This is a genomic window from Streptomyces sp. NPDC107559, from assembly GCF_055657365.1.
Genome location: NZ_JBVKBD010000001.1, coordinates 338,887 through 569,572, shown reverse-complemented (window position 1 = coordinate 569,572; position 230,686 = coordinate 338,887). Strand labels below are relative to the sequence as shown.

General features: G+C 71.6%; 183 protein-coding genes, 3 tRNA genes and 1 pseudogene (1 of these 187 cut by a window edge). 71 read left to right on the top strand and 116 right to left on the bottom strand.

What is annotated here, in order from left to right:
- The 3 genes from nadD to ACZ7OY_RS02320 all read right to left on the bottom strand — a co-directional run.
- On the bottom strand, positions 1-218 hold the beginning of the coding sequence (nadD, locus tag ACZ7OY_RS02330) for a nicotinate-nucleotide adenylyltransferase (protein ID WP_471909633.1). 514 nt of this gene lie to the left of the window's left edge; 218 of the gene's 732 nt are visible here — the first part of the coding sequence; its start codon is at positions 216-218; its stop codon lies beyond the left edge, outside the window.
- A gap of 80 nt (positions 219-298) precedes the next feature.
- A complete protein-coding gene (locus tag ACZ7OY_RS02325) occupies positions 299-463 on the bottom strand; it encodes a hypothetical protein (RefSeq protein ID WP_202919654.1) in 165 nt (54 codons plus the stop codon).
- A gap of 145 nt (positions 464-608) precedes the next feature.
- The gene (locus ACZ7OY_RS02320) at positions 609-770 is read right to left on the bottom strand and encodes a hypothetical protein (RefSeq protein ID WP_351604286.1); all 162 of its coding nucleotides are present in this window, start codon (positions 768-770) and stop codon (positions 609-611) included.
- A 149-nt stretch (positions 771-919) separates the two neighbouring features.
- Here ACZ7OY_RS02320 and ACZ7OY_RS02315 point away from each other — a divergent pair, with 149 nt between their 5' ends.
- Positions 920-2,047 (top strand): M48 family metallopeptidase, encoded by a 1,128-nt coding sequence (locus tag ACZ7OY_RS02315; RefSeq protein WP_471909632.1) that lies wholly within the window; start codon positions 920-922, stop codon positions 2,045-2,047.
- Positions 2,048-2,064: 17 nt separating this feature from the next.
- Here ACZ7OY_RS02315 and ACZ7OY_RS02310 read toward each other — a convergent pair whose 3' ends face one another.
- From ACZ7OY_RS02310 to proB, 5 genes are all read right to left on the bottom strand, one after another.
- Entirely contained in the window at positions 2,065-3,135 is a 1,071-nt protein-coding gene (locus ACZ7OY_RS02310; RefSeq protein WP_471909631.1) for an SCO2583 family membrane protein, read from the bottom strand.
- An 87-nt stretch (positions 3,136-3,222) separates the two neighbouring features.
- Positions 3,223-3,807, bottom strand: a complete 585-nt coding sequence (locus tag ACZ7OY_RS02305) for an SCO2584 family spore wall biosynthesis protein (protein WP_471909630.1) — start codon at positions 3,805-3,807, stop codon at positions 3,223-3,225.
- 205 nt (positions 3,808-4,012) lie between these two features.
- On the bottom strand, positions 4,013-5,299 hold the full coding sequence (locus ACZ7OY_RS02300) for a glutamate-5-semialdehyde dehydrogenase (protein WP_471909629.1): 1,287 nt from the start codon (positions 5,297-5,299) through the stop codon (positions 4,013-4,015).
- 309 nt (positions 5,300-5,608) lie between these two features.
- Positions 5,609-6,094, bottom strand: coding sequence for a hypothetical protein (locus ACZ7OY_RS02295; protein ID WP_471910358.1), 486 nt, complete (start codon positions 6,092-6,094; stop codon positions 5,609-5,611).
- 137 nt (positions 6,095-6,231) lie between these two features.
- On the bottom strand, positions 6,232-7,338 hold the full coding sequence (gene proB / locus ACZ7OY_RS02290) for a glutamate 5-kinase (protein ID WP_471910357.1): 1,107 nt from the start codon (positions 7,336-7,338) through the stop codon (positions 6,232-6,234).
- Between the two features lie 234 nt (positions 7,339-7,572).
- Here proB and ACZ7OY_RS02285 point away from each other — a divergent pair, with 234 nt between their 5' ends.
- Positions 7,573-8,964 (top strand): polysaccharide pyruvyl transferase family protein, encoded by a 1,392-nt coding sequence (locus tag ACZ7OY_RS02285; protein WP_471909628.1) that lies wholly within the window; start codon positions 7,573-7,575, stop codon positions 8,962-8,964.
- A 66-nt stretch (positions 8,965-9,030) separates the two neighbouring features.
- On the opposite strand, the gene ACZ7OY_RS02280 is transcribed toward ACZ7OY_RS02285, so the two are convergent.
- The 7 genes from ACZ7OY_RS02280 to rplU all read right to left on the bottom strand — a co-directional run bounded on the left by ACZ7OY_RS02280 (position 9,031) and on the right by rplU (position 19,057).
- Positions 9,031-10,251 (bottom strand): glycosyltransferase family 2 protein, encoded by a 1,221-nt coding sequence (locus ACZ7OY_RS02280; protein WP_471909627.1) that lies wholly within the window; start codon positions 10,249-10,251, stop codon positions 9,031-9,033.
- 226 nt (positions 10,252-10,477) lie between these two features.
- Positions 10,478-12,586 carry a hypothetical protein gene (locus ACZ7OY_RS02275; protein WP_471909626.1) on the bottom strand — a complete coding sequence of 703 codons (2,109 nt, stop codon included), beginning with the start codon at positions 12,584-12,586 and terminating at the stop codon, positions 10,478-10,480.
- 172 nt (positions 12,587-12,758) lie between these two features.
- The gene (locus tag ACZ7OY_RS02270; protein ID WP_471909625.1) at positions 12,759-14,258 is read right to left on the bottom strand and encodes a D-ribitol-5-phosphate cytidylyltransferase; all 1,500 of its coding nucleotides are present in this window, start codon (positions 14,256-14,258) and stop codon (positions 12,759-12,761) included.
- A 781-nt stretch (positions 14,259-15,039) separates the two neighbouring features.
- A complete protein-coding gene (locus ACZ7OY_RS02265) occupies positions 15,040-16,593 on the bottom strand; it encodes an alkaline phosphatase D family protein (protein WP_471909624.1) in 1,554 nt (517 codons plus the stop codon).
- A 292-nt stretch (positions 16,594-16,885) separates the two neighbouring features.
- The gene (gene obgE, locus ACZ7OY_RS02260; protein WP_385532719.1) at positions 16,886-18,322 is read right to left on the bottom strand and encodes a GTPase ObgE; all 1,437 of its coding nucleotides are present in this window, start codon (positions 18,320-18,322) and stop codon (positions 16,886-16,888) included.
- A gap of 145 nt (positions 18,323-18,467) precedes the next feature.
- Positions 18,468-18,722, bottom strand: a complete 255-nt coding sequence (rpmA, locus tag ACZ7OY_RS02255) for a 50S ribosomal protein L27 (protein ID WP_040253648.1) — start codon at positions 18,720-18,722, stop codon at positions 18,468-18,470.
- A 14-nt stretch (positions 18,723-18,736) separates the two neighbouring features.
- The gene (rplU, locus tag ACZ7OY_RS02250; protein WP_007381993.1) at positions 18,737-19,057 is read right to left on the bottom strand and encodes a 50S ribosomal protein L21; all 321 of its coding nucleotides are present in this window, start codon (positions 19,055-19,057) and stop codon (positions 18,737-18,739) included.
- Between the two features lie 280 nt (positions 19,058-19,337).
- On the opposite strand from rplU, the gene ACZ7OY_RS02245 reads away from it, so the two are divergent.
- The 4 genes from ACZ7OY_RS02245 (at position 19,338) to ACZ7OY_RS02230 (ending at position 24,934) form a co-directional block, all read left to right on the top strand.
- On the top strand, positions 19,338-19,940 hold the full coding sequence (locus ACZ7OY_RS02245; RefSeq protein ID WP_351604311.1) for an acyltransferase: 603 nt from the start codon (positions 19,338-19,340) through the stop codon (positions 19,938-19,940).
- Between the two features lie 298 nt (positions 19,941-20,238).
- Positions 20,239-21,354: a non-hydrolyzing UDP-N-acetylglucosamine 2-epimerase gene (gene wecB, locus ACZ7OY_RS02240; RefSeq protein ID WP_471909623.1), complete on the top strand. Its 1,116-nt coding sequence runs from the start codon at positions 20,239-20,241 to the stop codon at positions 21,352-21,354.
- Between the two features lie 194 nt (positions 21,355-21,548).
- The gene (locus ACZ7OY_RS02235; protein WP_471910356.1) at positions 21,549-22,793 is read left to right on the top strand and encodes a glycosyltransferase; all 1,245 of its coding nucleotides are present in this window, start codon (positions 21,549-21,551) and stop codon (positions 22,791-22,793) included.
- Positions 22,790-24,934 carry a glycosyltransferase family protein gene (locus tag ACZ7OY_RS02230; RefSeq protein ID WP_471909622.1) on the top strand — a complete coding sequence of 715 codons (2,145 nt, stop codon included), beginning with the start codon at positions 22,790-22,792 and terminating at the stop codon, positions 24,932-24,934. Before ACZ7OY_RS02235 ends, ACZ7OY_RS02230 begins: the two co-directional genes overlap by 4 nt.
- Before the next feature lie 160 nt (positions 24,935-25,094).
- On the opposite strand, the gene galE is transcribed toward ACZ7OY_RS02230, so the two are convergent.
- From galE to ACZ7OY_RS02185, 9 genes are all read right to left on the bottom strand, one after another.
- Positions 25,095-26,063: a UDP-glucose 4-epimerase GalE gene (gene galE / locus ACZ7OY_RS02225; RefSeq protein WP_471909621.1), complete on the bottom strand. Its 969-nt coding sequence runs from the start codon at positions 26,061-26,063 to the stop codon at positions 25,095-25,097.
- Positions 26,064-26,134: 71 nt separating this feature from the next.
- Positions 26,135-27,418 carry a nucleotide sugar dehydrogenase gene (locus ACZ7OY_RS02220; protein ID WP_471909620.1) on the bottom strand — a complete coding sequence of 428 codons (1,284 nt, stop codon included), beginning with the start codon at positions 27,416-27,418 and terminating at the stop codon, positions 26,135-26,137.
- Between the two features lie 9 nt (positions 27,419-27,427).
- The gene (locus ACZ7OY_RS02215; protein WP_471909619.1) at positions 27,428-29,107 is read right to left on the bottom strand and encodes a glycosyltransferase family 2 protein; all 1,680 of its coding nucleotides are present in this window, start codon (positions 29,105-29,107) and stop codon (positions 27,428-27,430) included.
- Positions 29,108-29,229: 122 nt separating this feature from the next.
- Positions 29,230-30,207: a Gfo/Idh/MocA family protein gene (locus tag ACZ7OY_RS02210; protein ID WP_471910355.1), complete on the bottom strand. Its 978-nt coding sequence runs from the start codon at positions 30,205-30,207 to the stop codon at positions 29,230-29,232.
- Positions 30,208-30,251: 44 nt separating this feature from the next.
- A complete protein-coding gene (locus tag ACZ7OY_RS02205; RefSeq protein ID WP_471909618.1) occupies positions 30,252-31,370 on the bottom strand; it encodes a DegT/DnrJ/EryC1/StrS family aminotransferase in 1,119 nt (372 codons plus the stop codon).
- Between the two features lie 395 nt (positions 31,371-31,765).
- On the bottom strand, positions 31,766-35,923 hold the full coding sequence (locus ACZ7OY_RS02200; protein WP_471909617.1) for an Rne/Rng family ribonuclease: 4,158 nt from the start codon (positions 35,921-35,923) through the stop codon (positions 31,766-31,768).
- A gap of 274 nt (positions 35,924-36,197) precedes the next feature.
- A complete protein-coding gene (locus tag ACZ7OY_RS02195; protein ID WP_471909616.1) occupies positions 36,198-36,974 on the bottom strand; it encodes a TIGR03936 family radical SAM-associated protein in 777 nt (258 codons plus the stop codon).
- 48 nt (positions 36,975-37,022) lie between these two features.
- On the bottom strand, positions 37,023-38,228 hold the full coding sequence (locus ACZ7OY_RS02190; RefSeq protein WP_471909615.1) for a hypothetical protein: 1,206 nt from the start codon (positions 38,226-38,228) through the stop codon (positions 37,023-37,025).
- A gap of 103 nt (positions 38,229-38,331) precedes the next feature.
- On the bottom strand, positions 38,332-39,474 hold the full coding sequence (locus tag ACZ7OY_RS02185; protein ID WP_471909614.1) for a glycosyltransferase: 1,143 nt from the start codon (positions 39,472-39,474) through the stop codon (positions 38,332-38,334).
- Between the two features lie 310 nt (positions 39,475-39,784).
- Here ACZ7OY_RS02185 and ACZ7OY_RS02180 point away from each other — a divergent pair, with 310 nt between their 5' ends.
- Positions 39,785-40,807 carry a hypothetical protein gene (locus ACZ7OY_RS02180; protein ID WP_471909613.1) on the top strand — a complete coding sequence of 341 codons (1,023 nt, stop codon included), beginning with the start codon at positions 39,785-39,787 and terminating at the stop codon, positions 40,805-40,807.
- 115 nt (positions 40,808-40,922) lie between these two features.
- Here the strand turns inward: ACZ7OY_RS02180 and ACZ7OY_RS02175 are convergent, their stop codons facing one another.
- From ACZ7OY_RS02175 to ACZ7OY_RS02125, 11 genes are all read right to left on the bottom strand, one after another.
- Positions 40,923-42,896, bottom strand: a complete 1,974-nt coding sequence (locus ACZ7OY_RS02175) for a TIGR03960 family B12-binding radical SAM protein (protein WP_471909612.1) — start codon at positions 42,894-42,896, stop codon at positions 40,923-40,925.
- A gap of 68 nt (positions 42,897-42,964) precedes the next feature.
- Positions 42,965-44,578 (bottom strand): CYTH and CHAD domain-containing protein, encoded by a 1,614-nt coding sequence (locus tag ACZ7OY_RS02170; RefSeq protein WP_471909611.1) that lies wholly within the window; start codon positions 44,576-44,578, stop codon positions 42,965-42,967.
- Positions 44,579-44,796: 218 nt separating this feature from the next.
- Positions 44,797-45,993, bottom strand: a complete 1,197-nt coding sequence (rodA, locus tag ACZ7OY_RS02165) for a rod shape-determining protein RodA (protein WP_471909610.1) — start codon at positions 45,991-45,993, stop codon at positions 44,797-44,799.
- Positions 45,990-48,239, bottom strand: a complete 2,250-nt coding sequence (gene mrdA, locus ACZ7OY_RS02160; protein ID WP_471909609.1) for a penicillin-binding protein 2 — start codon at positions 48,237-48,239, stop codon at positions 45,990-45,992. The genes rodA and mrdA overlap by 4 nt, the downstream gene beginning before the upstream one ends.
- 80 nt (positions 48,240-48,319) lie before the next feature.
- Positions 48,320-48,991, bottom strand: coding sequence for a rod shape-determining protein MreD (gene mreD, locus ACZ7OY_RS02155; RefSeq protein ID WP_471909608.1), 672 nt, complete (start codon positions 48,989-48,991; stop codon positions 48,320-48,322).
- Positions 48,992-49,004: 13 nt separating this feature from the next.
- Complete coding sequence (mreC, locus tag ACZ7OY_RS02150; protein ID WP_471909607.1) at positions 49,005-49,949, bottom strand: rod shape-determining protein MreC; 945 nt, start codon at positions 49,947-49,949, stop codon at positions 49,005-49,007.
- A 180-nt stretch (positions 49,950-50,129) separates the two neighbouring features.
- Positions 50,130-51,149, bottom strand: a complete 1,020-nt coding sequence (locus ACZ7OY_RS02145; RefSeq protein WP_351601314.1) for a rod shape-determining protein — start codon at positions 51,147-51,149, stop codon at positions 50,130-50,132.
- Positions 51,150-51,453: 304 nt separating this feature from the next.
- Complete coding sequence (ndk, locus tag ACZ7OY_RS02140; protein WP_351601311.1) at positions 51,454-51,867, bottom strand: nucleoside-diphosphate kinase; 414 nt, start codon at positions 51,865-51,867, stop codon at positions 51,454-51,456.
- A gap of 66 nt (positions 51,868-51,933) precedes the next feature.
- On the bottom strand, positions 51,934-52,290 hold the full coding sequence (locus tag ACZ7OY_RS02135) for a DUF4233 domain-containing protein (RefSeq protein WP_351601309.1): 357 nt from the start codon (positions 52,288-52,290) through the stop codon (positions 51,934-51,936).
- An 8-nt stretch (positions 52,291-52,298) separates the two neighbouring features.
- Positions 52,299-53,819, bottom strand: coding sequence for a bifunctional tetrahydrofolate synthase/dihydrofolate synthase (gene folC / locus ACZ7OY_RS02130; protein ID WP_471909606.1), 1,521 nt, complete (start codon positions 53,817-53,819; stop codon positions 52,299-52,301).
- Between the two features lie 88 nt (positions 53,820-53,907).
- Complete coding sequence (locus ACZ7OY_RS02125; protein WP_471909605.1) at positions 53,908-56,532, bottom strand: valine--tRNA ligase; 2,625 nt, start codon at positions 56,530-56,532, stop codon at positions 53,908-53,910.
- A 135-nt stretch (positions 56,533-56,667) separates the two neighbouring features.
- On the opposite strand from ACZ7OY_RS02125, the gene ACZ7OY_RS02120 reads away from it, so the two are divergent.
- Complete coding sequence (locus tag ACZ7OY_RS02120; RefSeq protein ID WP_471909604.1) at positions 56,668-57,651, top strand: hypothetical protein; 984 nt, start codon at positions 56,668-56,670, stop codon at positions 57,649-57,651.
- Between the two features lie 92 nt (positions 57,652-57,743).
- Here the strand turns inward: ACZ7OY_RS02120 and clpX are convergent, their stop codons facing one another.
- The 5 genes from clpX to ACZ7OY_RS02095 all read right to left on the bottom strand — a co-directional run bounded on the left by clpX (position 57,744) and on the right by ACZ7OY_RS02095 (position 62,904).
- Complete coding sequence (clpX, locus tag ACZ7OY_RS02115; protein ID WP_274238923.1) at positions 57,744-59,030, bottom strand: ATP-dependent Clp protease ATP-binding subunit ClpX; 1,287 nt, start codon at positions 59,028-59,030, stop codon at positions 57,744-57,746.
- A gap of 194 nt (positions 59,031-59,224) precedes the next feature.
- Entirely contained in the window at positions 59,225-59,905 is a 681-nt protein-coding gene (locus ACZ7OY_RS02110) for an ATP-dependent Clp protease proteolytic subunit (protein ID WP_392611459.1), read from the bottom strand.
- A gap of 161 nt (positions 59,906-60,066) precedes the next feature.
- Positions 60,067-60,675 (bottom strand): ATP-dependent Clp protease proteolytic subunit, encoded by a 609-nt coding sequence (locus tag ACZ7OY_RS02105; RefSeq protein ID WP_385538268.1) that lies wholly within the window; start codon positions 60,673-60,675, stop codon positions 60,067-60,069.
- Between the two features lie 577 nt (positions 60,676-61,252).
- Positions 61,253-62,644 carry a trigger factor gene (gene tig / locus ACZ7OY_RS02100; RefSeq protein WP_471909603.1) on the bottom strand — a complete coding sequence of 464 codons (1,392 nt, stop codon included), beginning with the start codon at positions 62,642-62,644 and terminating at the stop codon, positions 61,253-61,255.
- A gap of 183 nt (positions 62,645-62,827) precedes the next feature.
- A tRNA-Pro gene (locus ACZ7OY_RS02095) sits at positions 62,828-62,904 on the bottom strand.
- Positions 62,905-63,043: 139 nt separating this feature from the next.
- Here ACZ7OY_RS02095 and ACZ7OY_RS02090 point away from each other — a divergent pair.
- Positions 63,044-63,114, top strand: a tRNA-Gly gene (locus ACZ7OY_RS02090).
- A gap of 222 nt (positions 63,115-63,336) precedes the next feature.
- Here the strand turns inward: ACZ7OY_RS02090 and ACZ7OY_RS02085 are convergent.
- Positions 63,337-63,531, bottom strand: coding sequence for a hypothetical protein (locus tag ACZ7OY_RS02085; protein WP_069772786.1), 195 nt, complete (start codon positions 63,529-63,531; stop codon positions 63,337-63,339).
- Positions 63,532-64,016: 485 nt separating this feature from the next.
- Between ACZ7OY_RS02085 and ACZ7OY_RS02080 the strand changes: the two genes are divergently transcribed.
- Positions 64,017-65,165 carry an acyltransferase family protein gene (locus ACZ7OY_RS02080; RefSeq protein ID WP_471909602.1) on the top strand — a complete coding sequence of 383 codons (1,149 nt, stop codon included), beginning with the start codon at positions 64,017-64,019 and terminating at the stop codon, positions 65,163-65,165.
- Between the two features lie 181 nt (positions 65,166-65,346).
- Here the strand turns inward: ACZ7OY_RS02080 and ACZ7OY_RS02075 are convergent, their stop codons facing one another.
- Positions 65,347-65,787: an HD domain-containing protein gene (locus tag ACZ7OY_RS02075; RefSeq protein ID WP_471909601.1), complete on the bottom strand. Its 441-nt coding sequence runs from the start codon at positions 65,785-65,787 to the stop codon at positions 65,347-65,349.
- 8 nt (positions 65,788-65,795) lie between these two features.
- Entirely contained in the window at positions 65,796-66,974 is a 1,179-nt protein-coding gene (locus ACZ7OY_RS02070) for a PP2C family protein-serine/threonine phosphatase (protein WP_471909600.1), read from the bottom strand.
- Between the two features lie 162 nt (positions 66,975-67,136).
- Here ACZ7OY_RS02070 and ACZ7OY_RS02065 point away from each other — a divergent pair, with 162 nt between their 5' ends.
- The gene (locus ACZ7OY_RS02065; RefSeq protein WP_471909599.1) at positions 67,137-68,390 is read left to right on the top strand and encodes a GNAT family N-acetyltransferase; all 1,254 of its coding nucleotides are present in this window, start codon (positions 67,137-67,139) and stop codon (positions 68,388-68,390) included.
- A 207-nt stretch (positions 68,391-68,597) separates the two neighbouring features.
- Here ACZ7OY_RS02065 and ACZ7OY_RS02060 read toward each other — a convergent pair whose 3' ends face one another.
- Positions 68,598-69,416 (bottom strand): Fpg/Nei family DNA glycosylase, encoded by an 819-nt coding sequence (locus ACZ7OY_RS02060; RefSeq protein WP_471909598.1) that lies wholly within the window; start codon positions 69,414-69,416, stop codon positions 68,598-68,600.
- Positions 69,417-69,516: 100 nt separating this feature from the next.
- Positions 69,517-70,002: a ribose-5-phosphate isomerase gene (locus ACZ7OY_RS02055; RefSeq protein WP_152894684.1), complete on the bottom strand. Its 486-nt coding sequence runs from the start codon at positions 70,000-70,002 to the stop codon at positions 69,517-69,519.
- A 203-nt stretch (positions 70,003-70,205) separates the two neighbouring features.
- On the opposite strand from ACZ7OY_RS02055, the gene ACZ7OY_RS02050 reads away from it, so the two are divergent.
- On the top strand, positions 70,206-71,690 hold the full coding sequence (locus ACZ7OY_RS02050) for an amino acid permease (protein ID WP_471909597.1): 1,485 nt from the start codon (positions 70,206-70,208) through the stop codon (positions 71,688-71,690).
- A gap of 184 nt (positions 71,691-71,874) precedes the next feature.
- On the opposite strand, the pseudogene ACZ7OY_RS02045 reads toward ACZ7OY_RS02050, so the two are convergent.
- A pseudogene (locus tag ACZ7OY_RS02045) lies at positions 71,875-74,412 on the bottom strand (serine/threonine-protein kinase); the annotation flags it as partial.
- 307 nt (positions 74,413-74,719) lie between these two features.
- Here ACZ7OY_RS02045 and ACZ7OY_RS02040 point away from each other — a divergent pair.
- A complete protein-coding gene (locus ACZ7OY_RS02040) occupies positions 74,720-75,442 on the top strand; it encodes an LPXTG cell wall anchor domain-containing protein (protein ID WP_471910354.1) in 723 nt (240 codons plus the stop codon).
- A 132-nt stretch (positions 75,443-75,574) separates the two neighbouring features.
- Here the strand turns inward: ACZ7OY_RS02040 and ACZ7OY_RS02035 are convergent, their stop codons facing one another.
- On the bottom strand, positions 75,575-76,159 hold the full coding sequence (locus ACZ7OY_RS02035; protein ID WP_471909596.1) for a biotin transporter BioY: 585 nt from the start codon (positions 76,157-76,159) through the stop codon (positions 75,575-75,577).
- 465 nt (positions 76,160-76,624) lie between these two features.
- On the opposite strand from ACZ7OY_RS02035, the gene ACZ7OY_RS02030 reads away from it, so the two are divergent.
- The 8 genes from ACZ7OY_RS02030 (at position 76,625) to ACZ7OY_RS01995 (ending at position 84,885) form a co-directional block, all read left to right on the top strand.
- Positions 76,625-77,911 (top strand): ROK family protein, encoded by a 1,287-nt coding sequence (locus tag ACZ7OY_RS02030; RefSeq protein WP_471909595.1) that lies wholly within the window; start codon positions 76,625-76,627, stop codon positions 77,909-77,911.
- A gap of 227 nt (positions 77,912-78,138) precedes the next feature.
- Complete coding sequence (locus ACZ7OY_RS02025) at positions 78,139-79,194, top strand: ABC transporter substrate-binding protein (RefSeq protein ID WP_471909594.1); 1,056 nt, start codon at positions 78,139-78,141, stop codon at positions 79,192-79,194.
- A 5-nt stretch (positions 79,195-79,199) separates the two neighbouring features.
- Positions 79,200-80,042 (top strand): ABC transporter permease, encoded by an 843-nt coding sequence (locus tag ACZ7OY_RS02020; RefSeq protein ID WP_471909593.1) that lies wholly within the window; start codon positions 79,200-79,202, stop codon positions 80,040-80,042.
- Positions 80,018-80,743, top strand: coding sequence for an ABC transporter ATP-binding protein (locus tag ACZ7OY_RS02015; RefSeq protein ID WP_471909592.1), 726 nt, complete (start codon positions 80,018-80,020; stop codon positions 80,741-80,743). The genes ACZ7OY_RS02020 and ACZ7OY_RS02015 overlap by 25 nt, the downstream gene beginning before the upstream one ends.
- Positions 80,740-82,080, top strand: a complete 1,341-nt coding sequence (locus ACZ7OY_RS02010; protein ID WP_471909591.1) for an LLM class flavin-dependent oxidoreductase — start codon at positions 80,740-80,742, stop codon at positions 82,078-82,080. The genes ACZ7OY_RS02015 and ACZ7OY_RS02010 overlap by 4 nt, the downstream gene beginning before the upstream one ends.
- 14 nt (positions 82,081-82,094) lie before the next feature.
- Positions 82,095-82,991, top strand: a complete 897-nt coding sequence (locus ACZ7OY_RS02005) for a TauD/TfdA dioxygenase family protein (RefSeq protein WP_471909590.1) — start codon at positions 82,095-82,097, stop codon at positions 82,989-82,991.
- A gap of 121 nt (positions 82,992-83,112) precedes the next feature.
- Positions 83,113-84,519, top strand: coding sequence for an amino acid permease (locus tag ACZ7OY_RS02000; protein ID WP_471909589.1), 1,407 nt, complete (start codon positions 83,113-83,115; stop codon positions 84,517-84,519).
- Positions 84,520-84,654: 135 nt separating this feature from the next.
- Positions 84,655-84,885 carry a hypothetical protein gene (locus ACZ7OY_RS01995; RefSeq protein WP_471909588.1) on the top strand — a complete coding sequence of 77 codons (231 nt, stop codon included), beginning with the start codon at positions 84,655-84,657 and terminating at the stop codon, positions 84,883-84,885.
- Between the two features lie 24 nt (positions 84,886-84,909).
- Here ACZ7OY_RS01995 and ACZ7OY_RS01990 read toward each other — a convergent pair whose 3' ends face one another.
- Positions 84,910-85,572, bottom strand: coding sequence for a mycothiol-dependent nitroreductase Rv2466c family protein (locus ACZ7OY_RS01990; RefSeq protein ID WP_351601247.1), 663 nt, complete (start codon positions 85,570-85,572; stop codon positions 84,910-84,912).
- A gap of 151 nt (positions 85,573-85,723) precedes the next feature.
- Here ACZ7OY_RS01990 and pepN (ACZ7OY_RS01985) point away from each other — a divergent pair, with 151 nt between their 5' ends.
- Positions 85,724-88,300 (top strand): aminopeptidase N, encoded by a 2,577-nt coding sequence (pepN, locus tag ACZ7OY_RS01985; RefSeq protein ID WP_471909587.1) that lies wholly within the window; start codon positions 85,724-85,726, stop codon positions 88,298-88,300.
- Positions 88,301-88,524: 224 nt separating this feature from the next.
- A complete protein-coding gene (locus tag ACZ7OY_RS01980; protein WP_471909586.1) occupies positions 88,525-89,574 on the top strand; it encodes a hypothetical protein in 1,050 nt (349 codons plus the stop codon).
- A gap of 84 nt (positions 89,575-89,658) precedes the next feature.
- On the opposite strand, the gene ACZ7OY_RS01975 is transcribed toward ACZ7OY_RS01980, so the two are convergent.
- The 3 genes from ACZ7OY_RS01975 to ACZ7OY_RS01965 all read right to left on the bottom strand — a co-directional run bounded on the left by ACZ7OY_RS01975 (position 89,659) and on the right by ACZ7OY_RS01965 (position 93,590).
- Positions 89,659-90,840, bottom strand: coding sequence for a glycosyltransferase (locus ACZ7OY_RS01975; protein ID WP_471910353.1), 1,182 nt, complete (start codon positions 90,838-90,840; stop codon positions 89,659-89,661).
- 230 nt (positions 90,841-91,070) lie between these two features.
- Positions 91,071-92,855 (bottom strand): TIGR03767 family metallophosphoesterase, encoded by a 1,785-nt coding sequence (locus ACZ7OY_RS01970; protein WP_471909585.1) that lies wholly within the window; start codon positions 92,853-92,855, stop codon positions 91,071-91,073.
- A gap of 291 nt (positions 92,856-93,146) precedes the next feature.
- Positions 93,147-93,590: an NUDIX hydrolase gene (locus tag ACZ7OY_RS01965; protein ID WP_471910352.1), complete on the bottom strand. Its 444-nt coding sequence runs from the start codon at positions 93,588-93,590 to the stop codon at positions 93,147-93,149.
- Between the two features lie 304 nt (positions 93,591-93,894).
- On the opposite strand from ACZ7OY_RS01965, the gene ACZ7OY_RS01960 reads away from it, so the two are divergent.
- Complete coding sequence (locus tag ACZ7OY_RS01960) at positions 93,895-97,203, top strand: S8 family serine peptidase (protein WP_471909584.1); 3,309 nt, start codon at positions 93,895-93,897, stop codon at positions 97,201-97,203.
- Between the two features lie 63 nt (positions 97,204-97,266).
- On the opposite strand, the gene ACZ7OY_RS01955 is transcribed toward ACZ7OY_RS01960, so the two are convergent.
- The gene (locus ACZ7OY_RS01955) at positions 97,267-98,019 is read right to left on the bottom strand and encodes a hypothetical protein (protein ID WP_471909583.1); all 753 of its coding nucleotides are present in this window, start codon (positions 98,017-98,019) and stop codon (positions 97,267-97,269) included.
- A 1-nt stretch (position 98,020) separates the two neighbouring features.
- Positions 98,021-98,557, bottom strand: a complete 537-nt coding sequence (locus ACZ7OY_RS01950; RefSeq protein ID WP_471909582.1) for an RNA polymerase sigma factor — start codon at positions 98,555-98,557, stop codon at positions 98,021-98,023.
- 342 nt (positions 98,558-98,899) lie between these two features.
- Here ACZ7OY_RS01950 and ACZ7OY_RS01945 point away from each other — a divergent pair, with 342 nt between their 5' ends.
- A complete protein-coding gene (locus ACZ7OY_RS01945; protein ID WP_471909581.1) occupies positions 98,900-99,916 on the top strand; it encodes an aspartate-semialdehyde dehydrogenase in 1,017 nt (338 codons plus the stop codon).
- On the opposite strand, the gene ACZ7OY_RS01940 is transcribed toward ACZ7OY_RS01945, so the two are convergent.
- Positions 99,913-100,470, bottom strand: a complete 558-nt coding sequence (locus tag ACZ7OY_RS01940; protein WP_471909580.1) for a DUF1203 domain-containing protein — start codon at positions 100,468-100,470, stop codon at positions 99,913-99,915. The two genes, ACZ7OY_RS01945 and ACZ7OY_RS01940, sit on opposite strands and share 4 nt — an antisense overlap.
- 112 nt (positions 100,471-100,582) lie before the next feature.
- Between ACZ7OY_RS01940 and pepN (ACZ7OY_RS01935) the strand changes: the two genes are divergently transcribed.
- A complete protein-coding gene (gene pepN, locus ACZ7OY_RS01935; protein WP_471909579.1) occupies positions 100,583-103,156 on the top strand; it encodes an aminopeptidase N in 2,574 nt (857 codons plus the stop codon).
- A 194-nt stretch (positions 103,157-103,350) separates the two neighbouring features.
- On the opposite strand, the gene ACZ7OY_RS01930 is transcribed toward pepN (ACZ7OY_RS01935), so the two are convergent.
- The 5 genes from ACZ7OY_RS01930 to ACZ7OY_RS01910 all read right to left on the bottom strand — a co-directional run bounded on the left by ACZ7OY_RS01930 (position 103,351) and on the right by ACZ7OY_RS01910 (position 108,569).
- The gene (locus ACZ7OY_RS01930; protein WP_471909578.1) at positions 103,351-104,832 is read right to left on the bottom strand and encodes an FAD-dependent monooxygenase; all 1,482 of its coding nucleotides are present in this window, start codon (positions 104,830-104,832) and stop codon (positions 103,351-103,353) included.
- A 134-nt stretch (positions 104,833-104,966) separates the two neighbouring features.
- Entirely contained in the window at positions 104,967-105,251 is a 285-nt protein-coding gene (locus ACZ7OY_RS01925) for a hypothetical protein (protein ID WP_471909577.1), read from the bottom strand.
- A gap of 114 nt (positions 105,252-105,365) precedes the next feature.
- Positions 105,366-107,501, bottom strand: a complete 2,136-nt coding sequence (gene malQ, locus ACZ7OY_RS01920) for a 4-alpha-glucanotransferase (protein ID WP_471909576.1) — start codon at positions 107,499-107,501, stop codon at positions 105,366-105,368.
- On the bottom strand, positions 107,502-107,690 hold the full coding sequence (locus ACZ7OY_RS01915) for a hypothetical protein (RefSeq protein WP_351617156.1): 189 nt from the start codon (positions 107,688-107,690) through the stop codon (positions 107,502-107,504).
- 342 nt (positions 107,691-108,032) lie between these two features.
- The gene (locus tag ACZ7OY_RS01910; protein WP_162470012.1) at positions 108,033-108,569 is read right to left on the bottom strand and encodes an HNH endonuclease; all 537 of its coding nucleotides are present in this window, start codon (positions 108,567-108,569) and stop codon (positions 108,033-108,035) included.
- A 325-nt stretch (positions 108,570-108,894) separates the two neighbouring features.
- Here ACZ7OY_RS01910 and ACZ7OY_RS01905 point away from each other — a divergent pair, with 325 nt between their 5' ends.
- The 16 genes from ACZ7OY_RS01905 to ACZ7OY_RS01830 all read left to right on the top strand — a co-directional run bounded on the left by ACZ7OY_RS01905 (position 108,895) and on the right by ACZ7OY_RS01830 (position 129,461).
- Complete coding sequence (locus ACZ7OY_RS01905) at positions 108,895-109,998, top strand: mechanosensitive ion channel family protein (RefSeq protein WP_471909575.1); 1,104 nt, start codon at positions 108,895-108,897, stop codon at positions 109,996-109,998.
- A gap of 74 nt (positions 109,999-110,072) precedes the next feature.
- A complete protein-coding gene (locus ACZ7OY_RS01900) occupies positions 110,073-110,441 on the top strand; it encodes a Uma2 family endonuclease (RefSeq protein ID WP_471910351.1) in 369 nt (122 codons plus the stop codon).
- A 143-nt stretch (positions 110,442-110,584) separates the two neighbouring features.
- Positions 110,585-111,412 carry a hypothetical protein gene (locus tag ACZ7OY_RS01895; protein ID WP_471909574.1) on the top strand — a complete coding sequence of 276 codons (828 nt, stop codon included), beginning with the start codon at positions 110,585-110,587 and terminating at the stop codon, positions 111,410-111,412.
- A gap of 271 nt (positions 111,413-111,683) precedes the next feature.
- Positions 111,684-112,895 carry an ROK family transcriptional regulator gene (locus ACZ7OY_RS01890; protein WP_471909573.1) on the top strand — a complete coding sequence of 404 codons (1,212 nt, stop codon included), beginning with the start codon at positions 111,684-111,686 and terminating at the stop codon, positions 112,893-112,895.
- Positions 112,896-113,010: 115 nt separating this feature from the next.
- Positions 113,011-114,342 (top strand): ABC transporter substrate-binding protein, encoded by a 1,332-nt coding sequence (locus ACZ7OY_RS01885; RefSeq protein ID WP_471910350.1) that lies wholly within the window; start codon positions 113,011-113,013, stop codon positions 114,340-114,342.
- A gap of 7 nt (positions 114,343-114,349) precedes the next feature.
- Positions 114,350-115,291, top strand: coding sequence for a carbohydrate ABC transporter permease (locus ACZ7OY_RS01880; protein WP_471909572.1), 942 nt, complete (start codon positions 114,350-114,352; stop codon positions 115,289-115,291).
- Between the two features lie 2 nt (positions 115,292-115,293).
- The gene (locus ACZ7OY_RS01875) at positions 115,294-116,187 is read left to right on the top strand and encodes a carbohydrate ABC transporter permease (protein WP_471909571.1); all 894 of its coding nucleotides are present in this window, start codon (positions 115,294-115,296) and stop codon (positions 116,185-116,187) included.
- A gap of 7 nt (positions 116,188-116,194) precedes the next feature.
- Positions 116,195-117,460 (top strand): 6-phospho-beta-glucosidase, encoded by a 1,266-nt coding sequence (locus tag ACZ7OY_RS01870; RefSeq protein WP_471909570.1) that lies wholly within the window; start codon positions 116,195-116,197, stop codon positions 117,458-117,460.
- Positions 117,451-118,422 carry an N-acetylglucosamine kinase gene (locus ACZ7OY_RS01865; protein WP_471909569.1) on the top strand — a complete coding sequence of 324 codons (972 nt, stop codon included), beginning with the start codon at positions 117,451-117,453 and terminating at the stop codon, positions 118,420-118,422. Before ACZ7OY_RS01870 ends, ACZ7OY_RS01865 begins: the two co-directional genes overlap by 10 nt.
- 257 nt (positions 118,423-118,679) lie before the next feature.
- Complete coding sequence (locus ACZ7OY_RS01860) at positions 118,680-120,077, top strand: hypothetical protein (RefSeq protein ID WP_471909568.1); 1,398 nt, start codon at positions 118,680-118,682, stop codon at positions 120,075-120,077.
- Between the two features lie 14 nt (positions 120,078-120,091).
- Positions 120,092-121,120 carry a glutamate ABC transporter substrate-binding protein gene (locus ACZ7OY_RS01855; RefSeq protein ID WP_471909567.1) on the top strand — a complete coding sequence of 343 codons (1,029 nt, stop codon included), beginning with the start codon at positions 120,092-120,094 and terminating at the stop codon, positions 121,118-121,120.
- Positions 121,121-121,198: 78 nt separating this feature from the next.
- Positions 121,199-122,524 (top strand): hypothetical protein, encoded by a 1,326-nt coding sequence (locus ACZ7OY_RS01850; RefSeq protein ID WP_471909566.1) that lies wholly within the window; start codon positions 121,199-121,201, stop codon positions 122,522-122,524.
- Between the two features lie 2 nt (positions 122,525-122,526).
- Positions 122,527-125,058 (top strand): serine/threonine-protein kinase, encoded by a 2,532-nt coding sequence (locus ACZ7OY_RS01845; protein ID WP_471909565.1) that lies wholly within the window; start codon positions 122,527-122,529, stop codon positions 125,056-125,058.
- Between the two features lie 3 nt (positions 125,059-125,061).
- Positions 125,062-126,432, top strand: coding sequence for a PP2C family serine/threonine-protein phosphatase (locus ACZ7OY_RS01840; protein WP_471909564.1), 1,371 nt, complete (start codon positions 125,062-125,064; stop codon positions 126,430-126,432).
- A 111-nt stretch (positions 126,433-126,543) separates the two neighbouring features.
- Complete coding sequence (locus tag ACZ7OY_RS01835) at positions 126,544-127,893, top strand: vWA domain-containing protein (RefSeq protein ID WP_471909563.1); 1,350 nt, start codon at positions 126,544-126,546, stop codon at positions 127,891-127,893.
- Between the two features lie 95 nt (positions 127,894-127,988).
- On the top strand, positions 127,989-129,461 hold the full coding sequence (locus ACZ7OY_RS01830; RefSeq protein WP_471909562.1) for an FHA domain-containing protein: 1,473 nt from the start codon (positions 127,989-127,991) through the stop codon (positions 129,459-129,461).
- Between the two features lie 94 nt (positions 129,462-129,555).
- On the opposite strand, the gene ACZ7OY_RS01825 is transcribed toward ACZ7OY_RS01830, so the two are convergent.
- Positions 129,556-130,542 carry a methyltransferase domain-containing protein gene (locus ACZ7OY_RS01825; RefSeq protein ID WP_471909561.1) on the bottom strand — a complete coding sequence of 329 codons (987 nt, stop codon included), beginning with the start codon at positions 130,540-130,542 and terminating at the stop codon, positions 129,556-129,558.
- A gap of 109 nt (positions 130,543-130,651) precedes the next feature.
- On the opposite strand from ACZ7OY_RS01825, the gene ACZ7OY_RS01820 reads away from it, so the two are divergent.
- Positions 130,652-131,056 (top strand): globin, encoded by a 405-nt coding sequence (locus ACZ7OY_RS01820; RefSeq protein WP_471909560.1) that lies wholly within the window; start codon positions 130,652-130,654, stop codon positions 131,054-131,056.
- Between the two features lie 154 nt (positions 131,057-131,210).
- On the opposite strand, the gene ACZ7OY_RS01815 is transcribed toward ACZ7OY_RS01820, so the two are convergent.
- The 4 genes from ACZ7OY_RS01815 to ACZ7OY_RS01800 form a co-directional block, all read right to left on the bottom strand.
- Entirely contained in the window at positions 131,211-131,894 is a 684-nt protein-coding gene (locus ACZ7OY_RS01815; RefSeq protein ID WP_471909559.1) for a DUF8010 domain-containing protein, read from the bottom strand.
- Complete coding sequence (locus ACZ7OY_RS01810) at positions 131,891-132,316, bottom strand: acyl-CoA thioesterase (RefSeq protein ID WP_351603912.1); 426 nt, start codon at positions 132,314-132,316, stop codon at positions 131,891-131,893. Before ACZ7OY_RS01810 ends, ACZ7OY_RS01815 begins: the two co-directional genes overlap by 4 nt.
- A 6-nt stretch (positions 132,317-132,322) precedes the next feature.
- The gene (gene ettA, locus ACZ7OY_RS01805; protein WP_351603910.1) at positions 132,323-133,987 is read right to left on the bottom strand and encodes an energy-dependent translational throttle protein EttA; all 1,665 of its coding nucleotides are present in this window, start codon (positions 133,985-133,987) and stop codon (positions 132,323-132,325) included.
- Positions 133,988-134,323: 336 nt separating this feature from the next.
- Positions 134,324-134,791: a hypothetical protein gene (locus ACZ7OY_RS01800; RefSeq protein ID WP_471909558.1), complete on the bottom strand. Its 468-nt coding sequence runs from the start codon at positions 134,789-134,791 to the stop codon at positions 134,324-134,326.
- A gap of 871 nt (positions 134,792-135,662) precedes the next feature.
- Between ACZ7OY_RS01800 and ACZ7OY_RS01795 the strand changes: the two genes are divergently transcribed.
- Positions 135,663-136,094 carry a hypothetical protein gene (locus ACZ7OY_RS01795; RefSeq protein ID WP_471909557.1) on the top strand — a complete coding sequence of 144 codons (432 nt, stop codon included), beginning with the start codon at positions 135,663-135,665 and terminating at the stop codon, positions 136,092-136,094.
- On the opposite strand, the gene ACZ7OY_RS01790 is transcribed toward ACZ7OY_RS01795, so the two are convergent.
- From ACZ7OY_RS01790 to ACZ7OY_RS01775, 4 genes are all read right to left on the bottom strand, one after another.
- Positions 136,063-137,475, bottom strand: coding sequence for a Cys-Gln thioester bond-forming surface protein (locus ACZ7OY_RS01790; RefSeq protein ID WP_471909556.1), 1,413 nt, complete (start codon positions 137,473-137,475; stop codon positions 136,063-136,065). The genes ACZ7OY_RS01795 and ACZ7OY_RS01790 overlap by 32 nt on opposite strands.
- Before the next feature lie 271 nt (positions 137,476-137,746).
- Positions 137,747-138,220, bottom strand: coding sequence for a single-stranded DNA-binding protein (locus tag ACZ7OY_RS01785; RefSeq protein WP_471909555.1), 474 nt, complete (start codon positions 138,218-138,220; stop codon positions 137,747-137,749).
- Between the two features lie 325 nt (positions 138,221-138,545).
- The gene (locus tag ACZ7OY_RS01780; protein ID WP_471909554.1) at positions 138,546-140,543 is read right to left on the bottom strand and encodes a YfjP family GTPase; all 1,998 of its coding nucleotides are present in this window, start codon (positions 140,541-140,543) and stop codon (positions 138,546-138,548) included.
- 372 nt (positions 140,544-140,915) lie between these two features.
- Positions 140,916-142,523: a dynamin family protein gene (locus ACZ7OY_RS01775; protein ID WP_471909553.1), complete on the bottom strand. Its 1,608-nt coding sequence runs from the start codon at positions 142,521-142,523 to the stop codon at positions 140,916-140,918.
- A 322-nt stretch (positions 142,524-142,845) separates the two neighbouring features.
- Here ACZ7OY_RS01775 and ACZ7OY_RS01770 point away from each other — a divergent pair.
- Positions 142,846-142,921 (top strand) — tRNA-Arg (locus ACZ7OY_RS01770).
- A 378-nt stretch (positions 142,922-143,299) separates the two neighbouring features.
- Here the strand turns inward: ACZ7OY_RS01770 and ACZ7OY_RS01765 are convergent.
- The 3 genes from ACZ7OY_RS01765 to ACZ7OY_RS01755 form a co-directional block, all read right to left on the bottom strand.
- Positions 143,300-145,342: a TerD family protein gene (locus ACZ7OY_RS01765; RefSeq protein ID WP_471909552.1), complete on the bottom strand. Its 2,043-nt coding sequence runs from the start codon at positions 145,340-145,342 to the stop codon at positions 143,300-143,302.
- A gap of 255 nt (positions 145,343-145,597) precedes the next feature.
- Positions 145,598-146,068, bottom strand: coding sequence for an HDIG domain-containing metalloprotein (locus ACZ7OY_RS01760; RefSeq protein WP_471909551.1), 471 nt, complete (start codon positions 146,066-146,068; stop codon positions 145,598-145,600).
- 610 nt (positions 146,069-146,678) lie between these two features.
- A complete protein-coding gene (locus ACZ7OY_RS01755) occupies positions 146,679-147,044 on the bottom strand; it encodes a hypothetical protein (protein ID WP_471909550.1) in 366 nt (121 codons plus the stop codon).
- Between the two features lie 275 nt (positions 147,045-147,319).
- Here ACZ7OY_RS01755 and ACZ7OY_RS01750 point away from each other — a divergent pair, with 275 nt between their 5' ends.
- On the top strand, positions 147,320-148,909 hold the full coding sequence (locus tag ACZ7OY_RS01750; RefSeq protein ID WP_471909549.1) for an ISL3 family transposase: 1,590 nt from the start codon (positions 147,320-147,322) through the stop codon (positions 148,907-148,909).
- 1,221 nt (positions 148,910-150,130) lie between these two features.
- Here the strand turns inward: ACZ7OY_RS01750 and ACZ7OY_RS01745 are convergent.
- Positions 150,131-151,090, bottom strand: coding sequence for a DUF4240 domain-containing protein (locus tag ACZ7OY_RS01745; protein ID WP_471909548.1), 960 nt, complete (start codon positions 151,088-151,090; stop codon positions 150,131-150,133).
- A 253-nt stretch (positions 151,091-151,343) separates the two neighbouring features.
- On the opposite strand from ACZ7OY_RS01745, the gene ACZ7OY_RS01740 reads away from it, so the two are divergent.
- Positions 151,344-151,730: a hypothetical protein gene (locus ACZ7OY_RS01740; RefSeq protein WP_471909547.1), complete on the top strand. Its 387-nt coding sequence runs from the start codon at positions 151,344-151,346 to the stop codon at positions 151,728-151,730.
- Positions 151,731-151,879: 149 nt separating this feature from the next.
- Here the strand turns inward: ACZ7OY_RS01740 and ACZ7OY_RS01735 are convergent, their stop codons facing one another.
- From ACZ7OY_RS01735 to ACZ7OY_RS01710, 6 genes are all read right to left on the bottom strand, one after another.
- Positions 151,880-152,230, bottom strand: coding sequence for a hypothetical protein (locus tag ACZ7OY_RS01735; protein ID WP_471909546.1), 351 nt, complete (start codon positions 152,228-152,230; stop codon positions 151,880-151,882).
- Positions 152,231-152,560: 330 nt separating this feature from the next.
- A complete protein-coding gene (locus tag ACZ7OY_RS01730) occupies positions 152,561-152,968 on the bottom strand; it encodes a DUF6416 domain-containing protein (protein ID WP_471909545.1) in 408 nt (135 codons plus the stop codon).
- Positions 152,969-153,239: 271 nt separating this feature from the next.
- Positions 153,240-153,536 (bottom strand): hypothetical protein, encoded by a 297-nt coding sequence (locus ACZ7OY_RS01725; RefSeq protein ID WP_471909544.1) that lies wholly within the window; start codon positions 153,534-153,536, stop codon positions 153,240-153,242.
- Positions 153,533-154,153: a DUF3592 domain-containing protein gene (locus ACZ7OY_RS01720; protein WP_471909543.1), complete on the bottom strand. Its 621-nt coding sequence runs from the start codon at positions 154,151-154,153 to the stop codon at positions 153,533-153,535. The genes ACZ7OY_RS01725 and ACZ7OY_RS01720 overlap by 4 nt, the downstream gene beginning before the upstream one ends.
- Positions 154,154-154,173: 20 nt before the next feature.
- A complete protein-coding gene (locus ACZ7OY_RS01715; protein WP_471909542.1) occupies positions 154,174-155,634 on the bottom strand; it encodes a hypothetical protein in 1,461 nt (486 codons plus the stop codon).
- Positions 155,627-155,956 carry an SAV_915 family protein gene (locus tag ACZ7OY_RS01710; RefSeq protein WP_471909541.1) on the bottom strand — a complete coding sequence of 110 codons (330 nt, stop codon included), beginning with the start codon at positions 155,954-155,956 and terminating at the stop codon, positions 155,627-155,629. The genes ACZ7OY_RS01715 and ACZ7OY_RS01710 overlap by 8 nt, the downstream gene beginning before the upstream one ends.
- Positions 155,957-156,302: 346 nt before the next feature.
- Between ACZ7OY_RS01710 and ACZ7OY_RS01705 the strand changes: the two genes are divergently transcribed.
- Positions 156,303-156,614 carry a chaplin gene (locus ACZ7OY_RS01705; RefSeq protein ID WP_471909540.1) on the top strand — a complete coding sequence of 104 codons (312 nt, stop codon included), beginning with the start codon at positions 156,303-156,305 and terminating at the stop codon, positions 156,612-156,614.
- A 60-nt stretch (positions 156,615-156,674) separates the two neighbouring features.
- On the opposite strand, the gene ACZ7OY_RS01700 is transcribed toward ACZ7OY_RS01705, so the two are convergent.
- The 6 genes from ACZ7OY_RS01700 to ACZ7OY_RS01675 form a co-directional block, all read right to left on the bottom strand.
- The gene (locus ACZ7OY_RS01700) at positions 156,675-157,541 is read right to left on the bottom strand and encodes a tyrosinase family protein (RefSeq protein WP_471909539.1); all 867 of its coding nucleotides are present in this window, start codon (positions 157,539-157,541) and stop codon (positions 156,675-156,677) included.
- Positions 157,525-158,070, bottom strand: a complete 546-nt coding sequence (locus tag ACZ7OY_RS01695) for a tyrosinase cofactor (protein WP_471909538.1) — start codon at positions 158,068-158,070, stop codon at positions 157,525-157,527. The genes ACZ7OY_RS01700 and ACZ7OY_RS01695 overlap by 17 nt, the downstream gene beginning before the upstream one ends.
- 140 nt (positions 158,071-158,210) lie before the next feature.
- Positions 158,211-158,762 carry a vitamin K epoxide reductase family protein gene (locus tag ACZ7OY_RS01690; protein WP_471910349.1) on the bottom strand — a complete coding sequence of 184 codons (552 nt, stop codon included), beginning with the start codon at positions 158,760-158,762 and terminating at the stop codon, positions 158,211-158,213.
- Between the two features lie 38 nt (positions 158,763-158,800).
- The gene (locus ACZ7OY_RS01685) at positions 158,801-159,304 is read right to left on the bottom strand and encodes a DUF5949 family protein (RefSeq protein WP_471909537.1); all 504 of its coding nucleotides are present in this window, start codon (positions 159,302-159,304) and stop codon (positions 158,801-158,803) included.
- Between the two features lie 306 nt (positions 159,305-159,610).
- Entirely contained in the window at positions 159,611-159,901 is a 291-nt protein-coding gene (locus tag ACZ7OY_RS01680) for a hypothetical protein (RefSeq protein ID WP_471909536.1), read from the bottom strand.
- Between the two features lie 367 nt (positions 159,902-160,268).
- Positions 160,269-160,508, bottom strand: coding sequence for a chaplin (locus ACZ7OY_RS01675; protein ID WP_471909535.1), 240 nt, complete (start codon positions 160,506-160,508; stop codon positions 160,269-160,271).
- Between the two features lie 595 nt (positions 160,509-161,103).
- Between ACZ7OY_RS01675 and ACZ7OY_RS01670 the strand changes: the two genes are divergently transcribed.
- The 8 genes from ACZ7OY_RS01670 to ACZ7OY_RS01635 all read left to right on the top strand — a co-directional run bounded on the left by ACZ7OY_RS01670 (position 161,104) and on the right by ACZ7OY_RS01635 (position 170,833).
- Entirely contained in the window at positions 161,104-162,312 is a 1,209-nt protein-coding gene (locus ACZ7OY_RS01670; protein ID WP_471909534.1) for a glycosyltransferase, read from the top strand.
- On the top strand, positions 162,309-163,742 hold the full coding sequence (locus ACZ7OY_RS01665) for an exopolysaccharide biosynthesis polyprenyl glycosylphosphotransferase (protein WP_471909533.1): 1,434 nt from the start codon (positions 162,309-162,311) through the stop codon (positions 163,740-163,742). The genes ACZ7OY_RS01670 and ACZ7OY_RS01665 overlap by 4 nt, the downstream gene beginning before the upstream one ends.
- 5 nt (positions 163,743-163,747) lie before the next feature.
- The gene (locus ACZ7OY_RS01660; RefSeq protein ID WP_471909532.1) at positions 163,748-165,136 is read left to right on the top strand and encodes an O-antigen ligase family protein; all 1,389 of its coding nucleotides are present in this window, start codon (positions 163,748-163,750) and stop codon (positions 165,134-165,136) included.
- Positions 165,133-166,998 (top strand): murein biosynthesis integral membrane protein MurJ, encoded by a 1,866-nt coding sequence (gene murJ / locus ACZ7OY_RS01655; RefSeq protein WP_471909531.1) that lies wholly within the window; start codon positions 165,133-165,135, stop codon positions 166,996-166,998. Before ACZ7OY_RS01660 ends, murJ begins: the two co-directional genes overlap by 4 nt.
- A gap of 133 nt (positions 166,999-167,131) precedes the next feature.
- Positions 167,132-167,821: a polysaccharide deacetylase family protein gene (locus ACZ7OY_RS01650; RefSeq protein WP_471910348.1), complete on the top strand. Its 690-nt coding sequence runs from the start codon at positions 167,132-167,134 to the stop codon at positions 167,819-167,821.
- On the top strand, positions 167,821-169,053 hold the full coding sequence (locus ACZ7OY_RS01645; RefSeq protein WP_471909530.1) for a glycosyltransferase: 1,233 nt from the start codon (positions 167,821-167,823) through the stop codon (positions 169,051-169,053). The genes ACZ7OY_RS01650 and ACZ7OY_RS01645 overlap by 1 nt, the downstream gene beginning before the upstream one ends.
- A complete protein-coding gene (locus tag ACZ7OY_RS01640) occupies positions 169,050-169,712 on the top strand; it encodes a YveK family protein (RefSeq protein ID WP_471909529.1) in 663 nt (220 codons plus the stop codon). The genes ACZ7OY_RS01645 and ACZ7OY_RS01640 overlap by 4 nt, the downstream gene beginning before the upstream one ends.
- Before the next feature lie 14 nt (positions 169,713-169,726).
- Positions 169,727-170,833 carry a GNAT family N-acetyltransferase gene (locus ACZ7OY_RS01635; protein WP_471910347.1) on the top strand — a complete coding sequence of 369 codons (1,107 nt, stop codon included), beginning with the start codon at positions 169,727-169,729 and terminating at the stop codon, positions 170,831-170,833.
- Positions 170,834-170,864: 31 nt separating this feature from the next.
- Here ACZ7OY_RS01635 and ACZ7OY_RS01630 read toward each other — a convergent pair whose 3' ends face one another.
- Complete coding sequence (locus tag ACZ7OY_RS01630; protein ID WP_471909528.1) at positions 170,865-172,214, bottom strand: glycoside hydrolase family 26 protein; 1,350 nt, start codon at positions 172,212-172,214, stop codon at positions 170,865-170,867.
- A gap of 167 nt (positions 172,215-172,381) precedes the next feature.
- Between ACZ7OY_RS01630 and ACZ7OY_RS01625 the strand changes: the two genes are divergently transcribed.
- Positions 172,382-173,677: a carboxylate--amine ligase gene (locus ACZ7OY_RS01625; protein WP_471909527.1), complete on the top strand. Its 1,296-nt coding sequence runs from the start codon at positions 172,382-172,384 to the stop codon at positions 173,675-173,677.
- Positions 173,678-173,761: 84 nt separating this feature from the next.
- Here ACZ7OY_RS01625 and ACZ7OY_RS01620 read toward each other — a convergent pair whose 3' ends face one another.
- From ACZ7OY_RS01620 to ACZ7OY_RS01610, 3 genes are all read right to left on the bottom strand, one after another.
- Positions 173,762-174,715 carry a chaplin gene (locus ACZ7OY_RS01620; RefSeq protein ID WP_471909526.1) on the bottom strand — a complete coding sequence of 318 codons (954 nt, stop codon included), beginning with the start codon at positions 174,713-174,715 and terminating at the stop codon, positions 173,762-173,764.
- 110 nt (positions 174,716-174,825) lie between these two features.
- A complete protein-coding gene (locus tag ACZ7OY_RS01615; protein WP_471909525.1) occupies positions 174,826-175,053 on the bottom strand; it encodes a chaplin in 228 nt (75 codons plus the stop codon).
- A gap of 347 nt (positions 175,054-175,400) precedes the next feature.
- The gene (locus tag ACZ7OY_RS01610) at positions 175,401-175,811 is read right to left on the bottom strand and encodes a rodlin (protein WP_351603853.1); all 411 of its coding nucleotides are present in this window, start codon (positions 175,809-175,811) and stop codon (positions 175,401-175,403) included.
- Positions 175,812-176,024: 213 nt separating this feature from the next.
- On the opposite strand from ACZ7OY_RS01610, the gene ACZ7OY_RS01605 reads away from it, so the two are divergent.
- Together ACZ7OY_RS01605 and ACZ7OY_RS01600 are read left to right on the top strand one after the other, a co-directional pair.
- Positions 176,025-176,432, top strand: coding sequence for a rodlin (locus tag ACZ7OY_RS01605; RefSeq protein ID WP_351603851.1), 408 nt, complete (start codon positions 176,025-176,027; stop codon positions 176,430-176,432).
- A 368-nt stretch (positions 176,433-176,800) separates the two neighbouring features.
- Positions 176,801-177,208 carry a rodlin gene (locus ACZ7OY_RS01600; RefSeq protein WP_471910346.1) on the top strand — a complete coding sequence of 136 codons (408 nt, stop codon included), beginning with the start codon at positions 176,801-176,803 and terminating at the stop codon, positions 177,206-177,208.
- 109 nt (positions 177,209-177,317) lie between these two features.
- On the opposite strand, the gene ACZ7OY_RS01595 is transcribed toward ACZ7OY_RS01600, so the two are convergent.
- The 4 genes from ACZ7OY_RS01595 to ACZ7OY_RS01580 form a co-directional block, all read right to left on the bottom strand.
- Positions 177,318-178,862, bottom strand: a complete 1,545-nt coding sequence (locus ACZ7OY_RS01595; RefSeq protein ID WP_471909524.1) for a vWA domain-containing protein — start codon at positions 178,860-178,862, stop codon at positions 177,318-177,320.
- A gap of 165 nt (positions 178,863-179,027) precedes the next feature.
- Entirely contained in the window at positions 179,028-179,900 is an 873-nt protein-coding gene (locus ACZ7OY_RS01590) for an ABC transporter permease (protein ID WP_471909523.1), read from the bottom strand.
- On the bottom strand, positions 179,897-182,542 hold the full coding sequence (locus ACZ7OY_RS01585) for an alpha/beta fold hydrolase (RefSeq protein WP_471909522.1): 2,646 nt from the start codon (positions 182,540-182,542) through the stop codon (positions 179,897-179,899). The genes ACZ7OY_RS01590 and ACZ7OY_RS01585 overlap by 4 nt, the downstream gene beginning before the upstream one ends.
- 236 nt (positions 182,543-182,778) lie before the next feature.
- Positions 182,779-184,188, bottom strand: coding sequence for an APC family permease (locus ACZ7OY_RS01580; RefSeq protein WP_471909521.1), 1,410 nt, complete (start codon positions 184,186-184,188; stop codon positions 182,779-182,781).
- Positions 184,189-184,572: 384 nt separating this feature from the next.
- Between ACZ7OY_RS01580 and ACZ7OY_RS01575 the strand changes: the two genes are divergently transcribed.
- Positions 184,573-185,418: an SCO4651 family lipoprotein gene (locus ACZ7OY_RS01575; protein WP_471909520.1), complete on the top strand. Its 846-nt coding sequence runs from the start codon at positions 184,573-184,575 to the stop codon at positions 185,416-185,418.
- Between the two features lie 81 nt (positions 185,419-185,499).
- Here the strand turns inward: ACZ7OY_RS01575 and mmsA are convergent, their stop codons facing one another.
- From mmsA to iolC, 5 genes are all read right to left on the bottom strand, one after another.
- Positions 185,500-187,002: a CoA-acylating methylmalonate-semialdehyde dehydrogenase gene (mmsA, locus tag ACZ7OY_RS01570; protein ID WP_471909519.1), complete on the bottom strand. Its 1,503-nt coding sequence runs from the start codon at positions 187,000-187,002 to the stop codon at positions 185,500-185,502.
- A 14-nt stretch (positions 187,003-187,016) separates the two neighbouring features.
- On the bottom strand, positions 187,017-188,909 hold the full coding sequence (gene iolD / locus ACZ7OY_RS01565) for a 3D-(3,5/4)-trihydroxycyclohexane-1,2-dione acylhydrolase (decyclizing) (protein WP_471910345.1): 1,893 nt from the start codon (positions 188,907-188,909) through the stop codon (positions 187,017-187,019).
- An 89-nt stretch (positions 188,910-188,998) separates the two neighbouring features.
- Positions 188,999-189,907 carry a 5-deoxy-glucuronate isomerase gene (gene iolB / locus ACZ7OY_RS01560; RefSeq protein WP_471909518.1) on the bottom strand — a complete coding sequence of 303 codons (909 nt, stop codon included), beginning with the start codon at positions 189,905-189,907 and terminating at the stop codon, positions 188,999-189,001.
- A gap of 7 nt (positions 189,908-189,914) precedes the next feature.
- Positions 189,915-190,799, bottom strand: a complete 885-nt coding sequence (locus ACZ7OY_RS01555; RefSeq protein ID WP_471910344.1) for a Cgl0159 family (beta/alpha)8-fold protein — start codon at positions 190,797-190,799, stop codon at positions 189,915-189,917.
- 59 nt (positions 190,800-190,858) lie between these two features.
- Positions 190,859-191,827, bottom strand: a complete 969-nt coding sequence (gene iolC, locus ACZ7OY_RS01550; RefSeq protein ID WP_471909517.1) for a 5-dehydro-2-deoxygluconokinase — start codon at positions 191,825-191,827, stop codon at positions 190,859-190,861.
- 122 nt (positions 191,828-191,949) lie between these two features.
- Here iolC and ACZ7OY_RS01545 point away from each other — a divergent pair, with 122 nt between their 5' ends.
- Both ACZ7OY_RS01545 and ACZ7OY_RS01540 read left to right on the top strand, forming a co-directional pair.
- On the top strand, positions 191,950-192,867 hold the full coding sequence (locus tag ACZ7OY_RS01545; RefSeq protein WP_471909516.1) for a sugar phosphate isomerase/epimerase family protein: 918 nt from the start codon (positions 191,950-191,952) through the stop codon (positions 192,865-192,867).
- 272 nt (positions 192,868-193,139) lie between these two features.
- On the top strand, positions 193,140-193,340 hold the full coding sequence (locus tag ACZ7OY_RS01540; RefSeq protein WP_384731564.1) for a helix-turn-helix transcriptional regulator: 201 nt from the start codon (positions 193,140-193,142) through the stop codon (positions 193,338-193,340).
- Between the two features lie 35 nt (positions 193,341-193,375).
- Here the strand turns inward: ACZ7OY_RS01540 and ACZ7OY_RS01535 are convergent, their stop codons facing one another.
- Together ACZ7OY_RS01535 and ACZ7OY_RS01530 are read right to left on the bottom strand one after the other, a co-directional pair.
- On the bottom strand, positions 193,376-194,425 hold the full coding sequence (locus ACZ7OY_RS01535; RefSeq protein WP_471909515.1) for a zinc-dependent alcohol dehydrogenase family protein: 1,050 nt from the start codon (positions 194,423-194,425) through the stop codon (positions 193,376-193,378).
- Between the two features lie 88 nt (positions 194,426-194,513).
- Positions 194,514-196,721 (bottom strand): MMPL family transporter, encoded by a 2,208-nt coding sequence (locus ACZ7OY_RS01530; RefSeq protein WP_471909514.1) that lies wholly within the window; start codon positions 196,719-196,721, stop codon positions 194,514-194,516.
- Positions 196,722-196,888: 167 nt separating this feature from the next.
- On the opposite strand from ACZ7OY_RS01530, the gene ACZ7OY_RS01525 reads away from it, so the two are divergent.
- The 3 genes from ACZ7OY_RS01525 to ACZ7OY_RS01515 all read left to right on the top strand — a co-directional run bounded on the left by ACZ7OY_RS01525 (position 196,889) and on the right by ACZ7OY_RS01515 (position 200,449).
- Positions 196,889-197,611: a TetR family transcriptional regulator gene (locus tag ACZ7OY_RS01525; protein WP_471909513.1), complete on the top strand. Its 723-nt coding sequence runs from the start codon at positions 196,889-196,891 to the stop codon at positions 197,609-197,611.
- Positions 197,612-197,801: 190 nt separating this feature from the next.
- Positions 197,802-198,041, top strand: coding sequence for a heavy-metal-associated domain-containing protein (locus ACZ7OY_RS01520; RefSeq protein ID WP_351614034.1), 240 nt, complete (start codon positions 197,802-197,804; stop codon positions 198,039-198,041).
- Positions 198,042-198,133: 92 nt separating this feature from the next.
- Positions 198,134-200,449 carry a heavy metal translocating P-type ATPase gene (locus ACZ7OY_RS01515; protein ID WP_471909512.1) on the top strand — a complete coding sequence of 772 codons (2,316 nt, stop codon included), beginning with the start codon at positions 198,134-198,136 and terminating at the stop codon, positions 200,447-200,449.
- 587 nt (positions 200,450-201,036) lie between these two features.
- Here ACZ7OY_RS01515 and ACZ7OY_RS01510 read toward each other — a convergent pair.
- The 5 genes from ACZ7OY_RS01510 to ACZ7OY_RS01490 form a co-directional block, all read right to left on the bottom strand.
- A complete protein-coding gene (locus tag ACZ7OY_RS01510; protein WP_471909511.1) occupies positions 201,037-202,326 on the bottom strand; it encodes a citrate synthase in 1,290 nt (429 codons plus the stop codon).
- A 232-nt stretch (positions 202,327-202,558) separates the two neighbouring features.
- A complete protein-coding gene (recD2, locus tag ACZ7OY_RS01505; RefSeq protein ID WP_471909510.1) occupies positions 202,559-204,817 on the bottom strand; it encodes an SF1B family DNA helicase RecD2 in 2,259 nt (752 codons plus the stop codon).
- Between the two features lie 262 nt (positions 204,818-205,079).
- Complete coding sequence (locus tag ACZ7OY_RS01500; protein ID WP_471909509.1) at positions 205,080-205,949, bottom strand: sugar phosphate isomerase/epimerase family protein; 870 nt, start codon at positions 205,947-205,949, stop codon at positions 205,080-205,082.
- Positions 205,946-207,097 carry a dihydrodipicolinate synthase family protein gene (locus ACZ7OY_RS01495; RefSeq protein ID WP_471909508.1) on the bottom strand — a complete coding sequence of 384 codons (1,152 nt, stop codon included), beginning with the start codon at positions 207,095-207,097 and terminating at the stop codon, positions 205,946-205,948. Before ACZ7OY_RS01495 ends, ACZ7OY_RS01500 begins: the two co-directional genes overlap by 4 nt.
- Positions 207,094-208,245 carry a Gfo/Idh/MocA family protein gene (locus ACZ7OY_RS01490; protein WP_471909507.1) on the bottom strand — a complete coding sequence of 384 codons (1,152 nt, stop codon included), beginning with the start codon at positions 208,243-208,245 and terminating at the stop codon, positions 207,094-207,096. The genes ACZ7OY_RS01495 and ACZ7OY_RS01490 overlap by 4 nt, the downstream gene beginning before the upstream one ends.
- A gap of 326 nt (positions 208,246-208,571) precedes the next feature.
- Here ACZ7OY_RS01490 and ACZ7OY_RS01485 point away from each other — a divergent pair, with 326 nt between their 5' ends.
- From ACZ7OY_RS01485 to ACZ7OY_RS01470, 4 genes are all read left to right on the top strand, one after another.
- Positions 208,572-209,618, top strand: a complete 1,047-nt coding sequence (locus ACZ7OY_RS01485) for a LacI family DNA-binding transcriptional regulator (RefSeq protein ID WP_351613894.1) — start codon at positions 208,572-208,574, stop codon at positions 209,616-209,618.
- A 395-nt stretch (positions 209,619-210,013) separates the two neighbouring features.
- The gene (locus ACZ7OY_RS01480) at positions 210,014-210,946 is read left to right on the top strand and encodes a bifunctional helix-turn-helix transcriptional regulator/GNAT family N-acetyltransferase (protein WP_471909506.1); all 933 of its coding nucleotides are present in this window, start codon (positions 210,014-210,016) and stop codon (positions 210,944-210,946) included.
- A 69-nt stretch (positions 210,947-211,015) separates the two neighbouring features.
- A complete protein-coding gene (locus ACZ7OY_RS01475; RefSeq protein WP_471909505.1) occupies positions 211,016-211,813 on the top strand; it encodes a sugar phosphate isomerase/epimerase family protein in 798 nt (265 codons plus the stop codon).
- A gap of 92 nt (positions 211,814-211,905) precedes the next feature.
- On the top strand, positions 211,906-213,138 hold the full coding sequence (locus ACZ7OY_RS01470) for an MFS transporter (RefSeq protein ID WP_471909504.1): 1,233 nt from the start codon (positions 211,906-211,908) through the stop codon (positions 213,136-213,138).
- On the opposite strand, the gene ACZ7OY_RS01465 is transcribed toward ACZ7OY_RS01470, so the two are convergent.
- Genes ACZ7OY_RS01465 through ACZ7OY_RS01445 form a run of 5 tightly spaced genes read right to left on the bottom strand, consistent with a single transcriptional unit; the run spans position 213,122 to position 216,640 of the window.
- Entirely contained in the window at positions 213,122-213,712 is a 591-nt protein-coding gene (locus ACZ7OY_RS01465) for an RBBP9/YdeN family alpha/beta hydrolase (RefSeq protein WP_471909503.1), read from the bottom strand. The two genes, ACZ7OY_RS01470 and ACZ7OY_RS01465, sit on opposite strands and share 17 nt — an antisense overlap.
- 19 nt (positions 213,713-213,731) lie before the next feature.
- Positions 213,732-213,857 (bottom strand): hypothetical protein, encoded by a 126-nt coding sequence (locus ACZ7OY_RS01460; protein ID WP_471909502.1) that lies wholly within the window; start codon positions 213,855-213,857, stop codon positions 213,732-213,734.
- The gene (locus ACZ7OY_RS01455; protein ID WP_471909501.1) at positions 213,854-214,486 is read right to left on the bottom strand and encodes a GNAT family N-acetyltransferase; all 633 of its coding nucleotides are present in this window, start codon (positions 214,484-214,486) and stop codon (positions 213,854-213,856) included. Before ACZ7OY_RS01455 ends, ACZ7OY_RS01460 begins: the two co-directional genes overlap by 4 nt.
- Positions 214,483-215,724, bottom strand: coding sequence for a 3-phosphoshikimate 1-carboxyvinyltransferase (gene aroA / locus ACZ7OY_RS01450; RefSeq protein ID WP_471909500.1), 1,242 nt, complete (start codon positions 215,722-215,724; stop codon positions 214,483-214,485). The genes ACZ7OY_RS01455 and aroA overlap by 4 nt, the downstream gene beginning before the upstream one ends.
- 4 nt (positions 215,725-215,728) lie before the next feature.
- Positions 215,729-216,640 carry an EamA family transporter gene (locus ACZ7OY_RS01445; RefSeq protein ID WP_471909499.1) on the bottom strand — a complete coding sequence of 304 codons (912 nt, stop codon included), beginning with the start codon at positions 216,638-216,640 and terminating at the stop codon, positions 215,729-215,731.
- Positions 216,641-216,738: 98 nt separating this feature from the next.
- Between ACZ7OY_RS01445 and ACZ7OY_RS01440 the strand changes: the two genes are divergently transcribed.
- Positions 216,739-217,656 carry a LysR family transcriptional regulator gene (locus ACZ7OY_RS01440; protein ID WP_471909498.1) on the top strand — a complete coding sequence of 306 codons (918 nt, stop codon included), beginning with the start codon at positions 216,739-216,741 and terminating at the stop codon, positions 217,654-217,656.
- Between the two features lie 313 nt (positions 217,657-217,969).
- Positions 217,970-219,805: a glycoside hydrolase family 3 protein gene (locus ACZ7OY_RS01435; protein ID WP_471909497.1), complete on the top strand. Its 1,836-nt coding sequence runs from the start codon at positions 217,970-217,972 to the stop codon at positions 219,803-219,805.
- Positions 219,806-219,929: 124 nt separating this feature from the next.
- Here the strand turns inward: ACZ7OY_RS01435 and ACZ7OY_RS01430 are convergent, their stop codons facing one another.
- From ACZ7OY_RS01430 to ACZ7OY_RS01400, 7 genes are all read right to left on the bottom strand, one after another.
- Positions 219,930-221,363: a S28 family serine protease gene (locus tag ACZ7OY_RS01430; protein WP_471909496.1), complete on the bottom strand. Its 1,434-nt coding sequence runs from the start codon at positions 221,361-221,363 to the stop codon at positions 219,930-219,932.
- Positions 221,364-221,464: 101 nt separating this feature from the next.
- Positions 221,465-221,854 carry a hypothetical protein gene (locus ACZ7OY_RS01425; protein WP_471909495.1) on the bottom strand — a complete coding sequence of 130 codons (390 nt, stop codon included), beginning with the start codon at positions 221,852-221,854 and terminating at the stop codon, positions 221,465-221,467.
- Positions 221,855-222,022: 168 nt separating this feature from the next.
- Complete coding sequence (locus tag ACZ7OY_RS01420; RefSeq protein WP_471909494.1) at positions 222,023-225,748, bottom strand: ABC transporter ATP-binding protein; 3,726 nt, start codon at positions 225,746-225,748, stop codon at positions 222,023-222,025.
- 126 nt (positions 225,749-225,874) lie between these two features.
- On the bottom strand, positions 225,875-226,723 hold the full coding sequence (locus ACZ7OY_RS01415) for a serine hydrolase (RefSeq protein ID WP_471909493.1): 849 nt from the start codon (positions 226,721-226,723) through the stop codon (positions 225,875-225,877).
- Positions 226,724-226,949: 226 nt separating this feature from the next.
- Positions 226,950-228,788 (bottom strand): FG-GAP-like repeat-containing protein, encoded by a 1,839-nt coding sequence (locus ACZ7OY_RS01410; RefSeq protein ID WP_471909492.1) that lies wholly within the window; start codon positions 228,786-228,788, stop codon positions 226,950-226,952.
- A gap of 113 nt (positions 228,789-228,901) precedes the next feature.
- Positions 228,902-229,438 (bottom strand): hypothetical protein, encoded by a 537-nt coding sequence (locus ACZ7OY_RS01405; RefSeq protein WP_471909491.1) that lies wholly within the window; start codon positions 229,436-229,438, stop codon positions 228,902-228,904.
- Positions 229,439-230,048: 610 nt separating this feature from the next.
- The coding region (locus tag ACZ7OY_RS01400) for an FG-GAP repeat domain-containing protein (RefSeq protein ID WP_471909490.1) at positions 230,049-230,686 on the bottom strand (638 nt) is incomplete at its 5' end.

The window sequence follows — 230,686 nt, the reverse complement described above, 5'->3', positions numbered from 1 at the left end:
TCACTGGCGGCCACGAGGTGTCCGTGGTGGATCGGGTCGAAGGTGCCGCCCATGACGCCCAGGCGGCGCTTGCCCGGGGTCGACGGCCCGTTGCCCGGTCCGCCGGGCGACGGCTGCGCCGGGCCGTGGTGCGACGGTCCGCCGAAGGTGCCGCGGCCCGTGTCGGCCGGGTCGGCCGTGCCGTTCACCGGACCGGTAGGCATGTCCTGCTCTCCCATGCGTGCAGACCCTACCGGCCCGGTCCGAGGGCCTTGGCCACGACTTCCCCGGGGCGGCCCAGGGAGGGCCTTCGCCGGATTCAGCGGTCGCGGTTGAAGCGGGTGGTGATCCACAGCAGGAGCAGCAGGATGATGAACGCGCCACCACCCGTGACCAGGGGGTTGAGGCTGTCGTGGTTGCCACCGTGCTCCTCGCCCTCGGCGGCGAGAGTGACCAGCTGGGCTGCGGCGCTGTGGAAGCTCATCTTCAGCAGAACCTATCCGATGGGGGTCCCCCCGCTCGGCCGGGCCGAGAAAGGGAGAGGGCGGGATAAAGACGTCGGCCCATCGTATGCGGGCGCCTCGGCGGCGATCACGCCGACTCCGCCGTTGGGGAACCTTCGAAGACCGTCAGTCGTCTTTCCGCTTGTAGCCCCGCAACAGGAACCACCCGGTCAGTACACAGCCCAGGACCATCACGATCAGGACGATCCGGAGCAGATTGCCCGTCCCTTGCTGCTCGGCCGCGCTCGCGGCCTCGGTGAGCCAGGCGGCTGCGGGGGTGTGCTCCATGGCGTTGGACTCCTTCGCTGTACTGCCCGTACACGGTAACTCCGCCTAGGCTGGGCTCAGCCTCGGGGGGCAGGCAGGAACGACCGGACACGGCGGCGGCGCACCGCGCGCGCCGTCCGCACGGCACTCAGACGCACATGGGGGAAGACATGTCCGACGACGGCCGCCCGCACAACGGGCACGAGCATGCGCCGAGCCGGCAGCGCAGGCGCTTCCAGGGGATCTCCTCCCGGGCGTACGAGCACCCGGCCGACCGTTCCGCCCTGGTGGCGCTGCGCAAGCTCAGCGGTTTCGACACGGTCTTCAAGGCGCTGAGCGGGCTGCTGCCCGAGCGCAGCCTGAGACTGCTGTTCCTGTCCGACTCGGTGCGGGTGTCGGACCAGCAGTTCACCCACCTCAACGACATGCTGCGGGACGCCTGTTACATCCTGGACCTGGAGAAGGTCCCGCCGATGTACGTCACTCAGGATCCGCAGCCGAACGCGATGTGCATCGGCCTGGACGAGCCGATCATCGTCGTCACCACGGGCCTGGTCGAGCTGCTCGACGAGGAGGAGATGCGGGCGGTCGTCGGTCACGAGGTGGGGCACGCGCTGTCCGGCCACGCCGTGTACCGCACGATCCTGCTGTTCCTGACCAGCCTGGCGCTGAAGGTCGCCTGGATCCCGCTGGGCAACCTCGCGATCATGGCGATAGTGACCGCGCTGCGGGAGTGGTTCCGCAAGTCGGAGCTGTCGGCCGACCGGGCGGGTCTGCTGGTGGGCCAGGACCTCCAGGCCTCGATGCGCGGTCTGATGAAGATAGCGGGCGGCAACCACCTGCACGAGATGAACGTGGACGCGTTCCTTCAGCAGGCCGAGGAGTACGACGCGGCCGGCGACCTGCGCGACTCCGTGCTGAAGATCCTGAATGTGCTGCCCCGCACCCACCCCTTCGCCGCGGTGCGCGCGGGCGAGCTGAAGAAGTGGGCGGTGTCCCGCGACTACCAGCGGATCATGGACGGTCACTACCCGCGGCGCTCCGACGACAAGGACACCTCGGTCACGGACTCGTTCCGGGAGTCCGCCGCCAGCTATGCCGGCCATGTCAAAAGCTCCAAGGATCCGCTGATGAAGCTGGTCACGGACATCGCCGGCGGGGCGGGGGATCTCGGCGGCCGGGTGCGGCGAGGCTTCGGCGGGTTCGCCGGCCCGCCGCCGCCGAAGGACCGTCCGTCGTCGGAGGGGCCGGACCCGCAGGAGGGCCCGGCGGACACCCCGCCGCACGACAGGGACTGAGCCCCGGTCCGGCCGGCTCACACCTTCGGCTGGGCGCTCGGGGCCAGGGCCCCGCACAGTGCCGTCGCGTCGCCCGTGGCGTACGGGTCGGTGCCTGCCGGGCCGCCGCTCCTGGCGGTCTGGCCGGCGAGCAGGGGGTGCAGTCGGTTCGCGGAGTCGTCGGAGCAGGACAGCGGGCCGGCCTGGGCGACGGAGCCGACGAGCTGGGCCTGGCGCAGGCGCAGGTCGTCCTGGTCGAACCGGAAGCGCAGCTCGCGCCGGACGGTGAACAAGGAGGCCTCGGCCGTCGACCCGGAGCCGGCCGGCCGCAGCGCGTACACGAAGGTGTGGTCGGCGGTGACCTCCAGGGTCGAGGCGTCGCTCTCGGCGAAGGCCAGCGTGCCCTGCACCCGGATCCTGGAGTCGGCGAGCTCCACCTGGGCGGGGTCGAAGCGGACCAGCCATCCGGTGGGCGCGTGCCGGCCGTCGGCGCTCGGGTGGCCGAAGCTCTGGTCGAACTGGTCGAGTTGGTCCGGGTCGAGCAGCACGCGCACGGGACGGACCTGCTGTCCGGTGAGCACCTCGGGGTAGAGGGCGGAGCGGACGATGTAGTCCTTGGCCGTGGTCAGGGCGGTCATGACCTGGCTCTCGGAGAAGTGCGCGGTGGCCCGGGAGGCGGGCAGGGGTACGCCCTCGGCGCCCAGGCGGAACTGCGCCGCGGGGCTGTGCGCGTACAGGTACTCGGCATCGGCCGTGCCGGGCACCTTGCCCGACGGGGAGAGCGGGATCATGGTCATCCGCAGCGGCTCGGCCGGCTGGAGGGCCCCGGGCGACTGGTAGGGGTTGCGTACGCCCATGTAGATCGCGGTACCGAAGGCGACGGCGATCAGCAGGACCAGGATCAGCGCCTGCCGGGACAGCCCCCGGTGCAGGGGCGGACGCCGACGCACGGCGGGCATGTGGTCGGTCATGCGCTCCTGCGCGGAGTACTCCTGGATGCGAGCAGCGCGGACGAACGACTCGTCGAAGACGACGGATCGGTACTCTTCCTCGCCACTTCCGGGAGCGCCCTCGGGTGTCCCCTCAGGTGGGTCTCCAGGTCCGCCCATACATTCAGGGTAGGTCGCGGGGAGCCCCGGTAAACGCCCTGCTGTACGACAAGTTCTGACAGGTTCTCACCAGGATCGCCGAGTGTGTCACGGAGTGCGCGGGAGCGCGGGGACCGCCGGCCGGGAGTGGTCGGCGGAAGCGGAGGGATCCGCCGCGCTGCCCTGTTCGAGGCCTGTCGAAGCGGGCGACGGCATCTGGTCCCGGTCGCCGGCCGAGGCGCCGCGGTAGACCGCGGTGAAAGCCAGCGCGACCATGCCGATCCCCATCACGAGGGCGAGCATCCAGGCGACGGGGCGATGCCAGCGGACCTGCCTGCCGTACCCCCACAGAGGGCTGTAGCGGCGTTCGTGGGCATCGGGGTCGTCGGGGTCGTCCAGATCGTCGAGGTCCGGATCGTGGCCGGGATCGCCGGGTCCCTCGGGGCCGTACCCGTCGTCGTGGCGTTCGCCTCTGGCGTGGGCGCGGCGGGCCTCGGCCTCGGAGGCCTCCGCTCTCGCCTGGGCGGCTGCCAGGAGGCGTTCCACGGCCGTCGGCTCGTGCACCTCCGCCGCCCGTACGAAGGCCTCGTCGAAGACCACGGAGGCGAACTCTTCGTCCGACACCCCGCGGTCGTGGTCGTCGTCGGGCTCCCAGCCGTCAGGGAACGGCGTGCCCCCCACGTCCTCCGGCACGGATCCAGAGTAGACCTGGGGGGTCATTTTGGGCAGACGGTATGGAAATTCATCCGCCGGCCGAGACGGCTCCGTCATGGCGGCGGGACCGGACGGACGTGCACACCCGTCACATGCGCCCCACCGGTGGCTCCCGTCCCATCGGGAACAACCGATCCGCCGCATCGCAGCCGCCGCAGCCGCCGTAACCGCACGGCGCCCGGTCTCAGCGCCGGATGTGGCCGTCCCCGGTGACGATGTACTTGGTGCTGGTGAGCTCCGGCAGGCCCATCGGCCCGCGGGCGTGCAGCTTCTGCGTGGAGATGCCGATCTCCGCGCCGAAGCCGAACTGGCCGCCGTCCGTGAAGCGCGTCGAGGCGTTCACGGCGACGGTGGTGGAGTCGACCAGCTGGGTGAAGCGGCGGGCGGCCTGCTGCGAGGTGGTGACGATGGCCTCGGTGTGCCCGGAGGTCCACAGCCGGATGTGCTCGACGGCCCGGTCGAGGGAGTCGACGACGGCGGCGGCGATGTCGTACGAGAGGTACTCGGTCTCCCAGTCCTCCGGTGTGGCCTCCACGACGGTCGCCTTGGAGTCCTTGGCGTACGCCAGGACCCGTTCGTCGGCGTGGACGGTGACGCCGGCCTCGGCGAGGGCGTCCAGCGCGCGGGGCAGGAACTCGGCGGCGATGTCCTGGTGAACCAGGAGGGTCTCGGCGGCGTTGCATACGCTGACGCGCTGCGCCTTGGAGTTGATCAGGATGTCGACCGCCATGTCCAGGTCGGCGTGGGCGTCGACGTAGACGTGGCAGTTGCCGGTGCCGGTCTCGATCACCGGGACGGTGGACTCGGCGACGACGGTGCGGATCAGGGAGGCTCCGCCGCGCGGGATGAGGACGTCGACCAGGCCACGGGCGCGCATCAGCTCGCGGACGCTCTCGCGGCTCTCGCCGGGCACGAGCTGTACGGCGTCGGCGGGCAGCCCGGCGCCGCCCACGGCGTCCCGCAGGACGCGCACGAGGGCGGTGTTCGACTCGTAGGCGGAGGCCGAGCCGCGCAGCAGCACGGCGTTGCCGGACTTCAGGCAGAGGGCGGCGGCGTCGACGGTGACGTTCGGGCGGGCCTCGTAGATGATCCCGACGACGCCGAGCGGTACGCGGACCTGGCGCAGGTCGATGCCGTTGGGGAGGGTGGAGCCGCGGACGACCTCACCGACGGGGTCGGGCAGGGCCACGACGTCGCGCACGTCGGAGGCGATGGCCCGCACCCGCTCCGGGGTGAGCGTGAGCCGGTCGATGATCGCCTCGCTGGTGCCGGCCTCGCGGGCCTTGGCGATGTCCTTGGCGTTGGCCTCGACGATTTCCGCCGTACGGACTTCCAGCGCGTCCGCCACGGCGAGCAGCGCGTCGTCCTTCACGGCCCGCGGCAACGGCGCGAGGTCGGCGGCGGCGGCCTTGGCCCGGTAGGCGGCCTGGGTGACCGGTGACATGGAGTCGTACGGCGAAAGCGTGGTCATGGAGGAAGCGTAGTGCGCGGCGAGGGGCGGTCCGGAGCTCATCCCAAACCCCGAGACAACACCCGAAGGGCCCGAAAGGCCCGAAAGACCCCTGCGCGGGGAACGGCACGGAACGGGGAATGCCACGCGAGCGGGCACGCGCCACAGGGGCCCGCCGGAGCAAGGACCCGGCAAGCCCCGGCGGACCGACAGGACCCGGTGAGGGCCAAGCGGTCCGACAGGACCCGGTGAGGGCCAAGCGGTCCGACAGGACCCGGTGAGGGCCAAGCGCTCCGACAGGACCCGGTGGGACGGCGTGACCGGCAGGACCTAGTAGGGGTGCACGCCGACCGGGGTCGCCGGTGGGGGGCCGTAGCCCTCGGCGACGCGCTGGTGGTACGTCTCCCGGTCGATGACCTCCAGGCCGACGATCTCCCAGGGCGGCAGGCCCGCGGTCTGGCGGTGCTCGCCCCACAGGCGCAGGGCGACGGCGGCGGCGTCGTGCAGGTCGCGGGCCTCTTCCCAGTAGCGGATCTCCGCGTGGTCCTGTGCGTACCGGCTGGTCAGCAGGAAGGGGTGGTCGTGCGCCAGCTGTTCCAGGGCCCGCCGGACCTCCGTGATCGGGGACGCGGCGCCGGAGAGGCTGAGGGTGATGTGCCACAGCCGGGGCAGGTCCGCGGGCCTCTCGCCCTCGTACCGGTCGCCGGCCGCGACGCTGGTCAGGGCGCGCTCCTCACCGGGGGCGCGGGAGGAGGCACCGCGGGTGGCACGAGCGCCTTCGGCGCCGCCGCGGGACGCTCCCGCCCCAGGGCGCACTCGTCTCACTACGGCCTCCTTCGCCTCAGCGCACTGCTCCTGCGGATTGTTCCCTGAGTCAAAGTTGAGCAGGCCGGGAGGCTTCGCGTGGCGGTTTCACGGAACGTCCCCCACCGGGAGCGCCCGTTCGACCCGGTTTACGGGTGCAGGATCACCAGGTCGTCCCTGTGTACGATCTCGCGTTCGTACGCGGGGCCCAGTTCGCGCGCCAGCTCGTGGGTGGAGCGGCCGATCAGCCGGGGGATCTCCTTGGCGTCGAAGTTGACCAGTCCGCGGGCCACCGCGCGCCCTGCGCCGTCGCGCAGCTCGACGGGGTCCCCGGCGCTGAACTCGCCCTCCACGGCGGCGATCCCGGCCGGCAGCAGCGACTTGCGCCGCTCGACGACGGCGCGCACGGCCCCCTCGTCGAGGGTCAGGGAGCCCTGCGGGGTGGAGGCGTGCTGGAGCCACAGCAGCCGGTCGGCGGAGCGCTTGCCCGCCGGGTGGAAGTAGGTGCCGGTGTCCCCGCCGGCGAGGGCCTCGGCGGCGTGGACGGTGCTGGTGAGGACCACGGGGATGCCGGCGGCGGCGGCGATCCGGGCCGCCTCGACCTTGGTGACCATGCCGCCGGTGCCGACGCCGGCCTTGCCCGCGCTGCCGATCTCGACGCCCGCCAGGTCGGCGGGGCCGCGCACCTCCGCTATCCGCGAGGTGCCGGGCCTGCCGGGGTCGCCGTCGTACACGCCGTCGATGTCGGACAGCAGCACGAGCAGGTCGGCGTGGACGAGGTGGGCGACGAGGGCGGCGAGGCGGTCGTTGTCGCCGAAGCGGATCTCGTCGGTGGCGACGGTGTCGTTCTCGTTGACGACCGGGAGGGCGCCCATGGCGAGGAGCTTGTCGAGGGTGCGGGAGGCGTTGCGGTGGTGTGCGCGGCGGCTCATGTCGTCTGCGGTCAGCAGGACTTGGCCGACGCGAACGCTGTAACGGGCGAGGGAGGCGGTGTAGCGGGCCATGAGCAGGCCCTGGCCGACGCTCGCGGCGGCCTGCTGGCGGGCCAGGTCCCTGGGGCGGCGGCGCAGGCCCAGCGGGGCGAGGCCGGCGGCGATGGCGCCGGAGGAGACGAGGACGATCTCCCGCTCTCCCCCGCTGCGGCTCTTGGCGAGGACGTCCACGAGCGCGTCGACCCGGTCGGCGTCCAGTCCGCCGGCGGCGGTGGTCAGCGACGAGGAACCCACTTTGACGACGATCCTGCGGGCCTCGCCCACGGCCTGCCTTGCCCCTGCCACCTTGCTCGACGTCCCCTCGCGTAGGTCTGGCGTCCCGCCCGGCAATCTACGCGAAGCGGGCCGGGTGGCGTGCATCGGTCCACCTCCCGGACAGGACGTCCAGTGACCTTCCGCTTACGGATTGCACATGGCAAAGAAGTTGTACAGGTTACGACTGGAAATCAAAGCCTATTTAAATTTAATGTGATCGCCGTGCCACCTACAGTTCACCCCGTGAAGCGCATCCTCCTGAGATCAGGCAAGAGCCCCTTCGACGTCCTCGGCGTCGAGGAGGCCCTCCACCGTGACGTGATCGCCACCAACTCCGGCAACCTGATCTTCAGTGACGCCACCCACAAGATCCTCGAGGTCCCCGGCTCCGAGGTGATCTCGAACGGGATGAAGAGCGACGTCGGGGCGGCCTCACGGATCAACGAGGAGTGCGACGTGTTCGTCGTGCCGCTCGCCAACGCCTTCCGGCCGTCGTTCGAGCTCCCGCTGCAGCGGCTGACCCGGCTGATCAACAAGCTGAAGATCCCGGTCGTCGTCGTCGGCGTCGGCGCACAGACCGGTGTGACGTACGACCCGGCGCGCCTGAAGGCCATGGAGCCCAGCGTCCGCGCCTTCTGTTCGGCGGTCCTGGACCACAGCGCGTCCATCGGCGTGCGCGGCGAGTTCACCGAGAAGTACCTCAACGACATGGGCTTCCGGGACGTCGAGGTGATCGGCTGCCCGTCGATGTTCATGCACGGCGACCGGCTCCCCGTCGAGAAGCGGACGGCGGCGCTGACCGCGGACTCCCGGGTGGCGGTGAACGGCTCGCACACCGCGGTGCGCGGCGGCGGCCTGTCGAAGATCATCGACCGGGCCCACGAGCAGTACCCGAACCTGATGTACATCGGCCAGAACCTCACCGACGCCAAGCAGCTGCACTGGCGGGACGTGAACTCCGCGGCCGGCCGGATCACCGAGATGCCGACCCACCCCGACCACCCGATGTACCGGGAGGGCAAGGCCCGGGTCTACGTCGACCCGGTCACCTGGATCGACGACCTGCGGGGCTTCGACTACTCGTTCGGATCGCGAATCCACGGCAACATCGCGGCACTGCTGGCGGGAACGCCCGCGACCGTGCTGGCCTTCGACTCGCGCACGCTGGAGCTGTGCCGCTACTTCGAGATCCCGCACCGGCTGCTGAGCGAGGCGCCCGCGGACCTCGACCCGGCCCGGCTGTACGAGGAGGCGGACTTCGGCCCGCTGACCGGCAATCACAAGCAGCGCTTCGACCGCTTCACCGCGTTCCTGGACAAGAACGGCCTGGAGAACACCTTCACGCACGGTGACGGCGGCGCGGCCTTCGAGAAGAAGCTGCGGTCGCTGTCGTTCCCGGCGGGCGTGAGCCCGTGGAACGACGCCGACCTGGCCTCCCTGACCAGCCGGTTCGGGTGGTTGCAGCAGCGGATCACCGAACTGGACAGCCACAACACGCAGTTGACGCGGGACCTGGCCAAGGCGCGGTCCGGCGCGAAGGCCGCCGCCAAGGCGGCGCTTCCCTCGCCCTCGATCTACCGGCGTGCGCGCCGGGCGGTCGGACGTCCGCTGCGGCAGGCGCTGAAGTCGAAGTAGCTCCGCGGAGCCGGGAGGGGACGGTGGCGCGCCGCGCGCGTCGCCGACCGCTCCCGGCCGCCCGTCTCACCCCGCCGTGGCGCTTCGCGGAGCCGTCCGCAGCCGGGAGAGCCGGCGCCGCACCTTGCGTACGGCCCGCCGCAGGAACGACTCCGCCGGGCTCTTGCGCCAGCCGGGGTACTCCTTGGCCTCGCGGGGTTCGGCGAGGTAGACGCGGTCGGGCACACCGGCCGCCTTGGAGCGGAAGTGCGGGTAGGCGAGGTAGAGCCGGGTGTTGCCCTTCTTCAGGACGGGGGCGGGCTCCTGCTTGTCCTTGATGAACCGGATGACGTCCATGAGGAGGTCCGGGCGCTGCCGGGCCACCAGGTGCAGCCGCAGCCGCTCGTGGACCCGCAGCCGCTGGGCGACGCCCTCGTTCCAGTGGGCGTCCATCAGGGGCCGGGCCAGTTCCATCTTGGTGCGCCGGGTCTCCTCGTCGTTCCTGAGGAAGACCGGCCCGAACTGCGGCAGCAGGGTGACCAGGAAGGGGCGGACCATCAGCACGTCCCGCTCCGCGCCGGGCGGCAGCATCCGCGCGAGCAGCTCCATCAGCGCCCGCGCCGAGTCGAAGCGCAGCTTGTAGCTCCCGCTCTTGGTCACATGCTTGCCGTCGTCGCGGCCCACCAGGTAGTAGCAGGTGTGGTCGGCGACCACGGAGACACCGTCGGCGCGCAGATACGCCTCCATCGTGAACAGCGCGTCCTCGCCGGTCCACAGGGACTCGTCGAAGCGCATGCCGTGCTGTTCCAGCAGGGCGCGGCGGAACAGCTTCTGCGCGCTGAGCGTGAACTTGATGTTGGAGGAGTAGACGTCGGTCCGCTTGAGCGTCTTGCCGAACATCGACTTGGGCGCGTTGCGGTTGACACCCTCGATCTTGCCGAGGACGACGTCCGTGCCGTTCTCGTCGGCCATGGCGACCATGCGCTCCAGGGCCTCGGGGCCGAGCCGGTCGTCGGCGTCGAGGAAGAAGACGTAGCGTCCGGTGGCCTTGCCGAGGCCGACGTTGCGCGGGCCGCTGGGGCCGCCGGAGTTCTCCTGACGGATCACCGTGACGGGCATGGGAGCGCGGGCGGCGAAGTCCTCCAGGCAGTCACCGGTGCCGTCGGTGGAGCCGTCGTCGACCGCGATGACCTCCATACGGGACGGGCCGATGCTCTGCGCCTCGACCGAGGCCAGGCACTCGACCAGGTACGGCATGGCCTCGTACGCCCCGATGATCACACTCACATCAGGCTGCGCCACGGACACGTTTCCCCCTCATCACGAGAACTTTCCCTCGATTCAGCCGACCGGCTACCTGATAGACGGGCGGTTTCGGCAAGCGGTTGTCTCGCCACTTCGCATCCGTGATCCACATCACAGAACTACCGTCGAGAAATCAGGTTATACCTGGACGGTAAGAGCATCGGTAAAAAACGGCGCGGCCCCCGGAGAGTCTCCGGGGGCCGCGCCGTTGCCGGTGCGGGGGGGGCCGTCAGCCGGCCGCCGCCACGCCGTCCGTCTCGCCGGCCGTCGCGACCCGCTGTCCGGGTACGGTCCTCGCCGGCACCGCCTGGTCGAGCGCCGCGTGCGAGTGCTGGCCGGCGTTGCGGGCCTCGGCCTTCAGCGCGAGGTCGGCCACCGCGGTGTTGAACTGCTCGATGGACGTCGGCTCGTCCGGTCCGAGCAGATAGCGCTTGAGCTCCCTGCGCTCCCCGGCCAGCGGGTCGGCGGCCGGGTCGCGCACGGCGTCCAGCAGCTCGCCGAGCCGGTCCGCGTCGTTGGCGAGGATCACCGCGGCGCGCACCGCGGTGTTCTGCCGCTTGAACTCCTCCACGCCCAGCCCGGCGGAGTCCGTCACCGCGTACGGCTTGCCGCTGGCGATGAAGTCGGAGACCACGCTGGAGATGTCGGAGACCATCGCGTCGGAGACGTTGAAGCAGTCGTACAGGCGCGGCTCGGTGCCCGTGACGACCCGGTGCTCGGCGGGGCCGAAGGAACGCCAGTAGGCGTCGTTCCACTCGGCGCGCAGCCGGGCGACCTCCTCGTGCTTCCTGAGGTCGACCAGGCCGTCGCGGGCGACCTCCGCCTCGTCGCCCCGCTCGCTGCCGGGTCCGGTCAGCTCGGCGAGCCGGGCGGCGGTGCGGGCCAGCTCGGCCTTCGCCTCGGCCCGGGCGGCCGCGTCGCCCGCGAACCGCGGGTCGGCGGCACGGTCGGCGGCCGCCTTCTCGACCAGTGCGGTGATGCGCCGGTGCGCGGCGCCGGCCTTGGCGCTGCGGGTGCCGGTGAAGGGGTGCGGCTTGTACAGGACCCGGACCGGGGGGTCGGCCGCGACGAGCTTCTTCACGATGTTCTCGCCGGCCAGCAGGATCGAGGTGTTGCCGGGGTTGTCGTCCCAGCCCTCCCAGGTCGGGGCGTACAGGACGGTCGGGACGCGGCCGGCGGCCGGGGCGCCCTCGGCGGTGCGGATCGGGGCCAGCTGCGGGCGCCCGACCTCGACGATGTCGTCGTCGCGGACACCGACGTCGGCGATGGCGTAGCGGTCGCGGCCCGCGCGGCCCGCGGTCCACACCTCGTCGTAGACCTTGCTGAACGGGTTCACGCTGGCGAGCTTGTCGCTGTCGCCGTGTCCGATGAAGACGTGCTTCATGGTGGGGACGCGCAGCATGTGGATGTTCTTGCCGACGTTCGCCGCGTAGAGGGTGACGCGCACGGTCGACAGGTCCAGGTTCATCAGGTGCACCCCTCCGGGCACGCAGATGACGGGGACCGTCGTGGGCAGCAGCTTCTCCATGACGACGTTCTCGCGCAGGAGGATCAGCGGCCGGGTGTCCAGCTGCTCCATCGCCTCCAGCCACATGTTGACCTGGTAGGCGGAGTCCTTGGAGCCGGAGAAGTACAGCACCGTCTCCGGGCGGTACTCGCGCAGCCAGGCGCTCACCGCGCCCAGCACCTTGTCGGCCTTCGGCGGGATCCGCTTGGCGCGCAGGCGGGGCAGGAGCGCGAGGACGTAGAGGGCGCCCAGGACCAGCGTGACACCGATGCCGACGGCGCCGGGCAGGGTCCGGCCGGTGGCCGCGGAGACCAGCAGGCCGGCGACGGCCGCGAGGTCGAGGTGGAGCATCTTCTCGGCGGCGCGGTTGATCAGGCGGCGCGGCGGCGCGTCCGGGATGCGGATGCGGGAGACCAGGTCGACGTTGCGGGTGTCGACCGGCATCCGGCGGCGGTTCTCGATCAGGGTGGCCAGCACGCCGTGCGGGGCCTGGAGCCCGTAGAAGGCGATGAAGCAGGCGATGGCGCCGTAGAAGACCAGGTCTTCCCCGAGGTCCAGGCGGGCGAGCAGCAGGACCAGGAGCAGCTCGCGGACCAGGAAGCGGGTCGACAGACCGGCCCGTACCTTGCTCAGGCGGTTGACGAGGTAGCTGTCCTTGCGGTGCAGATAGTGGTCCGCCAGGTAGGTCACCGCGGCCGTGGCCGCGAAGGCGGGGACGCTCGGGACGAGCGCGGCCAGCATGAGGCAGGGGAAGCCCAGCATCATGAGGGCCGCCGCGGCCAGCTCGGCCACGCTGCCCACGCGGGCGACGCGAATAGCTGTGGATATCACGGAGAAACCTGCTCTGGGAGGGTGCTGGTTGTCTGGGCGAAATCAAAGTCCGGAATGCGCCGGAAAATCACCTTGTGAAGACTGTGTAATCCTTAAGGACTCAGGCCTCTGCGAATGCCGGGTGAACTGGCAACCACAGAGGCCTGAATGGCTGAAGGCTAATTGCCGCTAATTATGCCACGCCGTCCTGGCGGTCCAGGACACTGGCCAGCGCCTGCTCGAAGCCGGAGGCCTTGCCGGCCGGCGCCGTCGGGTCCTGCTGGCGGACATCGATCACATGTCCGGTCAGCTCGGACAGCAGCACGTCGAGCGAGGTGCGGGCCACCGCCTCGGAGGAGAGCAGGCTGCCCGCGGGCTCCTGGCCGAAGGCCTTGGTGCGCATCGGGGTGGCGGTGCGCTCCGGGTTGACGCAGTTGACGCGGATGCTGTCGCCGGCCCACTCGTCGGCCAGGGCCTGGGTGAGGTTCACCATGGCGGCCTTGGTGGAGGAGTACAGGCTGTACTCGGCGCGGCCGCGGGTGTAACTGCTGGAGGTGTACAGCAGCAACTGGCCCTTGGTCTCGGCGAGGTACTTGTACGCGGAACGGGCGATCTGCACCGGCGCCAGGTAGTTGACCTTCAGCGCCTCCTCGATGGTGGCGTTGTCGGTCTCGGCCAGCTTGCCGATGCGCAGCACGCCCGCGGTGTTGACGACGTAGTCGATGCGCCCGGTCTCGGCGTACGCCTTGGACAGCGCGTCGTCGACCTCCTCCGGGTTCTCCACGTGGGTGCCGGTGGTGGAGCGGCCCAGCGCGTACACGTGCGCGCCGTAGGCCTCGGCGAGTTCGGCGATGTCCTTGCCGATGCCGTAGGAGCCGCCGAAGATGACGACCGTGCGGCCGGTGAGGAGCTCGCGGTAGGCGGCCTCGTCCTTCTGCTCCGGGGCGGCGGTGGAGCCGAGCTGGAACAGCTTGTCGGCGATGAAGACGTCGACGGGCTGCGTCACCTTCATGTTGTACTCGTCACCCGCGACCACGTGGATCGGCACGTCGGGCAGGTACTTGAGCACGACGGAGCAGTCGTCGGTGGCCTGGAAGTTGGGGTCGCCGGCCGCGATCTCGTAGGCCCGGCGGATGGTGGACAGCTTGAAGGCCTGCGGCGTCTGGCCGCGGCGCAGCCGGGAGCGGTCCGGGATCTCGGTGATGAACTCGCCGTCCTCGCCGTGCGTGCGCGTGACGATGATGGTGTCCGCGGACGGGATGGCGACGTCGACGGCCTGGTAGCGCTCCAGCGCCGCCACGCAGTCGTCGATGACACGCTGCGACAGCAGCGGACGCACGGCATCGTGGAAGAGGACGTTGGCGTCCTCGCCCTCGGCCAGGCCCTCGCCGAGGGCGGCGATGGCGCGCTCGGTGGTCTCGTTCCGCGTCGCGCCGCCCTCGATGATCCTGGAGACCTTCTTGAGACCGGCCTTGGCGACGATCTTCTCCACGTCCGGCACATAGCCGGGCGCCATCAGCACGATGACGTCGTCGATGGAGTCGGCTTCCTCGAAAGTGGTCAGGGTGTGCTCGATGACTGCCTTGCCGGCGATCTTCAGCAGCTGCTTGGGGATCGACAGACCCACCCGCTGACCGGTGCCACCGGCCAGGATCACTGCGGTGGTACGGGGCTTGGCTATGTGCTGGAACACAGGTGACCTACCTTGGGGCGACAGGGAACCTGGAAAGGGTCCCACTTCTGGTTACCGCTGTGCAAGGTGAGAGACCTCCACCGCATATGTGCGCGCAACCTGTCATTCATCTTGCACCGATGGTGATAGCCGGGTCACGGCAAGACCTTCCACGCTTCCTCACGGACATTTGCTGTGAGTAACTCCACAGGGAGCCGAAGCCACCCGAGAGCGACGGGCGAGCAGGGCCAGGCGCCGCCGCCGCTACGAGGGGCAGTGGTGTCCGTGTACCCGCGCGGGCGCCTTCGACGACGTCCGGTGCACGGCCGCCGTCCGGGCCGTGGAAGCGCACTTCACCGGGACAGGCAGACCCGGATCACCGTTCACACGGACCCCTGCGGCCCCGATACGCCCCGCCCTTACCGCGCCCCTGCCGCGCCGGTCTCCGCGGCGGCTCCGGCGGCCCGCCGGAAAGTCGCGGTCTTCACGTCCCGCGATGCCGGACTGCACATTTTCTGCATATGCATGACGGCGCCGTTACCGACACATCCCGAATACGGTTCGCGGGCAGCCCATTGCCGCGGAATTCCTTATGGGGATTGCGCAGCATCCCGGCCCCCGACGGCCGCGGCGGCGTTCACTCCGATGTCATCCCTCGTACAGTCCGTCTCCATGGTCAACGGACGGTAGGGGAAGTTTCTGAGCTCATGCTGAGAGGAGCCTGGGACATTGATGAGTCCCAGGCTCCTCGCGCATCTGCCGCGGCCTTCGAAGAGGGCCGGGGCATTTCGTGCCGGGCGTGTCAGACGAGCCGTACGCCCGGCCTGCCGTCCTCGACCCGCAGGCGGGCCAGGGTCCGCGCCGACGACCTGGTCCGCAGGACCGTGCCTACCACCCTGACCTGCGCGTCGATGCGGTCGCGGTGGATGTCGAAGAGGTGGTAGCCGCGGTGTGCGTCGACCAGCTTCCAGTGCGGGTTGTCGGGTTTGCGCGGATCCATGAAGGCGTGGAAGGCGGCCTGGTCCTGGTCGCCGCCGCTGGAGATCGAGGTGCCGACGAACTCGGCGCCGACGACGGCCGAGCGCGGATCGGCGAAGTCCCTCTTCAGATCGCTGATCATCGTGACGTGCCGGTCACCGCTGAGCACGACGGGATTGCGTACGGTCGCGAACTGGGCGAGCAGTGCGTTGCGCTCGGCCTGGTAGCCGTCCCAGGCGTCGTAGTACCACTGCTTGCCCGCGCCGATCAGCAGATCCGTCTCGGCCATCATGATCTGCGAGGCGACGAGGTTCCAGCTCGCCGTGGAACCGTGCAGCCCGTCGAGGAGCCACTTCTTCTGGGCGGCGCCGAGCATGGTGCGCGACGGGCTGCGGGCGCCCGCCTGGGTGGTCGCCTGGTTGCTGCGGAACTGCCGGGTGTCCAGCACGTTGAGCCGGGCCAGGCTCCCGAAGTCCAGCCGCCGGTGCATCCGGATGTGCGGGCCGTTCGGGACCGCGCTCGCCCGTACCGGCATGTGCTCGTAGTACGCCTGGTAGGCCGCGGTCAGCCGGGCGACGAACGCGGCGTGCGACTGCTTGTCGGGGTCCTGCGGGACCTGGCCGGCGTAGTCGTTGTCGACCTCGTGGTCGTCGAAGGTGACCACCCAGGGGGCGGCCGCGTGCATCGCCCGCAGGTCGGGGTCCCTGCGGTACTGGGCGTGGCGGTTGCGGTACTGCACCAGGCTGTGCGGCTCCCCCGCGCCCTCGTGCCGTCGTACACCCGTGGCCGACGGCGGGGACTCGTAGATGTAGTCGCCGACGAAGACGACGACGTCCGGATCCTGCACCCGCATGTCGGCGTACGGCGTGAAGTAGCCCTGCTGCCAGTTCTGGCAGGAGGCGAGCGCCACCCGCAGCGGGCCGCGGCCGGTCCGGTCGGGCGCGGTGCGGGTGCGGCCGCGGGGCGAGATCTGGCCGTCGGCGCGGAAGCGGTACCAGTACGTACGGTCCGGGCGTAACCCCCGTACATCCACGTGAACGCTGTGTCCGTACGCGGGCTTCGCCTGCGCGGTGCCCCGGCGCACGCCCGTGACGAAACGCGAGTCCTCCGAGATCTCCCACTGCACCGGCACGGTACGGGCCGGCATACCGCCGCCGTGCAGCGGGTCGGGGGCGAGCCTGGTCCACAGCACGATGCCGTCGGGCAACGGGTCCCCGGAGGCGACTCCGAGACTGAACACTCCTGCGGGAAGCCTGGGTTGGGCGGCACTGGCGGTGGCGGGCAGCCACAGCTGGGTGGTGGCGGCGCCGAGCACGGCGGCACCGGTGGTCAACAGGCGGCGTCGGTCGGGCGATTCAGGTCCGGTCACTGGGGTCATGGGACGAACTCCCCTGCCTCGCTGGCCTCTTGGTAGTTCGGAAGCTCCCACGGGCGGCCGGTCGGCCCGCTGAACGGCGGACCTCGCGTGCATGACAAACGGACGGACAAGAAGGGACCCGTTGCCAGGTGGCGAAGGCGGGACGAACGCGCCCTTGCCGCAACGGGTCCCGGGGACTGCGGGTGGACAGTGCGGACGGTGGTGTCACCTCATGCCGGTGCCGTCCCGGAAGGGATCCGGAACGGCACCGTAAGAACTTTGCGAGAGCCCCGTAAGGGCTCCGGGAGAGGCTCTAGAAGGGCTCGAAGTCGTCGAACTCGCGGGAGGCCTCGTCCCGCTCCGCGTCCCGGTCCCGGCGGCGCTGGGCCGCGGGCCTCGGCGCCTCGAAGCGGTGGTCCTCACCGCGCCGGCCGAGCATCTCCGCACCCGCGGTGACCGACGGCTCCCAGTCGAAGACGACCGCGTTGTCCTCGGGGCCGATCGCGACGCCGTCGCCGGAGCGGGCGCCCGCCTTCATCAGCTCCGTCTCCACGCCGAGGCGGTTGAGCCGGTCGGCAAGGTAGCCCACGGCCTCGTCGTTGTTGAAGTCGGTCTGGCGCACCCAGCGCTCGGGCTTCTCGCCGCGCACGCGGAACAGGCCGTCCTCCTCCAGGGTGACGGTGAAGCCGGCGTCGTCGACGGCCTTCGGCCGGATGACGATCCGCGTGGCCTCCTCCTTCGGCCGGGCGGCCCGCGCCTTCGCCACCAGGTCGGCGAGCGCGAACGACAGCTCCTTCAGCCCCATGTGCGCCACCGCGGACGCCTCGAAGACGCGGTAGCCGCGCGCTTCGAGATCCGGGCGCACCATCTCGGCGAGGTCCTTGCCGTCCGGTACGTCGATCTTGTTCAGGACGACGATGCGCGGACGGTTGTCCAGGCCGCCGTACTGGCGCAGCTCCTCCTCGATGATGTCGAGGTCGGTGACCGGGTCGCGCTCGGACTCCAGCGTGGCCGTGTCCAGCACGTGCACGAGCACGCTGCACCGCTCCACGTGGCGCAGGAACTCCAGGCCGAGCCCCTTGCCCTGGCTGGCGCCGGGGATGAGACCCGGGACGTCGGCGATCGTGTAGACGGTCGAGCCGGCGGTCACGACGCCCAGGTTCGGGACGAGGGTGGTGAACGGGTAGTCGGCGATCTTCGGCTTGGCGGCGCTCAGCACGGAGATCAGCGAGGACTTGCCCGCGCTCGGGTAGCCGACCAGCGCCACGTCGGCGACGGTCTTCAGCTCCAGCACGATCTCGCCGAGATCGCCGGGCTCGCCGAGCAGCGCGAATCCGGGCGCCTTGCGGCGGGCGGAGGCGAGCGCCGCGTTGCCGAGGCCGCCGCGGCCGCCCTGGGCCGCGACGTAGGACGTCCCGTGTCCGACCAGGTCCGCGAGCACGTTGCCCGCCGCGTCCAGGACGACCGTGCCGTCCGGCACCGGCAGGACCAGGTCCTGGCCGTCCTTGCCGGAACGGTTGCCGCCCTCGCCGGGCTTGCCGTTGGTGGCCTTGCGGTGCGGGGAGTGGTGGTACTCGAGGAGGGTGGTCACGGACTGGTCGACGGTGAGGATGACATCCCCGCCGCGGCCGCCGTTGCCGCCGTCCGGGCCGCCGAGCGGCTTGAACTTCTCCCGGTGTACGGAGGCACAGCCGTGGCCTCCGTTACCCGCGGCGACGTGCAGTTCGACGCGGTCCACGAAGGTGGTCATGGTGGGGTGCCTCCAGCACTTCGGTCTTACGTACGGTTTTCTTGCTGCCGGCCTGTGCGCTGCCGGTCTCTCTCCTGCGTAACACGCGAAAGGCGGACCCGCCTTCCCGAACGGGAAGTGAGGTCCGCCTCGCGAAAGCTTCCGATCAGGCGACCGGAACGATGTTCACGACCTTGCGGCCGCGGAACGTACCGAACTCCACCGCACCGGGCTGAAGCGCGAACAGCGTGTCGTCGCCGCCACGGCCGACGCCGGAGCCCGGGTGGAAGTGGGTGCCGCGCTGGCGGACCAGGATCTCACCAGCGTTGACGACCTGACCGCCGAAGCGCTTCACGCCGAGCCGCTGGGCATTGGAGTCGCGACCGTTCCGGGTGGACGATGCGCCCTTCTTGTGTGCCATGTCTCCTCAGTCCCTTACTTCGCAGCCGCGGGGATCTCAGTGACCTTGATCGCCGTGTACTGCTGGCGGTGGCCCTGACGACGGCGGTAGCCGGTCTTGTTCTTGTAGCGAAGGATGTCGATCTTCACACCCTTGTGGTGGTCCACGACCTCGGCCTGGACCTTGATGCCGGCCAGCACCCACGGGTCGCTGGTCACAGCGTCGCCGTCGACAACGAGCAGGGTCGAGAGCTCGACCGTGTCGCCAACCTTGGCAGTGGAAATCTTGTCAACCTCAACGATGTCGCCGACAGCAACCTTGTGCTGGCGGCCACCGCTGCGCACGATGGCGTACACGCGGATCTCACTCTCTCGCTCGGGAACGGCACCCCCGCAGTCCAGCCGTCCGGGACGAACACGGGCGGCCTCTCCCGGCCACCGAAGCGCCCGGGAGGAAGAGGTTTACGGGGATGTGGCATGCCAGTCGACACGCCGACGGTCAAGGTTACGGGGCCCGGCTTGAGGGGTCAAACCGGACCCCGTCGCCCCGCCGACGGGGGCACCGAGCAGTACGGATACGGGGAGCAGCGCGCCCCGTATGCTCCCCGAGCGAAGCCGAACACCGAGAGGCAGAGAAGTGAACTACAGGGTCCAGCCCAGTGCCCAGGTCGACGAAACCGCCGAGATCGGTGCCGGGAGCAGCGTCTGGGACCTCGCCCAGATCCGTGAGGACGCACGCCTCGGCGAGGGCTGCGTCATCGGCCGCGGCGCGTACGTCGGCTCGGGCGTGCGCATGGGTGACAACTGCAAGCTCCAGAACTACGCGCTCGTCTACGAGCCCGCCGAGCTCGGCGACGGTGTCTTCATCGGTCCTGCCGTGGTCCTCACCAACGACCACAACCCGCGCTCGGTGGACCCCGAGGGCAAGCAGAAGCGCGGCGCCGACTGGGAGGCCGTCGGCGTGAAGATCCTCGACGGCGCATCGATCGGCGCGCGCTCGGTGTGTGTCGCGCCGATCACCATCGGGCGCTGGGCGATGGTCGCCGCCGGCGCCGTCGTCACCAAGGACGTGCCGGACTTCGCCCTGGTCATGGGTGTGCCCGCACGCCGGGCCGGCTGGGTCGGCCGGGCCGGTGAGCGGCTGGTCGAGCGCGCGGACGAGCCGGGCGTGTGGGAATGCCCACGGACCGGCGCCCTGCACGACGAGAAGGACGGCGTGCTGAGCGAGCGCGCCGTTTAATACGGCACAGCACAACCTTCGAGGGCTCTCGGGCATCTACTTCAACAAGGGTGTCGCCTGCGCTTCAGCGGACGTGTGCCGATGGTTCACACAATCGTTATGCGTCCGCCGTACGGCCCGCGCCCGCAGCCTGATCACGCCCTGCCACCTGCATTCCGATCGTCGTACGAACGCGTCCCGGGCCCCGCACGCCCTTCGGCGGCGGGGTCGGCCGGCGCGGCAGTTGCCTACCATTGCGTGCGGAAACCTCCGCCGAAAAGCGTCCGGATCAGCGATCCGGCCGAGAAGAAGAGTGCCCGTGAAAGTCATCAGCATCGTCGGAGCCCGTCCTCAACTGGTGAAGCTCGCCCCCATCGCGGCTGCCTTCGCCGGGACCGAGCACGAGCACGTCATCGTGCACACCGGGCAGCATTACGACGCGGACCTCTCCGACGTCTTCTTCTCGGGCCTGGGCATCCCCGACCCCGACGTCCATCTCGGCGTCGGCTCGGGCAGCCACGGCGTGCAGACCGGAGCCGTCCTCTCCGCCCTCGACCCGGTCCTGGAGCGGGAGCAGCCCGACTGGGTGCTCGTCTACGGCGACACCAACTCCACGATCGCCGGCGCGCTGTCCGCGGTGAAGATGCACCTGCCGGTCGCCCACCTGGAGGCCGGTCTGCGCTCGTTCAACCGGCGGATGCCCGAGGAGCACAACCGCGTCCTCACCGACCACAGCGCCGACCTGCTGCTGGCCCCGACCGAGGAGGCCATGCGCCACCTCGCCGCCGAGGGCCTCGCCGACCGGGCGCGCCTGGCCGGCGACGTGATGGTCGACATCTGCCTGCGCATCCGCGACCAGGTGCGGGCCGGCGAGTTCCCGGCGCCCGTGCTGCCGGAGGGCATCGACCCGGCCGAACCGTTCCTGCTGGCGACCCTGCACCGCCCGGACAACACGGACGACCCGGAGCGGCTGTCCGCGATCCTGGAGTCCCTCGCCAAGCTGCCGGTACCGGTCGCGCTGGCCGCCCACCCGCGGCTGGTCGCCAAGGCCGAGGCGCACGGCATCACCCTGGCCCAGGGCAATCTGCACGTCGGCCGCCCGCTGCCGTACGCGAGCCTGGTCGCCGCCGTCCTCGCCTCCGTCGGCGTGGTCACCGACTCGGGCGGCCTCCAGAAGGAGGCCTTCCTGCTGGAGCGCATCTGCACCACCATCCGTCCGGAGACGGAGTGGGTGGAGACCGTGAACACCGGCTGGAACGTCCTCGTGCCGGACCCGCACACCCTGTCGCCCGCCGACTTCGCCGCCACCGTCACCCGCCCGGTGCCGACCGACGACCCGGGCACGCCGTACGGCGACGGCAGGGCCGCCGAGAACGTGGTGCGTCTCATGGAGCAGTTCACCCAGGAGCTGAAGGGAGGCAGCCGGCACGCGTGACGCGGTCCGCTCGGCCCTCGGCCGCCCGGCGACCCGGGCGGCTTCGTGCGGCCGGATCCGCGCACGTCAGCGTGCTAGCGTCAATCGCTATGCCATCGTCTCCCCCGCCCGGTCCGCCTGCGGACGGCAAGCGGCCCCACGTCGTCTATCTCGCCATCGGTTTCCCGCCGGCCGCCAAGAGCTCGACCTACCGCATGCGCGAGACGGCCAACCAGTTCGTGAACGCCGGCTGGGACGTCACGGTCGTCAACATCGCCCGCGAGTCCTGGGAACTCGACTCCGGCATCGACCTCTCCCTGCTCGAGCAGGTCGACCCGCGGGTCGAGATCGTCGAGCTCCAGCTGGCCCGTGAGGACCTGGAGACCGACATCCGCGCCTTCTCCGAGGCGCGCGCCCTCAACCCCAACGGCTGGCTCGCCGACCTGCGCGAGCGCCAGACCAAGACCTTCCCCGAGCCCAACTTCGGCGAGTGGCGGCACGACCTCGAGCAGGCCGTCCTGAAGATCCACCGGGACAAGCCCGCCGACCTGCTGCTCGCCAGCTGTGTGCCCTACGTGAACCTCGCCGCGGCCTGGAAGCTGTGGGAGGAGGCGCAGGTGCCGTACGCGGTGGACTTCCGCGACGGCTGGTCCATCGACGTCATCGACGGCGTCGAGCCCTTCGCCCGGGACTCCGAGGAGGCCCGCTGGGAGCAGAAGATCCTCGACCACGCCGTCTCCCTGTGGGTGGTCAACGACCCGATCGCCGAGCACTACCGCAAGCGGTACCCGGCGTTCGCCGACCGCGTCCACGTCGTGCGCAACGGCTACGACGCCGACAGCTCGCCCGGCCGCGTGCACAACCCCGACCCCGGGTCCGGACTCGTCTTCGGGTACCTGGGCACGGTCAACTTCTCCATCCCGCACCTGGAGACCGTGCTGAACGCCTGGCGCGCGGCCCGTGCCAAGGAGCCGCTGCTGGCGAACGCGCGCTTCGAGCTGCGCGGCCACATAGGCAACGGCGCCAACCGCGGTGCGAACCGCCACGCCGAGGTCATCAAGGAGGCCGCGGCCGACGGCGTGTTCTTCGGGGGCCCCGCCGCCAAGGCCGAGGTCTCCTCGATCTACGCCGGCTGGGACGCCATGGTGCTGATCCTGATCGGCGGGCGGTACGTGACCTCCGGCAAGGTCTACGAGTACATGGCGACCGGCCTGCCCATCGTCTCGGCCCACGCCGTCGAGCACGACGCGTCGAACGTGCTGCGGGGCCACCCGCTGTGGACGGGGGCCGTCGGCATCGACGCGGCGGGTCTGACGGAGTCGTTCATCAGGGCCGCGCACATGGCGGTCGAGACGACCGACGAGGAGCACGCCGAAGCGATGACGCACGCCAACCAGTTCACCCGGGAGGCGCTGATGTCCGTCGCCGTCAAGAACCTGGTCGAGGAGCTGGCCAAGTGACCGAAGTCTTGATCATCGCCTCGACCGCGCCGCAGTTCGGTGTCCTCGCCGAGTCCGTGCGCAAGTTCAACGCGCTCGGCGCGCGCGTCCGGCTCGCGGGCACCTTCGCGATGGACGCCGAGGGCGTGCCCGAGCAGCTCGCCCCGATCGAGCTCGCCGAGCTGCACCAGCTGCCGCGCAACCTCAAGCACCGCAGCCAGGCGCTGCGCCGCCGGGCCACCAAGTCCCCGGCCGGTGCGCGCACCTGGATGCAGGCCCAGCGCGACTCCTGGCTGCGCTCGCACGCCCGCAAGGCGGACGTGCTCGTCGCCCTCGACCCCCGCTCCGTGTACACGGTGTGGCGGCTCGCGGAGTACAACCGCGGCGCCGCGGCCCAGTTCGGGCTCGCGCCCGCGCTCCGGGCCGTCAAGGCCCTGCAGGAGCAGGGCGGCGCCGGTGACGCGCGCGGCTCGGTCCTGCCGCCGCTGTCCACCGTGACCCGCGAGGTCAAGCGCAGCGTGGACCAGCTGCCCGGGCAGATCCTCCGGGCGGCGACCCCGCGCCCGGTGATGTACTCCGGCGTCGGTGCCCGGTTGTGGCGCGGTGCGATCACCGCGCCCGGTGTGCCGGTGAAGATCCGCGCCTCGACCTCGCGGTACGTCGCCGAGGGCATGCGCTGGGCCGGCCGTACCAGCGGCGCCGCGCTCACCCTCGCGGAGGCCGCCGCGAGGATCGCCGATCCCCAGCTCAAGGCCGACCTCTTCGACGAGGCCGCGATGCAGGAGATCAGCAAGGGCATCAGCCCGCGCGGCATCGAGAAGTCGGTGGGGGCCCGGCTGGCCCTCGCCGACCGGGAGTTCGCGCAGGGCCGTACCAAGGCGGCCGCGAAGGCGCTCGACCGGGCGCTGCACCTGGGCTTCCACCGGGTGCTGCACATCGATCAGCTGTCCTCTCCGCTGGCCAAGGACGCGGCCGGCTTCGTGGCGCCGGTCTACCGCTCCAAGGCGATGCAGGCGGCCTGCCGGCCGCGCGGCCGCAAGGTCCCGGCCGCCCCGGCGCCCACCGACCGTCCGCTGCGGCTGCTCATCACCACGAGCGCCAACGACAACTTCCTGCACCTGATCAAGGAGCGGTTCGGCAACCACCCGGGCGTCGAGCTGCGCTTCCTGGACCTGGCCACCAGCAAGCACCTCAAGGGCATCTCGTGGGCGGCCACGCGGATGCTCCAGGACCGGCTGGAGGACGGCGAGAGCGACTACCAGGAGGAGGTGGAGCGCCTGATGCGTCCCCACCTCGACTGGGCGGACACGGTGTTCCTGGAGTGGGCGGCCGGTCCGGCCGGCATGCTCACCTCGATCGACCCGGGCGACACCCGGATCGTCATGCGGCTGCACAGCTACGAGGCGTTCACGCGCTGGCCGCACATGACGGACTTCTCGCGGGTCGACGACCTGATGTTCATCGCCCCGCACGTGAAGGACCTGACGGTCTCGCTGGTGCCGATGCTGCGTGGCGAGCACGCCCCGCGCTTCCATGTCATCGACAACGCCATGGACCTGTCGGGCTTCGACCGTCCGAAGCCGGCCGAGGCCCGCTTCAACCTGGGCCTGATCGGCATCGGTCAGGTCGCCAAGGACCCCAAGTGGGCCGTGGACGTCCTGGAGCGAGTGCGCAAGCACGACGAGCGGTACCGGCTGCTGCTGGTCGGCGGCGACATGGACCCGAAGACCAGCCAGGCCACCCGTGAGTACCTGCGCGAGTTCGAGAAGACCCTCGCCCCGCTGGAGGAGTCCGGCGCGGTGGTCCGCCTCGGCCCGACGGACGACGTGCCCTCCAAGCTCGTCGAGATCGGTACGATCCTGAGCTCCTCGGTCCGCGAGGGCTGCCACGTCGGCCTGATGGAGGGCGCGGCCAGCGGTGCCGTCCCGGTCGCGCGCGACTGGCCGTTCTACGCGGGCAAGCCCAACAGCGCCCGCACCCTCTACCCGGAGGGCTGGGTCGTGGCCTCACCGCAGGAGGCGGCCGAGCGGATCCTGAAGGCGACGGCCACCGAGGAGGCGTGGCGTGCCGAGGGCGCGCTCGCGACCGAGCACGCGCTGACCGTGTGGGACTGGCCCGTGGTGCAGAAGCACTTCGAGGAGCTGTTCCTCGGCAAGGCGTAGCACACGACGAGAACGGCCCCCGGGGACAGGCTTCCCCGGGGGCCGTTCTCGTCGTGCGGTCGTGCGGTCGTGCGGAGCACGCGGTGTGCCGCCTGCGCGAAACGCCCGGCCGGAATCTCCCGGCCGGGCGTTTCGCGCAGGTCGTGGTCCGTGCGCGGCATCACGGATGCCGCAGCCGCCACCCCGCCCAGGCCGACTCGACCATCTCGCGCACGCCGCGCTCGGCGCTCCAGTCCAGCTCCGCCCGGATGCGGTCCGCGGCGGCCACCACGCGCGCCGGGTCGCCGGCCCGCCGCTCGGTCACCTTGGGGCTCACGTCCGTGCGGCCCGTGACCTCCTGGATGAGCCCGATCATCTCCGCCACCGAGACGCCCTCGCCCCGGCCGATGTTGAGCACCAGCCGGGCCCCGGGCTCGGCGGCCAGCCGGCGCGCGGCGGCGACATGCGCGGACGCGATGTCCTCGACGTGGATGAAGTCGCGCACACAGGTGCCGTCGGGCGTCGGGTAGTCGTCCCCGAAGATCCACGGCGACCCGTCGTCCTCGAGGCGTTCGAAGACCATCGGGACGAGGTTGAAGACGCCGTCGTCGCCCAGCTCGGGCGTGGCCGCGCCGGCCACGTTGAAGTAGCGCAGCGACGCGGTCGCCAGGCCGTGCCGGGCGCCGACCGCGGAGACCAGCCACTCGCCCGCGAGCTTGGTCTCGCCGTACGGGTTGATCGGCGCGCAGGACGTCCGCTCGGTGACGAGGTCGACGTCGGGCATGCCGTACACGGCCGCGGAGGAGGAGAACACGAACCGGGTGACGCCGGCCTCGACGGCCGCGTCGAGCAGGACGCGCAGGCCCTCGACGTTCTCCCGGTAGTAGTACAGCGGCCGCTCGACGGACTCGGCGACCTGCTTCTTGCCGGCGATGTGCACGATGCCGGTGACGGCGTGCTCGCGCAGCACCCGGGCCACGGTGTCACGGTCGAGGACCGTGCCGACCTCCAGCGGGACGCCGTCCGGGAGCCGGTCGGCGCGGCCGGTGCTGAGGTCGTCGAGGACGACGACGCGCTCGCCGCCGTCCTTCATCGCCTTCACCACATGCGAGCCGATGAAGCCCGCGCCGCCCGTGATGAGCCAGGTCATGGGAAACCTTTCTGCACGTCGGCCCCGCCCCGGGAGGCGGGGCGGGGCCGACGCTGCGTGTTCGAGTGTCCTCAGCCGCCGATGACGACCCGTCGGACGCCCTTCCAGGCCTCCGGGTCGGTCGTACGGCGTCCGTCGACCAGGACCGTGACGTCCGGCAGGTCGGCCGGGGTCAGGGTGCGGTACTCGGCGTGGTCGGCCTGGAGGATCGCGGCGGTGACCGTCTCACCGGCGTGCGGGGTCAGACCGTGCGCGGCCAGCTCCTCGTCCGTGTACATCGGGTCCGAGACGAAGGGGACCGCGCCGCGCGCCTTGAGCGCCTCGACCGTCGGGAAGACGCCCGAGAACGCCGTCTCCTTCACGCCGCCGCGGTAGGCGGCGCCCAGCACGAGCACGTTCACCCCGGTCAGGTCGCCGTAGGCGGCGGCCAGCAGGTCGACGGCGTACTGCGGCATCGCGGCGTTCGCCTCACGGGCGGAGCGCACGACGGTGGCGGCCGGGTCGTTCCACAGGTACATCCGCGGGTAGATCGGGATGCAGTGGCCGCCGACGGCGATGCCCGGCTGGTGGATGTGGCTGTACGGCTGCGAGTTGCAGGCCTCGATGACCTTCTTGACGTCGATGCCGTTGCTGTCCGCGAAGCGCGCGAACTGGTTGGCCAGACCGATGTTGACGTCACGGTAGGTGGTCTCGGCGAGCTTGGCGAGCTCGGAGGCCTCGGCCGTGCCCAGGTCCCAGACGCCGTTGGCCTGCGGCAGGTCGGCGCGCTCGTCGAAGTCGAGGACCTGCTCGTAGAACTCCACGCCACGGGCCGACGACGCCTCGTCGATGCCGCCGACCAGCTTGGGGTAGCGGCGCAGGTCGGCGAAGACGCGGCCGGTGAGGACCCGCTCGGGCGAGAAGACCAGGTGGAAGTCCTCGCCCGGGGTCAGGCCCGAGCCCTCGGCCAGCATCGGCGCCCAGCGGGTGCGGGTGGTGCCGACCGGGAGGGTCGTCTCGTACGAGACCAGCGTGCCGGGCTTGAGGCCCTGGGCGATCGCCTTGGTCGCCGCGTCCATCCAGCCGAAGTCCGGGGTGCCCTCGGCGTCCACGAACAGCGGGACGACCACGACGACGGCCTCGGACTGGGCGACCGCGGACGCGGTGTCCGTCGTCGCGCTCAGCAGTCCGGCGTCGACGGCCTGCTTGAGCTTGACGTCGAGGTCGTGCTCACCGGGGAACGGCTCGGTGCCGGCGTTGACGAGCTCGACGACCTTCTCGTTGACGTCCGCCCCGATGACCCGGTGGCCCTTGGACGCGAACTGCACGGCCAGCGGGAGCCCGATCTTGCCGAGGGCTACTACACAGATGTTCATGGACGGTCGCTACTTCCTTTTCGAACCGCTCGTGGGGGAACCGCTCGGCTTCGAGCCTGCGGATCGGGTCTTCAGCCGCCGGGCGAGAGCCGACCTGACCCGGGAGGCCAGCGACCGCTTCGGCGGGTACAGGGGAGCCGTGGCGATCACCACGCGCCCCTTGGGGTTCACCGTCGCCGTCACCCGGTACGGGTCCTCGTAGGCGCCCCAGCGGCGCGCCAGCGGCATGGGCAGGTCCTTGCCGCGCACCGGGACCTCGTACGTCGAACCGGCCAGGCCGACGTACGCGCGGACGCCGAGCTTGACCGCGCGCCGCTCCAGCGGGATGCGCGCCCGCAGCACGGTCGCGGCCCCGTCCTCGGCGGGCACGGTCGTGAACTCGCCCACCACGGCGGGCAGCTCGTGGTCCGCGGGCAGTCTCCTGCCGCCGGGCTTGTCCGCCGACTTGGGCATCGCGCCCTGCACGAGCCGCAGCACCGCGCCGTCGACGTCGCCGAACACCGGCAGCCGCAGGGAGACCGTGTAGGCGATGTCGTCGCCCTCCTGCTCCCAGGCGGAGGCGAGCAGCCGCGTGCCCTGGGCGAGAGGGCCGGCGACCGACTCTCCGACGACCTCGTAGACCCGGTCGGGCAGGCCGATACGGGGGTCCCGGAAGCCAGGGTAGCGGGCGTACGCGCGCTCGCCCTCGACGACGAACGGCGGTGCGCCGTGCTCCAGCTCGGAGGTGATCGCCTCGCACAGCTCGTCGATCGCGCCGGCCCGGGCCAGCGCGATGCGCACCCGGCGCTTGACGTCCATGGCGTCGCGGATGCCGTCGGTGAAGTACGCGTCGGCGAGCCGGGCGATGCCCGCACAGATGTCGCGCCGGAGTTCGCGCTCCAGAGCCGGGAAGTCGTCCTGGACGAGCTTGGCCAGCTCCCAGGTGAAGTGCCGGCGCAGCACCGCGTCGCGCTCCGGGCCCGCCTCGACGAGACCGGCGGTGAAGTCCATGATCTCGGCCGTGCACCGCAGCCGGGCCAGATGGTCGGCGCGGTAGGTGATGTTGCTGGCGTCGCCCCGCTTCACCGCGTAGTAGCAGGTGTAGTCGGCCACCACCGAGATCTTCTTGGCGCGCACACACGCCTCGATGGTGAACGGCTGGTCGCTGCCCACCGGGAGGTTCTCGGGGAAGCGCAGCTTGTGCTGCTCCACCAGGTCGCGCCGGAACAGCTTGGTGTTGGCCAGGGTCCACGGCAGGGCGGAGTCGGTCAGACCGACGTCCGGGTTGCTCTCCTTGTAGAGCGCCTGGTGGACGTAGCGGCCGTTGGTGCCGACCATCTTGCCGACGACGACGTCCGAGCCGTGCTCGTCGGCACACGCCACCAGGCGCTCCAGCGCCTCCTCGCCGAGGTGGTCGTCGGAGCCGATGAAGTAGACGAAGCGGCCCGTGGCGATGTCCAGCGCCCGGTTGCTCGGGGCGGCCGGGCCACCGGAGTTCGCCTGGTGGATCACCTTGACGGTGTTCGGGTAGCGCTCGGCGAAACGGTCGAGCTCGGCGCCGCTGTCGTCGGTGGAGCCGTCGTCGACGGCCACGATCTCCAGCCGTTCCAGGCCGATGCTCTGCCCGATCAGAGAGTTCAGGCACTCCGTCAGGTAGGGCATCGTGTTGTAGACCGCGACGACCACACTGACGTCAGGTGCGGTACTCATGTTTTCCGGCTCCTGGTCTCCATCAGCCGTCGAGCGGCTGCGCGCTGGAAGGAAGGACTCGCGAAACGGTGGAGCTCTCGGGCGCGGTGCCCCGCCGGCGGGGATCCGCCGGCGTGTGGTGCTCAGCTGCCATGGACGGCCAGGTCCTCCGACAGGAGCGAGATGCTGCGGTTGTCCAGCGCCGACTCGAGCACCGCCGCCGCGATCTCCACCGTCCGCGTGCCCTGGCGCAGCGTACAGATGTCGGCGGGCTTGCCGAGCACCGCGTCACGGAAGAGCTCGTGCTCGACCAGGAGCGGCTCGCGCTTCGGGATCGCATAGCGGATCATGTCGCCCTCGGAGACGCCGCGGAAGGCCTGGAGGGCCTCCCACTCCGTCGCCATGGCGGCGTTGGAGTGGAACGTCAGGTCGGCGGTGAGGGTGTCGGCGATGAAGCAGCCGCGCTCTCCGGTGACCGAGGTGAAGCGCTCCTTGAGCGGGCTCAGCCAGTTGACCAGGTGGTTGACCATCGTGCCGTCGTCCAGGCGGCCCACCGCGGAGACCATGTCCTCGTGCGCGCGACCGCTCTTGGAGACGGTGTGCGCGGCGATGGACACGTACTCGCGGCCGGTCACCCAGCCGGTGAGGTCGATGTCGTGGGTGGCGAGGTCCTTGACCACGCCGACGTCCGCGATGCGGTGCGGGAAGGGGCCCTGGCGGCGGGTGACGACCTGGTAGACGTCGCCGAGCTCGCCGGCCTCCAGCCGGGCGCGCAGCGAACGCAGCGCCGGGTTGCACCGCTCGATGTGACCGACGCCGGCCACCAGACCGCGCGACTCGAACGCCTCGACGAGACGGCGCGCGCCGTCCACGGTGTCGGCGACGGGCTTCTCGATCAGCGCGCAGACGCCGGCCTCGGCGAGCTCCAGGCCGACCGTCTCGTGCAGGCCGGTGGGGCAGGCCACGACGGCGTAGTCGACGCCCAGGGCGATGAGCTGCTCGACGGTGTCGAGGACCGGGGCGCCCTGGGCGGCACCGAACTTGTCGCCCATCGGGTCGACGACGCCGACGAAGTCGACGCCCTCCAGACCGGCCAGGACGCGGGCGTGGTGACGGCCCATGGAACCGAGGCCGACCAGTCCGGCCCGCAGGGTACGCGCGGTGGTCACAGCTGCTCCCCCAGCGCGTTGACGGCGGAGACGATGCGCTCCAGGTGGTCCGCGGACAGACCCGGGTGGACGGGCAGCGAGACGACCTCGGCGGCCGCGCGCTCCGTCTCGGGCAGGTCCCAGGTGCGGCCGGCCTTCTGGTCCGGCTCCCAGTACGGCTTCAGCCGGTGGATCGGCGTCGGGTAGTACACGGCGTTGCCGATGCCGGCCTCGGTCAGGCTCGCCATGGCGGCGTCACGGTCGCCCCGGACCCGCACGGTGTACTGGTGGAAGATGTGGCGGGCGCCCTCGGCGACGGTCGGCGTCACCACGTTCGGCGCGCTGATGTGCTCCGTGAGGTACGCGGCGTTGGCGATGCGCTGCTCGGTCCAGCCGTGCAGCTGGGTGAGCTGCACCCGGCCGATGGCGGCGGAGACGTCCGTCATGCGCACGTTGGCGCCGACGATCTCGTTGGCGTAGCGCTGCTCCATGCCCTGGTTGCGCAGCAGGCGCAGGGTCCGGGCGACCTCCGCGTCGGCGGTGCTGATCATGCCGCCTTCGAGGCTGTGCATGTTCTTGGTCGGGTAGAAGCTGAACGTGCCCGCGTTGCCGAAGGCGCCGACCGGCGTCCCGTGCAGCGCGGCCGCGTGCGCCTGGCAGGCGTCCTCGACCACGGCGAGGCCGTGCCGCCCGGCGATTTCCATGATCTTGTCCATGGCGGCCGGGTGGCCGTAGAGGTGCACCGGCATGATCGCGGCGGTGCGCGGCGTGATGGCCGCCTCGACCGCGGCCGGGTCCAGGCAGTAGCTGTCGGCCTCGATGTCGGCGAAGACCACGTCGGCGCCGACGAGGCGCACCGCGTTGGCGGAGGCCGCGAAGGAGAACGACGGCACGATGACCTCGTCGCCGGGGCCGAGGCCGAGGGCCATCAGCGTCAGGTGCAGCGCGGAGGTGCCGGAGTTGACCGCCACGCAGTGCCGGTCGCTCACCACCTCGGAGGAGAACTCCGCCTCGAAGGCGGCGACCTCGGGGCCCTGCACGACACGGCCGCTGCGCAGCACGCGTACGGCGGCCTCGATCTCCGCCTCGCCGATCACGGGCCTGGCGGCGGGTATCAACTCATGGGCGTCGTTCATCGACTCCCCCTCCTTCATCAGTGACCTCTCGGGCGCACCACGTCGGGCACGGGTCGGGAAGGGACGGTGTCGAGCGTTGCACGTCCGCATCCCTGGAAAGTCCGTCCACCTCTGTCCTTGCTGCGGCGAACGTCTTCCACGAGGCCCTGCCCCGAGGTACCTCGCGTGGTCTACGGCTCACATGTCACCAGCTGCCGAGTCCACCGTCACGTTACCAGCAGAGGTGCAAATCTTTTCCTCAGAGTTACTACAGGGAAACCCCTGGTTGAGGTGCAATCCATCACAGGATTCACGCAGTGTTACCGAAATGCCCCCCGAACGCAATGTACGACAAAGAAAGCGCGGGACACCGAAGTCCGTCTCGGTGTCCCGCGCTTCAGCGATGCGCTACGGCGTCAGTCCTCCGTCGTCGCCGAGACGGACGGCGAGGACTGCTCGGCCGCCACCGCCGTCTTCTTGGCGGCGGTCTTCTTCGCCGTCGTCTTCGCGGCCGTGGCCTTCTTCGCCGTGGCCTTCTTGGCGGCCGTCTTCTTGGCCGCCGTCTTCTTGGTCGCGGCCTTCTTCGCGGTGACCTTCTTCGCCGTCTTGCGGGCGGCCGCCTTCTTGGCCGGAGCCTCCTGCGCGGTCTCCTCCAGCTCCTCGGCCTCCGCGCCCGCCTCCACGGCGGCCTCCATGGCGGCCTCCGCGGCGGCTTCCGCCGGAGCCTCGGCGGCTGCCGGGACCTCGGCGACGAGCGTCTCGTCCGCCGGGGCCGACGCGACGACCGTCACGGCCGCCTCCTCGGACGCCGTCGCGGCGGTGGCCTTGCGCACCGCACGACGCCGCGGACGGGCCGGAGCGGCGCTCTCGGCGGCCGCCTCGGGCTCGGCCTGCGCGGCCGGCTCCGCCACGACGGCCTCCTGCGGCGCGGCCTCGGCGACCGTCACCACGGCGGCCTCCGCCCCGGCGGGCGAACCGGCCGGCGCGGACACCTTGCGGGTGGCGCGACGGCGCGTACGCCCCTGGGGCGCGGCCTCCTCGACGGCCGGGGCCTCGACAGCCGGGGCCTCGGCGGTGCGGGACTCGACGACCGGGTCCTCGACCGCGACCGGCTCGGCCTGCGCGACGGCGGCCGTCTCCGGCAGCAGCGGCGACTCGGCCACGGCCGCGAACTCGGCCTCGGTCTCCTCGGCCTTCGGCTCCGCGGCCCTCGGCTCCTCGCCGCGCCCGTTCCGGCCCCGCGGCGCACCGGCCGGGGCCGAGGCCCGCCGGCTCGTCCGGCGCCGGGAGCGGCCACGGCCGGCCGCGGCCTCCGCCTCGGCGATGCTGCTGTACAGCTCCTCGTCGGGCGCGAAGTCGGGCGCGGGCAGCGCGATCGGCTCGGCGACCTCGGCGACGACCTCGGCGACCGCCTCGGCCTCGGCCTCCTGCTCGACGCTGTCGAAGGCGACCGCCTCGTGCTCGTGCTCGTGACCCTGGCCGTCACCGCCACGCCCGCGCTTCCTGCGCTTGCCGCCGCCCCCGGCGGAGGTCGGCTGCTCCATGTGCACGATGACACCGCGCCCGTTGCAGTGGACGCAGGTCTCGGAGAAGGACTCCAGCAGGCCCTGGCCGACCCGCTTGCGGGTCATCTGCACGAGCCCCAGCGAGGTCACCTCGGCCACCTGGTGCTTCGTACGGTCGCGGCCCAGGCACTCCAGCAGGCGCCGCAGGACGAGGTCGCGGTTGGACTCCAGGACCATGTCGATGAAGTCGATGACGATGATGCCGCCGAGGTCGCGCAGCCGCAGCTGGCGCACGATCTCCTCGGCCGCCTCCAGGTTGTTCCTGGTGACGGTCTCCTCGAGGTTGCCGCCCTGACCGGTGAACTTGCCGGTGTTGACGTCGACGACGACCATCGCCTCGGTCCGGTCGATCACCAGCGAACCGCCGCTGGGCAGCCAGACCTTGCGGTCCAGCGCCTTGGCGAGCTGCTCGTCGATCCGGTAGGTGGCGAAGACGTCGACCTCGGAGGTCCACCGCGACAGCCGTCCGGCCAGGTCGGGCGCGACGTGCGAGACATAGCCGTGGATGGTGCCCCAGGCGTCGTCGCCGCTGACGACGACCTTGGAGAAGTCCTCGTTGAAGATGTCGCGCACGACGCGGACGGTCATGTCCGGCTCGCCGTACAGCAGGGTCGGGGCGTTGCCGCTCTTCGCCTTCTTCTGGATCTCCTCCCACTGCGCCTGGAGCCGCTCGACGTCACGGCGCAGCTCGTCCTCGCTCGCGCCCTCGGCGGCGGTGCGCACGATGACGCCCGCGTCCTCGGGGACGATCTTCTTGAGGATGGTCTTCAGCCGGGCCCGCTCGGTGTCGGGCAGCTTGCGGCTGATGCCGGTCATCGAGCCCTCGGGCACGTACACGAGGTAGCGGCCCGGCAGGGAGACCTGGCTGGTGAGGCGGGCGCCCTTGTGACCGATCGGGTCCTTCGTCACCTGGACGAGGACCGACTGGCCGGACTTCAGGGCGGCCTCGATGCGGCGCGGCCCGTTGGCCATGCCGAGCGCCTCGAAGTTGACCTCACCGGCGTACAGGACCGCGTTGCGGCCCTTGCCGATGTCGATGAAGGCGGCCTCCATCGACGGCAGCACGTTCTGGACCTTGCCCAGGTAGACGTTGCCGACGTACGAGGTGGCCTGCTCCTTGTTGACGTAGTGCTCGACGAGCACGTTGTCCTCGAGGACGCCGATCTGGGTGCGCTCACCGCTCTGGCGGACGACCATCACGCGCTCGACGGCCTCGCGGCGGGCCAGGAACTCGGCCTCGGTGATGATCGGCACGCGCCGGCGGCCCTGCTCGCGGCCTTCCCGGCGGCGCTGCTTCTTGGCCTCCAGACGGGTGGAGCCCTTGATGGACTGCACCTCGTCGGACGGCTCGGCGGGCTTGCGGGGCTCGCGGACCTTGACGACCGTGCGCTCCGGGTCGCTCTCGCCGGACTCGGCCTCGGCCGAGGCGTCACCGGCGCGACGACGACGGCGACGGCGGCGACGGCTGGTGGAGCTGGAGCCGCCGACCTCCTCGTCGTGGGCGTCCTCGGCGTCCTCCTCGGCGTCCTCCTCGGCCTGCTCGGCGGTGTCCTCGGCGTCCTGCTCGGCCTGTTCGGCGGCGAGCTCGTCGGTGTCGGCGTCCCCGGACTCGCCACGGCGACGGCGGCGTCCGCCGCGCCGACGGCGACGGCGCGAGCCGGTCTCCTCCGTCTCGTCGCCCTCGTAGCCGTCCTCGGCCTCGGCCTCGTCGGTCTCCTCGGTCTCGTCGGCCTCGCCGCTGTCGTCCCGGGCGGTGACGCCGGTGACCGGGGCGGCCTCGGGCTCCTCGGGGGCGGCGCCCCGGCGGCGGCGACGGCGCCGCGGACCGCTCTGCTCCTCGGCGAACGCGGCGGCCTCGGCCGGCTCCGCGGTCTGCGCCGTGGCGGCGGTCTCCTCGGCCTCCTCGGCCTGCGCGATCTCCTCCGCAGCCTCGGCGGCGGCCTGGGCGGCGGCCCGCTCGGGCGTCTGGAACCGCGGCTCGGTGAAGACGGGCGCCTGGAACACCGCGACCGCGGGCCGGGCCGGCCGGCGCGGGGCGTCGGACTCGGCGGCCTTCGGCCTGGCGGGCTCGGAGAACCCGATCGCCGCCTGGCGCACGACACGGCGGCGCGAACGGCGCGGACCGGCGTCCTCCTCGGCGGACTCCTGCGCGACGGGGGCCTCGGCGGCGGGCGCCTGCGGGGCGGCGGCCTCGGCCTCGGCCGGTGCCTCGACAGCCGTCTCGGCGCTCTCGGCGGGCGCGGACACCCGGCGCGTGGCGCGCCTGCGGGCCCGACGCGGAGCGGCCTCGTCGGCGGCGGACGCCTCCGGCTCGGCGCTCTCCCCGGCCTCGTCGGCCGGGGCGGTCTCGGCGGCGGCAGCGGCCTCGGCCGGCTCGACGGCGGCGGGCGCGGACACCCGGCGGGTGGCACGACGGCGGGTACGGCCGACGGGCTCGGGCTGCACCTCGGCCTCGGCCTCGGCTTCGGCCTCGGGCTCGACGGCGGCGGCCACCGGCGCGGCCGCCTGCACGATCTCCTCGGCCTGCGCGGAACCGGCGGGCGCGGTCACGCTGCGCGTGGCCCGGCGGCGGGCACGGCGCGGCGCGGGCTCCTCGGCCGGCGCGGCGACCTCCGCGGCACCGGCCGCAACGGTCTCGGCGGCCGGCTCGACCGCGGCGGGTACGACGGTCTCGGCGGGTACGACGGTCTCGGCGGCGGCCGGAGCTCCGGCGGGCGCGGACGCACGGCGCGTCGCACGCCGGCGGGTGCGGGCAGCGGGCGCGGCCTCGGCGTTCTCGTCGTCCTTGGCCTCCTCGGCCAGGGGTTCCGCGACCTCGTCCACGGTCTCTTCCACGGCCTCGGTGGCCGCTACGACCGGCGTGGCGGCCTCGGCCGCCTCGGCCGCCGCGGTCGGCGGACCGGCCGGGCGGGAAGCCGCACGGCGCCGGCGGCGCGGCGGCAGGGTGTCGCTGGGGGTGTCGGATGCGGAATCCTGCACGGACTCCGTCGATTCGGTCGGCTCGAGCATGCGGGCGTTTCTCCCGTCAAGGCTCCCGGGCGCCGCGCCTGGTCCGGCGTCGACCATGTCGAACGCCGTTGACGTCCGCGGCTCGCGCAGTGCGCAAAGGCCGCCGTCCGGGGCGCGGGCGCCGCACGGGAACTCTCTGTGTCCTGTCTCGCCGGTTCCGTACGCCGAATGCGTACGGCCTGGCGAAAGTCTTGTGGTCGGTGCGCTGCCCGACCCAGGTGGCTCCCGAGTACGAGGGCGGCGCTACGACGTCCGTCCCTTCGCGGGACCTTCCCTACAGCGGCGCCTTCGCGGCGGCAGCGGCGCCGGCCGTGGGGGGCTCGGTCGCTGCTGCCTCGCGGTCGGGCGCGAGCGGGTCGGTCACCGTGCCGGTCTCTTCATCGAGCAGCCCCTGCGCCAGCCTGGTCACCGCTGCGGGGACCGGCGGCGCCAGGTCGGCCACGGCGCGGAGACCGGACAGGACGTCGTCGGGTCGTACGGCAGGCGTCACGTGCCGAACAACCAGGCGCAGTATCGCACAGGGCCGGTGGATAGGCCTATCGGCCTGTGCATCGTGCGTTTCCACGCTCTCCAGGCTCGCGACGGCCGGGCGGGCGTCGAAGGTGCGCATGCCGTTCTTGGCCATGCGCTGGACCTCGACGGTCCCGGCCGCGTTGAACGCCTCGACCGCACGCTGTGCGTCCGCCGGTTCCACACCGTCGAGCCGCAGCTCCCACACGGAAGCCGTCAGCCGGTCGGCGAGCCCCGACGTACGCGCCTCGACCGCGTCGACGATGTCGAGCCCGTCGGGCAGCGACTCGTCGAGGAGGGCGCGCAGCGTCTGCGGATCGCGGGTCGCGACGAGCGCGATCTCCAGGTACTCCGCCTCACTGCCGGTGCCGGTGGGTGCGGCATTGGCATACGACACCTTCGGATGCGGCGTGAAACCGGCCGAGTACGCCATCGGCACCTCGGCACGGCGCAGCGCACGCTCGAAGGCGCGCTGGAAGTCACGGTGGCTGGTGAACCGGAGGCGGCCGCGCTTGGTGTAGCGCAGTCGGATGCGCTGCACCGCGGGTGCGGGCGGCGGGCCTTCGGGCTGTCGCTTGCCCAGTGTCGTTCAGTCCTTCGTGAGAGCGGTCGTACTGCTACCAAGAGTACGTGCCTCGCGGCCCGAGGGTTCCCGCCGGTCCACCGCTTCCGGCCGGCGGGGTTCGCCGAACAGCGCCCGCCGGAGGTCGGCGCGGGTCTGGCGCACCGAGTCACGGGCGGCGGCGAGCGCCTGGCGCACCGGTTCACGGACGGCGGCGTACGTCTGCCGGACGGCGCGGCCGACCTCGCGCGCGGCCGCGGCGGCGGGCCGCAGCACGGCGTCCCGGACGAAGTGCCCGACCGGGGTCAGTACCGCCCGGTACGCCCAGCGGACCGGCTCCACGAAGATCCACCGGAAGAGGGTGCCGAGCAGCCGGCCGGCGGCGAGGGAGATGTGTCCGGCGATCCGCCAGGCGTGCCCGAGGGCGTCCCCGGTCTCGCGGGCGACGACGGCGAGGAACCGGCCGACGGGCCGGAGCACCAGGCGCCACAGCGCGAGGGCGGGCAGCACGAGCAGGACCCGGGCGGTCCAGTACAGGCAGAACACCGTCCCGGCGACGACCGCGCCCGCCAGCCGGGCGATCACCCGCCCCACCGGGGCGAGGATCCACGTGTACGTCCACACCGCGGGCACGACGACCAGGTACCGCACGAGCCACACCACGCCCGTGCACACCCCGGCCGCGAGAGCGGTCAGCACGAGCCCGGTCCCCCGCAGCACCCACATCGCCGCGCGTCCGACCGGCGTCAGCACCCTCGCGTACACCCAGGCCGCCCCCGCGCCGACCCCCCGCAGCAGTCGGAGGAGCACCCCTCCCGCCGGTGTCAGCAGGTACCGGTGGCACCAGCGGGCCGGCGCGACGACGAACGTCCTGCCGAGCCAGGCGAGCGAGACCGCAAGGAGGTTCCCGAGCCGGGCGAGCCCGGCGGCGAGCAGGTTCCCGGCCCAGGCGAGCCCGGCGGCGACGGGAAGGACGACGTATCGCCACAGCCCCACCACGGGCCACACGAACAGCGCCCGGCCCGCCCACGCCAGCGCCCGGCCGAGCGGGCGCAGGACGGTGCGCTGGAGGAACCGCCCGCCCACGACGAGCGCGTCCCACGCCATCCGCACCGGCAGCACCAGCACGAGCACGACGATCCGCACCGGTATGCGGATCGCGACGACGAGGCAGCCCTCGGGGTCCTGTTGCCGCGGCGGCACCCCGCGCGCGGACGGTTTCTCCAGCTCCATGCGTGTACAGACGCACGAGAGGCCGGTACGGATGCCCTCGCGCGCCCCTGCGTCCCGGGCGAGCCCGGACGGGCCCGGACGAACCGGGGTGTCCTGCCGCGTATCACCTGCGCCGGGCGGCCTTCCCGGCGCGCGCGGCCTTCGGTCTGCGCGCGGAGGCGGGCGCGGGTACGGCGACGACGTGCGCGGCGGAGAAACCGCGGTTGATCTCCGTCTGGTCGCGGATGGCCCGGGGCAGGTCCGGCATCGCGAGCAGCCGGTCGCAGGCCCGTACGGCGGCGGCGTACTCGCCCACCCAGTAGGCCGTGATGGAGAACTCGAAGAGCAGGCCCCAGCGGTACACCCAGGACCTGGTGAAGAGCAGGTCGTCCGGCTCCGGTCGGCCGATGACCTCGCTGAGCAGCGCGTGGGCGGTGCGGTAACGGCCCTTCAGACGCAGCCGTGACGCCAACTCGTAGCAGGCCTCGAGACGTTGGGGGCGGGACTCCCAGGCGCGGGAGAAGGTGTCCATCGCACCCGGCCAGTCGCCGGTGCGCTCCGCCCGGAGCTGGCCGGCCTCCAGGAGCGAGCAGTAGACCTCCTCGGCCCAGCCCCCCATGGCGGCCCGCCGCTCGTACAGGGCGATCGCCTCTTCGCTGTGCCCGCGGTCCCGTTCGGTGTTGGCCAGATAGAAGACGGTGCGCGGGTTGTCGGGGTCGCGCGCGAGCTCGGCCCGCAGCAGGCGGGCGTCGCGGTCGAACTTGTCGCTGCGGCAGCCGCCGTCGGCGTGGTCCTCGATCACCAGCGCGTCGAGGTTCTCCTGCGCGTCGGGCTCGTCGGTGCAGGGGTACTCGTGGGTGACCCCCTCGTAGCGCCAGGCCCAGTCGCCCCGCATGAGGTGCTTGAACCGGTGCTGGGTGCCGGGGGTGTCGTAGCGCAGCATGTACGAGCCCGCCGTCAGCCGGGGCAGCGGGGCGTCCTGGCGCATCACGTGGTCGGCGTCGAGGGTGAGGATGTAGTCGGCCCGGCCGCGGGCGCGTTGGATGTTCGCGGTCCGGTTGTGCCCGAAGTCGACCCAGGGTTCCTCGCGGAGTTCGCCGGGGATGCCGTCCAGCACCTTGCGGATCAGTTCCTGGGTGCCGTCCGTGGAGCCGGTGTCGGAGATCACCCAGGTGTCGATCAGATGCCGTACGGAGCCGAGGCACCGCTCGATCACCCGGGCCTCGTTCTTGACGATCATGCAAAGGCAGAGGGTCTGCTGCTTCACGGCTTCACCTGTCCGTCTTTGTGCGGGTCCGTCCGCCCCCGCCTCCCTGTGGACGTCAACGTGACACAGCTCCCGCACACCGCCGTCGCCCCACGCGCGGGCGGCCCGCAACGCTCCCCGAACGGCCGCGTTCCAGGCCGGACGGGTGGTCGCCGGTAAACAGTGCCCCATCCGAATGCATTGAATTAGTCCGATTCAACGTAAATAGGCGAGTCCCACTCGGCGGTGCGCCTCCGACCGTCAGTACACCGTCAAGCTCGCACCCGAGTTCGGTGGATCACCCGAACCGGTTGACACAAGGAGCGCACTGATGAGTCCTGAGCACAGGACCACCTCGCGGCTCGGGCCCGTGGCCCGGACGCGATTCAGAAAGGCGGGCATGCTCGCCTCCCTCACCCTCGTCATGGCTGCCAGCGTGGCCGGCCCGTCGATCGCGGCGGCTCGCAGCGTCACCGATCCGTCGAGGACGTCGGTCGGTCTCGGCGGCGACAAGTGCAAGTCCGGCATGAGGTCGCTGCCGGACGAGGCCATGGCCGAGGACGAGGCCATGGGCGGCACCAGCGGCTGCAAGGGACCGACGGGTCCCACCGGTCCGAGGGGTCCGAAGGGGCACAAGGGCGAGAAGGGCGACCGGGGGCCGAGGGGTCCCAAGGGCGAGAAGGGCGACCGGGGGCCGAGGGGTCCCAAGGGCGACAAGGGCAACCCCGGCCACCCCGGCAAGACCGGTCCCACAGGACCCACGGGACCCACAGGGCCCACGGGTACCACCGGCGCCCGCGGTGATCATGGCGCGACCGGCGCCACGGGGGCCACAGGCGCGACAGGCGCCACCGGAGCCACGGGCGCGACAGGCGCGACGGGGGCCACAGGCGCAACCGGTGCCACGGGTGCGCCGGGTCCGTGCGCCGACATCGACGCGCAGCAGGACTCGAACAACTTCGAGTTGCGGGTCGTGCTGTCCGGCACCAGGACCTTCGCGGGCATCCACGACCTCAGCGGCTCCGATCCCCACCCGTTCCTGTGGACCGATCTCAGCACCCACGCCAATTACCCGCAGGGCGGCGTGGACAGCGAGAAAAACCCCGTCGGCTTCGTCTGCGGGACCTCCATCAACGGACGCGGCGCCAACAACGGAACTCCCATCAAGTTCGACGTCATCACGACCGTGGGCCAGGTCTGGGAGACCACCTGCGTGGCGAACCCGAACACCAACCCCGACGCCACCCTGAACTGCAACAACTCCATGGGTGTCCCCAACCCCTGGCTCAGGATCTACCGTCAGCCGCTCGCCGGCGCCACCAACGGCGGCAGCACCATCCCCCCCACCGAGTAACCGCCACCGCACACAGCCGGCGGCCCCTCTCCCAGCGGCCTGACCGGTAACCCGAAGGGGTGCCCGAAGAATCAGCCGACTCTTCGGGGACCCCTCGCGTCATTCGGTGCCGGACTCAGTGCGCGTGCTCGTGCCCGCTCCCGGCCGGCTGCTTCACCGTCAGCGGCAGCAGCTTCTTGCCCGTGGGGCCGATCTGGATGGTCGTGTCCATCGCGGGACACACCCCGCAGTCGAAGCACGGGGTCCAGCGGCAGTCCTCGACCTCCGTCTCGTCGAGGGCGTCCTGCCAGTCCTCCCAGAGCCAGTCCTTGTCGAGGCCCGAGTCCAGGTGGTCCCAGGGCAGGACCTCCTCGTAGGTCTTCTCGCGCGTGGTGTACCAGTCGACGTCGACACCGAACGCGGGCAGCGTCTTGTCCGCGCAGCGCATCCAGCGGTCGTAGGAGAAGTGCTCGCGCCAGCCGTCGAAGCGGCCGCCGTCCTCGTAGACCGCGCGGATCACGGCGCCGATCCGACGGTCGCCGCGGGAGAGCAGGCCCTCGACGATGCCGGGCTTGCCGTCGTGGTAGCGGAAGCCGATCGAGCGGCCGTACTTCTTGTCGCCGCGGATCTTGTCGCGCAGCTTGGTGAGGCGGGCGTCCGTCTCCTCGGCGGAGAGCTGCGGGGCCCACTGGAAGGGCGTGTGGGGCTTGGGGACGAAGCCGCCGATCGAGACCGTGCAGCGGATGTCGTTCTGGCCGGAGACCTTGCGGCCCTCGGCGATCACCTTCATCGCCATGTCGGCGATCTGCAGGACGTCGTCGTCGGTCTCCGTCGGCAGACCGCACATGAAGTACAGCTTCACCTGGCGCCAGCCGTTGCCGTACGCGGTGGAGACCGTGCGGATCAGGTCCTCCTCCGAGACCATCTTGTTGATGACCTTGCGCATGCGCTCGCTGCCGCCCTCCGGCGCGAACGTCAGGCCGGACCGGCGGCCGTTGCGGGTCAGCTCGTTCGCCAGGTCGACGTTGAAGGCGTCCACCCGGGTGGAGGGCAGGGAGAGGCCGATCTTGTCTTCCTCGTAGCGGTCCGCCAGGCCCTTGGCGATGTCACCGATCTCCGAGTGGTCCGCGGAGGACAGCGAGAGCAGGCCGACCTCCTCGAAGCCGGTCGCCTTCAGACCCTTCTCGACCATCTCGCCGATGCCCGTGATGGAGCGCTCGCGGACCGGGCGGGTGATCATGCCCGCCTGGCAGAAGCGGCAGCCTCGGGTGCAGCCGCGGAAGATCTCCACCGACATGCGCTCGTGCACGGTCTCGGCGAGCGGGACCAGCGGCTGCTTGGGGTAGGGCCACTCGTCCAGGTCCATCACCGTGTGCTTCGACACGCGCCACGGGACGCCGGACCGGTTGGGGACCACGCGGGCGATCCGGCCGTCGGGGAGGTACTCGACGTCGTAGAACGCCGGGATGTACACCGAGCCGGTCTTCGCCAGGCGGAGGAGGACCTCCTCGCGGCCGCCGGGGCGGCCCTCCGCCTTCCACTCGCGGATGATCTTCGTCATGTCGAGGACGGCCTGCTCGCCGTCGCCGATGATCGCCGCGTCGATGAAGTCCGCGATCGGTTCCGGGTTGAAGGCCGCGTGGCCGCCGGCCAGCACGATCGGGTCGTCGAGCGTACGGTCCTTGGACTCCAGCGGGATGCCCGCGAGGTCCAGGGCGGTGAGCATGTTCGTGTAGCCGAGCTCCGTGGAGAAGGACAGGCCGAACACGTCGAACGCCTTCACCGGACGGTGGCTGTCCACCGTGAACTGCGGGACGCCGTGCTCCCGCATCAGCGCCTCCAGGTCCGGCCACACGCTGTAGGTGCGCTCGGCGAGGACGCCGTCCTGTTCGTTGAGCACCTCGTAGAGGATCATGACGCCCTGGTTGGGCAGTCCGACCTCGTAGGCGTCCGGGTACATGAGCGCCCAGTGGACGTCGCACGACTCCCACGGCTTGACCGTGGAGTTGAGCTCTCCGCCGACGTACTGGATCGGCTTCTGCACGTGCGGGAGCAGAGCTTCGAGCTGCGGGAACACAGACTCGGCAGCCGCGGCGGTTTCGGTAGGCATCTCGCGAACCTTCGTGAGCTGGCTGGGGCTACCCCCGGCCGGAGGCTGGGGGAGGGTGGCCATCAAGCCTAACGCGGACCGGGAGGTCCCCCGTACGCACGGACGGCCGTACCCTCCTTGATCTCCTTCCAGGTCTGCGGCAACTCCCGCTCCACGTCCGCCGCACGCTGCTCCTCGCGTCCGTAGAGCACGCCGTAGGTGAAAGAGCTCTCACCCGCCGCGTGCGCCACGGCGGACAGCTCGCGCAGGGTCCGGCGGGCCATGACGCTGTCCTGGTGGTCGCCGAGCCCGGTCTGGAGCGTCTTCATCGACTTGACCAGCACCGATGCCGGGTCGCCGAGGGCGGGCACGGCCGTCTCCGCCGCGTACCGGGTCCGCTTGGCCTTCTTGCGGGCCTCGTGCAGGGCGAGGTCCCGGTCCTGGCCGGGCGCCAGCCCGAGCGCCGCCTCGACCAGGGCGTCGACCCTGCCGAAGTCCTTGCGTACGGTCTTGGCGAGCGTCGGGCCGGGCTCGGCGGCGGCCGCCTTGCGCAGCGGCGGGGCGGCGACCAGCGCGTCCAGGGTGTCGAGCAGCGCCAGATACCGCTTGGAGTCCAGGACGCCGATGAGCCGGCGGCGCGATCCGCCGCGCCGGGCGCGTGCCCAGGTGCGCAGCCGGGTGCGGACCGGGCCGGACAGCAGGGTGCGGGGCAGGCCGTCGAGGGCGGCCGTCAGGTGTTCGGTGAGCACCTCGCGGTCGCGGTCCACGCCGAGCTCGCCGGCGAGCCACTTCAGCTCCTCGCCGATCGGGTCGGTGACCGTGCGGTCGAGGATCCTGCCGTAGGAGCGGAGGGCGCTGCGCAGCCGCCGGGTGGCGACGCGCATCTGGTGCACGGAGTCGGGGGCGTCCTGGCGGACGGCCGGGTCGAGTGCGACGAGCGCGTCGCGCTGGGCGGTGACGTACGCGAGGACGTGGTCGCCGGCCGTCACGGGCGCGCCGGGCGGGTTCCCGCGCCCGGACCGCGGCGGCCCGGCCGGGCCGCCCTTGGCGCCCTTGGCCGCCTTGCCGGCCTTACCTGCCTTGCCCGCCTTGCCGTGCTTGTCCCGCGGGGCCGTCTCCGCCAGGGCCCGGGCCAGCTTCGACGTCGACTTCGACGGCCGTACGCCCGCCTTGCGCAGCCGCTTCTCCACGGTGTCGAGGAAGGCCGGGTCGCCGCCGTCCGCGAGCTCCACCTCGATCTCGGTCCACTGGGCGCTGGCGTCGCCCCCGAGGAGCCGGTCGGCGCGTACGGCGTCCACGCCGGCCTCGGCGAGCAGCCGGCCGTCCGCGTCGACGAGGTCGCGCACGTCGCGTTCGGAGCGCAGGCGCACCACGGGCAGCAGTTCGGTGTCGCGGACGCGGGAGCGGACGAGGGAGGCGAGGGCGGGCGGGAGGGTGTCGGCGAGCGGAGCGTGGATCTCGTCCCGGACGCCGGGGGCCACGGGGAACTTCAGGTGCCAGCCGGCGTCGGAGCCGCCGGTGCGGCGGCGCAGGGTGATCGAGGCGGCGGCCAGCCGCAGGTCCGCCGTGTCGTAGTAGGTCGCGTCCAGGTGCGCGACGCCCTTGTCCAGTACGGCCGCGACGCCGGCGACGCCGGTCAGGTCGGGCAGGCCACTGTCGTCGGACTCGTACTTTCGCTCGATCTCACGCTTCGTGTCCGCCATGAACCGAATCTAGTGCCAGTCGGGGCCTGACGGCAGAGGGCATCGGAGGTGAATCGGAGGAAGATTCCGTTCGGCGACGAGGTGAAGGCGGTGCGGTGACGGCAGTGAGGTGAAGGCCGCGAGGCGGAGGCAGCAAGGTGATGCGGAACGGGGCGGGGGCGGAGGCGGTCGCGCCGCTCGCTCCGCCCCCGCCCCGCCGTCAACGGTGGTGTGGCCCGTCAGGCCGACATGGGCCGCTGCACCCTGATCGACTGGAGCAGCCCTATGGCCACCCAGACCGCGAACATCGACGAGCCTCCGTACGACACGAACGGCAGCGGCAGACCGGTGACCGGCATGATGCCGAGAGTCATGCCGATGTTCTCGAAGGCCTGGAAGGCGAACCAGGCCACGATCCCGGCCGCGACGACGGTGCCGTACAGCTCGGTCGTCTCGCGGGCGATCCGGCAGGCGCGCCACAGGATCACGCCGAGCAGCGCGATGATCAGGCCCGCGCCGACGAAGCCCAGCTCCTCGCCGGCGACCGTGAAGACGAAGTCCGTCTGCTGTTCGGGCACGAACTGGCCGGTGGTCTGCGAGCCGTGGAAGAGACCGGCGCCGGTCAGGCCGCCGGAACCGATCGCGATACGGGCCTGGTTGGTGTTGTAGCCGACGCCCGCGGGATCGAGCTCGGGGTTGGCGAAGGCCGCGAAGCGGTTGATCTGGTAGTCGTCCAGGATGTGCAGCTGCCAGACGGCGACCGCGCCGAGCGTGCCCGCGCCGATCAGGCCGAACACCCAGCGGTTGGAGGCGCCGGAGGCGAGCAGCACGCCCAGCACGATGATGACCATGACCATGACCGAGCCGAGGTCGGGCATGAGGAGCACGATCAGCATCGGGACCGAGGCCAGTCCCAGAGCCTGGAGGACGGTGCGGTGGTCGGGGTACTGCCGGTCGCCCGCGTCGACCCGGGTGGCCAGCAGCATCGCCATGCCCAGGATGATCGTGATCTTCACGAACTCCGAGGGCTGGAGCGAGAAGCCGCCGCCGAGCACGATCCACGAGTGCGCGCCGTTGACCGTCGAGCCCAGCGGGGTGAGCACCAGGAGGATCCCGAAGACCGAGGCGCCGTACAGGAGCGGCACGGCCGTGCGCAGGGTGCGGTGGCCGAGCCAGACCGTGCCGATCATCAGGGCGAACCCGATGCCGGTGTTCATCAGGTGCCGGAGCAGGAAGTAGTACGGGTCGCCCTGGTTGATCTCGTTGCGGTTGCGGGTCGCGGAGTAGACGAGCAGCGAGCCGAGGAACGACAGGGCCAGGCCCGCCAGCAGGATCGGCCAGTCGAGCCTGCGCGCCAGCGATTCACGGGCGAAGACCCGGGTCCAGCCGGCCCGTCGGGGTCCGTAGCCGGAGACGGAGAAGCTGTTTCCGGTCATGCGGGCATCCTCCGGCTTCCCCTGCGGCGCGAGCGCCTGCGGGTGTCACGGTTGCCCGTGGTGGGCGAGGACGTGGTCGCCGCGGGCTGCGAGTCGTCCGGGGAGGGCGACTGCGTCGGCTCGGCGTGCAGGTCCTTGGCCGGGTCGCGGGAGATCCTGGGGCTGGAGATCGTGCCGTCCGTACGGACCTGGGGCAGGCCCTTCTGCGGGGTGTACAGCAGCGCCTTCTTCTTGTCGATCGCGCCGTCGGCCTGGACCCCGTAGAGGGCGCTGTAGATGTTGCGGACGGCCTCACCGGAGGCACCGGAACCGGTACCGGCCTGGGAGATCGTCATGATGATCGTGTAGTCCTTGCTGTACGTCGCCAGCCAGGACGTGGTCTGCTTGCCGTAGACCTCGGCGGTACCGGTCTTGCCGTGCAGGGCGATCTTGTCCTGCGGCCAGCCGCCGAACTTCCAGGCGGCGGTACCGCGGGTGATGACGCCCGCGAAGGCCTCGTTCATGCCCTTGATGGTCGCCTTGCCGACCGGCAGCTTCCCGTGCGACTTCGGCTTGATCTCCTGGACGGTCTTGCCGTCGGCGCTGATGATCGCCTTGCCGATGCTCGGCGTGTACATCGTGCCGCCGTTGGACACCGCCGAGTAGATGACGGCCTCCTGGATCGGGGTGACGAGGGTGTCGCCCTGACCGATGGAGTAGTTGATCTCGTCACCCTCGCGCATCTTGTTGCCTTCGAGGCAGTTCTCGTACTCGATCTTCTCGACGTACGAGCCGTCCTTCTTGCCGGACTTGCACCAGGCGTCCTTGTTGGCCTTCCAGTAGTTCAGCTTCCACTGGCGGTCCGGGACGCGTCCGGTGACCTCGTTGGGCAGGTCGACGCCGGTCTCCTTGCCGAGGCCGAACTGGTGGGCGGTCTTGAAGAACCAGTCCTTGGGCTGGCCCTTCTTGGGGTTGATGCCGCCGTCCCTCTTCCACTCCCGGTCCGCGAGGCCGTAGAAGACGGTGTCGCAGGAGACCTCCAGGGCGCGGCCGAGCGAGATCGGGCCGAAGCTCTCGCCCTCGAAGTTCTTGAAGACCTGGCCGCCGACGGAGTAGGAGCTGGTGCAGGGGTAACCGCCGTCCCACTCGTACCCGGCCTGCACGGCGGCGGCGGTGGAGACCACCTTGAACGTCGAACCGGGCGCGGACTGACCCTGGATGGCGCGGTTGAGCAGCGGGTAGTCGGAGTTCTTGCCGGTGAGCTTCTTGTAGTCCTTGGCGGAGATCCCGCCGACCCAGACGTTCGGGTCGTAGGTCGGGGCGGACGCCATGGCGACGATGCGGCCGGTCTTGGCCTCCATCACCACGACCGCGCCGGAGTCGGCCTTGTAGTTCTCGCCGGTGATCTTGTCGAACTGCTGGCGGGCGGTCTTCATCGCCTGGTTCAGCTCGTACTCGGCGACCCGCTGGACGCGGGAGTCGATGCTGGTGACGAGGTTGGAGCCGGACTCGGCGGGGTCGGCCTTCGCCTGGCCGATGACCCGGCCGAGGTTGTCGACCTCGTAGCGGGTGACGCCGGCCTTGCCGCGCAGCTCCTTGTCGTACTGGCGTTCAAGACCGCTGCGGCCGACCTGGTCGGAGCGCAGGTAGGGCGAGTCGGTGTCCTGGGCCTGGGTGAGCTCGTCGTCGGTGACGGGCGAGAGGTAGCCGAGGACCTGGGCGGCGTTGGACTTGCCGGGTGCCGCGTAGCGGCGCACCGCCTCGGGCTCGGCGGTGACGCCGGGGAAGTCCTCGGCCCGCTCGCGGATCTGCAGTGCCTGCTTGGGGGTGGCCTCGTCGGTGATGGGGATCGGCTGGTAGGGCGAGCCGTTCCAGCACGGCTGGGGCGTCTTGGCGTCGCACAGCCGGACCTTCTGCATGACCTCCGTGGGGTCCAGGCCGAGGACGCCCGCGAGCTTGGTCAGGACGGCCTTGCCGTCGTCCTTCTGCTTCAGCAGGTCGGTACGGGAGGCGGAGACCACGAGCCGGGTCTCGTTGTCGGCGAGGGCCACGCCGCGCGCGTCCAGGATCGAGCCGCGCACGGCGGGCTGGACGACCTGCTGGACGTGGTTGCCGGAGGCCTCCTTGGCGTACGCCTCGCCCTCCCGGATCTGGAGGTACCACAGACGGCCACCGAGGGTGCCGAGCAGGGAGAGGACGAGAATCTGGATCACGACGAGCCGGATCTGGACGCGCGGTGTCCGTCCGGTCTCGGGAATGTTGGTCACGGTGGTCGGCTCCCCCTCTCAGAGTGTGTCTGAGTCATATACGACGGACCTGTGCGGCTCTGCGGCCAACTGCCGTCCGGTCACAGTCGCTTGACCCCCTTGATGCGGCCGGCACGCGCGGTGCGGGCCCTGGCCGCCTTCACGCGCAGCCCGTTGCGCTGGCCACCGATGCGCAGGCCGGTGCCCGAGGACAGCCAGCCGGAGGAGATGTCGCCGCCCTTCCCGGGCGAGTTCGCCTCGGCCAGCGGATCGTTCTCCGCCCGCCGGGCCAGCCACATGATGCCGGGGACGACGAACGGGGCGAGCAGCAGGTCGTAGAGGGCGGCGCTGAACAGCAGGCTGCCCAGGCCCACATGACGGGCGGCGGTGTCGCCGACCAGGGCGCCGACCAGGGCGTACAGCAGCGTGGAGCCGATCGCGGCGGCGACCACCACGGCCATCGGGCCAATGGCCGACTTCAGCCGGCCGTTCTCCGGTCTGACGAGCCCGGCGAGGTAGCCGATGACGCACAGCACCAGGGCGTAGCGCCCGGCGGCGTGGTCGGCCGGCGGGGCGAGGTCGGCGAGCAGACCCGCGCCGAAGCCGATGAGGGCGCCGCCCACATGGCCGTACACGATGGCCAGGCCCAGCACGGTGAGCAGCAGCAGGTCGGGCACGGCGCCGGGCAGGTGCAGCCGGGCGAGAACGCTCACCTGGAGCACCAGGGCGACGACGACCAGCGCCGTGGAGAGCAGGATCCGGTTGACGCGCATGGGGATTCAGCTCCTACTGCTGCTCGGTCTGGCCGTCGGCGGGCGCGTTCGCGGACGGGGTGATGGTGATGGTCACCGTCGGCGTGGGAACGGGCTTCGGCTTCTTCGGAAGCACTGTGTCGCGCGGGTCCTTGGCCGGGGCCTGGACGACGACGCCGACGATGTCGAGCTTGGTGAAGCTGACGTACGGCGTGACGTAGAGGGTGCGGGTGAGATCGCCGCCGGAGGGGTCGACGCGGGAGACCACGCCGACCGGGACGCCCGGCACGAAGGGCTTGTCGGCCTGCGAGCCGAAGGTGACCAGGCGGTCGCCCTTCTTCACCTCGGCCTTGCCGTTGAGGAGTTCCACGCGCAGCGGGCGGTCGCCCTGCCCGGAGGCGAAGCCGAGCTCGTCGGAGGACTCCAAACGGGTGCCGACGGTGAAGTCGGGGTCGTTGGCGAGCAGGACGGTCGCGGTGTCCGGACCGACGGTGGTGACCCGGCCGACCAGGCCGTCGCCGTTCAGTACGGTCATGTCGCGCCGGATGCCGTCGTTGGCGCCGACGTCGATGGTGACGGTCCAGGAGAAGCCCTGGGCCGCTCCTATCGCGATGACCTCGGCACCCTTGATGCCGTACTGGCCGGTGCCCGCCATCTTCAGCATGTTGTCGAGCTGCCTGAGCCGGCTGGTGTTGCGGTCGTCGCTGCCGAGCTTCGCCTTGAGCGCCGCGTTCTCCTTCTCCAGGAGGGCGAGCCGGTCGTGGCGCTCGCCGGAGTCGCGGACGGCGGAGACCGCGTTGCCGACCGGGTCGACCGCCGACGACACCCCGTTCTCGATCGGGCCGAAGACCGTGGCCGCGGCGTGTCGGGCGCCTTCGACCGGGGAGTCCTCCCCGCCACGGATGTCCACCGTGATCAATGCGAACGCGATGGCGATCAGCAGCACCAGGAGCAGCCGGCTCTCTCGTGTGTCCCTCACGTGCGGCGGCCGTGCCTTCCTCATAGGAATACGGGCAGAAGTGGGAAAAGAAAAACCAGGGAACCCCGAGGAACCCCCCAAGGTTCCCGGAGAGGCTCGTCCGGGGGAGCTTATGTCTCTGTGTCGACGACCCGCCGCACGAGAGGAGAACGTCTCGTACGGCGGAGTCGAAGAGTCACGTCATCTGCGCGGCGCGGCGTCCAGGACCTGCTGGAGGGCCTCGAACTCCTCGACGCACTTGCCGGAACCGAGCGCCACGCTGTCCAGCGGGTCCTCGGCGATGTGGATCGGCATACCGGTCTCACGGCGCAGCCGCTCGTCCAGACCGCGCAGCAGGGCGCCGCCGCCGGTCAGCACGATGCCCCGGTCCATGATGTCGCCGGAGAGCTCCGGCGGGCACTTGTCGAGAGTGGTCTTGACCGCGTCGACGATCGCGTTGACCGGCTCCTCGATCGCCTTGCGGACCTCGGCCGCCGAGATGACGACGGTCTTCGGCAGCCCGGACACCAGGTCCCGGCCGCGGATTTCGGTGTGCTCGTCAGCGTCGAGTTCGTACGCCGAACCGATCGTGATCTTGATCTGTTCGGCCGTGCGCTCACCCAGCAGAAGGGAGTACTCCTTCTTGATGTACTGGATGATCGCGTTGTCCAGCTCGTCACCCGCGACGCGGATGGACTGGGCGGTGACGATGCCGCCGAGCGAGATGACCGCGACCTCCGTGGTACCGCCGCCGATGTCCACCACCATGTTGCCCGTGGCCTCGTGGACCGGCAGGCCGGAACCGATGGCCGCCGCCATGGGCTCCTCGATGATGTGCACCTGACGGGCGCCGGCCTGGGTCGACGCCTCGATGACGGCGCGGCGCTCGACACCCGTGATACCCGAGGGCACACAGACGACGACCCGCGGACGAGCCAGATACCGCCGCTTGTGGATCTTCAGGATGAAGTAGCGGAGCATCCGCTCGGTGATCTCGAAGTCGGCGATCACGCCGTCCTTCAGTGGACGGACGGCAACGATGTTGCCAGGTGTGCGCCCGATCATCTTCTTCGCTTCGGCGCCGACCGCGAGGATGCCACCGGTGTTGGTGTTGATCGCGACGACGGACGGCTCGTTGAGTACGATCCCGCGACCCCTGACGTACACCAGCGTGTTGGCGGTCCCGAGGTCGACAGCCATGTCACGGCCGATGAACGACATTGAGTTCCCCATCAGGATTCGACTGGCCTACCTGCAGGCTTTTGAGGGCTTTTCAGGTCGGCGAGGTGGGTGCTGTGACGTGAAGGGTTACATCGTAGACGCGCCTGCACGAACACTGCGCGAGGGTCTTCGCCATTGTCAGCAGACGTTGCTCCGTCTCGCCCCCGGAGACGGCCCAACGGAGGCACGCGTTCCCCCGATCGGCACGCATATGCCGAAGGACGGCCGAAAATGCACGGCCGTCCCAGGTCAGGCGGGCTGGGAGACCTGACGGCCCCTCAAAAAATAGTCCGAAAATTTATTCTCAGGCACGACCCGGGAAGAAAATCTTCACCTCACGTTCAGCGGACTCCTCGGAGTCCGAGGCGTGGATCAGGTTCTCCCGGACGATGACACCGAAGTCACCCCGGATGGAGCCGGGGGCCGCGGCGATCGGGTCGGTCGGACCGGCCAGCGCCCGCACACCCTCGATGACCCGCTCACCCTCGACGATCAGGGCCACGACCGGACCGGACGCCATGAACGCGACCAGCGGCTCGTAGAAGGGCTTGCCCTTGTGCTCCCCGTAGTGCGACTCCAGGGTCTCCTGGTCCAGGGTGCGCAGCTCCAGCGCGGTGATCTGCCAGCCGGCCTTGCGCTCGATGCGGCTGATGATCTCGCCGGTCAGGCCACGACGGACGGCGTCGGGCTTGAGCAGGACGAGGGTGCGCTGGGTCACGGGAGGACTCCTTCTTGCTGCCGGGTGTGCGGTGGGATGAGGTTACAGGGCGTGTTCGGACGACCGTCACGCAGCGTCAGCCGCGGACGGCTCCGCCTGCGCCGCGAATCTCGCCTTCGCCTCGTCGATCTTCCGCCCGTAGTGCACCGAGGCCCACCACAGCGCGGCGAACAGCACCCCGAGGAAGAACATCGTCGGTACGACGAAACCGGAGGCGACCAGCGCGATCTGGAGCGCCCAGCCCAGGGCGACCCCGCCCGGCCGGGTCACCATGCCGCACAGCACCACGCACAGGAACATCGCGATGCCGCTGACCGTCCACACGGTCGACATCGACAGGTCGGGGTCCTTCATCGCGACCAGACCGGCGAAGCCGATGACGAAGGCCTCACCGATCAGGGTCGAGGAACAGAGCGTACGCACGGAAGAAGTCAGTCCCTTCCCAGGAGCAGCAGCCGGGCCTCGCCGACCGTGATGACGGAACCGGTGACGAGCACACCGCCGCCGGAGAACTCGCCCTCCTCCTCGGCCAGCGTGATCGCGGCCTCCAGGGCGTCGGGCAACTGCGGTTCGACCTGGACACGCTCGTCGCCGAACACCTCCACGGCGATCGCGGCGAGTTCGTCGGCGTCCATCGAGCGATGGCTGGAGTTCTGCGTGACGACGATCTCCGCGAAGATCGGCTCGAAGGCCTCGAGCAGCCCGCGCACATCCTTGTCGCCGCTGGCCCCGACCACGCCGATCAGCCGGCTGAAGTCGAACGCCTCGCCGATCGCCTCGGCCGTGACCTGCGCGCCCGCCGGGTTGTGCGCCGCGTCCAGGACGACCGTGGGCGACTGCCGTACGACTTCGAGGCGTCCGGGCGAGGTGACGGCCGCGAAGGCCTTGCGGACCGTGTCCGGGTCCAGCGTCTCCGCGCGCTGCGAACCGACGCCGAAGAACGCCTCGACGGCGGCGAGCGCGACGGCCGCGTTGTGCGCCTGGTGGGCGCCGTGCAGGGGCAGATACACGTCGGGGTACTCGCCGCCCAGCCCGCGCAGGGTGAGCAACTGCCCGCCGACGGCGACCTGGCGGGCCACCACGCCGAACTCCAGGCCCTCGCGGGCCACCGTTGCGTCGACCTCCACGGCCTTCTTCAGCAGCACCTGCGCCGCGTCGACCGGCTGCTGGGCCATGATGACCGTGGCCCCCTGCTTGACGATGCCGGCCTTCTCGGCGGCGATCTCGCCGGGCGTCGCGCCGAGCCGGTCGGTGTGGTCCAGGGAGATGGGGGTGACCACGGCGACGTCGCCGTCGATGACGTTGGTGGCGTCCCAGCTGCCACCCATGCCCACCTCGACCACGGCGACGTCCACCGGCGCGTCCGCGAAGGCCGCGTACGCCATGCCGGTCAGCACCTCGAAGAAGGACAGCCGGTACTCCTGCTGGGCGTCGACCATCTCGACGTACGGCTTGATGTCCTGGTACGTCTCCACGAACCGCTCGGCGGGGATCGGACCGCCGTCCATGCTGATGCGCTCGGTGATCGACTGCACGTGCGGGGAGGTGTAGCGGCCGGTGCGCAGCTCGAAGGCGCCGAGCAGGGCCTCGATCATGCGGGCGGTGGAGGTCTTGCCGTTCGTCCCCGTGATGTGGATCGACGGGTACGCCCGCTGCGGGTCCCCGAGGACGTCCATCAGCGCGGAGATCCGGGTGACGGACGGCTCCAGCTTGGTCTCGCCCCAGCGGGTCGCGAGCTCCGTCTCGACCTCGCGCAGGGCCCGGTCCACCTCGGGGTCCTCGGGCCGGGCGGGCACGTCGGGCTGCGGCGACCCGCCCTGGGTGCGCAGGGTACGGCTGCCGGCCTCGATCACCGCGAGGTCCGGGTCGCGGTCCGTCTCCGCCTCGACGATCTCCTCGAAGGAGTCGCGGGCGTCGGGCTGGTCGCTGCTGTCTGGAGGGAGCTCGCTCACGCCGCCAGTCTACGGAGCATGACCGACAGACGCGGACGAAGGCCCCCGGAACGAGTGGTTCCGGGGGCCTTCGTGGACGTACGGGCCGTCAGGCCGCCGGGAGGCGGTCCAGCTGGGCCTGGATTCGGGCGATGTCCTCGTCCGCCTTGGCCAGGCGGGTGCGGATCTTGTCGACCACGTTGTCCGGGGCCTTGGCGAGGAACGCCTCGTTGCCGAGCTTGGCGTTCGCCTGGGCCTTCTCCTTCTCCGCGGCGGCCAGGTCCTTCGCGAGCCGCTTGCGCTCGGCGGCCACGTCGATCGTGCCGGACAGGTCGAGGGCCACCTCGGCGCCGGCGACCGGCAGCGTCGCCGTGGCGGTGAAGGCGTCGCCCTCCGGCTGGAGCCGCAGCAGCTGGCGGATCGCCGCCTCGTGCGGGGCGAACGGGGTGCCGTCGAGGGTCAGCCGGGCCGGGACCCGCTGGCCGGGCTGGAGTCCCTGGTCGGCACGGAAGCGTCGGACCTCGGTGATGACCGACTGAAGGCTCTCGATCTCCCGCTCCGCGCCGGCGTCACGGAAGCCGCTGTCCGTGGGCCACTCGGCGATGACGACCGACTCGCCACCGGTGAGGGTGGTCCAGAGGGTCTCGGTGACGAACGGGACCACCGGGTGCAGCAGCCGCAGCGTGACGTCGAGGACCTCGCCGAGGACGCGCTTGCTGACCTCGGCCGGCTCGCCGCCCGCCTGGAACGTCGTCTTGGACAGCTCGACGTACCAGTCGAAGACCTCGTCCCAGGCGAAGTGGAACAGGGCGTCCGACAGCTTGGCGAACTGGAAGTCCTCGTAGAGCGCGTCGACTTCGGCGACGACCGCGTTCAGGCGGGACAGGATCCAGCGGTCGGTCGCCGACATCTTCTCCGGCGCCGGCAGCGGGCCGTCGACCGTGGCGCCGTTCATCAGCGCGAAGCGCGTGGCGTTCCAGATCTTGTTGGCGAAGTTGCGCGAGCCCTGGACCCAGTCCTCGCCGATCGGGACGTCGACGCCGGGGTTGGCACCGCGCGCGAGGGTGAACCGGAGCGCGTCGGAGCCGTACTTGTCCATCCAGTCCAGCGGGTTGACCGCGTTGCCGAAGGACTTCGACATCTTCTTGCCGAACTGGTCGCGGACCATGCCGTGCAGGGCGATGGTGTGGAACGGCGGGGTGCCGTCCATCGCGTACAGGCCGAACATCATCATCCGGGCGACCCAGAAGAAGAGGATGTCGTAGCCGGTGACCAGGACGGAGTTCGGGTAGAACTTCGCGAGGCTCTCGGTCTGCTCGGGCCAGCCCAGCGTGGAGAACGGCCACAGGCCGGAGGAGAACCAGGTGTCGAGGACGTCGGTGTCCTGGTGCCAGCCCTCGCCGGTGGGCGCCTCGTCGTCGGGGCCGACACAGACGACCTCGCCGTTCGGGCCGTACCAGACCGGGATGCGGTGGCCCCACCACAGCTGGCGCGAGATGCACCAGTCGTGCAGGTTGTCGACCCAGTCGAAGTACCGCTTCTCCATCTCCTGCGGGTGGATCTTGACCTTGCCGTCGCGGACCGCGTCACCGGCGGCCTTCGCGAGCGGGCCGACCTTGACCCACCACTGCATCGACAGGCGCGGCTCGATGGTGGTCTTGCAGCGCGAGCAGTGGCCGACGGAGTGGGCGTACGGGCGCTTCTCGGCGACGATCCGGCCCTCGGCGCGCAGCGCGGCGACGATCGCCGAGCGGGCCTCGAAGCGGTCCAGGCCCTGGAACGGGCCGTGCACGGTGATGACCGCGTGCTCGTCCATGACCGTGATGGCCGGCAGGTCGTGCCGCTGGCCGATCTCGAAGTCGTTCGGGTCGTGGGCCGGGGTGACCTTGACGGCACCCGTGCCGAACTCGGGGTCGACGTGCTCGTCGGCGACGACCGGGATGGAACGGTCCGTCAGCGGCAGCTTGATGAGCTTGCCGACCAGGTGCTTGTAGCGCTCGTCCTCGGGGTGGACGGCGACGGCGGTGTCGCCGAGCATCGTCTCGGCACGGGTGGTGGCGACGACGATCGTCTCCTCGCCCTCCCCGTACTTCATCGAGACGAGCTCGCCGTCGTCGTCCTGGTACTCGACCTCGATGTCGGAGATCGCGGTCAGGCAGCGCGGGCACCAGTTGATGATGCGCTCGGCGCGGTAGATCAGCTCGTCGTCGTAGAGCCGCTTGAAGATGGTCTGGACGGCCTGGGAGAGGCCCTCGTCCATGGTGAAGCGCTCGCGCGACCAGGCGACACCGTCGCCGAGGCGGCGCATCTGGCCGGAGATCTGCCCGCCGGACTCGGCCTTCCACTGCCAGACGCGCTCGACGAACGCCTCCCGGCCGAGGTCGTGCCGGGACTTGCCCTCCTTGCCGAGCTCACGCTCGACGACGTTCTGCGTGGCGATGCCGGCGTGGTCCATGCCGGGCTGCCACAGCGTCTCGTGGCCCTGCATGCGCTTGCGGCGGGTGAGGGCGTCGATGAGGGTGTGCTCGAAGGCGTGCCCGAGGTGCAGGCTGCCCGTGACGTTCGGCGGCGGGATGACGACGGTGTACGCGGGCTTGTCGCTCTTCGCGTCCGCCTCGAAGTAACCCCGCTCCACCCAGCGCTCGTACAGCGGCCCCTCTACATCGGCCGGCGCGTACTGGGTCGGCAGTTCGGTAAGGGGCGCTGAGGGCTGCTGCTGAGCGTTGTCGGTCACGGGGTCAGTTTAGGGGTGTCACACGGTGGTCCCGAAACGTGTTTCCTCTGTAACGGTGACGCCCCCGACGCCATGAGCCGGCTGTGCCTGAGCCAGGATGTCAGGAACACATAAGCTCTGGAGGGGAACCCAGTAATGAGTCACAACCAGCCGGGCCCGTACGGCGGGCAGCCGCAGCAGCCCGGACCGTACGGCCAGCCGGGTCCCTACGGCCAGCCCGGCCCGTACGGCCAGCAGCCGCCGCAGACCCCTCAGCCCGGCTACGGCTACCCCCAGCAGCCGCAGGCTCCGCAGCCCGGCTACGGCTACCCGCAGCAGCAGCCGCCGCAGGGCGTGCCGCAGCAGCCGAACGCCTACGGCCAGCAGCCGCCGTACGGGCAGCCTCCCTACGGCCAGCAGCCCTACGGCGTTCCGCAGCCGCCCGCGCCCGGCGGGGGCGGCCGGAAGACGGCGGTCATCCTCGGCGCGGTGGCGGTCGTGGCCGCGATCGCGGTGGGCGCGTACATGGTGCTCGGCGGGAGCGGCGGGGGCGGCGGCTCGGACATCGCCGACGACGGGGCGCACAAGCTGACGACGCCGGCGACGGTCCTCACGGACTACAAGAAGTCCGCCGAAGCCGACAGCGGCGGCTTCGACAAGAACGACGTCAAGGACGCCGAGAAGCACGGCGTGAAGAACGCCAAGGACGTGCACGCCGGTTACCAGTCCGGGAACGAGACCAACTACCTGGCCATGAAGATGGTCAACTTCATGGGCGTGTACGGCGAGATCGACGACCCGGAGGCGGTCGTCGACGCGATGTTCGCCGACATGAAGAAGAACGCGGGCGCCGACGAGGGCGAGGTCGTCGGCAGCCCGAAGGCCTACACGCCGGCCGGTCTCGACGGCGCGGTCCTCAAGTGCCAGGAGACCAAGGTCAAGGGCGACGACTCGTCGTCGGGCGCGGCGGCCGGGCCGAGCGAGATCAGCATGCCGGTGTGCATCTGGGGCGACCACAGCACGCTGGGCGTCGTCATCCACGTCGACATGGCGGACGCGATGTCCGGCAAGACCGCGGACCTGGCGGGCGCGGCCGACCTGACGGCGAAGTTCCGCACGGAAGTCCGCGTCAAGGCCTGACCCCGTACGGCGCGGCCCGCCACGGGCCGCGCCGACGGCGAAGGGGCCCCGGTCTGCCGACCGAGGCCCCTTTCCCGTACGCGGTACGGCGGTTACGCCGTCTTCTGCTCCCCCGGGCCGCGGCCGCGGGCGTCGCGCGGGATCAGCGTCGGGTTCACGTTCGAGTGAACGACGTCCGCCGTGATGACGACACGGGCCACGTCCTTGCGGGACGGGACCTCGTACATCACCGACATGAGGACCTCCTCCATGATGGCGCGCAGACCGCGTGCGCCGGTCTGGCGGAGGATGGCCTGGTCGGCGATGGCCTCCAGCGCCTCACGCTCGAAGTCCAGCTCCACGCCGTCCAGTTCGAACAGACGCTGGTACTGCTTCACGAGCGCGTTGCGCGGCTCGACCAGGATCTGGAGGAGCGCCTCGCGGTCGAGGTTGTGCACCGAGGTGATGACCGGCAGACGGCCGATGAACTCGGGGATCATGCCGAACTTGACCAGGTCCTCGGGCATGACGTCCTCGAACTGGTCCTTGGCCTCCAGCTCGCGCTTGGAGCGGATCGTCGCGCCGAAGCCGATGCCCTTGGCGCCGGCCCGGGACTCGATGAGCTTCTCCAGGCCCGCGAAGGCGCCGCCCACGATGAACAGGACGTTCGTCGTGTCGATCTGGATGAACTCCTGGTGCGGGTGCTTACGGCCGCCCTGCGGCGGGACCGAGGCCGTGGTGCCCTCCAGGATCTTCAGCAGCGCCTGCTGCACACCCTCGCCGCTCACGTCACGCGTGATCGACGGGTTCTCGCTCTTGCGAGCGACCTTGTCGATCTCGTCGATGTAGATGATCCCGGTCTCGGCCTTCTTGACGTCGTAGTCGGCCGCCTGGATCAGCTTGAGCAGGATGTTCTCGACGTCCTCGCCGACATAGCCGGCCTCCGTCAGCGCCGTCGCGTCGGCGATGGCGAACGGGACGTTGAGCATACGGGCGAGGGTCTGCGCGAGGAGCGTCTTGCCGGAGCCCGTGGGACCCAGCAGAAGGATGTTGGACTTCGCCAACTCGATGGCGTCCTCGCGGCTTTGACCGCCGCCGTTCTCACCGGCCTGGACCCGCTTGTAGTGGTTGTACACCGCGACGGAGAGCGCCTTCTTGGCCGCTTCCTGGCCGACCACGTAGCCCTCGAGGAACTCGTAGATCTCGCGGGGCTTGGGGAGTTCCTCCCAGCGCACCTCGCTCGTCTCCGCGAGCTCTTCCTCGATGATCTCGTTGCAGAGATCGATGCACTCGTCGCAGATGTACACACCGGGGCCTGCGATGAGCTTCTTGACCTGCTTCTGGCTCTTGCCGCAGAACGAGCACTTGAGCAGATCGCCGCCGTCACCGATGCGTGCCACGGTGTGCTTCCCCTTCGCCTGGGAGACGCCTGGACTCTTACGAGTCCAGCGGCTCCTGGTGCTGCCTTATGTCCGACGGTACCTTGCCGAGCCCCCCGTTCGGGCCCCCCTTGGCACGGTTCACTTTGTCGTGCACCTTGCCGCGCACGGCGTGCGATCCTGCCAAGGGGCGGCAGACGATACATGCAACCGCGTCAGCGGACGCTGCTGTTGTTCATCTTCCGGGTGGAGATGATCTGGTCGACCAGGCCGTACGCGAGCGCGTCCTCGGCCGTGAGGATCTTGTCGCGCTCGATGTCCTCGCGGATCTTCTCGATCGGCGTGGTGGAGTGCTTGGCCAGCATCTCCTCCAGCTGCGAGCGCATCCGCAGGATTTCGTTCGCGGCGATCTCCAGGTCCGAGACCTGGCCGCGGCCGGTCTCGCTGTAGGGCTGGTGGATCAGCACGCGCGCGTTCGGCAGGGCCATGCGCTTGCCCGGCGTACCGGCCGCGAGGAGGATCGCCGCGGCGGACGCCGCCTGGCCCATGCAGACGGTCTGGATGTCCGGCTTCACGAACTGCATGGTGTCGTAAATCGCAGTCAGCGCGGTGAAGGAGCCGCCGGGGCTGTTGATGTAGACCGAGATGTCACGGTCGGGGTCCATCGACTCCAGGCACAGCAGCTGCGCCATGACGTCGTTGGCGGAGGCGTCGTCGATCTGCACGCCGAGGAAGATCACGCGCTCCTCGAAGAGCTTCGCGTACGGGTCGTACTCGCGGATGCCCTGGGAGGTGCGCTCCACGAAGCGCGGAATGACGTAGCGGGACTCGGCCGAGGGCCCGGTGTACTGGGCGCGCGCACCGTCGTAGAGGCTGCTGCCGGGGAAGTCGTTCACGGTGTCTCCTGAGAGGGGCTGGGGCGGTGGCTGACGGCTGGGACGGCACGTACGGCCCCCGAGGGGCCAAGGCCTGTCAACGGACCCGCACGGGGCCTCCAGGGAGCCACGGCGGGCCACCCATGGAAGCCGGGCATGGTTCGGGCCCGAATGGGCCCGAACTATGCCGCTCCGGTACCGCCGCCGCCCGGCATGCCGGCGGCCGTCGGGATGACGTCGTCGATGAGGCCGTACTCCTTGGCCTCGAAGGCGTCGAACCAGCGGTCGCGGTCCGAGTCGCGGGTGACCTGCTCGACCGTCTGACCGGTGTGCTGGGAGGTCAGCTCGGCCATGCGCTTCTTGGTGTGCAGCAGCCGCTCGGCGTGGATCTTGATGTCGGAGGCCGATCCGGCCAGACCCGCGGAGGGCTGGTGGATCAGGATCTCGGCGTTCGGCAGCGCGAAGCGCTTGCCGGGCGTGCCCGCGCTGAGCAGGAACTGGCCCATCGAGGCCGCGAGACCCATGGCGATGGTCACCACGTCGTTCTTGATGAACTGCATCGTGTCGTAGATCGCCATGCCGGCCGTGATCGAACCGCCGGGGCTGTTGATGTACAGATAAATGTCCTTCTCCGGATCGGCGGCCAGGAGAAGGAGCTGTGCGGTGATCTTGTTCGCGATGTCGTCGTCGACCGGCTGGCCGAGGAAGATGATCCGCTCGTTGAGCAGCCGGTTGTAGACCTGGTCGCCGAGGCCACCACCGATGGAAGGCTCGCCGGCGGCGGAGGGCATCAGATTCGTCACGTATCCACCTGCTCGTCTTACGACGGCGCCGGGCCGTCTCACGTGTACTGCCGGGGCTCAGGGCCGTCCGGCCGTTTCCGGGGACTCCCCTGCCCTCGTACTCATGGACCCTAACGCGCGGGTCCCTTCGGGGAATCCCGCAAAGGGAACTGTTCGCTGTGAGCGCAGGTCGCCCGGCCGGCCGGGGCGGAATGCGGGCTACGGGGGTCTTCCGCGGCGCCGGCGGCCGCGGGGCGTACGGTCTCACGGCTCGCGGAACGTCCGCCCGGCCACACGCTCTCACGGTTCCCGGGCGGGCGCAGCCCGGGAACCGTGAGACCGCACGGCCGCACGGCCGGAGCCGCCCCGGGCCCGTGCGCGCGGTTCGCGGACGGCCGGCCGGTCTCACGGTTCCCGGGCGGGCGGCCGGGTGTACGGGCGAGCGGGCGAGCGGCGGCTGGGGCGACTCGGCAGCCGGGCAGCCGGTTGCCCGGGCGCACGGGCGGCCGGAGACACGGCGAAGGGCCCCGGGGCGCAGTGCGTCCCGGGGCCCTTCGTCCTGCGTGTGTCAGAAGCGGCGCGAGGCTCAGGCCTCGGGCTTCTCCTCGACCTCGGCCTCGGCGGTGGCCTCGGCGACGACCTCGGCGGCGGCCTCCTCGGCCTCCTCCTCGTCGTCCAGGTCGACGATCTCGCCGTTGGTGTCCTTGACCGTGGCGGCCTCGACGACCAGGGCCAGGGCCTTGCCGCGGGCGACCTCGCCGACCAGGAGCGGAACCTGGCCGCCCTCGACGACCGCCTGGGCGAACTGGTCGGGGGACATGCCGGAGGACGCGGCGCGACGCATGAGGTGCTCGGTGAGCTCCTCCTGGTTGACGTTCAGGCTCTCGCGCTTGACGAGCTCGTCCAGCACGAACTGGGTCTTGATGCCCTTGACCGCGGCCTCGTTGGTCTCGGCGTCGAACTCCTCCTCGGTCTTGCCCTGGATCTCCAGGTACTTCGCGAGGTCGAGGCCCATCTGGCCGAGCTGGTGGTGCTCGAGGTTGTGCTTACGGGTGTTGATCTCGTCCTCGAGCAGCTTCTCGGGGACCGGGACCTCGACCAGCTCGAGCAGCTTCTCCAGGACGCGCTCCTGGGCCTGCGTGGCCTGGTCGTACTGCTTCATGTTCTCGAGGCGCTTGCGGCTGTCGGCCTTGAGCTCGTCGAGGGTGTCGAACTCGGAGGCGAGCTGCGCGAACTCGTCGTCCAGCTCGGGCAGTTCGCGGGCGGCGACCTGGGTGACCTTGACGGTGACCTCGGCCTCCTTGCCGGCCGCCGAGCCGCCCTTGAGCTCGGAGGTGAAGGTGGCCTCGCCACCGGCCTCCAGGCCCTTCACGGCCTCGTCGATGCCGTCCAGCAGCTCGCCGGAACCGATGGTGTACGAGACACCCTCGGCGACGCCGTCCTCGAGGACCTCGCCGTCGACCTTGGCCTCCAGGTCGATGGTGACGACGTCGCCGTCCACGGCGGCGCGCTCGACGGGGCTCGTCGACGCGAAGCGCTCACGGAGCTGCTCCACCGACTTCTCGATGTCCTCGTCCGACACCTCGACGGCGTCGACCTCGACCTCGATGCCGGAGTAGTCCGGGATCTCCAGGGCGGGGCGGATGTCGACCTCGGCGGTGAAGTTCAGCGTCTCGCCGTCCTTCAGCTCCGTGATGTCGACCTCGGGCTGGCCCAGCACGGCGAGCTCGGCCTCGTTGACCGCCTCCGTGTAGAACTTCGGGAGCGCGTCGTTGACGGCCTCCTCCAGCACGGCGCCACGGCCGAACCGCTGGTCGATGACCCGGGCCGGGATCTTGCCCTTGCGGAAGCCCTTCACCGTGACCTGCTGGTTGATCTTCTTGTACGCCGCGTCGAGGCTGTCCTTGAGCTCCTCGAAGGGCACCTCGACAGTGAGCCGAACCCGAGTCGGGTTCAGGGTCTCCACGGCGCTCTTCACGGTTCGGTCTCCTTGTGGCTGACTTCTGGTTTTCTGCCGGGACCCGACGGGTCCGGCGGATTTCGTCGCCCGGAGACTTCAGAACAAGAGACACACGGGCGCGCAGCTTGCATAGTAACCGCAGCGGCTACCCGCCCCCAAAGGCGATCACGCGAGGGTGATCCGTCCGGACTGCCGTCCGGATGGTCGGGGTGGCGGGATTTGAACCCACGGCCTTCCGCTCCCAAAGCGGACGCGCTACCAAGCTGCGCCACACCCCGTCTGGTGCGAGACGTAGGGTACATGCCCGCAGGCAGCGGGGCTGCCGTATTTCCGGCGGACGTAGGGAGTGTGCGGTGAGCGCGTGCGAACCGCTACGATGCCTGTGTGCCGCGGTCACCTGACCTGCGACACATCCGTGCGGGCGTAGCTCAATGGTAGAGCCCTAGTCTTCCAAACTAGCTACGCGGGTTCGATTCCCGTCGCCCGCTCTGTATGTATTCAGGGCCCGGTCCGAAGAGTGATCTTCCGACCGGGCCCTGATGCGTTTGCCGGTGCCGGGATCAAGATCACTTCGACGCGCCCGGATTCACTCCTTCGCGCCCCGAGGTGCCGCCAGGCGCGCCGTCTCCCGCTCCGGCGCACACGCCATCGCTCCCGCGCGCCCCGGGCCGAGCGGTCCCGGGCCGAGCGGTCCCGCCGGAACGGTCGACTCAGAAGTTGATCGAGTTGATCGTGTCCGCGAGCGAGTTCAGGAAACGGTTTATCGACGGGGCCATGCCGGTCGAGGCGAGGAAGAAGCCGAACAGGATCGCGACGATCGCGGGCCCCGCCTTGATCGAGCCGCCCCGGATCAACACCACCAGGATGATCGCCAACAGCAGCACCACGGACAGTGAAATGGCCACAACTGATCACACCCTCGGTCGGTCCGCTCTCCCGGCCTGGGGATGCCGGCCCCGCGCAACCCCGCCAGAACCATCGTGCCACCAACACGGCCCGCGTATGCGGCCCGTGACGCATCATCGGCCGGAACCGGTCCCGGGCGTTCGCGCGAAAGGGCGCCGGACGGGGTGGGCACAGCAATTCGAGGCCCCACTCGCACAGGAAATTGCAGAGATCGTTTCGGTATCGGCACAGCCCGCGCACAGCCAATTCGATTCACCGGCCGAGGGTCGCGGCAAGCACCCTCACCAGCGCCGATATGCACCCTTTCGGATGGATGAATTGCGACATCAAGGGAGGAACCTCCGCGCCGGAGCGTCGACCGTGTGGGCGCCATCACGTCGACACCGAAGTCGACTTGGGGAAATTGCGGGGTACCCGGACCCCATAAACCTTATTGACGTGGGGTGTTTTACGGAAACCCACATACGACGCTAGGGTGCCTCAAATGTTCCACGCCGCCTCGCCCTCGCCGCATGTTCAGCAGGATCAGAACAACCAGGACAAGCCGGACATGCAGAACAAGCAGCACGAGTCCGGCGATCAGCCGCAGAACCGGCCCAAGCGGCGCGACTCGTTCTTCGACAACGCCAAGTACCTGGCGATCGTGCTGGTGGCCGTGGCCCACTCCTGGGAGCCGCTGAAGGGCGACAGCCGGATCCTCCAGGGCGTGTACATGGTCGTGTACGCGTTCCACATGCCCGCGTTCGTCATCATCTCCGGCTTCTTCTCCCGGAGTTTCGACGCGCGCCCGGACCGGCTGAAGCGGCTCGTGACCGGTGTCCTGGTGCCGTACGTCCTCTTCGAGACGGCCTACCCGTTGTTCAGGCGGGTCGTGGACCACGCCCCGGACCAGGAGATCAGCCTCCTCGACCCCTGGTACCTGACCTGGTTCCTGTGCGCCCTGTTCATCTGGCGGCTCACCACACCGATCTGGAAGCTGGTGCGCCATCCGCTGCCGCTCGCGCTCGGCGTGGCCGCGCTCGCGTCCGTCACCCCGGCCATCGGCGACGACCTGGACCTGCAACGCGTCCTTCAGTTCCTGCCGTTCTTCGTGCTGGGGCTGTGCCTGAAGCCGGAGCACTTCCGGCTGGTGCGCCGCCGCTCGGTGCGCATCGCCGCCGTCCCGGTGTTCGCGTTCGCGCTGGCCTTCGGCTGGTGGGCGGTGCCGCGGATGAACGCCGCGTGGCTCTACCACCGCGACGCCGCACAGGAGCTGGCCGCGCCCTGGTGGGCCGGGCCGGTGATGCAACTGGCGCTGTTCGGCTGCTCGCTGGTGCTGACCGCCTGCTTCTTCGCCTGGGTACCGGGCCGCAGGCTGTGGTTCACGGCGCTCGGCGCGGGCACGCTCTACGGCTATCTGCTGCACGGCTTCCTGATCAAGGCCGGTGAGTATCGCGGCTGGTTCGAGCACACCTGGCTGCACCGGCCGCTCGGCGAGATCCTCGTCAGCGCCCTCGCGGCCGCGGCCGTCACCCTGCTGTGCACCCCGCCCGTGCAGCGGGTGTTCCGGTTCGCGATGGAGCCGACGATGGCGTGGGCCTTCAAGCGGGACGCGGCGGAAGTGGCGCGTGAACGCGTGAAGGTCGGAGCGTAGGCGCTCCGCTGGGTGCCTTTGGCTTCGCTGAGCGCCGTCGGGCGTTCGCTGAGCGCCGTCGGGCGTTCGCTGAGCGCCGTCGGGCGTTCGCCGGGCGTCCGTCGGATCTTGGCCGCGGGTTCGTCGTGGCTGGTCGCGCAGTTCCCCGCGCCCCTGAAGAGCGCCCCTTCGGGGCGCGTCTTCAGGGTGTGAGGCCGAGGAGCCGGCGCATGTGGGCGTACTTCTCGGTCAGCCGGTCCCGGGTGGCCGGGTCGAGGACCGCCAGGCGCGCCGGGTCCGCGTTGTGCGCCAGGTCCGCCTCCTTCACCAGCAACGCCCCGGGGGTGGCGAGGACGCGCCGCGCGTACGCCGCCGGGTCCTCCCCGGTCCGCTTGGTGACGGCGAGCACGATGTCCTTGGTGCGCGCGCTCAGCGCGGCCTCGTCCAGCCATCGCGCGGACAGCGCGCCGTCCTCGACGGAGTCGTGCAGCCAGGCCGCCGCGATCTGTTCGTCGTCCCCGCCGCGCACGCGCACGCCTTCGGCGACGGCCCGCAGGTGTTCGGCGTACGGCCGTCCCGCCTTGTCGGTCTGTCCCTGGTGCGCCGCCCGGGCCAGCGCCTCCACCTCGGCGAGGGTCAGCATGGCCGCCGTCACCGGACGGCCGCCGCGGTCGGGCCCTCGCGGCAGACCAGCAGCAGCGCCCGGTCGTCGTTGACGTCCTTCGCCACCGCCTCGATGAGGTGCCAGGCGGCGCCCTGGAAGCCGCCGACCACATAGCGGTCGGCCTCGCCGGTCAGCCGGTCGATGCCCTCGACGATGTCGCGGTCGGAGGTCTCGACCAGGCCGTCGGTGAACAGCATCAGCACGTCGCCGGGGCGCAGGGAGCCCTTGACCGGGTCGAACCGAGCGCCGTCGTAGACACCGAGGAGCGGGCCCTCGGCGGCCTTCTCCTCCCAGCGGCCGCTGCCCGCGCTGAGCTGGAGGCCCGGCGGGTGTCCGGCGGAGTAGAGCTCGTAGTCGCCGGAGTCCAGGTCCAGGACCAGGTGGATGGAGGTCGCGAAGCCCTCGTCCCAGTCCTGGCGCAGCAGATAGCCGTTGGCGGCCGGCAGGAAGGCGTGCGGCGGCAGGGAGCCGAGCAGACCCCCGAACGCGCCCGACAGCAGCAGGGCGCGGGAGCCCGCGTCCATGCCCTTGCCCGACACGTCGGTCAGCACGACCTCCATGGTGCGGCCGCCGTTGGTGCGGGCCGCGACCACGAAGTCGCCGGAGAAGGACTGGCCGCCCGCGGGGCGCAGCGCCATCTCGCGGTGCCAGCCGCGGGGCAGCTTCGGCAGCTTGCTCTGCACCCGGATGCGTTCGCGCAGGTCGAACAGCATGGTGCCGCCGCGCCGCCAGGGCACGCCGACCCTGCTGCGGAACTGGGCGATCAGCAGTCCGATGAAGCCGCAGGCGGCGACGACCAGGACCACGCCCGGGGTGACCCGGGAGGGCCCCTGGGTGTAGGGGCCCAGTTTCACGGACTCCACGATCAGCGCGGTGGCCGCGGCCGCGTACAGGCCCAGCAGGCTCGCCGGGCGCAGCAGCAGGCCGCCGGCGACGATCGGCAGGACCAGCGCGGCCGGTGAGCACCAGACCGAGTTGGCGAGGGTGGTGGCCGCGATCAGCGGGATGGTGAGCAGCAGTCCGGCCAGCGCGATCCAGTCCGAGCCGTCGCCGCGGAAGTAGTCCACGGCGGATCTGCGCACGCCGACGCGGGCCCGGTGCCATTGCATCTTCAACCGGGCCGTGAACGTCTCGGCCGCTGCGCGCCGCTCTCGTCCTGCTGCCATTAGTTCGGGACCCTATCCATCGGACCTGCCGCTTGGCACGGGAGGTCCCGCTTGTCCCCCGTCCGAGCCTCGACCTCACAGTGAACTTCACGGGAGGCCGTCGCGCGTCGGGCACGGGGAAATTCGTTCGCCGGACCCTCGGGGCCCTGGTACGCATGGCCCATGGCACTTCACCTGCCCGAGAGGGCGACCGAGCTGCGGGTGCTGCGGCGGGACGACTGGGATCAGTGGTACGGCAACCTGATGCGCGCCTTCGGTGGCGACGAGGAGTCGCCCGAGGTGGTGGCGCTGTGGCGCGACGAGCTCGTCGACGTCGACCGCGCGCTGGGCGTGTGGGACGGGGACCGGTGTGTGGGGTCGGCTGGGGCGTACGCGTTCCGGCTGACCGTGCCGGGCGGCGCCTCGGTGCCGGCGGCGGGCGTCACGCTGGTCGGCGTGGCCGCCACGCACCGCCGGCGCGGGGTGCTGACGTCGATGATGCGACGCCAGCTGGACGATGTGCGGGCCTGGGGCGAGCCGCTGGCGGTACTCACCGCGTCGGAGCCGGCGATCTACGGCCGGTTCGGGTACGCCCCGGCGACCTTCGGGATCGGCGCGGAGATCGACACCGGCCGGGTGACGCTGTCCGTGCCGGACGGCACGGATGCCGTACGTCTGCGCTACGAGCGTCCGGCAGACGTCCTGGACGTGTGTGAGGCGGTGTACGCGCGGACGGTGCCGGCCCGTGCGGGCATGCTGGCCCGGCAGCCCGGCTGGGAGCGGGTGGGGGTGCTGGACCCGGAGCGGGACCGGGACGGCGCCTCGGCGTTGCAGTGCGTGGTCGCCGAGCGGGACGGGGAGCCGACCGGGTACGCCCGGTTCCGGGTCGCGATGCGGTGGACGGACGCCGGGCACAACGGCCAGGTGGTCCTGCAGGATCTCGCGGCGCTCGATCCGGCCACGCAGGCGGCCCTGTGGCGCTTCCTGTTCGACATCGACCTGACGACCTCGCTGAAGGTGCGCGGACGGCCCGTCGACGAGGCGTGGCAGTTCCAGGTGTCCGACATCCGGCGGTGTCAACTGCGGCTGCGGGACGCGTTGTACGTACGGCTGGTGGAGGTCGGGGCGGCACTGGCGGCGCGGACGTACCAGGCGCCGGTGGACGTGGTGTTCGAGGTCGAGGACGCCTTCTGCCCGTGGAACGCGGGGCGTTGGCGGCTGACCGGGGACGCGAAGGGCGCGTCCTGTGTCCGCACCACGGACGCCGCCGATCTCGCCCTGTCGGTGCGGGAGTTGGCGGCGGCGTATCTCGGCGGGGTGTCGCTGGCCGCGCTCGCGGCGGCCGGGCGGGTGCGCGAGCTGCGGCAAGGGGCCCTGGCCGAGGCCTCGTCGGCGTTCGGCGGGCTCGTGGCCCCCTGGCTGCCGCACGGGTTCTGAGCCGGTCCGGCGGGCCCGCGCGGCCTGGTCGCGCGGCCCCGCCGGGTCAGGCCATGTGGGTCCGCCGGGCCAGGTGACGCGGGTTCGCCGGGTCAGGTGACGCGGGTTCGCCGGGCCAGGTGACGCGGGTCCGGCGGATCGGATGGCGCGGGTCCGCCGGGCCAGGTGACGCGGGTCCGGCGGATCGGATGGCGCGGGTTCGCCGGGTCAGGTCCGCTGGCAGGTCGGGCACCAGAAGAGGTTGCGGGCGGCGAGGTCGGCGGTGCGGATCCCGTCGCCGCACAGGTGGCAGGGCAGCCGGGCGCGGCGGTAGACGTAGACCTCGCCGCCGTGGTCGTCGACGCGGGGCGGACGGCCCATCGCCTCCGGGGTGTGCTGCGGGCGGACGGTGTCGATGCGGTTGTTGCGGACGCCCTCGCGCATGAGCCCGACCAGGTCGCCCCAGATCGCGTCCCACTCGGCGGGGGTGATGTCCCGGCCCGCCCGGTAGGGGTCGATGTGGTGCCGGAAGAGGACCTCGGCGCGGTAGACGTTGCCCACCCCGGCGATGACCTTCTGGTCCATGAGGAGCGCGGCGATCGTCGTACGGCTACGGCGCACGCGGGCGTACGCGGCGGCCGGGTCGGCGTCGGTGCGCAGCGGGTCGGGGCCGAGGCGGTCGTGTATCGCCTGCTTCTCGGCGCGGGTGATCAGCGCGCAGGTGGTGGGGCCGCGCAGGTCGACGTACGCGGTGTCGTTGGCGACGCGCAGCCGGACGGTGTCCGTGGGCGGCGGCGCGGGGGCGTCGCCGAAGTCGACCTTGCCGAAGAGGCCGAGGTGGATGTGGACCCAGTCGGCGTCCTCGCTGTCGCGGAAGCCGAGGAAGAGGTGCTTGCCGTGGGCGTCGGCGGCGCGCAGGACGGCGCCGTCGAGAAGGGCTGCCGCCTCGCCGAACCTGCCCTGAGGGCTGGTGACCCGCGTGGCACGGGCCGCGAAGGCGGCGGCGTAGTCCTGCGCGAGCCGGTGAATCGTGTGCCCCTCTGGCACGTCCTGTCGTCCTTTCCCACCCGTACACCGGTACCGGTCTCCCGACCGGTGGAGCCCTGTGGACCCCGGGGCCGTCGCCCCCGGGGCCGGGCGTCTGCCGCTACTGCTGCGGGTGGTGCGCCGGGATCGGCGGGAGGTCGCCCGTGGTCTCGTAGCCGGAGAGCATGTCGATACGGCGGATGTGGCGCTCGTCACCGGAGAACGGCGTGCCGAGGAAGGTCTCGACGAACTTCGTCGCCTCCTCCTGGCTGTGCATCCGCGCGCCCACGGCGACGACGTTCGCGTTGTTGTGCTGGCGGCCGAGGGACGCGGTCTCCTCGCTCCAGGCGAGGGCCGCACGCACGCCCTTCACCTTGTTCGCGGCGATCTGCTCGCCGTTGCCGGAGCCGCCGATGACGATGCCCAGCGCCTCGGGGTCCGCGGCCGTGCGCTCCGCGGCACGCAGGCAGAAGGGCGGGTAGTCGTCCTGGGCGTCGTAGATGTGGGGGCCGCAGTCGACGGGCTCGTGTCCCGCCTCCTTGAGCCATTCGACGAGGTGGTTCTTGAGTTCGAAGCCCGCATGGTCGGAGCCGAGATACACGCGCATGGATCGAGTGTGACACGGGCGTTGCGGGGCAGCAGCGTTGGGTGCGCGACGGACGGGTGTGACCGGGGCTACAGAACCTTAGGTTCTTCCGACGTACGATCCGGAATCAAAGGTTCCAGGATTCGTAACCCTCCGTTTCGCTGGACCGTCCCGTACACCGCTCGTGCGGGAGCCCCTCGAGTGGCGCAAAGGAAATCCCTCCCATGACTTCGCAGTCGACCCTGCCGAAGGCCGGAAGCGGCCACGGAGAACCCGGCGACCCCGGTTCCTCTCTCCACGCCGGTCTCAAGAACCGACACCTCTCGATGATCGCCATCGGCGGCGTCATCGGCGCCGGCCTCTTCGTAGGCTCGAGTTCCGGCATCGCCACCGCGGGCCCGGGCATCCTCCTGTCGTACGCGCTCGTCGGCACGCTCGTCGTGCTGGTGATGCGGATGCTCGGCGAGATGTCCGCGGCCAACCCGACCTCCGGGTCCTTCTCCGCGCACGCCGACCGGGCGCTCGGCCGCTGGGCCGGGTTCTCCATCGGCTGGCTCTACTGGTTCTTCTGGGTCGTCGTGCTGGCCGTGGAGGCCACCGCCGGCGCCAAGATCCTGGAGTCGTGGATACCCGGCGTCCCCCAGTGGGGCTGGGCGCTGATCGTGATGGCGGTGCTGACCGCCACCAACCTGGTCTCCGTCAGCTCCTACGGCGAGTTCGAGTTCTGGTTCGCCGGGATCAAGGTCGTCGCCATCGGCGCGTTCATCGTCGTCGGCGCGCTCGCCATATTCGGCGTGCTGCCCGGCGTCCACAGCGACAAGGCCGGCCTCGGGAACCTGACCGAGCACGGCGGATTCCTGCCCCACGGTCCGGGCGCCATCCTCACGGGTGTGCTGCTCGTCGTCTTCTCCTTCATGGGCAGCGAGATCGCCACCCTGGCCGCGGGCGAGTCGGAGAACCCGCAGCGCGCCGTCACGAAGTCCACCAACAGCATCATCTGGCGGATCGGCGTCTTCTACCTCGGCTCGATCCTCGTGGTCGTCTCGCTGCTGCCGTGGAACGACCCGTCGATCAAGGAGAAGGGCTCGTACGTCGCCGCCCTCGACTCCCTCGGTATCGCGCACGCCGGTCAGATCATGAACTTCATCGTGCTGACCTCGGTGCTGTCCTGCCTCAACTCCGGTCTGTACACGGCCTCCCGCATGGCCTTCTCGCTGGGCCAGCGCGGCGACGCGCCCAGGGCCTTCGCGCGGACCACGTCCCGCGGTGTGCCGCGGGCCGCGATCATCGCCTCCGTCGTCTTCGGCTTCGTCGCGGTGTTCTTCAACTACAAGTTCCCGGACTCGGTCTTCCTCTTCCTCGTCAACTCCTCCGGTGCGGTCGCCCTGTTCGTCTGGCTGGTGATCTGCTTCTCGCAGCTGCGCATGCGGAAGATCATCAAGGCCGAGGCGCCGGAGAAGCTCGTCGTGAAGATGTGGCTGTACCCGTACCTGACCTGGGCCACGGCCGCGCTGATCGTCTTCGTGCTCGGCTACATGCTGACCGACACCGAGGGAGAGAGCAGCGGGCGTACGACCGTGCTGCTGTCCCTGGGGGTCGCGGCGGTCGTGATCGTGATCGCCCTGGTGAAGGAGAAGGTCCGCGGCGGCCGGACCGCCGCGGTCGAGGCCGCGGACGCGGCCGCGGCCGACGAGGTGCCGGTGGGCTGAGGCCCGCGGCCCGGACGCCGGGTGTGAACGGAAGGGGAGGGAACCCGCGGGTTCCCTCCCCTTCCGCGTTCCGCGGCCCACGGGTCCGTCGGTCCGCCAGTCCGCCGGTCCGCCGGTCCGCCGGTCCGCCGGTCCGCCGGTTCGCCGGTTCGCCGGTTCGCCGGTTCGCCGGTTCGCCGGTTCGCAGCAGCGTGAAGCCGTCCTTGACCTGGTTGTAGGTCCGCACGGCCCGGCTCTCGATCCGCGGCTGGTACCAGGTGTTGATCTGGTACGACTTACCGGCCGCGTCGAAGCCCAGCAGTCTGGCGTACCACTGGACGCCCTTCAGGGTGAACGTGTACTCCCAGACGACCGCCGGGTTGCCGCGGAACGTCGTCTCGTCCAGACGGATCTTGCGATAGCCCTGGCCCTGGTGGGCGTTCTGCTCCGAGGTCCGCCAGGTGTCCATCAGATCGCCCCGGGCCAGCGAGGACTTGGCCACCAGCTCCTGGGTGCCGTCGGGCGAGGTGTAGTGCACCTCCGCGCCCGTCTTCACGTCCCGCCGCCAGCCCTTGGGCGTCACCCACGCGAAGCCGCCGGCCTCCTGGTGCGCGCCCGGCGGCAGGCTGGGCGGCCGGAAGGTGCCCTCGACCGTGGGCGAGGGGGTGCCGCCGGTCGGAGCCGTGGCGGACGCGGAGGCCTTCGGCGAGGAGCCGCCCGCACGGGTTCCCCCGGGCGGGGAGGACGACATCGCCAGCACCACCGCGACGACCGCGCCCGTGGCGGCCACGGCACCGGCGGCGGCCAGGACGGCCGTACGGCGCCGGGCCCTCGCCGGGGAGGACGGCATGGCGGCGCGCGGTCCGGTCTCCGGAGTGCGGCCGGCGGCACCGGCGGGACCCGTGACGCCTGCGCCGGCCGTACGGTCTGGATCGCCGGTGCTGCGGGCGTTGCCGCTGTTGCCCGCGTTGCTGGAGGAGGTCTCGGAGCGCACCTCCGAACGCGCCTCCGAACGCGCCTCCGACCAGGCTTCCGAACGCGCCTCGAAGACGGTTTCGGCGGCGGGAGCGGGCTGCCTCGGATCACGGATGCCCGGCACCCGGGTGCCGTCCACGAAGACCGGGGTGGACGACGCCCCCGGCAGCCGGGGCAGGACCCTGGTGGGCGACTCGACGCCGGGGCCGGTGTCCCGACCCCCGGAGGCCGGATCCTGTCCAGGCGGGACCGAGTCCTGGGCGACCGGGGGCAGGTCCCTTGCGGTCGCGGCCGGATCCTGGGCGACCGGGGGCAGGTCCGCAGTCGGGGCCGGATCCTGGGCGACCGGGGGCAGGTCCCTTGCGGTCGGGGCCGGATCCTGGGGGTCTGGGGATGGACCCCGGGCGGCCAGGGCCGAGTCCTGAGCGCCAAGGGCCGACCCCTCAGAGCCAAGGGCCGGGTCCTCCCCAGCAGCCGGAACCGCGTCCCGAGGACCCGAGGCCGGACCCCGGGCGGCCAGGGCCGAGTCCCGGGGGCCGAGCGCCGGATCCGTGTCAGCCACAGCTGCGTCCTGGACTTCCGGAGCCGGTTCCTGGGCTGCCGTAGCCGGTTCCTGGGCCGCCGGATTCAGGCCCCCGGCGGCCGGAGTCAGGCCCTGAGGCGCCGTCGAGGGCGCCTCGGGCTCGGGCGAGGGGACGGGTGGCGTCCCGGGGGCGGAGAGGGCCCGTGCCGGGACCGCGGACGCGGGTACGGGCGCGGGTTCTGCGGCGGCCCCAGGGGCGGAACCGCTCACCACCGCCGCCGACTCGCCCCCCATCACCGCCGCCGACCCGGTCTCCCCCGGCCCGGTCTCCCCCGGCGCCTGCGGTTCCGGCCCGCGCGCCGCCGGTGGGGCGGGCTCGTTCGAGCGCTGCGGCTCGGTGGGGGACGTGGCGTCGGTTGTGACGTCGGGCTGCGCCGCCGCGAAGGCGACGGACTGCCCCGGCACGCCGCCGACCGCCAGCGTCGGGGTCGGCTCCGGGAACGCGATCGGCCGCAGGGCCGATTCCACGTCCTCCAGGGACGGCCGTACCGCCGGCTCCTTCTCCAGCAGCGCGGCCAGCAGAGCACGCAACGGACCGGCCGAGGCGGGGAGTTCGGGCTCCTCGTAGAGGACCGCGTGCAGTGTCGCCAGGGTCGTGCCGCGGGAGAAGGGGGAACGGCCGCCCAGCGCCGCGCAGAGGGTCGCGCCCAGGGACCACACGTCGGACGGCGGGCCCTGGTGACGGCCGGAGATCCGCTCGGGGGCCATGTAGTCGGGGGAACCGACCAGCATGCCGACCATGGTGAGCGCCTTGGCGTCCTGGATCGCGGCGATGCCGAAGTCCGTCAGGACGACGCGCCGACCGCCGCTCTCCACCAGGACGTTGCCGGGTTTGATGTCACGGTGCAGGACACCCCCGGCGTGCACCTGCCGCAGCGCCGCCACCAGGCCGAGGCCGATACGGGCCGTCTCCCCCGGGCTCAGCGGTCCGTCCTCCGCGATGGCCCGCTCCAGGGAGCGGCCGGCCACCAGTTCCATCACGATCCACAGGCGTTCGCCCTCGTCCACCACGTCGTACACCCGCACGACGTGGGGATGGTCGATCCGGGCCGTCGCCCGTGCCTCGCGCAGGGTGCGTTCGCGACGGGTGCGGGTGTCCTCCGCGTCGAGTCCGTCGATGCGCATTTCCTTGACGGCGACCAGTCGGTCGAGAATTTCGTCGACGGCTCGCCACACCCGCCCCATTCCGCCCTGCCCGATACTCTCGACCAGCCGATAACGTCCCGTCACCAGCAGCCCCGGAACTCCGCCGCTCCGCGGGTTTCCCGCACCCCCCTCGCCTCCCGCATCGCCCGGGTTTCCCGGATTCCCCAAGTCTCCCGATTTTCCCTGCACTTCCGCCGCACCCCCCTCTTCGGCAGTCCGCCCGGTCTCCCCTGACACGCAATAGTCACACTTGCTGCCGTACCAGCATAGTGCGGAGAAATCTTGTGGTACCTCTTCAAGTACTGCGGATTCAGGCGCAGTCCAGGGGGACGCAAGGGGGACGAACATGAGTTCTCGTCGAATGAAGGCCATTGCGGGATCGCTGGTCACGGCATCTTTTTCGGCCGTGATGATCCTTCCGTTCACGGCCGCCGCCGATGACCAGGGACCGGGTAGCGACAAGGGGGGAAAGGCCGTTGACGAGGCACCGGCGGGCGTGAAACTGACCACGCTGCTGCCGGAGAAGATCTCGGTCGACAACGACTCGAAGAAGACGGCGATCAAAGCCACGGTGAAAAACGAGGGAACCAAGAACAGCGGCGACATCAGGCTTTTGGTGGTCGGTTTCGACGGCCTCGAAGTCACGGATGTCCAGGGCTGCTCGGCGATCGCGAAAAAGGATCTGCCGTCCGGTTCGAACAGCGGTTTCAGTTGCGCCGTCGGCGATCTCGCGGCGGGCAAGTCGAAGTCGTACGACGTCTCCGCGACGTACGACCTGAGCAAGACCGGGAAGATCTGCCTGCCGGTTCAGACCGCCGACGGGAAGAAGACCTTCTGGCAGCAGGGGCCGGTCCCGTTCGGCACGTCCAACCCGTCGCCGAACGCCCCTGCCACCCCGCTGCTGCTCGGCACCGACAACCAGCCGGTGGCGCCGGGCGGCGACGAGCTGCCCAAGACCGGCGTCGGACGTGACGTCCTGCCGCTGGGCGCGGCCGGTGCGGCGCTGGTCCTGGCGGGCGCGGCGGGGCTGTGGTGGTCGCAGCGGCCACCGCGGGCCCGGCAGGCCTGAGCCCGGCGGGCCTCGAGCCCGCCCCGGGAACGACGAAGAGGTTCGCCGGAGTGCTGTCGCAGTGCGACCCGGCGAACCTCTTCCGCTCCCGCTTGCGCGGGTGCCGGGGTCTGTCGGACAGACCCCGTGGCGTCAGCGCTTGGCGATCTTCCAGGCGGCGGGCAGCGCGCCCATCGCCAGCGCGGCCTTCAGCGCGTCGCCGATCAGGAACGGGGTGAGACCGGCCGCGATCGCGGCGGTGGCGGACATTCCGGTGGCCAGGGCCAGGTAGGGAACGCCGACGGCGTAGATGATCGCCTCGCCGAGCAGCATCGTGCCCGCCATGCGCAGCACGGAGCGGTCGGCGCCGCGGCGGGCCAGCGCGCCCACGGCGGCGGACGCGAGCAGCATGCCCAGGATGTAGCCGAAGGACGGTGCGGCGCCGCCCGAGGTGCCCTCGGCGAACCACGGCACACCGGCGACGCCCGCCACCGCGTACAGGGCGAGGGCGAGGAAGCCGCGGCCCGCGCCGAGGGAGGTGCCCACCAGCAGGGCGGCGAAGGTCTGGCCGGTCACCGGCACCGGGGAGCCCGGGACCGGGACCGAGAGCTGGGCCGCGAGGCCGGTGAGCGCGGCGCCGCCGAGCACGAGGGCGATGTCCCGGACGCGGGACGCGGGGAGCAGGTCGGCGAGGACCTGTCCGGGCCGGGCGGTGGCAGTGGCGGCAGCGGTGCTCATGGGGACTCCGCGGAGGCTGGGCGGCGAGGGACACCGTGACGCTATCCCAGCGGTCGTGGCGTGATCACCGTCAGTGGTCGACAAAGGGAGGATCAAGGCCTTGGTGGGCTTCGGACAAAGACCGTCGGCTACGCACGCTCCGGCGTGATGCCGGTCACTGAGGTCGGGTGGCATGGGCAACGGAAAGCGGTACGGCGGGTTTCTGTAGGGATTCACCAACGCCGTCGACGCGTGCCGTGGGGGCCGTCTCGCCCGTCGGTCGCCGTCTGGGCAGGGGTCCGCCGTTTTGCTAGCTTCGACCGCATGGTTGCTCAGGCCCGGTACTTCTCGTCGCGTCGCTATGTCGACCTGCGACGCCAGGGCACGGCCACCTGTCGCCTCGGCGGGTGAGGCGGGCGGAGCGATCCGGCGCGCCTCACGTCAGCAGACGGCGCAGTGTCGGACCGGCTCCCGAGGAGATGCCTCATGCCCACGCCCACTCCCCTACCCGCCCCCCTCTCCCTGCCGCGTACCGCGGCCGCCCGCACCCCGGCGGCCCGCGCGTCGGCCTCCCGCACCCCGGCCGCCCGCACGTCGGCGCCGTCGCTGGTGCCCCGCGTCGCGGACAGCGACCGGCGTCGTACGAGTGCCAGTGTCGTGCTGCGGTCGGTGCTGGAGCACGGGCCGGTCGCGCGCAGCACCATCGCCCGGCTGACCGGACTGTCCCCGGCGTCGGTGACCGACCATGTGGCCCGGCTCGCCGGGATCGGGCTCGTCCGCGAGGCCGCCGCGCCCGGACGCGCCAAGGGCGCGGGACGCCCGCACGTGCCCCTCGACCTGGACGACTCCCGGTTCGTGGTGGGCGGGGTGCATGTGGCGGTGCCGTTCACCACGGTCGCGCTGCTCGATCTGCGCGGGCGGGTGCTGGAGCGCCGTGAGCTGAAGCACCGCGGCACCGAGCCGTACGAGGTGCTGGCGCGGGCGGCCGAGGGGCTGGCGGCGCTGCTGGCCGGGGCGGCCGACAGCCGGCCGCTGGGTGTCGGGGTGGCCGTCGGCGGCTGGGTGGACCGGGACTCCGGCACCGTCGTCGAGCATCCGCTGCTCGGCTGGCGCGAGGTGCCGGTGCGGGAGGTCCTCGCGGCGCGCACCGGGCTGCCGGTCCATGTGGACGGCCACGCGCGGGCGTTGGTCAACGCGGAGCGCCTGTTCGGGCAGGCGCGCGGCAGCCGCAGCGTGCTGCATCTGTTCGCGGGGAACGTGGTCGACGCGGCGTTCGCCACGCACGACGAGGTGCACCACGGTCCCCGTTCCCAGGCGGGATCCGTCGCGCATCTGCCGCTGGCCGGCGGCACCGAGCCGTGCTACTGCGGCCGGACCGGCTGCCTCCAGGCCGAGTTGAGCGAGCGGACGCTGTGCCGGCGGGCCCGGCAGGCGGGGGTCGTCGGCGGGGGCAACCCGATGCGGGTGCTGGCCGCGGCGGACGCCGGGAACCCGGTGGCGGTCCGGCTGCTGCGGGAACGGGCGCGGATGACGGGGCGGGCCGCGGGGCTGCTGCTTGACGTCCTCAACCCGGAGCGGGTCGTCGTCACCGAGCTGGGCGTGCTGTTCCGGCAGGACTGTCTCGACGCGCTGCGGGACGAGGTGGGGGCGGAGCGGGCGGGGTGCGTCGCGCCCACCGGTTTCCGGGACCTCGTCCTGGCCGTGGCGGGCGGTGCGGTGGCCCTGGACGTCCTCTACCGGGATCCGCTCACCGCGTCGTCCGAATCGAATTAATTCAGAAACTCCGAATGTTGACAGGCTTCCCGACCGGACAGGACGATGTTCGCATGAGCTGTCGCACTTTCTGTTGCTGACGCCCCGGTGCGCCGGGAGCGCACCCTTCCCGCTGTCTTCGCAGCCTTTTCCCGGCTGACTTTCTCACGCGGATTCCCCGTCACGGCACCGCCGTGCCGGGAATTCCGTACGCACCTTTTCGACGCTTTCCCCTGAGGGGTACTCCCATGCCTTCGTCCTATGACCGTCGGGTGTTTCTCGCCTCGCTGCTCGGTGCGGCCGCCGGTGTCGCCGGGCTCAGCGGCTGCGCCGAGACCAGCGCGGCCGCCACCGACAAGGGCGCCGCCACGGCCCCGCTCGCCGACCGGGTGCCGGCCGGCACCAGCCTGAAGATCGCCTCGTACCAGAACGTGCAGCAGTTGCAGTTCGATCTCGCGAAACTGCCCGAACTGCCTTTCACGGTGTCGAGCTGGGTGAACATCGGGGCCGGTCCCGATGTCATCAACGCCTTCCGGGCGAAATCCCTGGACGTGGCGAACAACGCGGGCATCCCGCCGATCCAGGCGTATTACCAGGGTTATGACGCGAAGATCGTCGCGATCGACGTCACCCGCAAGCCGAACTATCTCTTCGCCACCAAACCCGGCAGTGACATTCACACGGTCGCCGACTTCAGGGGGAAGAAGCTGGCGTTCTCGCAGGGGCAGGCGCAGGGTGTCGTGCTGCTGCGGGCGCTGAAGAAGGCGGGCCTGAAGTACGACGACGTGACGCTGGTCCCGCTGACCAGCAACCAGTTCCTGACCGCGCTGCAGTCCGGCCAGGTCGACGTCGCCCCGCTCGCCAACAGCCAGGCGCCGGCCTACCTCCAGCAGTACGGGTCCAAGGGCGCCCGTTCGATCACCACCGACGTCGTCGACCTGCTCAACCTGCTGTGGGCGCCCGCGTCGGTGCTCGCCGACCGGGCGAAGGCGGCCGCGGTCGCCGCGTACATCCCGCAGTGGGCGAAGGGCCAGGTGTGGCAGTACGAGAACCCCGGCCGCTGGAACGAGGAGTTCTACGTCAAGACGCAGAACCTGACCCTCGCCCAGGCGCGGGCGATCACCGCGCTCGCCAACAAGCCGCTGTTCCCGCCGAGCTGGGACGAGGCGATCGCCTGGGAGCAGGAGACCGCCGATCTGCTCGCGGAGGGCGGCTTCGTGAAGAAGTTCGACGTCTCCTCCCTCTTCGACCACCGCTTCGAGGGCATCGCCGCGAAGTCCGTACCCGCCGAGTACCGGAGCTGACCGCCATGACCGTCACCACCCTGGACACGGCCGCCCCCGCCGCCGTGGCCACGGAGCAGCCGCGGCGGCGACGCCGGGGCCTGGCTCCCGGAAAACGCCTGCCCGCCGCCCGGCTGGCCGGGCCGCTCCTGCTGCTCGCCCTGTGGGCCGGGGCCTCCGCCGCGGGCCGGCTGGACACGGCCGCGGTCCCGGCGCCCTGGACCGTGCTGGACACCGGGGTCCGGCTGTGGACCGAGGGGACCCTGCCCACCGATGTCCTCACCTCCCTCGAACGCGCGGCGTACGGCTTCGCGTTCGGTCTGACAGCCGGCATGGTGCTCGCGCTCGCGTCCGGGCTCAGCCGGACCGGGGAGGCGCTGATCGACGGGACCGTGCAGCTCAACCGGGCGATCCCGGTCCTCGGTCTGATCCCGCTGTTCATCCTGTGGCTGGGCATCGGCGAGACCTTCAAGATCGCGATCATCGCGATCGTCGTCTACATCCCGATCTACCTGAACACCCATGCCGCGCTGTCCGGCATCGACCACCGTTTCGTCGAACTCGCCGAGGTGCAGGGCCTGTCCAGGCTGCGGTTCGTCCGGGAGATCGTGATCCCCGGTGCGCTGCCCGGGTTCTTCGTGGGACTGCGGCTCGGTGTGACCGGCTCCTGGCTGGGCCTGGTGGTCCTGGAGCAGATCAACGCCACCAGCGGCCTCGGCTACCTGATGTTCCAGGCCCAGAACTACGGCCAGTCGGACGTCATCCTCGTCGGTCTGCTGATCTACGGAGTCTTCGGCCTGGTCTCCGACAGCGCGGTCCGTCTCGTCGAACGGAGGGTGCTGTCGTGGCGCCGCACACTGAGCAACTGACCCGTCCCGCCGTACGGCTGCGGGGCCTGACCCGGTCCTTCGACGGGCGTACCGTCCTCGACGGCATCGACCTGGACATCCCCGCCGGGCAGTTCGTCGCCCTCCTCGGGCACAGCGGATCCGGCAAGTCGACCCTGCTGCGGGCCGTCGCGGGCCTGGACCACGAGGTCACCGGGAGCGGGGAACTCGCGGCGCCCGAGCGGGTGTCCGTGGTCTTCCAGGACTCGCGGCTGCTGCCCTGGCGCCGGGTGCTGGACAACGTACTGCTGGGGACGGACGGTACGGACAAGGGGCGGGCGGCGCTCGCCGAGGTGGGGCTGGCCGGCCGTGAGCGGGCCTGGCCGAGCGAGCTGTCCGGCGGCGAGGCGCAGCGGGCCGCACTCGCCCGCTCCCTGGTCAGGGAGCCCGAACTGCTGCTCGCCGACGAGCCGTTCGGCGCGCTGGACGCGCTGACCCGGATCAGGATGCACCACCTGTTGCGCGAACTGTGGGAGCGCCACCGGCCGTCCGTGCTGCTCGTCACCCACGACGTGGACGAGGCGATCGTGCTCGCCGACCGCGTGCTCGTCCTCGACCGGGGCCGCATCGGCCTCGACCTGACCATCGACCGCCCGCACCCGCGCTCCTACCGGGACCCGCTGCTCGGCGAGTACCGGGAGCGGCTGCTCGCCGCCCTGGGCGTGACGGAGGACCTCGCATGACCCGGCAACTGCACCTGAACGCGTTCCTGATGAACACCGGCCACCACGAGGCGTCCTGGCGGCTGCCCGAGAGCGACCCGCACGCCCATGTCCGGCTGGAGCACTACGTCCGGCTGGCGCGGACCGCCGAGCGCGGCACCTTCGACTCGCTGTTCCTGGCCGACGGACCCCAGTTGTGGAACAGCGTGGGCCAGCGGCCCTCGGGCGCCCTGGAGCCGCTCACCCTGCTGACCGCGCTGGCGACGGCGACCCGGCACATCGGTCTGATCGCCACCGCCTCCACCTCCTACAACTCCCCCTACAACCTGGCCCGCAAGTTCGCGTCCCTGGATCTCATCAGCGACGGCCGGGCGGGCTGGAACATCGTCACCACCGCCGGCGCCGAGGCGGCCCGCAACTTCGGCCTGGACGCGGAGCCCGCCCATGCCGAGCGGTACGCGCGCGCCGCCGAGTTCCTCGACGTGGCCCTCAAGCTGTGGGACAGCTGGGAGGACGACGCGGTCGTCGCCGACAAGGCGGCCGGAATCTGGGGCGACGCCGCCAAGATCCATCCGCCCCGGCACCGGGGGAGGTACTTCAGCGTCGAGGGCGCCCTCAACGTGCCCCGCACCCCGCAGGGTTACCCGCTGCTCGTGCAGGCGGGCTCCTCCGAGGACGGCAAGCGGTTCGCGGCCCGGTACGCGGAGGCGGTGTTCACCGCCCAGCAGACCCTCCAGGACGCGCAGGCCTTCTACGCCGACCTCAAGTCCCGCACCGCGGCGGCCGGACGCGATCCCGACGGGCTCAAGGTGCTGCCCGGCATCGTCCCGGTCGTCGGCTCCACGGAGGCCGAGGCGCGTGCCGCGGAGCGGGTGCTGGAGGAACACATCGTGCACCGGCACGGGGTGGCCCACCTGGAGGGCCTGCTGCGCCTGCCGCCGGGCACCCTCGAACTCGACGCCCCACTGCCCTCCGAGCTGCCGCCGGAGAGCGCGATCGAGGGCGCGAAGAGCCGCTACACGCTCGTGGTGGAGCTGGCCCGGCGCGAACGTCTCACCGTCCGGCAGCTGATCGGACGGCTGGGCGGCGGCCGTGGCCACCTCACCTTCGCCGGTACGCCCGAGCAGGTCGCCGACAAGCTCGAGACGTGGTTCACCCAGGGCGCCGCCGACGGCTTCAACATCATGCCCGCGGTCCTGCCCTCCGGTCTCGACGCCTTCGTCGACCACGTCGTCCCGGTCCTGCGCGCCCGCGGCCTGCTCCGCACGGAGTACGGACCGCGACAGACCCTGCGGGAGCGCTACGGCCTCCCGCGCCCCGTCAACCAGTACACCGCCGGCGCACCCGCGCTCGTCTGAAGGGAACACCCGTCATGACCGACGTACGTATCCAGAAGATCACCGCGAACATCGGCGCCCGGGTCCTCGGCGTCGACATCACCCGGCCGCTGGACGAGGAGACCGTCGCCGCGCTGCGCGAGGCGCTCGACGTGCACAGGGCGCTGGCCTTCGACGCCGAGGGGCTGGACGACGAGGGCCAGCAGGCCTTCGCGCGCAGCTTCGGGGACCTGACGACCGCCCATCCGACCGTCGACGCGGTCGAGGGCGCCCCGAACGTGCTGCCCGTCGACAGCGAGCGCGGCCGGGCCGCCAACCACTGGCACACGGACGTCACCTTCGTCCTCAACCCGCCGCAGGCCAGCACGCTGCGCAGCATCACCGTCCCGCCGTACGGCGGCGAGACGCTGATCGCCAGTTCGGCGGCCGCCTACCGTGACCTGCCCGAACCGCTGCGCCGGTTCGCGGACACGCTGTGGGCGGAGCACACCAACGACTACGACTACGCCGTGCCGCAGGAGGAGATCGACGAGGAGCAGGCCGCGCAACGCGCCCGGTTCACGTCGATCAAGTACCGCACGGTGCACCCCGTGGTCCGGGTGCACCCGCTGACCGGGGAGCGCGGGCTGTTCGTCGGCGGTTTCGCGCAGCGGATCGTGGGTCTGTCGCCGGGCGAGTCCCGCAAGATCCTCGACCTGCTCCAGGCGTACGTCACCCGGCCGGAGAACGTCCTGCGCTGGCGCTGGTCGGAGAACCAGCTGGTGCTGTTCGACAACCGGATCACCCAGCACTACGCCGTCGACAACTACGACCGCGCGCCCCGGCGGCTGCACCGGGTGACGGTCGCCGGTGACGTGCCGGTGGGCATCGAGGGCAAGGAGAGCTACGCGATCGAGGGTGACGCCTCTCACTACACCTCGGTTCCGGCGTGACCGGAGGATCACGGCACGTGAAGTGAGTGTCCGAATATCGGGCACTCCTTCCCGGCAGTCGGATGGGCTGTCCAGACTGTGGGCGTTCGCAGCCCTCTCACGCACTGGACGAGCCGCGCCCATGCCCCACAACACCACGGTCGAGACGCCGCCGCAGCAGGACAGGCGCGACGACGCCTCCTCCGCCTCCGGATCCCTCGCACACGGACTGAAGCAGCGCCATCTGTCGATGATCGCCCTCGGTGGCGTGATCGGCGCCGGACTGTTCGTCGGCTCCGGCGCCGGCATCGCCGCCGCCGGGCCGTCGATCGTCGTCGCCTACGCCGTCTCCGGCCTCCTCGTGATGCTGGTGATGCGGATGCTCGGCGAGATGTCCGCCGCGCACCCGTCCTCGGGCTCCTTCTCCGCGCACGCCGAGCGGGCGATCGGCCCCTGGGCGGGCTTCACCGCCGGCTGGTCCTTCTGGGTGCTGCTGTGCACGGCGGTCGGCCTGGAGGGCATCGGCGCCGCGAAGATCGTCACGGGCTGGCTGCCCGGCACCCCCGAGTGGGCCTGGGTGGCGCTGTTCATGGTCGCCTTCTGCGGGGCGAACCTGGCCGCGGTGAAGAACTTCGGCGAGTTCGAGTTCTGGTTCGCGGCCCTGAAGGTGGGCGCCATCAGCCTGTTCCTGGTGCTGGGCGGGCTGGCCGTGGCGGGCGTGCTGCCGGGCACCGACTCCCCGGGCGTCTCCAACCTCACCGACTTCCTCCCCAACGGCGGCGAGGGCCTGGTCATCGGCCTGCTCGCCTCGGTCTTCGCCTACGGCGGCCTGGAGACGGTCACCATCGCCGCCGCCGAGTCGGAGAACCCGGTCAAGGGCGTGGCGAGCGCGGTCCGTACGGCGATGTGGCGCATCGCGGTGTTCTACATCGGGTCGATGGCGCTGATCGTCACCCTGGTCCCCTGGGACTCGAAGGAGGTCGTCGACAAGGGCCCGTACGTCGCCGCCCTCGACCACCTCGGCATCCCGGGCGCCGGCCAGCTGATGAACGTGGTCGTGCTGGTGGCGCTGCTGAGCGCGATGAACGCCAACATCTACGGCTCCTCGCGCATCGCGTACTCGCTGGTGGAGCGCGGCCAGGGCCCGAAGGCGCTGGGCCGGGTGTCCGCCGGGGTGCCGCGCGTGGCCGTACTGGCCTCCTGCGTCTTCGGCTTCGGCTGCGTGGTCCTCAGCTACTGGCGGCCCGACGACGTCTTCCCCTGGCTGCTGAACATGATCGGCGGAGTCATCCTGGTCGTCTGGTTCTTCATCGCCGTCTCGCAGCTGCGGCTGCGCCGCCGGCTGGAGCAGGAGTCGCCGGAGAAACTCGCCGTGCGGATGTGGGCGTTCCCGGTCCTGACCTGGGTGGCGCTGGCCGGGATGGCGGGAATCTTCGTCCTGATGGCCCGTGAGCCCGACACCCGTGTGCAGCTGTACGCGACGGGCGCGATGACGGTGTTCCTGGCGGCCGTCGGCTACGCCAGGCAGCGGGCCCGCGCCCGCGGCTGAACGCTCGCCGCAACGCCGAAGGGTCCTCGCGTCCACCGCGCGAGGGCCCTTCGGCGTTGTGCCGTACGCGCATCCGCACCGTGGCGCGCACCGCCGTGCCGGTGGTACGAGAGAGGCGACAGGACGGAGGCACGGGTGACCACCAAGTACCTGGACTGCCGCAACTGCGGGGACATGCAGGACTTCAGACCGCTGACGGACGAGGAGAAGGACGCCGTGCGCACCCTCGTCGAGGACCCGTACGTGCACGACTTCTGGCGCTGCACCGCCGCAGGCTGTCTGCGTGTGCAGCGCTGGTACGCCAAGCGGGACGGGGCGAGCCTGCCGGAGAGATTCCGGCTGCCCGCCCCGCCCGGGACACCGTGACCGCCCCCGGGCGGCCACGACCCCTCAGAGGTTGCTGAAGTCGGGGCCCTTGGTCCGGGTGCGCTTGATCTCGTAGAAACCCGGGACCGAGGCGACCGCGAGGGTGCCGTCCCAGAGGCGGGCGGCCTCCTCGCCCTTGGGCGCGGGGGTGACGACCGGGCCGAAGAAGGCGATCTGCTCGCCGTCGGAGCCGGGCACGGCGATGACCGGGGTACCGACGTCCTGGCCGACCTTCTCGATGCCCTCCTTGTGGGAGGCGCGCAGCTCGGCGTCGAACTCGAAGTCCTTCTGCTCGGCGTAGTCGATCAGGTCGGCGGGCAGGCCGACGTCGGCCAGGGCGGCGGCGATGGCCTCCAGGGTGGGACCCTCGCCGTTGTTGTGGAAGCGGGTGCCGAGCGCGGTGTAGAGCGGGCCGAGGACGTCGGCGCCGTGCTTCTGCCAGGCCGCGGTGACCACGCGCACCGGCTTCCACGCCTTGGTCTCGAGCATGTCCCGGTACTCCTCCGGCAGCTCCTCCAACCGGTCCTCGTTCAGCACGGCCAGGCTCATGATGTGCCAGCGGACCTCGATGTCGCGGACCTTCTCCACCTCCAGCATCCACCGGGACGTCATCCACGCCCAGGGGCACAGCGGATCGAACCAGAAGTCGACGGGGGTCTTGGCGGACACGGAAGCGGTGTCGGACATGGCTCTCCTAGGGATACGGGGTTCGGGGATTGGCAACACCGGCCTGTGCCGCCGCATTCCCTCGTGCCCGGCGTCAGGGGTGCATGGCAGGATCGGTCCTGTTCCGTCGTGTCCCATGACGTGTCCGACACATCCAGAGGGAGTGCCGCCCGTGCCCGGTGAGAATCTGACCCGTGACGAGGCCCGGGAGCGGGCCGCCCTGCTGTCCGTCGACGGGTACGAGGTGTCCCTCGACCTGCGCTCCGCCGTCGGCGACGGGGACGAGGAGCCGCGCACCTTCCGTTCGGTGACCACGATCCGCTTCCGGTGCGCCGAACCCGGCGCGTCGAGCTTCGCCGACCTGGTCGCGCCGAGTGTGACGGCCGTCTCGCTCAACGGCCGCGACCTCGACGCGGGGGCCGTCTTCGACGGGTCGCGGATCCTGCTGGAGGACCTCGCCGCCGACAACGAACTGGTCGTCGACGCGCAGTGCGCGTACTCCCGCACCGGCGAGGGCATGCACCGCTTCGTCGACCCCGAGGACGGCGAGGTCTACCTGTACACCCAGTACGAGCCGGCCGACGCCCGCCGGGTCTTCGCCAACTTCGAGCAGCCCGACCTCAAGGCACCGTTCCGGTTCGAGGTACGGGCGCCGCAGGGCTGGACGGTGTGGAGCAACGGGGCGGGCGAACTCACCGACGGGGTGTGGCGGTTCGCCGAGACCAAGCCGATCTCCACGTACATCACCTGTGTGACGGCGGGCCCGTACCACTACGTGACCGACTCCTACTCCCGTACGTTCGCCGACGGCACGACGCTGCGGATCCCGCTCGGCGCCCTGTGCCGCAAGGGCCTGGCGCCCTACTTCGACGCCGACGACGTCTTCCTGGTCACCAAGCAGGGGCTGGACTTCTTCCACGACCACTTCGACTACCCGTACCCGTTCGGCAAGTACGACCAGGCGTTCGTGCCGGAGTACAACCTCGGCGCGATGGAGAACCCGGGCCTGGTGACCTTCCGCGAGGAGTACATCTTCCGCGGGAAGGTGACCCAGGCGTCGTACGAGGCGCGCGCGAACGTCATCCTGCACGAGATGGCGCACATGTGGTTCGGCGACCTGGTCACCATGGTGTGGTGGGACGACCTGTGGCTGAAGGAGTCCTTCGCCGACTTCATGGGCACCTTCGCCAACGTCGGCGCGACCCGCTTCACCGACGCCTGGATCACCTTCGCCAACCGCCGCAAGGCCTGGGCCTACCGCGCCGACCAGCTGCCCTCCACCCACCCGATCACCGCCGACATCCGCGACCTGCAGGACGCCAAGCTCAACTTCGACGGCATCACCTACGCCAAGGGCGCGAGCGTCCTGAAGCAGCTGGTGGCGTACGTCGGCCAGGACGCGTTCCTGGAGGGCGCCCGGCGCTACTTCAAGCGCAACGCCTACGGCAACACCCGGCTGGGCGACCTGCTGTCGGTGCTGGAGGAGACCAGCGGGCGGGACATGGCCGCATGGGCCCGCTCCTGGCTCCAGACGGCCGGCGTCAACTCGCTGACCCCGCAGGTGCTGCTGGACGAGCAGGGCCTGGTCGCGGAGCTGGCCGTGCTCCAGGACGCCGCCGAGTCCCACCCCGAGCTGCGCCCGCACCGGGTGGCGATCGGCCTGTACCGGCGCACGGCGGACGGCGCCCTGGAGCGGTACGCGCGCGCGGAGGCGGATGTCGACGGACCGCGTACGGTCGTGACGGAGCTGGCCGGAGCGCAGGCGCCGGAGCTGGTCCTGGTCAACGACGACGACCTGACGTACTGCAAGATCCGCTTCGACGACACCTCGCTCCAGACGCTGCGCGCCCACCTCGGCGACCTCACCGACCCGCTGGCCCGCGCCCTGTGCTGGTCGGCGCTGTGGAACCTGACCCGGGACGCGCTGCTGCCGGCCCGGGACTTCGTCGACCTGGTGCTGCGCTTCGCGGGCCGCGAGTCGGACATCGGCGTGCTCCAGATGCTGCACGCCTGGGCCGACTCCGCGCTGGTCAACTATGTGGCACCGCAGTGGCGCGGGACGGGCGAGCGGCTGCTCACGGACGGCGCGCTGGCCGAGCTGCGGTCGGCCGAGCCGGGCAGCGAACACCAGCTGGCGTGGGCGCGGTTCTTCGCGACCGTGGCATCCGCTCCGGCCGACCTCCAGCTGCTGAAGGACCTGCTGGAGGGGACGGAGGAGATCGAGGGGCTGGTGGTCGACCAGGAGCTGCGCTGGGCGTTCCTGGGGCCGCTGGCGGCGCACGGGGTCGCGGACGAGAAGGCGCTCGCCGCCGAACTGGCCCGCGACGACACGGCGTCCGGCAAGCGCCACCAGGTCCGCTGTCTGGCCGCCCGCCCCTCGGCGGCGGTCAAGGCGCAGGCCTGGGCTCAGGTGGTCGAGTCGGACGCGCTGTCCAACGCGCTCGTCGAGGCCACGATCGCGGGCTTCGCCCAGCCCTCCCGGCGGGATCTGCTCGCGCCGTACACGCAGAAGTACTTCGCGGTCATCGACCGGGTGTGGTCCGAGCGGTCCATCCAGATCGGTATGGACGTGGTGCGCGGCCTGTTCCCCGCGCTCCAGGACTCCCAGGAGACGCTGGACGCCGCCGACGCCTGGCTGTCGGCCCACGAGAAGGCGGCTCCGGCGCTGCGCAGGCTGGTGCTGGAGGCGCGGGACGACCTGGCGCGCGCGTTGCGCGGACAGGCCTGCGACGCGGCGGCGGACGCCTGAGCCCCGGGACCGAACACTCCACAGCTGTTCCGGAATTCAGGAAATAGCCGTTACGGAATTCAGGCAATAGGAACCGTAACCCCTGGTCCGCCCCGAACGGACCAGGGGTTTTCCGCGCCTTTTCGGCACCCGAACACCCGTCCTTTAGTGCCACCTTGTCCATATTTGACGACAGCTGTGTAACAGGGGTTACGGGGCGGACCCGGCACGGGAACCTCCGGGTCATGAACCACAACACCCCGCTCCCCCCGCTGTCCCCCCGCCCCGTGCGCCGCCCCTTCGAGGTGCACCGCCGTGTCATGACGGCCCACCAGCTCCGCGCCCACGGCGTCCCGCCCGCCGAGGCGAACGAGCGGTGCCGGGCCGGCGGCCCCTGGCAACAGCTCCTGCCGGGCGTGTTCCTGCTCCGTCCCGGCCCACCGACCAGTGAGGAACGACTGCACGCGGTGCTCATGTACGCGGCCCGCGAGTCGGCACACCCCGCGGTGCCGACGCAGCCGAGCGCTGACGAACCCCACCGTCCGTACTACGCCGACGCGATGATCACGGGTCTGGCGGCGCTGACCCTGCACGGCTTCGCCGGCGCTCCCCCGCTGCCGTCCCTGGAGCATCTCGACGTCCTGGTCCCGCGCCTGCGGCGGCTGCGCTCCGCGGGCTGCGCGCGGATCGTGCGCACCGCGGACCTGCCCGTCCCGGACCAGGTCACGGGTCTGCCGGTGGCCCCGGTCCCGCGCGCCCTGGCCGACGCGGTGGCGAGGATCGCGGACGCGGACGCCGTACGCCGTCTGCTGACCGAGGCGGTCCACGGCGGCCGCTGCGAACCCTCGGTCGTCGTGCGGGAGCTGAACCAGGCGGGACTGCTCGGCCGCGCGCATGTGGTGGACGCCGTGGACGCGCTGCTGGCCGAGCGCCGGGCGGTCGCCGAGGACCGCCTGTACCGGATGGTCAGCGCGCACGGCCTGCCCGACCCCGTCTGGAACGTCGACCTGCGGCTGCCGGGCGGCCCGCACCTGGGCGGCCTGGACGCCTACTGGCCCGAGCAGGCGGTGGCGGTGGAGCTGGACACCCGCGCCCCCCGCCGGGACGAGGACGCGCTGTGGTCCGAGTACGCCCGCAAGCGCGAGCACCTGGAGCGGCTGGGCATCACGGTCGTCCACGTCACCCCGAAGCGGCTCAGGGACGCGATGGAGGAACAGGCGGCGGTGGTCCGAACGGCGCTGATGGCGTCGCGGGACCGTGAACCCGCCGCGTATGTCGTGGTGCTGCCCCGGTAGTGACGGACCGGGGCTGCACCAGGAGGGGCCGCCGGGCCGAGCCGGCGGCCCCTCCTCGTGCGTTCCGCGCTCCCGGGGCCCGTCCTACAGCGTCTCCGGGAGCGACGGGCGGGTGGCGCCCGCGTGCACGCGGTCGATCAGCTCGGCGTACGACGCGATCATGCGGGTCCGGCTGAAGCGCTCGCGGGCGGCCGCCAGGGCCGGTGCGAGGGCGCCGCGCCCCGCGACCGCCTCGTCCCAGGCGCGGGCCACGGTCTGCGGGTCCGGCGCGGTGACGAACCCGAGCCCGTTCACGATCGCCGCGCTGTCCCCCACGTCGGTGGTCACCGGGACCGCGCCGCACATCATGCCCTCGATCAGGCACAGCGGGGCCGCCTCGCCCCAGGACGAGGTCAGCGCGACCACGTCGGACCCGGCGTACACGACCTCCATGTCGCGCCGCACCCCCAGCAGGTGCACCCGCCCGGCCGGCGGACACTCGCCGCCGAAGGCGTCCGCGATGTCCGCCCCGAGCTCCGCGTTGGCGCCGGTCATGCCCGCCCCGCACAGCAGCACGTGCCCGTCCGGCCGGTCGCGCAGCCAGGCACGGGCGGCCCGCAGGAACAGCGGGACGTTCTTCATCGCCGCGTACCGGGCCGCCAGGACGACCACCGGCGCCGTGTCCGGGATGCCGAGCTCGGCGCGCAGCGCGACCCGGCGGGCCGGGTCGGGCCGGAAGCGCACCAGGTCCACCCCGTTCGGGATCACGTGCAGCAGTTCCGCGGGGACCCCGGCGGCCTGGTACGCGGCCCGCGTGGACTCGGCGCAGCAGACACAGGCCGCCACGGTGCCGTCGGCGATGGCGGTCCGCAGTTCGTCCAGCGCCGGGCCCTGGTTCTCGGGGTCCGAACGGTGCAGCGCGACCACCACCGGGCGGCGCGGCAGGCCCGCCTGGTTGAGCAGGGACAGGGGCTGCTCCTTGAGCGACAGGATCACGTCGACATCCGCCATCGCCCGCGCTGTTTCGGCCAGTTCCGGGCCGCTGAAAACGGCCGAATCACCTCTCACGCCGAGCGTACGACCGAGTGAGCCGACCCCCACTCCGGCCGCGGTCAGCGCCCGGTAGCAGGCGTCGTTCTCCATCCGCTGCCGGGTGGCCTCGCGGTGCACCTCCGCGTACACGCTCAGGACCCGTTGATACTGTCCGCCTTCTCGCAGCCCCAGCACCACATCGCTGTGCACGATCCGGGCGCCGCCGGAGAAGAAACCTTCGTAGACCGACAGCACCCGCAGTCCGCGTCCGGTACGCACACGACCACCCGCCTTGCACAAATATCTGGCCATCCCCGTGAAGTGCGGGTTAGCCGATATGAGGCGATACCGACATTGCTTGAGCGTGAACTCCGTACTTCGTGTCCGTGGCAGCTCATCGACACGTCCACTCCCGCCGCGGGGCTCCGCCCGACGGCGCGGCCGGGCCGGCGCGAGGCTCACCCGCCGCGTCGGCGCGGCCGCGCTCAGCTCTTCCTGAGCACCAGTTCGGTGTTGCGGTCCCGTGCCTCGCCGGCCCGCTGCGTACGGGCGCCCGGGGTGTTGAAGGCCAGCTCGCGGTAGAGGGCCGCGAGGCCGGTCTGGGAGAGGTCGGTGAAGTCCGTGCGGTGCGGGGCGGCGGACTCGATCAGGGTGGTGAAGACGGAGAGGGTCCCGTCCTTGTTGTCGGTGAGCTCGATCACCCGGGCGAGCTGGGGGTGGTCGACATGGGAGGCGGTGGAGATCTCCCAGAAGGAGTGCCCGGCGGCGGACGTGTGCGAGGTGATCACGTTCCGGTGGATATGGCCGTTCACCCAGGCCAGCACGTTGCGGTGGCGGCCGAGCAGCGAGACGACCTCGGCGCCGGAGTGCCGGGCCTCGTGCGGCCGGGCCGGATCCGGGCGGGTGTTCGACATGGAGCCGCTGGTGTGATGACTGAAGACGATCACGTACGAGTCCGCGTGCTCCCGCAGGGTCCGCTCCAGCCACTTCAGCTGGGCGGTGCCGACGGAGCCTTCGTAGTGGCCGCCCGGGTCGGTGGTGTCGAGGCTGACGCCGAGCACGTCGTCGGCGATCCGGAAGCTGTAGTACTGGGTGCCGGCCGACAGGTTCGCCGCGGAGTAGCCGTGCCCGAGCGGGCCGGGACCGGTGTACGCGGGGTCCAGATGCGCCTTGAGGTAGTCGGCCGGGGTGTAGGGGGCACGGCGCTCGTCCGGGGTGACCTGGCGCATGTCGCGGGCATGCGCCTTGAGCAGGTCGCGGAAGGCCGCGCCCATGGGGTCCGTGGCCCCGGAGATGAGCCGCTCCAGCTTCACCCCCTCGGCCGGGTCCAGGGTCATGAGCTTCCTGCCGCCGACCGCGTACTCGGCGAGGTAGGAGTCGCCGTGCGCGTAGCAGCCGAGCGGCAGGGCGTCGTGGTTGCCGACGGTCGAGTACCAGGGCAGGTTCAGGCCGGGGCTGTGCAGCTCCCGGGTCGCGGCGGCGAGGAAGCCCGCCAGGTACGGGAAGCCGCGCTGCTTGTCGGCGTCGCGCAGGGCCTGGTCGGGCTGCCAGTACAGCTTGAGGCCGCTGTTCTGGACGCCCTCGTAGTGCCGCGGGTCACCGGAGTTCGGGGTGATGCGGCCGCCGCTCATGACGGTCAGGAACCACTCCAGCTCGGTACGGGCGTTGTTGTCGGTGTTGTCGCCGGTGGTCATCGCGAAGTGCAGCGGAGAACCGGTGACGGGGCCGGCGCGCAGCGCGTTGACGCGCTCGACGAGGGAGACGGCGCCGTGCACGGTCAGCGCCTCGTGCGGCCGCCAGCGGTCGATGTCGGCCGAGCGCAGGAACTCCAGCCGCAGCGGGTGCTGACTGTCGATCAGATGCAGGTCGGTGAGCTGCACGAAGGCGGCGAGCGCGGTACGGCGGTCCGCGCGGCCCGCCCTGGCGGCGGCCAGGTCGTCGCGGACGACGCGCCGCCAGCCGGGGCCGTCGCCGAGCCGGCGGTAGCCGGAGGCGGTGCGCGGGGCGGCGACGGTCGCCAGGGTGGTGCCCCGGGTGTACGGGGCGAGGGCGGCGGCCGCCGCGGGGCGGGACGAGGCGAGGGGGGCGTCGGTGGCGGGAACGTCGGCGGCGGGCGCGGCCTGGGGGACGGTCGCGGGCGCGGCCTGGCCGTCGGCGGGCCGCAGGGCGTAGCCGATGCCCGCCGCGAGGGACACGGCCGCGGTGGCGGCGAGGACGGAGCGCCGGTCGACTCCCGGCAGGGACGTGGTCACAGAGCGTATGCGCGACATGGCGCGATCTCCCCAGGGTGCGAACGCGTCGGCGGTGGTCGCGGGCGCCCGCCGATGGCGAACCGCCCACTCGTACCGGATGCTTGGCACCGGGGGTGACCTGGGCGTGAACGAGGCCGCAACGTGCGACACCCATCGCCGTACGTGGATCACGGACCACCCGGGAGGTCCGCGACCGCTCGTCGAACGGCCCGTACGCGGTCACTGCGCGTTCATTTTCCGGGGTAGCACGGCAGCTCCCCGGCAGGCACGGCCGCCCGCGAAGGGCACCCGCGCTCCGGCAGGGCGGACCTACTCGGGGGCCGTTCCCAGGTGTCCCGGGGCCGGACGCCCGCGCCACAGCGTCAGCGCCACGTCGATCAGCGGCACCCGGGGCAGGCCGGGCACGGCCGTCAGGTCCTGCCAGGCGGCCAGGTCCGTGGATCCGCCGACCTCGTTGCGCAGTTCGCCGCCGACCACCCGGCCCTCGTAGACGAGCCGCACGCCGTGGTGGTCGGTGGCGCGGCGCAGTCCCGTGCGCGGGACGGCGTGCCGGACGGAGTGCACCCCGAGCAGGCCGGTGACCTCGATGCGATAGCCGGTCTCCTCCGCCAGCTCCCGCCGGACGGTGTCGTACGGGTCCTCGCCGTGCTCCATGCCGCCGCCGGGCAGCACCCACTCGGGGGTACCGTCGGGCGCGGACGACCGGGCGAGCAGGACCTGCCCCTCGCGGACGCAGACGGCATAGGCCGCCACCCTCAACTTCTGGCGCACCCGGCGAGGTTAACCCGAAGTGTGATCACCCGTTCACTCAAGTGGACATTCCGTGCGCGGGGTTCCGGAGAATCGCCCACAGGAATGTCACAGGATGACCGCTGGTGTCCGTAAAATCCATCGGGGGTTTTCCCCATACATTCATCTTGTTTCGGTCAACCCTCCCCAAACACTTGCCCCTTGGGTAAAGCTGAGCGACCGTCCGGGGTCGTAGTCCGGACGATCGCGACCAGGGCCGATCGGGCCGGTCGCACCGCGCTCGTTCCTTTACCTGCAAGGGATGCCGATGACCCTCACCCCTCAGCGTGAACCCATAACCGGCGCCAGACGCGTGGTCCGTATCGCCGTGGCCGCCGGTCTGGTGGCCGCGCTGTCCGCGGCGGGACCGATACCCATGGCCTTCTCCGCCGGCCAGGCCCCCGCCACGGCGGACCCGGGTGTCAAGTCCGCGGACGAGAAGCTCGGTTCCGACGACGCCGACCGGCTCGCCGCGGCCAAGGCGGACGGCGACAAGACCGTCACGATGATGGTCGCCACCGCGCCCGGCCAGACCGAGCAGGTCGCGGACAAGCTGGACGCGGTCAAGGGCGGCTCCGTCGGCCGGACCTACGACAAGCTCGGCTACGTCCGCGCCACCGTCCCGACGGGCCAGGCGGACGCCGCCATCGCCGCCGCCGCGAAGCTGTCCTCCGTGCAGGCCATCGACCTGCGCCAGGAGATCAAGCTCGACGACCCGACGCCCACCGCGGACACCGCCCGGGGCGCGAAGTCCGGCTCCTCGACGGTCACTTACCCGGCGCCCGGCAAGAAGACGCCCGCCGAGAACCCGTACAACCCGTCCTTCGAGACCGGCGCCGTCGACTTCGTGCAGGACCACCCGAAGGCGGACGGCCGCGGGGTCACCATCGGCATCCTCGACTCGGGCGTGGACCTGGGCCACCCGGCACTGCAGAAGACCACCACCGGCGAGCGCAAGATCGTCGACTGGGTGACCGCGACCGACCCGATCGTCGACAGCGACAACACCTGGCGCCCGATGGTCACTTCGGTGTCCGGGCCGTCCTTCGCCTTCGGCGGCCGCACCTGGACGGCGCCGGCGGGCTCGTACCAGATCAGCACGTTCAAGGAGTCGTACACCGTCGGCGGCGACGCGGCCGGCGACGCCAACCGCGACGGTGACACCACCGACTCGTGGGGCGTGCTGTACGACGCGGCGGCCGGCACGGTCCGGGTCGACCTGAACAACAACTTCGACTTCACCGACGACACGCCGATGAAGCCGTACAAGGACGGTTACCAGGTCGGCTACTTCGGTACCGACAACCCGGCGACCGACGTCGTCGAGCGCCAGCCGTTCGTCGTGCAGATCCGCAAGGACGTGCCGATGGACCCCTACGGCGGCGACTGGGTCGGCAAGAAGGTCGACTTCGTCAACATCGGCGTCATCGAGTCCGAGCACGGCACGCACGTCGCCGGCATCACCTCCGCCAACGGCCTGTTCGGCGGGAAGATGAACGGCGCGGCCCCGGGCGCGAAGATCGTCTCGTCCCGTGCCTGCACCTGGACCGGCGGCTGCACCAACGTGGCGCTCACCGAGGGCATGATCGACCTGGTCGTCAACCGCGGTGTCGACATCGTCAACATGTCGATCGGCGGCCTGCCGGCGCTGAACGACGGCAACAACGCGCGCTCCGAGCTCTACACGCGCCTCATCGACACCTACGGCGTCCAGCTGGTGATCTCCGCGGGCAACTCCGGCCCCGGTGCGAACACCATCGGCGACCCCGGTCTGGCCGACAAGGTCATCTCGGTCGGCGCGGGCATCTCCAAGGAGACCTGGGCCGCCAACTACGGCTCGGCCGTGACCAAGAAGTACGCGCTGCTGCCGTTCTCCTCGCGCGGCCCGCGTGAGGACGGCGGCTTCACGCCGACCCTGGTCGCCCCCGGCGCCGCCATCAACACCACCCAGACCTGGCTGCCGGGCGCCCCGGTCGCCGAGTCGGGCTACACCCTGCCGGCCGGCTACTCGATGCTCCAGGGCACCTCGATGGCCTCCCCGCAGGCCGCGGGCGCCTCGGCGCTGCTGCTGTCGGCCGCGAAGCAGAAGGGCATCGCCCTCACCCCGGCCACCCTGCGCACGGCGCTGACCTCGACCGCCCACCACATCAAGGACGTGCAGGCGTACGAGGAGGGTGCGGGCAGCATCGACATCGTGGACGCCTGGGACGCCATCAAGGACGGCGCCACCGCCCACGACTACACCGTCAAGGCCCCGGTCGACACCGCGATCGACTACGCGCTGAAGACGCCGGGCTTCGGCACCGGCCTCTACGACCGCGAGGGCGGCCTCAAGGCCGGCGACAAGAAGACGTACGACATCACCATCACCCGTACGTCCGGTTCCGCCAAGGCGATCCGGCACGACCTGCACCTCGCCAACAACGCGGCCGGAACCTTCCGGATCGTCGGCGACGACGAGGTGAAGCTGCCGCTGAACCAGCCGGTGACCGTCAAGGTCCAGGCCGCGCCGAGGTCCGCGGGCATCAAGAGCGCGATCCTCGAGGTCGACGACCCGCGCACCGAGGGCACCGACAAGCAGATCCTGACCACGGTCGTGGTCTCGGCGCCGGTGAAGTACACCTACGCCGCGTCCGACACCGTGCAGCGCAACAGCTCGAAGTCGTACTTCGTGACCGTGCCCGCGGGCGCCAAGTCGCTGGAGGTCGCGATCGGCGGGCTGAAGGACAAGAGCCAGACCCGGTTCATCGCGATCCACCCGTACGGCGTCCCGGTCGACAACACCAGCACCCCGTTCTGCTACAACAACTACCTCGACGGCAACGGCTGCAAGCCCGACGTGCGCGCGTACGCCGACCCGCAGCCGGGCGTGTGGGAGATCGAGGTCGAGTCGCGCCGCACCTCGCCGCTGCTCGACAACCCGTACAAGCTCGACGTCGCCGTGCTCGGTGCGGCCTTCGACCCGGAGACCGTGACCGTGCCCGAGGCCAAGGTGGGCGTCCCGTCCGCCGCCTCCTGGAAGGTCACGAACAACTTCGCGGCCCTCGACGGCACGCTGGTGGGCGGCCCGCTCGGCTCGGCCAAGTCGGCCCGTCCCGCCATCAAGGAGGGTGAGACCCAGACCACCACGGTGGAGGTGCCCGAGGGCGCCAAGTCGCTGGACGTCGCCATCGGCAACGTCTCCGACGCGTCCGCCGACCTCGACCTGACGGTCTACGACTCCACCGGCAAGCAGGTCGCCCAGTCCGCGGACGGCGACTCGGAGGAGGCGGTCTCCCTCGCCTCGCCGGCCGCCGGTACGTACACCATCGCGGTCGCGGGCTACTCCGTCCCGGCCGGCTCGACCGACTACGACTACCAGGACGTCTTCTTCTCCGCCGCCCTGGGCTCCGTCTCCGTCGACGCCTCCGCGCCGGTGAAGCTCGGCACGGGCGCCTCGGCGTCGGTCTCCGGTTCGGTCACCGCGCTGGCCCCGGCGCCCGAGGGACGCGAGTTCTTCGGCCAGGCCCAGCTGGTGAACGCGCGCGGCACGGTCGCGGGCATCGCGAGCGTGAAGATCGAGAAGGTCACGCCGTAACGTCGGGTACGGCATCGGGGGCGGGCGTCCACAGGGCGCCCGCCCCTTCTCGTCCGCCCGCGCTCACTCGCAGGTGAGGGTGCGCGAGCCGGGCAGGGCCCGGCCGACGGCCGCCCGTTCCCGGGCGACGGCGTCGGCTCCGGTGATCCAGGCGTCGGCGAGGGCGGAGTGCTGCGGCACGACGACGAGGACGTGCTGGCCGGCCCGGGCATCCGCCCCGGCCTCCCGCTCCAGCAGGAACCCGACCTCGGCCGGGGACTTCTCCGGCTTGTAGGAACGGGTCACGTGCAGCGTGACCCGGCGCTGCGCGGTGCCCGCCACCGGCTCCACCGCCGTGACGTCGCCCTCGACGACGAGCCGGGCGCACGCCAGGTACTGCGGGCTCTCCAGAAGCGTTCCGGCGGCCGCCTCGGGCCCGACACCCTTGGCGTCCCCCTTCGCGGCGCTGTCCGAGGCGGCGGAACCCCCGCTCACCGCGTTCCCGGCCCGGACGACCAGCCAGCCCGTCCCGACCACCAGCGCACCGGCGGCGGCGACGGCCACGGCGCGCAGCGCCAGGGCGAACGGACGGCGCCGGGGCGCGCGTGGCCGCACGGGGGCGGGTGCGGGCCCGTCGGCGGGTGCGGGCGTGGTCAGGGCGTCCGCGACCAGGCCCAGGTGCCGCCGCAGCAGGGCCACGTCGGCCGTCGCGGCGCGGTGGGCCGCCAGGAACTCGGGGTCCGTGCGGGCCCGCCCGGACAGCGGTTCACCGGTGATCGCCGCCAGCAGTGCCTCGTCGGCGACGTCCGGCTCGCGGCCGTCGTGTCCGGCGGTCATGTCACACCACCTCGTCCTCGTGCAGCCGGACGCGCAGGGCCCGTACCGCCGTGTGCAGCCTGCTCTTGACCGTGCCCTCGGGGATGCCGAGCTCGTCGGCGATCGACCGGACCGGCAGATCGGCGTAGAAACGCAGGACGAGGACCTGCCGCTGGGCGTCCGGCAGTTCGTCCAGGCCCCGGGCGACCGCGAGGGAGAGCAGGCTGGTGTCCTCGCCGGAGTCGTGCGCGGGCTGGCGCAGGGAGGCCAGGCGCTCCCCGACGCGCTCCTGCCGCCGCCGGGCCCGGTGCCAGTCCATGGCCAGGTTGGAGGCGACGACCGCCGCCCACGCCGACACGTCACGCGGCGCCTCGCGGCCGCTCGCGGCCCGTTCCAGCAGCCGCAGGCGGACCTGCTGCACCCCGTCCGGCAGGTCCGCCTGCGGCACCCCGCCCAGGGCGAGCACCGCCCGCACCCGGCGTTCCTGGGCCGCGTCCAGCGGGTCGTCGCCCGCCGTGGCGTCGGCCCCCCGGCCGCGCCAGGCCTTTCTGCGCAGCACAAGCCACCCCCTCCGCACGTTTCCCCTACGACGCCGGCGGGGGCCGAAACGTTCGGCCGGAAGTCCCGGGGCGTCCAGAGGCGTACGTCACATCATCGTGTGGGGGAGGTGCCGGCGGGCAGGGTCCGGAGCAGCACAGCTTGCGGCGCAGAGCCCTCGCCGAGGGAATATCTCCAGCTCAGCGGGGGTTCGGTGGGCAGGAACGCACCTGGCGTCCGCGGGATCGCGTCCCATTCCTCGGGCACACCCGGCAAAGAATTGGACACATGGGCCAGGGGCGGCAGCATGATGGAAAAGCCCCCGTCAGTCACACACGAGCAAACGTACGCAGAGGGAGTCGCCGTGAGGGTCGGAATCGTCGGAGCCACCGGTCAGGTCGGCACGGTCATGCGCAGGATCCTCAAGGAGCGCGACTTCCCGGTCACCGAGCTGCGGCTGTTCGCCTCGGCCCGCTCGGCGGGGACGGTCCTGGACGGTGTGACGGTGGAGGACGCGTCGAGCGCCGACTACTCCGGCCTGGACATCGTGCTCTTCTCCGCGGGCGGCGCGACCTCGAAGGCGCTGGCCGAGAAGGTCGCCGCCCAGGGCGCCGTCGTGATCGACAACTCGTCCGCCTGGCGCAAGGACCCCGAGGTCCCCCTCGTCGTCTCCGAGGTGAACCCGCACGCGATCGCGGACCGCCCCAAGGGCATCATCGCCAACCCGAACTGCACGACGATGGCCGCGATGCCGGTCCTGAAGCCGCTGCACGAGGAGGCCGGTCTGGAGGCCCTGGTCGTCGCCACCTACCAGGCCGTCTCCGGCTCGGGCGTCGCGGGCGTCGCGGAGCTGCACGGGCAGGCACTGAAGGTGGTCGCCGACGCCGACCGGCTCACCCACGACGGCGCGGCGGTCGACTACCCGGAGCCGCAGGTCTACCAGCGCCCCATCGCCTTCAACGTGGTCCCGCTCGCCGGGTCCGTCGTCGACGACGGTCTCAACGAGACCGACGAGGAGCAGAAGCTCCGCAACGAGTCCCGCAAGATCCTGGAGATCCCGGAGCTGAAGGTCTCCGGCACCTGTGTGCGCGTCCCGGTCTTCTCCGGCCACTCGCTCCAGATCAACGCCCGCTTCTCCCGCCCGATCGACGCGGCGCGCGCGACGGAGCTGCTGGCCGGCGCCCCGGGTGTGGTCCTCTCCGACATCCCCACCCCGCTCCAGGCGGCCGGCCGGGACGCCTCGTACGTCGGCCGTATCCGCGCCGACGAGACCGTCGAGCACGGTCTCGCCCTGTTCATCTCCAACGACAACCTGCGCAAGGGCGCGGCCCTGAACGCGGTGCAGCTCGCGGAACTGGTGGCGGCGGAGCTGAAGGCCTAGGGCCTGCCGACCTCGTAGAGGAAGCAGCCGTACTCGACGGCCCGGACGTGGACGAACGCCACGGACGGGTCGTCGAGCGCGTTGTGGAACGCCTCTCGGAAGGCCGTGTCGCCGGGAGTACCCACCAGCTCGCCGCCCAGGATGTGGCCCCCGGCGGAGTAGCGGCGCACGGTCCGGTGGGCGTTGCCGAACGGGATGCCGTCCCCGGCGTCGTCCCGGCCGGGTCCCGCGCACTCCCGCGCGTGGATGAACACGGGGCCCTGCTCGTCGTACGCCCCGAGGTCGGCGCCCGTCCGCGCCGCCCAGCGGCGCAGTGGCGCGTACGAGACCAGGGCGATCCGCTCGCCCGGCTCGCTGTGCCGCAGACAGCAGCGCAGCGGGGAGCCGCCCTCGTCGTCGGTGAACGGGGCGCAGGGCCGCCCGGCGTCGTCGGCGGTGCGCAGTTGCGCCAGGTCCGACGGGGCGATGGGCCGGACCGCGTAGGCCGCGGTCGACACCGCGGGTGCGGTCGGGCGGGGGGTCGGGGCGGGGTGCGTGGCCGGGTGTGTCGTCATACCGTCAGGCTCGCGCTCCTGCGCGCCGTTCACCGGCGGGTTTTGGACATCGCGTTCCGTGCAGGTCGCATGGAAGGATGGCGCAACCGACACATAACGAGGAGATGAACGCGTGCCTGGCACAAACCTGACTCGCGAAGAGGCGCAGCAGCGGGCGTCGCTGCTCACCGTTGACTCGTACGAGATCGAACTCGACCTCTCCGGCGCTCAGGAGGGCGGCACCTACCGGTCCGTGACCACGGTGCGCTTCGACGTCGCCGAAGGGGGCACGGAGTCCTTCGTCGACCTGGTGGCCCCGGCCGTCCACGAGGTCACCCTGAACGGCGACGCGCTCGTCCCGGCCGAGGTGTTCGCCGACTCCCGGATCGCGCTGCCGGGTCTGCTCGCGGGCCGCAACGTGCTGCGGGTCGTCGCCGACTGCGCGTACACCAACACCGGTGAGGGCCTGCACCGGTTCGTCGACCCGGTCGACGAGCAGGCCTATCTGTACACCCAGTTCGAGGTGCCGGACGCCCGTCGTGTCTTCGCCTCGTTCGAACAACCCGACCTGAAGGCGACCTTCCAGTTCACCGTGAAGGCGCCGACCGGCTGGACGGTCGTCTCCAACTCGCCGACGCCCGAGCCGAAGGACGACGTCTGGGAGTTCGCGCCGACGCCGCGTATCTCCACGTACATCACGGCGCTGATCGTGGGCCCGTACCACTCGGTGCACAGCGTGTACGAGAAGGACGGGCAGTCGGTGCCGCTCGGCATCTACTGCCGGCCCTCCCTCGCCGAGTTCCTGGACTCGGACGCGATCTTCGAGGTGACCCGGCAGGGCTTCGACTGGTTCCAGGAGAAGTTCGACTACGCGTACCCCTTCGAGAAGTACGACCAGCTGTTCGTACCGGAGTTCAACGCGGGCGCGATGGAGAACGCGGGCGCGGTCACCATCCGCGACCAGTACGTCTTCCGGTCGAAGGTGACCGACGCGGCCTACGAGCTGCGGGCGGAGACGATCCTGCACGAGCTGGCCCACATGTGGTTCGGCGACCTGGTCACCATGGAGTGGTGGAACGACCTGTGGCTGAACGAGTCGTTCGCCACCTACACGTCCATCGCCTGCCAGGCGTACGCGCCCGGCTCGCGCTGGCCGCACTCGTGGACCACGTTCGCCAACTCCATGAAGACCTGGGCGTACCGGCAGGACCAGCTGCCGTCCACGCACCCGATCATGGCCGAGATCAACGACCTCGACGACGTGCTCGTCAACTTCGACGGCATCACGTACGCCAAGGGCGCGAGCGTCCTGAAGCAGCTCGTCGCCTACGTCGGCATGGACGAGTTCTTCGCCGGCGTCCAGGCCTATTTCAAGCGGCACGCGTTCGGCAACACGCGCCTGTCCGACCTGCTCGGCGCGCTGGAGGAGACCTCCGGGCGCGATCTGAAGACCTGGTCGAAGCAGTGGCTGGAGACGGCCGGCATCAACATCCTGCGGCCCGAGATCGAGACGGACGCCGACGGGGTGATCACCTCCTTCGCCGTCCGCCAGGAGGCCCCGGCGCTGCCGGCCGGTGCCAAGGGCGAGCCCACGCTGCGCCCGCACCGCATCGCGATCGGCCTGTACGACCTCGACGGCGGCAGCGGCAGGCTGGTGCGCACCGAGCGCCTGGAGCTGGACGTCGACGGCGAGCTGACGGCCGTGCCGCAGCTGGCCGGACGGGCCCGCCCGGACGTGGTCCTGCTCAACGACGACGACCTGTCGTACGCGAAGGTCCGTCTGGACGAGGCGTCCCTGGCGTTCGTCACGGAGCACCTGGGCGACTTCGAGTCGTCGCTGCCGCGTGCCCTGTGCTGGGCGTCGGCCTGGGACATGACCCGCGACGCCGAGCTCGCCACCCGCGACTACCTGTCCCTGGTGCTGTCCGGCATCGGCAAGGAGTCCGACATCGGTGTCGTGCAGTCGCTCCAGCGTCAGGTGAAGTCGGCGATCGACCTGTACGCCGACCCGACGGCCCGGGAGGCCCTGCTGACCCGCTGGACGGAGGCGACGCTGGCGCACCTGCAGTCGGCCGCGCCGGGCGGCGACCACCAGCTGGCCTGGGCGCGGGCGTTCGCGGCCACGGCCCGTACGCCGGAGCAGCTGGACCTGCTGGAGGCGCTGCTGGACGGGTCGCAGACGGTCGAGGGCCTGGCCGTGGACACGGAGCTGCGCTGGGCGTTCGTGGAGCGGCTCGCGTCGGTCGGCCGGTTCGACGAGGCGGAGATCGCGGCCGAGTACGAGCGGGACCGTACGGCCGCCGGCGAGCGTCACGCGGCGACCGCCCGGGCCGCCCGGCCGACCGAGGAGGCCAAGGCGGAGGCGTGGGCGTCGGTCGTCGAGTCCGACAAGCTCCCGAACGCCGTCCAGGAGGCGGTCATCGGCGGCTTCGTCCAGACCGACCAGCGTGAGCTGCTCGCCCCGTACACGGAGAAGTTCTTCGAGAGCGTCAAGGGCGTCTGGGACTCGCGTTCGCACGAGATGGCCCAGCAGATCGTGGTCGGTCTGTACCCCGCGCTCCAGGTCGGCCAGGACACCCTGGACCGGACGGACGCGTGGCTGGCCGCCGTCGAGCCCGGCGCGGCCCTGCGCCGGCTGATCTCGGAGTCGCGCTCGGGCGTCGAGCGCGCACTGAAGGCCCAGGCGGCGGACGCGGCTGCGTCCTAGCCCCGTCGTCCTGGCCCTGCCCCGACGGCCCCGGCCGGCCCGCGCTCCGTGTGCGGCCGGCCGGGGCCGTCGCACGTCGGGCGCGGCCGGTCCGGGCGCCTGACGTGGTGGGTCCGGGGCAGCCCCGGCCGATTCGGGCCGGTGGGCGTGCGTACCCGCGGTCCGGACGCACGGCAGGCGCGCTCGGACCGCCGCTACCGGGTCTCCGCCGGGCCGACATGGGCGATGAGCGCGGCCTCGATCGCCGCCGGGCCGGCGGTGTCGGCCGCCCAGGCGACGTATCCGTCGGGCCGCACCAGCAGCGCCGTACGACGGCCGCTCGCCCAGCGGGCCACGGCCAGCCGGTCCCCGCGGGCGCCCGGCTCCTCGTACGCCTCCGGGGTGACCAGCACGAACCGGCCGCCGCGCAGGGCCTCGTACAGGCGGCCGCCGCCGGCGAGGGCGAGGTCGGGGGCGCGGACTCCGGTGAGGGGGTGGGAGCCTCTGGGCGCCGGGTAGCGGTAGCCGATGCCGGTGATCTGGCCGATCACCTTCCGGCGGGCCGGGCCGGCCATGTCGAGGACGGCGGTGAGGCCCGCGCGCAGGACCAGCGTCCGCAGCCGCTTGGCCATCGCGAGGCGCACGATGCCGCCGCTGCTGCGCAGGACCGCCTTGCCGACGGGGTGCCGTTCGGTCTGGTAGGTGTCCAGGAGCGCGGCGTCCGCGTGACCGTGGACCACCTGGGCGAGCTTCCAGCTCAGGTTGGCGGCGTCCTGGAGGCCGGTGTTCATGCCCTGACCGCCGGCCGGGGTGTGCACATGGGCGGCGTCGCCGGCGAGGAAGACCCGGCCGACCCGGTAGGCGGGCACCTGGCGTTCGTCGCTGTGGAAGCGGGACATCCAGCGGGCGTCGTGCATGCCGTAGTCGCGGCCGAGGGCGAGCCGGGTGACCTCCCTGACCTCGTCCAGGCCGACGGGCTCGTGGTCGGGCACGTCGCGGGCGCGGTTCCAGGCGACGACCCGGTGATAGCCGTCGCCGAAGGGCACGACGAGGGCGAAGGCGTCACCGACGGTGTTCACGGTGAGCGGGTTCTCGGGCTCCTCGGCCAGCCGCACATCGGCCAGCACGACGGAACGGATCACCGACTCACCGGGGAAGGGCAGCCCGATCGCGTCCCGTACGGTGCTGCGCATCCCGTCGGCCCCGACCACGTAGGCCGCCGGCAGCTCCCCGGACGCGCCGCCGGGGCCGCGCGTGCGGACCGTCACGCCGGCCGCGTCCTGGGCCAGGGAGACGAACTCCGTCTCGTACCGGAAGTCCACCCCGGCGGCGGCCGCGCGGCGTTCCAGGACCTTCTCCACCTCGTACTGCGGGATGACGAGGAGGTGGTTGTAGCGGGAGGGCAGGGTGCCGAGGTCGATGGTGAGGCTGCCGAAGAGGCGCAGCCGGTCCAGGGGCCGGCCGGCCGCCTCGATGTCGTCGGCGAGGCCGCGGGCGTCGAACTGCTCCAGGGTGCGGGCGTGCAGCACGAAGGCGCGGGAGAGGTTGCTGATCCTGTGCGGGCGCTTCTCCAGGAGCGTGACCCGCACCCCGGCGGCGGCGAGGTCCCCGGCGAGCAGAAGGCCGGTGGGGCCCGAGCCGACGACGACCACGGGGAGGGTGGTGGCGGTGCCGGTGGTGCCGGTGGTGCCGTTCATCCGGGCCTCCTGCGTCTCCTCGGCTGCCCGTGAGATTCTGCCGGAGACGTGCCGAGGGCGCCGTCCTCACCACCCGTACGGGGGGTGGGGACGGCGCCCTCGGTCGAAGCGTCAGGATCCGACGGTGGCCTGGGTCAGGCCTTCGCGCCCGCCCCCGCCTTGACGGCGGTCTTCGGCCGGCGGCTCTTGGGCCGGCGGTCCGTCGACTTGTCCAGGACCATCACCAGGCCCGTGATCACCGCGAAGATCACCAGCGGGAGCACGACATAGAGGCCCAGCGTCTCGATGACGCTCAGGCCCGAACCGGGGTCGTCGCCGTCGTCGCGGGTGAGCGCGAGCGCGGGGGACGACATGAGCAGCATCATCAGCGTCGTACCGGCAGCCAGGGCGCCGGCGCGCAGGGCGTTCTTCTTGTCCACGGTTCAAAACTAGCGAACGCCCGGGTCGACCGCGCGCCCGGGGTGCCGTAGCAGGCCCGAGGACCCCTCGCGACCTCCCCCCGGGGGCGCCCGGTGGGCGCCCGGTGGGCGCTCTCACCCCTCCCCGGGGACGCCTCCCGCCTCCTCGTCCCGGCCCTCCCGGACCGCGTCCATCAGCGCGCGCACCCGCGGCGACGCGGCCAACTCCTCCAGCGTCACCGGACGGCCCTCGGGGTCGGCGATCGGCAGCCGCCAGTTCGGGTACTGGTCCCAGGTGCCGGGGAGGTTCTGCGGACGCCGGTCCCCGACGCCGTCGGGGAGCCAGACCCCGATCAGCCGGGCGGGGGTGCGCAGCAGGAAGCGGTGGACGGCCCGGACCTCGGCCTCCTCCGCGGCGGTGTCGCCGCCCTCGGCGCCGGGCAGCAGTCCGAGCCGGGTGAGCAGGGCCAGCCACTCCCCCGTGTCGGCGGCCGCCTCGGCCCGCTCCTGTGCCAGGGGGCGGGTCGACAGGCCCAGGCGGTCGCGGAGTTCGACGTGGTCGCCGGAGAGGCGGGAGGCGGTGGGCGGCAGGTCGTGGGTGGTGGCGGTGGCGAGGCAGTCGGAGCGCCAGCGTCCGGGCGGCAGCGGACGGCCGTCGCCGTCCCAGTCCCGTTCGAACCACAGCACCGACGTGCCGAGCACCCCGCGTTCGCGCAGTGCCTCGCGCACCCCGGGCTCCACGGTGCCGAGATCCTCGCCGATCACCACCGCCCCGGCCCGGGAGGCCTCCAGGACCAGCACGGCGAGCATGGCCTCGGCGTCGTAGCGGACGTAGGTGCCCTCGGTGGGCGGCAGGCCCTGCGGGATCCACCAGAGCCGGAACAGGCCCATGACGTGGTCGATGCGCAGGGCGCCCGCGTAGCGGAACAGGGCGCGCAGCAGCTGACGGTAGGGGGCGTAGCCGGACTCGGCGAGTTGGTCCGGGCGCCAGGGCGGCAGGCCCCAGTCCTGGCCCCGGGCGTTGAAGGCGTCCGGCGGGGCGCCCACCGACATGCCCGCGGCGAAGTACTCCTGCTGCGCCCAGGCGTCGGCGCCCCCGGGGTGCACCCCGACCGCCAGGTCGTGCACCAGCCCGACCGGCATACCGGCCTCGCGCGCGGTGCGCTGGGCGGCGGTCAGCTGGGCGTCGGTCAGCCAGGCGAGCCGGCTGTGGAAGTCGACGCGGTCCATCAGCTCGACCCGGGCGCGGGCGGTGTCCGCCGAGCGCGGGTCGCGCAGCCCGCCGGGCCAGCGGCTCCAGTCCGGGCCGTGCACCTCGGCGAACGCGTACCAGGTGGCGTGGTCCTGGAGCGCCTCGCCCTGTTCGACGAGGAAGTCGCGGTAGGCGGCGTACCGGCCGGGCCCGAGCGGTACCTCGAAGACCAGCTCCAGCGCCTCCCGCTTGAGCTCCCACACCGCGTCCCGGTCGATCCACGCCCCCTTCTCCAGCACCGTCTCGCGCAGTCGCGCGGCCCGTTCCAGCAGCGAGCGCACCCGTTCGCGGTCCTCCACCCAGGCGAACTCGGGGATGTCCTCGACCCGCAGATGGACCGGGTCGGGGAAGCGGCGTGAGGAGGGCCGGTAGGGGGACGGGTCGGCGGGCGGACCGGGCACGGCCGCGTGCAGCGGATTGACCTGGACGAATCCGGCGCCGAGCGCGCGTCCGGCCCAGGCGGTGAGTTCGCCGAGGTCGCCGAGGTCGCCCATGCCCCAGGAGCGCCGCGACAGCAGGGAGTAGAGCTGGACGAGCAGTCCGTACGAGCGCCCTTCGGGGGTGGGCAGGCGGGGTGGGGCGACGACGAGGTGCGCCTGTGCCGTGCGGCCGTCGGGGGCGGTGGCGGTCAGCCGGTGGACGCCGGGCGGAAGGCCGCCGACGGCGGTACGGGTCTCGCCCTGCCCGATGGTCCGGATCTCGCCCTGTTCGGTGTCGACGCGCAGCCGGGTGCCCTCGGGCAGCGCGTCGAGCGCGCGGGGGGCGGTACCGGTCCGGCAGACCACGGTGGGCGGCAGCAGCCTCGCGCGCAGGGCGCCTTCCCGGGCGGCGAGGGCGGCGCGGGCGGCCTGCGGGGTGCCGGCGTCCACACCGAGGGCGGCCAGGGCGCTGACGACCGCGGTGGCCGAGGCCTCGACGGTGCGGTCCGGGGAGGGGCTGTAGGAGGTGGCGACGCCGTGCAGCGCGGCGAGCCGTGACAGGTCCTCGGAGAGGGGCGCGGCCGTCCCGGGTGCGGTCATCTACGGCCTCGTGACGTCGGTGTCCGCGGCGGCGAGCGGGGGCTCGCTGGTCAGGGGCTCCGCGTCGGGCAGCGGAGGTTCGCTGGTCAGCGGGGGCTCGGCGCAGATCCGCTCGGCGCCGAAGGCCCGGCAGGCCTCGCGTTTGGAGGGGGCGGGGAGCAGGGGGCGGGCGGATGCGGGTGCGGCCACGGGGGCCTCCTTGTCGGGTGCGGACGACGCCGGACGGGATACCGCAGCCCTACCCACCGATGGCTGTTGCAGACGTCCGAGGCGGGTAGAACGCACATGTCGTCACATTCCACACCCGTACTCCACGCTCCGGCCCTCCTACGCCGCTCGGCACCCCCGCGCGCGGGCGCGCGTGAGGGGCGCGCGAGCGCCTCGGGGCGATCGGGTGAACGGACGCACCCGAACGGCGCACGCACGCCGCAGGCGCTGCACGCGTGCGCTCCCGGAACGTCCGGCCCTGGGAGCGCGGAGGGCTCCCAGGGCCGGATCAAGGGGGCAGGGCGAACGCAAAGGCCCGGATCATCAGGCGGAGATGCCGTCGATCCGGGCCATGGCGTCGTCCGCGCCGAACGGCTGCAAGTAGGGCAGCCAGCGCGGGTCCCTATGCCCGGTGCCGATGATGCGCCAGGCCAGGCCGGTGGGCGGAGCGGGTTTGTGGCGCAGCCGCCAGCCGATCTCGACCAGGTGACGGTCGGCCTTCACGTGGTTGCAGCGGCGGCAGGACGCCACCACGTTGTCCCAGACGTGTTTGCCCCCGCGGCTGCGCGGGATGACGTGGTCGACGCTGGTTGCGACGCCACCGCAGTACATGCACCGGCCGCCGTCGCGGGCGAAGAGCGCACGACGGGTGAGCGGAACGGGCCCTCGATAGGGGACCCGGACGAATCTCTTGAGCCGGACCACGCTGGGTGCGGGGATCGTGACGGTTGCGCTGTGCATGAAGGCGCCGGATTCCTCTAGGCAGACGGCCTTGTTCTCGAGGACGAGGATGAGCGCACGATGGAGCGGTACGACGCCGAGTGGTTCGTACGACGCGTTGAGGACCAGGACATGCGGCACGGATGCCTCCTTGTGCGTCGGCGGCGCGTGGCTCGCGCCGGGACGATCTGGAGTCAGTCTCCCCTCATGCCTGGTGAACGCGCCACCATGTCCCGGTAACGGGCTGGGAGTGTTTTCGACCACACGCCCGCGCGCGCCCGGAACAAGCCCTGCTCACGCCCGGGTGAGCGAGGTCTCTCCTTCGGGTATCGCGCCGAAGCACCCGCCGTGCCCCGTTAGTGTGGTGATTCTGTCCGTCCGGTGACCCTTCCGTGACCTTGAAGTGCGTGTCGACCCCTCGACCGCCGCACCGGACACGGCAGCACAGCACCTGGAGGTACCTGCAGTGTCCTTGCCCGCCGTCCTGCCGGCCGCCGGCTCCGCACCCTCGCCGACTCCCACACAGTCACCGACTGTGACGGTGCCGTCCCTCCAGGACGCCCAGGAGAGCGCGACGAACGCGGCCAGCTGGGTCGAGCAGAACTGGTCGACGTGGCTCGCGATCGGTCTGAGAGTCCTGCTGATCCTGGTGATCGCGATGGTGCTCAGAGTGGCGGTGCAGCGGGCGATCACCAAGCTCATCGACCGGATGTCCCGGACCGCGGAGTCGGTCGACGGCACTGCGCTGGGCGGGCTGCTGGTCAACTCCGAGCGGCGCCGTCAGCGCTCGCAGGCGATCGGCTCGGTGCTGCGCTCGGTGGCGAGCTTCCTCATCCTCGGCACGGCCGCCCTGATGGTGCTGGCCACCTTCGAGATCAACCTCGCCCCGCTGCTGGCCTCCGCCGGTGTCGCGGGCGTGGCGATCGGTTTCGGCGCCCGCAACCTGGTCACGGACTTCCTGTCCGGCGTGTTCATGATCCTGGAGGACCAGTACGGCGTCGGCGACCAGATCGACGCGGGCGTGGCCACCGGCGAGGTCATCGAGGTCGGCCTGCGGGTCACCAAGCTGCGCGGCGCCAACGGCGAGATCTGGTACGTCCGCAACGGCGAGGTCAAGCGCATCGGCAACCTCTCCCAGGGCTGGGCGACGGCCGGCGTCGACGTGACCGTGCGCACCTCGGAGGACCTCGACCGGGTGAAGGCCACCCTCGACGCGGTCGCCGAGAGGATGAGCAAGGAAGAGCCCTGGAACGAGCTCCTGTGGAGCCCGATCGAGGTGCTCGGCCTGGACAGCGTGCTGCTGGACTCGATGGTGGTCCGGGTCTCGGCGAAGACGATGCCGGGCAAGGCCCTCACCGTGGAGCGCGAGCTGCGCTGGCGCATCAAGCGCGCCTTCGACGAGGCCGACATCCGCATCGTGGGCGGCGCGACGGCCCTCGTGGAGGCGGAGCCGGTCGACCCGGCCGCGTCGGTCGCGGCCCCGTCGGCCTTCGCCAACGCGGACTCCCCGCAGTCGATGGCGACGACCCCGATCACTGCGCAGCGGGCGGTGGCGCCTCCGACGAAGTAAGCGGTACGGCAGGAGGGCGGCACCAGGAAGACTCCGGGTGCCGCCCTCCTGCCGTACACGGGGACGGCAGCACCCTGGCGCTGGTCGTCCCCGACTTCTACGTCCGCCGCCGCAGGCCGTCCGAACTCGACGAGGCGTACTCCAAGGCCCACAAAGGCCGGTACCCCATCGGCATGCTCGCCCTGGTCGGCGAGGTCACCTCCACCAACCACGAGACGGACACCGGCCCCAAGTTCCGCACCTACGCCGCCGCCAGCGTCCCCGTCTGCGTCCTGATCGACCGCCACACCGGGACGGCCCACTGCCACACGGACCCCGTCCTCCCCGGCGACGACCCCACCGAGGCCTACTACGCCACCGACGTCAAGGTCGACCTCGGCGACCCCCTGCCCCTCCCGGCCCCCTACCCCACCCTGGAGACGGCCCCGTTCCTCGCCGACTGAGCGGGAGCGGAGCGCGATCCATAGGGTCTTCACAGGGGGGCCGCATCGTCTCCGCATTTGAAGATCACCTAGTGTGCCCCTCGTTGCGGGCCTTGTTCTGGAGCGCGAAGCCGCCCGGGGCCCGCTGTCGAATGTGGGGACAGATGAACAAGCTCGCCATAGGCGCCGCCCTGACCGGCGCCCTGGCCCTGACCTGCCTGGCCGCGCCGCTCGCGTCCGCGGCCACGCCGAACCTGGTCTTCTCCGACGTGACCGTCAACAAGGGGAAGGCGATCGTCGTCGGCACCACCGCCACGGTGAACGTGCCGGTGACGTACAACCTGACCCGGCCGGCCGACCTGGTCATCGACAACAAGAAGACCTTCGCCGCGGTGATCCTCTACCGCGGCACCCTGAAGTCCGTCGCCAACGAGCTGGACCCGGAAGTCATGCCCACGTGCACGACGACCGCCACCACGGCCACGACCATCACCGAGCACTGCACCGAGACGATCCCCGTCGACCCGCAGGACTACCTGTACGAGGACGCGGACGCCGGCACCTGGAAGGCGGGCGGCCTGTACGCCCACATGGACGGCACCGTCTCGGACGACTTCCTCAGCTCCGAGACCAACATGGCGCTGTGGGGCAACCTGACGACCGCCAAGGTGCAGCGCGCGGCCAAGCTCACCGTCAACGCGACGCCGGAGCCGGTGAAGAAGGGCCAGACCCTCACCGTCAAGGGCGCGCTGACCCGGGCCAACTGGGGAACCGGCAAGTACTCGGGCTACGTGGGCCAGACGGCGACCCTCCAGTTCCGGGCCAAGGGCAGCAGCACCTACAAGACCGTGAAGACGGTGAAGTCCGGTACGTCCGGCGCGCTGTCGACCACGGTCAAGGCCAACGCCGACGGCTACTACCGGTACACGTTCGCCGGTACGTCGACCACCGCCGCGGCGACCGCCGCGGGCGACTACGTCGACGTGAAGTAGCAGCCGACATGAAGTAACGCCCGTACGGCACCCCCGTACGGCGTCGCACCACCGCAATGCCGCACCACCCCACCGCCCCCGCAGGCAACGGCTCCGTCGCCTGCGGGGGCGGTTTCTCTTGTGCCTCGGGGGCGGTTTCTCTTGACGCCCGCTTCTCCCCGGGCTTAGGTTCCTGCCACCGAATAGGAAACCTTCCTAACAGTGATCACGGGATGGACTTCCCGACCAGGTCGCTGAGAGGCTGGACGGCCGAGAGGCAGGTGTCGACCCCATGGCAGGAACCACCGGTACGCCGGGCACCCCGCGCGTCCTGCGCGCCATGAACGACCGTGCCGCGCTCGACCTCCTGCTGGAGCACGGGCCGCTGTCCCGCACCCGCATCGGCAAGCTCACCGGTCTGTCCAAGCCCACCGCCTCCCAGTTGCTGGCCCGGCTGGAGGCGGCGGGGCTCGTCCTGGCCACCGGAATCAGCGAGGGCCGGCCCGGCCCCAGCGCGCAGTTGTACGAGGTCGATCCGACCGCCGCGTACGCGGCCGGACTCGACGTCACCCCCGAACGCATCCAGGCCGCCGTCGCCGACATCACCGGCCGTACGGTCGGCGCGTACGAACTGCCCACCCCCGGCAGGAAGTCGGCGACATCGGTCGTGCAGCAGGTCACCGACGCGCTCGACGGCGCGGTGAAGGCGGCCGGGCTCGCCCGCGACGACGTCCACCGCGTCGTCATCGGCACCCCCGGCGCCTTCGACCCCAACACCGGCCGTCTGCGCTACGCCTCCCACCTGCCGGGCTGGCACACCCCGGCCCTCCTCGACGAACTCGCCGCCGCCCTGCCGATGCCGGTCGAGTACGAGAACGACGTCAACCTCGTCGCCGTGGCCGAGCAGCGGCTGGGCGCGGCCCGCGGCCACGCGGACTTCGTCCTGCTGTGGAACGAGGGCGGCCTCGGCGCCGCGCTCGTGCTCGGCGGCCGGCTGCACCGCGGCTGGACCGGCGGCGCGGGCGAGGTCGGCTTCCTGCCGGTGCCCGGCGCGCCCCTGGTCCGCCAGGTGACCAAGACGGGCAGCGGCGGCTACCAGGAGCTGGCCGGTTCGCAGGCGCTGCCCCGGCTGGCCCGGGAACTGGGCGTCACCCGGATCCCGTCCGGCCCGTACACCGAGGTCGCCGCCGCCCTCGTGGCCCGCGCGGCCGCGGCGGACGACGGCCCCGAGCGGCAACTCCTCGAGACGTACGCGACCCGGCTCGCCACCGGTCTGGCCTCGCTCGTCTCCGTCCTCGACCCCGAACTCGTCGTCCTCAGCGGTGCCTCGCTCACCTCCGGCGGCGAACCCCTGCGCTCGCTGGTCCAGGCCGAACTGGCCGAACTGGCCGCCGCCCGGCCCCGGCTGCTGGTCGGCGGCGTCACCGAACACCCCGTGCTGCGCGGCGCGTTGGAGAGTGCGCTGGCGGCCACCCGCGACGAGGTCTTCGACACCTCGCGCTGATCCCGACAGCCACCTCCGCCTCCCGCTCCACCTCCACCGCCTCCTGCTTCACCTCCACCGCCTCCACTTCCTCTCACCCCGCCCGTCCCAGGGAGATTCCGTCATGCCCGAAGTCATGCCCGTAGCGGTACGCAAGGCAGCGTTCGTCCTGACCGCGTCGGCGATCCTCCTCACCACCGCCTGCACCGGCCAGAGCGGTTCCGGCGCGAGCGACGACGCGTCGAAGGAGACGACCATCAACTTCTGGCACGCCTGGAGCGCGCCCTCCGAGGTCAAGGCCGTGCAGGCGCTGGTCGACGGTTTCGAGAAGAAACACCCCAACATCCACGTCGACGTCGTCGGCAACGTGACCGACGACAAGATCAACCAGGCGCTGCGGGCGGGCGGTGCCAAGGCGCCCGACGTCATCTCGTCCTTCACCACGAACAACGTGGGCAAGTTCTGTTCCTCGGGCGCCCTGACCGACCTCAACCCGTTCTTCGAGAAGTCCGGCATCGACCCCTCGACGACCTTCCCGAAGGCGATGAACGAGTACACCCAGTTCGACGGCGACCGCTGCGCGGCACCGCTGCTCGGCGACGCCTACGGCCTCTACTACAACAAGACCGCGTTCGCGAAGGCCGGCATCAAGAACCCGCCCCGGACCTGGTCGGAGTTCGAGGCCGACGCCAAGAAGCTGACGATCGCCAAGGGCGACTCGTACACACAGCTCGGGTTCATGCCGAACTACCACGGCTGGGAGTCGACGACCGAGCACTACTTCGGGCAGTTCTCCCCGACGTACTTCGACGCCGACGGCAAGTCCAACCTCGCCAAGGACCCCGCCTTCAAGGCCGGTTTCACCCTCCAGAAGAAGCTCGTCGACGAACTCGGCGGCTTCCAGAAGCTGGAGAAGTTCCGCTCCACGCTGGGCGACGAGTGGGGCCCCAAGCACCCGTTCCACACCGGCCAGGTCGCGATGCAGCTGGACGGCGAGTGGCGGCTGGGCATGGCCACGGAGGCCAAGCCGGACTTCGAGATCGGCGTCGCCCCGCTGCCCGTGCCCGACGACCAGGCGTCCCAGTACGGCAAGGGCTACATCACCGGCACCATCGCGGGCATCGCCGCCAACAGCAGCAAGCAGAACGCGGCCTGGGAGCTGGTGAAGTACATGACCACCGACACGGACGCGGTCGTGGACTTCTCCAACGCCATCCACAACGTGCCCTCCACGCTGACCGCCCTGAAGTCGCCGAAGCTGAAGTACGACCCGCGCTTCAAGACGTTCCTGGACATCGCCGCGAACCCGGCCTCGACCACGACGCCCGCCTCGATCAACGGCGGTGTGTACCTCGTGACGATCCAGCAGTTCGGCTACGACTACGAGAGCGGCAAGGCGAAGGATCTGACGTCGGGCCTGGCCGCGACGGCGAAGCAGATCGACACGGACATCGCGCAGGCGAAGTAGCGCGCAGATGAGCACTGTCACCCTGACGTCGAAGCGCCGCCGCGCGGCGCTTCGCAACCTCGCCTTCCTGTCGCCCTGGCTGATCGGCTTCGCGGTCTTCTTCGCGTACCCGCTGATCTCGACGGTCTACTTCTCGTTCATGCACTACGACGGCTTCAAGCCGCCGACCTGGAGCGGGACGAAGAACTGGACGTACGTCTTCGAGCACTACCCCCTCTTCTGGCCCGCCCTGCGCAACACCCTGTGGCTGGTCCTGGTGATGGTGAGCCTGCGCGTGGTCTTCGGACTGGGCGTCGGTCTGCTCATCACGAAGATCAAGACCGGTACGGGGGTGTTCCGGACCCTGTTCTACCTGCCCTACCTGGCCCCGCCGGTCGCGGCCACCATGTCCTTCGCGTTCCTGCTCAACCCCGGCACGGGACCGGTCAACTCGCTTCTGGAGAAGATCGGTGTCCCCGCGCCCGGCTGGTTCAACGACCCCGCGTGGTCCAAGCCGGCCCTGACCCTGCTCGCCCTGTGGGGCATCGGCGACCTGATGGTCATCTTCATGGCGGCGCTGCTGGACGTGCCGACGGAGCAGTACGAGGCGGCCGAGCTGGACGGGGCCTCGGCGTGGCAGCGGTTCCGCTACGTCACGCTCCCGAACATCTCCCCCATCGTGATGTTCGCCGTGGTCACCGGGGTCATCCAGACCATGCAGTACTACACGCAGCCGCTGATCGCGGGGAAGGTCGCCTCGGGCGTCATCCAGGGCGCGGGCACCCAGTTCGAGCCCGGCTACCCGGACAAGTCGACGCTCACCCTGCCCCAGCTCGTCTACAACCTCGGTTTCCAGCGCTTCGACTACGGCTCCGCATGCGTGGTGGCGCTGGTCCTCTTCGCCCTGTCGATGGTGTTCACCGCGTTCCTGATGCGGCGCCGCGGCGGTCTCGTCCAGGCAGGTGACTGACCATGGCCCAAGTACTCGACAAGCCGGTCGGGCTGACGGCCCCCGTCACGCCGGCCGGGCGCACCGCCCGGCGGCGGGCGATGCTGGAGTGGGTCGCCGTGCACGCCCTCGGGGTCGCGGCCGCCCTGTTCTTCGTCCTGCCGTTCGTGTTCGTGTTCCTGACCTCGCTGATGAGCGACACCCAGGCGCTGAGCCGGGACCTGGTCCCGCACACCTGGGAGTGGGCCAACTACCGGAAGGTCTTCGAGACTCCCGGCTTCCTGACCTGGTGGCGCAACACCCTGCTCTACGCCGGCGCCGGCACCGTCCTGACGGTCGTCTCGTCGCTCCCGGTCGCGTACGCCCTCGCCAAGTTCCGCTTCCGCGGCCGGAATCTGGCGCTGATGCTGGTGATCTCGATGATGATGCTGCCCCCGCAGGTCGTCATCATCCCGATGTACCTCTTCTGGGCGAAACAGCTCGGGCTGTCGGGCACGCTGTGGCCGCTGATCATCCCGATGGCGTTCGGCGACGCGTTCTCCATCTTCCTGCTGCGCCAGTTCCTGACGACGATCCCGAACGAGTACGTGGACGCGGCAAGGGTGGACGGCTGCGGCGAGCTGCGCACCCTGCTGAAGGTCGTCGTCCCGATGGCGAAGCCGGGCATCGCCGCGGTGGCGCTCTTTCAGTTCTTCTACGCCTGGAACGACTACTTCGGACCGCAGATCTACGCGTCCGAGAACCCCGGCGCCTGGACCCTGTCCTACGGCCTGGAGTCCTTCAAGGGCGCCCACCACACCGACTGGAACCTCACCATGGCCGCCACCGTGCTGGTCATGGCCCCCGTGATCCTCGTGTTCTTCTTCGCCCAGAAGGCGTTCGTCGAGGGCGTCACCCTCACCGGAGTGAAGGGCTGAACTACTCGTGAAACTCACCGTGGTCGGCGGCGGCTCGACCTACACCCCCGAACTCGTCGACGGCTTCGCCCGTCTGCGCGACACCCTGCCCGTCGAGGAACTGGTACTGGTCGACCCGGCGGCGGACCGGCTGGAACCGGTCGGCGCCCTGGCCCGGCGCATCTTCGCCAAGCAGGGCCATCCGGGCCGGATCACCACCACCGCCGACCTGGACGCGGGCGTCGACGGCGCCGACGCCGTCCTCCTCCAGCTGCGCGTCGGCGGACAGGCGGCCCGCGAACAGGACGAGACCTGGCCGCTGGAGTGCGGCTGCGTCGGCCAGGAGACCACGGGCGCGGGCGGCCTGGCCAAGGCGCTGCGCACGGTGCCGGTGGTCCTGGACATCGCCGAACGGGTCCGCAGGACCAACCCCGGCGCCTGGATCATCGACTTCACCAACCCGGTCGGCATCGTCACCCGGGCCCTGCTCCAGGCCGGGCACAAGGCGATCGGTCTGTGCAACGTGGCGATCGGCCTCCAGCGGAAGTTCGCCGCGCTGCTCGGCGTCGCCCCCGCCGATCTGCACCTCGACCACGTCGGCCTCAACCACCTCACCTGGGAGACCGCGGTCCGGCTCGGTGGCCCGGACGGCGCGGACGTGCTGCCCGCGCTGCTCGCCGAGCACGGCGAGGCGATCGCCGCCGACCTGCGGCTGCCCCGCCCGCTCCTGGACCGGCTGGGCGTCGTCCCGTCGTACTACCTGCGCTACTTCTACGCGCACGACGAGGTGGTACGGGAGTTGCGGACGAAACCGTCGCGGGCGGCCGAAGTGGCCGCGATGGAGCGGGAACTGCTGGCGATGTACGCCGATCCGGCCCTGGACGAGAAGCCCGAGCTGCTCGCCCGGCGGGGCGGCGCCTACTACTCCGAGGCGGCGGTGGACCTCGCGGCGGCACTGCTGGGCGGGGCGGGCAGCCCGTACCAGGTGGTCAACACCCTCAACAACGGCACGCTGCCGTTCCTCCCGGCGGACGCGGTGATCGAGGTGCAGGCCGCGGTCGGCCCGAAGGGCGCGGCCCCGCTGCCGGTCGCGCCGCTGGACCCGCTGTACGCGGGGCTGACGGCGAACGTGACGGCGTACGAGGACCTCGCCCTGGCGGCCGCCCTGCACGGCGGCCGGGACCGGGTCTTCCGGGCCCTGCTGGCCCACCCCCTCGTCGGCCAGTACGCGTACGCCGAGACCCTCACCGACCGGCTGATCGCACACAACCGGGAGCACCTCGCGTGGGCCTGACCGCGAGCGTCCTCGCCATCGACGCCGGCAACAGCAAGACCGACGTGGCGGTCGTGGCGGCCGACGGGACCGTCCTCGGCACCGCCCGCGGCGGCGGGTTCCGGCCGCCCGTCGTGGGCGTGAGGGCGGCGGTGGACGTCCTGGCGGAGGCGGTCGGCCGGGCGTACGCGGCGGCGGGCGTCGGCGAGGTGCGGCAGGTGTCGGCCTGTCTGGCCAACGCCGACCTGCCGGTGGAGGAGGAGCAGCTGGCCGCCGCGCTGCACGCGCGCGCGTGGGGCGCGTCGGTGGACGTCCGCAACGACACCTTCGCGATCCTGCGGGCGGGAGTGGCCGAGCCGCGGGGCGTCGCCGTGGTGTGCGGCGCCGGCATCAACTGCGTCGGCATGCACCCCGACGGCCGCACCGCCCGCTTCCCGGCGCTCGGCCGTGTCTCCGGCGACTGGGGCGGCGGCTGGCATCTGGCCGAGGAGGCCCTGTGGCACGCGGCACGTGCCGAGGACGGGCGCGGCGTCCCCACCGAGCTGGCCCGGGCCCTGCCCGCGCACTTCGGCCTCGACTCCATGTACGCGCTGATCGAGGCGCTGCACCTGGAGCGGATCGCCCAGCACCGCCGCCACGAGCTGACCCCGGTGCTGTTCGCCACGGCCGCCGGGGGCGATGCGGTGGCCCGCTCGGTCGTGGACCGTCTGGCCGAGGAGATCGTGTCCATGGCCACCGTCGCGCTGACCCGTCTGGGCCTGCTGGAGGAGGAGACTCCGGTCCTGCTGGGCGGCGGTGTCCTCGCCGCGGGCCACGCCCTGCTCGACGACGCCGTACGGGAACTGCTCGCCGCCCGGGCGCCGAAGGCGGTGGCGCGGGTGGTGACGGCGCCGCCGGTGCTGGGGGCGGCACTGCTGGGCCTGGACCGGGTGGACGCGCCGGCCGGGGCGCGGGAGAGGCTGCGGGCCCACTACGCGCCGTGAGGCGGGCGGTGCCGCCGCCGGCCCGCGGGCCCGGGAACCGAACGGATTCCCGCGGCGTATTCATGGGCAGAGGGTGCGGGGGTCCGGACGGGTCGCGACGCGGGACCCGGGTCTTGCGCTGCGATCCGATCAAGATCCGGCGAAGACCCGGTGCGGATGTCGGTCCCGGCAGTGATACTGGCGTCGACGGATGACCACGGGGGAGGTCAGCAGTGACTCAGGCACCGAAGGGCAGTGCGGCACCACCGAGTTCGGGCATGCCCACGACGCCGGTGGTACCTCACCGGGCCGCGCTCCGGCCCGGGGCCGCCGACCGGTCCGCGGCCGCCGCGCCGCCGCCGCGCGCCACCGCGTTCGTGGAGGGCGTCGACCGGCTGCGCACCGCCGCCACCACCGAACCGGGCCGGCTGCGCCTCCTCGGTGCCCTTCTCGCCGTCCTCGTCGTCGCGTTCGGCGCCGTCACCGCCTGGCAGATGACCGACCGCACGGCCGCGGCCGACGACGTCCTGCACAAGAGCCAGCCGCTCACCGCCGCGGCCGCCGACATCTACCGCTCGCTCGCCGACGCCAACACCGCGGCCTCCAGCGGCTTTTTGGCCGGCGGCCAGGAGACGGCCGCCTCCCGCAAGCGGTACGAGCAGGACATCGACACCGCCGCCGCGGGGCTGGTCAAGGCGGCCGGGAGCTCCGACCCCGGCTCCCCCGCCGCGGCGACCATCACCAAGTTGAACATCCTGCTGCCGGAGTACAAGGGCCTGGTGGAGCGCGCCCGTACGTACAACCGGCAGGGCTTCCCGGTCGGCGGCGCCTATCTGCGGTACGCGAACGAGAAGATGCAGGGCGAGATGCTCCCGGCGGCGCAGGACCTCTACACCAAGGAGAACCGCCGCCTCGGCGACGACTACGCGCGTGCCACGCCCTACCCCTGGGTGGCGATCGCCCTGGGCGTCCTCGTCCTGGCCGCGCTCGGCTGGGTCCAGCACCGCAACTACCGCCGTACCAACCGGGTGCTGAACCACGGTCTGGTGGCGGCCACGGCCACCGCGGCCGTCGTCCTGCTCTGGCTCGTCGTCGGCCACGGCGTGGCCCGCGCGCAGCTGAACGAGTCCTACGACCACGGCGTCCGCTCGCTGAACGTGCTGCACGACGCCCGGATCGCCTCCCTCAAGGCCCGAGGCAACGAGAACCTCACCCTGGTGGCCCGCGGCGCCGAGACGGTCAAGGTGGGCGACACCACCGTCGACGTCTACGACCACGACTTCACCGAGGACATGACCGCCCTCGGCAAGGGTCTGGCGCTGGCCCGGACGCTCGCCGACGACCACCAGGGCGCCGAGCCGGTCACCGCGGCCGTCGCCAACATGACGGAGTGGAAGAAGCGCCACGCCGCCGCCCGCGAGCAGGACGAGAACGGCAACTACCAGCAGGCGCTGGACCGGGTGATCGGCGACAAGGGCGCGACCGGCGAGTGCTTCGACAGTGTCGACGCCAACCTCGCCCGCGCCCTCGACCACGAGCAGAGCGAGTTCCGGCAGGCGGCGGGCGACGGCCTGGGCGCGATGAGCGGACTGCCGCTGGGCGCCGCCGTACTGGCCGTGCTGGGTGCGGCGGGCGCGGTGCTCGGTATCGGACGCAGGCTGTCGGAGTACCGGTGAGAGGGGGCGTGACGATGCATGTGCGACGAGTGCGGGCCGGCCTGAAGGGCTGGGGCGGGGTGGGCGCGATGGCGGTCGTCTGCGCCCTGGCCCTGGCGTTCGCCCTGCTGCTGCCGCTGGTCCGGCAGCACCACGACGACGGTGTCGGCCTGGGCGGGCCCGGCCTCGCCACCGGCGACCAGATGCGGGCCGAGAACTGCACGGCCCCGGAGAAGCAGACGCTGCCGCCTTCGGGTGCGGACGGCGCCACCATCGAGGCGATCAAGAACCGCACCGGCGAGAAGCGCAAGCTGATCGTCGGCGTCGACCAGAACAGCTACCGCTGGGGCTATCGGGACCCGAACAACCAGGGCTCCGCGCTGGAGGGCTTCGACATCGACCTGGTGCACCGGATCGCCCAGGACATCCTCGGCGACCCGGACGCGGTCCAGTTCAAGGCCATCCCCACCAACGAGCGCATACCGGCGATCAAGGACGGCCGGGTCGACATGATCGTGCGCACGATGACCATCAACTGCGACCGGCTGAAGGACGTGGCGTTCTCCGCGCCCTACTTCAAGACCGGCCAGCAGGTCCTGGCCCCCAAGTCGTCGACGATCACGGGCTACAACAGCACGCTGGCCGGGAGGAAGATCTGCACGGCGGCGTCCTCCACCGCGTACACCAAGCTCGACGAGGACAAGAAGGCGGGCCGTCTCGCCTCCTCCGTCGACATCTCCACCACCGTCCCCAACCAGCTCGACTGCCTGGTCCGCCTCCAGCTCGGCGAGGTCGACGCGGTGGTCACCGACGGCGCGCTCGCCGCCAGCCAGGCCGCCCAGGACCCCACGGTCGAGTTGAAGGGCGCCCCCTTCACCACGGAGTACTACGGCGTGGCGATGCGGCAGGACGCCGACGACCTGGTGCGCCGGGTCAACCAGATCCTGGTCGGCTACAGCGGCAACGGCTGGCAGGCGTCGTACGACACCTGGCTGTCGGCCACACTGGGCAAGGACGCGACGGCGTCGAGGCCGCCCGCACCGCAGTACCTGCGCACGAGCTGACCGCACGCCGACGGACACCACGAGGACCACGAAGGCAGCAGCAGACCCGAAACCCTATTCAGCAGCGAGAGGTGATCGATGGGCGTCACGGACCCCGCCGGGCCGGTGATGGACCGGGACGAGGTGGACCGTGCGCTGGCGCGGCTCGGCGCCGAGCACGAGGCGATCGAGACCTCGCTGCTCGCCCTCCAGGACCACGCGGGCCGCAGGCTCCTCGAAGGCGCCGCGCTCACCGGGACCACCCGGGAGCGCTGGACGTCCGCGGAGGCGTCGATCACGCTGCTGTGGGCGTACTTCGACGCCTACACGGACGCGCTGCGCTCGGCCCGGGAGATCCGCTCCCGCCGCCGCTGGTCCAGCCGCGAGGACCTGGTGGAGCTGACCGAACTGCTGCGCGGCGAGTCCGTCACGATCGCCGGCAGCGCGACGGCCACGGCGAACGCGCCGACGCTGTCCGGCCCGGGCCGGCTCAGCGAGAGCTTCTCGCTCGTCACGCTCGTGGAGCGGATGAACGAGCTGTACGCGTCCTCGCTGGACATGGTCGTCGCCGCCGACGCGGTCTGGTCGGCGCTGCCCGCCCGGATCGATTTACTGGCCGCGGAGCTCCAGCGCACCCGCAAGCTCGCGCACTCCGTGGGCGTGCGCCCCGGCGAGCACCCGGCGGGCGACGACCTGGAGCGGATCACCCACACCCTGACCGCCCTGCGCGAGCAGGTGGTGTCCGACCCGCTCGCCTACTGGCTGCCGACGCACGGCAGTTCGGCCCCGGGCGGCGGCCGGCCCGACACGACCGTGTACGACCGGGAGGCGCGCGCGCTGGAGGACGTGCGCCGGGAGATCGACGCCGTGCTGACGGTCCGCCAGGACGCCGAGCAGCGGCTGGTCAGACTGCGCGACGTGCTCTCCCGCGCGGACCGCACGCTGGCCGAGGCGCGCACCGCGCGCGGCGAGGTCCTCGCGAAGATCGCCGCCACCGAGGTGCCGGTGGTCGGCGGACCGCCGACCGTGCTCCAGGAACAGCTGGCGACGGCTGCCGAGTACCGCAGGCGCGGCCAGTGGAACCGGCTGTCGCCGCTGCTGGAGTCCCTGGAGCAGCGGGCCGAGGACGAGCTGCTGCGCGCCCGTGAGTCGCTGACGGCGGTCACCGCGCCCCTGGCGGTCCGCGCGGAGCTGCGCGGCCGCCTCGACGCCTACCGGGCTAAGGTCGCCCGGCACGGCCTCGCGGAGGACCCGTTCCTGATCGAGCGGTACGACGCGGCCCGCCGCATGCTGTGGAGCGCGCCCTGCGACCTGCGCGTCGCCGAGCAGGCCGTCCTGCGCTACCAGCACGCGGTCGTCGAGCTGCTCGGTGTCCCGCGCGCGGCGCAGCAGCGTGGACCGCAGGACCACAGGGGGGAGCAGTAGCCATGAGTCAGGCAGGTCAGGCGTGTCAGCGGCCGGGCTGCGACGGGTCGTACGAGGACATGGGCGGCGGCGAGCTGTACTGCGGCACCTGCGGTCTCGCCCCGGTCGTCCCGGCGGCGGCCGCGTCCGGCGCGATCGGCGGCAAGGGCTCGGCGGGCAGCGGCAGTTCGCGCACCGGTGCGGGCGCGGGCGGCAGTACGCGCACGTCGTCGCAGTCGTCGAGGTCGCGGCGCTCGGTCTCCGGGCGGCTCTCGCGCTCGGTGTCGGGCCGGACCTCGGGCCGCTCGGTGTCGGTGCGCAGCTCCGGTTCCGGCACCGGGAGTTCGGCGCGCAGCCGGCTCGGCGCCGGGCTGGTCGCGGTGCCGCAGGTGCCACGGCCCGACCCGCGGGCGATGGTCCTGGAGAACCCGGAGGTGCCCGAGCGCAAGCGGTTCTGCTCGCGCTCCGACTGCGGGGCGCCGGTGGGGCGTTCGCGCGGCGACCGGCCCGGGCGCACGGAGGGGTTCTGCACCAAGTGCGGGCACCCCTACTCGTTCGTGCCGAAGCTGCACACCGGTGACATCGTGCACGGCCAGTACGAGGTCATGGGCTGCCTGGCGCACGGCGGTCTCGGCTGGGTCTATCTGGCCGTGGACCGCGCGGTGTCGGACCGCTGGGTCGTACTGAAGGGCCTGCTGGACACCGGCGACGAGGACGCCCTGGCCGCGGCGGTCGCCGAGCGGCGCTTCCTCGCCGAGATCGAGCACGCCAACATCGTGCGGATCTACAACTTCGTGGAGCACCTGGATCAGCGCACGGGATCGCTGGACGGGTACATCGTGATGGAGTACGTCGGCGGCAAGTCGCTGAAGGAGATCGCCAACGAACGGCGCACCGCCGACGGCAAGCGTGACCCGCTGCCGGTGGAGCAGGCGTGCGCGTACGGCATCGAGGCGCTGGAGGCCCTCGGCCATCTGCACAGCCGCAACCTGCTGTACTGCGACTTCAAGGTCGACAACGCGATCCAGACCGAGGACCAGCTCAAGCTGATCGACATGGGCGCGGTGCGCCGGGTGGACGACGAGGAGTCGGCCATCTACGGCACCGTGGGCTACCAGGCGCCGGAGGTGGCGGACGTCGGCCCGTCGGTGGCCAGCGACCTGTACACGGTGGGCCGCACGCTCGCCGTCCTCACCTTCGACTTCCAGGGCTACACGAGCGTGTTCGTGGACTCCCTGCCCGACCCCGACAACATCGAGGTCTTCCGCCGGTACGAGTCGTTCTACCGGCTGCTGGTGCGCGCCACCGACCCCGACCCGGCACGCCGGTTCGCGTCCGCGCAGGAGATGGCGGAGCAGCTGACGGGTGTGCTGCGGGAGGTCGTCTCCCTCCAGACGGGACAGGCCAGACCGGCCCTCTCGACCCTGTTCGGGCCCGAACTGAAGGTGACGGACACGGAGTTGTTCCCGCGACTGGACGGGGACGTGTCGCGGCTGGGGGTGCGGACGGCAGCGGTGCGGCCGGCACCGATGCGGCGCTCCGTCCCCGCGGCCCGGACGGGGAGCGACCCCGTTCCCGGGGCCGGCCCCGGTCCGGTTCCCGTGACCGGACTCGTCCGGCAGATCGCCACCCCGGCCGCCGCGCTCGCCCTGCCGGTCCCGCACGTCGACCAGACCGACCCCAACGCCGGTTTCCTGGCGGGCCTGATGACCTCGGCCCCGGCCGAGCTGATCAGCGCGCTGTCGGCCGTGCCCGCCCCGTCCGTCGAGACCCGGCTGCGGCAGATCCGGGCCCGGCTGGAGCACGGCGACCCGGCGGCCGCGCTGAGTTCCCTGGGCGCGCTGGAGGAGGAGCGCCCGGACGACTGGCGGGTGGTCTGGTACCGGGGCGTGGCCGCGCTGGTGACCGGCGACCACGAGGGCGCGGCGCTCTCCTTCGACGCGGTCTACGACGCCTTCCCCGGCGAGAACGCCCCCAAGCTGGCGCTCGGCCTGTGCGCCGAGGTGCTCGGGCAGCTGGACAACGCGGCCGAGTACTACCGCCTGGTGTGGGCGACCGACCCGAGCTATGTGAGCGCCGCGTTCGGCCTGGCCCGCGTCCAGCTCGCGACCGGGGACCGCCGTGCGGCCGTACGGACGCTGGAGTCGGTGCCGGAGTCGTCCATCCACTACACGGCCGGCCGGGTGGCGGCGGTGCGCGCGCGGCTGCGGCAGCGGACGGCGACCTCCGCCGACGTGTCGTTCCCGGAGGATCTCAGCGCCGCCGCGGCGCAGGTCGAGGCGCTGGACGCGTACGGTCTGGATCCGACGCGGCGCGAGCAGTTGTCCACGGAAGTGCTCGGCTGCGCGCTGGACTGGATACTCTCCGGAGGCCGGGCTTCCGCCCCCACCGCCTCCGGGGAGCGGGCGCTGCTCGGCAGCGGCCTGGACGAACGGGGCCTCAGGTTCGGCCTGGAGCGCTCGTACCGCACGCTGGCCCGGCTGGCGACCGGCGGCGAGGAGAGGATCGACCTGGTGGAACGTGCCAACCGTTACCGCCCCCGGACGTGGGTGTAGGTGATGTCCCAGATGTCCCAGCAGGCCGCCCTGGCGCGATGCCCGAGCTGCGAGGAGCCGCTCGAGGCGGGCGACCGCTTCTGCGGTGCGTGCGGATACGACCTGTCCGCCGTGCCGCCGCAGCCGGACGACCATCCGACGCTCACCATGAACAGCCCGGCGCCGCACCCGGCCGCCACGCCGGCGCCACCGGCTCCCGAGGCTGCCCGGGCCCCGTCGGCTCCCGCGGCCCCGCAGGCCCCCGGGGCCCTGCCAGCTCCCGCGGTGCCGCAAGCCCCGTCGGCTCCCGCGGCCCCGCAGGCCCCCGTGGTCCCGTCGCCCGCCCCGGCGCCCTCGGCCCATCCGGCGGCCGTCCCCGCCACCGGCGTGCGCTTCGACCGGCCGCCGGAGCCCGAGGAGTACGCCCTCCAGGCGCCCGACCCGCGCGTGGCCGCCGAGCTCGCCGCGCCGGCCGAGGAACCCAAGGTGTGCGTCGCCTGCCGGACCGGCCGGGTCGACGACGACGGCTACTGCGAGGTCTGCGGGCACGCCCAGCCGCGCGAACGCGACCACATGGAGCAGGAGTCGGGCCCGATCGCCGCCGTCAGCGACCGGGGCCTGCGCCACCACCGCAACGAGGACGCGTTCGCCGTCTGCACGAGCGCGCTGCCCGACGGCTCCCCCGCGCTGGTCGCGATCGTCTGCGACGGCGTCTCCTCGGCGACCCGTCCCGACGACGCCTCGCTCGCCGCCTCCCGCGCGGCGGGCGAGTCCCTGGCGGCCGCCCTGCCGCGCGGCACGCACCCGCAGCAGGCGATGCACGACGCGATCGTCGCCGCCTCGCACGCGGTCGACGCGCTGGCCGGGGAACCGGAGACGGCCCGCGAGCACGCCTCGCACCAGAACGCGCCCGCCTGCACCCTGGTCGGCGCCGTGGTCACCACCGGACTGCTGGTCGTCGGCTGGGTCGGCGACAGCCGCGTCTACTGGGTACCGGCCGACCGCGGCTCACCGCCGGCCCGGCTGACCGAGGACGACTCGTGGGCCGCGCAGATGGTCGCCGCCGGCCTGATGAACGAGGCGGAGGCCTACGCCGACGAGCGCGCCCACGCCATCACCGGCTGGCTCGGTGCCGACGCCTACGAACTGGAGCCGCACACCGCCGCCTTCAAGCCGGACCGGCCCGGTGTGCTGGTGGTGTGCACGGACGGCCTGTGGAACTACGCCGAGGCGGCCGAGGAGATGGCCGAGGTGCTCCCCCTCGACGCCGCCGCACGGCCGCTGCACGGCGCCCGGGTCCTGGTCGGCCACGCGCTGGACGGCGGGGGCCACGACAACGTAACAGTGGCCGTGCTGCCGTTCCCCGCCCCGCCACCCGGGGCAGGATCGGCCTGAGGCCGCGAACCGGGACGAAGACACGTGCGTACCGACGGACCGGAGGGGACCGGTCCGTACCGAGACATCACCCCCGCGGACGTGGGGGCTCCTAGGGGGATTTGAGCAGGTATGGCCAACTTCTCGAAGTCCAACGTGCCGCAGTTCTCGGTGGACGTCTACCAGAACGAGTACCTCCCGGAGGGCGGTCGCGAGGTCAACGCGATCGTCACGGTCACCGCGACGGGCGGCGGAACGGTCGGCAGCGCGGCCTCGGCCCCTCAGGTGTACACACCCGGGCGGGGTCCGTCCGCGGGCGTGGCGATCATGGTCGACTGTTCGGGCTCGATGGACTACCCGGCCACGAAGATGCGCAACGCCCGCGACGCCACGGCCGCCGCCATCGACACCCTGCGCGACGGCGTGCACTTCGCGGTGATCGGCGGCACCCATGTGGCCAAGGAGGTCTATCCGGGCGGCGGCCGCCTCTCGGTGGCCTCCGCCACCACCCGCGACCAGGCCAAGCAGGCGCTGCGCAAGCTGAGCGCCGGCGGCGGCACGGCCATCGGCACCTGGCTGCGGCTCGCCGAGAGCCTGCTGTCCTCGGCCGACGTCGCCATACGGCACGGCATCCTGCTCACCGACGGCCGCAACGAGCACGAGTCGGCACAGGACCTCAAGGCGTCCCTGGACCACTGCGCGGGCCGTTTCACCTGTGACGCCCGCGGTGTCGGCACCGACTGGGAAGTGAAAGAAGTCACAGGGATCGCCTCCGCGCTGCTCGGCACCGCCGACATCGTCGCCGACCCGGCCGGACTCGCCGCCGACTTCACGCGGATGATGGAGACGGCCATGGGCAAGGAGGTCGCCGACGTCGCGCTGCGGCTGTGGACCCCGGTCGGCACCTCCGTCAAGTACGTCAAGCAAGTCGCGCCCACGGTCGAGGATCTGACCGATCGCAGAACCGAGGCCGGACCGCGTGCCGGGGACTACCCCACCGGCTCCTGGGGCGACGAGTCCCGCGACTACCACGTGTGCGTCGAGGTCCCGCCCGCGGGCCTGGGCCGGGAGATGCTGGCAGCCCGGGTCTCCCTGGTGGTCCCGCAACCCGGGGGCGCGAGCGCCCCGAACCCGGGCGCACAGGGCCTCGTACGGGCCGTGTGGACCGACGACATGACGGCGTCGACCTCGATCAATCCGCAGGTGGCGCACTACACCGGCCAGGCCGAACTGGCCCGGGCGATCCAGCAGGGTCTCGACCTTCGCAAAGCGGGCGATTTCGACGGCGCAACGGCCAAGCTGGGCCGTGCCGTTCAGCTCGCCAGCGCCTCCGGGAACGCCGATACTGCGAAACTGCTTGCGAAGGTGGTGGACGTGGTCGACGCGACGACAGGTACTGTGCGATTGAAGGCAAAGGTCGCGGAGGCCGACGAGATGACTCTCGAAACTCGGTCCACAAAGACTGTTCGTGTAAAGAAGTGACCTAGCGGAACACCGCAAGCAGCGAGCCTGGCCCCTCTCGGGGTCGGAGTAAATCCGGTCAGAGCGGCCGGAAAAGGAGAGGGGGAAGCGCCGACATGCCGACCTGCCCGAACGGACATCAGTCGGGTTCCGACGACTGGTGCGAGGTCTGTGGTCACCGCATGGCCGGTGCCGTGCCTCCGCCCCCTCCGCCGCCGCCCCCGCCGGGCGACTACGGCTTCCCGCCGCCGCCTCCCGGCCCCGGCGGTCAGCAGGGCCACGGCGGCCGGCATCTGTCCGCCGTGCCCAACGCCGAGCCCGAGCTCTGCCCCCAGTGCCGTACGCCCCGCGAGAACGGTGCGCCGTTCTGCGAGGAGTGCCGGTGGAACTTCCTCACCAACACGGCGACCTCCTACACCCCGGCCGCCCCGCGCCCGCCCGCGCCCGGCCCGGCCGTCCGCTTCCAGCAGCCGCCCGGTGGCCCGGGGGGTCCCGGTGGCCCGGGGGGTCCCGGTGGCCCGGGGGGTCCCGGTGGCCCGGGGGGTCTCGGTGGCCCCGGCGGCCCGGGTCCCTCCTTCGGCGGCGGTGACGCCTTCGACTACCAGAGCTCCCGGCCTTCGCAGGTGAACCGGCCGGCCGAGCCGATCCCGCCGTTCGGCGGCGACCCGTCGGCTCCGCCGTTCGGCGCGGACCCCTCGCAGCGGCCCGGACCGCCGCCCGGCCAGGGCGGTCCCGGTCAGCAGGGCCCCGGTCAGCAGGGTCCCGGCCGTCCGGGCCCGTCCGGGTTCCCCGGCTCCTCCGCGGCTCCCGGGTTCGGCGCGGACCCCTCACGGCCCGTTCCGCCGCCCACCGCCGGCGGCCCCGGCGGCTTCGGCGGTCCTGGTGCGCCCGGTCCCGGTGTGCCGAACGGCGCCGCGCAGATGTACCAGCAGTCCGGCCCGCAGGCCCCGCCGATGTTCCCGCAGGAGACGGGCCGTCCGCCGCAGGGCGGTCCCCAGCAGGGCGGGCCGTCCTTCGGCGACGACGACTGGGTGATCTCCCCGCCCTCCGGCAACGCTCCGGGCGGCGCCGGTGGTCCCGGTGGTCCGGGCGCCCCCGGTGCGCCCGGCGGCGGTGGTTACGGCTACCCGCAGCCCGGTGCGACGCAGGGCCCCCCGCCCGGCTCCGCCTTCCCGCAGCAGCCGGCGACCTGGACGGCGACCATCGGTCCGGACCGTACGTACTTCATGGCGATGATGCAGCGCTCCGGGCCCGAGGCCGCGGGCCTGAACCTGCCCGCGTACTCGCCCGAGCAGCGGCGCACGCTCACCGGCAACCAGATCACCATCGGCCGTCGTCGCCACTCCACCGGCGAGACCCCCGACGTGGACCTCTCGGTGCCGCCGGAGGACCCGGGCGTCTCGCACCAGCACGCCGTGCTGGTGCAGCAGCCCGACGGCGGCTGGGCGGTCGTCGACCAGAACTCGACGAACGGCACGACGGTCAACGGCTCCGAGGAACCGATTCAGCCCTTCGTGCCGGTACCGCTCCAGGACGGCGACCAGGTGCACGTGGGCGCCTGGACGACGATCACCATCCGGCGGGGCTGAGCGAGCCGGACCGGCCGACCGGCGGGAACGGCCGCCGGTTCGCCGGTCAGTCGGTCGGCTGGTCAGCCGGTTCGCCGGTCAGCCGGTCAGCCGGTCAGCCCGGAAGGGGCCATACGTACGGCCCCTCCGGGTCGTCCAGCCACGCCCACGCCGAGCCGCCGGCGACCGTGACGCCGTAGCGCTCGCGCTGCGGTGCGTGCTCGCGGTCCCACAGCGCGTACGCCTCCTGCGGATCGAGGCTGCCGCGGGTGAGCGTGAGCAGGAACCGGAGCAGTTCGTGGTCCCGGGCGGCCCGTGGCACCCCGCTCGTCGAGGCCGCCGCATCCGGCTGTGGGCGACCCTCGCCGCGCAGCGGCACGAAGTAGGCGGGCGTGTGCAGGAAGTGTCCCTCGGCGCGCTCGGCGTCCCGTACGGTCAGGGTGATCAGGCCGGTGGCCAGCGGCGCCAGGATCCGGGCACCGGGATCGCACTGGGCGAGCCAGGCGTGCGGGATCGACGTCAGCGTGCAGGTGGCGATGATCCGGTCGAACGGGGCCCGCTCGGGAACCCCGCGCGCGCCGTCGCCGGTGACGACGGCTGGGTGGTACCCGGCCGCCGCGAGGTGCTGCCGGGCCGCCTCGGTGATCTCCGGATACAGGTCGACGGTGGTGACCCGGTCCTCGCCGAGGCGGTACGACAGCAGCGCCGCGTTGTACCCGGTGCCCGCGCCGATCTCCAGGACCCGGCTGTCGTCCGTCACCCGCAGCTCGGCCAGCATCTGCGCCATGAGGGACGGCTGGCTGCTGGAGGAGACCAGCTCGCCGTCGCGCAGCCGGGTGGCGAGCGGGGCGTCGGCGTACGCGCCGCGCACCCAGCGCTCCCGGGCCCGCAGGTCGGGGTCCTCGCCCCAGCAGCGCTCGTAACCGCCCAGGGCGCCGACGTAGTAGTACGGCACGAAGAGGTGCCGCGGGACCGCCGCGAACGCCTCCCGCCAGGCCGGATCCGGGTCGAAGGCGCCGCTGATCCCGATCTCGCGCACCAGCGCGGCCCGCGCCGAGGCGGCGAGGTCCTCCAGGTCCTTGTCGAGCGCGCGCGTGCCCATAGCTCCACTGTCCTGCGCGACGGCGCCCGAGGCGAACCAGCTCCCGGTGGCCCCTTGGCCAGGTCCTAAGCCTTGAGTCCTCCGCCACCCCGTCTGAGACCATGGGGACGTGAAAGAGATTCGGCGCGGCACGCTTCAGGAGCAGACCTTCTACGAGCAGGTCGGCGGGGAGGAGACCTTCCGTCGGCTCGTCCACCGTTTCTACCAGGGAGTCGCCGGGGACCCGGTGCTGCGGCCCATGTACCCGGAGGAGGACCTGGGCCCGGCCGAGGAGCGCATGACGCTGTTCCTCATGCAGTACTGGGGCGGCCCCACGACCTACAGCGAGAACCGCGGCCACCCCCGGCTGCGCATGCGCCACGCCCCGTTCACCGTCGACCGGGCCGCGCACGACGCCTGGCTGAGGCACATGCGGGACGCCGTCGACGACCTCGGCCTGTCCGAGGAGCACGAGACGACGCTGTGGAACTACCTGACGTACGCGGCGGCCTCGATGGTGAACACGCCGGAGTGAGGCCCGCGGGCTGCCGGGCCGGACCCTGCCGGGGTCCGGCCCGGGAGCGCGGTCCGGCCCAGGAGCGCGGTCCGGCCCAGGAGCGCGGTCCGGCCCAGGAGCGCGGTCCGGCCCAGGAGCGCGGTCCCGCGCGGGCACGCGGTCCCGCGCGGGGTCAGCGGACGCTGACGCCCAGCGTCCCGAGTCCCGCCGTCCGTACGGCGATCGACCCGTACGGCGTGCGCAGCCGCAGCCACGCACCCGACGAGAACATCCCCAACTCCGCCTCGGCGGACGTCTTCACCGCGCGCAGGAAGCCCAGTGACTGGGCCGCGTGCACGACCCGCACCGGCAGCCGGGTCTCGCCCACCGTCCGGGACCAGATCTCCCGCCCGATCCGGTCGAGTTCGGTCCGGGTACGCAGGCCGTCCGGCAGCTCACCGGTCCGGGAACGGAACTCGGTGACGGCCGCGGCGACCAGGCTGCGCAGGCCGTCCGGCGCCGGCAGCCCCGGCTCGGCCTTCCAGCCGCCCCGCGGCGGCAGCACCCCCGCCCACGGCGGCCCGGTCACGGCGGCCGGGACGGTGGCCGTGGCCGCCTTCTCGTCCACCGACTCCAGGAGCTCACCGGCGGACACGGTCACGTCGAGCGTGGCCTCGAGCCCGTTCTCGTACGGCTTGGCCAGCCGCACCGCGCGGATGGCCAGCACCTCGAAGGACGGCGGCCGGCCGAACACCGCGAGTGCGGTGCCGGCCGCCTGAAGACGCACCGCCGCTCCACGGTCGTAGTGGAGCAGTCGGGAGAGGAAGGCCGCGAGGTCCGCCGCCTCCCCCTCGTCGGCGAGGTGGAGCACCGTCATGCGGCGACGGCCTCGCCCTCGTCGGCGCTCTCGTGGTCGTCCATGTACTCCTGCAGGAACTCCCGCTCCTCCGCGGTGATCCGCCGGGGCCGCTGCTGTGCGAAGTCGAACGGCACTATCACCGTCGAGGCCCGGACATAGACCTGGTCCGGGTCCTTGACCTCGTAGTTGATCGTGAAGGACGCCGCCCTGACCTGGGTGACCCACAGCTCGATGTCCACCGGCGCGTGCCGGTGGACGAGCTGGCGCTTGTAGTCGATCTCGTGGCGCGCCACCACCGACCCCTGCTGGAAGTCCTTGTCCGGACGGAAGAGGAAGTCGATACGGGCTTCCTCCAGGTACCGGAGGAACACCACATTGTTGATGTGCCCGTACGCGTCCATGTCCGCCCAGCGCAGCGGGCAGCGGTAGATGTGCCGCAAGATCGATCAGCCCCGGGTCAGCTTCTTGTAGGTGGCACGGTGCGGACGGGCGGCGTCCGCACCGAGGCGCTCGATCTTGTTCTTCTCGTACGACTCGAAGTTGCCCTCGAACCAGAACCACTTGGATTCACCCTCGTAGGCGAGGATGTGGGTGGCGACCCGGTCCAGGAACCAGCGGTCGTGGGAGACGACCACGGCGCAGCCGGGGAACTCCAGCAGCGCGTTCTCCAGGCTGGAGAGCGTCTCGACGTCGAGGTCGTTGGTCGGCTCGTCGAGGAGCAGCAGGTTGCCGCCCTGCTTGAGGGTGAGCGCGAGGTTGAGGCGGTTGCGCTCACCGCCGGACAGGACGCCGGCCGGCTTCTGCTGGTCCGGGCCCTTGAAGCCGAAGGCGGAGACGTAGGCCCGCGAGGGCATCTCGACCTGGCCGACGTTGATGTAGTCGAGCTCGTCCGAGACAACGGCCCACAGGGTCTTCTTGGGGTCGATGTTCTCGCGGCTCTGGTCGACGTAGGAGATCTTGACGGTCTCGCCGATCTTGATCGAGCCGGAGTCCGGCTCCTCCAGGCCCTGGATCATCTTGAAGAGCGTGGTCTTGCCGGCGCCGTTCGGGCCGATGACACCGACGATGCCGTTGCGCGGCAGGGTGAAGCTCAGGTCGTCGATGAGGACCTTCTCGCCGAAGGCCTTGTTGAGGTTGTTGACCTCGACGACCACACTGCCCAGACGCGGGCCCGGCGGGATCTGGATCTCCTCGAAGTCCAGCTTCCGCATCTTGTCGGCCTCGGCCGCCATCTCCTCGTAGCGGGCCAGACGGGCCTTGGACTTGGCCTGGCGCCCCTTGGCGTTGGAGCGCACCCACTCGAGCTCTTCCTTGAGGCGCTTCTGCCGCTTGGCGTCCTTCGCCCCCTCGACCTTGAGACGGGTCGCCTTGGTCTCCAGGTACGTGGAGTAGTTGCCCTCGTACGGGAAGGCGCGGCCTCGGTCGAGTTCGAGGATCCACTCGGCGACGTTGTCCAGGAAGTACCGGTCGTGGGTGATGGCCACGACGGTGCCCGCGTACTTGGCGAGGTGCTGCTCCAGCCAGTTCACGGACTCGGCGTCCAGGTGGTTGGTGGGCTCGTCGAGAAGCAGCAGGTCGGGCGCCTCGAGCAGCAGCTTGCACAGCGCGACGCGGCGCTTCTCACCACCGGAGAGGTTGTTGACCGGCCAGTCGCCGGGCGGGCAGCCCAGGGCGTCCATGGCCTGCTCCAGCTGGGCGTCGAGGTCCCAGGCGTTGGCGTGGTCCAGGTCCTCCTGGAGCTTGCCCATCTCCTCCAGCAGCGCGTCCGAGTAGTCGGTCGCCATCTGCTCGGCGATCTCGTTGAACCGGTCGAGCTTGCCCTTGATCTCGGCGACGCCCTCCTGGACGTTGGCCAGGACCGTCTTCTCCTCGTTCAGCTTGGGCTCCTGCATCAGGATGCCGACGCTGTAGCCGGGCGAGAGGAACGCGTCACCGTTCGACGGCTGCTCGAGGCCCGCCATGATCTTCAGGACGGTCGACTTACCGGCTCCGTTCGGGCCGACCACGCCGATCTTCGCTCCGGGCAGGAAGCTCAGCGTCACGTCGTCAAGGATGACCTTGTCGCCGTGTGCCTTGCGCGTCTTGCGCATGGTGTAGATGTACTCAGCCAAGAGAAACCGTCCGGCGTTGAAATCTGGCAATGGGCAGAGGGCAGATACACCCCATCTTGCCTGACGGCTACCCCTGGGGGGAAACGCGTTCCGCCGAGGGGCTGTGACCTGGGGTTCTGCTGCCGGTCTCCGTAGCTCGCTCGTCACTGCCGGTCGCCATCGGTCGGCCTCGGCGCCCCTCGGACGGCCCAGCCCTGGCGCACTCGAGCGACGGCGGCACCTTCGACACGCCCCGCCTGAACCTCAGCCGACGAAAGTCAGCCACGACGGCGGGCGCGTCGACCGACGACGAGCGTCACCCCCGGGTGAGCGGGGGCTCGCCGATCGAGTCGAGGGTCACATGGCTTGTGTTCCCGCCACGACGGCCACGGCCCAGTGGATGTCGGACCCGTCAACCTGCATGGAGAGGATCTGCGGCTTTCCGCGATCGGTGTAGACGCGGCCGACAGTCACCGGGGTGCCGCATTCGACCTTGCTGGGATCCTCATCGTGAGAGCCGTAGTGGATACTCACGGTCCCCTTGCCGGTGCACAGAGCGTGAATGCTGTAGACGCCTTCGGTCGGCGTGAAGGCCGGCAGGTCTTCGCTATGACTTCCCTGGGTGACGGGAACCAGGAAGCTGGGCTTCTGCGGGAGAGCGAGAGAGTCCTGGGGGTTCTTCGGGGAAGCGGGACCCGAGGGCGCCTTGGTTGCTGCGGATGCGGCTGCGGGGGTGGCGGGCTGAGTACTGCCTTCGGCCTGAGCAGAGCATGCCGACAGGAGCAGAAGAAGCAGAAGGACCGGCACGGGCGCGACTGGACGCATACGGTTTCTCCTTGGCTACAGACGTTCACGCCTCAGCCGGTTGGACCGATCGAGGCGCGCGAGCGTGAAATACCTGCTAGCTCGTCAGGTGCCTGCTACTTGATGACCCAGCCCTCTCGGTAAGGTGCCCGGACCGTAGCGTAAGTCTCGGCAGTGGCCGTGCAGTTGCTGTAGCCACGTACCGTCTTCGCCGCTGACAGCGCCTGCGGCGGAATCATCGGTAACGCTGCCCGGCTCGACAGCCGCGCCATCGGCGACCGCGGCCGGCGCAACAACACCGCTTTCCGGCTCCGTGCCATCGGCGAAGGCCGGTGCCGCAGTTGCCAGCATGAGCAGACCGGCAAGACCGGCAATGGCGCTGGACCTTCTCTTCATGGCTCCCCCAAGTTTGTGCGTCACCCCCGGGCGGCGAGTGACGTTGATCCGAAGTTCCGCATACACAGGACGAGAAGGCGCGCAAATTGAGCAAGATCAGAGGCAATCTGAGGCCAGTTGGTGGGCTGAACTGGGCGAACGGCTGATGCGTGGCTCTGGAGGCTCGGCTGATTTCACCGAGGGTCCCCGCTGTTCCGCGCTCGATCTATCGGATGGGTGGGCCGTCGGGTTGGGCATCGCGGACCAGTCACGGCGTCGACGGCATCGAGGGACACACTCGCATTCTGCCCAAGCGCGGTACAGACACGGGGAGCGCGACCGAAAGGACCAGCGGCCTCCATACTCTAGATCCTGGTCATCTTCGCGCTCCGCTCTGATGACCTGGTGCTTCTTCGACCACCACGGCGACCCGGCCGGCACTCTCCGTCCGCGTACTCGGGCGGAGATGAGTATGCGCACTCTGTGCCGTGACGCGGCGGGCCGGGAGGCTCGGGGCATGAACCGACACCTGACGGACCCCGTTTCCCGACTCCTGCCAGTACTCGCGTCGGCCGGGGCGGCCCTGGCGCTGTGGGCCGCCTGGCTGGGCTGGGACCAGCATCGCGACGTGCGGCCCGACGGCACGTCGACCGGCCCCTACGAGCCGTGGCAGGTGATCGGGTTGGTGCTGACCCTGCTGGCCCCGGTGTGCTGGGCGGCGTACCGGGGGCATCGCACGAGTGCCGTGGTCGGCACCACGACCGGCCTGGGCGTCGCCGCGTTCTACGACTGGTCGGGCGACGGCGACGGTCTCTTCGTGATCGGCGTGGGGCTGGTCGTGCTGGGGAGCCTTGCCGTGACCGCCGTCGTCTCCTCGGTGGTCTGCGCCGTGGCCGCCCGGGATCGAGGTGCCTCTGTCAGCCCTGGGTCGGGTTCTGCTTCCTGCTGACGAGGATCAGCGCCGCGCCGCCGATGACGACCAGGCCGATGGCCACACCGACGATCAGCGGGGTCGCGCCGGAGCCGCCGGTCTCGGCGAGGTTCGGGCCGGTGGAGGTGCCGCCGACCGTGGCCGGGCTGGGCTCGCTGAGCGTCTGCACGGCGTTCCCGCCGACGCCGCCCTGGGTCTTGCAGTCGAGCACGCCGGTGAACCGCTTCTGGAAGCCGGCCTGGCCGTCGATCGTGAAGCCGTAGGCCTGATCCTCCTGGAGGGGGATCGTCACCGTCCGCGACACCCCCGCCGGAATGCTGTGCTCGGTGCCCATCAGCTCGAAGGTGAAGACCTCGTCGCCCCTGTTGGCCACGGTGACGTCCACTCCGCCCTTGGCGCAGTTCTTCACCGCCGACAGGGCGGGTATCGGGCCCAGCGCCGCCCAGGCCGCGCTCGCCGTCGCCGAGACCGTCGACTCGCTGGAGCCGGCCAGGATCTGCGTCTGGCTCCTGGACTCGGAGGTGAAGGCCCGGCCGACCGGGACGGTGGTCGAGGCCTGCACGGTCAGGTCGGCCGACCCGTCCGCGGCGCCCTCGGGCACGTCGAAGAACAGCTGGCTGCCGTCCTGCGCGGACGTGACGGCCTTGCCGTCCTTGCCGACGATCCGCACCCCGTCGACGGCCGGGTCCGCGGACGGGGTCACCGTCACGCTGTCCGCGTCGGTGTGCACCGTCACCGGGCCGAGCAGGCCCCCGGGGTGACCGGAGACCGCGGGCGGGTCGAGGCTCAGCGACGCCTCGGGCTCGGCGGCGGTACGGGCGGCCTTCTGGAGGTAGTCGGCGAGCTTCTCGGCCTGCGGGTCGATGGCGTCCACGTCGGCGGCGTCCGAGTAGCGCCAGATGGCCACCTGGGTACCGGCCGCCGCGTCCTGCTCGGTGAGGCCGGAGCCGGTGCCCGCCGCCTCGGCGAGCGCGGCCAGGTCGTTGACCTGCGGGTAGGAGTTCTGGAGGATCCAGCTGATCTTGCCGGCGTTCTTGTTGGCGGCCAGCGACGTACCGCTCCAGGGCGTCTCGTGGTAGCTGGCGTCCCGCTGGGTGGGGTTGTGGAGGTCGACGCAGTACGTCTGAAGGGTGCCGCCGCCCTCGACGGACATCTCGAACAGCCCCGCCGACACCTGCTGGTCCCCGCTGTCGCCGTGGACCACCGCGCCGCCGTACGTCTTCAGACCGCCCATGGTGGCGATCGCCCCGCCCTGGCTCTGCACCGTCTCGGCGGCGACCGCCGGAGCGGCGACGGCCACCGCACCTGCGGTGACCAGACCGGACACGAGCACCGCGGCGGCAGACCGGACCACCCCTCGCCGACGACGTGGAGACGGCGCGGAGAGCGAAGAAAGCACAGAATTCCCCTTCGAGCAGGACCCGTTGACGTGGGGGTACGGTCCCACCAGCAGAATCAGCAGCCTTGACAGCTATGCCCGGCATCCTAAGGAAGAGCCACTCCGCCTTTCGCTCGTCATATCGTCAGACAACCGATCCGACTCGGAATCGTTATCGCCGGGATCACCCCGGAGCAGGGCTTATCGACAAATCAACCGGGCTGTTCGGGGCAAGTCCCGGTGGAATTCACCGATAAGCCGCAGTTCGGCCGAGTCGGGGCATCGGCTGACATCACGTCACCGCGGCCGGCTCCGCGGGCCGGTGCACCGCCTCCGGGCCGCCGCCCTCGGCCGGGTTCTCCCAGGCGGGCTCGGGCCTGTCCGGCGGACCGGCCGTGCCCGCCTCCGGCCGGCCCGTACGCCGGAACGCGCAGGTGCCCCGGGCCAGATCATGGCCGATGGCCACCGCGTCGATGTCCGCCGACGTCCGGCTCTGCCCGTCGCGCACCTCGGTCCGCACCTTCAACCTGCCCTGCACGATCACGGGTTCGCCCACCGACAGGGACGCCGCCGCGTTCGTGGCGAGCTGGCGATTGGCCCACACCGTGAAGAAGTTGGTGTGCCCGTCGGTCCAGGCGCTCTTCTCGCGGTCCCAGTAACGCGAGGTCACCGCGAGCCGGAACCGCGCGGACGGCCCCGAGGCCAGCTCCCGGTACACCGGCTGCGTGGCCACGTTGCCCACCGTGCACACGATCGTCTCGTTCATCGCGAACCCCTCCCTCACCCGGGCACCCGGCCCGGTCCGGCACGCGTACGGGCCCGTCCCGTACGGCTGCGTCCGCCGCGTCGGTCACGCTCACGCGCGTACCGCCGCCGCCACGGCGACCGCGTCCGTCGCGACCGCCGTGGCACCAGACTGCCTCCGCCGGGACGAGCCCGCCGAGCCCTGTGGGTCACCCCCCGCCTGTGGAGAACTCCCTCACCCGCAGGGGTGATCCGATCCGCGCCCCTGCGGGCCCGGAACCGACCTCACCGCACCCCTGCGGGCCCGGCGCCGACGTCACCGCACTCCTGCGGGCCCGGCACCGACCTCACCGCACCCCGACGCCCGCGCCCACGACCCGGCCGTACTGCTCCCGGACCTCCCGGTAGCGCAGCAGTTCCGCGGCCACCGGATCCAGGACCCGGGCCCGCCCGCAGCCCGCGGCGGCCTCCCGCAACCGCCGCTCCGCCTCCAGTCCGTACCGTTTCGCCGGTCCGCGCGCCGCCATCCGGCAGCTCCACTCGATCAGCGGACCGCCCACGATGCCGGCCAGCATCAACAGCACGGGCACCCCCAGATTCGGCGCCATGACCCCGGCGATCTGCCCCACCAGCCACAGCCCGCCCACGATCTGAAGCAGCGTCATGGCCGCCTGGGCCAGCACGGCCAACGGCCACCAGCCCGGCCGCGGCGGCCGCCCGGGAGGCAGTCCGGCCCGTGCCGCCAGCTCGTCCAGCGCCTCGGACAGCCCCTGGGACCCCCGCACGGCGGCCTCGCGCACCGCCTGCGCCCACGGCGTCGGCAGCCCGGCCGACGCCCGCTCGGACACCCCCCGCACCGCCTGTTCCACCCGCTGCCTGGCCGTGGCCTCCTCGTCGGCCTGGGCCCGCTGCCCGAGGCGGCCCGTGGGGACCTGCGCCCCCCGGCCCTGGAACCAGCGCCACAGCCGCAGCCAGGGCGTCCCGCAGGCACGGTTGGCGTTGCGCAGCCAGGCGCGTTCGGCCGCCTCGCCCGCCGCCGCGGCACCCACCGCGTCCGCCAGCCGGGCGGTGAACTCGTCCCGCGCCTCCTCGCTGAGCCCGCTGCGCCGCCCGGTCGCGTACACCGGCCGCAGCCCGACCGCGGCGGCGTCGACGTCGGCCGAGATCCGGCGGGCCGCCGCCCCGCGCTCGGCCACGAACTGGCCCAGCGCCTCCCGCAGTTCACCGACCCCGTCGCCGGTCAGCGCGGAGAGGGCGAGCACGGTCGCGCCCGGTTCGTCGTACTCGCCGAGCGCGATCCCGTCCTCGTCCAGCAGCCGCCGCAGATCGTCGAGGACCAGGTCGGCCGCCTCCTCGGGCAGCCGGTCGATCTGGTTGAGGACGACGAACATGACCTCCGCGTGCCCCGCCATGGGCCGCAGATAGCGCTCGTGCAGGACGGCGTCGGCGTACTTCTCGGGATCGACGACCCAGATGACCGCGTCGACGAGCGCCAGCACCCGGTCCACCTGCTCCCGGTGCTGCACGGCCGCCGAGTCGTGGTCGGGCAGGTCGACCAGGACCAGCCCGCCCAGCAGCGCCTCGGCCTCCGCGCTCTGCAACGGGCGCCGCCGCAGCCGTCCCGGGATGCCGAGCCGGTCGATGAGGCCGGACGCGCCGTCGCTCCAGCTGCACACGATGGGGGCGGCGGTGGTCGGCCGCCGCACGCCCGTCTCCGAGATGGTCACCCCGGCGAGCACATTGAACAGCTGCGACTTTCCGCTGCCGGTGGCACCCGCGATGGCTACGACCGTGTGCTGCCCGGAGAGCCTGCGCCGCGCCGCCGACTCGTCCAGCACCCGGCCCGCCTCGGCGAGCGTCCTGTTGTCGAGCCGGGCCCGGGAGAGCCCCACCAGCTCCCGCAGCGCGTCGAGACGCGAGCGCAGCGGGCCGTCGTAGGCGAGCGGTGCGGGGATCTGCGCCGACTGCGCCCGGCTCTCGACGGCGGCAGCGGCTGCGGGGGCCGTCGCGGCGGCGGCCTCCTCGGTCACCCGGCGCGCGATCAGCCCGTCGTCCCAGGCGCCGGAGGAGTCACCACGGTCCGCGCGTTCGGCGAGCTCGGTGTGCTCGGCGCGCCCCTCGCCGTCCACACGGTCGCCCCGGCCCGCAGGACCCGCATGCCCCGTACGGTCCTGGCGGTCCTGGCGGTCCTGACCGTCCAGGCGGTCCTCGGGACGCTCGGGGCCTCCAGGGTCCGAGGGTTCCTGGTGGTCTCCGTGGTCCGCAGCGCCCCCATGACCGGCAGGCACCACATGATCCACGTGATCCGCATGATCGACGTGAATCACGTCGCTCAGGTGATCCATACGATTGAAGCGGCCCGCGCGACCCGTGCGACCTGCACTGTCCGCGTGATCCATGTGATCGATGTGATCCATGTGATCTGCGTGATCCGCCTCGCCCCCGCGCCCTACGCGCCCATCGCGCCCCACGCGCTCCCTGAGCCTCATACGCTCCTCGCGCTCCTCGCGCCTCACGCGCTCCTCGAACCGCTCGTCGCCGACGGCATCGGACATCTGACGCACTCCCTCCGGCTGCCCTTTCCGGACGCCCGTCGCGATGCCCCGACCGGCCTCCTCCCGTTCCCGTGCGGGCGGCCCCGGCGGCCGCACGGGGTCCGTCCCCCCGCCATGATCGGCATGTTCCGTGTGGTCCTGGTCGGCGACGGCGGTCACTGGTCACCTCTCCTTCTGCAGTACGGACAGTGCGGCAATGAGTTCGGCCTGGGGTTCCACGTGGATGTCGAGCCCGTCGAGGGGTGCGAGGCGCCGCTCGCGTTCGGCCTGGAGCACCCGGTCCACGTACGTGGTGAGCAGCCGCCCGCCCCGGTCGCGCAGCCGCAGGGCGCCGTGCGCGCCGATCCGCTCCGCGAGCCGCTCGCCCGCGTTGCGCGCCCTGCGGCCGCCCAGCAGGACGGTGGCGACCAGCGCGGAGACCGCCTCCGGCTCGACGGCGGCACCGCGGTCGAGCCCGCGCAGCTCGTCCTCGGCGCACTCCTCGAGCTCGCGCCGCCAGCGTCGTACGGCCACCCCGATCCGGTGCTCGGCGCCCTCCGGCGTCGGGTCGTGCCCCGTCAGCCCGGGGGCGCCCGCCGCGGGCTCGCGCCGCCAGGCCTCGTCGATGCGTTCGTCGGCGGCGGTGACGGCGCACAGCAGGAGTGAGCCGAGACTCTCGACGAGGGCGTCGAAGAGTTCACCCGCCGTGCAGTCGAGCGGGAAGGCCCGCCATCGCTTCAGGGCGCCGCCGGCGAGTACGGCGCCGCTCTGAAGCCGTCCCCGTACGCGCGTGTGCTCGCTGTCGTACGCCCCGTCGACGGCGGCGGTGAGCCGCAGAGCCGCCGCGTGCTGGGCCGCGGCGGCGCCGGCGAGCTCGGGCATCCGTGACTTGAGGGAGTCCAGGACGCCGTGCGCCGTGCGGGCCACGACGTCCTGCCGGGCGACGGGATCCTGGGCGTGCTGGACCAGCCAGGTCCGCAGGGAGGCCACCGCGGTGGCCGGGAGCAGGCCTCCGCCCCAGGCCGACTCGGGCAGCTCGGGCACGGTGAAGCGCGGTACATGGCCCAGCCCGGCCTTGGTGAGCAGGGCACCGTACTGCCGCGACACCTCCGACACCACCTGGTGCGGGACCCGGTCGAGCACGGTCACCAGGGTGGCGCGGTACTCCTTTGCGGTACGCAACAGATGCCACGGCACGGCGTCGGCGTAGCGGGCGGCCGTCGTGACCATGACCCAGATGTCGGCCGCGCAGATGAGCTCGGCGGCCAGGACCCGGCTCTCCGCCACCAGGGAGTCGATGTCGGGTGCGTCGAGGAGCGCGAGGCCGCGCGGCAGGGTCTCGGCGGTCTCGATGCGCAGGATGCGCTTGCCGTCCTCCCCGGGCATGAGCAGTTCCTCGCCGGGGTCCTGGTGGGGCACCCACACGCGCGTGAGGTCGGGCAGGACACGCATGCCGCTGAACCAGTGATGGTCCTCCGGGTGGCACACCAGTACGGGAGTCCGTGTCGTCGGCCGCAGCACCCCCGCCTCACTGACCCGGCGCCCCACGAGCGAGTTGACGAGCGTCGACTTCCCGGCGCCGGTGGAACCCCCGACGACGGCCAGCAAGGGTGCATGGGGCTCCCTCAACCGGGGCACCAAGTAGTCGTCGAGCTGGGCGAGCAGTTCGTCGCGATTGGCACGCGCGCGCGGGGCCCCTGTCAGGGGCAGCGGAAAGCGTGCGGCGGCGACACGGTCGCGCAGGGCGGAAAGTGCGTCGAGCAGCTGAGGCCGTACGTCCAAGGTCACCACATGCGAAGAATGCCCAATTTCGGGGGATTTCTGAAGCATATAGACATGCCTGCGCGCCGACTGAACACAAGGGACGGAAGGTACGACTGGGACAAGGGCACAGCCCAGCCATAACGAGTGCACAACACCCGTAGCGCGAGACCCCAAAAGCGATGCACGATTCGTACCTGCCTGCGATTATCAGGACCGCTTCACCGAACCTCCACATCGAGCCACGGAGGCGAAGCAACAGGGAGAAGGATCCGGGAGCCCTATCCTTGTCCCCGGCATCGTCGCGGATCAGCCCGCACCCGGGCACCACGCAACGAGGCCACCACACCAGGCCCCCGTAGCTCAGTGGATAGAGCAGGCGCCTTCTAAGCGCTTGGCCGCAGGTTCGAGTCCTGCCGGGGGCGCCAGTCTCCGCCCTCCCCTTGGGGAGGGCTTTTTGCTGGTCAGAGCCAGTCTCATGCGACACGACGAAGCCCCGGGCACTCCCCCGACGATCAAGGGGAAGTTCCGGGGCCGTCCGGCTGTCACCGGGTTTTCGCGGGTGGCCCTGTCGAATACGTGTCGAAGTTCTCGGCTGGCGGCCTCAGTCCGTGCTGCTCCGCTCGGGGAGATCTCCCGCGGCTTCCAGGCGCCGCTTCAGGTCAGGCAGCTGCCTCTCGACGCACCGGGCGTAGGCCGCCGGGAACACCAGAACGTTGTTCCCGGCCAGTACGTCGCCCTTGCGCGCAGCGCACCATGCCCGGCGGATGACCGAACGCCCGAGTCGGCAAGGTGATCGCGGAACCTCAGCCTGTTGTCGCCCCTTCCTTCGAAGGTGCGCGGCGAGGTGTCGCACCGTCCAGATGGACCGCCACGCTGGTGTAGAACCGGTGCACCGCGTCGTCGACGCTCCGGATGAAGCCCGATTCCGCGTTTCCGCGGCTGCTCCCCATGCCCTTGAGGAGGGACAGCCGGAAGCCGACGATCTGGGCGGCAGCCTCCTTGGGCAGCATGTCGGCCGGCTCGGGGCGGAGGCGTTCGAGCGTTCCCCGCGGCCCGGCCGTTTCCCCCTCGACGAGAGTTTCGACGTGAAGATCCGCGGGCGCTTCGGCCAGGCGCCGGACGAGTCGCTTCGCCCACGACAAGGGGTAGCCCTGCTCGGGAGCCGGGATCTCGATGGAGGTGCGGAGCTTGCCCGTACGCAGGTCCGCGCTGATCGCCAGGACGCCGGGCGTTCCCTCGATGCGCAGCTCCGATTGAAGTCGCCCGTCGAGACAGAACTGATCCGCGAGACGGGCGCGGAGTGCTTTCGGATCCGTTCCTCGCCTGGCGCGCTGGACCGGCAGTACTTTCTGCCCCAGTTCACCACCCAGCCGCAAGCAGACCTGCCGGACGAGACGCTCCCAGCTCTCGACGACCTCCAGCGCGCGCGGGTCTCCCTGGCACAGGGTTTCGTCGTCGATTCCGTTGCGTACCGGCACCCAGGCCGGTCCCATGTTCTGGAAACCGTGACAGCCGGAGTTCTCGTGCTGCAAGTAATGCAGCAGCTCCTGGAGGAGCCAGGCGTGCGCCGCGTTGCCGACACCCTCGTGCCTGATCAGCATCTGTGCTTGATGGGCGACCTCGGCCCATGACAGGTGCCAGAGGGCTACCTTGTGTTTGCGCCTTCCGTCGATCTTGACCTCGACGAGCGGGCTGCCCTCCAACGCGACGTCGTTCGACAGGGTGATCACGGCCTCGTAGCCGCGGCGCGCGGCGATGTCCATGTACGCCTGTACCTGGTCGCTCTTGAGGGCGCTGCCGTTGGTCTTCGTTTCGACGAGTGCAGTCCACAGCTTGCCGGCGCGTTCGACCCGGATCACTCCATCGGGACGTCGCGGGGTGTCACCGTGCGGAAGGGTGACCTCGGTGAAAGTCTCCATGCGACCGGCCGGTGCCCCGAACGCGGCGGTGAGTCTCCTGCCGAATTCGGGCACCTGAGCCATAACAGCCAGCAGCACCGAGGTTGCACGCGTTTCACGCTCACGGTCACTCTTGAGCGCCGACGCGGGGAAGAGTCTTGCGTCCTTCCACGACTCGTTCTCCGCCAGCGTCTTCTTGGCCGCCTTGGGCAGGGTGACTTTCTTCTTGGCCGTACGAGGTCGCGCGGCAGGCTTCCTCGGCTGGTCCTCGCCTTCAGGGCGACGAGGGGAGGGAACCATCCCCAGCGCCTCTTGTTGCTTCGGTTCGTCGGCCGACGGCATTGCCGCCGTGTCCATCTGAGCGTCGTCAGCGGCCCCGTCCGGCGTCTCCTCGGCCGTCGCATCGTCGTCGACATCGACCCCGAAGTCCGCTGCCAGGCCGGCAAGGCCTGCGTCGTAGCCCTGACCGACCGCACGGAACTTCCACTCTTCCGCACGCCTGTACAGCTCACCGAAGATGATCGCGCTCACCGAATCGGCGTCGTCGATGGCGAATCGGAGGAGTTCTTCACCTCCGCCGTCCGCCAACGCCAGCTTCACGCCTTCCAGTTCTCCGAAGCGAGCACCCTCGTAACGGCTGGCGGCCAGGACGATGCGGTCGACCTCGGAGGGCACTGCGGTCAGATCGAAGCTGATCCGGTCCTCGTTGCCGTCAGCCGTCGGCGTTTTACCCAGGAGCTGCACGCTTCCGTCTGCGGCTACCGGGTTGTTGTAGAAGTAGAAGTCGGCATCGCTGCGGACCTTGCCGTTCGCGTTCAGCAACAGGACGGACACGTCGGCGTCCCCTTCGCCGGTCACGCTCCCCCAGCCCAGACTGACGATCACCGAATCGACGTTCTCGCTCAAAGCCGCAAGAGATACGTTCGACCCCTTGACCATTTCACGCATAAAACCCCCACAATGGCGCAACTCCGGTGTGACCGCCCCGCCGCCCCGGTTGCCTCATGTTTGGTGTTATGGGGTGATCGGTGCGCAGGTGACTGTAGTACCTGCAAGGCGCATGTGCAGGAGTCGTGCGGAACCTGCGCAGGATTCGCGGAAAGATCCGTAGGGTACCCATCCTGATCGGGCCCGGCAATGGCGAAGGCCCCTGGCTAGCGCAGGGGCCTGAAGGGGCGCGACCAGTCGCGCTCACGGCACCACTCAGGGGGAGTCGGGAGCGGCCCGCCGGTGAATGTGTGGTGAGGGGACGCGGGTTCGAGTCCTGCCGGGGGCGCCAGTCTTCGCCCTCCCTTTCAGGGCATCCAGGACCGGTGAGTCTTCCCGCTCGTAGACGGCCAGCTCTGCCGAGAGTCCCCGCTGCTCTGCTTCGTACACCGCTCCTGAGTGGTGAGCGACCAGTCGTACGAGGCGTGCTGGCGCACCCAGCGTTTCCAGATGACGTGCGCCATCGATGGGGTGGAAGCCGGTGTCACGCAGCTCGGGGGCGTAGCCGATGTCGTGCAGCCACGCGGCGGCGACGAGAAGATCCCGGTCAGCCTCAGACACAGCCGCAGCGACCTCCTGCGCCCGAGCGGCCACGGCCTGGGTGTGCAGCCAGCGGTTCCCGAGCGGAGGAAGCAGGGACTCGGCGAGGTCTGCCGCCCCTTGGGGTGTGTCCAGTGCAGAAGGCATGGACGGAACGGTAGCCGAGGCAGGTACGGAGCCGACAGGCCACGATCGAGCGGTTCGTGATCGCGGCGCGGTAGAACTTTCCCTACATCATCAAGGCACCCACCGCGCACGGCGCGGTGCGCGCGGCCCGTCGCCCGGGCCTGCGCTCCTGTCTGACGCCCCGCTCCAGCCCGGGCGCCGTCCGCACGCCTGACAGCTTGGGTTGATGGGCAGCCAAAGCAGGCCTTCAAGCACGGCAACCGTCACATGGCACGCGTAGCCACGAGCGCTGCCGACCACGGCCAGGACGGGCGGCCAAAAGACAGCCAGCGGCGAGGGAGCGGTGGCCTCTTGCACACGGCCGGCCGACTGCGGGGCCTGAGGAGGGCGCGGCGCCGTACCCCCGCCGTCACGGATGACGGGAGCGTGAGGCGACCGCACTACCGGGAATGGGCGGGTGGGGAGCGGCTGCTGCCGCGATGCGGCGGAGGCCGGTATGGTCGCTCCGCGTCGGTACAGGTATCACCGTGGCTGATGAGCGTGTCGTCTAGACATCAGGACCTGCGCCACACGGCGTGCGAGTCGACGGCAGACAGGATGGGAGCTGGACACGTGACAGCTCACGGCCACATCACCGGGGGATCCCCTGTCCCGCCTCGGTGAGTACCAAGGTCAAGCATCCCAACCACTCGCCAGCCTGCGGGTACTCCCAGTTCTCGGCGTCTGCCAGAAGGGCTGGAAGATCCTGCTTCGGGATGGGAGGCCCGGGTTGAAACCCTGCTCCCCCATCGGGTGCAGTCCAGGGAATCACCCGGCACACCTCGATCCACCCTCTGTCGACAAGCGGCATGAGGATCGGAATGAGATCCGCGGCAGGCCCGGACCTCAGCGGCTCATCCAGGTCACCCCAGACACCCGGAAGGATGTCGATCTCGGTCGCATTGATCATGAAGGCGCGTTCTTCGGAGGACAGCTCGTCTGTTGCGGGATAGCTCACCCAGAGAGTTTCGCAGGCTAGAACACTCCCGGGCCACGGTGTGTGGGTCGACGGCAGACAGGTTGGGAGCTGGGGTGAGTGGTGGGTTAGAGGCTCCACCGACCGCGCGGTACCGTGCGCCCAGGAGGGGGCTGCATGACCACAAAGGCTGCTACTGGATCAACCGGCCGACAGCTAAAGCGGTGGCGGTGTCGGCGACGCGTGAAATCGTGGTTCTGGATCACTTTCCGTGCCAGAGCCACAGAGCGTCACCGGAACCGCAATCATGAACGATCGTGGCTGACGACCTCCTCCAAAACCTCTGGCTCCACCGAACCGCCGATGTCGCGGTCAACGCCCTGACCGTTCGCGCAGACCGCATCACCGTCCACGCCGCCACGACCGGCGGTCAGGCAGGCTGTCCGTCGTGCGGAACTGTCTCGACCCGGGTGCACAGCAGCTACGTGCGGCGGTTGGACGACAGTGCGTCGGGCGGGCGTCGAGTGGTGGTCGAGTTACGGGTCCGTCGGTTCCGCTGCCGTGAACAAGCGTGTCCCCGGGCCACGTTCGTTGAGCAGGCAGCCGGGTTGACCTTCCGTCACGGACGGCGGAGTCAGGGCCTGCAGGCCGCGCTCCAGCAGCTCGCCCTGGCCTTGGCTGGCCGGGCCGGCTCCCGCCTGGCGAAGACCTTCTCGGTCCCGGTGAGCCGTTCCACGCTCCTGCGACTGATACGTGTCTTGCCCGACCCGGTCCCCGCGGCGCCGCGCGTGCTGGGCATCGACGAGTTCGCCCTGCGCAAGGGACACGTCTACGCCACTGTCCTGGTCGACATCGAGACCCGCCGCCCCATCGACCTGCTTCCCGACCGCACGGTCGAGAGCGTCCGGTCCTGGCTGGCCGACCACCCGGGAGTGGAGGTCGTCTGCCGCGACCGCTCAGCCTCCTACGCCGAAGCCGCAAGGCTCGGCGCCCCGGACGCGATCCACGTCGCCGACCGCTTCCACCTGTGGCAGAACCTCGCCGATGCAGTGGAGAAGACCGTGCTCCAGCACCGGGCCCTGCTGCCTGAACCAACTCCTGCATCCAGTCCTGACACGGCTGTTGTCCTGCCGCCCGTCACGGCCGAGCCCCGTCGGACCGGACGTTTGTCCGACCGGGTCCGTGAACAGCACGCCGCCGTCCACACCCTCATGGAGGACGGGTTCAGCCTGCGCGTCATCGCCCGCCGACTGGGCCTGGCCCGCGGCACCGTCCGCCGACTGGCCGGCGTGAAGGATCCCGACGAACTGCTGGTCGGCCGCTGGACGGGACGCTCCAGCATCCTCGACCCCTACAAGCCCTACCTCGACCAGCGGTTCAGCGAAGGCCATACCATCGCCCGGCGCCTGTTCGAGGAGATCCGGCAGCGCGGATTCCCCGGTCAGGAGCAGATCGTGCGCGTCTACGTCCGCCGGCTGCGGGAGGCCTTCCCGCGTCAGGACCCGCCCCGCCGAAAGCCCTCGGTCAGGGACGTGACCAGCTGGATCACCCGCCATCCCGACCGTCTCCCCATCGACGCGGGCCGGCAGCTCAAGGAGATCCTGGCCCACGTTCCGGTCCTCGCCACCACGGCCAAGCACGTCAGGGCCTTCGCCGAGCTGATGAACGACCGCCGCGGCCAAGAGCTCAAGGACTGGATCACGCGAGTCCAGCAGGACCAGGTCCCAGCTCTTCGGAGCTTTGCCACCGGACTCCTGCAGGACCTCGACGCGGTCGTCGCCGGCCTCACCTTGCGCTACAGCTCCGGCGCGGTCGAGGGCCACAACAACAAAATCAAGATGCTCAAGCGCCAGATGTTCGGCCGCGCAAACTTCGACCTCCTGCGCAAGCGCGTCCTCCACGCGTGAGGTCGCCGGTCGTGGCGGCGTGGACGGTGATGCGGTCTGCGCGAACGGTCAGGGCGTTGACCGCGACATCGGCGGTTCGGTGGAGCCAGAGGTTTTGGAGGAGGTCGTCAGCCACGATCGTTCATGATTGCGGTTCCGGTGACGCTCTGTGGCTCTGGCACGGAAAGTGATCCAGAACCACTTTTCAGCCGTCGCCGACAGGCGGTGGGGGTGGTTGGTGTTCATCGCCAGTCAGGCCTACTTGGGACGAAGAGCTTGGGGTAAAGCCGCAGACGGCAACCCCCTCATGTTGAGCACTCTCGCCCTCGTGATCCTTTTGTTGTGTTGTGCTGTCTGGTACAGGGTTCGGCTGGCCAGACGCGCACGCCAGACCGAGCCTGCTCGTCAAGGACAGCTCGATTCCTGACACCAACAAGTACGAACGGCGCCGGTCAAGGCCGCACTTCCGCGACCAGCCGGCCGAAGCACAGCGCGGGTTGACCCAGGTCGACAACTCCAGTGATCGACCTGATAAAGATGAGGCCAGACCTCAAAACTCGTCTCTACCGCAGGCGCCGTCCTTGATCCAGGGGCGGCGCCCCGTCAGCTTGACTCGCCCGTTGAGACTCCGCCGCCCCCATCCCCACAGGACCGACCGATCGAGCAGACCTGCAAAATGGGTGCGGCCTGGAAGGGGAACGCAATGAGTGCGTGGAGCAGGGCGGTATACGACCTCGGGTTCGGGATGGCCCTGATGTTGGTGGCGCTCAATGCGGGCAACGCCGCTGAGCGGCTTCACCGCGGTGTGGCAAATCATCCAAGGGTCAGCGCCGTCCTCACGCCCGCGGTGCTGAGGGCCACGAGTGCGGTCCTCGGAGTGATCGGAATAGCGATCGGCACCGTCCGCCTGGTGCACGCCTAGAACGGTTCAGGCTGCACTGGCTTCGGCAGGCCGACGCTCCTCGGCCGGCGCGGAGCTCGTGCCACTCTCGTGCCAGAACGGACGGGGACTCACGGGGAACCGGGGTCCGTAGGGGCGTGCTCGGCCTGCTCTGACCAACGCAGGGAATCCGCAGGTCACGCCCGTGATCGCCCAACCTCGCTCCTAAAGCGGTGCTCAGGGCTCCCGTGGATGACCTGCGGGCGAGCCCTATCCGATGTCGCGTCTGCAACGCCCTGAACAGCGGCATTGCCTCAGAGCCCCAGCACCTCGGCAACGGATGATGCTTGGAGCCGAGCTCACTACGAAGAAACTGACGGTTGCCGGTCAGGGCAGCCGTCAGCGTGTATACGGAACGGGGAGTACGGCCCTGGGACTATCCAGCCCTCCAGCCAGCCCGTGAGCCACCGCGCGAGGGTCAAGGTGGTCGGTACCAGGACGCAGCAGTCATTGGGGTCCCAGTCCCAGACGCATCCCTCGGGAGTGCTGAAGTCGACCATGGTCCACATGCAGCAGCCGCGGTCCATGAGCGGGACGACCCCGTCGGGCGTTGCGGGGATGCTGGAGTCGTCCTTCGCCGAGAAGAGCCGGTGGGCCTCGATCATGTCCCGCTCGTTGCTGAACCAATTGCCGGTGTCCGTCAGCGAGAGGCATTCCCAGACTCCGAAGCCGCCGTTGGCGACTTCGAGGTAGAAGCGGCGCAGCAACTGTGGCATCGGACGGCCGACCGCGCGTTCGACCGCCGCGATGTCCTCCGGCATGGCCGGCGGGGGCAGGTCACGATCGGTGACGCGAGTGCGGACGGCTTCGACAAGCTCGTCGTCGGTCATGGCCTGTCGCCCCCAGCCGGCCCGGTTCGAGTAGGACTCGTACGAGTAGCGGGTGCCGCGATCCCACTCCTGCCCAGTGAGGGCCTTGTATGCCCGGTCTGGCACGTAGAGCAGAGACTCGGCCCACTTCAGGCCCGCGGCATACGTCGTGAAGCGCGCGGGATCGAGGAGGACGCGCCGGTAGGTTTCGCGGCCATCGGCGACGACGGCCGCACGCGTGTAGAGGAACGCGTCGCCGGAGAGGCCACGGCCGTACTCCTGAAGGTCCAATCGGTACAGCGCCCAGGCCAACTGCTCGGCGAACTCGGCGATCAAGGACACCGGCCCGGCCGCAAGCCGAGCGGTAAGGGCCGCCGCGAGGCCATCGCCATCGGGGTCAGGCCCGGACGGTCGGAATTCCTCGATCAGCGCCCAGAAGGCGTCCTCATCCATGCCGGCCATCATGGCACTCGCATCTGACAGCGGGAGGCTGCCGACTGTCGCGCAGGCCGCACCACAAGCGCACCAGAGCGAGCGGGGAACAGCGGGGAATCACGGTGAAAGCAGTGGAGCCCGGCGAGGCTGCGCCTCGGCTGTTCATCCCAGGTCAGCGCCCAAACTCGCCGTAAATGACCGCAGCTTCCCAAGCTGAGGGCCCACCAGAAGGCAGTAAGTCTCGATGGCCGCCATCAGGGACGATGGCAGCATGCGCTACTTCAACGGGACAGGTTGGCTTGCGATCTTCACCGGTACGGAGACGATGATCGGCCGAACGGTGGACGTGGATGCTTGGGAGGCGGCAACAGGCGTGGCCCTCGTCGTTGATCCCCAGCAGGGAACCCGCCGGCCGGTGACCGACTATCCGGACTTCTCACACCTGGAGCGAGCCGACCAGGTGGTAGCCGCCATACCGGGTGGTGGCTGGCGTGCGTACTGGAAAGACGAGGGACCCGACCACGGACCGTTGACCGAGCAGGTGCTTGCTTGGCTCGTCACGTCCAAAGGACGGGCCACCCCGATCACCGTCGACGCGCACGGATATGTGGACGACGCAGAGAGCGCCGATCGCCTCATTCCGCCTGGGGAAGAGTGAAAGAACCCCGGCCGTGCGAGTGCCTAACTGCGTGACAACGCCAACACACAGCTGCGAACAACTGCGGACGGCTGCGGACTGTCTCAGCAGGTGAGAGGTACAGCTACTCCAGGTCGAGTGACCGACGACGTTGCTTCGGGACGAAGAGGTCAGTCATCCGTGTCTTCTGGACCAACGTCGCGGAAGACACTTCTGTAGTCACCGTTCCGAACAAGGTCGTCGACGACGTCAACCATGCCAGGGATGCCTCGGTCGCGGACGATCAGCCCATCCCAGTCGTAGAAGTACCTGCCACCAAGGCATTCACCGGTCTGTCGCCCACGGTCCATGGTGCGGTGGACATTGTCCAGGGTGTAGATCGTCCCCGACCAGCGTTCCCCGTTGTCGAAGATCACCCACATGTTGATGTCGTCGATCTCTTCGAGTGATACTCCGGCATCGGGCACGAAGCAGATTTCGTAGCCGTCACGTTGAACGCGGTAGAACGCCCCGTCCCACATCAGATTGGCTCCCCCACCACTTGGCCACGCAAGGCGGATATCAGCCCACCTGGCCCGGCTCGAACGGGCTGGCCCCCTCCACAACGGGCCGGTGCTGCGGGTCTACAGCTGCCAGCCGACGCAGGCAGGGTGATCGTAGATCAGGGTTGAGTGCTGCCGCACCGTCGTTTCCTGCGCGACCACCTAGGCCCGGGCCGCCTCCGAGCCGTCCGAGGTCACCCGACGCCGACCGACAACGACAGAAGCCCACAGCATCTGAACTGGTCAGAGCTGTGGGCTTCTTCGGTGTCGCTGGTCAGCTAAACCGGTGATCAGTGTTGGCTGTGCAGATCACGCATCGCCGAGCTGAGCGGCCAGGAAAACCGCTGCCACCGAGGGGCGCACTGCGTACGTCGCGCCCGCGCTCCCCTCGGGTGCCTCCCACCAGTAGAACGGAAGTCGCCGCCCACTGTTGCTGTGTGCCTTACTCATCCCGGACAGCACCCCTGCCACGCGCCGCGCCGGATCACTCTCGTTCGGCCCACCCAGGGCCTTGTCCACCAGCTCCGTGCAGTGGATCCGCCGGCCAGGGTTGCGCGCCAGGTACTCGAGCACCTGCCGGGCCTGCGGTGCGAGTTCAGCCAAGAACGCTGCGGCGCGCTGCAAGTCCGCCGGGCCCCATTCCGGGGCGCCGTAGTGCCCCTCTTCGCCCGAGTGCTCGGCCCATCGCGGATCAACCTCAGACAGATACTCCGTCATGCCCGCCCCCAACAGTTGTACTCAGCGTGTGTCGTTGGCACCGTACAGAGCCACCAGGACACTGCGTGTCGAATCTGTGTCGAAGTTCTACCGACCAGCCGCTCAACTGAGGAAGAGCCACAGGTCAAGAGGAGGACGGAGCGCAGCCACAGAGCGCCTTCTAAGCGCTTGGCCGCAGGTTCGAGTCCTGCCGGGGGCGCCAGTCTCCGCCCTCCCCTTGGGGAGGGCTTTTTGCTGGTCGGTGGAGGGCACGCCGGGGCCGGGCAGGTGGTCAGGTGCCCTGGTGGTAGGCGCGGGCGTCGGCCGGTGAGATCCGGTCGGGCTCGGTGCGGATCGCCGCGTCGAGCAGGGGCAGCAGCTTGTCCACCTCGATGCCGAGCTTCTTGTCGCGGCCGGCGAGTCCGGTGTGCCAGGAGCGGGCGTTCCTGCCCACCCAGACCTTGTCGCCGCCCAGGTCCTCGGTGGGACGCCGCAGGGCCGTCCGCAGCCGCTCCACCTCCCTGGCCAGATCACCGCGCAGCCTGACCAGGTCGGCCTTGCGCGGGTTGGCCACCTTCTGCTCCGTCACGGATGCTCCTTCCGCGTTGCGGGTGGCGTCGTCGTCCGCTCCTGCGGCCGCCGGTCGCGCAGCCGGCGGTGGCGCAGTACGGCCAGCAGGACCGTCCCGGCCAGGAAGAACGGGGAAAGCACCAGCCCCCAGAGCATCGGCGCCGTCACGGCCGGCGGGTGCCGGACCCAGGCGGTGGTGAGCACCCGGTGGGGGTCTTGTCTGTCGTAGGTCACCGAGACCGTGCCGCCCGGCTCCAGGCCGTCCGGGCGCTCGCCGCCCCAGTCGCTGAGCACGGTCTCGACCGTCCGGCCGGAGGCGGTGAACCGGACCTCGACGTTCCCGGCACTGCCGAACTTGTCCCTGGGGGACGAGGTGACCTGGGCCCAGGTGGCCACTCCCCGGGTGCGCAGATCGTGCACCAGGGTGTGCGAGGGCAGCCAGAGCAGGAAGAACGTCCCGCAGGCGGTGCCCAGGAACAGGACGGCCAGCGTGGCGATCAGACGCCGTTGCGGCACCGGCCGCCGCACCCGGGCCGTCGCCCGGCGCATCTCGGCCAGCCGGGCCTTCTGCGCGGAGGCGGGCGGCGGAGGTGCCCCGTCCGGGCGCGTCCGCTGCGTGCGTGTCTTCTTCGTCATCGATCCGGTTCCCGTGTGTCTCAGAGGCCCAGCCAGCCGCCGAGCTTCCCGGCGGCTCCGCCGATGTCCTTGCCGACGTCCTCGACCGCGTGGGTGACCGCGTGCACGGCCTTCTTGCCGGTGTCGGTGTTGAGGGCGTAGTAGGCGGCGTAGCCGAGACCGGCGCCGACCAGGATGCCCGCGCCCACGGCCCAGCCCACGGGTCCCCCGACGGCCGCGACGACGGCGGCCTCGGTCGCCCAGGTGCCGACCATGCCCGCGCCGAGGGAGGCGACGTTGGAGACGACGGCCACATCGGTGTCGGAGTGGTTGACCTCGATGTCGTAGGCGATGCCGCCGAGGGTGAGCACGGTGCCGACCAGGGGCAGCCGGTCGCCGGTGCGGAACGCCTTGGCGAGCCAGCCCGCCTCCGCGCTCGCGGACACCGCGCCGACCGGGACCCGGGTGGCGATCCAGCGGCCGGAGTCGCCGACCGAGGCCTCCATGAACCGGGACAGCGGACCCAGTCCGAACCTGCCGTAGATCTGCTCGGCCTCGCGGGAGGCGCCCTTGGCGGCCTTGGCCGCGGCCCTGGTCTGCTTGCGGAACAGGGCCCGTTCCTGGGGGGTGAGGGCGTTGAGGCGGCGTTCGTAGGCGGCCTTGGCCTCCTGGGAGAACTTGTCCGCCTCGTCCCACAGGTTCTCCGCCTGGTGGGACTGGAACCCCACGACGCCCGCGACGAGTCCGGCGTGCACGGTCCAGGTCGCCTTGGGGTCGCCGAGGTCGGTGGTCGCCTTCTCCAGGTGCTTCCAGGCGGTGTCCCACAGGCCGGGGTCGTCGCCCTGCATCAGGGCCCGGTCGAAGACGGCCGCGGGCTCGTTCTCGGGGATGTCGCCGTGGAACAGGTCCAGCACCTTGTCGAAGCCCGGGGAGGGGGCGTCGGCGTCGATCGCGGCGGTGAAGGCCGCGCCGAAGATCCTGGCGTCCTCCCGTGCGGTGGGCGCGTTCGCGGTGGCGATGACCGAGGGGAGGTTCTTGACCAGGCCGGGGTCGGCCTCGGCGTAGAAGGCCGAGGCGAAGTCGCCGTCGCCGCGGTGGGCGGCCAGCTCCGCCGCGATGCGGTGCAGCGCGGGCCCGGCCCGGTCGGGCTCCATGGCACCCAACGCATCGGCCTGCTCGGCCAGTTCGGCGCCCTGCTGTCGGGCCTGGGAGACGGTCCAGACGGGTTCGGGCACCTGCACCATGGTGGGTCTGGGGCCGACGCCCTGGAACTCCATGGCGGCGGCCAGCGCGTGCCGACGGCGCAGCATGGGGAGTTCGCCGTCGACCCAGGCGGCTGTCTTCCCCATCTCGATGAGACTGCCGGTGTCCAGGCCGAACTTCCGGAAGCGGGCGGCGTAGGCGGTCCCGGCCTGCCGCAGGGACGTACTGGCCTCGGCCAGGTCGCCGATGGTCTTCGCCAGGTTGTCGGGGTTGATGCCGGAGAAGTCCGGGTCAGTCATGCCCCGGCCTCCCCGCCGCCCCGGCCGGCCGGGGGTCCAGCAGGACGGCCTCGGCGCCCGATCCGCTCAGGGCGCCCGCCAGGTCCGCGCCGGCGACGGCGACCCAGGGCTGCTCCTCGCCCATCGCCGCCACCAGGCCGGCGACGGTGGAGAAGGCCAACGCCGTCAGCCGGTCCTCCCCGGGCCGCGCCGGCAGGGGCAGCAGCATCAGGTCCACGGTCCCGTCCAGCAGGGGTACGCCGTCCGCGTCCCGGCACACGTCGGCCATGGTGGGCAGCACGACGACGTCCGGAACGGGCGGTGTGCGGAGCGCCGTTTCCATCCGCACAGCCTAGGAGCGGTCCCTTCGGGCAGAGGTATGGAGATTCCCAAGCTTGTCGCAAGCCTCGCACCGGGGGCCGTGCCCGTCGCCGGGCGCCGCGCCACGTCGCCGCGGGCGGTCCGCCCTCGCCGACCCACGCCGTCCCTGTCGACCCACGCCGGTCCCTGCCGACCCACGCCGGTCCCTGTCGACCCGCGCCGGTCCCTGTCGACCCACGCCGGTCCCTGTCGAAAATAAAAAATGATGTGCGTCTTACGCCGTGTCCCGGCCCGGATCTCCGCGTTGAACGGAGCGTGCGGCGGCGGGTCCTGCTGCCGCCCTCGCCCAAGCAATAGAAGGAGAACGCATGTCTCGCATCGCGAAGGCCGCCGTGGTCGCTCTCGGCACGGGTGCCGTGGCGCTCGGCGGAGCCGGTCTGGCCATGGCTGACGCGGGTGCCCAGGGCGCGGCCGTCGGTTCGCCCGGTGTGCTGTCCGGCAATGTCGTCCAGGTCCCGGTCAATGTGCCGGTCAACGTGTGCGGGAACACCATCGACGTGATCGGACTGCTGAACCCGGCCTTCGGCAACGCCTGCGTCAGCGACGGCCACCTCCGTGGGGTCGGCCACCACACCGGCCACCACACCAGCCACCAGTCGGGTAACGGCTACGGCCGCTGACCCGGACGTACGCGAAAAGAGCCCCGGCGCCTCGAGCGCCGGGGCTCTTCCCATGGCCGCTCACGCGTACCGGTACACCCCTCTGTGGTCCTCCAGGCTGTCCGGTGTCACGTCCCACGGCGGCAGCATCTCGTTCCGGGCGACGACCCGGCCGTGCTGCGGGGTGCCGGGGCCGGGCGGCTTGGCGGGCAGGTAGCGGTGCTCGCGGTGCCGGTCCTGCCAGCGGGACCACAGCAGGTCGACGAAGGCGTGGTGCAGCCAGAAGACGGGGTCGTTGACGGACGCCCCGCCGAGCATGGCTCCGCCGACCCAGCGGTGCACCCGGTTGTGGTTGCGCCAGGAGGCGCTGCCGCTCCCGGGCCCCCACCCCTCCAGCTTGTTGCGGAAGCCCTTCGTGGTGGTCGAATCCCAGGGCGAGACGTCGTAGACCGGGTCGGACAGCGCCCGGTCCACGTCGTTCCTGGTGGGCAGGGAGATCGGGGCGCGGGCGCGGCCGAGGTCCCGGGTGAGGTACTCCCCGTCGGTCACCCCCGCCCGGATCGTCCAGTTGCCCGCCGCGTACGCGAAGGGGCCCGTGGTCACCTGGTGGTCGGAGCGCCGCCCGTTGCCGCCGAGCAGGTCCGCGGTCCACGGCGCCGACGTCGTCCCACGGTCGCGGGTCCAGTCCCAGTACGGCACCGTCACGGAGGAGTCCACCCGGCGCAGCGCCTGCTCCAGCTCCAGCAGGAACCGGCGGTGCCAGGGCAGGAAGGACGGCGCCATGTGGGCCGTGCGCAGGCCGGTCTCGCCGTCGGCGACGTAGTGGTCGATGTGCATCTGCACGAACTCGTCGTACTCGCCCCGCCGTTTGACCTCCAGCATCGCGCGCACGAACCGCCGCTTCTCGGCGGCCGTCAGCGTGGCGGCGTCCTTACGCGTGTAGACCATGCCGTCCCCCCTTGTGTCCGCTGTGGTCCTGCCCCGTTTCCCCCCGCTCCCCCGGGCCGTGGGCCGGGGCGGCCGCCACGCGCAGCCGTTCGCCCGGCCCCAGTTCGTCGACCGCCGCGCGCGCCGCCTCCAGCGGGGTGGCGTACGAGCGGTAGTGGTCGACCATGCTCAGCCAGGTGCCGTCGGCCCGCCGCATCAGATGCAGCGGCCGGCTGTCCACGGTGACCTGCCAGGCGACCGCGCCGGGCATGGCCGTGCGCCGCCCGGCGGAGAGCGGGACGCCCTGGATGCGGCGGCCCCGGTAGGTCTCGTCGAAGGCGGCCCCGCCGGATCCGCCCGCGGCCCGCGGGGGCCGGGAGGCCGCGACGAGGGGAGCGAGCAGGAGGGCGGCCGCGGGAGCCAGCAGCCCGCGCAGCAGGTCCCGTCGCGTTCCCGCCCGTCCCCGTCGTGCTCGCGGTCCGGGTCTCCCCGGGCTCTCCGGTCCGTACTCGGCGCTCACCACCACAGCGCCGCCCACGCTGACGACCATGTTGTGCTCCTCGGTCCGGTTCGGTTGTCCCCAGAGGTAACCGTCCGGCGGGCCGCCTGGTCACCCGCGGCGGCCGGACCGGGCTCCACATGGCCGTAACACGCACCTCTGCGGCCCGGTCGCCGCGCCCGTTCCAGCGCTCACCCGGTCCCGGTCCAGAAGGTCCACCACCGGGTGAGGACCAGCATGCCGACGACGCCGATGTGCAGCAGGGGCAGCACCCAGGTGAACTCCGCGAGGAACATCCGCACCGAGGTCGGCGCGGGCAGGAACCGCTTCCGTACGGCGAACGACGTCACGTACCAGAACATGATGATCGTGGCGACCCAGGCCAGACAGCACCACAGGCACAACGCGCCGATCCGGTAGAGCGACTGGAACTGGAGCCATGACACGAACCCGACGCCGAACAGGCATCCGGCGTCGAAGGTCAGCCAGTACCAGCCCGGGAACACGGCGTCGGCCAGCAGGCTCACGCCGACACAGACGACGATGCCGTAGGCCACCAGTCCCAGCATCGGGTTGGGGAACCCGAACACCGCGGCCTGGGCGCTCTTCATCACGCTGCCGCAGGAGACGACCGGGTTCAGGCTGCATCCCGGGACGAAGGCGGGGTTCTCCAGCAGCTTGAACTTGTCGAGGGTGATGACCCAGGAGGCCAGCAGCCCGGCCGCGCCGGTGAGGACCAGCATCAGGGCGAACCCGCGGCCCGCGCCCGCGGCCCTGGCCGTCAAGCGCGCAGGCTGCGGGCCGGAAGGACGAGGTGCGCCGCCGCGTTGAGGGTCTCGTCCGCGCCGGCGAAGGCCGCCAGCGCCTCCGGGGTGACGGGCGTGCCGGGCGCGGCCTGCGGCCAGGGGCGGGTGGTGAACACGAAGTAGGCGTACCCGCGGTCGGCGACCGCCTCCAGCCACTCCGGCGGCGGGGTGCACTGGACGTTGAGATGCGGCGGCATGGAGACGACGGCCTGACCGGCCTCGACGAGCAGGCTGACCGGGAGGCTCGGCCTGGCGTTGCCGTCGACCAGGTCTCCGCCGACGGGCAGACCGTTGCTTTTCAGCAGTTGCGCGACGGCGGCCGCCGAGGCCTCGGGCCCGGCCTGCGCGTCCCCGAGGGAGTAGGCGAGGAGGTAGGACATGTCGCCGCCGTCGGGGGTCTCGCCGCTCCAGGGGAGTACGACGAGCGTGCCGAGGTCGGCGACGCGAAGGGGGCGGGTTTCGCTTGAGGTTGAGGTCACCGCGCGACCTTACCGACGCTCCGGAAGACCGCCGGGCCCGTTCTCACCCGACCGGGCGACGCTCCGGAGGTGCTCCACACGAACGAGGGACGCAGTGCGGCAGCGCCTCTCGAACAGGACCGGGAGACCGGCTCCGTCCGGTGCAGCACCCCGGTGCCGCCCTTGGCCGGCACGCCTTCATCGGCGCCTCTTGGCCGGCTCTCCTTCGTCGGCACCTCTTCGCCGACGCCCTCGCCGACATCCTCGGCCAACACCCTTCACCGGCATCCTCGGCCGACACCCTTCGCCGGCCCCGGCAGCGGCGCGTCAGCTCTGGAGCGGCAGGCCGCCGAGGAGCGGGTTGTGGGTGTTGAGTGCGGTGGCCGCGCCCTTCACCGTGTGCAGTACGGAGTCCTTGTTCTCGGTGTTGAGCGCGTCCGACTGGTGCTGGAGCGGCATCACGTCGTGCAGCTCCAGGGGATGCCGGGCGAGCGTGTCGACGGCACCGTTGAGGCTGGAGGGCGTGAGGTCGGCGGTGCTGTGGGCGAACGCGGGCGCGGCGGCACCGGCCATGACAAGGGACCCGGCGACGACTGCGGCGGCCTTCAGCGACTTCATCGTGTTCCTCTCTTCGGCAACTCGCGTCGCCTCGGTTGTGTCTGACGTCGTGCCTAACGACTCCTGACCGGGGCGGAAACCCCGCGCACGCAGACTTTCTGCGCCGGGCGCGAAGACTCTCCGCGCCCGGCGCGAAAGAAACCCTCGTACCGCCCGGAGCCTTGCGGACGGGCCGGCGGGGCGAAGCCTCGTCCGCGCGGTGGAACACCGTTTCGAACCCGGCCCCCCGTTCGGAGTAACACCGCGGGAGTGCACCGGGCCGGGACCGGGCTCCCGCCTCCCGGAGCGGTCACGCTCCGTGTCCAAAAACGCGGAACCGGCCGCCCTCCGTCCCGGAGAGCGGCCGGTCGCGATGGATGCGCCGACGTCAGTCGCTGAAGCAGAAGCCGCCGAAGGCCGGGTTCAGCAGGCCGACGACGTCGACGGTGTCGCCGCAGAGGTTGACCGGGACGTGCACCGGAACCTCGAGGACGTTGCCCGACAGCACACCAGGGGAGTTGGCGGCGGCGGCGTGCGCCTCGCTGTCGGCGGCGGCGATGCCGGCGGTCCCGGCGATGGCCGCGACGGCAACGGTGGTCAGGGCCAGGCCCTTCGCGATACGCGACATGGAGAGGTGCTCCTTGGGAATTGACACAGACAGCCGGACGGGGGTGTCCGGCGCTGTGTCAACGCGCCGGGCGCACACGAGTTGTGCCGCCATTGGGGTGATCCCCGAGGCGAGGATTCACGACTCCGACACAACTGTCCGCTTTCTACCGATTAGCACGTATAGCAGCTAGAGTTGCGGACCTCTCCGCACTCCTACGGCAGGCGTCCGATTCCGCTGACCCCCCGGTCGACGAACCTCCTCGAAAGGGCAACGCCGGTCATGCGCCATTTCCTGGGTCCGCCGCTGCGCCGCGCGACGGTACGCGCTCTGCTCGGTACCGCGCGACGGTGCGCGCCCTGCTCCGCACCATGCACCGAACCGCGATCCGCGCGCCCGGCGCGGGCCCTGGTGCGCGAACACGCTCGGTCACGACCACGGAGTGTTCGATCCGGACCGGGCCGTGCTGCGGCGTGGTGACCAGCTGACTGCCCGGCTCGTTCCCCAGCGGGACGCGGCGTGGACCGGCGCACTGTTCGTCGCCGTCGACGCACAACGGTGAGACGGCGCGTTCCCGCACGAACCGAGCGCCATCGTGAGCGAGGAAAACCGCGCAATGCACCTGCCAGCAACGGACCCTCGGCCACGGGTCCTCCACCTCACCCAACCCGTGGACGGCGGGGTCGCCCGAGTGGTGACCGACCTGGTGAGGGCCCAACTCACGGCCGGTCTGCACCTCACGGTCGCCTGCCCGGACGGCGAACTGCCGAGCACGCTGCGCGCGTCGGGCGCCGACGTACGGCACTGGCGGGCGACCAGGTCGCCCGGTCCGGCCCTCGCGCGCGAGGTACGACGGCTCGCCCGGCTGCTCGACGAGGTCCGGCCCGACCTGGTGCACGCACACAGCGCGAAGGCCGGGCTCGCCGGCCGGATCGCCGTACGGGGGCGGATCCCGACCGTGTTCCAGCCGCACGCCTGGTCGTTCGAGGCGGTCGGCGGTACCGCGGCGGCGCTCGCGCTGAAGTGGGAACGGTGGGGCGCGCGTTGGGCCTCCCGGGTGGTGTGCGTGAGCGAGGCGGAACGCATCACCGGTGTGCGCGCCGGAATCGCCGGACGGTGGTCGGTGATCCCCAACGGCATCGATCCGGAGCGCTTCAGCCCGGCCGCCGCGGACCACGGGCGAACCGTGCCGGGGGCGGCCGTCGATCCGAGTGCTCCGCTGGTCGTCTGTGTGGGGCGGCTGTGCCGGCAGAAGGGCCAGGACGTCCTGCTGGACGCCTGGGACGCTGTCCTGCGGCAGCTGCCGGACGCCCGGCTGGTGCTGGTCGGCGACGGCCCGGACGGGGACCGGCTGCGCGCCCGCGCGCCGCGGTCCGTGCTGTTCGCGGGGGCCGTCGCCGACGCCGTGCCCTGGTACCGGGCCGCCGACCTGGTGGTGCTGCCCTCGCGCTGGGAAGGGATGGCACTGGCCCCGCTGGAGGCCATGGGCTGCGGCCGTCCGGTGGTGGTGACGGACGTGGACGGCGCTCGCGAGAGCCTGCCGCCCGCCCTTTCCGGGCACTGTCTCGTCCCGCCCGGGGACCCGGGGGCGCTGGCCGCCGCCGTGACCGGGCTGCTGCTCGACCCGCCGCTGCGCGCGTCGCTCGGCGGGCAGGGGCGTCGGCACGTCCTGTCCGCGCACGACGTACGGCGCACGGCAGAGGCCGTCGCGGCCGTCTACGACGACCTGCTCGGCGGCGTCCGGAACCAGGCGACAGGGCGCGCGGCGCCCTCCGAAACAGGGCGCGTGGTGCCCTCCGAGTGCAGGGAGTCCATCCACCCGTGACTGCGGAAAGTACCGTCCCCTCCCCCGGCGCGCAGCCACGGGACCACGGATCCTCGCCCGTTTCGGTCATGCCCGCGCGCGAGCGCGGCACCGGCTTCCGGTTCCCCGCCCGCCGGCCCCCGGCACGGCCCGCCTCCTCGCTTCCGCTGCCGCTCGCGGACCTCGCCGCGGCCTTCGTCGCCGCTTCGGTGTTCGGCGAGGCGCAGCGCACGCCGCTGGTGGTGGCCCTGCTGGTGGGCGCCACGATACTGCTGCGCGCCAGGCGCGCCGGGCCCGTGCGGGGCGTGCTCGACGAACTGCCCTCCGTCTGCGGGCGGATCACGGTGGGCTGGCTGGCGCTGGCGGCGCTCGTGGCGGCGTACACGCCGGAGCACGTGCTGTCCGTGCACACGCTCGTCCTCGGTGTCCTGGTCCAGTCGGCGACGGCCTGCCTGGGGCGCGGCATCGCGCACGGGCGGCGGCGCGCCGCGCTGCTGCGGCGCCCGCGCGCGGCACTGGTCATCGGGCCCGCGGCGACCGCGCAGCGGGTGGCCGCGGCCGTGCTGCGCCATCCGCGGTGCGGGGTGCGGCCGGTGGGGATCGTCGCCGCGCGGCCCGAAGGACCCCAGGGCCACCAGGGGCTGCCGGTGCTGACGACCGGTCAGGAGGTGCAGCGGGCGCTGATCCAGAACGGGGTGCGCGAGGTGCTCGCCGTCCACCCCTCGGTGCGCACCGCGCAGGGCCCCCTGCTGCGGGCGCTCGCCGAGTCCGGCTGCACGGTGCGGGAGATCGACGCGGACTCCCCGTCGTACGCGACCCGCGACCAGCTGGCCGGGTACTCCTGCCGACGGCTGGACATGGGCACCCGGCGCCGGGGCAGTCTCGGCAAGCGGACCGTCGACGTGCTGCTGTCCGGGGCCGCGTTGCTGCTGGTCAGCCCGCTGCTGCTGGTGTGCGCGGTGGTACTGCGGATCAGCGACGGACCCGGGGTGGTGTTCCGCCAGGAGCGCATCGGCAAGGACGGGCGCCCCTTCACGCTGCTGAAGTTCCGCACCCACCGTCCCGTCGACGAGCACGAGGCGGCCACCCGCTGGAGCGTGGCGGGCGAGCCGGAGATGAGCCGCTTCTGCCGCTTCCTGCGCCAGACCTCGCTGGACGAGCTGCCCCAGCTGTTCAACGTGCTGTCCGGCGACATGAGCCTGGTCGGCCCGCGGCCGGAACGCCCTTACTTCGTAGCCCAGTTCAGCCAGCACCACCCCGGTTACGCGGCCCGCCACCGAATGCCGACCGGTATCACCGGACTGGCCCAGATCAACGGGCTGCGCGGCGACACCTCGATCGAGGACCGGGCCCGCTTCGACAACGCCTACATCGACAACTGGTCGCTGTGGCAGGACATCTGCATCCTGCTGCGCACCGCGGCCGCGCTCGTGCGCCCGACCGGGAGCTGACGACGATGAGCCTCGCCCCACCCCCGGTCCGCTCCCCGCGGCTGTCCCCCGGAACCCTCGGGAAGCTCTCCCCGAAGGTCTCGCCGGTGCTGCCCGTGGTGGCCGTGCTCGCCCTGCTGACACTGCCCGTCTCCCCCGGCGGGGAGGGCGGCGCGGGCCCGGCCGACGCGCTGTCCGCGCTGGTGGTCGTGTTCTGCGTGGTGCGTCTCGTACGGCAGCGGCGGCGCCCGCTGTCACCGGTCGCCGCGGTGGTGCTGGGGCTGCCGGTCGTCGGGCTGGCGGTCGCGGCGCTGGGCGCGTCCTCGCCGGGGGCCGCGGCCGCCGGCCTGGGCCGCTACCTCCAGGTGTTCGTGCTGGTCCCGGCGGCCGTGGTGCTGCTGATCCGGGACCGGTCCGACTTCCGGCTGCTGGCCTGGTCGTTCGTAGCGCTCGCCGGGTGGCAGGGGGCGGTCGGCGTGCACCAGTACGTCACCGGGACCGGTGCCTCGTACCAGGGCGAGGAGATCCGCGCGGTCGGCACCTTCGGGCCGCAGGACGTGATGGGCATGGCGACCGTCGTCTCCTTCGGCCTGGTGTGCGCGCTGGGTCTGGCGCTCGGGCGGACGCGGCTGCGGCACCGGGTGATCGCCGCGGGCTGCGCGCTGGCGCTGCTGCTGCCGCTCGCCCTGTCCTTCAGCCGCGGGGCGTGGATCGCCACCGCGCTGACCTGCGTCGTACAGCTGCTCCTGGCCGGGCTGCGGCGCGCGCTGCGGGTGGGCGCCGCGGTGGCCGCCGCGGGCGTGATCCTGGTGGGCGGCTTCGGGGTCGGTACGGCGATGCTCCAGGAGCGGATCAGCAGCATCACCCGGGTCGCGGACGCGCCCGATCAGTCGGTCACCGACCGGTACACCCTGTGGGCGGCGGCCACCGGCATGTGGCGGGAGCGGCCGCTGACCGGCGTGGGACTGAAGGGTTTCCCCGACCACCGGGACGCGCACGCCTCGCTGGCGCTGTCGTCCGGCAGCGACACGGAGGGCGCGGGCGCCGCGTTCCGCAGGCAGCCCCTGCTGTCCCCGCACAACATGTATCTGCTGGTGCTGGCCGAGCAGGGGCTGATCGGGCTGCTGGCGCTCGCCGGGAGCTGGCTGGCGCTGCTGGTGTGCGGGCTGCGGGGGCTGCTGCGGGTGCGCACGGCCGGTCCCGGCGCGGACTGCGCCCTGGTCGCCTGCGGGCTGCTGGTGTGGCAGCTCGTCGACTTCCTGTACGCCGACATCGGCGGCCCCTCCACCGTGCTGACCGCGGTCTGCTTCGGGCTGGTGGCCTGGTGGGCGCTGGCCGGGGACGAGGGCGAGCGGCGCCCGGCGCACCCGCCGGTGCGCGCGGACCGGCCGGCCGGGGAGGCCGGGGCGCGATGACGGTGACACCTCCTTCCAGGCCGCCCCGGGCCGACCGGTCGCGCTGGACGGACCGGTCGCGCTGGACCGGCCGGCCGCCCCGGGCCGACCGGCCGAGCCGGGCCGACCGGCCGAGCCGGGGTGACACCGAGGACAGGGACGACACCGAGGGCAGGGGTGACACCGAAGGCAGGAGCGACGCCGAAAGCAGGGGTGACACCGAGGGCAGGGTGTCCGTGCCGGCGGCCCGGTCCGCGCCCGCCGTACCGCACCGGAGCGACAACGCCTCCGTCACCCGGCGGTTCCTCGCCAGGGCCGCGCTCGTCACGGCTGCGCTGTCCATCGCCGGGTCGCTGCTCGGGCTGGTGCGCGACCAGGCGCTGGCCCGGCTGTTCGGGGCGGACAGCGAGACGGACGCCTTCCTGGTGGCCTGGACCGTGCCGGAGTTCGCGGCCACGCTGCTCATCGAGGACGGGCTGGCGATCGCGCTGATCCCGGCGTTCAGCATGGCGCTGGCCCGGCGGGCGCAGGGCGCGCCGGGCGACCCGGTGCGGTCACTGGTCGCCACCACGCTGCCCCGGATGGCGCTCGGTTTCGCCGCGGTCTCCAGCCTGCTGATCGGCGCCGCCCCTCAGCTCGTCGAGGCCCTGGCGCCCGGTCTGCCCGATCCCGCGCTCGCCGTCGACTGCACCCGGCTCACCGCGACCTGCGTCCTGAGCTTCGGACTCGCCGGGTACTCCAGCGCGGCCCTGCGGGCGCACCGCCGCTTCCTGGCCCCGGCGGCGATCTACGTCGTCTACAACATCGGCATCATCACCGGGATGTTCGTCCTCGGCGGGCGCTGGGGAGTGCGTTCGGCGGCGGCGGGGGTCGCGGCCGGCGGCTTCCTGATGGCGCTGACGCAACTGCCGTCACTAATGCGGCAGTTGCGACGCGGAGGCAAGGGCGAGGCCGAGGGCGACGACAGGGGCGCGGACGGGGACGGGGGTCTTCCGGGGCCGGGCGACAGGTCGATGGGCTCCGCCCTGCTCGCCAGCGTCCTGCTCTTCGCCCTGTGCCGCCAGTCGCAGGTCCTCGTCGAGCGCTTCCTCGCCTCCGGGCTCCCGGCCGGCGCCATCTCGCACCTGAACTACGCCCAGAAGGTGGCGCAGATCCCGATGACGCTGTCGCTGATGCTGTGCACGGTCACCTTCCCGGTGGTCGCGCGGGCCCTGGCCGACGGCGACACCGAACGGGCCCGCGGCCGGGTCGAGCGGGACCTGGTGCTGGCCGCGTGCGTGGTGCTGCTGGGCACCGCCACCGTCGTGGCGTGCGCTCCGCAGTTGGTCGAACTGCTCTTCCAGCGCGGCGCGTTCACCGCGCAGGACACCGCGGCGACGGCGGCCGTGCTGCGGGTGTACGCGCTCGGGCTGCTCGGCCAGACCCTGGTGGGCGCGCTGGTGCGCTCGTACTTCTCGGCGGGGCGGGCCAGTTGGTATCCGCTCGGCGCGATGGCCGCGGGGCTGGCCGCGACCGCCTGGGTCGGCGCGTGGACGGTGGGCCGCTGGGGCGTCACCGGGATCGCCGCCGCCAACGCCTTCGGCATCACCGTCACGGCCGTGCTGCTGCTGACCGGCATGGGCCCGCGCAGTGTCCCGGTGCGCACCGTGCGGGTGCTGCGTGAGCTGACCAAGCCGGTGCGCGCCGCGGCGGTCGCCACGGCGGCCGGCGTGTTCGTGGCGAGCCGCCCGGCCTCCGCGCCGGCCGGTCTCGCGGCCGGCGCGGTGACCGTGGTCTGCGTGTTCGTCCTGGCCGGGCTGGCCCTGGGTGCCCAGGGCTTCGCCCCCGCACTGAGATCCGTATGTTCCGCGACCCGAAGGCTTGCGCATGGCCTCTTCCGTTGACTCCGCCGACCCTACCGACCCCACTGTCTCCGCCGACCCCACTGTCTCCGCCGGCTCCGCCGAGCCCGCCCGGGAGGCCGGGCGGACCCGGCGTCCCCGGCGGACCGGTGCCGCCCCCGTCCCGTTCGTCGCGATGTACCACTCCGTGGGCGACTGCTCCGACGACCCCTACCTCGTCACCGTCACCCCGGACCGGCTGGAACGGCAGCTGGAGTGGCTCGGCAGGCGTGGCCTGACGGGCGTGTCCATGGCCGCGCTGCTCGCCGCCCGGGGCCGCGGACAGGGCCGGGGCCTGGTCGGGCTCACCTTCGACGACGGGTACGCCGACTTCGTCGAGCACGCCCTTCCCCGGCTGCGCCGCCGGGGTTTCGGCGCCACCCTCTTCGTACTGCCGGGCCGGCTCGGCGGCGACAACGCCTGGGACCCCCTCGGCCCGCGCAAACCGCTGCTGACCGCCGACGGCATCCGGCACGCCGCCGCCGAGGGCGTCGAGATCGGCTCGCACGGGCTGACCCACGTCGACCTGACCACGGCGGACGATCTCACCCTGAAGCGCGAGACCGTCGAGAGCAGAGCGGTGCTCACGGAGCTGACCGGTGCTCCGGTCGACGGCTTCTGCTACCCGTACGGCACGGTCGACCGGCGTGCCGTCGACGCCGTACGGGACGCCGGATACGACTACGCCTGCGCGATCGACCCCGGCCCGCTGGGCGGGCGCCTGGCCCTGCCCCGCGTCCACATCGGCCAGAACGACGGCGCCGTACGCCTGTTCCTGAAGCACCGGCTGCACCGGCTGCGCCGCCGGCCCGTCGAGGGGCTGTGATGAAGGCCCTGCACATCATCACCGGGCTCGGCGTGGGCGGCGCCGAGCAGCAACTGCGACTGTTGCTGCGCCATCTGCCCGTCGACTGCGACGTCGTGACGCTCACCAACCCCGGCGCGGTCGCCGACGGGCTGGTCGCCGACGGGGTGCGCGTCATCCACCTCGGCATGAGCGGCAACCGCGACCTGGCGGCCGTGCCGCGCCTGGTCCGGCTCATCCGCGGAGGCCGCTACGACCTCGTCCACACCCACCTCTACCGCGCCTGTCTCTACGGGCGGCTGGCCGCCCGGCTCGCGGGCGTGCGCGCGATCGTCGCCACCGAGCACTCGCTCGGCGACTCCCGGATCGAGGGCCGCAGGCTGACCCGGGGGGTGCGCGCCCTCTATCTCGCCGGGGAGCGGCTGGGCACCACGACCGTCGCCGTCTCCCCCACGGTCGCCGACCGGCTGAAGCGCTGGGGCGTGCCCGCCCCGCGCATCGAGGTCGTCCCCAACGGCATCGACCTGGCCCGCTTCCGCTTCGACCCGGTCCAGCGGCAGCGCACCCGGCGGCGCCTCGGCCTGCCCGAGGGCGCCTACGTCGTCGGCGGCATCGGCCGGCTCGTCGCAGGCAAGCGTTTCGACGTCCTGGTCCGCGCGCTCGCCGCGCTCCCCGGCGACTGCTGGCTGCTGCTGGTCGGCGGCGGCCCCGAGGAGAGCGTGCTGCGCCGCATCGCGTACGAGGCCCGGGTCGCGGACCGCGTGCTGTTCACCGGCGAACGTCCCTGTGTGCCCGACGGCTCCCCCGGACCCGATCTGCCCTCGCTCACCGCCGCGATGGACCTGCTGGCCTCGCCGTCCCCCGAGGAGGCCTTCGGACTGGCCGTCGTCGAGGCCCTGGCCTGCGGGCTGCCCGTGCGCTACGCCTCCTGTCCGGCGGTCGAGGACCTGCCGCCGCACACCGCGCCCGACGCCGTACGCGTGACGGGCGGCCCCGAGGCCTTCGCCCGGGCGCTCGCCGAGGCCCGCGCCCAGGGTCCGCACCCGCGCACCGCCCCCGCCGCCGCCCGCCACTACGGCATCGAACGCAGCGCCGCCCGGCTCCTGGGCGTCTACACGGCGGCCCTCTCCGGCAGGGCCGCCGCACTCCCCCCTCCGACTCCTCCAACTCCTCCAACTCCTCTGCCTTCTCTCCCTTCTCTGTCACTTCAGCCCCCGCAGTCCCCGTCGCCTCAGGAAGCCAGCAGCTCATGACCGAGAACCCGACCGGACCACACCGCCCGGCCTCCTCCCACTCACGCTCCCGCTCCCGGACCCTGCCCGTCTGGACCCTGCTCGCGTCCGGCGTCCTGGCCGGCGGCCTGCTCGGCGGCGCGTACGGCGTCCTCGAACCACCGTCGTACACGGCCACGGCCTATGTCGTCGCCGTACCGACGGAGAAGTCCGACCCGGCCGCCGCGCTCGGCTTCGCCCAGGCGTACGGGCGGGTCGCCACCCAGCTCGCGGTGCTCGGGGACGCGCAGGTCAGGGCGGGCGTCTCGGCGAAGGTGCTGCAGGCGAGCGTGCAGACGGCGACCTCGCCGGACGCCCCGATGGTCGCCGTCACGGCCACCTCCTCGCGTCCGGCCCAGGCCGCCGACATGGCCAACGCCGTCGCCTTCGCCCTGGCCAAGCACGCCGACGACAGCAAGGACGCAACCCATGTAGAGCTCCAGCAGTTCGCCCGGGCGGTCCGGCCGGGCTCGCCGTCCTCGGCGTCACCCGAGGTGACCGGCCTGGTGGGCGCGAGCGCGGGCGGGCTGCTGGGCGGACTGCTGCTGCTGGTGCGGCCCCGGCGGACCCCCCAGGAACCGCCCCGGTCCGCCTCCGTGCCCGGACCGGCACTGGCCGCCGACATGCACGGAAAGCTGTGAGCTCACGGGCGTGGGTGAAACCCGCGTACACCACCGACCTGGTCACCGACGAGGGCACCTTCGCCGCGCTGGCCCCCGCCTGGGACCGGCTGTACGCGCGGTCCCCGACGGCGACCCCGTTCCAGAGCCATGCCTGGCTGTACTCGTGGTGGCTGTCCTACGGCCGGCCCGGCCGGCTGCGGCTGCTGGTGGTGCGCGACGGCGGCGAACTGGTCGCGGTCGCCCCGCTGACGGCCGTACGCCGTCCGGTGTCCGCGCTGGTGCCGCTCGGCGGCGCGATCTCCGACTACGGGGACGTCCTCGTCGACGACGAGCGCGGGGAGGCGGCGGTGGCCGCCCTCACCGCCGGTCTCGCGGCCGCCGCCCGGACCGCGCTGATCGACTTCCGCGAGGTACGCCCCGGCGGCGCGGTCGAACGGGTCTACGACCGCTGGACCGGGCCCCGCCGCCGGGTGAGCGACTCGCTGTGCCTGGAACTGCCCGCCGTGCCGATGGAGGACCTGGTGGCCCGGCTGCCGCCGGCGAAGGCCCAGCGGGTACGCGCCAAACTGCGCAAGCTGACCGCGCTTGGCGTGCAGCGCCACCTCGTGCGGCCGGACGAGGTCGATCCCGCGCTGCGCCGGCTGCTCGAACTGCACCGGCTCCAGTGGCAGGGCCGGAAGGTGACGTCCGAGCACCTCCAGGCGCGGTTCTGCGAGCACCTGGTGCGGTCGGTGGGGCCGATGGTGCGCTCCGGGGACGCGGTGGTCACCGAGTTCCGGCTCGACGACGACGTGGTCGCCGTGGATCTGACCCTGCTGTCGCGGCGGCTGGCGGGCGGCTACCTCTACGGCGCGCACCCCCGGCTGCGCGAACGCAAGGCGGACGTGGCGGTGATACTGCTCGACGCGTGCGCCGAGCACACCCGCGCGGGCGGGCGCGGCACGCTGAGCCTGCTGCGCGGCAACGAGCCGTACAAGCACCACTGGCGCCCGGAACCGGTCGTCAACCAGCGGCTGCTGCTGGCCCGGCGGCGTACCGCCCCGTTGCTCTCGGCAGTGGTGTGCGACGTCGCCGCGCGGCGGCGGGGCAAGGAACTGCTGACCCGGCTGAGGGAGCGCGACGGTGGCGACAGGTCCTGACCGGGCCCGCCGCCACCCGTGGAAACACGCCCTAGGCGCGTGGCAGCCCGACGATCCGGGTGCAGATCTTCCCGCCGATCCAGTACTCGACCCAGTCCCCGAGCTCCAACGGCATGCAACCGGCCCCGGTTTCCGGGGCGGGGAGCTCGGCCGACGGGACCGTCGGGACGGTCGGAGCGGTCGGGACGGTCGGCACCGTCGGAGTGGCCGGGGTGACCGGGGTCGTCGGGGCGGTCTGCGCGGTGGGCGACGCGACCCGGGCCCGGTAGGCCGCGGACGACTCGGGGTTGCCCGAGCACTGCCACACGCCGTGCGGGCAGTAGTCGGTCAGCGTGTTGTACAGCGGCCGGTGCTCGTCCATCCAGGCGAGCATGCTCCGCATGTACGCGGTGTTGTCCCCGTTGCGGAAGAGACCCCACTCCGGATAGGAGATGGGCTTTCCGTGCGCCCTGGCGAAGTCCACGTGCTCCTGAAGGCCGTAGGGCTCCTTGACCTGCTCGTCGAACGACCGCCCGGACGGCTGGTCGTAGGAGTCCATGCCGACGATGTCGACGGTGGCGTCGCCCGGGTAGCACTGCGTCCAGGGAACGGCGTCCAGGCCCCGGCTCGGCGTGAAGTCGAACCGGAACCGCTGGCCCGGCACCGACCGCATGGTGGTGACGATCCTGTTCCAGTACTGCTTCCAGGCCTCCGGGTCCGGTGCGCAGCGGTGGGTGTACGTGGTGCCGTTCATCTCCCAGCCGAGCACGATCACCGTGTCCGGCACCTTCAGCGCCACCAGCCGTTGGGCGAGGGCACGGAAGTGGTGGTCGAACTGCCCGGCGGCGCCCTCGCGCAGCAGCTGCCGCACCTGCTCGTCGGAGACACCGGCCTCGTTGTGCTCCAGCATGGGGACGTTGAGTACGAAGATCCGGTCGCTCTTCTGCCGCCGCCAGTCGGCCCACGCGCCGAGGAAGCCGACGTCGCCCTCGATGTTGCTCCACATGTCGCCCGGCAGGTAGGTGTGCCCGACCCGCACCTCCGCGCCGCCCAGCCAGTTGCTGAAGCCCGCGATCCGGGCCACGCCGAGGGCGCCGTAGTCGAGGTAGGCACCGAAGGCGGGGACGTCCTTCCCGGCCTGCCGCGGCCCGGGGTTCCGGGTCGCGGACTTCGGGGCCGCGGACTTCGGGGCCGCGGACTTCGGGGCCGCGGACTTCGGGGCCGCGGACTTCGGGGCCGCGGACTTCGGGGCCGCGGACTTCGCCGCGGCGGCCGTCGTGGACGGGTGGACCGGATCGGACGCGGCGAATCCCGGACCGGAGGCCAGGACCGTCGACGCGGCGACCGCGCCCACGACGACGGCCAGCCGTCGGGACCGGGCGTGCGACTGCTGTGAAGCCATGCCTGCTCCGCTCTTCATGCTCGCACCGACTCCTGACGCTTCCTCTGAAGGCTCCGGCACTTCAGTCAATGACAATCAGACATATACCTACGAATCAGGCCAGCGCCGCGGAGCCTTCGGGTGATCCGCTCCGCCGCGCAGGTGAACCGACGTGAGGGAAGAAACCCGTGCCACTGCTCGACATCCGCGTCCCCGCCGTGCTGTTGCGGGTCGACCGGAACCCCTTCCACCACGGCACGCTCGGAGCCGTGCGCTCGCTCGGCAGGACCGGCGTGCAGGTGCACGTGGTCGCCGACTTGACCGGCAGCCCGGTCCGTGGATCCCGCTACGTGACCCGGCTGCACCTGCCGCCCCCGCCCGGCGCGTCCACGGCCGAGATCGCCGCGACCCTGCGCCGGGTGGCCGCCCGGATCGCGCGCCCCGCCGTACTGATCCCGATGGACGACGCGAGCGCCGTCGCGGTGGGCCGGCTGCGCAAGGAACTGGCGCCCTCGTATCTGCTGCCGCAACAGCCCGGCGCGCTGGCCGAACGGGTGGCGGACAAGGCGGAGCTGGCCGCCGTGTGCGCCGCCGTGGACGTGCCGCATCCCGTGACCGTGATCCCGGACAGCGCGGCACAGGCCGCCGGGGCCGCCTGGCAGCTCGGTCTGCCGGTGGTGGCGAAGTGGAGCCGGCCGTGGCTGCTGCCCACCGGCCGTGGGCTGCGCAGCACGGTGGTGCTGCGCTCCATGCGGGAGGCCCGCGAGCTGTACGCACGCGCCGAGGAGGCCGGCAGCCGCCTGCTCCTCCAGGAGTTCCTCCCGCCGGGCCCGGACCGCGACTGGTTCTTCCACGGGTACGCCGACCGCACCGGAGCCGTCCGTGGCGGCGGCCCCGGCCGCAAGCTGCACGCCTGGCCGCGCGGCGCGGGCCTGACGGCGGTCGGCCGGTGGACCCCCGACGCCCAGGTGCAGGCGCTCGCCGAACGGCTCACCGGCGAGCTCGGCTACCGCGGCATCCTCGACCTGGACTTCCGCCGCTGCGGCACGACGGGCCGCTACCACCTGCTCGACTTCAACCCGCGCCCCGGCGCCCAGTTCCGGCTCTTCTGCGACACCGCCGGGCTGGACGTCGTACGCGCCCTGCACCTGGATCTGACCCATCGGCCGCTGCCGGACGGGGCGCCGCTGCCCGGACGGGAGTTCGTGGTGGAGAACTACGCACCGCTGACCGTGCTGCGGCCTGCCCTGGGCCGCCGGGAGCTGGCCTGGCACGCCTCGGACGACCGCGGCCCCGGGCGGGCGATGTGGGGACTGTGGTGCCGTCATGTCTCGCACCGGCTGACGGACCGGCTGCGCGGCAGGCACGCGCGGCGGGACCCGCAGGTCCGGCCGCGCGTGGTACGCCAGGCGCCCCCGCCCACCGTCCCGTCCCACCCCGCTCTCGACGAACGAGGTGACCGGGGCAGCCGCGCCGAGGCATGACCTGCCGCGCCGTGGCCGGAGCCCGGCGGGCAGGGCGCGGGGTGCCGGGGGTGCCGGGCGGGAGTGCGACCGGCACCCGGCACGTCACCGCCGGGACGCGGCCCTGCCCCGCCGGAACAGGAAGGCTCCGCCCGCGATCAGCGCGGCGCTGATGCCCGAGGCGGCGAGCATGGCCTTGCTGCCGGTGCGCGCCATGCTGGGCGGGCCCTCGTGATGGTCACCGTAGGGCGGGGTCTCCTCACCTCCGTACGGCGGGGGCGGGGTCTCCTCCCCTCCGTAAGGCGGCGGGGTGGTCTCGTCGCCTCCGTAAGGCGGCGGGGTGGTCTCGTCCCCTCCGTAAGGCGGCGGGGTGGTCTCGTCGCCTCCGTAAGGCGGCGGCGTGGTCTCATCCCCTCCGTAAGGCGGCGGCGTGGTCTCGTCGCCTCCGTAGGGCGGCGGCGTGGTCTCGTCGCCTCCGTAGGGCGGCGGCGTGGTCTCGTCGCCTCCGTAGGGCGGCGGCGTGGTCTCGTCCCCTCCGTACGACGGAGGCTTGCTGTGGTCGCCGTAGCCCGAGTGGTCGTCGTCGCTTCCGTAACCGGCGTCCTTGCGGGAGCCCTTCTCGGTCTCCTCGCGAGACCCGTACCCAGAGTCCTCCTTGGACCCGTACCCGGAGTCCTCCTTGGACCCGTACCCGGAGTCCTTCTTGGACCCGTACCCGGAGTCCTCGCGAGACCCGTACCCGGAGTCCTCCTCGGACCCGTACCCAGAGTCCTCGTGATGCCCCTTCTCGGTCTCCTCGCGAGACCCGTACCCGGAGTACCCCTTGGACCCGTACCCGGAGTCGTCGTGGGACGCGTCCCGCGGCTCCGACCGGTGTGCGCCCGGCTCGTGGGCGCACACGTCGCCGGCCGCCGGGTCGAGTTCGGCGGTCGCGACCGTGTCGCGGCAGCCGGCGGACCCGCCCGCGTGCGTGTCCGCGAGGGCGGGACTACCGTAAAGGGACAGAATGCCGGTCGCGGCCGCTGCCGCGACCATTCCCCTGCTCAGGGACTGGCGCAATCTCGTGGTCTTCCTGCTCGAAGCGGAGTGGGGAAAGGCCGGCCCCGGGGCGAAGAGCCTTGGTCCAGGGCCGGCCTTGAGACAGCCGTGTTGCTGAGGTGCCTACGCCGTCAGTCGTTGTCGCAGCGGTTGCCGGCGGCCGGGTTCAGCAGGCCGATCAGGTCGATGCTGTTGCCGCACAGGTTGACCGGGATGTTGACCGGAACCTCGATCACGTTGCCGGACAGGAGGCCGGGGGAGCCGACGGCGAGGCCCTCGGCGTCGGCGTCGGCGAAGGCCGGAGCGGCTCCGCCCAGGGCCAGGAGCAGGCCGGCGACGACAGCGGCAGTCTTCTTCATGGAGTTTCCCTTCTCAGCGGTCATGTTCCTGTGACGGTCGAAACCGAGCGAGCGCAGTCGGAGCGGCTCGCACCATGACCCGCAGGCTGCAAACGAGACATAGACAGCCGGAGAAACTACGGAACGTGGGCCGGTAGGGAATTCACTCGAACGCATCCAGATAATCGATGCACAGCATCCACCCGAGCGCAACTCTTCGCCCGAGCGATGGAGAATGGTTTCGGCAGGAAACGCGCCCGGAATACCGAAAGCGCTCGGGCTGCCCGCAGGCGAAGCGGGACGGCCCGAGCGACCTTGGTGGGGGGATTCGAACCGGACGGCGATTCAGGCGCCGCCCGGGTCGGACGTCAGCGGTTGCCGACGCCGTTGCCCGTGAGGACCGAGATGTCGTCGACGATGTGCGACAGCGGCTCGTCGCCCTTGGCCTGGGTGGAGTTCTCCGCGCACTGCTGGTTCTGCGGGGCCGAGAGGACGTTGAGGTCCTGGGCCGCGATCGGCAGCAGCACACCCAGCACCGGACCGACGTTGGCCTTGGCCGGCAGACCGACGCAGAGCTTGTTGAGCGAGCCCTGGACCAGCGTGGCCTGCGGGCTCATGCTGCCCTTGGTCACGGAGTTGCCGAACTGCGAGACCGCCAGGTTGCCACTGGCGGAGTGGGTGCCGTCGTTGCCGATGGCAAGCGCCTGCGGGGCGACCGCCGCGGACGCGCCGACGACGGAGGCGGCGACCGCCGCCGCAGCCATTGCCTTCTTCAGCATTTTGCTTCCTTTCCTGGCTTTCGGGCCAAGACGTGTGTTCCTGCCTCCGCAACAACCGGATTCACCGCGATTGGTTGCGGCCGTTCACCCAATGAGCGAAAAGTCCGGGCAGTGATAGGCCATTGGAGTGAATTCCAGGAACCAAGCAGGACAGTTCCCGTTGTGCCGGGCAGCGCTCCGGTGGACGGGCGTTTCCTCAGAAGGGATTAGTAAGTGATCAAGAAGGTTCTGGCCTCTGCCGCGGTCGCCGCTTCCGTGGTCGGCGTCTCCGCCGCCGCCGCGCCGCAGGCACTGGCCATCGGCAACGACGGCACCTCGTCCGCCAGCGGCAACGGCGCCTACCAGGCGTTCGGCAACTCGGCGACCTACGGCAACATGAGCCCGCAGCTGGCCCTCATCCAGGGCTCGCTCAACAAGCCCTGCATCGGCCTGCCGGCCAAGGTCAACGCGGGCTCGCTCCTCGGCGTCGTCCCGATCTCGGTGCAGGACCTCAACGTCCTGTCCTCCCCGCAGAACCAGCAGTGCGTCGAGAACTCCACCCAGGCCAAGGGCGACGAGCCGCTGTCGCACATCCTGGACGACATCTCGGTCCTCACGGGCAACGGCACGAACAACCGCTGAGCCCCCCGGCATGACCCCCGGCTCCTGTTCCGAGCCCGGGAGCTGAATCTCCTCCGCATCGAAGAGCGGGCCGCCGAACTCCCGGCGGCCCGCTCTCTCGCATGTCCGCTCTCTCGCATGTCCGCTCTCTCGCATGTCCGCTCTCCCGTATGCCCGTTCTGCTGCATGTCCGCTCTCCCGTATGTCCGCCATCTCGCATGCCCGTTCGCAGCTCGGGACGTCCGCTCGGCGCGCCGGAGCGCAGAAGGGGCTCTCGTCACCTGATCGGACTGCGCTGGGCCGATCGGGTAACACATCGCAACCCCCGCCCCGATCTGCCCGTTGACGATCACGCAGCTCCCCCTGGAGTCCGCCTTTCGAAGGGAAAGATCATGAAGAAGCTGTGGGCAACCGCGGCTGTCGCCGCCTCCGTCGCCGGTGTGGCGGCCGCGGCCGCTCCTCAGGCCATGGCCATCGGCAACGACGGCACCCACTCGGCCAGCGGCAACGGCGCCTCGCAGGCGTTCGGCAACTCGGCGACCTACGGCAGCATGAGCCCGCAGCTCGCGCTCGTCCAGGGCTCGCTCAACAAGCCCTGCATCGGCCTGCCGCTCAAGGCGAACGTGGGCTCGCTCATCGGCGGAATCCCGGTCGCGCTCCAGGACATCAACGTCCTGTCCTCCCCGCAGAACCAGCAGTGCGTCGAGAACTCCACCCAGGCCAAGGGCGACGAGCCGCTGTCGCACATCCTGGACGACATCCCGGTGCTCTCGGGCAACGGCGTCGGCAACCGCTGAGTCGAAGGCTCCGCGCGGCGGGTCACCGGTTCCTCCGGTGACCCGCCGCTTCGTCGTTCGTGCTCCCCGGTGGCCGCCCTGCGGGCCACGCCACGGGGCGCGCCCCGTGCTATCCGTCGAGCCGGGCCGCCGCCGCGATGCTCTCGCCGAGCTGTCGTACGTCGGCGTCCTCGGTGGCCGACGCCAGACGGGCGGAGCGCCTGCGCAGCTCGCCGAGGGACGGGGCGCCGGGCAGCGAGCTCCAGCGGTCGTCCCCCTTGCGGAGCGCGTCGGCGAAGTAGGCGGCGGTCGCGGTCACCTGGAAGCGGGGGCTCGCGCTCCACACCGACCGGGCGAGGGAGTCCGTCTCCAGTTGGCCGGACTCCTCGTGCGGGGCGCGGGTGGCGGGGTCGAGCCAGCGGACCGTCGCGGTGGCGAGGTGGCCGCCGGCGCCATGCTTCAGCCGGACGGCGTACAGCGCGGTCACCGTGTGGCCGGGGCCGACCTCGCCCCCGTCCACGCGGTCGTCGCGGAAGTCGTCGTCGGCGACGCGCCGATCGTCGTAGCCGATGAGACGGAACGCGGCGACCGTCCGGGGGTCGAAGGCGACCTGGGCCTTGGCGTCGCGGGCGGTCAGGTCGATGTTCTGCGGGAGCTGGTCGCAGAACACCTTGCGGGCGTCGTCCTCGTTCGAGACGTACACGGTGTGGCCGTCGCCCTTGTCGGCGAGGCTCTCCATCAGGGCGTCGCCGTACTCGCTGCCGACGCCGACGCCGAAGAGCGTGATGCCGTGCTCGCGGCGGGCGGTGGAGATGCGTTCCAGGATGGAGTCGGGGTCGGTGTCGCCGTTGTTGGCGAGCGCGTCGGAGATCAGCACCACCCGGTTGGTGGCGCCCTTGCGCAGGCCCTCGACGGCGGTGGCGTAACCGGTGCGCAGGCCCGCGCCGAGGTTGGTGGACTCCTGCGCCCGAAGCCGGTCGACCGCCCGGTGGACGCGGTCGCGGTGGCCGCCCAGCCGGGTCATGGGCAGGACGGTCCGGGCCTCGTCGCTGAAGGTGACGAGGGCGACGGAGTCGTCGTCGCGCAGCTGGTCCGTCATCGCGCCGAGGGACTCCTGCGCCAGGTCCAGCCGGCCCGGCTCCTCCATGGAACCGGAGACGTCGATGACGAAGGTGAGCGCGGCGGGCGGCCGCTCGCCGTCCGGGTCGGCGGCGCGGGTGGCGAGGCCGACCCGGACGAGGGACCAGCCGTCCTCGCCGGTGCGGGCGCCGTCGACGGTGACCGAGAAGCCGTTGCCCTCGGGCCGCTCGTAGTCCTGGCGGAAGCTGTTGACGAATTCCTCCGGGCGGACCGTCGACGGGTCGGGGCGGCGGCCCTCGGCGAGGGCGCGGCGCGCGTAGCCGTAGGACGCGGTGTCCACGTCGAGCGCGAAGGTGGAGAGGTAGTCGGGCGCGGGGGCGATGTCACGGGCGTCGCCGTCGTCCTGCCCTTGTTCGCCGCCGCCCGAGGACGGGGCGGGGGCCGGGAATCCGCCGTTGGCGCCGTTCGAGTGGTTCGAACGGTCCGGGCTGTCCGTGCTCCGGTCGTTGCCGGCGCCGCAGCCGGTGAGCAGCAGGCCGGTGGCGACCAGGACGAGCAGTGCCCCCCGCGGCCGCCGTGTTCGACAAGTCCCCATCTCCCGTGCCCCCTACGGTCCGTGGCCGCCGCCCTCGGTGGACGGCGGCTCTCTGTGACTGTGACGGCGTGGGGCGCCGGAACGTGCGGCACGGGGCGTTGCGGATGGATCTCGAACAGGGCACGGCGGGGGCCCGTCGAGACCGGTGGGTGATCCACCGGTTATCTAGGAGACCACGTCCTTGCGGGCGAAACCCCGGAAGGCCAGGGCGAACAGCACCAGGGCGTACGTTATCGACAGCGCCGTCCCCTGGATCATGCCGGACCACTCCGGGCGGGGCTGGATGGCGTCCGCCCAGGCGAACTGCCAGTGCGCGGGCAGGAAGTCGCGCCAGTCGCCGAGGGCGGTCACCGCGTCCAGGACGTTGCCGACGATGGTGAGGCCGACCGCGCCGCCGACCGCGCCGAGCGGTGCGTCCGTCTTCGTCGACAGCCAGAACGCGAGTCCGGCGGTGACCAGTTGGGACACGAAGATGTACGCGATGACGACCAGCAGGCGTTGTGCGGCGGTGCCGGCGCCGAGCTCGCCGCCGGTGGGGATCTCCAGCGGGCCCCAGCCGTAGCGGGCCGTGCCGACGGCGAGGGCGACCAGCGGCAGCAGCACCATGGCGGCGAGGCTGAGGCCGAGTCCGACCACGAGCTTGGACCACAGCAGGCGGGCGCGGGGCACCGGGGCCGCGAGCAGATAGCGCAGCGAGGACCAGCTCGCCTCCGAGGCCACCGTGTCCCCGCAGAACAGGGCCACCGGGATCACCAGCAGGAAGCCCGCGGAGACGAACAGGTTCACCGCGGCGAAGTTGGCGCCGGACGCGGTGGCCGTGTCCATCAGGGTGACCTCGCCGTTGCGGCTGCCGGGCTGTCCGCCGATGGCGAAGGCGACGGCCAGGACGAAGGGGAGGACGGCGAGGATCCCGCCCATGACCAGGGTGCGGCGCCGCTTGAGCTGGCGGACCAGCTCGACCCGCAGCGGCAGGGTGCGGCCCGCCCGGTAGCCGGGGGCGACCTCCGCGGGCTGCGTACGCTCGGTGAGCGTGCTCATGCGGAACCTCCGATCAGGGTGAGGAAGGCGTCTTCGAGCCGGCGGTGCGGGCCGACCGACTCCACCGGTACGTCGAGCCGGACGAGTTCAGCGACCAGGCGGCGTGCGCTGCCGTGCTCGTCGAGCCGGACCAGGAGTCCGTCGTCGGTGCGCACGGCCGAGGCGACGCCGGGCAGCGCGGCCACCTTCTCGGCCACGGGCTCGTCGACGGGCGTGGTGGTGCCGACCAGCAGGGTGTCGCCGGAGCCGACGATGTCGCCGACCCGGCCCGCCTGGACGAGCCTGCCGCGGTCCATGACGACGAGGTGCGTGCAGGACTGCTCGACCTCCGCAAGGAGGTGGCTGGAGACGATGACCGTGCGGCCGGCGGCCGCGTACCGGATCATCACCTCGCGCATCTCGCGGATCTGGGGCGGGTCGAGACCGTTGGTGGGCTCGTCGAGGATGAGCAGGTCGGGCAGGCCGAGCATGGCCTGGGCGATGGCGAGGCGCTGGCGCATGCCCTGGGAGTAGGTGCGTACCGCGCGGGCGAGCGCGTCGCCCAGGCCGGCGATCTCCAGGGCCTCGACCAGGTGGGCGTCCTCGGGCGGGCGGCCGGTGGCCGCCCAGTACAGCTCCAGGTTCTCCCGGCCCGACAGGTGCGGCAGGAAGCCCGCGCCCTCGACGAAGGCGCCGACCCGGGACAGCACCGGGGCGCCGGGCCGGATCGCGTGGCCGAAGACGCGGATCTCGCCGCCGTCCGGGGTGATCAGACCCATCAGCATGCGCAGGGTGGTGGTCTTGCCCGCGCCGTTCGGGCCCAGCAGGCCCAGCACCTGGCCCTGTTCCACGCGGAAGGACAGGTCCGCGACGGCGTACCGGTCGCTCGACTTCGCGTACCGCTTGGTCAGGCCGGTGATCTGGAGGGGGACCTCGGCCAGGGCGGGGTCCGGTGCGGGGGCGGTGCCCCGCCTGCGGGCCGTCAGCAGCAGGGCGAGCGCGAGGGCGGCACCGGCCACGGGCAGCCACCACACCCAGGCGGGCAGCGCGGCGGGCGCGGTGGTGACCTCGGGGGCGGTGGGTACGTGCAGGTCGCTCTTCAGGGAGACGGTGTACGTAGCCGGGGCGGCCGGTGAGGCGTAGGCGAGGTCGGTCGAGGCGAGGACCAGGCGCAGCCGGTGGCCCTTCTGGACCTGGTGGTCGACGGCCGGGAGGGTGAGTGTCACGTCCTTGCCGGAGCGGGCGCCCTCGACCCGGACGGGTGTCACGAGCTGGGCGGGCAGCACCTGCCCGGTGCCGCCCCCGCCGACGTCGTAGAGCTTGGCGAACAGCACGGCGTCGGGGCCGGTCGAGGTGACGTGGACGGTGACGGTCGGGGATCCGGTGACGGTGAGGTCGTGGGTCAGGGGCGCGGACTCGAAGGCGGCGTACTGGCCGGGGAAGTCGAGCGAGACCCCGACCCCCAGGCTGGACAGCTGGGCGAGTCCGCCGCCGGCGCCGAGGCCGGGCAGCGCGGAGACCGCGGGCGGGGTGGCGCCTGCGGGGTTGTCGAAGCGCTGCTCACGGCCGGTGAGCGCGATGGTCCTGGTGCCGCTGTCCAGGCCGGGGTAGGTGTCCGCGCTCGCGCCGCGCAGCCGGGCGGCGCCGTCGGTGGAGTCGAGGCCTCCGGTGCGGGTGACGCGGAAGGCGGGGCCGGTGTCCGTGCTCTTGTCGTTCTTGAGCCAGCGGTCGAACCAGGTGGCGACGCGGGCCTGCACGCGGTCGTTCTCCCAGTCGCCGCCGTCGTGTCCGCCGGCGATCCAGTCGACGTCGACCGGGACGCCGTTGGCCCGGATGGCCCTGGCGGCGGCGTCGGCCTGGCCGAGCGGGAAGAGCGAGTCGGTCTGGCCCTGCACCAGCAGGGTGGGGACCTTGATGCGGTCGGCGACGGCGGCCGGGGAACGCTCCTGGAGCAGCTCGCGGGCCTTCGCGTCCGGTGTCCCCGACTCGGCCACCCGCTGGTACATCGCGCACAGCGTGGGCTCGAAGCGGGCGCAGCCGCCGCCGGTGTTGACGAAGATGCCGGCCCACAGCTTCTTGAACACGCCGTTCGGGAACAGGGCGTCGGCGAGGTTCCAGTAGGTGACGGCCGGTGCGATGGCGTCCACCCGGTCGTCGTACCCGGCCGCCAGCAGGGAGATCGCGCCGCCGTAGGAGCCGCCCGCGACGCCCACGCGCGGGTCGCCGGCTCCGTCGAGCCGGACCTGGGGCTGCCGGGCGAGCCAGTCGATCAGCTTCGAGACGTCGGCGACCTCGCCCTCGGGGTCGTTCAGCCCGATCCTGCCCGTCGACCGTCCGAAGCCGCGCGCCGACCAGGTCAGCACCGCGTACCCGTCGCGGGCCAGGTCCTCCGCCTGGCGGCGGACGTCGTCCTTGCTGCCGCCGAAGCCGTGCGCCAGCAGGACGGCGGGGCGGCGGCCGGGGGTGGCGGTGGTGAAGTACGAGGTGTCCAGGTGCACGCCGTCCACGGTCAGGACCCGGTCGGCACGGCGTACCGGGGGCGCGTCGTCGGAGGCGACGGCGGACCATGTCCCGGCACCGGCGAGCACGACGACGGCGGCCGCGGCGGCCAGCAGCCGCCGCGGCTTCCGCAGCCCGCGCAGCGCGGGCAGTCGAAGATCCATGCGTCAACGGTACGGTCCGCCACCGACATCCGAAGCAGTCCCCGGTCGGAGCTCCCGGCCCTCCCCCGGGTGTACGGAGCCGGTGCCGCGTACGCCGAGCGCGGTACGCGGGACCGGCGGGCCGGGCCTGCGGGGGCGCCGCGGGAACGGCGTCGTCCTCGCCACCTGCCGGAAAGCGGGTGACGAGGACGACGGGAGGTGCAGGGGGTGGCGGGGACCGTTCGGGCGCCCGGGGCTCAGGCCTGGGCGTCCTCCGGGATGGACACCAGCCAGCGGGTGTCGCGGCGCGGGCGCAGGTAGAAGGCCCAGTACAGGGTGGCGACGGCGGTGATGCCGCCGGTCCACAGCAGGTACTGCGTCTCCTGCTGGGTGAGGACGTAGGCGAGGACGACGATCAGCAGGATCGGCATCGCGGGCCACAGCGGCATCCGCCAGGCGGGGGTGTGGCGGTGGTGGCCGCGCCGGGCGAGCAGGGCGGCGACCGCGACGAGCAGGTACATGGCGGTCACCGACACGCCCGTGACGCCGTACAGGGTGTCGAGGTTGACGAAGCAGAGGGCCGCGCCGGGGACGCCCACCAGCAGCGTGGCGACCCAGGGGGAGCCGAACCGGCCGAGCTTGGACAGACCGTTGTTGACCGGCTCGGGCCACGCCTTGTCACGGGCCGAGGCGAACAGGACGCGGGAGTTCTGGATGACCATGACGATGCCCGCGTTGATGATCGCGAGGGCGACGCAGAGACTGACGAAGGTGCCGACGGCCGAGTTGGACCAGGCGGTGACCATGCTGCTGATGTCGCCGCCGGTGAGTTCCTGGATGTCGGAGGCGCCCATGGTGATGGCGACGACCGGGACCAGGATGACGACGGTGGAGATGGCGAGGGTGGCCAGCACCGTGCGGGCGACGTTGCGCCGCGGGTTCTCCAGCTCCTCGGAGAGGTAGACGGCGGTGGAGAAGCCCTGGGTGGCGAAGAGGGCGATGGCGAGCCCGGAGATGACGAGCATGCCCGTGACGGCGTCGGTGTGCCCGCCGGTCCCGCCGACCTGCATGGAGGTCAGGCTGCCGAGGCCGCGCTGGCTGTGGGTGAAGCCGAGCAGGGCCACCACTCCGGCGGCGACGACCTCGAGGACCAGGAAGATGCCGGTGATCCAGGCGTTGGCGCGCAGGTCGAGCAGTCCGGCGAGGGTGGCCAGCAGCATCACGCCGGCGCCGGTCATCGCCGGGTCGAGGTGCACCACGGGGGCGAGGTAGTCGGCGGTGCCGATGGCGATCACGGGCGGGACGATCACGACCACCAGCAGGGACATCACGAAGACCAGCCAGCCCGCGAGGCGTCCGGCCATCGTCGAGACCATGGCGTACTCGCCGCCGGCGCTGGGGATGAGGGTGCCCAGTTCCGAGTAGCAGAACGCCACGGCGATACAGAGGAGGGAGCCGATGGCGATGGTGAGGGCGGTGGCGGTGCCGAGCGAGCCGAACAGGTCGGGGATGACCACGAAGAGCGTGGACGCCGGGGTCACGCAGGAGAGCGTGAGCAGCGTGCCGCCGACGACTCCGATGGAACGCTTCAGTGTCCGGGGACTGCTGTCGGGGGCCTCGGTGACGTCGGTGACGTCGGGGGCGACAGGGCGGAGCGTATCGGTCATGCGGCGGTTCCGATCAACTGGTGCGGGGAACTTCGGGCGGGAGCGCTATCGCCTCCGGCGGCTCGCGTCGTACGTCTTTTCGTCCGCTCCCGATGCCCGCATGGAACCCCGACGAAAACCGACGCGTCAATAGCTGTTTACCTACGGAATTCGTAGATCGAAGCCGCCGTCGATCGCGAATACGTCGCTTCCACCGGACCCTTCCTCGCTTGCAGGCGATACGAGAATCGCAGCACACTCGTCAAAATCGCGTATAGACGTCCGGAATACGGACGCCTGAAACGTCCCGATCCTGTCTCCGCGCAGCAAATTGGGTCGCGGCAGTGTCGGTGGGGCCCACTACAGTCGACAGCACAGTCGAATCACAGCAACGGGTGGGGACAGATGAAGCTGAGGTACACGGCGGCCTGGGTGGGGTTCACGGCCGCCGCGCTGATGGCGACCTCCGCGTGCGGCGCGGGGCAGACGGCCAAGAAGGCGGCCGACAGCGTCGCCGACAACTCCGACAAGATCATGGCGGCGCTCACCCGGGCGTCCGACCGCACCGAGCAGCTCGGCTCGGCGTACGTGAAGATGTCCACCGACATGGGCACGGGCACCCCGGTCGCCATGGAGGGCACCTACTCCTGGGGCGACGGGTTCGCCTTCGACGCCGAGATGGACACCAAGGCCGCCCAGATGCAGCAGCTGACGTCCGCCCCGAAGGTCCGCATGCTGTTCGTCGACGGCGCCTACTACTACGACATCGACCCGCAGCCCTCCGGCCCGCTCAAGGGCAAGGAGTGGATGAAGGTCGACGCGTCGGCGGTCTTCGGCAAGCAGGGCGCGCAGGCGCTCGCCGGCAGCGGCGGCGGCAGCCCGTCCGCGTCCATGAAGGGCCTCAAGTACGCCAACGACGTCGAGGACCTCGGCAAGGAGACCGTCGACGGGCAGAGCACGACCCACTACCGGGCCGTGATCGACAAGGCGCACATGGGCAAGCTCAAGGACGCCTACGGCGACAAGGACAGCCTCTTCGGCTCCGTGACCGGCGGCACCGACTCGATCACGATGGACGTCTGGGTCGGCGCCAAGGACCTGCCCGTGCGCATGAAGGAGAAGTTCGGGGCGGCCACGGTCACCATGGACTTCGAGAAGTTCGGCGCCACCGCCGCGGTCAAGGCGCCCCCGGCCTCGCAGGTCGGCGACGTCACCGAGCAGATCAAGAAGGCCCAGTCGGCGCAGAACTGACCCCGGCCCCGGTCCGGCACCGGAGCGACGGCGCCCCGCCCTCCCGGTGCCGGGCGGGCGGGGCCTCGCGAGCTCTACGGCTCAGTGGTTGCGCGGGAAGCCGAGGTCGACGCCCGAGGGGGCCTCGGACGGGTCCGGCCAGCGCGTGGTGACGACCTTGCCGCGGGTGTAGAAGTGCGTGCCGTCGTTGCCGTAGATGTGGTGGTCGCCGAAGAGCGAGTCCTTCCATCCGCCGAACGAGTGGTAGCCCACCGGCACCGGGATCGGCACGTTGACACCGACCATGCCCGCCTCGATCTCCAACTGGAAGCGGCGCGCGGCACCGCCGTCCCGGGTGAAGATCGCGGTGCCGTTGCCGAAGGGCGAGGCGTTGATCAGCGCCACACCCTCCTCGTAGGTGTCCACGCGCAGCACGCACAGCACGGGGCCGAAGATCTCGTCCCGGTACGCGTCGGCCGAGGTCGGCACCCGGTCGAGCAGCGAGAGACCGACCCAGTGGCCGTCCTCGAATCCCTCGACGGTGTGGCCGGTGCCGTCCAGGACGACCTCGCAGCCCTGCGCCGCCGCGCCCGTCACATAGGAGGCGACCTTGTCGCGGTGGGCCTTGGTGATCAGCGGGCCCATCTCGGAGGACGGGTCGTTGCCGGGACCGATCTTGATCTTCTCGGCGCGCTCGCGGATCTTGCCCACCAGCTCGTCGCCGATCGCGCCGACCGCGACGACGGCCGAGATGGCCATGCAGCGCTCACCGGCGGAGCCGTAGGCGGCCGACACGGCGGCGTCGGCGGCCGCGTCCAGATCGGCGTCGGGGAGGACCAGCATGTGGTTCTTGGCGCCGCCCAGAGCCTGGACGCGCTTGCCGTTGGCGGCGGCCGTGGTGTGGATGTAGCGGGCGATCGGGGTCGAGCCGACGAAGGAGACGGCCTTGACGTCCGGGTGCTCCAGCAGACGGTCGACGGCGACCTTGTCACCCTGCACGACGTTGAAGACACCGTCCGGCAGCCCGGCCTCGGCGAGCAGCTCGGCGAGCTTGAGGGAGACCGACGGGTCCTTCTCGGACGGCTTCAGCACGAAGGTGTTGCCGCACGCGATGGCGATCGGGAACATCCACATCGGGACCATCGCCGGGAAGTTGAACGGCGTGATGCCCGCGACGACACCCAGCGGCTGCCGGATCGAGGACACGTCGACCTTGGAGGCCACCTCGGTGGACAGCTCGCCCTTGAGCTGCACGGTGATCCCGCAGGCCAGCTCGACGATCTCCAGGCCGCGCGCCACCTCGCCCAGCGCGTCCGAGTGCACCTTGCCGTGCTCGGCGGTGATCAGCTCGGCGATCTCGTCGCGGTGCTCGTCCAGCAGGGCGCGGAACTTGAACAGGATCGCGGTCCGCTTCGCCAGCGACGAGGTGCCCCAGGTCGCCCAGGCGTCCTTCGCGGCGGCCACCGCCGCGTCCACCTCGTCGACCGTCGCGAACGCGACCTTCGTGGTGACCGCGCCGGTCGCCGGGTCGGTGACCGGCCCGAACGTACCCGACGCGCCTTCGACGGCCTTGCCGCCGATCCAGTGGTTGACGATCTTCGTCATGCCCAGTTGCTCCTTCACAGATGGCGGCGTCGGGTGGAGACGTGCCGTTCGTACAGCTCGCGCGCCTCGACCGCCGACGTCCGGGTCGCGGTCTCGGCCACAGGTACATCCCACCAGGCCTGTGCCGGAGGCGGGCCCGACACTGTGTCTGCGGTTTCGGTCTCCACGTAGACACATGTGGGAGTGTCGGCGGCCCGCGCCCGCGCGAGGGCTTCGCGCAGTTCCCGTACCGTCCCCGCGCGCAGCACCCGCATACCGAGGCTGGCCGCGTTGGCGGCAAGATCGATGGGCAACGGCGCCCCGGTGCAGGAACCGTCGATGGGGGAACGTTGGCGGAACGCCGTGCCGAACCGCTCGGCGCCGACCGACTCCGACAGACCGCCGATGGACGCGTAGCCGTGGTTCTGCACCAGCAGCATCTTGATCGCGATGCCTTCCTGCACGGCGGTGACGATCTCGGTCGGCATCATCAGATAGGTACCGTCGCCCACCAGTGCCCACACCGGGCGGTCCGGCGCCGCGAGTTTCACCCCGATGGCGGCCGGGATCTCGTAGCCCATGCAGGAGTAGCCGTACTCCAGGTGGTACTGGTCGTGCGAGCGGGCCCGCCAGAGCTTGTGCAGGTCGCCGGGGAGGGAGCCGGCCGCGTTGACGATCACGTCCGTCCCGTCGACGAGGGCGTCCAGCGCGCCCAGCACCTGCGTCTGGGTGGGCCGCAGGTCCGGGTCGGCGGCCGCGTAGCAGGCGTCGACGCGCCGCTCCCAGCGCTCCTTGCCCTCGGTGTACGCGTCGGCGTACGCCTGCGCGACCCGGTGGTCGTGCAGGGCCAGGGCCTCGGTCAGCTCCTGGAGACCGCTGCGGGCATCCGCGATCAGGGGCAGCCCGCCGAGCTTGTGGCTGTCGAAGGCGGCGATGTTGAGGTTGAGGAAGCGCACGCCGTCGCCGGTGAACAGGGTGTGGGAGGCGGTGGTGAAGTCGGTGTACCGGGTTCCGACGCCGATCACCAGGTCGGCTGCGCGGGCCAGGTCGTCGGCGGTCGCCGTGCCGGTGTGGCCGACGCCTCCGACGTCCTGCGGATGGTCGTGGCGCAGGGAGCCCTTGCCGGCCTGGGTGGAGGCGACCGGGATGCGGGTGGCGGCTGCGAACTCCGCGAGCGCGTCCTCGGCCCGGCTGTGGTGGACCCCGCCGCCCGCCACCAGCAGCGGCCGGCGAGCGGCGCGGATCGCCCGGACCGCCTCGGCGAGCTCCGCCGGGTCGGCGCCGGGACGGCGGACCGCCCAGGTGCGCTCGGCGAAGAACTCCGGCGGCCAGTCGTACGCCTCGGCCTGCACGTCCTGCGGCAGGGCGAGCGTGACGGCCCCCGTCTCCACCGGGTCGGTGAGCACGCGCATCGCCTGGAGGGCGGCCGGGATCAGCGCCTCGGGACGGGTGATCCGGTCGAAGTAGCGCGACACCGGGCGCAGACAGTCGTTGACCGACACATCGCCCGCGTACGGGACTTCGAGCTGCTGGAGGACCGGGTCGGCCACCCGGGTGGCGAAGGTGTCGCCGGGCAGCAGCAGCACCGGCAGATGGTTGACCGTGGCCAGCGCGGCCCCGGTGACGAGGTTCGTCGCGCCCGGACCGATGGAGGTGGTCACGGCGTGCGTCGACAGCCGGTTCGACTGCCGGGCGTAGCCGACCGCCGCGTGCACCATGGACTGCTCGTTGCGGCCCTGGTGGTACGGCATGACGTCGGCGTACTCCACCAGCGCCTGGCCGATCCCGGCGACGTTCCCGTGCCCGAAGATGCCCCAGGTCGCGCCGATCAGCCGCTGCCGGACGCCGTCCCGCTCGGTGTACTGGACGGACAGGAAGCGGACGAGGGCCTGCGCGACCGTGAGCCTCGTCGTCGAACCGGACGAGATCGGTGAAGTGGGCGAGGCCGGTGCGGTGGGCGAGGCCGGTGCGGTGGGCGAGGCCGGTGCGGTGGACGAGGTCTGCGAGGTCTGCGAGGTCACCGGTAGCCTCCTGTGCTGTCCACGTGGTCCGGGTGGAAGCGGATCCGCCACTCCCGCGTCGCGCCCGGACCCGCCATGACGTTGAGGTAGTACATGGCGTGCCCCGGCTGGGCGACGGACGGGCCGTGCCACCCGTCCGGGACGAGCACGACGTCGCCGGTGCGGACCTCGGCGAGGACGTCGGATCCGCCCTCGCGGGAGGGGGACACGCGCTGGTAGCCGAAGCCGTTCGGGCCGTCGATCTCGAAGTAGTAGATCTCCTCCAGCTCCGACTCCTCACCGGGCCGGTGCTCGTCGTGCTTGTGCGGCGGGTACGAGGACCAGTTGCCGCCGGGAGTGACGACCTCCACGGCGATCAGCCGGTCGCAGTCGAACGCGTCGGCGGAGGCGAAGTTGCGCACCTGGCGGGCGCAGGTGCCGCTGCCGCGCTGCTCGACGGGGACCTCCGGCGCGGGGCCGTAGCGGGCGGGGAGTCGTCGCTCGCACTTCGCTCCTGCCAGGGCGAAGCGGCCTCCCGCGCCGGAGGCGATCTGGACCTGGGCGTCCCGGGGCACGTAGGCGAAGTCGGAGACTCCGCTGAAGACGCTCTCCCTGCCCAGGAGTTGAAACTCTCTCCGCTCTGTCCGCACGGTACATCCGCCTTCCAGCGGAAGCACGATCCATTCACTTCCCCCGCTGGTGAACGTATGCGTTCCGCCCGGTGTCAGCTCGACGACCCGCAGACTGCTGTACGCCCAACCGGCCCGATCGGGGCCGATGTCGAGCACGTGCCACGCGTCGGCGGTGCTGCCCCTGGGCACGTGGAGCCGCGTGCCCGCCGTGCCGCTTGTCGTGGCGTTCGTCGTGGCGTTTGCCGTGGTGTTCGTCGTGGTGTTCGTCGTGGTGTGCGGCTCGTTGTCCGTCATCCGGCCCTCACAGCATTCCTACGGCGGTGTCCACGGCGGCGGCCACGTCCCCGTCCGCCGGGTAGAGCAGCGAACGGCCGACCACCAGGCCCTGGACGGTGGGCAGTTGCAGGGCGCCGCGCCACTTCTCGTAGGCGGCGACCTGGTCCTCGACCAGACCGCCCACCTCGCCGCCGAGCAGGACGGCGGGCAGCGTGGAGGTCTCCATCACCCGGGCCATGTCGTCGGGGTTCTCGGTGACCGGCACCTTCAGCCAGGTGTAGGCCGAACTGCCGCCCAGGCCGGAGGCGATGGCGAGGGAACGGGTGACGGCGTCGGCCGACAGGTCGTTGCGGAGCCGGCCGTCGGGGGCGCGGCGGCTGATGAACGGCTCGACGAAGACGGGCAGTCGACGCGCGGCCATCTCGTCGATGGCACGGGCGGTGGACTCCAGGGTGGTGAGGGAGCCCGGGTCGTCGTAGTCGATGCGCAGCAGCAGCTTGCCCGCGTCGAAGCCGAGGCGGTGGATGTCCTCGGGGCGGTGCCCGGTGAAGCGGTCGTCGAGCTCGAAGGACGCGCCCTGGAGGCCGCCGCGGTTCATGGAGCCCATGACGACCTTGTGGTCGAGGGCGCCGAGCAGGAGCAGGTCGTCCAGGATGTCCGCGGTGGCCAGGACGCCGTCCACACCCGGCCGGGACAGCGCCAGGCACAGGCGCTCCAGGAGGTCCGCACGGTTGGCCATGGCGAGGCCGCGGCCGCCGGCGCCGAGGGCACCGCGGGCCGGATGGTCGGCGGCGACGATCATCAGCCGGCCGTGGTCGCCGAGCAGCGGTCTGCGCCGGCGGCGGGCGGCGGCCTCGGCGATCCGCTCGGGGTGCCGGGTGCGGATGCGCACGAGTTCCGCGACGTCCACGCGCGCGTGGGCGAGCCCGGATCCGCCTTCGCGGTGGACCTCGCCGACGCGGCCGGCCCTCACAGCACCGCTCCGGCGGTGAGCGCGGCGTCGATCTCGTCCGGGGTGGGCATCGCGGAGGAGCACTCCAGCCGGGAGGCGACGATGGCGCCGGCCGCGTTGGCGTACCGCATGGTCCGCTCCAGGTCCCAGCCGCTCAGCAGACCGTGGCAGAGGGCGCCCCCGAAGGCGTCGCCGGCGCCCAGGCCGTTGAGGACGTTCACGGGCAGCGGCCGCACCTCGGCGCACCCGCCCTCCCGGTCGACGGCGAGGACGCCCTTGGGGCCCTGCTTGACGACGGCGAGTTCGACGCCGGCCGCCAGCAGGGCGCGGGCGGCGGCGTGCGGCTCGCGCAGCCCGGTGGCGACCTCCACCTCGTCCAGGTTGCCGACGGCGACGGTGGCGTGGCGCAGCGCCTCGGCGTAGAAGGGGCGCGCGGTGGCGGGCGGATCGCTCCCGTTTCCGCCCTTCCAGAACATGGGGCGCCAGTCGAGGTCGAAGACGGTCGTACCGGCCCGGGCACGGTGGGCGAGGGCCGCCAGGGTCGCCGTACGGCTCGGCTCCTCGCTCAGGCCGGTGCCGGTGACCCAGAAGACGTGCGCGTCACGGGCGGCGTCGAGGTCGAGGTCGCGGGCGTGGATCTCCAGGTCGGGCGCCTTGGGCTGGCGGTAGAAGTACAGCGGGAAGTCGTCCGGCGGGAAGATCTCGCAGAAGGTGACCGGGGTCGGCAGCCCGGGGACGGGGGTGACCCAGCGGTCGTCCACGCCGAAGCCGCGCAGGGCTTCGTGCAGATAGGCGCCGAAGGGGTCGTCGCCCGTCCGGGTGATCACGGCGGTGCTCCGGCCGAGCCGGGCCGCGGCGACGGCGACATTGGTGGCGGAGCCGCCGAGGAACTTCCCGAAGGCCGACACCTGGGCCAAGGGCACGCCCGCCTGCAACGGATAGAGGTCCACTCCGATCCGCCCCATGGTGATCAGGTCGTACGCCATCGGGTTCCCTTCGCCTCGGCTCCTCCCGGTTCTAGTGCCGGACCCCGAGCCCTGTCAATGTTTTGTCCGGACATTCGGACCAGAGCTTGACACCCGTCTGCCGGAACCGCACGCTGACGGCCATGACTTCGTTGTCGACGCAGTCCTCACTCTCCCGTATCCGGATCGGTTCGGCGCCCGACTCATGGGGTGTCTGGTTCCCCGACGACCCGCAGCAGGTGCCCTGGCAGCGCTTTCTCGACGAGGTCGCCGACGCCGGCTACGAGTGGATCGAGCTGGGGCCGTACGGATATCTGCCGAGCGATCCGGCCGTGCTCGCCGAGGAGACCGCGCGGCGCGGCCTGAAGGTGTCGGCCGGGACCGTCTTCACCGGCCTGCACCACGGTCCGGACGTGTGGGACCGGACCTGGGCGCACGTCTCGGACATCGCCGCGCTGACCCGGGCGATGGGCGCCGCCCACCTGGTCGTCATCCCGTCCTTCTGGCGGGACGACAAGACCGGCGAGGTGCTGGAGCCGGACACGCTGACACCGCGGCAGTGGCGCGATCTCACCTCGCTGACCGAGCGGCTGGGGCACGAGGTGCGCGAGCGGTACGGGCTGGAGATCGTCGTCCACCCGCACGCCGACACCCACATCGACAGCGAGGAGAACGTCACCCGCTTCCTCGACGGCACGGACCCCGCGCTGGTGTCGCTGTGCCTGGACACCGGGCACTACGCGTACTGCGGCGGCGACAGCGTCAAGCTGATCGAGACCTACGGCGAGCGCATCGGGTATCTGCACCTGAAGCAGGTCGACCCGGAGATCCTGGCGCAGGTGCGGGCGCAGGAGATCCCGTTCGGGCCGGCCGTGGCTCGCGGTGTCATGTGCGAACCCCCGTCCGGGGTGCCCGCGCTGGGGCCGGTGCTGGAGGCGGCGCAGAGGCTGGACGTGGACCTCTTCGCGATCGTCGAGCAGGACATGTACCCGTGCGAGCCGGACCGGCCGCTGCCGGTCGCCCGGCGGACCCGGGAGTTCCTGAGGTCCTGCGGAGCCTAGGGCCCGCCCAACCCCAGGGCCTGCCCAACCTCAGGGCCGGACAGGCCCTGGGGCCCGGGGAGCCATTGCTTCACTTCTGTCACAAATGCCTCTGACATGTCACGGATGTCGCGTGTACGCGGGTTTCACGTCACACCCGGGCGACGGACAGGGCCGGGTCCTCACTCCGCGTCGTTCACGGAACACAGGCTCGTGATCGCCAGCGCAGCGCCCGGCTCCCCAGACGGCCACCCCCCGGCCGCCGCTGCGGCGCGCGCAGGGAGGTGCAACCCATGACCGACCGAAGGCTCTGGTCGTACAAGGAGATCGCGGCGCACATCAAGGTGCAGCCGGACACCGTACGGTCCTATCGCAAGCACGGACTGCTGCCCCCGCCCGACCATGTGGAGAGCGGAAAGCCCTACTGGTACGTCGAGACCGTCCGCTCCTGGGTCGCGTCCAGGCCCGGCAACCGGGGACGCAGAGCGGACTGAGCGACCGGCCCGGTCCGCCGGCACGGAACGTCCGGTCAGCTCCACGGCTCGATGACCGTGACACCGGCGCCCGGGGCCGCCGGTGTCCCCATCGCGGCGAGCGCGTCCGGCGCCGCGTCCAGCGGGATCGTCGCCGTCACCAGCAGGTCGGGGCGCAGGACGCCCGCGCCGACGAGCCCGAGCATCGCGGGATAGGCGTGCGCGGCCATGCCGTGGCTGCCGAGCAGTTCCAACTCCAGGGCGACGGCGCGGGCCATGGGGACGGGGGTCGTGCCGTCCGCCGACGGCAGCAGGCCGACCTGGACGTGCCGGCCGCGGCGGCGCAGCCCGTTCACCGAGGCCGCGCAGGTGGCCGGGGAGCCGAGGGCGTCCAGGGAGAGGTGGGCGCCGCCTGCGGTGAGCTCGCGGACCGCGTGCGCCGGGTCCGCCGTACGGGTGGCGTCGACGCACTGCGCCGCGCCGAACTTCCGGGCCAGGTCGAGGGCCCCCGGCGCCACGTCGACGGCGACGACCCGCGCCCCCGCCGCGGCCGCGATCATCACCGCCGACAGGCCGACGCCTCCGCAGCCGTGCACCGCGACCCACTCCCCCGCCGCCACCCGGCCCTGCTGCACCACCGCCCGGAACGCCGTCGCGAACCGGCAGCCGAGCGAGGCCGCGGTGGCGAAGGACATTCCGTCGGGGACGGCGACCAGGTTCACGTCGGCGTGGTCCAGGGCCACGTACTGGGCGAAGGAGCCCCAGTGGGTGAAGCCCGGCTGGGTCTGGCGCTCGCACACCTGCTGTTCCCCCGCCGCGCAGGCCCGGCAGGTGCCGCAGGCGCAGACGAACGGGACGGTGACCCGGTCGCCGGGACGCCAGGCGGTCACCCGGGGGCCCACCGCCTCGACGACACCGGCGAGTTCATGGCCGGGCACATGCGGGAGGGTGATGTCCGGATCGTGGCCCTGCCAGCCGTGCCAGTCGCTGCGGCACAGCCCGGTGGCCTCCACCCGCACCACGACCCCGTGCTCGGCAGGGCGTGGATCGGCCACTTCCCGCACCTCGGCCGCTTCGCCGTACCGCTCGAAGACCACAGCCCGCATGTGTCCCTGCCCCCTCTTCGTCGTCTGCCGCCGTTTCCGGGCCCCGGGGCCGGCCGCCCCGGGGTTCCCGTGCCGCTTCGGCGGAACGCTATCCGGGCACGCCGACCTTGTCCCGGCCCGGCAGGGGCCCGGCGGCCTCGACGGACTCCCCCTCGCTCAGTCCGAACCGCTGATGGAACCGGCGCAGCGGGGCCGGCGCCCACCAGGTCGCACGGCCCGTGAGCCGCATGATCGCCGGGACCAGCAGACTGCGGACGACCATCGCGTCCATCAGCACGGCCAGCGCGATGCCCAGCCCCAGCATCTTGGTGTTGGTCACCCGGGAGGTGCCGATGGCGACCATCACCACGGCGAGGATGACCGCGGCGGCGGTGATCAGGCCGCCGGTGCGCTGGAGGCCGTGCCGGACCGCCTCGCGGTGGTCGCCGGTGTGGTCGTACTCCTCCTTGATGCGGGAGAGCAGGAACACGCCGTAGTCCATGGAGAGGCCGAAGGCCACACAGAACATCAGGACGGGCAGGGTGGTCTCGATGGAACCGGGACTGGTGAAGCCGAGCAGGCCGGAGAGATGACCGTCCTGGAAGACCCAGACCACCGCGCCGAACATCGCCGTCAGGCTGAGCGCGTTCAGCAGGACGGCCTGGAGCGGGATGAGCACGCTGCCGGTGAGGAGGAAGACCAGCAGCAGGGTGACGACCGCGATGAACACGGCCGCCCAGGGCAGGCGCTGCCCGATGGCGTGCTTGGAGTCGACCAGGACCGCGGCCGTGCCGGTCACCTTGGTGTCGAACGGGGCGTCCAGGGAGCGCAGGTCGCCGACCAGCCGCTGGGCGGCGTCGTCCACGGCCTCGCCCTTCGGCAACACCGTGAAGTACGCCGAGTCGCCCCGCACCAGGGGACCGTCGACCCCCGCCACCTCCGGCAGGGCGGCGATCCGAGCCTTGTAGGCGGCGTACTGCGGCTGGGTCGCGGCGCCCTCGGCGAGGATCTCCAGACCGCCGCCGGGGTTGCCCGGGAAGTCGTCGCGGACGTGCTGCTGCACGGCGTGGGACTCGGCCGTGGTGGGCAACTGGCGGTCGTCCGCGGTGCCGAACTTCACGCCCAGAAAGGGCAGGCCGAGCAGGACGAGGACGGCCGTGGTGGCCAGCGCGAAGAACGGCGCCCGGCGCATGACCAGGGTCGCCGTGCGCGCCCAGGCGGTGCCCTCCTCGCCGGGGCTCCTCGGGGTCCGGCCGCGGCGCAGCAGTCGGCGCAGGTCGAGCGAGTCGACCCGGTGGCCGAGCAGGACCAGCGCGGCCGGGAGCAGGATCAGGGCGGCCGCGGCGGCCAGCAGGACCACCGCGATGCCCGCGTAGGCGAAGGAGCGCAGGAAGTACTGCGGGAAGACGAGCATCGCCGCCAGGGACACGGCGACCGTGAGGGCGGAGAACAGGACCGTGCGCCCGGCCGTGCGCAGGGTGGTGGCGACGGCGGTCAGCGGTTCGGCGCCGGTGGACAGTTCCTCGCGGTAGCGGCGGACGACGAACAGGGCGTAGTCGATGGCCAGGCCCAGGCCGAGGGCCGTGGTGAGGTTCATCGCGAAGACCGAGACGTCGGTGAACTCGGACAGGCCGCGCAGCACCGCGTTGGTGCCGAGGATCGCGACGATGCCGATGCCGAGCGGCAGCAGGGCGGCGACCGCGCTGCCGAAGACCATCACCAGCAGCACCAGGGTGATCGGCAGGGCGATCATCTCGGCCCGGGTCAGGTCCTCACGGATGATCGTCTGCATCTCGTGCCGTACCGCGACGATGCCGCCGACCTTCACCGTCAGCGGGCCCCGCACCCCCCGGTAGGAGGGCGCGATGCGGTCCAGGGTGTCGCCCATCGCCTTCTCGTCGCCCGTGATGCGGGCGGCGATCAGCGCCTCGTGGCCGTCCTCGGCACGCAGGGCCGGGGCCTTGGACTGCCAGTAGGAGCCGACGCCGGTCACGCCCTTCTCCCGGGCCAGCCGTGCGGTGAGGCGGTTCGCCTCGGCGGCGACGGCCGGGTCGTCCACCGAGGCGGCGCCGGTGTCTATCAGCAGCAGGAGGTTGGGCTGGGAGCCGGGGAACTCGCGCTCCAGCGCCTTCGTCGCGTAGGTCGACTGTGCGTCCGGGTCCTCCCAGCCGCCGCTGCCCAGGCGGTCGGCGACCCCGCTGCCGGCCAGCACGGCGAGCACCGTGAGCACCAGGGCGGCCAGCAGCGACAGCCGTGGGCGCGCGGTCACGAGACGCGTCCATCCTCCGACGCGGGGTGGCCTGTTGACTTCGGTCATTGTGCGGTGTCCCCTTCACCGTGATCCGTGATCCGTGCTGTACGCAGGCAGGAGCATGGGTCGGTCATTGCCATAGACTGGCAAACACGAGACATCGCTCGCGTTTCTCCAGAATGCGAGCGGCCGCTCGTGTTTGTCAATCGCGTGCCGAGAGCTGGGGATAACGCGTGCCCGACAAGTCCGACACCTGGGAGCAGAATCGGCCGTCCGAGCGGGGTCAGCCCGAGCAGGGACAGCCCGGACAGCCCGCCGAACAGGGGCAGCCGCGCCGCCGTCAGGCGCGCGGCGAGCGCCGTATCGCCCAGCTGCTCGAGGCCGCGGCCAGCGTCTTCTGCACGACCGGGTACACGGCCGCCAGCACCAACGCCATCGCCCGCGAGGCGGGCGTCTCGCCCGGCACGCTCTACCAGTTCTTCCCGAACAAGGAAGCGATCGCCATCGAGCTGGGCGACCGGCTCATGCACGAGATGCGCGAGACCTACGGCGAGGCCCTCGCCCCGGTCGACCCCGCGACCTCGCTGGAGGACGCGGTCGGCGCCGCCGTCGACCGCTTCATCGCGTTCAACTGCGACCATCCGGTGTTCTTCGCCCTGATGCACGGTCCCGACATCCCCGGCCGGATCGCCGAGGAGCACGACGCGCTGCACGCCACACTGCTCGCCCGGATAGAGGGCCTGCTCTCCTCGTTCCTGCCGGACGCGGCCCCGGCCGACCTGTCCCGCACCGCGCACCTGTGCCTGGGCCTGTACAAGGCGGGCCTGGAGCTGGTCCTGGGCCACGAGGGCGCCGAGCGCGCCGCGTACGTCCAGGAGCTGAAGAACGCGCTGACCCGGTATCTCGCCCCGCTGGTCGGCGACCGGCTCGGCCGCCCCGCGGCCCCGGCCTCCTGACCCGGGACCGTCCGCGCCCGCCCCCACCCCGGCCCGGCCCACCCCGGGCGCCGACCGACCCGGCCCGGCCCGTCCCCACCCCGACCCGCCCGGACTCCTCCTGGATTCATACCCCCTAGGGGTATAGTGTGGAGACGGTGGGCCCCCGTGGGCCCCGCCGGCCCCACCCGCCTCGACGAGGAGCAACGACATGACCGCCCAGACCGACACCCCGGGTACCGTGACCGCCGTCTACAAGGTGAGCGGGATGAGCTGCGGACACTGCGAGGGCTCGGTCTCCGCCGAGATCTCCCAGATCCCCGGCGTCACCTCGGTGACGGCCGTCGCCGCCGACGGCGACGTCACCGTCGTCTCGGCCGGCCCGCTGGACGAGAAGGCGCTGCGCGCCGCCGTCGACGAGGCCGGCTTCGAGCTGGTCGGCAGGGCCTGAGCGGCATTCCCGTACCCGCTTCCCGACCGGGCCGTGCCGGCCAGCCGACACCGGTGGCGCACGGCCCGTTCCGTTCTCTGGAGCACGTACACATGACCAGCACCGCCACGGACACCTCGATAGACGCCCCCGGCGCCCCCGCGGGCAGCACCGCGACCGCCGAGGTCGAACTGCTCGTCGGCGGGATGACCTGCGCCTCCTGCGCGGCCCGCGTCGAGAAGAAGCTCAACCGCATGGACGGCGTCACCGCCACGGTCAACTTCGCGACGGAGCGGGCCAGGATCGTCCACCCCGCCGGGCTCCAGGTCGCCGACCTGATCGCGACCGTCGTGAAGACCGGGTACACGGCCGAGGTGCCCGCACCCCGGGAGCCCGAGCCCCAGGAGACCGGCCCCCGAACAACTGGCTCCCAGGAGCCCGGGGCGCGAGAGCCGGCACCCGATGCCGACCCCGAGCTCGCGTCGCTGCGCCGGCGCCTGCTCGCCTGCGCCGCGCTCGCGCTGCCCGTCGTGCTGCTCGCGATGGTCCCCGCCTGGCAGTTCGACAACTGGCAGTGGCTCTCGCTCACCCTGGCCGCCCCCGTGGCCGTCTGGGGCGGCCTGCCCTTCCACCGCGCCGCCTGGACGAACCTGCGGCACGGCGCGGCCACCATGGACACCCTGGTGTCGGTCGGCACGCTGGCCGCGTTCGGCTGGTCGGTGTGGGCGCTGTTCTTCGGCACCGCGGGCATGCCGGGGATGCGGCACGGCTTCGACCTCACCCTCTCCCGTACGAACGCCTCCTCGACGCTCTATCTGGAGGTCGCGGCCGGGGTCACCGTCTTCATCCTGCTGGGCCGCTGGCTGGAGGCCCGCTCCAAGCGGCGGGCCGGCGCTGCCCTGCGGGCACTGCTGGAGCTCGGCGCGAAGGACGTCGCGGTGCTGCGGGACGGACGCGAGGTGCGCGTCCCGGTGGCCCGGCTGGCGGTCGGGGACCGGTTCGTCGTACGGCCCGGGGAGAAGATCGCGACCGACGGCACGGTCGTCGAGGGGGCCTCGGCGGTGGACGCGTCCATGCTGACCGGCGAGTCGGTACCGGTGGACGTGACGGCGGGGGACGCGGTGACCGGCGCGACCGTCAACGCCGGGGGACGGCTGGTCGTCGAGGCCACCCGGGTCGGCGCCGACACCCAGCTGGCCCGGATGGCGCGGCTGGTGGAGGACGCGCAGAACGGCAAGGCGCAGGTGCAGCGGCTCGCCGACCGAATCTCCGGGATCTTCGTGCCCGTGGTGCTGCTGCTGGCGGCCGCCACCTTCGGCGGGTGGTTCCTCGCCACCGGGGAGCCGGCCGCCGCCTTCACCGCGGCCGTCGCGGTGCTGATCATCGCCTGCCCGTGCGCGCTGGGCCTGGCCACCCCGACCGCGCTGCTGGTCGGCACCGGGCGCGGGGCGCAGCTCGGCATCCTGATCAAGGGCCCCGAGGTGCTGGAGTCCACGCGCCGGGTCGACACGGTCGTCCTGGACAAGACCGGCACGGTCACCACGGGCCGGATGACTCTCCAGGAGGTGTACGTCGCCGACGGCGCCGACGAGCGGCAGGTGCTGCGGCTCGCGGGCGCCCTGGAGCACGCCTCCGAGCACCCCGTCGCGCGCGCGGTCGCGGCGGGCGCCGAGGAGCGGACCGGGACCCTGCCCGCGGTCGAGCGCTTCGAGAACGTCCCGGGGCGGGGCGTGCGCGGACGGGTGGAGGGTCACGAGGTGGCCGTGGGGCGGCTCGCCGAGCTGTCCGCCGTCCTGCCCGCGGAGCTGGCCCGTGCCAAGGAGGAGGCCGAGCGGACCGGCCGTACCGCCGTCGTGGTCGGCTGGGACGGAGCGGTCCACGGGGTCCTCGCGGTGGCGGACGCGGTCAAGGCGACCAGCGCCGAGGCCGTACGGGAGCTGCGCGCGCTGGGGCTCACGCCGGTGCTGCTGACCGGGGACAACCGGGCGGTGGCCGAGAGCGTGGCACGGACGGTCGGCATCGACCAGGTGATCGCGGAGGTGCTGCCCGAGGACAAGGTCGCGGTCGTACGGCGGCTCCAGGGCGAGGGGCGGACCGTGGCCATGGTCGGTGACGGGGTCAACGACGCGGCCGCGCTGGCCACCGCGGACCTGGGGCTGGCGATGGGCACGGGGACCGACGCGGCGATCGAGGCGAGCGATCTGACGCTGGTGCGGGGGGACCTGCGGGCGGCCGCGGACGCCATCCGGCTGTCCCGGCGGACGCTGGCCACGATCAAGGGCAACCTGGTGTGGGCGTTCGGCTACAACGTGGCCGCGCTGCCGCTGGCCGCCGCGGGACTGCTGAACCCGATGATCGCGGGGGCGGCCATGGCCTTCTCGTCCGTGTTCGTGGTGAGCAACAGTCTGCGGCTGCGGACCTTCCGCTGAGGCACCCTTCGTTACCGAGGATCAACATCACGTCACCGCATCGGAAGTAAGAGTCCCCCTAGAGTCCGGCGCGAGCCTCACATAAGCTCTTCACAAGGCTCGCGCATCATCCTTACGCTTGAGCCCCGATCGGCGTATCAGGACTCTTGCGAACCTAACGGACACCAGCAAGAGACGCAGATCACAGTGCTGTGAACGTAACCATCGAAGGGATTCGAAGGTCTAAGTTTGGCGATGTCAGGAAGCGTCTTGGGGGGCGCCTCCTGGCATCTGGGGATGTCTTGGGGGACTTCCTCAGAGATGCGTCGCCGGGGCACACACACCGGGGAGCTTTGAGCGGCCCTCCCAGCGTGCGGTGTCCCGGCAGATCGCAGGTACCGACCAGTACGTACGACGTGCTCGTTCTGTTCAACAACCGCATACAGCAATACAGCGATTCAGGCGCTGCCTCAGACGCCCGGCCGGATCCCGTGGGGGGAATCCGCACCGGGACATGGGAAGGCGCCCTGCACGCCGGCCCGTGGGGGGACCGGCGGCAGGGCGCCTTCTGCTGTCTCAGACCCGCTGTCTCAGACCCCTGGCGGGGCTCAGCGCTCCTCGACCGGCACGAAGTCGCGCTCGACGACGCCGGTGTAGATCTGCCGCGGACGGCCGATGCGGGAGCCCGGCTCCTTGATCATCTCATGCCACTGGGCGATCCAGCCCGGCAGACGGCCCAGGGCGAACAGGACCGTGAACATCTCGGTCGGGAAGCCCATGGCGCGGTAGATCAGGCCGGTGTAGAAGTCGACGTTCGGGTAGAGGTTGCGCGAGACGAAGTAGTCGTCGGAGAGCGCGTGCTCCTCCAGCTTCAGCGCGATGTCCAGCAGCTCGTCGGACTTGCCGAGGGCCGAGAGGACGTCGTGCGCGGCGGCCTTGATGATCTTGGCGCGCGGGTCGAAGGACTTGTACACCCGGTGGCCGAAGCCCATCAGGCGGACGCCGTCCTCCTTGTTCTTCACCTTGCGGATGAAGGAGTCGACATCGCCGCCGTTGGCCTGGATGCCCTCCAGCATCTCCAGGACAGACTGGTTGGCGCCGCCGTGCAGCGGGCCCCAGAGGGCGTTGATGCCGGCCGAGATCGAGGCGAACATGTTCGCCTGCGAGGAACCGACCAGGCGGACCGTGGACGTCGAGCAGTTCTGCTCGTGGTCCGCGTGCAGGATCAGCAGCTTGTCGAGCGCGGAGACGACGACCGGGTCGAGCTCGTAGTCCTGCGCCGGCACCGAGAACGTCATGCGCAGGAAGTTCTCGACGTAGCTGAGGTCGTTGCGCGGGTAGACGAACGGGTGACCGACCGACTTCTTGTACGCGTACGCCGCGATCGTCGGGAGCTTGGCGAGCAGCCGGATCGTGGAGAGGTTGCGCTGCTTCTCGTCGAACGGGTTGTGGCTGTCCTGGTAGAACGTGGACAGCGCCGAGACCACCGAGGACAGCATGGCCATCGGGTGGGCGTCGCGCGGGAAGCCCTTGTAGAAGTTCTTGACGTCCTCGTGCAGCAGCGTGTGCTGCGTGATCTCGTTCTTGAACGAGGTGAGCTCGTCGACCGTCGGCAGCTCGCCGTTGATGAGCAGGTAGGCGACCTCCAGGAAGGTGGAGCGCTCGGCCAGCTGCTCGATGGGGTAGCCGCGGTAGCGGAGGATGCCCGCTTCGCCGTCGAGGTAGGTGATCGCGGATTTATAGGCGGCGGTGTTGCCGTAGCCGCTGTCCAGAGTCACGAGACCGGTCTGGGACCGGAGCTTCCCGATGTCGAAGCCCTTGTCACCGACGGTGCTGTCGATCACCGGGTAGGTGTACTCGCCGTCGCCGTACCGCACTACTACAGAGTTGTCGCTCACGTCTTCCCTCACCGACTCTGTGCCTCATCTTCGAGGTTGCCCTGACTGTCTCTACCATCCCCCATTTGGCGCAGGAGAGTGCACTCGGGGTCGACCATTGGGCTTATCGGCGGCACTCAGTGCCGTTAACTTGCTCATCCTGCCCCCTCACACCCGTAACCGGAAGAGCTCTGTGACCTTCGCGACTCATTTGATCGATCATTTTTTGTGAGCCCTGCCGCACGGGCGCGGATCAGGCGCCGGCGAGCCGGAAATCCAGTGCTGTGCAGCGCCTTCCCGCCGACACGGTGCGCACGGCCTGCCCGATCGCCTTGCGCGAACCCACCAGCACGACCAGCTTCTTGGCCCGGGTCACCGCCGTGTACAGCAGATTCCGCTGGAGCATCATCCATGCACCGGTGGTGACGGGGATCACCACGGCAGGATATTCACTCCCCTGTGAACGGTGGATGGTCACCGCGTACGCGTGTGCCAGTTCGTCCAGTTCGTCGAACTCGTACGGCACCTCCTCGTCCTCGTCCGTCAGGACCGTCAGGCGCTGGTCGACGGGGTCGAGCGAGGTGACCACGCCCACGGTGCCGTTGAAGACCCCGTTCTCGCCCTTCTCGTAGTTGTTGCGGATCTGGGTGACCTTGTCGCCCACCCGGAAGACCCGGCCGCCGAACCGCTTCTCCGGCACGTCGGGGCGGCCCGGTGTGACGGCCTGCTGGAGCAGGCCGTTGAGCGTGCCGGCACCGGCCGGGCCGCGGTGCATGGGTGCGAGCACCTGGATGTCCCGCCGCGGGTCGAGCCCGAACCTGGCCGGAATACGGCGGGCCGCCACGTCCACCGTGAGCCGGCCGGCCTCCTCCGTGTCGTCCTCGACGAAGAGGAAGAAGTCCTTCAGCCCGTCGGTGAGCGGATGCTGACCGGAGTTGATGCGGTGCGCGTTGGTCACCACGCCCGACTGCTGGGCCTGGCGGAAGACCCGGGTCAGGCGCACGGCGGGGACCGGGCTGCCGTCGGCGAGCAGATCCCTGAGCACCTCCCCCGCGCCGACGCTGGGGAGCTGGTCGACGTCCCCGACGAAGAGCAGGTGGGCGCCCGGCGGCACCGCCTTGACCAGCTTGTTGGCGAGCAGCAGGTCCAGCATGGACGCCTCGTCGACCACCACCAGGTCGGCGTCCAGCGGACGGTCCCGGTCGTAGGCCGCGTCCCCGCCCGGCTTGAGCTCCAGCAGACGGTGGACGGTGCTGGCCTCGGCGCCGGTGAGCTCGGCCAGCCGCTTGGCGGCCCGGCCGGTGGGCGCGGCCAGCACCACCTTGGCCTTCTTGGCCCGGGCCAGCTCCACGATCGAACGGACGGTGAAGGACTTGCCGCAGCCGGGGCCGCCGGTGAGCACGGCGACCTTCTCGGTGAGCGCCAGCCGGACCGCGGCCTCCTGCTCGGGCGCGAGCTCGGCGCCCGTGCGCCCCTTCAGCCAGCCGAGCGCCTTGTCCCAGGCCACGTCATGGAAGGCGGGCATCCGGTCGGCTTCCGTGCGCAGCAGACGCAGCAGCTGGGCGGAGAGGGAGAGTTCGGCGCGGTGGAAGGGGACGAGGTAGACGGCGGTGACGCTCTCGCCGCCGTCCGCTCCCGGCACCTTCTCGCGTACGACGCCGGGGTCCTCGCCCTCCTCGGGCGGCGCGGCGAGTTCGCCCAGGCAGTCGATGACCAGGCCGGTGTCGACCTGGAGGAGTTTGACCGCGTCGGCGATCAGCCGCTCCTCGGGCAGATAGCAGTGGCCCTGGTCGGCGGACTGGGAAAGCGCGTACTGGAGGCCCGCCTTGACGCGGTCCGGGCTGTCGTGCGGGATGCCGACGGACCGGGCGATCTTGTCGGCGGTCAGGAAGCCGATGCCCCAGACGTCGGAGGCCAGCCGGTAGGGCTGGTTCTTCACCACGGAGATCGAGGCGTCCCCGTACTTCTTGTAGATGCGCACGGCGATCGACGTCGAGACCTCGACGGTCTGGAGGAAGAGCATGACCTCCTTGATCGCCTTCTGCTCCTCCCAGGCCTCGGTGATCTTCCTGGTGCGCTTGGGGCCGAGGCCCGGGACCTCGATCAGCCGCTTGGGCTCCTCCTCGATGATCCTGAGCGTGTCCAGGCCGAAGTGCTGGGTGATGCGGTCGGCGAAGACGGGTCCGATGCCCTTGACCAGCCCCGAGCCGAGGTAGCGGCGGATGCCCTGGACGGTGGCGGGCAGGACGGTCGTGTAGTTCTCGACGGTGAACTGCTTGCCGTACTGCGGGTGGGAGCCCCAACGGCCCTCCATCCGCAGGAACTCGCCGACCTGGGCGCCGAGCAGCGCGCCGACCACCGTCAGCAGGTCACCGGCGCCGCGGCCGGTGTCGACGCGGGCGACCGTGTAGCCGTTGTCCTCGTTGGCGTAGGTCACGCGTTCGAGCACGCCTTCGAGTACGGCCGTACGCCGCTCTCCCGGCTCCGGGGAAGCCTCCGTCTGATGGGACATGGTCCGACGGTACCGGCGCGGTCCGACAACGCGGACGGCCACCGGTTCTCACGAGCACCGGTTCTCACGAGCACCGGGGAAACCCGGGGAAACATCGAGGGGGCCCGGTCCGTCGACCCGGCCCCCTCGGATTCCCTCCCCATCAGAACCCCGCGATCCCCCCGGATCCCCTCCAGAAGTCCTGATGCCACGTACGACCCGGCAGACGGGGGAAGGGTTGTACGGTCCCCGCGGTTTTTTTTCCGGCCGTTTCCCGCCCCGCTCAGCGGGCGTCGGCCGGGCGGTCCGCCGCGGATCCGGGCGGGTTCACGTGCGCGGCGAACCGGGCCGCCGTCTCCGCCAGCACCTGTCTGCCGTCGCGTGCCCACAGTCCCTCGTTGAAGAGTTCGACCTCGATGGACCCGGTGTAGCCGGCCGCGTCCACGTAACCCTTCCACTCCCGCATGTCGATCGCGCCGTCGCCGATCTGGCCCCGCCCGTCGAGGACGCCCGCCGGCAGCGGGGTGGTCCAGTCGGCGAGCTGGAAGGCGTGGATCCGGCCGCCGGCGCCCGCGCGGGCGATCTGCCGGGGCGCCGAGTCGTCCCACCAGACGTGGTACGTGTCGACCGTGACGCCCACCTGGTGCGCGGGGAAGCGCTCCGCGAGGTCCAGGGCCTGGGCGAGGGTGGAGACCACGCAGCGGTCGGCGGCGTACATCGGGTGCAGGGCCTCGATCGCGAGCCGGACGCCGTGGGACTCGGCGTGGGGGCCCAGTTCCGCCAGGGCGTCGGCGATCCGCTCCCGCGCCCCGTGCAGATCCCGGGAACCGGCCGGCAGGCCGCCGCAGACCAGGACCAGGGTGTCCGTGCCGAGGGCGGCCGCCTCCTCGACGGCGCGGCGGTTGTCGTCGAGGGCGGCGGCGCGCCCGTCCGGATCCGCCGCCGTGAGGAAGCCGCCCCGGCACAGGGTGGTGACGGCGAGGCCCGCGTCCCGGACCAGCTTCGCCGTCGCCCGCACCCCGTACGCCGCGACCGGTTCGCGCCACAGGCCGACACCGGGCACGTCCAGTTCCAGGCAGGCGTCGACCAGTTCGGGCATCGACAGCTGCTTCACCGTCATCTGGTTGATCGAGAAACGCTCAAGTCCGGTCACTGGGCCACTCCGTACAGGGCGAGCAGGGTCTTCATCCGCTCCTCGGCGAGCTTCGGGTCCGGGAACAGGCCCAGTCCGTCGGCGAGTTCGTAGGCGCGGGCGAGATGCGGCAGGGAGCGGGCCGACTGCAGACCGCTGACCATCGTGAAGTGGCTCTGGTGGCCGGCCAGCCAGGCGAGGAACACCACGCCCGTCTTGTAGAAGCGGGTGGGGGCCCGGAAGAGATGCCGGGACAGCTCGACGGTGGGGTCGAGGAGGTCGCGGAAGCCCGCCGTGTCCCCGGTGTCCAGGACCCGGACGGCCTCGGCGGCCAGCGGGCCCAGCGGATCGAAGACACCGAGCAGGGCGTGGCTGAACCCCCGCTCGTCGCCCGCGATCAGCTCGGGGTAGTGGAAGTCGTCGCCCGTGTAGCAGCGCACACCGTCGGGCAGTCGGCGGCGCAGGGCGATCTCGCGTCCGGCGTCCAGCAGCGACACCTTGATGCCGTCGACCTTGTCCGGGTGGGCGGCGACGACGTCCAGGAACACCTCGGTGGCCGCGTCCAGGTCGGCCGAGCCCCAGTAGCCCTCCAGCGCCGGGTCGAACATGGGGCCGAGCCAGTGCAGGACCACCGGTTCGGCGGCCTGGCGCAGCAGGTGGCCGTAGACCTCCTGATAGTCCTCGGGACCGGAAGCGGTTGCGGCCAGCGCGCGGGACGCCATCAGGATCGCCCGGGAGCCGGACTCCTCGACGAGGGCGAGCTGTTCCTCGTACGCCCGCCGGATCTCGGGCAGCGTCCCGGCGGTGAGCTGGTCGGTGCCGACACCGCAGGCGATCTCACCGCCGACCGCCTTCGCCTCGGCGGCGCTGCGGCGGATCAGTTCGGCCGCGCCCGCCCAGTCCAGACCCATGCCCCGCTGGGCGGTGTCCATGGCCTCCGCGACGCCCAGCCCGTGGGACCACAGATGGCGGCGGAAGGCGAGGGTGGCGTCCCAGTCGACGGCGGCCGGGGAGCCGGGGCCCGCGTCGGCGAACGGGTCGGCGACGACATGCGCCGCCGAGAAGACCGTACGGGAGGTGAAGGGGGCGCCGGGGGTGAGGTCGCGGGGTTCCGTACGGGGCTCGTACGCGCGCAGTCCGCCGTGGCGGTCGGGGAGCCGGAGGGTCACAGCGAGATCTCCGGTACGTCGAGACGGCGGCCCTCGGCCGAGGACCTCAGGCCGAGTTCGGCGAGCTGGACGCCGCGGGCGCCGGCCAGCAGGTCCCAGTGGTAGGGGGCGTCGGCGTAGACGTGCCGCAGGAACAGCTCCCACTGGGCCTTGAAGCCGTTGTCGAACTCGGCGTTGTCCGGGACCTCCTGCCACTGCTCGCGGAAGGCCTCGGTGGCGGGGACGTCCGGGTTCCAGACGGGCTTGGGGGTGGCGGAGCGGTGCTGGGCGCGGCAGCCCCGCAGTCCGGCGACGGCCGAGCCCTCGGTGCCGTCGACCTGGAACTCGACGAGCTCGTCGCGGTGGACGCGCACCGCCCAGGAGGAGTTGATCTGGGCGATGGTGCCGCCCTCCAGCTCGAAGATGCCGTAGGCGGCGTCGTCGGCGGTGGCGTCGTAGGGCTTGCCCTGCTCGTCCCAGCGCTGCGGAAGGTGGGTGGCGGTGAGGGCCTGGACGGACTTCACCCGGCCGAACAGCTCGTGCAGGACGTACTCCCAGTGCGGGAACATGTCGACGACGATGCCGCCGCCGTCCTCGGCGCGGTAGTTCCAGGAGGGGCGCTGCGCCGACTGCCAGTCGCCCTCGAAGACCCAGTAGCCGAACTCGCCCCGGACGGAGAGGATCCGGCCGAAGAAGCCGCCGTCGACCAGGCGCTTCAGCTTGAGCAGCCCCGGCAGGAAGATCTTGTCCTGGACGACGCCGTGCCGGATGCCCTTCGCGTCGGCCAGGCGGGCCAGTTCCAGGGCGCCGTCCAGTCCGGTGGCGGTCGGCTTCTCGGTGTAGACGTGCTTCCCTGCGGCGATCGCCTTCCTGATCGCCTCCTCGCGGGCCGAGGTGACCTGGGCGTCGAAGTAGATCTCCACGGTCGGGTCGGCGAGGACGGCGTCCACGTCGGTCGAGAGGTGTTCCAGGCCGTGCCGCTCGGCGAGCGCGCGCAGCGCGTGCTCGCGGCGCCCGAGCAGGATCGGTTCCGGCCACAGCACGGTGCCGTCGCCGAGGTCGAGCCCGCCCTGGTCGCGGATGGCCAGGATGGAGCGGACGAGGTGCTGGCGGTAACCCATGCGTCCGGTCACGCCGTTCATGGCGATACGCACCGTCTTGCGTGTCACGTCGGTCCCTTCGTTGGCGCCGAGCGCCCGGTTGCCCTGCTCGTACTGGTAAGCCGCACAGCAAGCGCTTTCTACGCAAGAAGAAGCTAGCCTCTGACCAGTGGTCCGGACAAGGCCGTATCCACTTCGAGTTGTTCGAGGGGGCGAACAACAGGGGGGTGTGGCCGTAAGGTCTGCTCGAACTGCACGAAACCGCGGCTGTGGCTCGTGGGCCTGTGTATCCCCTGTACATGCACTGCGTATGACCTGCGCATGGCCTGTGCCCACGACGACGTACGACGGCGTACGACGAGGTTCGACAAGATGCGCGACCGGAGGACGACGAGATGACGGTGACCCTGGCGGACGTGGCGGCCCGCGCCCAGGTCTCCCCCGCGACGGTGTCGCGCGTGCTGAACGGCAACTACCCGGTCGCGGCCTCCACCCGAGAGCGGGTGCTGCGCGCCGTCGACGAGCTGGACTACGTGCTCAACGGTCCCGCCAGCGCGCTGGCCGCCGCCACCTCCGACCTCGTGGGGATCCTGGTCAACGACATCGCCGACCCCTTCTTCGGGATCATGGCCAGCGCCATCCAGGCCGAGATCGGCGGTCCCGGCGGGCGGGCCGGCGGGGAACGGCTCGCCGTCGTCTGCAACACCGGCGGCTCCCCGGAACGCGAACTCACCTACCTCACCCTGCTCCAGCGGCAGCGGGCCGCCGCCGTGGTGCTGACCGGCGGCGCCGTGGAGGACCAGCCGCACGCGGCGGCCGTGGCGGCCAAGCTGCGCAAGCTGACCGAGGCCGGGACCAGGGTGGTGCTGTGCGGACGGCCGCCCGCGCCGGACACCAAGGCGGTCGCGCTGACCTTCGACAACCGCGGCGGCGGACGGCAGTTGACCGAGCACCTCATCGGGCTCGGGCACCGCAGGCTCGGCTACATCGCGGGTCCCGAGGAGCGCACGACCACCCGGCACCGGCTGGAGGGACACCGGGCGGCGCTGGCGGCGGCGGGCATCGAGGAGGATCCGCGCTGGACGGTGCACGGCCGCTACGACCGGCGCTCCGGCTACGAGGCGACGCTGGAACTGCTGCGCCGCGATCCGTCCCTGACGGCCGTCGTCGCGGCCAACGACTCCGTCGCCCTGGGTGCCTGCGCCGCGCTGCGCGAGTCCGGGCTGCGGATCCCCGAGGACGTGTCGGTGGCCGGTTTCGACGACCTCCCCTTCAGCATCGACGCGGTGCCCTCCCTGACGACCGTGCGGCTGCCGCTGGCCGAGGCGGGGGCGCGCGCCGGGCGCATCGCGATGGGGCGGGAGGAGCCGCCGCCGGGGGAGATCGCGACGGTCCGGGGCGAACTGATGGTCCGGGGGTCCTCCGGGGTGCCCCGCAGGTGACCTTGCCGCCGGGCGGGCACGTTCGGGCGGGTGTTGTCCGGGGTGCCGCCCGGGGGAGGTCCTTCCCCACCTGTGCCGTCCGGCCGGTCGTGGCACGGCGGTGAGCCCGAGGGGGCGGGCGGACTCGGCACGGCGGTGAGCCCGAAGGCGCCGGCCGACCGCGACACGGCCGTGAGCCCGGGGGCCGGTGCGACACGGCAGCGAGCCTGGGAGCCGGTCGCGGGGCGGGATTCAGGAGCCGGTCGCGGCGCGGGATTCAGGAGCCGGTCGCGGCGCGGGGTTCGGGGGCCGGTCGCGGCGCGGGGTTCGGGGGCTGGTCGTGGTGCGGTGGAGGTTCTACGCTCGGTGAGAGCGTTTCCCTGACTGAGTCAGCCATCGGATCACCGGGATCGATCATGACCGTCCAGGACATCCGCACGTTCAACCGCTTCTACACGAACGTCATCGGCGCCCTCGACTACGGCCGCCACCTCTACGCCCCGTACACCCTCACCGAGTCCCGCGTCCTGTACGAACTCGCCCACTCCCCCACCGCGGACGCGGCCGACCTGCGCACCGGGCTCGCCCTGGACTCCGGCTATCTGAGCCGGATCCTGAACAGGTTCGAGCAGGACGGGCTCGTCGAGCGCGCCGCCGCGCAGGACGATCTGCGGCGGCGCCGGGTCACCCTCACCGCCCGCGGCCGGGAGGCCGCCGAACTGCTGGAGGAGCGCGCCCGGGACACCGTCGGCGCCCTGCTGGCGGACGTGCCGCCCGCCGACCGCCCGCGCCTGACGGAGGCCATGCGCACGATCCGTACGATCCTGGGCGACCGCGGCACGCCCCGCGCCGAGGACGTCGTCCTGCGCGAACCGGGCCCCGGCGACCTCGGCTGGATCGTGCAGCGCAACGCCGCCCTGTACGCCGCCGAGTACGGCTGGAACACCGACTACGAGGGGCTCGTGGCGAGGATCGTGGCCGACTTCGCCGAGGACCACGATCCGCACCTGGAGCGGGTGTGGATCGCCGAGCTCGACGGGCGGCCGGTGGGCTGCGTGATGTGCGTACGGGACGAGGCACCCGGCACCGCCCGGCTGCGGCTGCTGCTCGTCGAGCCGGACGCACGCGGGCTGGGACTGGGCGACCGCCTGGTCACGGCGGTCGTCGCGTTCGCGCGCGGAGTCGGTTACCGGGAACTCGTCCTGTGGACCAACGACGTCCTCGCCGCCGCCCGGCGCCTCTACCTGCGGCACGGCTTCGTCCTCGCCGCCGAGACACCCCACCGCTCGTTCGGCAAGAACCTAGTGGGCCAGGACTGGCGGCTGGACCTGCGCGAAGCGGCCGAGTGAGGGCGGAAACGGCCGGGTGAGGGCGGAAGCGGACGCGGCCGGCGGCGATGACGGGTACGGTCGGTGGACATGAAGCTGGCCTTCTCCACCCTCGGTGTCCCCGGCCTGCCGCTCGCCGACGTCCGGCGGCTCGCCTCCGAGCACGGCTATCACGGAGTGGAGCTGCGCACCCACCCGGAGGAGCCCGTGCATCCGGGCCTCACCCCCGCCGAACGGGCCGAGGTGGCCGCCGCGTTCGAGGCGGCCGGGGTCGAGATCCTCGGCCTGGCGGGGTACGCGCGCGTGGCCGCGCCCGGCGGCGACGACGCCGTGATCGAGGAGATCCGCGACCTCCTCACCCTGGCCCGGGACCTGGGCGCGCCGTTCGTCCGGGTCTTCCCCGGCGGCGCCGACGGCTCCCCCGAGGAGGCCGACGCCACGGCCGCGCGCAGGCTGGGCACGGCCGCCGAGTACGCGGGCGACGTCGGCGTACGGATCCTGCTGGAGACCCACGACTCGCACCGCACCGGGGCCGACGCCATCCGCATCCTCGGTCTGGTGGGCCATCGGCAGGTGGGGGCGCTGTGGGACGTGATGCACACCTGGCTGGGCGGCGAGCAGCCCCTGGACAGCTACGCGGCCCTCTCCCCGTACCTCGGCTACGTCCAGGTCAAGGACATCGCGTCGACCGACGACACGACCCCGCTGGCGCTGGGCGCCGGGGTGCTGCCGCTGGCCGAGTGCGTGGAGGTGCTCTCCCGGCACGAGTGGGACGGCTGGCTGTGCTGGGAGTACGAGAAGCGCTGGTACGAGGCGGCCCCGCCGCTGCCCGGGCTGCTGGACACGGGCCGGGACCAGCTGAGGCGGCTGCTGAACGAGTCGGCGTAGCTCTGAGCCCGCCTGCGGATATTGGTTCGCGGGGACGGGGGAGCACGGGTTAGCCTCCCCGCCGTGAATCCGCCCGGCCCCGCCGCCCTCTCATGAGTCTGGCGCACGCCCTTCTCGACGTACGTCCGCTGCGCTCCTCCCCCGTCTTCCGGCGGCTGCTGATCGGCCGGACGGTGTCCCTGCTCGGCAGCTTCATGACCATGGTGACCGTCATGTTCCAGGTCTGGGACATGACCCACAGCACGGTCTGGAGCGGTGCGGTCGGCCTGGCGCAGGCACTGCCGATGGCTGCGCTCGGGCTGTTCGCGGGGTCCTGGGTGGACCGGGCCGACCGCCGCCGCGTGTACCTGCTCGCCACCGTCGGCCAGGCGGTCTGCTCCCTGCTGCTCGCCGTGCAGGGCTTCACCGGGCATGTGCCGGTGGCCGTGCTCCTCGCGCTGGTCGCCGCCCAGTCGTCGTTCGGCGCGGTCGGGGCGCCGGCGGCGGGCGTGTTCGTACCGCGACTGCTGCCGAAGGAGCAGGTGGCGGCCGGGCTCGCGCTCAACCAGATCACCGGCCAGGCGATGATGCTGCTCGGCCCGGCGGTCGCGGGCGTGCTGCTGGGCCGGCTGGGGATCGGCACCTGCTACCTCCTGGACGCCCTGAGCTTCGGTCTCTCCTTCTACGGCGCGTTCGGGCTGCCCGCGCTGCCGCCCGAGGGCGAGCGCTCCCGGCCGGGTCTGCGCGGGGTGCTGGACGGGCTGCGGTTCCTGACCGGCCACCGGGCGGTGCGCGGAGCGCTGCTCACCGATCTGGCCGCCACCGTCCTGTCGTTCCCGGTGAGCCTCTTCCCCCTGGTCAACGCGGAGCGCTTCGGCGGCGACCCGGGCACCCTCGGCCTGTTCCTGTCGGCGCTGGCCGTGGGCGGTCTGACCGCCTCCGCGTTCTCCGGCGCGGTCACCCGGCTGGGCCGCCCGGGTCCGGTGATGCTGTGCGCCTCGGCCGGCTGGGGTGCCGCGCTGGTCCTGTTCGGTCTGACCACGGGCCCCTGGACGGGACTCGGACTGCTGACGCTGGCCGGCGCCGCGGACACCCTGGCCGTGGTGTCCCGCAGCACCATCGTGCAGACCCGCACCCCCGACGCCCTGCTCGGCCGGGTCACGGCCGCCGAGCAGATCGTCGGTCAGGCGGGCCCCAACCTGGGCAATCTGCGCGGCGGTCTGGTCGCGGGCTGGACCTCCGGGGCGACGGCCCTGATCAGCGGGGGCCTGCTGTGCCTGGCGGCGGTGGCCGCGGTGGCGGCGACGACCCCGCAGCTGCGGGGCGGGGCTACGGACGGGGACTGAGCCTGCTGTCGCCGTCCAGGCACCACTCCAGCACGGAGGGCCACGGACCGTAGCCCTCGACCAGGGAGAGGTGGCCTGCGCCCGGGAGGATCTCGGCCGGGATGCCGAGGGGGTCGGCGAAGAGGGTCCGGGCGCCCTCGGGGCAGTACGGGTCGTCGTCGCCGGCGACGAGACGGGTGGGGCCCGGCAGGGTCAGGCCGTCCAGGGGCGGCGGGGCGAAGGCCGCGATCTCCGGGTGACCGGCGAGCACCGAGGCGGACGGCGGGGACACCAGCAGGACCCGGTCGACGTCGCCGAGCCCCGACACCCCGCGCGCGACGGCGTGCAGCCACAGCACGGCGGAGGCGCTGTGGGCGAGCACGACCCGCTCGCCCCCGGCCGGCAGGGCGCGCAGGTGCCGGGCGAGCTCGGCCAGCCACGCCTCCAGGTCCGGCTCGTCGGGATCGGGCAGCTGCGGATACGTGACGTGGTGGCCGCGTTCCCGGAGCTGGTCGGCGAGCCAGTGCTGCCAGTGCTCCTCGGGGCGGCGGTTCTGCCAGCCGTGGAGGACGAGGTAGGAAGACGTCGGGGTCATGCCCGCGATGTTTTCCCGATCATGGCCCGGGGTCCAGCCCCGGTCCGGTCCATGGACGGACCGGACCATCGTCGGCGGTGTCGGCGTCGGCGGTGTCGGCGTCGGCGGTGTCGGTGTCGGCGGTGTCGGCGGTGTCGGCGGTCATGCCCTCCGGGACAGGAACCCGGCCACCCGCCGCTCCAGCCGCTCCCGGCACTGCGGCCACTCCTGATCCGTGACGGAGAAGATCGCGGAGTCGCGCAGCCGGCCGTCCTCGCCCGGGGCCCAGGAGCGGGACCAGTTGCGCAGCACGCCCTCGAAGCGGGCGCCCACGCTCTCGATGGCCGCGCGGGAACGGCTGTTGCGGGCGTCCGTCTTCAGGTCCACCCGGGACACGCCCCACTCCTCGAAGGCGTGCCGGAACAGCAGCAGCTTGGCCTCGGCGTTCACGCCCGTGCCCTGCGCCGAGGCGGCGAGCCAGGTGAAGCCGACCTCGACGGCGTCGAGGCGGTCCTCGTCCCGCCAGTACCGCGGCTCCCAGTACGAGGTCGCCCCGATTGCCCGCCCGGAGGCGAGGGACACCTGCGCGTAGGGCGCGAGCCGGCCCGTCGCCGCGCGGGCCAGCTGCGTGTCGATGTAGGCGCCCACCTGATCGGCCCTGGGCACCCAGGTGAAGTCGTAGGTCTGCCGGTTCTCCTCCGCCGCCAGCGCGAGATCGGCGGCGTGCCCGTGCCCCAGCGGCTCCAGGCGTATGAGCGCGCCCTCCAGAACCGGCCCCTCCAGCTTGTCGCTCACCGCACGATGTCCCTTCTCAACTCCGCGAACGCCTCGTGGAAACCGGGGAAAGTCTTACGGACGCACCCGGGGTCGTCGAACGAGATTCCGGGCACCCGCAGTCCGGTGACCGCGAAGGACATCACGATGCGGTGGTCGCCGTACGACGTGACCCGCGCGCCCTTCGGCCCGTCCGCCCCCGGCCGGATCTCGATCCAGTCCGCTCCTGTGGCCACGTCGACGCCGAGCTGCCGCAGGTTGTGCGCACAGGCCTCCAGCCGGTCGCACTCCTTGATCCTGGTGTTCGCCACGTCCTCGATGCGCACCGGTCCGGAGGCGAACGGCGCGATCGCCGCGAGCGTCGGCATGGTGTCGGAGATGTCCCGCATGTTCACCGTGACACCGCGCAGTTCGCCGGTGCCGCGCACCCGGGTGCCGTCCGGTCCGGTGGCCACCTCGGCGCCCATCCGCCGCAGCACCTCCACGAAGCCCAGGTCGCCCTGGAGCGCGCCGGTGCCGAGGCCCGGGACGGTCACCTCGCCGCCGGTGACGGCCGCCGCGGCGAAGAAGTAGCTCGCGGTCGACGCGTCGGGCTCGATCGCGTACGTCGTGGCGCGGTAGCCGCCCGGGGGGACCACGAACACGTTCCCCTCCCGTGCCACCTCGACCCCGAACGCCCGCATCATCGCGAGGGTGATCTCCACATAGGGCGCCGAGACCAGGTCGGTGACCCGGATGCGCAGGCCCTTGCGGGTCAGCGGGCCGAGCAGCAGCAGGGCCGTCAGGTACTGGGACGACTGGCCCGCGTCCAGGACCACCTCGCCGCCCTCGACGCCCGCCGCCGTGACCGTCAGCGGATGGTGCCCCTCCACCTCCTCGTGCCGCAGGTCCACGCCGAGGTCGCGCAGCGCCCGGGTGAGCGGCAGCAGCGGACGGCGGCGCATCTGGGGCGAGGCGTCGAAGCGGTAGGTGCCGCGGCCGACGGCCGCCAGGGTGGGCAGGAAGCGGGCCGTGGTGGCGCCGTCCCGGCAGTGGACCTCGGCCTCCGCGGCGGCGGGACCCTGCGGACGGCCGTCGACCTGCCAGGCGCCGGGGGTGCGGCCGAGGCGGTAGCCGAGCCGGGTCAGGCCTTCGGCGAAGCCCTCGGTGTCGTCCGAGCGCAGCGGCCGCAGCAGGGTCGTGACCCCGTCGGCCGCCGCCGCCAGGAAGAGGGCACGGGCGGTGATGGACTTGGAACCGGGGATGTCGACACGGGGCATGGACTCATGATCCCGCCGGGGTGGGCTCGGGAGCGGGCACGTCCACGGGATGGACCGCGTGTCGCGCGGGCGCCAGGGACGTCAGCGCCACCCCGCCGACCAGAAGCGCCGCCGCGCACCAGCCCAGCGGGCTCACCGACTCGTCCAGGAAGAGGGCCGCGGACGTCATCCCGAAGACGGGGACGAGCAGCGAGAAGGGGGCGACCGCGGAGGCCGGGTGGCGGCGCAACAGCCACCCCCAGGCGCCGAAGCCGAAGACGGTGCTGACCCACGCGACGTAGCCGAGGGTCCCGGCGCCCTGCCAGTCGAGCGCGCGCAGGGCGTCGTAGTCCCTGGTGGGGCCCTCCAGCAGCAGGGACAGGGCCAGCAGGGGCAGGACCGGGACCGTGCTGACCCAGACCATGAAGTTCAGGGCGTCCGGGGGTGCGGCCCTGCGGGTCAGGACGTTCGAGGCGCCCCAGCAGAGGGCGGCCGCGACGACCAGGGCGAAGGCGCCGAGCGGGCCGGAGGTGCCCTCGTCCGCGGCGGCGACGCCGATGCCCGCGAGGGCCACCAGCATGCCCGCGGCGCGGACGGCGGTGGGGCGCTCGCCGAGCACCGCGAAGGCGATGAGCGCGGTGAACACCGCCTGGATCTGGAGGACCAGGGAGGACAGTCCGGCGGGCATGCCCGCGTCCATGCCGACGAACAGCAGTCCGAACTTGGCGACTCCCAGCACCAGGCCCACAGCCGTGATCCACTTCCACGCGACCTTCGGGCGGCCGACGAACAGGACCGCCGGAACGGCCGCGACCAGGAAGCGCAGGGCCGAGAAGAACAGGGGCGGGAAGTGGTCGAGTCCGATCTCGACGACCGTGAAGTTCACGCCCCAGACGGCGGCGACGAGGACGGCGAGGGCAAGGTGCGCGGGTTTCATGGAATCGAGGATCACTTCCCCGGACCGTGTAGCACCAGCGATGATTGCTGCACGGTTGGATGTAGCAACGCTGATGAATGAAGGAGGGGGCGGGGGACATGCTCGATCTCCAGCGCCTGCGCGCCCTGCACGCCGTGTCCGTCCACGGCACCGTCGGAGCGGCCGCCATCGCGCTCGGGTACACCCCGTCGGCCGTCTCCCAGCAGATCGCCAAGCTGGAGCGGGAGACCAGGACCGTGCTGCTGGAGCGGGAGGGGCGCGGGGTGCGGCTCACCCCCGAGGCGCACCAGCTCGCCGCCACCGCACGGGAGTTGCTCGCCATCGTGGAGCGGGCCGAGACCGAGCTGGAGGAGCGCCGCGGGGCGCCGGCCGGGCGGCTGAGCGTGGCGGCGTTCGCGTCGGCGGCGCGCGGCCTGCTGCCTTCGGTGCTCGCCGACCTCGCCGGGCGGCACCCGGCGCTGGACGCGCGGCTCACCGAGGTCGACCCGCATCTGTCCGTGGACCTGGTCGCCAAGGGCGCCGTGGACCTCGCGGTGACGCACGACTGGGACATCGCGCCGCTGCCCGCGCCGGCCGGGGTGGAACAGGCGGTCATCGGGGACGACCTGTGCGATCTGCTCGTCCCTTCGGGGCATCCGTTCGCCGGGCGCAGCGCCCTGCGGCGGGAGGAGCTGGGCGGCGAGCGGTGGATCTGCCAGCCGCCGGGCCGGGTCTGCCACGACTGGCTGGTACGCACGCTGCGCGCGGCCGGGCACGAGCCGGACCTGGTGCACCAGGCCGAGGAGAACCCGACGCTGATCGCGCTCGTCGCGGCCGGGCTGGGCGTCGCCCTCGTCCCCCGGCTCGGGCGCGGCCCGCTGCCCGAGGGAGTCGTGGAGGTGCCGCTGGACCCGATGCCGGTACGCCGGCTGTACGCGGTGTGGCGCGCGGGGGCGGCCCGGCGGCCGGCGATCGCGGAGACGGTGCGGGTGCTCCAGGCCCACTGGCCGCGTGTGTCGGCCCACACGTCCCGCTGAGCAACACCCTTACCGACTTGCGGAAATCGGGCGGGAGCCGGGAACCCGGGCCGCGCCCCCCACGTCCAAGCGCCGGACTGCCGGACGAGTCACCGCGGTGCGGTGTCGGCCTCGCCGCAGGCTGCGAAGCGCTGACCACCCTCTCAGCCGTACCGCGGCCGGCAGCACGCCGTCATCGGCGCGCCCCCCTCCAACAGCGCCGATGGCGGCCCCTCCGCGGCTACTGTGCACTCCCTTGACTGGAAGAAACTTCCCGGATATTGGTGATTCCCTGGAAGTTTCCTTCAGCGGTACTCCTTCGGAGGGAGCGCACGTGCCCGACACCAGCACGGCAAGCACAGGAAACACCGCACGTCCGTCCAGACGCACCGTCCTCGCCGCCGCGACGGCCGGCGCCACCGCTTCCCTGGCCTTCGGTTCCCCCGGGTACGCGGCCGGGCACGACGACCGGACCGTCCGCGCCCTGCTCTCCCGCATGACGCTGGAGGAGAAGGTCGGTCAGCTGTTCGTGATGCGGGTCTACGGCCACTCGGCCACCACGCCCGACCAGGCAGACATCGACGCCAACCTCGCCGAGATCGGCGTCCGCACCGCCGCCGAGCTGATCGCCAAGTACCGGGTCGGCGGCATCATCTACTTCAGCTGGGCGCACAACACCCGCGACCCGCACCAGATCGCGGACCTGTCGAACGGCATCCAGGCCGCCTCCCTCGCGCAGCCGCGCGGCCTGCCGGTGCTGATCTCCACCGACCAGGAGCACGGCATCGTCTGCCGGGTCGGCGCGCCCGCCACGCTGCTGCCGGGCGCGATGGCCGTCGGCGCGGGCGGATCGCGCGCCGACGCCCGCACCCTGGGCCGGATCTCCGGCACCGAACTGCGCGCGATCGGCATCCGCCAGGACTACTCCCCGGTGGCCGACGTGAACGTCAACCCGGCCAACCCGGTCATCGGCGTACGGTCCTTCGGCGCCGACCCGGACGCGGTGGCGGACCTGGTCACCGCCGAGGTGCAGGGGTACCAGAGGGCGGGCGTGGCCGCGACGGCCAAGCACTTCCCCGGGCACGGCGACACGGCCGTCGACAGCCACTTCGGCTTCCCCGTCATCACGCACAGCCGCGAGCTGTGGGAGCGGCTCGACGCGGTGCCCTTCCGGGCGGCGATCCGGGCCGGCATCGACTCCATCATGACCGCGCACATCATGGTCCCCGCACTGGACGACTCCGGCGACCCGGCCACCCTCTCGCACCCGATCCTGACCGGCATCCTGCGCGGTGAACTCGGCTACGACGGACTGGTGGTGACCGACGCCCTCGGCATGGAGGGCGTGCGCACCAAGTACGGCGACGACCGGGTGCCGGTGCTCGCGCTGAAGGCCGGGGTGGACCAGCTCCTCAACCCGCCCTCCCTCGACGTCGCCTGGAACGCCGTGCTGAACGCGGTGCGCGGCGGCGAGCTGACCGAGGCCCGGCTCGACGAGTCGGTCCTGCGGGTACTGCGGCTGAAGGCGAAGCTGGGCCTCTTCGAGGACCCGTGCGTCGACCGGGCCGGTGTGGACCGCACGGTCGGCACCGCGAGACACCTGGCGACGGCCGACCTGATCGCCGAACGGACGACGACGCTGCTGGTCAACGAGGGCCGGGTGCTGCCGCTTTCGCACCGCAGCCGCAACCGGGTGCTGGTCGTCGGCGCCGACCCGGCATCCCCGTCGGGCACCACCGGCCCGCCGACGGGCGTCCTGGCGCACGCCCTGACCGAACTCGGCTTCACGGCGACGGCGTTGTCCACCGGCACCGCCCCCTCGGCCACGGTGATCGCCCAGGCGGTCGCGGCGGCCGCCGACGTGGACGCGGTCGTCGTCGGCACGTACAACGTCACCGCGGCGAGCAGCCAGCGGGCGCTGGTGGAGCAACTGGTCGCGACGGGCAGGCCGGTGGTCGTCGTCGCGGTCCGCAACCCCTACGACATCGCCCAACTCCCGTCCGTACGCGCCTGCCTGGCGACCTACTCCTGGACCGACGTCGAACTGCGGGCCGCCGCACGGGTGATCGCCGGACGGGTGGCGCCGCGCGGCCGGCTGCCGGTGCCGGTCCCGCGGGCGGACGATCCGGCGCAGGTGCTGTATCCGATCGGGTACGGGCTGACCTACTAGCCGTACGCCCGCCCGCCCCGCGACGCCGAGCACGCACCGCATGCGTGCCGGGCGCCGCGGGGCCCGCCGTCCGCCGTCCGGGCGGACGGCGGGAACGGCGGGAACGGCGGGACAGGGTTTCGCGTCACGGGCGCAGGGCGGGCTCCCGCTCCACGTCCCGGACGTCCAGCCGGGCGTCGAACCGGGCCAGCGGCTTCGCCGCCGACGCGTCCGCCTGCACCGCGGGCGACGCGACCCCGGCCCAGGCCAGGATCCGGGCGGTGGCGAGCGCCTTGTCGCCGGCGGTCAGCCCGGCCACGTTCGCGCCGTGGTTGAGACCGGGCGCGGTGAAGACGTACGCGTCCTTCGCGCCCGCGCCGACGCGGAACCGCTCCCCGCCCCACGGGTCGTTCTGCCCGTAGACGAACAGCATGTGCTGCGCGTGGTGCGTCACCCAGTGGTCCACGTCGCGCATCGCGCCCTGCTGGAACCGCATCGGGATGTCGCGCGGGACGAAGTTGCGCGGCGGCTGGTAGCCGTAGCGGACGTACTTCTTCTCGATGTACGGGAAGTGGATCGTCGGCGCGCCCAGCTGGGTGCCCGCCTGGTAGTAGTACGGCGTGTACGGCTCCAGGCCCTGGTCGGTGTAGAAGGAGAAGCCGGAGATCGTGTCGACGGAGTTCCAGATCTCGTCGTCGGTCGCGGTGGCCGCGTCCGCCGGGATCGTGTCGCAGTCGGACAGCAGGCTGTACTGCCAGAAGCCCCAGACGTAGTCGAGGACGACCGCCTCGTAGGCCCGGTCGAGGCTGCCGACGGTGGTGAAGGTGTAGCCGTTCTCGGCGGCGTACGCCTGGTACTTCTTCTCCAGCGGCTCCCGGCGCACCAGCGCCTCGCGCTGCACGGCGTTCAGCCGGTCGCGGCACTCCTTCGTGCCGACGGAGGAGAAGAAGCGGTCGTAGGCGGAGTCCTCGTCGTTGACGACGTCGTTCGGGGCGACGTAGGCGACGACACCGTCCATGTCGTGCGGGTAGAAGCGCTCGAAGTAGGTGGCGGTCATGCCGCCCTTGGAGCCGCCGGTGGCGATCCAGTTCCTGGTGTAGATCTTCTTCAGCGCCTTGAAGATGCGGTGCTGGTCGCTCGCGGCCTGCCAGATGTCGAGCTTGGACCAGTCGGCCGGGGCGGGCCGGGACGGGGTGAAGAAGCGGTACTCCATGGAGACCTGGTTGCCGTCCACGATCTGGGTCGGCTCGCGGCGGCTGGGCGTGGTGGAGACGTTGTAGCCGCCGGTGTAGAAGACCGTCGGACGGCTGACGTCCTTGTGCAGCACGGTGATCCGCTGCTGGAACGTGCCCTTGGACGGGTGCCGGTGGTCCACCGGCTGGGTGTAGTTGAGGACGAAGTAGCGGTAGCCGGTGTACGGCTTCTCCTCGATCAGGCTCATGCCCGGTATGGAGAGCAGCTGCTCCTTGATGTCGGTCGTTCCGGTGGCCTCCGGCACGGCAGCGGTGGCTGCCCCGGCCGTGCTCAGCGTGCCTATGAGCACGGTGAGCGCCAGCAGCCATCTGAGCGCCTTACGCATGCACCCTCCCTGTGAAACGGATGTGCGCCGGAAGCTATCCCAGCAACACCCTTCACACCAGAGGGAGTTGATACGTCAGCGGACAAAAGGGGCGGCGCTCGTCAGCACAGGATCCAGCCCGTGCCGATCGACGACGGTCCCACCGACCCCCTCACCCGCACACAGCGGTGCCCCGCGTGCACGGTCACCGGACCGGCTCGCAGCGTGAACTGTCCGCTGTCGACGACCGGGCGGTTGCCGCGCGCCTGCACGCTGACCGACATCGCGGTCCGGTGGCCGGGGTGCCCGGCGAGGGTGACGGCGCAGACGTAGCCGTTGCGCTTGAAGACCTGGACCGTGCCGGTGGCGAAGGGAAGGACCTTCACCTTCCGGCCGGCGCACTGCGCGGGGGCCGCCTCGGCGCTGGCCGGCGACGCGAGCGCGAGCAGCCCGGAGGTGGCCAGCACGGCCGTGCCGAGTGCCAGCCGCCGGCGTATCGCACCACTGTCCACACTCGCCCCTCCCGCCACACGCTCCGACCGTACTGATGTACGGACGCATGACAGGTGTCGAACGGTTGCGCACATCCCCGTGCATCCCCCGCGCATCCGCCGCGCATCCCCGTGCATCCCCCGCTCCGGGCGCCCGCCACGGCGGGACGGGCGCCCGGAGCGGACGGGTCAGCCCGTCGTGACCGGCTCCCCCACGAACGTCCGCCACAGCTGCGCGTACCGCCCGTCCCGCGCCAGCAGCTCCTCGTGGGTGCCGTCCTCGGCCACCCGGCCGTGGTCCATCAGCACCACCCGGTCGGCGCGGGCGGCGGTGGTCAGCCGGTGGGCGACCACGAGCGTCGTACGACGGCCCGCCAGGCGTTCCGTCGCCAGGTTGACCTGAGCCTCGGTGGCCAGGTCGAGGGCGGCCGTCGCCTCGTCCAGGAGCAGGATGTCGGGGTCGACCAGCTCCGCGCGGGCCAGCGCGATCAGCTGCCGCTGTCCGGCGGAGAGGTTGCGGCCGCGCTCGGCGACCTCGTGCAGATAGCCGCCTTCCAGCGTGGCGATCATCTCGTGCGCGCCGACCGCGCGGGCCGCCGCCTCCACCTGCGCGTCACTCGCGTCGGGCCGGCCGTAGGCGATGGCGTCGCGCACGGTGCCCGGGAAGAGGTAGGCCTCCTGCGGGACCACGCCGAGGCGATGGCGGTACGCGGTGAGGTCGTACGCCCGCAGGTCCGTGCCGTCGACCGTCACCCGGCCGCCGGTCGGGTCGTAGAACCGGGCCACCAGCTTGACCAGGGTCGACTTGCCGGCGCCCGTCTCGCCGACGAAGGCGACGGTCTGGCCGGCCGGGATCTTCAGGTCGATGCCGCCGAGCGCCTCCTCGTCGTCGCCGTAGGCGAAGCGCACGTCCTCGAAGGCGATCTCGCCGCGCAGCGTGCCGGCCTCGACCGGCTCCCCGGCAAGCCGGGTGGACGTGGGCTCGCGCAGCAGCTCCTGGATGCGGCCCAGGGAGACGGTCGCCTGCTGGTAGCCGTCGAAGACCTGGGAGAGCTGCTGCACGGGGGCGAAGAACAGGTCGATGTAGAGGAGGTAGGCGACCAGGGCGCCCGTGGTGAGGGTCGCCGCCTCGATCCGGCCCGCGCCCGTGATCAGCACCGCGGCCACGGCCGCCGACGACAGGAACTGGACGAAGGGGAAGTAGACGGAGATCAGCCACTGACCGCGGATCCGGGCCCGCCGGTAGCTGTCGCTGCGTTCGGCGAACCGCAGGCTGCCGGCCCGCTCCCGCCGGAAGGCCTGCACGATCCGCAGCCCTGACACCGACTCCTGGAGGTCGGCGTTGACCACCGACACCCGCTCACGGGCCAGCTCGTACGCCTTCACGCTGGCCCGGCGGAAGAAGTAGGTGGCGATGATCAGCGGGGGCAGCGTGGCGAAGACGACGAGCGCCAGCTGGACGTCGATCAGCAGCAGGACGCCCATGATGCCGAAGAAGGTGACGACCGAGACGAAGGCGGTGACCAGGCCCGTCTGCAGGAAGGTGGAGAGCGCGTCGACGTCGGTCGTCATCCGCGTCATGATCCGGCCGGTCAGCTCGCGCTCGTAGTAGTCGAGCCCGAGCCGCTGGAGCTGGGCGAAGATCTTCAGCCGCAGTGCGTACAGGACGCGTTCGCCGGTGCGTCCGGTCACCCTGGTCTCGGCGGTCTGCGCCGCCCACTGCACGAGCACCGCGAGCAGGCCGAGCAGGGAGGCAGCCCAGACCGCGCCGAGGGCCATCCGGCTGACGCCCTGGTCGATGCCGTGCCGGATCAGCACCGGCAGCAGCAGGCCCATCCCGGCGTCCGTGGCGACCAGCAGCAGGCTGATCAGCAGCGGCCGTCCGAAGCCCCGCAGCAGCCGCCGCAGGCCGTAGGACTCCTCCGGGCGCACCGCGCGGTCCTCGTCGACGTCCGGGGTGTCGGTCGCCGGGGGCAGCGCCGCGACCTGGGTGAGGAGTTCCGGGGTGGCGGGCATGCCGGACAGGGCGCTGTCCTTGGGCTCGCGGTCGCCTGTCCACAGGCGGGGCGTCAGTCCGGCCTCGGCGTCGAACTCGGCGTCCAGCTCTTCGCGGACCGAGGTGTCCTCGCGCGGCTCGGCGGGCGGGGTGTGACCCGGGGAGACCCCGCCCAGCTCGTCCGGGTCGGTGAGCAGACGGCGGTAGAGGGCCGAGCGCTGCTGGAGCTCCTCGTGGGTGCCGAGGTCGGCGAGGCGGCCGCCGTCGAGGACGGCGATGCGGTCGGCGAGGTTGAGGGTGGAGCGGCGGTGCGCGATGAGCAGGGTGGTGCGCCCGCGCATGACCTGCTTGAGCGCCTCGTGGATCTCGTGCTCCACCCGGGCGTCCACCGCCGAGGTGGCGTCGTCGAGGACCAGCAGGCGCGGGTCGGTGAGGATCGCGCGGGCGAGCGCGAGGCGCTGGCGCTGGCCGCCGGACAGGGTGAGGCCGTGCTCGCCCACCTTGGTGGCGTAGCCGGCGGGCAGCTCGGCGATGAACCGGTCCGCCTGGGCGGCGCGGGCGGCGGCCTCGATCTGCTCGTCGGTGGCGTCGGGACGGCCGTAGGCGATGTTGTTGCGGACGGTGTCGGAGAAGAGGAAGGAGTCCTCGGGGACGAGTCCGATCGCGGCCCTGAGCGAGTCGAGGGTGAGTTCGCGCACGTCGTGGCCGCCGATCAGGACGGCGCCGTGGGTGACGTCGTAGAAGCGCGGCAGGAGCAGGGAGACGGTGGACTTGCCGGAACCGGAGGAGCCGACCACGGCGAGGGTCTCGCCCGCGCGGATCTCGAAGGAGAGGCCCTGCACGACCGGGCTGGTCCGGCCGTCGGCCTGCCGGTACCCGAACGAGACGTCGTCGAACTCGACGGTCGCGGGCGCGTCGGCGGGCAGCTCCAGATGGCCGTCCTGGATCGTCGGCGTGGTGTCGATCAGCTCCAGGACGCGCTCGGTGCTGGCGCGGGCCTGCTGTCCGACGGTGAGGACCATGGCGAGCATCCGGACCGGGCCGACCAGCTGGGCGAGGTAGGTGGAGAAGGCGACGAAGGTGCCGAGGGTGATGTGCCCGCGCACGGCGAGCCAGCCGCCGAGCGCCAGCATCGCGACCTGGCCGAGCGCGGGGACCGCCTGGAGGGCGGGGGTGTACCGGGAGTTCAGCCGGACGGTGCGCAGCCGCCCGGCGAAGAGCCGACGGCCGACCTCCCGCAGCTTCCCGGTCTCCTGTTCCTCCTGCCCGAAGCCCTTGACCACGCGTACGCCGCTGACGGCGCCGTCGACCACACCCGCGACGGCGGCCGCCTGGGCCTGGGCGTACCAGGTGGAGGGGTGCAGCCGGGTGCGGCTGCGGCGGGCGATCCAGCCGAGCGCGGGGGCCACGGCGAGCGCGACCAGGGTCAGCGGCAGGGACAGCCACGCCATGATCACCAAGGAGATCAGGAAGAGCAGCACGTTGCCGATCGTCATCGGCAGCATGAAGAGCAGACCCTGGATGAGCTGGAGGTCGCTGGTGGCGCGGCCTATCACCTGCCCGGTGGACAGCTCGTCCTGGCGGCGCCCGTCGAGCCGGGTGATCGTGTCGTACATCTCGGTCCGCAGGTCGTGCTGGACGTCGAGGGCCAGCCGGCCGCCGTAGTAGCGGCGGATGTACGTGGAGACGTAGACGAGGAGGGCCGCGACGATCAGCGCGCCCGCCCAGGGGGCCATGGCGCGGCTGTGGTCGGTGATCACGTCGTCGATGATCACCTTGGTGAGCAGCGGGACCAGCGCCGTGACGGCCATGCCCGCCAGGGAGGATCCGAGGGCCAGGACCACGTCCCCCGGGTGGCGCCAGGCATATCCCGCGAGCCTGCGCGCCCAGCCCTGTTTCTCCCCCTGTTGCGCTGCCACGCCGGTGCCTTCCGTTCGACCTGCTCTGCCGGAAAGCACCAACGCGGATGGGAGCGGATTTCATCCCTCCGCAATATTTCGGAGGGAGCGGACGGCCTGGGGCGCCTGCCCGCAGGGCAGCGGTCCTCAGGACATCAGGTCCTTGTGGATGACCTTCGCGACGCCCTGGATGGTGGTGATGCCGTAGCTCATCGTGCTGTTCCCGTGGGTGAGCACGGTGATCGTGTAGTCGTGGCCGCCGCCCTTGAACGTGCCGACGCTGTGCACCCGCCAGCCGAGCGTGGCGCGCTGGAGCCAGCCGTTCTTGACGTGCACGGAGACACCGCTCGGCGCTCCGTACGGGGTGCCCCAGCGCTGGGAGGAGACGACCTGCCCCATCAGCTTCTGGATGTAGGCCCGGGAATTGTCGGAGAGCACCGTGTTCGCGGCGGTGACGAGCTTGAGCAGCTTCTGCTCGTCGGTCACGGTGATCTGGGTCAGACCCCAGTAGCCGTTCGCACCGGGCTTCGTCTGGGTCATCTTGGCGGCGGCCAGGAAGCCCTTGATCTTCGTCAGACCCAGCTGCTTCCACAGCTTGCTGGTCGCGGTGTTGTCCGACTTGGTGATCATGGCCGTGGCGAGCGAGGTCTCGGTGCTCGTCAGATAGCGGTTGTGCTTCTTGGCGTCCCACAGCAGCGTGGCCAGCACGGTGACCTTGACCACACTGGCCGAGTCGTAGGCGCTGGAGGCACGCAGCGTGCAGGTGGTGTTGGTGGTGCGGTCGTAGAGGCCGACGGCGACGGTGCCCTTGCGGGTGGCGAGCGCGGCCGTGATGTCCTTCTTGAGCTTGGCGGCCAGGCCCGCCTTGGACGACGTGCAGCTGACGGCCGGCGTGGCGGCCGAGGCGGGCGCCGCGGCCGCCACGCCCGATATCAGCACCCCGGCCGTGAGGCCACCCGCGACCACTTTCGCGCGTCTGGATATCCCGTGAGTCATGCCTTGATGACTCACGAGTTCGAGCGAATGGTTGTACGAGTTGGTGTGGTGATTGTGTGGCGGTGGCCACGACGACGGCACGCACCGGGGGCGAGGCACGCAGCGGAGAGCCTCCGGGACCCGGGCGGCGGGTCCCGGAGACTCTCCGGGTGGTACTTCGCGGGATCACTCCCCGACGGCGCCGGGGCGGACGCCGAAGGCCCGCGGTCCGGCTGCCGCGCTCACGTCAGCTGACGCTGCCCGACCAGTTCTGGACCGGTGCCTGAACCGAGGTGCCCGTGCTGCGGAAGGAGTAGAGAGCGCTGATCCGGCGGCCGTCGGCCGTCTGGCCGAGGTCGTACACCACACCGACGTCGGCCTTCTTGTCACCGTTGTAGTCACCGGACGTCAGCTGGCCGGCGTTCCAGTCGAAGGCCGTCGAGCTGGTCCACACCTTCTGGGGGGCGGCGATACCACTGGCATTGCCGGTGAAGGTGTACAGCGACGTGACGGGCACGCCGTCGGCCGAGGTGCCGGTGTTGTAGAGGACACCGACGTCGTCCTTGCCGTCACCGCTGAAGTCGCCCGAGGTGACCTTGCTGGCGGACCAGCTGAACGAGCCCGTGCTGGTCCATACCTTGGCGGCCGTCATGTCGGTGCCGTCGCTGGTGAAGGTGTAGAGGGACGAGATGGCCTTTCCGTCGGCCGAGGTGCCGCCGTTGTAGAGCACGCCGACGTCGTCCTTGCCGTCACCGTTGTAGTCGCCCGAGGTGACCTTGCTGGAGCCCCAGGTGAACCCGCCCGTGGTGGTCCATGCCTTGTGGGCCGTCATGCTGTCGCCGCTGCTGGTGAAGGTGTAGACGGACGAGATGTTCCCGGTGGCGGAGGACCCGCCGTTGTAGAAGACGCCGACGTCGTCCTTGCCGTCACCGTTGTAGTCGCCCGAGGTGACCTTGCTGGAGCCCCAGGTGAACCCGCCCGTGGTGGTCCACACCTTCTTGGGCGCGTTGAAGCCGGTGCCGTTGCTGGTGAAGGTGTAGACCGACGAGATGTTCCCGGTGGCGGAGGACCCGCCGTCGTAGAAGACGCCGACGTCGTCCTTGCCGTCACCGTTGTAGTCGCCCGAGGTCAGCTTGCTGATGGACCAGGTGAACCCGCCCGGAGTGCTCCACGCCTTCTTGGGCGCGTTGAAGCCGGTGCCGTTGCTGAGGAAGGTGTAGATCGACGCCCGGCTCTTGCCCTCGGGCGAGATTCCGTTGTCGTAGAAGACGGCCACGTCCTGCTTGCCGTCGCCGTTGAAGTCGCCCGAGGTCGTCTGGGACGCCTGGGGAACCGCGCGGACCTGCTGGATCCAGCTGTTGATGTCGTCGAGACGGGTCTCGACGGCACCCGTGCGGGTCTCGGCCGGATCCTGGCCGAAGCAACCCCCCTGCCAGGACCTGCTGTTGATGGCGACGAGCTCGACCTTGCCGCCGCTCTCCCGCAGGGCCGGCCCGCCGGTGTCGCCCTTGCAGACAGCGGCGTCCCCGGTCGCGGCGAGGTCGAGGGTGCCATCGCCCACGGCGCCGACGCTGAACGCGCCGGTGTGCAGGGCGAGGGGGGCCCACTCGTCCTTGGTGCGGCCGAAGCCGGCAACGCGCAGCTGCTCTCCGGCGCTCGGTGCGGTGGTGGCGACGGCCACGGGGGCGACCGCGGTGACGGGCTCCGCGAGCTTGGCCATCACCAGGTCGCGGTCGGTACGCGGGACCAGCTCGGTGACCTCCACGACCTGACCGGCGGTGGTGGACAGGTCGGCACGGCCGACGGTGGCGACGGTCTTCCACGCCGGCGCGCCGGGCGGGACCGTCAGGCCGGCGGCCGGGTCGGCCACGAAGCAGGAGGCGGCGGTGAGGACCCAGTTCGGATCCACCAGGACGCCGGAGCAGGCGCGCTCGTGGCCGATGTCGAGACGGACGGAGAAGGCGTAGGCGGCTCCGGTGTCAGGCGTGCCGGTGACGGCCAGGGCCGGCAGGGCGGCCGCGGCGAGGGGCACGGTGACCAGGGCCGCGGCGAGGGCGGCAAGACGCGTGGGTCTGGTGAGATGCATGACTTTCCTTGGGCGAGGCGTACGGGGTCGGCAGTCGCCGCGGAGCGCGGCTGACAGAGATCGGCCGTCCTGCCGGCAGGGCAGGCGACGGACCGGGAAGGAACCCGGCGGCGCTACTTGGTGGTCCTGATCTCCATGAGCATGAACTCGCGCCCCTGCTCGTCCGCGCTCTCTCCCACGGGCGTCCAGGTGTTCTTGGTGATGTCGAAGGACTTCTCCTCGTCCCCGACGGTCATGTCCACCTGGGTCGCGTAGTCGTTGCCCTTCACCACGTACACCGAAGGGATCTCCAGCGTCAGCCAGCCCGAGTTGCCCACCGTCCTGAAGCAGATCGACCCCGACCGCTCCCGGGCCATGATCTGGAGGAGACCGGTACCACTGGCACAGTCGGCCAGGGTGATGTGACCGTCACCCCGCTTGAGCACGATCCCCTGCTCGGCCAGGATCCTGTCCGCCTGCGGGTAGTTGAAGTCCTCGATCGCGTAGCCCGGGGCCTCGTCCGCCACGGCCACCGCCGGGCCGCCGGTCTCCGTCTGGAGGCCGTGCGCCAGCGCGACCCAGGCCAGGCCGCCGGCGGCCAGCGCGCTCAGCACCCGCGCCACGAATCTCTTGCGCTGCGGCTTCACCGCAGGGGTGATGCGTAAGTTCATCTCGGTCCTCAGCAATTCGTTTCCCTCGGGCCGGATGTCCGCCATCCGGCCCCGCGACAGGCGTGAAGGCTCCGCCTTTCAAAAGAGGGCCCCCACCCCATGCGGGAATACCGGAGAAAAGCTCTTCCCGCCCCGGCCCCCGCTTGATCGTCTCCATGCCACATCCACACGCGGGGTCCTGTCCACCACGCGAACTGAGCCAAAACAGACGCCAGTTGACGGTCTCATGTGACTCTCGACACTTCTCGAAAAAGTTGCCCAGCACATGTGGAGAACGCGTGAAGACACAGGGGGACCCTGTGTTGCCAAATCCGCCTTTGCGTCAACTCGCCTCGCTGTCGCCTCATTTATCGATCGTCGCGCATCGAATACGACCCCTTGCGATGTCCCCGTTCCGGTCATTCCATCGACCAGGCCGCGAGGAGAGCGTTTTGGTGCAGCGAATTCCTGAGGGTCACCGCGGCGGTGCACGCGAAGAGCCTCCGGGACCCGGGCGGCGGGTCCCGGAGACTCTCCGGGTGGTGCTTCATGGGATCACTTCGCGACGGCGCCGAAACCGACGCCGTCGACCGTCACGCGTCAGACGCGCAGACGCGCAGACGCGCAGACGTCAGGCGATCTTCGTCCGGTCCCAGGTCCAGGAGCCGGTGTCGGAGTCCCACTTCTTCACCGGGCCGCTGATGCCCGTACCGGTGGAGGTGAACGTCCACAGGGCCGAGTGACCGCGACCGTCGGAGGTGTTGCCGTACTTGTAGAAGGCGCCGACGTCCGACTTGCCGTCGCCGTTGAAGTCACCCGCGACCAGCATCGAGCTGTCCCACGTCCAGGAGCCCGTGTCCGAGTCCCACTTCTTCACCGGGCCGTTGAAGCCGCCGCCGGTGGAGGTGAACGTCCACAGCGCCGAGTGACCCCGGCCGTCCGAGGTGTTCGGGTACTTGTAGAGAGCGCCGACGTCCGACTTGCCGTCGCCGTTGAAGTCACCCGCGACCAGCATCGAGCTGTCCCACGTCCAGGAACCCGTGTCCGAGTCCCACTTCTTCACCGGCGCACCGAAGCCCGTACCGGTGGAGGTGAACGTCCACAGCGCCGAGTGACCCCGGCCGTCGGACGTGTTCGCGTACTTGTACAGAGCGCCGACGTCCGACAGGCCGTCGCCGTTGAAGTCACCCGCGACCAGCATCGAGCTGTCCCACGTCCAGGAACCCGTGTCCGAGTCCCACTTCTTCACCGGCGCACCGAAGCCCGTAC

Excerpts from the sequence above, each read along its gene's own strand:
- ACZ7OY_RS01670 (WP_471909534.1), top strand. The coding sequence starts at position 161,104 with ATGCACCTGCCAGCAACGGACCCTCGGCCACGGGTCCTCCACCTCACC.
- ACZ7OY_RS02320 (WP_351604286.1), bottom strand. The coding sequence starts at position 770 with ATGGAGCACACCCCCGCAGCCGCCTGGCTCACCGAGGCCGCGAGCGCG.
- obgE (WP_385532719.1), bottom strand. The coding sequence starts at position 18,322 with ATGACCACCTTCGTGGACCGCGTCGAACTGCACGTCGCCGCGGGTAAC.
- ACZ7OY_RS02070 (WP_471909600.1), bottom strand. The coding sequence starts at position 66,974 with ATGGCAGCAGGACGAGAGCGGCGCGCAGCGGCCGAGACGTTCACGGCC.
- ACZ7OY_RS02000 (WP_471909589.1), top strand. The coding sequence starts at position 83,113 with ATGCCCCACAACACCACGGTCGAGACGCCGCCGCAGCAGGACAGGCGC.
- ACZ7OY_RS02200 (WP_471909617.1), bottom strand. The coding sequence starts at position 35,923 with ATGCTCGAGCCGACCGAATCGACGGAGTCCGTGCAGGATTCCGCATCC.
- ACZ7OY_RS01735 (WP_471909546.1), bottom strand. The coding sequence starts at position 152,230 with ATGTGGGACGGGGCGTTCTACCGCGTTCAACGTGACGGCTACGAAATC.
- ACZ7OY_RS01835 (WP_471909563.1), top strand. The coding sequence starts at position 126,544 with ATGGCCAACTTCTCGAAGTCCAACGTGCCGCAGTTCTCGGTGGACGTC.
- ACZ7OY_RS01445 (WP_471909499.1), bottom strand. The coding sequence starts at position 216,640 with ATGAAACCCGCGCACCTTGCCCTCGCCGTCCTCGTCGCCGCCGTCTGG.
- ACZ7OY_RS01675 (WP_471909535.1), bottom strand. The coding sequence starts at position 160,508 with ATGTCGCGTATCGCGAAGGGCCTGGCCCTGACCACCGTTGCCGTCGCG.
- ACZ7OY_RS01980 (WP_471909586.1), top strand. The coding sequence starts at position 88,525 with ATGAACCACAACACCCCGCTCCCCCCGCTGTCCCCCCGCCCCGTGCGC.
- ACZ7OY_RS02215 (WP_471909619.1), bottom strand. The coding sequence starts at position 29,107 with ATGAGTACCGCACCTGACGTCAGTGTGGTCGTCGCGGTCTACAACACG.
- ACZ7OY_RS02210 (WP_471910355.1), bottom strand. The coding sequence starts at position 30,207 with ATGGGCCGTCACCACGCCCGCGTCCTGGCCGGTCTGGAGGGCGTCGAC.
- ACZ7OY_RS02205 (WP_471909618.1), bottom strand. The coding sequence starts at position 31,370 with ATGAACGACGCCCATGAGTTGATACCCGCCGCCAGGCCCGTGATCGGC.
- ACZ7OY_RS01795 (WP_471909557.1), top strand. The coding sequence starts at position 135,663 with ATGAACCGACACCTGACGGACCCCGTTTCCCGACTCCTGCCAGTACTC.
- ACZ7OY_RS01470 (WP_471909504.1), top strand. The coding sequence starts at position 211,906 with ATGAGTCTGGCGCACGCCCTTCTCGACGTACGTCCGCTGCGCTCCTCC.
- ACZ7OY_RS01715 (WP_471909542.1), bottom strand. The coding sequence starts at position 155,634 with ATGACTGACCCGGACTTCTCCGGCATCAACCCCGACAACCTGGCGAAG.
- ACZ7OY_RS01765 (WP_471909552.1), bottom strand. The coding sequence starts at position 145,342 with ATGCGTGAAATGGTCAAGGGGTCGAACGTATCTCTTGCGGCTTTGAGC.
- ACZ7OY_RS01740 (WP_471909547.1), top strand. The coding sequence starts at position 151,344 with ATGCGCTACTTCAACGGGACAGGTTGGCTTGCGATCTTCACCGGTACG.
- ACZ7OY_RS01825 (WP_471909561.1), bottom strand. The coding sequence starts at position 130,542 with ATGGGCACGCGCGCGCTCGACAAGGACCTGGAGGACCTCGCCGCCTCG.
- ACZ7OY_RS02050 (WP_471909597.1), top strand. The coding sequence starts at position 70,206 with ATGACTTCGCAGTCGACCCTGCCGAAGGCCGGAAGCGGCCACGGAGAA.
- ACZ7OY_RS01730 (WP_471909545.1), bottom strand. The coding sequence starts at position 152,968 with ATGACGGAGTATCTGTCTGAGGTTGATCCGCGATGGGCCGAGCACTCG.
- ACZ7OY_RS01885 (WP_471910350.1), top strand. The coding sequence starts at position 113,011 with ATGCCCGTAGCGGTACGCAAGGCAGCGTTCGTCCTGACCGCGTCGGCG.
- ACZ7OY_RS01840 (WP_471909564.1), top strand. The coding sequence starts at position 125,062 with ATGTCCCAGATGTCCCAGCAGGCCGCCCTGGCGCGATGCCCGAGCTGC.
- ACZ7OY_RS01430 (WP_471909496.1), bottom strand. The coding sequence starts at position 221,363 with ATGCGTAAGGCGCTCAGATGGCTGCTGGCGCTCACCGTGCTCATAGGC.
- ACZ7OY_RS02105 (WP_385538268.1), bottom strand. The coding sequence starts at position 60,675 with ATGCCCTCCGCCGCCGGCGAGCCTTCCATCGGTGGTGGCCTCGGCGAC.
- ACZ7OY_RS01845 (WP_471909565.1), top strand. The coding sequence starts at position 122,527 with ATGAGTCAGGCAGGTCAGGCGTGTCAGCGGCCGGGCTGCGACGGGTCG.
- ACZ7OY_RS02300 (WP_471909629.1), bottom strand. The coding sequence starts at position 5,299 with ATGACCACGCTTTCGCCGTACGACTCCATGTCACCGGTCACCCAGGCC.
- ACZ7OY_RS01860 (WP_471909568.1), top strand. The coding sequence starts at position 118,680 with ATGCCCACGACGCCGGTGGTACCTCACCGGGCCGCGCTCCGGCCCGGG.
- rodA (WP_471909610.1), bottom strand. The coding sequence starts at position 45,993 with ATGACCGGAAACAGCTTCTCCGTCTCCGGCTACGGACCCCGACGGGCC.
- ACZ7OY_RS01540 (WP_384731564.1), top strand. The coding sequence starts at position 193,140 with ATGACCGACCGAAGGCTCTGGTCGTACAAGGAGATCGCGGCGCACATC.
- ACZ7OY_RS02170 (WP_471909611.1), bottom strand. The coding sequence starts at position 44,578 with ATGGCGGACACGAAGCGTGAGATCGAGCGAAAGTACGAGTCCGACGAC.
- ACZ7OY_RS02235 (WP_471910356.1), top strand. The coding sequence starts at position 21,549 with ATGCGCGAGACGGCCAACCAGTTCGTGAACGCCGGCTGGGACGTCACG.
- ACZ7OY_RS01485 (WP_351613894.1), top strand. The coding sequence starts at position 208,572 with ATGACGGTGACCCTGGCGGACGTGGCGGCCCGCGCCCAGGTCTCCCCC.
- ACZ7OY_RS01780 (WP_471909554.1), bottom strand. The coding sequence starts at position 140,543 with ATGGATCACCTGAGCGACGTGATTCACGTCGATCATGCGGATCACGTG.
- ACZ7OY_RS01610 (WP_351603853.1), bottom strand. The coding sequence starts at position 175,811 with ATGCTGAAGAAGGCAATGGCTGCGGCGGCGGTCGCCGCCTCCGTCGTC.
- ACZ7OY_RS01460 (WP_471909502.1), bottom strand. The coding sequence starts at position 213,857 with ATGACCGCCGACACCGCCGACACCGCCGACACCGACACCGCCGACGCC.
- ACZ7OY_RS01800 (WP_471909558.1), bottom strand. The coding sequence starts at position 134,791 with ATGCGTCCAGTCGCGCCCGTGCCGGTCCTTCTGCTTCTTCTGCTCCTG.
- ACZ7OY_RS02310 (WP_471909631.1), bottom strand. The coding sequence starts at position 3,135 with ATGGGCGGACCTGGAGACCCACCTGAGGGGACACCCGAGGGCGCTCCC.
- ACZ7OY_RS01585 (WP_471909522.1), bottom strand. The coding sequence starts at position 182,542 with ATGGATCTTCGACTGCCCGCGCTGCGCGGGCTGCGGAAGCCGCGGCGG.
- malQ (WP_471909576.1), bottom strand. The coding sequence starts at position 107,501 with ATGACCGCACCCGGGACGGCCGCGCCCCTCTCCGAGGACCTGTCACGG.
- ACZ7OY_RS01850 (WP_471909566.1), top strand. The coding sequence starts at position 121,199 with ATGGGCGTCACGGACCCCGCCGGGCCGGTGATGGACCGGGACGAGGTG.
- ACZ7OY_RS02175 (WP_471909612.1), bottom strand. The coding sequence starts at position 42,896 with ATGCCTACCGAAACCGCCGCGGCTGCCGAGTCTGTGTTCCCGCAGCTC.
- ACZ7OY_RS02120 (WP_471909604.1), top strand. The coding sequence starts at position 56,668 with ATGAGTCACAACCAGCCGGGCCCGTACGGCGGGCAGCCGCAGCAGCCC.
- ACZ7OY_RS01415 (WP_471909493.1), bottom strand. The coding sequence starts at position 226,723 with ATGACTCACGGGATATCCAGACGCGCGAAAGTGGTCGCGGGTGGCCTC.
- ACZ7OY_RS01700 (WP_471909539.1), bottom strand. The coding sequence starts at position 157,541 with ATGGTCTACACGCGTAAGGACGCCGCCACGCTGACGGCCGCCGAGAAG.
- ACZ7OY_RS01410 (WP_471909492.1), bottom strand. The coding sequence starts at position 228,788 with ATGCATCTCACCAGACCCACGCGTCTTGCCGCCCTCGCCGCGGCCCTG.
- aroA (WP_471909500.1), bottom strand. The coding sequence starts at position 215,724 with ATGCCCCGTGTCGACATCCCCGGTTCCAAGTCCATCACCGCCCGTGCC.
- rpmA (WP_040253648.1), bottom strand. The coding sequence starts at position 18,722 with ATGGCACACAAGAAGGGCGCATCGTCCACCCGGAACGGTCGCGACTCC.
- ACZ7OY_RS01690 (WP_471910349.1), bottom strand. The coding sequence starts at position 158,762 with ATGCTGGTCCTCACCGGCGCGGCCGGGCTGCTGGCCTCCTGGGTCATC.
- ACZ7OY_RS01545 (WP_471909516.1), top strand. The coding sequence starts at position 191,950 with ATGACTTCGTTGTCGACGCAGTCCTCACTCTCCCGTATCCGGATCGGT.
- ACZ7OY_RS02005 (WP_471909590.1), top strand. The coding sequence starts at position 82,095 with ATGACCGACGTACGTATCCAGAAGATCACCGCGAACATCGGCGCCCGG.
- ACZ7OY_RS02020 (WP_471909593.1), top strand. The coding sequence starts at position 79,200 with ATGACCGTCACCACCCTGGACACGGCCGCCCCCGCCGCCGTGGCCACG.
- recD2 (WP_471909510.1), bottom strand. The coding sequence starts at position 204,817 with ATGTCCCATCAGACGGAGGCTTCCCCGGAGCCGGGAGAGCGGCGTACG.
- ACZ7OY_RS02030 (WP_471909595.1), top strand. The coding sequence starts at position 76,625 with ATGCCCACGCCCACTCCCCTACCCGCCCCCCTCTCCCTGCCGCGTACC.
- ACZ7OY_RS01480 (WP_471909506.1), top strand. The coding sequence starts at position 210,014 with ATGACCGTCCAGGACATCCGCACGTTCAACCGCTTCTACACGAACGTC.
- ACZ7OY_RS02075 (WP_471909601.1), bottom strand. The coding sequence starts at position 65,787 with ATGCTGACCCTCGCCGAGGTGGAGGCGCTGGCCCGGGCGGCGCACCAG.
- ACZ7OY_RS02010 (WP_471909591.1), top strand. The coding sequence starts at position 80,740 with ATGACCCGGCAACTGCACCTGAACGCGTTCCTGATGAACACCGGCCAC.
- ACZ7OY_RS01695 (WP_471909538.1), bottom strand. The coding sequence starts at position 158,070 with ATGGTCGTCAGCGTGGGCGGCGCTGTGGTGGTGAGCGCCGAGTACGGA.
- ACZ7OY_RS01930 (WP_471909578.1), bottom strand. The coding sequence starts at position 104,832 with ATGAACGGCACCACCGGCACCACCGGCACCGCCACCACCCTCCCCGTG.
- iolC (WP_471909517.1), bottom strand. The coding sequence starts at position 191,827 with ATGGCGTACGACCTGATCACCATGGGGCGGATCGGAGTGGACCTCTAT.
- ACZ7OY_RS02025 (WP_471909594.1), top strand. The coding sequence starts at position 78,139 with ATGCCTTCGTCCTATGACCGTCGGGTGTTTCTCGCCTCGCTGCTCGGT.
- ACZ7OY_RS01580 (WP_471909521.1), bottom strand. The coding sequence starts at position 184,188 with ATGACCGATACGCTCCGCCCTGTCGCCCCCGACGTCACCGACGTCACC.
- murJ (WP_471909531.1), top strand. The coding sequence starts at position 165,133 with ATGACGGTGACACCTCCTTCCAGGCCGCCCCGGGCCGACCGGTCGCGC.
- ACZ7OY_RS01970 (WP_471909585.1), bottom strand. The coding sequence starts at position 92,855 with ATGTCGCGCATACGCTCTGTGACCACGTCCCTGCCGGGAGTCGACCGG.
- ACZ7OY_RS01515 (WP_471909512.1), top strand. The coding sequence starts at position 198,134 with ATGACCAGCACCGCCACGGACACCTCGATAGACGCCCCCGGCGCCCCC.
- ACZ7OY_RS01530 (WP_471909514.1), bottom strand. The coding sequence starts at position 196,721 with ATGACCGAAGTCAACAGGCCACCCCGCGTCGGAGGATGGACGCGTCTC.
- ACZ7OY_RS01720 (WP_471909543.1), bottom strand. The coding sequence starts at position 154,153 with ATGACGAAGAAGACACGCACGCAGCGGACGCGCCCGGACGGGGCACCT.
- ACZ7OY_RS01475 (WP_471909505.1), top strand. The coding sequence starts at position 211,016 with ATGAAGCTGGCCTTCTCCACCCTCGGTGTCCCCGGCCTGCCGCTCGCC.
- ACZ7OY_RS01615 (WP_471909525.1), bottom strand. The coding sequence starts at position 175,053 with ATGAAGAAGACTGCCGCTGTCGTCGCCGGCCTGCTCCTGGCCCTGGGC.
- ACZ7OY_RS01785 (WP_471909555.1), bottom strand. The coding sequence starts at position 138,220 with ATGAACGAGACGATCGTGTGCACGGTGGGCAACGTGGCCACGCAGCCG.
- ACZ7OY_RS01645 (WP_471909530.1), top strand. The coding sequence starts at position 167,821 with ATGAAGGCCCTGCACATCATCACCGGGCTCGGCGTGGGCGGCGCCGAG.
- ACZ7OY_RS01650 (WP_471910348.1), top strand. The coding sequence starts at position 167,132 with ATGTACCACTCCGTGGGCGACTGCTCCGACGACCCCTACCTCGTCACC.
- ACZ7OY_RS01895 (WP_471909574.1), top strand. The coding sequence starts at position 110,585 with ATGAACAAGCTCGCCATAGGCGCCGCCCTGACCGGCGCCCTGGCCCTG.
- ACZ7OY_RS01465 (WP_471909503.1), bottom strand. The coding sequence starts at position 213,712 with ATGACCCCGACGTCTTCCTACCTCGTCCTCCACGGCTGGCAGAACCGC.
- ACZ7OY_RS01405 (WP_471909491.1), bottom strand. The coding sequence starts at position 229,438 with ATGAACTTACGCATCACCCCTGCGGTGAAGCCGCAGCGCAAGAGATTC.
- ACZ7OY_RS01855 (WP_471909567.1), top strand. The coding sequence starts at position 120,092 with ATGCATGTGCGACGAGTGCGGGCCGGCCTGAAGGGCTGGGGCGGGGTG.
- ACZ7OY_RS02065 (WP_471909599.1), top strand. The coding sequence starts at position 67,137 with ATGGCACTTCACCTGCCCGAGAGGGCGACCGAGCTGCGGGTGCTGCGG.
- ACZ7OY_RS02220 (WP_471909620.1), bottom strand. The coding sequence starts at position 27,418 with ATGAACATCTGTGTAGTAGCCCTCGGCAAGATCGGGCTCCCGCTGGCC.
- ACZ7OY_RS01640 (WP_471909529.1), top strand. The coding sequence starts at position 169,050 with ATGACCGAGAACCCGACCGGACCACACCGCCCGGCCTCCTCCCACTCA.
- ACZ7OY_RS02145 (WP_351601314.1), bottom strand. The coding sequence starts at position 51,149 with ATGTCGTTCATCGGCCGTGACATGGCTGTCGACCTCGGGACCGCCAAC.
- mmsA (WP_471909519.1), bottom strand. The coding sequence starts at position 187,002 with ATGACGAAGATCGTCAACCACTGGATCGGCGGCAAGGCCGTCGAAGGC.
- ACZ7OY_RS01760 (WP_471909551.1), bottom strand. The coding sequence starts at position 146,068 with ATGCCTTCTGCACTGGACACACCCCAAGGGGCGGCAGACCTCGCCGAG.
- ACZ7OY_RS02080 (WP_471909602.1), top strand. The coding sequence starts at position 64,017 with ATGTTCCACGCCGCCTCGCCCTCGCCGCATGTTCAGCAGGATCAGAAC.
- ACZ7OY_RS01890 (WP_471909573.1), top strand. The coding sequence starts at position 111,684 with ATGGCAGGAACCACCGGTACGCCGGGCACCCCGCGCGTCCTGCGCGCC.
- ACZ7OY_RS02180 (WP_471909613.1), top strand. The coding sequence starts at position 39,785 with ATGAGTCCTGAGCACAGGACCACCTCGCGGCTCGGGCCCGTGGCCCGG.
- ACZ7OY_RS02315 (WP_471909632.1), top strand. The coding sequence starts at position 920 with ATGTCCGACGACGGCCGCCCGCACAACGGGCACGAGCATGCGCCGAGC.
- ACZ7OY_RS01660 (WP_471909532.1), top strand. The coding sequence starts at position 163,748 with ATGAGCCTCGCCCCACCCCCGGTCCGCTCCCCGCGGCTGTCCCCCGGA.
- ACZ7OY_RS01960 (WP_471909584.1), top strand. The coding sequence starts at position 93,895 with ATGACCCTCACCCCTCAGCGTGAACCCATAACCGGCGCCAGACGCGTG.
- ACZ7OY_RS01830 (WP_471909562.1), top strand. The coding sequence starts at position 127,989 with ATGCCGACCTGCCCGAACGGACATCAGTCGGGTTCCGACGACTGGTGC.
- ACZ7OY_RS01815 (WP_471909559.1), bottom strand. The coding sequence starts at position 131,894 with ATGACGGTGCTCCACCTCGCCGACGAGGGGGAGGCGGCGGACCTCGCG.
- ACZ7OY_RS01880 (WP_471909572.1), top strand. The coding sequence starts at position 114,350 with ATGAGCACTGTCACCCTGACGTCGAAGCGCCGCCGCGCGGCGCTTCGC.
- ACZ7OY_RS02035 (WP_471909596.1), bottom strand. The coding sequence starts at position 76,159 with ATGAGCACCGCTGCCGCCACTGCCACCGCCCGGCCCGGACAGGTCCTC.
- mreD (WP_471909608.1), bottom strand. The coding sequence starts at position 48,991 with ATGCGCGTCAACCGGATCCTGCTCTCCACGGCGCTGGTCGTCGTCGCC.
- ACZ7OY_RS02055 (WP_152894684.1), bottom strand. The coding sequence starts at position 70,002 with ATGCGCGTGTATCTCGGCTCCGACCATGCGGGCTTCGAACTCAAGAAC.
- ACZ7OY_RS01710 (WP_471909541.1), bottom strand. The coding sequence starts at position 155,956 with ATGGAAACGGCGCTCCGCACACCGCCCGTTCCGGACGTCGTCGTGCTG.
- ACZ7OY_RS01520 (WP_351614034.1), top strand. The coding sequence starts at position 197,802 with ATGACCGCCCAGACCGACACCCCGGGTACCGTGACCGCCGTCTACAAG.
- ACZ7OY_RS01955 (WP_471909583.1), bottom strand. The coding sequence starts at position 98,019 with ATGACCGCCGGACACGACGGCCGCGAGCCGGACGTCGCCGACGAGGCA.
- iolB (WP_471909518.1), bottom strand. The coding sequence starts at position 189,907 with ATGACGGACAACGAGCCGCACACCACGACGAACACCACGACGAACACC.
- ACZ7OY_RS01535 (WP_471909515.1), bottom strand. The coding sequence starts at position 194,425 with ATGCGGGCTGTGGTCTTCGAGCGGTACGGCGAAGCGGCCGAGGTGCGG.
- ACZ7OY_RS02190 (WP_471909615.1), bottom strand. The coding sequence starts at position 38,228 with ATGGAGCTGGAGAAACCGTCCGCGCGCGGGGTGCCGCCGCGGCAACAG.
- ACZ7OY_RS01440 (WP_471909498.1), top strand. The coding sequence starts at position 216,739 with ATGCTCGATCTCCAGCGCCTGCGCGCCCTGCACGCCGTGTCCGTCCAC.
- ACZ7OY_RS01630 (WP_471909528.1), bottom strand. The coding sequence starts at position 172,214 with ATGGCTTCACAGCAGTCGCACGCCCGGTCCCGACGGCTGGCCGTCGTC.
- ACZ7OY_RS01680 (WP_471909536.1), bottom strand. The coding sequence starts at position 159,901 with ATGAAGTCGCTGAAGGCCGCCGCAGTCGTCGCCGGGTCCCTTGTCATG.
- ACZ7OY_RS01705 (WP_471909540.1), top strand. The coding sequence starts at position 156,303 with ATGTCTCGCATCGCGAAGGCCGCCGTGGTCGCTCTCGGCACGGGTGCC.
- ACZ7OY_RS01875 (WP_471909571.1), top strand. The coding sequence starts at position 115,294 with ATGGCCCAAGTACTCGACAAGCCGGTCGGGCTGACGGCCCCCGTCACG.
- ACZ7OY_RS01745 (WP_471909548.1), bottom strand. The coding sequence starts at position 151,090 with ATGGATGAGGACGCCTTCTGGGCGCTGATCGAGGAATTCCGACCGTCC.
- ACZ7OY_RS01990 (WP_351601247.1), bottom strand. The coding sequence starts at position 85,572 with ATGTCCGACACCGCTTCCGTGTCCGCCAAGACCCCCGTCGACTTCTGG.
- ACZ7OY_RS01595 (WP_471909524.1), bottom strand. The coding sequence starts at position 178,862 with ATGGGGACTTGTCGAACACGGCGGCCGCGGGGGGCACTGCTCGTCCTG.
- ACZ7OY_RS01590 (WP_471909523.1), bottom strand. The coding sequence starts at position 179,900 with ATGAGCACGCTCACCGAGCGTACGCAGCCCGCGGAGGTCGCCCCCGGC.
- ACZ7OY_RS02265 (WP_471909624.1), bottom strand. The coding sequence starts at position 16,593 with ATGACCCCAGTGACCGGACCTGAATCGCCCGACCGACGCCGCCTGTTG.
- galE (WP_471909621.1), bottom strand. The coding sequence starts at position 26,063 with ATGACCTGGCTCATCACGGGCGGCGCGGGCTTCATCGGCTCGCATGTG.
- ACZ7OY_RS02040 (WP_471910354.1), top strand. The coding sequence starts at position 74,720 with ATGAGTTCTCGTCGAATGAAGGCCATTGCGGGATCGCTGGTCACGGCA.
- ACZ7OY_RS01940 (WP_471909580.1), bottom strand. The coding sequence starts at position 100,470 with ATGACGACACACCCGGCCACGCACCCCGCCCCGACCCCCCGCCCGACC.
- ACZ7OY_RS01575 (WP_471909520.1), top strand. The coding sequence starts at position 184,573 with ATGAAGCTGAGGTACACGGCGGCCTGGGTGGGGTTCACGGCCGCCGCG.
- ACZ7OY_RS02325 (WP_202919654.1), bottom strand. The coding sequence starts at position 463 with ATGAGCTTCCACAGCGCCGCAGCCCAGCTGGTCACTCTCGCCGCCGAG.